Source organism: Amycolatopsis sp. NPDC101161, assembly GCF_044768185.1.
Taxonomy (GTDB): domain Bacteria; phylum Actinomycetota; class Actinomycetes; order Mycobacteriales; family Pseudonocardiaceae; genus Amycolatopsis.
This window is the reverse complement of record NZ_JBIWPI010000001.1, coordinates 2,064,323-2,241,708: the sequence shown is the minus strand read 5'-3', so window position 1 is coordinate 2,241,708 and position 177,386 is coordinate 2,064,323. Positions and strand designations below refer to the sequence as shown.

The 177,386-nt window shown below is 73.0% G+C and carries 180 protein-coding genes and 3 pseudogenes; 81 read left to right on the top strand and 102 right to left on the bottom strand.

Annotation, left to right across the window (positions count from 1 at the left end):
* Positions 1-91: 91 nt before the first annotated feature.
* Both ACIRSS_RS11020 and ACIRSS_RS11015 read right to left on the bottom strand, forming a co-directional pair.
* Positions 92-571: a hemerythrin domain-containing protein gene (locus tag ACIRSS_RS11020; protein WP_400893298.1), complete on the bottom strand. Its 480-nt coding sequence runs from the start codon at positions 569-571 to the stop codon at positions 92-94.
* Positions 572-579: 8 nt separating this feature from the next.
* Positions 580-939, bottom strand: a complete 360-nt coding sequence (locus tag ACIRSS_RS11015) for a hypothetical protein (RefSeq protein WP_400893296.1) — start codon at positions 937-939, stop codon at positions 580-582.
* Between the two features lie 99 nt (positions 940-1,038).
* On the opposite strand from ACIRSS_RS11015, the gene ACIRSS_RS11010 reads away from it, so the two are divergent.
* Entirely contained in the window at positions 1,039-2,127 is a 1,089-nt protein-coding gene (locus ACIRSS_RS11010) for a glutamate--cysteine ligase (protein WP_400893293.1), read from the top strand.
* Here ACIRSS_RS11010 and ACIRSS_RS11005 read toward each other — a convergent pair.
* A complete protein-coding gene (locus ACIRSS_RS11005; protein WP_400893291.1) occupies positions 2,124-2,519 on the bottom strand; it encodes an STAS domain-containing protein in 396 nt (131 codons plus the stop codon). The genes ACIRSS_RS11010 and ACIRSS_RS11005 overlap by 4 nt on opposite strands.
* 112 nt (positions 2,520-2,631) lie before the next feature.
* On the opposite strand from ACIRSS_RS11005, the gene ACIRSS_RS11000 reads away from it, so the two are divergent.
* Together ACIRSS_RS11000 and ACIRSS_RS10995 are read left to right on the top strand one after the other, a co-directional pair.
* Positions 2,632-3,765 carry a glutamate--cysteine ligase gene (locus ACIRSS_RS11000; protein ID WP_400893288.1) on the top strand — a complete coding sequence of 378 codons (1,134 nt, stop codon included), beginning with the start codon at positions 2,632-2,634 and terminating at the stop codon, positions 3,763-3,765.
* 9 nt (positions 3,766-3,774) lie between these two features.
* Complete coding sequence (locus ACIRSS_RS10995; protein WP_400893285.1) at positions 3,775-4,776, top strand: iron-containing redox enzyme family protein; 1,002 nt, start codon at positions 3,775-3,777, stop codon at positions 4,774-4,776.
* Here the strand turns inward: ACIRSS_RS10995 and ACIRSS_RS10990 are convergent.
* Together ACIRSS_RS10990 and ACIRSS_RS10985 are read right to left on the bottom strand one after the other, a co-directional pair.
* Positions 4,758-4,970: a CDGSH iron-sulfur domain-containing protein gene (locus ACIRSS_RS10990; RefSeq protein ID WP_400893282.1), complete on the bottom strand. Its 213-nt coding sequence runs from the start codon at positions 4,968-4,970 to the stop codon at positions 4,758-4,760. The two genes, ACIRSS_RS10995 and ACIRSS_RS10990, sit on opposite strands and share 19 nt — an antisense overlap.
* Positions 4,957-5,667, bottom strand: a complete 711-nt coding sequence (locus ACIRSS_RS10985) for a HemK2/MTQ2 family protein methyltransferase (RefSeq protein ID WP_400893279.1) — start codon at positions 5,665-5,667, stop codon at positions 4,957-4,959. The genes ACIRSS_RS10990 and ACIRSS_RS10985 overlap by 14 nt, the downstream gene beginning before the upstream one ends.
* Positions 5,668-5,832: 165 nt before the next feature.
* Here ACIRSS_RS10985 and ACIRSS_RS10980 point away from each other — a divergent pair, with 165 nt between their 5' ends.
* Complete coding sequence (locus ACIRSS_RS10980; RefSeq protein ID WP_400893276.1) at positions 5,833-5,988, top strand: hypothetical protein; 156 nt, start codon at positions 5,833-5,835, stop codon at positions 5,986-5,988.
* Positions 5,989-6,054: 66 nt separating this feature from the next.
* Here the strand turns inward: ACIRSS_RS10980 and ACIRSS_RS10975 are convergent, their stop codons facing one another.
* Genes ACIRSS_RS10975 through ACIRSS_RS10960 form a run of 4 tightly spaced genes read right to left on the bottom strand, consistent with a single transcriptional unit; the run spans position 6,055 to position 11,063 of the window.
* The gene (locus tag ACIRSS_RS10975) at positions 6,055-7,932 is read right to left on the bottom strand and encodes a CheR family methyltransferase (protein ID WP_400893273.1); all 1,878 of its coding nucleotides are present in this window, start codon (positions 7,930-7,932) and stop codon (positions 6,055-6,057) included.
* Between the two features lie 10 nt (positions 7,933-7,942).
* Positions 7,943-8,707: an ATP-binding protein gene (locus ACIRSS_RS10970; protein WP_400893270.1), complete on the bottom strand. Its 765-nt coding sequence runs from the start codon at positions 8,705-8,707 to the stop codon at positions 7,943-7,945.
* Positions 8,697-9,734 carry a chemotaxis protein CheB gene (locus ACIRSS_RS10965; RefSeq protein ID WP_400893267.1) on the bottom strand — a complete coding sequence of 346 codons (1,038 nt, stop codon included), beginning with the start codon at positions 9,732-9,734 and terminating at the stop codon, positions 8,697-8,699. Before ACIRSS_RS10965 ends, ACIRSS_RS10970 begins: the two co-directional genes overlap by 11 nt.
* A 54-nt stretch (positions 9,735-9,788) precedes the next feature.
* Positions 9,789-11,063: an acetyl-CoA carboxylase biotin carboxylase subunit family protein gene (locus ACIRSS_RS10960; RefSeq protein ID WP_400893264.1), complete on the bottom strand. Its 1,275-nt coding sequence runs from the start codon at positions 11,061-11,063 to the stop codon at positions 9,789-9,791.
* Between the two features lie 83 nt (positions 11,064-11,146).
* Here ACIRSS_RS10960 and ACIRSS_RS10955 point away from each other — a divergent pair, with 83 nt between their 5' ends.
* The gene (locus ACIRSS_RS10955; protein WP_400893261.1) at positions 11,147-12,649 is read left to right on the top strand and encodes an FAD-dependent oxidoreductase; all 1,503 of its coding nucleotides are present in this window, start codon (positions 11,147-11,149) and stop codon (positions 12,647-12,649) included.
* Positions 12,650-12,669: 20 nt separating this feature from the next.
* On the opposite strand, the gene ACIRSS_RS10950 is transcribed toward ACIRSS_RS10955, so the two are convergent.
* The 3 genes from ACIRSS_RS10950 to ACIRSS_RS10940 all read right to left on the bottom strand — a co-directional run bounded on the left by ACIRSS_RS10950 (position 12,670) and on the right by ACIRSS_RS10940 (position 13,498).
* Positions 12,670-12,828 (bottom strand): hypothetical protein, encoded by a 159-nt coding sequence (locus ACIRSS_RS10950; protein WP_400893259.1) that lies wholly within the window; start codon positions 12,826-12,828, stop codon positions 12,670-12,672.
* Between the two features lie 55 nt (positions 12,829-12,883).
* Entirely contained in the window at positions 12,884-13,018 is a 135-nt protein-coding gene (locus ACIRSS_RS10945; RefSeq protein ID WP_400893256.1) for a hypothetical protein, read from the bottom strand.
* Positions 13,019-13,297: 279 nt separating this feature from the next.
* Complete coding sequence (locus ACIRSS_RS10940; RefSeq protein WP_400893445.1) at positions 13,298-13,498, bottom strand: SDR family NAD(P)-dependent oxidoreductase; 201 nt, start codon at positions 13,496-13,498, stop codon at positions 13,298-13,300.
* A 116-nt stretch (positions 13,499-13,614) separates the two neighbouring features.
* Between ACIRSS_RS10940 and ACIRSS_RS10935 the strand changes: the two genes are divergently transcribed.
* Positions 13,615-14,628 carry a DNA topoisomerase IB gene (locus tag ACIRSS_RS10935; protein ID WP_400893254.1) on the top strand — a complete coding sequence of 338 codons (1,014 nt, stop codon included), beginning with the start codon at positions 13,615-13,617 and terminating at the stop codon, positions 14,626-14,628.
* 133 nt (positions 14,629-14,761) lie between these two features.
* Positions 14,762-15,103 (top strand): hypothetical protein, encoded by a 342-nt coding sequence (locus ACIRSS_RS10930; RefSeq protein WP_400893252.1) that lies wholly within the window; start codon positions 14,762-14,764, stop codon positions 15,101-15,103.
* A 2-nt stretch (positions 15,104-15,105) separates the two neighbouring features.
* Here the strand turns inward: ACIRSS_RS10930 and ACIRSS_RS10925 are convergent, their stop codons facing one another.
* Positions 15,106-15,489, bottom strand: a complete 384-nt coding sequence (locus ACIRSS_RS10925; RefSeq protein ID WP_400893250.1) for a VOC family protein — start codon at positions 15,487-15,489, stop codon at positions 15,106-15,108.
* Positions 15,490-15,493: 4 nt separating this feature from the next.
* Complete coding sequence (locus ACIRSS_RS10920) at positions 15,494-16,480, bottom strand: YihY/virulence factor BrkB family protein (protein WP_400893248.1); 987 nt, start codon at positions 16,478-16,480, stop codon at positions 15,494-15,496.
* A gap of 81 nt (positions 16,481-16,561) precedes the next feature.
* On the opposite strand from ACIRSS_RS10920, the gene ACIRSS_RS10915 reads away from it, so the two are divergent.
* Positions 16,562-17,029 carry an SRPBCC family protein gene (locus ACIRSS_RS10915; RefSeq protein ID WP_400893245.1) on the top strand — a complete coding sequence of 156 codons (468 nt, stop codon included), beginning with the start codon at positions 16,562-16,564 and terminating at the stop codon, positions 17,027-17,029.
* Here the strand turns inward: ACIRSS_RS10915 and ACIRSS_RS10910 are convergent, their stop codons facing one another.
* From ACIRSS_RS10910 to ACIRSS_RS10880, 7 genes and pseudogenes are all read right to left on the bottom strand, one after another.
* Positions 17,030-18,445: an FAD-dependent monooxygenase gene (locus tag ACIRSS_RS10910; RefSeq protein WP_400893242.1), complete on the bottom strand. Its 1,416-nt coding sequence runs from the start codon at positions 18,443-18,445 to the stop codon at positions 17,030-17,032. It lies immediately after the preceding gene.
* Positions 18,446-18,721: 276 nt separating this feature from the next.
* Positions 18,722-20,314, bottom strand: a complete 1,593-nt coding sequence (locus ACIRSS_RS10905; RefSeq protein WP_400893241.1) for a phytoene desaturase family protein — start codon at positions 20,312-20,314, stop codon at positions 18,722-18,724.
* A gap of 14 nt (positions 20,315-20,328) precedes the next feature.
* Positions 20,329-21,402 carry an NAD-dependent epimerase/dehydratase family protein gene (locus ACIRSS_RS10900; protein ID WP_400893443.1) on the bottom strand — a complete coding sequence of 358 codons (1,074 nt, stop codon included), beginning with the start codon at positions 21,400-21,402 and terminating at the stop codon, positions 20,329-20,331.
* Between the two features lie 46 nt (positions 21,403-21,448).
* Complete coding sequence (locus ACIRSS_RS10895) at positions 21,449-23,473, bottom strand: CocE/NonD family hydrolase (protein WP_400893238.1); 2,025 nt, start codon at positions 23,471-23,473, stop codon at positions 21,449-21,451.
* Positions 23,474-23,494: 21 nt separating this feature from the next.
* A complete protein-coding gene (locus ACIRSS_RS10890) occupies positions 23,495-24,679 on the bottom strand; it encodes a zinc-dependent alcohol dehydrogenase (RefSeq protein WP_400893442.1) in 1,185 nt (394 codons plus the stop codon).
* Between the two features lie 68 nt (positions 24,680-24,747).
* Complete coding sequence (locus ACIRSS_RS10885; protein ID WP_400893440.1) at positions 24,748-24,954, bottom strand: inorganic phosphate transporter; 207 nt, start codon at positions 24,952-24,954, stop codon at positions 24,748-24,750.
* A gap of 154 nt (positions 24,955-25,108) precedes the next feature.
* Positions 25,109-25,558 (bottom strand): annotated as a pseudogene (locus tag ACIRSS_RS10880) (anion permease); the annotation flags it as partial.
* A 584-nt stretch (positions 25,559-26,142) separates the two neighbouring features.
* Between ACIRSS_RS10880 and ACIRSS_RS10875 the strand changes: the two are divergent.
* Positions 26,143-27,072, top strand: a complete 930-nt coding sequence (locus ACIRSS_RS10875) for a glycosyltransferase (protein WP_400893235.1) — start codon at positions 26,143-26,145, stop codon at positions 27,070-27,072.
* Positions 27,073-27,095: 23 nt separating this feature from the next.
* Positions 27,096-28,304, top strand: coding sequence for a glycosyltransferase (locus tag ACIRSS_RS10870; protein ID WP_400893234.1), 1,209 nt, complete (start codon positions 27,096-27,098; stop codon positions 28,302-28,304).
* 181 nt (positions 28,305-28,485) lie between these two features.
* Here the strand turns inward: ACIRSS_RS10870 and ACIRSS_RS10865 are convergent, their stop codons facing one another.
* From ACIRSS_RS10865 to ACIRSS_RS10855, 3 genes are read right to left on the bottom strand one after another with little or no spacing between them, the layout of a single operon-like run.
* A complete protein-coding gene (locus ACIRSS_RS10865) occupies positions 28,486-29,376 on the bottom strand; it encodes a glycosyltransferase family 2 protein (RefSeq protein ID WP_400893232.1) in 891 nt (296 codons plus the stop codon).
* Positions 29,355-30,221 (bottom strand): glycosyltransferase family 2 protein, encoded by an 867-nt coding sequence (locus tag ACIRSS_RS10860; RefSeq protein ID WP_400893230.1) that lies wholly within the window; start codon positions 30,219-30,221, stop codon positions 29,355-29,357. Before ACIRSS_RS10860 ends, ACIRSS_RS10865 begins: the two co-directional genes overlap by 22 nt.
* On the bottom strand, positions 30,218-31,066 hold the full coding sequence (locus tag ACIRSS_RS10855) for a polysaccharide pyruvyl transferase family protein (RefSeq protein ID WP_400893228.1): 849 nt from the start codon (positions 31,064-31,066) through the stop codon (positions 30,218-30,220). The genes ACIRSS_RS10860 and ACIRSS_RS10855 overlap by 4 nt, the downstream gene beginning before the upstream one ends.
* Before the next feature lie 70 nt (positions 31,067-31,136).
* Here ACIRSS_RS10855 and ACIRSS_RS10850 point away from each other — a divergent pair, with 70 nt between their 5' ends.
* From ACIRSS_RS10850 to ACIRSS_RS10810, 9 genes are all read left to right on the top strand, one after another.
* A complete protein-coding gene (locus ACIRSS_RS10850) occupies positions 31,137-32,102 on the top strand; it encodes a UDP-glucuronic acid decarboxylase family protein (RefSeq protein ID WP_400893226.1) in 966 nt (321 codons plus the stop codon).
* A gap of 115 nt (positions 32,103-32,217) precedes the next feature.
* Positions 32,218-33,891: a carbamoyltransferase gene (locus ACIRSS_RS10845; RefSeq protein ID WP_400893223.1), complete on the top strand. Its 1,674-nt coding sequence runs from the start codon at positions 32,218-32,220 to the stop codon at positions 33,889-33,891.
* Positions 33,891-34,451 (top strand): SIS domain-containing protein, encoded by a 561-nt coding sequence (locus ACIRSS_RS10840; RefSeq protein WP_400893438.1) that lies wholly within the window; start codon positions 33,891-33,893, stop codon positions 34,449-34,451. The genes ACIRSS_RS10845 and ACIRSS_RS10840 overlap by 1 nt, the downstream gene beginning before the upstream one ends.
* Entirely contained in the window at positions 34,448-35,815 is a 1,368-nt protein-coding gene (locus ACIRSS_RS10835) for a PfkB family carbohydrate kinase (protein WP_400893221.1), read from the top strand. Before ACIRSS_RS10840 ends, ACIRSS_RS10835 begins: the two co-directional genes overlap by 4 nt.
* Positions 35,816-35,840: 25 nt before the next feature.
* Positions 35,841-36,527, top strand: coding sequence for an SDR family oxidoreductase (locus ACIRSS_RS10830; RefSeq protein ID WP_400893219.1), 687 nt, complete (start codon positions 35,841-35,843; stop codon positions 36,525-36,527).
* Positions 36,518-37,531, top strand: a complete 1,014-nt coding sequence (locus tag ACIRSS_RS10825; protein WP_400893217.1) for a glycosyltransferase family 9 protein — start codon at positions 36,518-36,520, stop codon at positions 37,529-37,531. The genes ACIRSS_RS10830 and ACIRSS_RS10825 overlap by 10 nt, the downstream gene beginning before the upstream one ends.
* On the top strand, positions 37,524-38,828 hold the full coding sequence (locus ACIRSS_RS10820; protein ID WP_400893214.1) for a UDP-glucose dehydrogenase family protein: 1,305 nt from the start codon (positions 37,524-37,526) through the stop codon (positions 38,826-38,828). Before ACIRSS_RS10825 ends, ACIRSS_RS10820 begins: the two co-directional genes overlap by 8 nt.
* Positions 38,825-39,430 carry a flavodoxin family protein gene (locus ACIRSS_RS10815; RefSeq protein ID WP_400893212.1) on the top strand — a complete coding sequence of 202 codons (606 nt, stop codon included), beginning with the start codon at positions 38,825-38,827 and terminating at the stop codon, positions 39,428-39,430. Before ACIRSS_RS10820 ends, ACIRSS_RS10815 begins: the two co-directional genes overlap by 4 nt.
* A gap of 98 nt (positions 39,431-39,528) precedes the next feature.
* Entirely contained in the window at positions 39,529-39,708 is a 180-nt protein-coding gene (locus ACIRSS_RS10810; protein WP_400893209.1) for a hypothetical protein, read from the top strand.
* A 13-nt stretch (positions 39,709-39,721) separates the two neighbouring features.
* Here the strand turns inward: ACIRSS_RS10810 and ACIRSS_RS10805 are convergent, their stop codons facing one another.
* Positions 39,722-40,903, bottom strand: coding sequence for an aromatic acid exporter family protein (locus ACIRSS_RS10805; RefSeq protein ID WP_400893207.1), 1,182 nt, complete (start codon positions 40,901-40,903; stop codon positions 39,722-39,724).
* The gene (locus ACIRSS_RS10800) at positions 40,900-42,249 is read right to left on the bottom strand and encodes an aldehyde dehydrogenase family protein (RefSeq protein ID WP_400893206.1); all 1,350 of its coding nucleotides are present in this window, start codon (positions 42,247-42,249) and stop codon (positions 40,900-40,902) included. The genes ACIRSS_RS10805 and ACIRSS_RS10800 overlap by 4 nt, the downstream gene beginning before the upstream one ends.
* 89 nt (positions 42,250-42,338) lie before the next feature.
* Here ACIRSS_RS10800 and ACIRSS_RS10795 point away from each other — a divergent pair, with 89 nt between their 5' ends.
* From ACIRSS_RS10795 to ACIRSS_RS10770, 6 genes are all read left to right on the top strand, one after another.
* Positions 42,339-43,817 carry an HAD-IIIA family hydrolase gene (locus ACIRSS_RS10795; protein WP_400893204.1) on the top strand — a complete coding sequence of 493 codons (1,479 nt, stop codon included), beginning with the start codon at positions 42,339-42,341 and terminating at the stop codon, positions 43,815-43,817.
* Positions 43,814-44,854, top strand: coding sequence for a glycosyltransferase family 9 protein (locus ACIRSS_RS10790; RefSeq protein WP_400893202.1), 1,041 nt, complete (start codon positions 43,814-43,816; stop codon positions 44,852-44,854). Before ACIRSS_RS10795 ends, ACIRSS_RS10790 begins: the two co-directional genes overlap by 4 nt.
* A 258-nt stretch (positions 44,855-45,112) precedes the next feature.
* Positions 45,113-45,937: an SDR family oxidoreductase gene (locus tag ACIRSS_RS10785; RefSeq protein WP_400893200.1), complete on the top strand. Its 825-nt coding sequence runs from the start codon at positions 45,113-45,115 to the stop codon at positions 45,935-45,937.
* 152 nt (positions 45,938-46,089) lie between these two features.
* Entirely contained in the window at positions 46,090-46,539 is a 450-nt protein-coding gene (locus tag ACIRSS_RS10780; RefSeq protein WP_400893197.1) for a DUF4383 domain-containing protein, read from the top strand.
* A gap of 11 nt (positions 46,540-46,550) precedes the next feature.
* Positions 46,551-46,991, top strand: coding sequence for a hypothetical protein (locus ACIRSS_RS10775; protein ID WP_400893195.1), 441 nt, complete (start codon positions 46,551-46,553; stop codon positions 46,989-46,991).
* Entirely contained in the window at positions 46,988-47,344 is a 357-nt protein-coding gene (locus ACIRSS_RS10770) for a VOC family protein (protein ID WP_400893193.1), read from the top strand. The genes ACIRSS_RS10775 and ACIRSS_RS10770 overlap by 4 nt, the downstream gene beginning before the upstream one ends.
* Before the next feature lies 1 nt (position 47,345).
* On the opposite strand, the gene ACIRSS_RS10765 is transcribed toward ACIRSS_RS10770, so the two are convergent.
* The 4 genes from ACIRSS_RS10765 to ACIRSS_RS10750 are packed head-to-tail and all read right to left on the bottom strand — an operon-like array spanning position 47,346 to position 50,051.
* A complete protein-coding gene (locus ACIRSS_RS10765) occupies positions 47,346-47,783 on the bottom strand; it encodes a DUF6292 family protein (protein WP_400893190.1) in 438 nt (145 codons plus the stop codon).
* A 56-nt stretch (positions 47,784-47,839) separates the two neighbouring features.
* Complete coding sequence (locus tag ACIRSS_RS10760) at positions 47,840-48,499, bottom strand: phosphoribosyltransferase (RefSeq protein ID WP_400893436.1); 660 nt, start codon at positions 48,497-48,499, stop codon at positions 47,840-47,842.
* Positions 48,492-49,676 (bottom strand): erythromycin esterase family protein, encoded by a 1,185-nt coding sequence (locus tag ACIRSS_RS10755; protein WP_400893187.1) that lies wholly within the window; start codon positions 49,674-49,676, stop codon positions 48,492-48,494. Before ACIRSS_RS10755 ends, ACIRSS_RS10760 begins: the two co-directional genes overlap by 8 nt.
* A gap of 36 nt (positions 49,677-49,712) precedes the next feature.
* On the bottom strand, positions 49,713-50,051 hold the full coding sequence (locus tag ACIRSS_RS10750; RefSeq protein WP_400893185.1) for a hypothetical protein: 339 nt from the start codon (positions 50,049-50,051) through the stop codon (positions 49,713-49,715).
* A gap of 112 nt (positions 50,052-50,163) precedes the next feature.
* On the opposite strand from ACIRSS_RS10750, the gene ACIRSS_RS10745 reads away from it, so the two are divergent.
* Positions 50,164-51,600 carry a glycoside hydrolase family 76 protein gene (locus ACIRSS_RS10745; protein WP_400893183.1) on the top strand — a complete coding sequence of 479 codons (1,437 nt, stop codon included), beginning with the start codon at positions 50,164-50,166 and terminating at the stop codon, positions 51,598-51,600.
* A 61-nt stretch (positions 51,601-51,661) separates the two neighbouring features.
* Here the strand turns inward: ACIRSS_RS10745 and htpG are convergent, their stop codons facing one another.
* Complete coding sequence (gene htpG, locus ACIRSS_RS10740; protein ID WP_400893181.1) at positions 51,662-53,557, bottom strand: molecular chaperone HtpG; 1,896 nt, start codon at positions 53,555-53,557, stop codon at positions 51,662-51,664.
* A gap of 154 nt (positions 53,558-53,711) precedes the next feature.
* On the opposite strand from htpG, the gene ACIRSS_RS10735 reads away from it, so the two are divergent.
* From ACIRSS_RS10735 to ACIRSS_RS10725, 3 genes are all read left to right on the top strand, one after another.
* Positions 53,712-54,638, top strand: coding sequence for an alpha/beta hydrolase family esterase (locus ACIRSS_RS10735; protein WP_400893179.1), 927 nt, complete (start codon positions 53,712-53,714; stop codon positions 54,636-54,638).
* Positions 54,639-54,701: 63 nt separating this feature from the next.
* A complete protein-coding gene (locus ACIRSS_RS10730; protein ID WP_400893177.1) occupies positions 54,702-55,163 on the top strand; it encodes an HNH endonuclease in 462 nt (153 codons plus the stop codon).
* A gap of 173 nt (positions 55,164-55,336) precedes the next feature.
* Positions 55,337-56,692, top strand: coding sequence for a protein kinase (locus tag ACIRSS_RS10725; RefSeq protein WP_400893175.1), 1,356 nt, complete (start codon positions 55,337-55,339; stop codon positions 56,690-56,692).
* On the opposite strand, the gene ACIRSS_RS10720 is transcribed toward ACIRSS_RS10725, so the two are convergent.
* From ACIRSS_RS10720 to ACIRSS_RS10685, 8 genes are all read right to left on the bottom strand, one after another.
* Positions 56,689-58,515 carry a glycoside hydrolase family 5 protein gene (locus tag ACIRSS_RS10720; RefSeq protein ID WP_400893434.1) on the bottom strand — a complete coding sequence of 609 codons (1,827 nt, stop codon included), beginning with the start codon at positions 58,513-58,515 and terminating at the stop codon, positions 56,689-56,691. The two genes, ACIRSS_RS10725 and ACIRSS_RS10720, sit on opposite strands and share 4 nt — an antisense overlap.
* A 106-nt stretch (positions 58,516-58,621) precedes the next feature.
* Entirely contained in the window at positions 58,622-60,448 is a 1,827-nt protein-coding gene (locus tag ACIRSS_RS10715; RefSeq protein WP_400893172.1) for an exo-alpha-sialidase, read from the bottom strand.
* 2 nt (positions 60,449-60,450) lie between these two features.
* Positions 60,451-62,412, bottom strand: a complete 1,962-nt coding sequence (locus ACIRSS_RS10710; protein WP_400893170.1) for a beta-galactosidase — start codon at positions 62,410-62,412, stop codon at positions 60,451-60,453.
* Positions 62,412-63,335: a dihydrodipicolinate synthase family protein gene (locus ACIRSS_RS10705; RefSeq protein ID WP_400893168.1), complete on the bottom strand. Its 924-nt coding sequence runs from the start codon at positions 63,333-63,335 to the stop codon at positions 62,412-62,414. The genes ACIRSS_RS10710 and ACIRSS_RS10705 overlap by 1 nt, the downstream gene beginning before the upstream one ends.
* Positions 63,335-64,273: an oligopeptide/dipeptide ABC transporter ATP-binding protein gene (locus ACIRSS_RS10700; protein ID WP_400893166.1), complete on the bottom strand. Its 939-nt coding sequence runs from the start codon at positions 64,271-64,273 to the stop codon at positions 63,335-63,337. The genes ACIRSS_RS10705 and ACIRSS_RS10700 overlap by 1 nt, the downstream gene beginning before the upstream one ends.
* The gene (locus ACIRSS_RS10695; RefSeq protein ID WP_400893164.1) at positions 64,270-66,174 is read right to left on the bottom strand and encodes a dipeptide/oligopeptide/nickel ABC transporter permease/ATP-binding protein; all 1,905 of its coding nucleotides are present in this window, start codon (positions 66,172-66,174) and stop codon (positions 64,270-64,272) included. Before ACIRSS_RS10695 ends, ACIRSS_RS10700 begins: the two co-directional genes overlap by 4 nt.
* Positions 66,171-67,130 (bottom strand): ABC transporter permease, encoded by a 960-nt coding sequence (locus ACIRSS_RS10690; protein WP_400893161.1) that lies wholly within the window; start codon positions 67,128-67,130, stop codon positions 66,171-66,173. The genes ACIRSS_RS10695 and ACIRSS_RS10690 overlap by 4 nt, the downstream gene beginning before the upstream one ends.
* Before the next feature lie 13 nt (positions 67,131-67,143).
* Positions 67,144-68,742 carry an ABC transporter substrate-binding protein gene (locus tag ACIRSS_RS10685; RefSeq protein WP_400893158.1) on the bottom strand — a complete coding sequence of 533 codons (1,599 nt, stop codon included), beginning with the start codon at positions 68,740-68,742 and terminating at the stop codon, positions 67,144-67,146.
* A gap of 142 nt (positions 68,743-68,884) precedes the next feature.
* Between ACIRSS_RS10685 and ACIRSS_RS10680 the strand changes: the two genes are divergently transcribed.
* The 3 genes from ACIRSS_RS10680 to ACIRSS_RS10670 all read left to right on the top strand — a co-directional run bounded on the left by ACIRSS_RS10680 (position 68,885) and on the right by ACIRSS_RS10670 (position 72,998).
* Positions 68,885-69,625 carry a FadR/GntR family transcriptional regulator gene (locus ACIRSS_RS10680; protein ID WP_400893156.1) on the top strand — a complete coding sequence of 247 codons (741 nt, stop codon included), beginning with the start codon at positions 68,885-68,887 and terminating at the stop codon, positions 69,623-69,625.
* A 98-nt stretch (positions 69,626-69,723) separates the two neighbouring features.
* Entirely contained in the window at positions 69,724-71,841 is a 2,118-nt protein-coding gene (locus ACIRSS_RS10675) for a hypothetical protein (RefSeq protein WP_400893154.1), read from the top strand.
* A gap of 14 nt (positions 71,842-71,855) precedes the next feature.
* Positions 71,856-72,998: a S8 family serine peptidase gene (locus tag ACIRSS_RS10670; RefSeq protein WP_400893152.1), complete on the top strand. Its 1,143-nt coding sequence runs from the start codon at positions 71,856-71,858 to the stop codon at positions 72,996-72,998.
* A 45-nt stretch (positions 72,999-73,043) separates the two neighbouring features.
* Here ACIRSS_RS10670 and ACIRSS_RS10665 read toward each other — a convergent pair whose 3' ends face one another.
* The 5 genes from ACIRSS_RS10665 to ACIRSS_RS10645 form a co-directional block, all read right to left on the bottom strand.
* Positions 73,044-73,688 (bottom strand): LuxR C-terminal-related transcriptional regulator, encoded by a 645-nt coding sequence (locus ACIRSS_RS10665; RefSeq protein ID WP_400893150.1) that lies wholly within the window; start codon positions 73,686-73,688, stop codon positions 73,044-73,046.
* 2 nt (positions 73,689-73,690) lie between these two features.
* On the bottom strand, positions 73,691-74,080 hold the full coding sequence (locus tag ACIRSS_RS10660; protein ID WP_400893148.1) for a hypothetical protein: 390 nt from the start codon (positions 74,078-74,080) through the stop codon (positions 73,691-73,693).
* A 10-nt stretch (positions 74,081-74,090) separates the two neighbouring features.
* Complete coding sequence (locus ACIRSS_RS10655) at positions 74,091-75,299, bottom strand: cytochrome P450 (protein ID WP_400893146.1); 1,209 nt, start codon at positions 75,297-75,299, stop codon at positions 74,091-74,093.
* A 588-nt stretch (positions 75,300-75,887) separates the two neighbouring features.
* A complete protein-coding gene (locus ACIRSS_RS10650; protein ID WP_400893143.1) occupies positions 75,888-77,279 on the bottom strand; it encodes an aspartate aminotransferase family protein in 1,392 nt (463 codons plus the stop codon).
* Positions 77,280-77,396: 117 nt separating this feature from the next.
* The gene (locus ACIRSS_RS10645) at positions 77,397-77,891 is read right to left on the bottom strand and encodes an Lrp/AsnC family transcriptional regulator (protein WP_400893432.1); all 495 of its coding nucleotides are present in this window, start codon (positions 77,889-77,891) and stop codon (positions 77,397-77,399) included.
* Positions 77,892-78,061: 170 nt separating this feature from the next.
* On the opposite strand from ACIRSS_RS10645, the gene ACIRSS_RS10640 reads away from it, so the two are divergent.
* Entirely contained in the window at positions 78,062-79,429 is a 1,368-nt protein-coding gene (locus ACIRSS_RS10640) for an APC family permease (protein WP_400893141.1), read from the top strand.
* Between the two features lies 1 nt (position 79,430).
* Here the strand turns inward: ACIRSS_RS10640 and ACIRSS_RS10635 are convergent, their stop codons facing one another.
* Positions 79,431-79,976 carry a copper resistance protein CopC gene (locus ACIRSS_RS10635; protein ID WP_400893139.1) on the bottom strand — a complete coding sequence of 182 codons (546 nt, stop codon included), beginning with the start codon at positions 79,974-79,976 and terminating at the stop codon, positions 79,431-79,433.
* A 126-nt stretch (positions 79,977-80,102) separates the two neighbouring features.
* Here ACIRSS_RS10635 and ACIRSS_RS10630 point away from each other — a divergent pair, with 126 nt between their 5' ends.
* Genes ACIRSS_RS10630 through ACIRSS_RS10610 form a run of 5 tightly spaced genes read left to right on the top strand, consistent with a single transcriptional unit; the run spans position 80,103 to position 83,249 of the window.
* Complete coding sequence (locus tag ACIRSS_RS10630) at positions 80,103-80,522, top strand: hypothetical protein (protein ID WP_400893136.1); 420 nt, start codon at positions 80,103-80,105, stop codon at positions 80,520-80,522.
* On the top strand, positions 80,515-81,690 hold the full coding sequence (locus ACIRSS_RS10625) for a PPE domain-containing protein (RefSeq protein ID WP_400893134.1): 1,176 nt from the start codon (positions 80,515-80,517) through the stop codon (positions 81,688-81,690). Before ACIRSS_RS10630 ends, ACIRSS_RS10625 begins: the two co-directional genes overlap by 8 nt.
* On the top strand, positions 81,687-81,974 hold the full coding sequence (locus tag ACIRSS_RS10620) for a type VII secretion target (RefSeq protein WP_400893131.1): 288 nt from the start codon (positions 81,687-81,689) through the stop codon (positions 81,972-81,974). Before ACIRSS_RS10625 ends, ACIRSS_RS10620 begins: the two co-directional genes overlap by 4 nt.
* Entirely contained in the window at positions 81,967-82,659 is a 693-nt protein-coding gene (locus ACIRSS_RS10615; RefSeq protein ID WP_400893129.1) for a hypothetical protein, read from the top strand. Before ACIRSS_RS10620 ends, ACIRSS_RS10615 begins: the two co-directional genes overlap by 8 nt.
* A gap of 29 nt (positions 82,660-82,688) precedes the next feature.
* A complete protein-coding gene (locus tag ACIRSS_RS10610; RefSeq protein WP_400893128.1) occupies positions 82,689-83,249 on the top strand; it encodes a hypothetical protein in 561 nt (186 codons plus the stop codon).
* Here ACIRSS_RS10610 and ACIRSS_RS10605 read toward each other — a convergent pair.
* Positions 83,161-83,946 (bottom strand): helix-turn-helix transcriptional regulator, encoded by a 786-nt coding sequence (locus ACIRSS_RS10605; protein WP_400893126.1) that lies wholly within the window; start codon positions 83,944-83,946, stop codon positions 83,161-83,163. The two genes, ACIRSS_RS10610 and ACIRSS_RS10605, sit on opposite strands and share 89 nt — an antisense overlap.
* Before the next feature lie 48 nt (positions 83,947-83,994).
* Here ACIRSS_RS10605 and ACIRSS_RS10600 point away from each other — a divergent pair, with 48 nt between their 5' ends.
* A complete protein-coding gene (locus tag ACIRSS_RS10600; RefSeq protein ID WP_400893123.1) occupies positions 83,995-84,768 on the top strand; it encodes an ESX secretion-associated protein EspG in 774 nt (257 codons plus the stop codon).
* Positions 84,769-84,783: 15 nt separating this feature from the next.
* Here the strand turns inward: ACIRSS_RS10600 and ACIRSS_RS10595 are convergent, their stop codons facing one another.
* From ACIRSS_RS10595 to ACIRSS_RS10580, 4 genes are read right to left on the bottom strand one after another with little or no spacing between them, the layout of a single operon-like run.
* The gene (locus tag ACIRSS_RS10595) at positions 84,784-85,137 is read right to left on the bottom strand and encodes a hypothetical protein (RefSeq protein ID WP_400893121.1); all 354 of its coding nucleotides are present in this window, start codon (positions 85,135-85,137) and stop codon (positions 84,784-84,786) included.
* Positions 85,134-85,397 (bottom strand): YbaB/EbfC family DNA-binding protein, encoded by a 264-nt coding sequence (locus ACIRSS_RS10590; RefSeq protein ID WP_400893119.1) that lies wholly within the window; start codon positions 85,395-85,397, stop codon positions 85,134-85,136. The genes ACIRSS_RS10595 and ACIRSS_RS10590 overlap by 4 nt, the downstream gene beginning before the upstream one ends.
* The gene (locus ACIRSS_RS10585) at positions 85,394-86,401 is read right to left on the bottom strand and encodes a CHAP domain-containing protein (RefSeq protein ID WP_400893117.1); all 1,008 of its coding nucleotides are present in this window, start codon (positions 86,399-86,401) and stop codon (positions 85,394-85,396) included. The genes ACIRSS_RS10590 and ACIRSS_RS10585 overlap by 4 nt, the downstream gene beginning before the upstream one ends.
* Before the next feature lies 1 nt (position 86,402).
* Entirely contained in the window at positions 86,403-87,116 is a 714-nt protein-coding gene (locus ACIRSS_RS10580) for a transglycosylase SLT domain-containing protein (protein ID WP_400893114.1), read from the bottom strand.
* A 139-nt stretch (positions 87,117-87,255) separates the two neighbouring features.
* Here ACIRSS_RS10580 and ACIRSS_RS10575 point away from each other — a divergent pair, with 139 nt between their 5' ends.
* The 7 genes from ACIRSS_RS10575 (at position 87,256) to ACIRSS_RS10545 (ending at position 91,285) form a co-directional block, all read left to right on the top strand.
* A complete protein-coding gene (locus tag ACIRSS_RS10575) occupies positions 87,256-87,750 on the top strand; it encodes a L,D-transpeptidase (protein ID WP_400893111.1) in 495 nt (164 codons plus the stop codon).
* Positions 87,751-87,762: 12 nt separating this feature from the next.
* Positions 87,763-88,527 (top strand): putative protein N(5)-glutamine methyltransferase, encoded by a 765-nt coding sequence (locus ACIRSS_RS10570; protein ID WP_400893108.1) that lies wholly within the window; start codon positions 87,763-87,765, stop codon positions 88,525-88,527.
* Between the two features lie 35 nt (positions 88,528-88,562).
* Positions 88,563-89,039 (top strand): RNA polymerase sigma factor, encoded by a 477-nt coding sequence (locus tag ACIRSS_RS10565; RefSeq protein ID WP_400893105.1) that lies wholly within the window; start codon positions 88,563-88,565, stop codon positions 89,037-89,039.
* The gene (locus tag ACIRSS_RS10560) at positions 89,036-89,629 is read left to right on the top strand and encodes a methylated-DNA--[protein]-cysteine S-methyltransferase (protein ID WP_400893103.1); all 594 of its coding nucleotides are present in this window, start codon (positions 89,036-89,038) and stop codon (positions 89,627-89,629) included. The genes ACIRSS_RS10565 and ACIRSS_RS10560 overlap by 4 nt, the downstream gene beginning before the upstream one ends.
* A gap of 80 nt (positions 89,630-89,709) precedes the next feature.
* Positions 89,710-90,423: a 2OG-Fe(II) oxygenase gene (locus tag ACIRSS_RS10555; protein WP_400893100.1), complete on the top strand. Its 714-nt coding sequence runs from the start codon at positions 89,710-89,712 to the stop codon at positions 90,421-90,423.
* Positions 90,420-90,797, top strand: a complete 378-nt coding sequence (locus tag ACIRSS_RS10550) for a hypothetical protein (protein WP_400893097.1) — start codon at positions 90,420-90,422, stop codon at positions 90,795-90,797. The genes ACIRSS_RS10555 and ACIRSS_RS10550 overlap by 4 nt, the downstream gene beginning before the upstream one ends.
* Positions 90,797-91,285: a methylated-DNA--[protein]-cysteine S-methyltransferase gene (locus tag ACIRSS_RS10545; RefSeq protein ID WP_400893094.1), complete on the top strand. Its 489-nt coding sequence runs from the start codon at positions 90,797-90,799 to the stop codon at positions 91,283-91,285. The genes ACIRSS_RS10550 and ACIRSS_RS10545 overlap by 1 nt, the downstream gene beginning before the upstream one ends.
* A 1-nt stretch (position 91,286) precedes the next feature.
* On the opposite strand, the gene ACIRSS_RS10540 is transcribed toward ACIRSS_RS10545, so the two are convergent.
* The gene (locus ACIRSS_RS10540; RefSeq protein ID WP_400893091.1) at positions 91,287-91,889 is read right to left on the bottom strand and encodes a LysE/ArgO family amino acid transporter; all 603 of its coding nucleotides are present in this window, start codon (positions 91,887-91,889) and stop codon (positions 91,287-91,289) included.
* Positions 91,890-91,955: 66 nt separating this feature from the next.
* Here ACIRSS_RS10540 and ACIRSS_RS10535 point away from each other — a divergent pair, with 66 nt between their 5' ends.
* A complete protein-coding gene (locus tag ACIRSS_RS10535) occupies positions 91,956-92,837 on the top strand; it encodes a LysR family transcriptional regulator ArgP (protein WP_400893089.1) in 882 nt (293 codons plus the stop codon).
* A gap of 10 nt (positions 92,838-92,847) precedes the next feature.
* Here the strand turns inward: ACIRSS_RS10535 and ACIRSS_RS10530 are convergent, their stop codons facing one another.
* Positions 92,848-96,030 (bottom strand): NACHT domain-containing protein, encoded by a 3,183-nt coding sequence (locus ACIRSS_RS10530; RefSeq protein WP_400893087.1) that lies wholly within the window; start codon positions 96,028-96,030, stop codon positions 92,848-92,850.
* A 100-nt stretch (positions 96,031-96,130) separates the two neighbouring features.
* Entirely contained in the window at positions 96,131-96,763 is a 633-nt protein-coding gene (locus ACIRSS_RS10525; protein ID WP_400893084.1) for a TetR/AcrR family transcriptional regulator, read from the bottom strand.
* A 65-nt stretch (positions 96,764-96,828) separates the two neighbouring features.
* Between ACIRSS_RS10525 and ACIRSS_RS10520 the strand changes: the two genes are divergently transcribed.
* Positions 96,829-98,346 carry an FAD-dependent monooxygenase gene (locus ACIRSS_RS10520; RefSeq protein WP_400893081.1) on the top strand — a complete coding sequence of 506 codons (1,518 nt, stop codon included), beginning with the start codon at positions 96,829-96,831 and terminating at the stop codon, positions 98,344-98,346.
* A gap of 42 nt (positions 98,347-98,388) precedes the next feature.
* On the opposite strand, the gene ACIRSS_RS10515 is transcribed toward ACIRSS_RS10520, so the two are convergent.
* Entirely contained in the window at positions 98,389-99,408 is a 1,020-nt protein-coding gene (locus ACIRSS_RS10515; protein WP_400893079.1) for a hypothetical protein, read from the bottom strand.
* Positions 99,409-99,516: 108 nt separating this feature from the next.
* Here ACIRSS_RS10515 and pip point away from each other — a divergent pair, with 108 nt between their 5' ends.
* Positions 99,517-100,443 (top strand): prolyl aminopeptidase, encoded by a 927-nt coding sequence (gene pip / locus ACIRSS_RS10510; protein ID WP_400893077.1) that lies wholly within the window; start codon positions 99,517-99,519, stop codon positions 100,441-100,443.
* On the opposite strand, the gene dmpG is transcribed toward pip, so the two are convergent.
* Complete coding sequence (gene dmpG / locus ACIRSS_RS10505; protein WP_400893074.1) at positions 100,440-101,465, bottom strand: 4-hydroxy-2-oxovalerate aldolase; 1,026 nt, start codon at positions 101,463-101,465, stop codon at positions 100,440-100,442. The two genes, pip and dmpG, sit on opposite strands and share 4 nt — an antisense overlap.
* Positions 101,462-102,361, bottom strand: a complete 900-nt coding sequence (locus ACIRSS_RS10500; protein ID WP_400893072.1) for an acetaldehyde dehydrogenase (acetylating) — start codon at positions 102,359-102,361, stop codon at positions 101,462-101,464. The genes dmpG and ACIRSS_RS10500 overlap by 4 nt, the downstream gene beginning before the upstream one ends.
* Between ACIRSS_RS10500 and ACIRSS_RS10495 the strand changes: the two are divergent.
* A pseudogene (locus tag ACIRSS_RS10495) lies at positions 102,321-102,746 on the top strand (OsmC family protein); the annotation flags it as partial. The gene ACIRSS_RS10500 and the pseudogene ACIRSS_RS10495 sit on opposite strands and share 41 nt — an antisense overlap.
* Here the strand turns inward: ACIRSS_RS10495 and ACIRSS_RS10490 are convergent.
* Positions 102,695-103,924 (bottom strand): MFS transporter, encoded by a 1,230-nt coding sequence (locus ACIRSS_RS10490; protein WP_400893069.1) that lies wholly within the window; start codon positions 103,922-103,924, stop codon positions 102,695-102,697. The pseudogene ACIRSS_RS10495 and the gene ACIRSS_RS10490 sit on opposite strands and share 52 nt — an antisense overlap.
* Before the next feature lie 129 nt (positions 103,925-104,053).
* Here ACIRSS_RS10490 and ACIRSS_RS10485 point away from each other — a divergent pair, with 129 nt between their 5' ends.
* Complete coding sequence (locus ACIRSS_RS10485) at positions 104,054-104,272, top strand: hypothetical protein (protein ID WP_400893066.1); 219 nt, start codon at positions 104,054-104,056, stop codon at positions 104,270-104,272.
* Between the two features lie 205 nt (positions 104,273-104,477).
* Here the strand turns inward: ACIRSS_RS10485 and ACIRSS_RS10480 are convergent, their stop codons facing one another.
* The 3 genes from ACIRSS_RS10480 to ACIRSS_RS10470 all read right to left on the bottom strand — a co-directional run bounded on the left by ACIRSS_RS10480 (position 104,478) and on the right by ACIRSS_RS10470 (position 107,053).
* Positions 104,478-104,741: a hypothetical protein gene (locus ACIRSS_RS10480; protein ID WP_400893064.1), complete on the bottom strand. Its 264-nt coding sequence runs from the start codon at positions 104,739-104,741 to the stop codon at positions 104,478-104,480.
* Positions 104,742-104,835: 94 nt separating this feature from the next.
* Positions 104,836-106,332 (bottom strand): glycoside hydrolase family 28 protein, encoded by a 1,497-nt coding sequence (locus ACIRSS_RS10475; protein ID WP_400893430.1) that lies wholly within the window; start codon positions 106,330-106,332, stop codon positions 104,836-104,838.
* A 136-nt stretch (positions 106,333-106,468) separates the two neighbouring features.
* Positions 106,469-107,053 carry a helix-turn-helix domain-containing protein gene (locus ACIRSS_RS10470; RefSeq protein WP_400893062.1) on the bottom strand — a complete coding sequence of 195 codons (585 nt, stop codon included), beginning with the start codon at positions 107,051-107,053 and terminating at the stop codon, positions 106,469-106,471.
* An 18-nt stretch (positions 107,054-107,071) separates the two neighbouring features.
* Here ACIRSS_RS10470 and ACIRSS_RS10465 point away from each other — a divergent pair, with 18 nt between their 5' ends.
* Together ACIRSS_RS10465 and ACIRSS_RS10460 are read left to right on the top strand one after the other, a co-directional pair.
* Positions 107,072-107,551 carry a GNAT family N-acetyltransferase gene (locus tag ACIRSS_RS10465; protein ID WP_400893060.1) on the top strand — a complete coding sequence of 160 codons (480 nt, stop codon included), beginning with the start codon at positions 107,072-107,074 and terminating at the stop codon, positions 107,549-107,551.
* 20 nt (positions 107,552-107,571) lie between these two features.
* A complete protein-coding gene (locus ACIRSS_RS10460) occupies positions 107,572-108,561 on the top strand; it encodes a sigma-70 family RNA polymerase sigma factor (RefSeq protein WP_400893058.1) in 990 nt (329 codons plus the stop codon).
* Here the strand turns inward: ACIRSS_RS10460 and sigJ are convergent.
* Entirely contained in the window at positions 108,558-109,427 is an 870-nt protein-coding gene (gene sigJ, locus ACIRSS_RS10455; protein ID WP_400893056.1) for an RNA polymerase sigma factor SigJ, read from the bottom strand. The two genes, ACIRSS_RS10460 and sigJ, sit on opposite strands and share 4 nt — an antisense overlap.
* A 119-nt stretch (positions 109,428-109,546) precedes the next feature.
* Between sigJ and ACIRSS_RS10450 the strand changes: the two genes are divergently transcribed.
* A complete protein-coding gene (locus tag ACIRSS_RS10450) occupies positions 109,547-110,158 on the top strand; it encodes an LUD domain-containing protein (RefSeq protein WP_400893053.1) in 612 nt (203 codons plus the stop codon).
* Here ACIRSS_RS10450 and ACIRSS_RS10445 read toward each other — a convergent pair.
* Positions 110,155-110,739, bottom strand: coding sequence for a helix-turn-helix domain-containing protein (locus tag ACIRSS_RS10445; protein WP_400893050.1), 585 nt, complete (start codon positions 110,737-110,739; stop codon positions 110,155-110,157). The genes ACIRSS_RS10450 and ACIRSS_RS10445 overlap by 4 nt on opposite strands.
* 77 nt (positions 110,740-110,816) lie before the next feature.
* On the opposite strand from ACIRSS_RS10445, the gene ACIRSS_RS10440 reads away from it, so the two are divergent.
* From ACIRSS_RS10440 to ACIRSS_RS10430, 3 genes are all read left to right on the top strand, one after another.
* Positions 110,817-111,755 (top strand): NAD(P)/FAD-dependent oxidoreductase, encoded by a 939-nt coding sequence (locus tag ACIRSS_RS10440; RefSeq protein ID WP_400893047.1) that lies wholly within the window; start codon positions 110,817-110,819, stop codon positions 111,753-111,755.
* A 40-nt stretch (positions 111,756-111,795) separates the two neighbouring features.
* Positions 111,796-112,251, top strand: coding sequence for a group II truncated hemoglobin (locus ACIRSS_RS10435; protein ID WP_400893045.1), 456 nt, complete (start codon positions 111,796-111,798; stop codon positions 112,249-112,251).
* A gap of 161 nt (positions 112,252-112,412) precedes the next feature.
* The gene (locus ACIRSS_RS10430) at positions 112,413-113,012 is read left to right on the top strand and encodes a TIGR03086 family metal-binding protein (RefSeq protein ID WP_400893043.1); all 600 of its coding nucleotides are present in this window, start codon (positions 112,413-112,415) and stop codon (positions 113,010-113,012) included.
* Here ACIRSS_RS10430 and ACIRSS_RS10425 read toward each other — a convergent pair.
* Both ACIRSS_RS10425 and ACIRSS_RS10420 read right to left on the bottom strand, forming a co-directional pair.
* On the bottom strand, positions 112,951-113,856 hold the full coding sequence (locus tag ACIRSS_RS10425) for an NAD-dependent protein deacetylase (RefSeq protein ID WP_400893041.1): 906 nt from the start codon (positions 113,854-113,856) through the stop codon (positions 112,951-112,953). The two genes, ACIRSS_RS10430 and ACIRSS_RS10425, sit on opposite strands and share 62 nt — an antisense overlap.
* Positions 113,856-114,758, bottom strand: coding sequence for a GNAT family N-acetyltransferase (locus ACIRSS_RS10420; RefSeq protein ID WP_400893039.1), 903 nt, complete (start codon positions 114,756-114,758; stop codon positions 113,856-113,858). Before ACIRSS_RS10420 ends, ACIRSS_RS10425 begins: the two co-directional genes overlap by 1 nt.
* 89 nt (positions 114,759-114,847) lie before the next feature.
* On the opposite strand from ACIRSS_RS10420, the gene ACIRSS_RS10415 reads away from it, so the two are divergent.
* On the top strand, positions 114,848-116,278 hold the full coding sequence (locus ACIRSS_RS10415; RefSeq protein WP_400893036.1) for a serine/threonine-protein kinase: 1,431 nt from the start codon (positions 114,848-114,850) through the stop codon (positions 116,276-116,278).
* Here ACIRSS_RS10415 and ACIRSS_RS10410 read toward each other — a convergent pair.
* Positions 116,268-117,185, bottom strand: coding sequence for a DUF3800 domain-containing protein (locus ACIRSS_RS10410; protein WP_400893034.1), 918 nt, complete (start codon positions 117,183-117,185; stop codon positions 116,268-116,270). The genes ACIRSS_RS10415 and ACIRSS_RS10410 overlap by 11 nt on opposite strands.
* Positions 117,186-117,225: 40 nt before the next feature.
* Positions 117,226-117,678, bottom strand: a complete 453-nt coding sequence (locus ACIRSS_RS10405) for a DUF3291 domain-containing protein (RefSeq protein WP_400893031.1) — start codon at positions 117,676-117,678, stop codon at positions 117,226-117,228.
* A 101-nt stretch (positions 117,679-117,779) separates the two neighbouring features.
* Here ACIRSS_RS10405 and ACIRSS_RS10400 point away from each other — a divergent pair, with 101 nt between their 5' ends.
* Positions 117,780-119,258, top strand: a complete 1,479-nt coding sequence (locus ACIRSS_RS10400; RefSeq protein WP_400893029.1) for a hypothetical protein — start codon at positions 117,780-117,782, stop codon at positions 119,256-119,258.
* Here ACIRSS_RS10400 and ACIRSS_RS10395 read toward each other — a convergent pair.
* From ACIRSS_RS10395 to ACIRSS_RS10385, 3 genes are read right to left on the bottom strand one after another with little or no spacing between them, the layout of a single operon-like run.
* Positions 119,255-119,686 carry a Rieske (2Fe-2S) protein gene (locus tag ACIRSS_RS10395; RefSeq protein WP_400893027.1) on the bottom strand — a complete coding sequence of 144 codons (432 nt, stop codon included), beginning with the start codon at positions 119,684-119,686 and terminating at the stop codon, positions 119,255-119,257. The genes ACIRSS_RS10400 and ACIRSS_RS10395 overlap by 4 nt on opposite strands.
* Positions 119,687-119,695: 9 nt before the next feature.
* Complete coding sequence (locus tag ACIRSS_RS10390) at positions 119,696-120,241, bottom strand: DUF6529 family protein (RefSeq protein ID WP_400893025.1); 546 nt, start codon at positions 120,239-120,241, stop codon at positions 119,696-119,698.
* The gene (locus ACIRSS_RS10385; RefSeq protein ID WP_400893022.1) at positions 120,241-120,915 is read right to left on the bottom strand and encodes a hypothetical protein; all 675 of its coding nucleotides are present in this window, start codon (positions 120,913-120,915) and stop codon (positions 120,241-120,243) included. Before ACIRSS_RS10385 ends, ACIRSS_RS10390 begins: the two co-directional genes overlap by 1 nt.
* A 136-nt stretch (positions 120,916-121,051) precedes the next feature.
* Here ACIRSS_RS10385 and ACIRSS_RS10380 point away from each other — a divergent pair, with 136 nt between their 5' ends.
* Together ACIRSS_RS10380 and ACIRSS_RS10375 are read left to right on the top strand one after the other, a co-directional pair.
* Positions 121,052-122,074, top strand: coding sequence for an alpha/beta hydrolase (locus ACIRSS_RS10380; protein ID WP_400893020.1), 1,023 nt, complete (start codon positions 121,052-121,054; stop codon positions 122,072-122,074).
* Positions 122,071-122,928: an alpha/beta fold hydrolase gene (locus ACIRSS_RS10375; RefSeq protein ID WP_400893018.1), complete on the top strand. Its 858-nt coding sequence runs from the start codon at positions 122,071-122,073 to the stop codon at positions 122,926-122,928. Before ACIRSS_RS10380 ends, ACIRSS_RS10375 begins: the two co-directional genes overlap by 4 nt.
* Here the strand turns inward: ACIRSS_RS10375 and ACIRSS_RS10370 are convergent.
* From ACIRSS_RS10370 to ligD (ACIRSS_RS10350), 5 genes are all read right to left on the bottom strand, one after another.
* Positions 122,886-123,227: a DoxX family protein gene (locus ACIRSS_RS10370; protein WP_400893016.1), complete on the bottom strand. Its 342-nt coding sequence runs from the start codon at positions 123,225-123,227 to the stop codon at positions 122,886-122,888. The two genes, ACIRSS_RS10375 and ACIRSS_RS10370, sit on opposite strands and share 43 nt — an antisense overlap.
* 162 nt (positions 123,228-123,389) lie before the next feature.
* Positions 123,390-124,382: a non-homologous end-joining DNA ligase gene (gene ligD / locus ACIRSS_RS10365; RefSeq protein ID WP_400893014.1), complete on the bottom strand. Its 993-nt coding sequence runs from the start codon at positions 124,380-124,382 to the stop codon at positions 123,390-123,392.
* A 32-nt stretch (positions 124,383-124,414) separates the two neighbouring features.
* The gene (locus tag ACIRSS_RS10360) at positions 124,415-124,834 is read right to left on the bottom strand and encodes a DUF6292 family protein (RefSeq protein ID WP_400893011.1); all 420 of its coding nucleotides are present in this window, start codon (positions 124,832-124,834) and stop codon (positions 124,415-124,417) included.
* 56 nt (positions 124,835-124,890) lie between these two features.
* Positions 124,891-125,298 (bottom strand): STAS domain-containing protein, encoded by a 408-nt coding sequence (locus ACIRSS_RS10355; RefSeq protein ID WP_400893008.1) that lies wholly within the window; start codon positions 125,296-125,298, stop codon positions 124,891-124,893.
* 247 nt (positions 125,299-125,545) lie between these two features.
* On the bottom strand, positions 125,546-126,466 hold the full coding sequence (gene ligD, locus ACIRSS_RS10350; RefSeq protein ID WP_400893428.1) for a non-homologous end-joining DNA ligase: 921 nt from the start codon (positions 126,464-126,466) through the stop codon (positions 125,546-125,548).
* Between the two features lie 63 nt (positions 126,467-126,529).
* Here ligD (ACIRSS_RS10350) and ACIRSS_RS10345 point away from each other — a divergent pair, with 63 nt between their 5' ends.
* The gene (locus ACIRSS_RS10345) at positions 126,530-126,757 is read left to right on the top strand and encodes a hypothetical protein (protein ID WP_400893005.1); all 228 of its coding nucleotides are present in this window, start codon (positions 126,530-126,532) and stop codon (positions 126,755-126,757) included.
* Here ACIRSS_RS10345 and ACIRSS_RS10340 read toward each other — a convergent pair.
* Positions 126,754-127,485, bottom strand: coding sequence for a hypothetical protein (locus ACIRSS_RS10340; RefSeq protein ID WP_400893002.1), 732 nt, complete (start codon positions 127,483-127,485; stop codon positions 126,754-126,756). The genes ACIRSS_RS10345 and ACIRSS_RS10340 overlap by 4 nt on opposite strands.
* Entirely contained in the window at positions 127,478-130,495 is a 3,018-nt protein-coding gene (locus tag ACIRSS_RS10335) for a DEAD/DEAH box helicase (protein ID WP_400892999.1), read from the bottom strand. Before ACIRSS_RS10335 ends, ACIRSS_RS10340 begins: the two co-directional genes overlap by 8 nt.
* Positions 130,496-130,701: 206 nt before the next feature.
* Between ACIRSS_RS10335 and ACIRSS_RS10330 the strand changes: the two genes are divergently transcribed.
* Positions 130,702-131,493 carry a maleylpyruvate isomerase family mycothiol-dependent enzyme gene (locus tag ACIRSS_RS10330; protein WP_400892996.1) on the top strand — a complete coding sequence of 264 codons (792 nt, stop codon included), beginning with the start codon at positions 130,702-130,704 and terminating at the stop codon, positions 131,491-131,493.
* Between the two features lie 155 nt (positions 131,494-131,648).
* Here the strand turns inward: ACIRSS_RS10330 and ACIRSS_RS10325 are convergent, their stop codons facing one another.
* Positions 131,649-132,230 carry a TetR/AcrR family transcriptional regulator gene (locus ACIRSS_RS10325; protein WP_400892994.1) on the bottom strand — a complete coding sequence of 194 codons (582 nt, stop codon included), beginning with the start codon at positions 132,228-132,230 and terminating at the stop codon, positions 131,649-131,651.
* Positions 132,231-132,316: 86 nt separating this feature from the next.
* On the opposite strand from ACIRSS_RS10325, the gene ACIRSS_RS10320 reads away from it, so the two are divergent.
* Entirely contained in the window at positions 132,317-133,252 is a 936-nt protein-coding gene (locus tag ACIRSS_RS10320) for an NADP-dependent oxidoreductase (RefSeq protein ID WP_400892992.1), read from the top strand.
* 22 nt (positions 133,253-133,274) lie between these two features.
* Here ACIRSS_RS10320 and ACIRSS_RS10315 read toward each other — a convergent pair whose 3' ends face one another.
* Positions 133,275-133,469 (bottom strand): hypothetical protein, encoded by a 195-nt coding sequence (locus ACIRSS_RS10315; protein WP_400892990.1) that lies wholly within the window; start codon positions 133,467-133,469, stop codon positions 133,275-133,277.
* A 253-nt stretch (positions 133,470-133,722) separates the two neighbouring features.
* Between ACIRSS_RS10315 and ACIRSS_RS10310 the strand changes: the two genes are divergently transcribed.
* From ACIRSS_RS10310 to ACIRSS_RS10290, 5 genes are all read left to right on the top strand, one after another.
* Positions 133,723-134,790 carry a fatty acid desaturase family protein gene (locus tag ACIRSS_RS10310; RefSeq protein ID WP_400892988.1) on the top strand — a complete coding sequence of 356 codons (1,068 nt, stop codon included), beginning with the start codon at positions 133,723-133,725 and terminating at the stop codon, positions 134,788-134,790.
* A 110-nt stretch (positions 134,791-134,900) separates the two neighbouring features.
* Positions 134,901-135,623 (top strand): ANTAR domain-containing protein, encoded by a 723-nt coding sequence (locus ACIRSS_RS10305; protein WP_400892986.1) that lies wholly within the window; start codon positions 134,901-134,903, stop codon positions 135,621-135,623.
* Positions 135,624-135,668: 45 nt separating this feature from the next.
* Positions 135,669-136,409 carry a GAF and ANTAR domain-containing protein gene (locus tag ACIRSS_RS10300; RefSeq protein ID WP_400892984.1) on the top strand — a complete coding sequence of 247 codons (741 nt, stop codon included), beginning with the start codon at positions 135,669-135,671 and terminating at the stop codon, positions 136,407-136,409.
* A 288-nt stretch (positions 136,410-136,697) separates the two neighbouring features.
* Positions 136,698-137,111, top strand: a complete 414-nt coding sequence (locus ACIRSS_RS10295) for a cysteine/serine endopeptidase inhibitor (RefSeq protein WP_400892982.1) — start codon at positions 136,698-136,700, stop codon at positions 137,109-137,111.
* Positions 137,108-137,875 carry a thaumatin family protein gene (locus ACIRSS_RS10290; protein WP_400892980.1) on the top strand — a complete coding sequence of 256 codons (768 nt, stop codon included), beginning with the start codon at positions 137,108-137,110 and terminating at the stop codon, positions 137,873-137,875. The genes ACIRSS_RS10295 and ACIRSS_RS10290 overlap by 4 nt, the downstream gene beginning before the upstream one ends.
* On the opposite strand, the gene ACIRSS_RS10285 is transcribed toward ACIRSS_RS10290, so the two are convergent.
* Complete coding sequence (locus tag ACIRSS_RS10285) at positions 137,872-138,612, bottom strand: ANTAR domain-containing protein (RefSeq protein ID WP_400892979.1); 741 nt, start codon at positions 138,610-138,612, stop codon at positions 137,872-137,874. The two genes, ACIRSS_RS10290 and ACIRSS_RS10285, sit on opposite strands and share 4 nt — an antisense overlap.
* 97 nt (positions 138,613-138,709) lie before the next feature.
* Between ACIRSS_RS10285 and ACIRSS_RS10280 the strand changes: the two genes are divergently transcribed.
* Positions 138,710-139,438, top strand: coding sequence for a GAF domain-containing protein (locus ACIRSS_RS10280; protein ID WP_400892977.1), 729 nt, complete (start codon positions 138,710-138,712; stop codon positions 139,436-139,438).
* A 7-nt stretch (positions 139,439-139,445) separates the two neighbouring features.
* Positions 139,446-140,840 carry a SpoIIE family protein phosphatase gene (locus tag ACIRSS_RS10275; protein ID WP_400892975.1) on the top strand — a complete coding sequence of 465 codons (1,395 nt, stop codon included), beginning with the start codon at positions 139,446-139,448 and terminating at the stop codon, positions 140,838-140,840.
* A 90-nt stretch (positions 140,841-140,930) separates the two neighbouring features.
* Here the strand turns inward: ACIRSS_RS10275 and ACIRSS_RS10270 are convergent, their stop codons facing one another.
* Both ACIRSS_RS10270 and ACIRSS_RS10265 read right to left on the bottom strand, forming a co-directional pair.
* Positions 140,931-141,320, bottom strand: a complete 390-nt coding sequence (locus ACIRSS_RS10270) for an STAS domain-containing protein (protein WP_400892973.1) — start codon at positions 141,318-141,320, stop codon at positions 140,931-140,933.
* 70 nt (positions 141,321-141,390) lie between these two features.
* Entirely contained in the window at positions 141,391-142,152 is a 762-nt protein-coding gene (locus ACIRSS_RS10265) for an ANTAR domain-containing protein (RefSeq protein ID WP_400892971.1), read from the bottom strand.
* 231 nt (positions 142,153-142,383) lie between these two features.
* Between ACIRSS_RS10265 and ACIRSS_RS10260 the strand changes: the two genes are divergently transcribed.
* On the top strand, positions 142,384-143,316 hold the full coding sequence (locus ACIRSS_RS10260; protein WP_400892969.1) for a PfkB family carbohydrate kinase: 933 nt from the start codon (positions 142,384-142,386) through the stop codon (positions 143,314-143,316).
* Between the two features lie 3 nt (positions 143,317-143,319).
* Here ACIRSS_RS10260 and ligD (ACIRSS_RS10255) read toward each other — a convergent pair whose 3' ends face one another.
* From ligD (ACIRSS_RS10255) to ACIRSS_RS10235, 5 genes are all read right to left on the bottom strand, one after another.
* On the bottom strand, positions 143,320-144,834 hold the full coding sequence (gene ligD / locus ACIRSS_RS10255) for a non-homologous end-joining DNA ligase (RefSeq protein WP_400892967.1): 1,515 nt from the start codon (positions 144,832-144,834) through the stop codon (positions 143,320-143,322).
* A 34-nt stretch (positions 144,835-144,868) separates the two neighbouring features.
* Positions 144,869-145,423, bottom strand: coding sequence for a hemerythrin domain-containing protein (locus ACIRSS_RS10250; RefSeq protein WP_400892965.1), 555 nt, complete (start codon positions 145,421-145,423; stop codon positions 144,869-144,871).
* Positions 145,424-145,474: 51 nt separating this feature from the next.
* A complete protein-coding gene (locus ACIRSS_RS10245; RefSeq protein ID WP_400892962.1) occupies positions 145,475-145,660 on the bottom strand; it encodes a hypothetical protein in 186 nt (61 codons plus the stop codon).
* Positions 145,660-145,848 carry a hypothetical protein gene (locus tag ACIRSS_RS10240; RefSeq protein ID WP_400892959.1) on the bottom strand — a complete coding sequence of 63 codons (189 nt, stop codon included), beginning with the start codon at positions 145,846-145,848 and terminating at the stop codon, positions 145,660-145,662. Before ACIRSS_RS10240 ends, ACIRSS_RS10245 begins: the two co-directional genes overlap by 1 nt.
* Before the next feature lie 184 nt (positions 145,849-146,032).
* Positions 146,033-147,631 carry an alpha-amylase family glycosyl hydrolase gene (locus ACIRSS_RS10235; RefSeq protein ID WP_400892956.1) on the bottom strand — a complete coding sequence of 533 codons (1,599 nt, stop codon included), beginning with the start codon at positions 147,629-147,631 and terminating at the stop codon, positions 146,033-146,035.
* A gap of 26 nt (positions 147,632-147,657) precedes the next feature.
* Here ACIRSS_RS10235 and ACIRSS_RS10230 point away from each other — a divergent pair, with 26 nt between their 5' ends.
* A complete protein-coding gene (locus ACIRSS_RS10230) occupies positions 147,658-148,458 on the top strand; it encodes a class I SAM-dependent methyltransferase (RefSeq protein ID WP_400892954.1) in 801 nt (266 codons plus the stop codon).
* 14 nt (positions 148,459-148,472) lie between these two features.
* On the opposite strand, the gene ACIRSS_RS10225 is transcribed toward ACIRSS_RS10230, so the two are convergent.
* The 10 genes and pseudogenes from ACIRSS_RS10225 to ACIRSS_RS10180 form a co-directional block, all read right to left on the bottom strand.
* On the bottom strand, positions 148,473-148,865 hold the full coding sequence (locus ACIRSS_RS10225; RefSeq protein WP_400892951.1) for a hypothetical protein: 393 nt from the start codon (positions 148,863-148,865) through the stop codon (positions 148,473-148,475).
* Positions 148,866-148,873: 8 nt separating this feature from the next.
* On the bottom strand, positions 148,874-152,101 hold the full coding sequence (locus ACIRSS_RS10220; protein WP_400892948.1) for a WXG100 family type VII secretion target: 3,228 nt from the start codon (positions 152,099-152,101) through the stop codon (positions 148,874-148,876).
* The gene (locus tag ACIRSS_RS10215) at positions 152,101-152,418 is read right to left on the bottom strand and encodes a hypothetical protein (protein WP_400892945.1); all 318 of its coding nucleotides are present in this window, start codon (positions 152,416-152,418) and stop codon (positions 152,101-152,103) included. Before ACIRSS_RS10215 ends, ACIRSS_RS10220 begins: the two co-directional genes overlap by 1 nt.
* Positions 152,415-152,690, bottom strand: coding sequence for an acyl carrier protein (locus tag ACIRSS_RS10210; RefSeq protein ID WP_400892943.1), 276 nt, complete (start codon positions 152,688-152,690; stop codon positions 152,415-152,417). Before ACIRSS_RS10210 ends, ACIRSS_RS10215 begins: the two co-directional genes overlap by 4 nt.
* Entirely contained in the window at positions 152,671-154,311 is a 1,641-nt protein-coding gene (locus ACIRSS_RS10205; RefSeq protein ID WP_400892940.1) for a fatty acyl-AMP ligase, read from the bottom strand. The genes ACIRSS_RS10210 and ACIRSS_RS10205 overlap by 20 nt, the downstream gene beginning before the upstream one ends.
* A gap of 9 nt (positions 154,312-154,320) precedes the next feature.
* Positions 154,321-154,905 (bottom strand): cysteine hydrolase, encoded by a 585-nt coding sequence (locus tag ACIRSS_RS10200; RefSeq protein WP_400892938.1) that lies wholly within the window; start codon positions 154,903-154,905, stop codon positions 154,321-154,323.
* Positions 154,898-156,289 carry an MFS transporter gene (locus tag ACIRSS_RS10195; protein ID WP_400892936.1) on the bottom strand — a complete coding sequence of 464 codons (1,392 nt, stop codon included), beginning with the start codon at positions 156,287-156,289 and terminating at the stop codon, positions 154,898-154,900. The genes ACIRSS_RS10200 and ACIRSS_RS10195 overlap by 8 nt, the downstream gene beginning before the upstream one ends.
* Positions 156,286-156,723, bottom strand: coding sequence for a MarR family winged helix-turn-helix transcriptional regulator (locus ACIRSS_RS10190; protein ID WP_400892934.1), 438 nt, complete (start codon positions 156,721-156,723; stop codon positions 156,286-156,288). Before ACIRSS_RS10190 ends, ACIRSS_RS10195 begins: the two co-directional genes overlap by 4 nt.
* A 101-nt stretch (positions 156,724-156,824) precedes the next feature.
* Positions 156,825-157,769 (bottom strand): annotated as a pseudogene (locus tag ACIRSS_RS10185) (sigma-70 family RNA polymerase sigma factor); the annotation flags it as partial.
* Positions 157,770-157,801: 32 nt separating this feature from the next.
* Positions 157,802-158,317 (bottom strand): bifunctional nuclease family protein, encoded by a 516-nt coding sequence (locus tag ACIRSS_RS10180; RefSeq protein WP_400892933.1) that lies wholly within the window; start codon positions 158,315-158,317, stop codon positions 157,802-157,804.
* A 162-nt stretch (positions 158,318-158,479) separates the two neighbouring features.
* Here ACIRSS_RS10180 and ACIRSS_RS10175 point away from each other — a divergent pair, with 162 nt between their 5' ends.
* Both ACIRSS_RS10175 and ACIRSS_RS10170 read left to right on the top strand, forming a co-directional pair.
* Positions 158,480-158,950, top strand: coding sequence for an SRPBCC family protein (locus ACIRSS_RS10175; RefSeq protein ID WP_400892931.1), 471 nt, complete (start codon positions 158,480-158,482; stop codon positions 158,948-158,950).
* 63 nt (positions 158,951-159,013) lie between these two features.
* Positions 159,014-160,426 carry an MFS transporter gene (locus tag ACIRSS_RS10170; RefSeq protein WP_400892929.1) on the top strand — a complete coding sequence of 471 codons (1,413 nt, stop codon included), beginning with the start codon at positions 159,014-159,016 and terminating at the stop codon, positions 160,424-160,426.
* On the opposite strand, the gene ACIRSS_RS10165 is transcribed toward ACIRSS_RS10170, so the two are convergent.
* Together ACIRSS_RS10165 and ACIRSS_RS10160 are read right to left on the bottom strand one after the other, a co-directional pair.
* Complete coding sequence (locus ACIRSS_RS10165; RefSeq protein ID WP_400892927.1) at positions 160,423-161,067, bottom strand: hypothetical protein; 645 nt, start codon at positions 161,065-161,067, stop codon at positions 160,423-160,425. The genes ACIRSS_RS10170 and ACIRSS_RS10165 overlap by 4 nt on opposite strands.
* A 147-nt stretch (positions 161,068-161,214) precedes the next feature.
* Positions 161,215-162,618 (bottom strand): PLP-dependent aminotransferase family protein, encoded by a 1,404-nt coding sequence (locus tag ACIRSS_RS10160; protein WP_400892925.1) that lies wholly within the window; start codon positions 162,616-162,618, stop codon positions 161,215-161,217.
* 80 nt (positions 162,619-162,698) lie between these two features.
* Between ACIRSS_RS10160 and ACIRSS_RS10155 the strand changes: the two genes are divergently transcribed.
* On the top strand, positions 162,699-163,919 hold the full coding sequence (locus ACIRSS_RS10155; protein ID WP_400892922.1) for an MFS transporter: 1,221 nt from the start codon (positions 162,699-162,701) through the stop codon (positions 163,917-163,919).
* Between the two features lie 80 nt (positions 163,920-163,999).
* Here the strand turns inward: ACIRSS_RS10155 and ACIRSS_RS10150 are convergent, their stop codons facing one another.
* Complete coding sequence (locus tag ACIRSS_RS10150; RefSeq protein WP_400892920.1) at positions 164,000-165,448, bottom strand: helix-turn-helix domain-containing protein; 1,449 nt, start codon at positions 165,446-165,448, stop codon at positions 164,000-164,002.
* A gap of 164 nt (positions 165,449-165,612) precedes the next feature.
* On the opposite strand from ACIRSS_RS10150, the gene ACIRSS_RS10145 reads away from it, so the two are divergent.
* The 3 genes from ACIRSS_RS10145 to ACIRSS_RS10135 are packed head-to-tail and all read left to right on the top strand — an operon-like array spanning position 165,613 to position 168,324.
* On the top strand, positions 165,613-166,626 hold the full coding sequence (locus tag ACIRSS_RS10145) for an amidohydrolase family protein (RefSeq protein WP_400892917.1): 1,014 nt from the start codon (positions 165,613-165,615) through the stop codon (positions 166,624-166,626).
* 1 nt (position 166,627) lies between these two features.
* Positions 166,628-167,302, top strand: coding sequence for an iron-sulfur cluster assembly protein (locus ACIRSS_RS10140; RefSeq protein WP_400892915.1), 675 nt, complete (start codon positions 166,628-166,630; stop codon positions 167,300-167,302).
* Complete coding sequence (locus ACIRSS_RS10135; protein WP_400892912.1) at positions 167,299-168,324, top strand: NAD(P)-dependent alcohol dehydrogenase; 1,026 nt, start codon at positions 167,299-167,301, stop codon at positions 168,322-168,324. The genes ACIRSS_RS10140 and ACIRSS_RS10135 overlap by 4 nt, the downstream gene beginning before the upstream one ends.
* Positions 168,325-168,328: 4 nt before the next feature.
* Here ACIRSS_RS10135 and ACIRSS_RS10130 read toward each other — a convergent pair whose 3' ends face one another.
* From ACIRSS_RS10130 to ACIRSS_RS10120, 3 genes are all read right to left on the bottom strand, one after another.
* Positions 168,329-169,111 carry a hypothetical protein gene (locus ACIRSS_RS10130; RefSeq protein WP_400893426.1) on the bottom strand — a complete coding sequence of 261 codons (783 nt, stop codon included), beginning with the start codon at positions 169,109-169,111 and terminating at the stop codon, positions 168,329-168,331.
* A 107-nt stretch (positions 169,112-169,218) separates the two neighbouring features.
* Positions 169,219-170,724, bottom strand: coding sequence for a CehA/McbA family metallohydrolase (locus tag ACIRSS_RS10125; RefSeq protein WP_400892911.1), 1,506 nt, complete (start codon positions 170,722-170,724; stop codon positions 169,219-169,221).
* Positions 170,725-170,810: 86 nt separating this feature from the next.
* Entirely contained in the window at positions 170,811-171,128 is a 318-nt protein-coding gene (locus ACIRSS_RS10120) for a hypothetical protein (RefSeq protein ID WP_400892909.1), read from the bottom strand.
* Positions 171,129-171,241: 113 nt separating this feature from the next.
* Between ACIRSS_RS10120 and ACIRSS_RS10115 the strand changes: the two genes are divergently transcribed.
* Positions 171,242-171,481, top strand: coding sequence for a hypothetical protein (locus ACIRSS_RS10115; protein ID WP_400892907.1), 240 nt, complete (start codon positions 171,242-171,244; stop codon positions 171,479-171,481).
* A gap of 297 nt (positions 171,482-171,778) precedes the next feature.
* Positions 171,779-177,247, top strand: a complete 5,469-nt coding sequence (locus ACIRSS_RS10110; protein WP_400892904.1) for a biotin carboxylase N-terminal domain-containing protein — start codon at positions 171,779-171,781, stop codon at positions 177,245-177,247.
* Positions 177,248-177,386 lie beyond the last annotated feature (139 nt).

Sequence of the window (177,386 nt, the reverse complement as noted above, 5' to 3'; positions counted from 1 at the left end):
ATCACCGCCCAGGCCTTGTCCGTCAACTCACCGCGACCAACCACGTCCGCAATCCAACCGGACCGCAGCTAGGTCACTTACAGGACACGCCCTAGGCCTTGGCGCTCTTGAGTTCCAGCGGGTTCTTGGGCGCGTCACCGCGCGCGTCGATCATCCGCTGCCCCAGTTCCTGCAGCCGCTTGCGGCCCATCGCCGAACGGACCTCCGGGAACCACTCGTCTTCTTCCTCTTCGACGTGGTGGCGGACGTTCTCCGTCAGCACCGTCACCTTCGCGTCGAACGTCTCGTCCTTCGGGTCCATGCCGAGCAGCTCGGACAGCATCCAGACGACGACGTGGTGCTCCTCCACGCTTTCCAGGATGTGGTCCTTCGTGTCCGGCACGGCTTCGCGCGCGGCCGGGTAGAAGATCTCCTCCTCGATGTACGCGTGGACGGTCAGCTCCTCGATGATCGAGTCGGCGATCCGGCGCTTTTCGCCGTACGCCTCCTCGCCCGCCTTCTCGAACTCCTTGAACAGCTTCTCCACGGTCTTGTGGTCGTTCTTGAGCAGCACGATCGCGTCGGTCGACATCGGTGTCCTCACGGTGCGGCCAGGCCCCGCAGGGTGACCTGGGCGTTTTCCAGTTCCTTCGTCATCAGCAGGGCCACGGTGCCGGCGTGGGCCAGCGCCCGGCCGACGTCCCCCACCGAGTCCCACGTGGCCGCGACGGCGTCGTCGCCGCCGTGGCCGGCCACCCGGCCGGACAGCAGGCCCTCCTCCAGCCGGCCCTGCAGGGCGGGCAGCAGGTGGGTCAGGTCGTCCGCGAGCAGCCGCAAGGCGCCCAGCACGCGGTACAGCTCGGCGGGTGAGTCGAGCCCGCCGTCGCCGACGCAGCGGGCCAGCCGGCGCACGGTGGCCCCGGCGTCGGCGGCCAGCAGCGACGGTGTGGGAGCGTCCATGAGCGCCCGGTTACCCGCTCCCCGCCGGGGAAAACGCCGTTTGCGCCGGTCGCCGCGCGGGTATCCCACCGGCTCCCCGACCCCCCAGGAGCAACCCCGGTGAACCCAGACGTGCTGACCTTCGGCATCGAAGAGGAGTTCTTCGTCGTCGACCGGCGTGGTCACCTCTCGCAGGCCGGCGACGACGTCGTCGACGCCGCGGAGGCGGCCGAGGACGTCCAAGGCGAGCTGCAACACGAGCTGAACCTGTCGCAGGCCGAAGCCGCCACCGACGTCTGCAGCACCCACGCCGAGGCACTGCGCCAGGTCGGCGGGCTGCGGGACGACCTGGCCGAGGCGGCCCGGGCCCGCGGCTACCGGCTGCTGCCCGCCGGCGCGCCCCCGCTGTCCGAAGCGGAGCCGCCGCGGATCACGCCGAACCCGCGCTACCAGCGGATGGCCGAGCACTTCGGCGCCACCGCCTGGACTTCGCTCACCTGCGGCTGCCACGTGCACGTCGCGATCCCCGACAAGGCGCGGGGGATCGACGTGCTCAACCACGTCCGGCCGTGGCTGCCCGCGCTGCTGACGATCACCGCGAACTCGGCGATCGTCGACGGCTACGACACCGGGTACGCGAGCTGGCGCTACCACCAGTGGAGCCGGTGGCCCTCGGCCGGGCCGCCGCCGCGGTTCGCGTCGCTCGACGAGTACGAGAGCATCGTCGACGGCTGGCTGCGCTCCGGCGCGATCCTGGACCGCGGGATGATCTACTGGGACGTCCGGCTGTCGGAGAAGCAGCCGACGCTGGAGTTCCGCATCTCCGACGTCGCCGCGACGCCGACGGAAGCGGTGCTGCTGGCCGTGCTGGCCCGCGGGCTCGTCGCGACCGCGCTGGCCGACGACGGCCCGGCGCCGGAGCTGTCGAACGAGGTGCTGCGCGGCCGGCTCTGGCGGGCGTCGAAGGAAGGGGTCACCGGCTCCTGCCCGCACCCGCGGACCGGCGAGCTGGAGCCGGTGAAGGCGGTGCTGGACGACTTGATCGCGCTGACCGCCCCGGCTTTGAAGACGGCGGGAGACCTGGACTTCGCGCGCGAGACCACGGCCCGCTTGGCGGCCGAAGGCGGCGGCGCCGACCGGCAGCGGCGTGCCTTCGCGGAAAAGAACTCGGCGGAGGCCGTGGTCGACGTGCTGACCGGAAGCGCCTAGGGCAGAAGGGGTTCGAGCGCGTCGAGCAGCTCGAGCGCGCGGACGGCGGCCCGGGAACGGCCGGGGTCGACGACGAGGTGGACACCGGCCGCTTCGGCGGACCGGTGGGCACGCACGAGGACCCGCAGGCCCGCCGCGCCGAAGAACCGGACCTCGGCCAGGTCGACCCGCAGGACCCCGGGGCAGGCGCGGATGTGCTCGGCCAAGGTCGCTTCGAGCGCGCTCGCGGTGCAGAGGTCGACCTCGCCGCCGACCTGGACGACGATCGCGTCCGGCGACTTCCACCGGAGCTTGCTCCGGAGGTCCCCCTCCGCGGGGGCGCGGGGCGCCGGAACCCGCGGCGTCCGCGGCGGATCGGCTGCCACCACCCGCGGGCGCTCGTAGGTTGTCATGCGTCCGAGATACCCCTCGCGCGCCGACGGCCAAACAAAGGCCGGGCCCAGGCGCATTTACCCCGGCCGAACGGGTAACCACCGCCGAACGCCCGCGCGGAAGGAGCCCGCCATGGCCGACGGCCCGCCCACGATGGGCGTCGAGGAAGAGTTCTTGCTGGTCAACCCGCGCACCGGGCACGCGTCACCGGGCGCGGAGCCGGTGCTGGCGCGGTACCGCCACCACGGCCCGCTGCCGGACGGCGTCCGGGTGCACCGCGAGCTGCGGCTCACCCAGATCGAGGCCGCCAGCGGCGTCTGCACCACCGCCGGGGAACTGCGTGAGCACTTGACGGCGGCGCGGCGGGTGCTGGCCGGCGCGGCCGCGGCCGAGGACTGCGCGCTGCTGGCGACCGGCACGCCCGTCGGGCCCGGACCGGCCACGCCCCCGCCCGCGGCGACCGGCCGCTACGCCGACATCGACGCCGCCTACGGCGCGGTGGTCGCCGACTACGAGGCCTGCGGCTGCCACGTCCACGTCGGGGTCGCCGACCCCGACACCGCGGTCGCGGTCGTCAACCACCTCGGCCGGTGGCTGCCCACCCTGCTCGCCCTCTCCGCCAACGCGCCGTTCGACCACGGGCGCGACACCGGTTACCACAGCTGGCGGATGGTCCTGCAGTCCCGCTTCCCCGGTTCCGGCGTCGCGCCGCACCTGCGGGACCACGCCGAGTACCGGCGGGCGGTCGAGACGCTCGTCGACTGCGGCGCGCTCGTCGACCCGGACCAGACGTTCTGGCTCGCGCGGCCGTCCGGCCGCTTCCCGACGGTCGAGCTCCGCGTCGCCGACACCGCGCTGACCGTCGACCACGCCGTACTGCAGGCCCTGCTCAGCCGGGCGCTGGTGCGGCGGGCTCTCGACGACCTGGCCGCCGGGCGCGAAGCCACGCCGCTGTCCCCGCAGGTGACCGCGGCGGCGGTGTGGGCCGCGGCGCGCCACGGGCTGACCGGCCTGCTCGTCGACCCGCTCGAAGAGACGCGCCGGCCGGCGTGGTCGCTGGTCGAGGCGCTGCTGGACCACGTCCGGACGGCGCTCGATGACAGCGGGGACCTGACGGAGGTCCAGGCGCTCGTGGCGGCGCTGCGCGCCGACGGGACCGGTTCGGTGCAGCAGCGCGCGGTGGCCGGGCGCGGGACGGCGGAGGCGGTGCGGTGGCTCACCGCGCGGACCGTGCCGGCCGGGCATGGAACGCGGCTGACCGGGTAAACCCCGGCCATGACGACCTTCACCGCCGCAGCCACCCTGCCGGCGTCCCGCGGTCCGCTTTCGGCGAGTGTTTTGCAGACGCTGCTGCGCGAACAGCCTCGCGCGGACCTGAGTTTCGACGGCCTCGCGGACGCCGACCCGCTCGGCGACGACCTCCAGCTCGCCCTGCACCTGTGCTACGAGCTGCACTACCAGGGCCTGCCGGGCGTCTCGCCCGACTGGGAGTGGGACCCGGAGCTGCTGCGGCTGCGCGGCGCGCTCGAGGCGCGGTTCCTGGCCGCACTGCGGGAAAACGTGCGGGGCGGCGACGACGTCACCGCCGAACTCGACGCGTTGCTCGTCGAACCGCTTGACGCCGAAGGGGTGTCGCACTTCCTGCGCGACCACGGCGACTGGAACCACGTGCGCGAGTACTTCACGCACCGCTCGATCTACCACCACAAGGAAGCCGACCCGCACGCGTGGGTGATCCCGCGGCTGCGCGGCCGGGCCAAGGCGGCGGTGGTGGCGGTGGAGTTCGACGAGTTCGGCGGCGGCCGCGCGGAGCTGGCGCACGCCCGCCTCTACACGGACCTGCTGCGCGCGGCGGGCCTGCCGGACGGCTACCTCGAGCTGATCGACCAGGTGCCGGGCACGATGCTCGCGGTGGTCAACATGATGTCGATGTTCGGCCTGCACCGGTCGCTGCGGGGCGCGCTGTGCGGTCACTTCGCGGCGGCGGAGATCACGACGGCGCCGTCGGCGACGCGGCTGGACCAGGGGTTGCGCCGGCTGAGCGCACCCGAGGCGTGCCGGTTCTTCTTCACCGAGCACATCGAGGCCGACGCCGTGCACGAACAGGTGATGCGCCACGACGTGCTCGGCGACCTGCTCGAGCAGGAGCCCGAGCTGGCCGCCGACGTCGTGCTGGGGATCCAGGCGACGGAGTTCCTGGAAGGCCGGTTCGCCGCGGGGCTGCTGGAGAGCTGGCGGGCCGGGCGGTCGTCGCTGCGTCAGCCGTCGGCGGGCTGAGCCCGGACGCGTTTGCGGTGGCTGGTGTCGCAGAAGGGGAACCGCTTGCTCCGGCGGCACGCGCACACCGCGACGACGAACCGGTCGGACGTGACGACTTCGCCCTCCGGGGTGCGCAGTTCGACCGGTCCTTCGACGAGGACCGGTCCACCCGGGACGACGGTGACGCGGCGGGGGCGGTCAGCGGACGGCACGCAGCACCACCAGCTCCTCCATCCGCTGCCCCGGCTCGATCAGGCCGGCGGCCTCCAGGAACTCCATCCGTCCGGAAAGGACCGGCCCGAACGGGATGCGCGCGGTGCGGACCACGTCGGCGCGCAGTCCGCGCGCGGTCAGCACCTGCAGCGACTTGTCCACATCCGACAGTCGGGATTGGACGATCAGCATCGTGCCGCCGGGCCGCAGGAGCGTGTCCGCCCGGTCGCAGAGCGGGTCGAGGACGGCCCGGCCGTCCGGGCCCGCGTCCCAGCCGCGGGTGGCGCGGACCGTCGCGGCCGGGGACGGCACGTACGGCGGGTTGGCGACGACGACGTCGAACGGCCCCTCCCCCAGCGCGGTCGCGAGGTCGCCGCGGCGGGGCCGGATCCGCAGGCCCCGGGTGAGCGCGTTGAGGCGGACCGACACCAGGGCACGACGGGAAAGGTCCAGCGCCAGCACGGTTTCCGCGCCGCGACGGGCGAGCGTGAGCGCCTGGGCGCCGGTGCCCGTGCAGAGGTCGAGGGCCCGCGCGCCGGGCGGGATCGCCAGCTCGGCGATCGCCGCGGCGAGCAGGGCGGTGTCCTCTTGGGGGCGGTAGACGCCCGGGAGCCGCAGCAGCCGCGGGGCGGGCCGGAGGACGACGGGCCGGGCGGCCAAGGGGCCCGGGCGGACGGGTTCCGCCGACGTGGTCATCTCGGTCTCCTTCACTCGCCGCGGCCCGGCGCACTCGCCGGCGGACAACCGCGTCGGCCCCGGCTACCCGGCGAAGATCGCCGCAAACCGATCGGCCGCGGAGTGGTTGACGGAGGTGTCACGGGGTAACCGCGTCCGGAAAAGACTTCCGGAGGAGGATCCGAGATGACGAGTCAGGACCGCACGCAGCACCCGGCGAACCCCGCCGAGGGCGACGACCCGCACGGCGACACCCCCGAGGCCCAGCGCGAAACGCTGCGCGGCGAGCAGGGCACGTCGAGCGGCGATCAGCACGACGACAGCGACCCGCAGTCCGGCTGACCCGGACCGCAGGGAGGTGCCGCGCACGACGCTCGGCCCGGCCTCGGTGGTCGTCCCACCCGCGGGTCAGGACGTCGGCGCGGCCTCTTCGGGCACCGGCCCGGTTTCCTCCATCATGAGCAGCGCGCCCACGCTCTGCCCGTCACGGCCCCGCAGGGTGCTGCACACCAGCCGCACCACGACGGCGCGCCCCCGGCGGTTGACGGCGTCCAGGGCCAGCTCGGCCGGGGAACCGGTGTCGGCGAGCGCGTCCCGGACCACCGGGCGCAGCTCGGCGATCGGCAGGCCGATGTCCAGGTTGAGCAGGTGGATCCCCTGCGCCTCTTCACGGCGGACCCCCCAGAGGTTCTCCGCGGCGCGGTTCCAGGCCTTGATCCGCATCTCGGTGTCGATCACCACGATCCCGGCCTGGACGGCGGTCAGCACCGACTCCAGGAAGTCGTTCAGCTCGTCGAGCTCGAGGCCGCGGTCCCGCAGCGCGTCGTTGATCGTCTGCAGCTCGTCGTTGGTGGAGTGCAGCTCCTCGTTCATCGTTTCGAGCTCTTCGTTGGTGGACTGGAGCTCTTCGTTGGTCGTCTCCAGCTCCTCCACGGTGGACTGGAGCTCCTCGTTGGTGGTCTCCAGTTCCTCGTTGGCCGACTGCAGCTCTTCGTAGGCCGACTTGAGCCTGCCGTTCGTGTACTCGAGCTCGGTGAGCAGCAACCGCGCCCAGCTCACGTCGTGGAACACCACCGACACGCCGAGCAGGCTCTTCTCCTTGCCCAGCAGCGGGTTCACGTGCACCTCGTACCACACGGCGTCGCCGCTGCGGCGCCACTCGACGTCCTTGATCCGCAGCGATCGGCGTTCCAGGCGCGCCTGCTCGACGTAGGGCCGGAGCGTGACCGGGCGGTAGGAGACGTCGAGGTCCCAGAGCTTCCGGCCGACGTCCCGTTCGGACAGTCCGAACGCGCTTTCGGCCTGCTGGTTGACCAACGCGACGACCTCGTCGCCGGTCACCACGATCTGGGCGACGGGACTGGTCGAGAACGCGTGCTCGCGCAGCTGGTCGAGAGTGGACACGTCGGCCGAACGGCGCGGCGGGTGGTTGTGCCCGCCGAAGTACCGGTAGCCGACCCCGGCGGTGGCGCTCTTGCGGAAGATCCGCTGCTTGAGGTCGAGCGGCTCGAACAGGCGGGTGTGGCTCAGCAGCATCTCGGCCTTGCCCAGGAACATCATGCCCCGGGGCGCCAGCGCGAAGTGGAACCGCTCGAGGATCTTCGTCTGGGTGTCGGCGTTGAAGTACATCAGGGTGTTGCGGCACACGAGCAGGTCGATGCGGGAGATGGGGGCGTCCTGCACGAGGTCGTTGCGCCCGAAGATCACCGAGCGACGCAGGTCCTTGCGAAAGGTGTAGCGGCCACCCTGCTGCTCGAAGTACTCCGCGAGCTGGGCCTCGGACACGCCGCCGAGCTCGTCCGGGCTGTAGGACGCGTGCCGGGCCTGGGCGAGGGCTTCCTCGTCGACGTCGGTGGCGTAGATCTTGACCCGCTGGCGGAAGGCTTCGGTCCCGAGCGTCTCGGCGAACGCGATGGCGATGCTGTAGGCCTCCTGGCCGGCCGCGCACCCCGAGCTCCACACGCGGATCGGCTCCTCGGGGTTGCGTTCGGCCAGCAGGGCCGGGATCGCGTGCTCGCGCAGGTACTCCCAGGCTTCGGGGTCGCGGAAGAACCCGGTGACGTTGATCAGGATGGTGTTGAACAGGGCGGCGAACTCGTCGGCGTTCACCTGGAGCTGGTCGACGTAGTCCGCGTAGCTCTCGGCACCGACCTGGCTCATGCGCCGCTGGACCCGCCGCATCAGGCTGGTCCGCTTGTAGCCGGTGAAGTCGAAGCCGCGGGACTCCTTGAGGTAGGCGAGCACGGACTCGAACTCGTCGTCGGTTTCCGCCCGGGGATCCGTCACCGAGGACACGCTACTCGCCGGCCGCGCGTGGGCGGCGACGCCGGGCCAGCACCGCCCAGACGACCTTGCCGCCCCGCCAGGACCGGCTGCACCCCCAGACCCGGGCGATCTGCGCGACCATCTGCAGGCCCAGCCCCGGATCGGAGCTGTGGACGCGCTCGTGCCGCACCGCCGGGTGCGGGTCGTCGTCGCCGACGGCGACGGTGAACACGTCCCTGCGCAGCTCGAGCCGGAGCCGAGGCGCCGAAAGGGTGTGCCGGATCGTGTTCTCCACCAGCTCCGTCGCGATGAGCAGGGCGTCCTCGCTGTGTTCGGGTACGCCCCACTCGGCGCAGACGCGGGTGACGAACTGCCGCGCCAGTGCCGAGGCGTGGACCGACGGCATCAGCAGCTGCACCGCCCGGCGCCGCGGCGGGTGGTCCCGTTCGAGCTCAGCCGTCGCGACGTCCGGGTGGACCGCCACGAAGCGGTCTATCGTCCGGACCTTCAGCACCGCGAGGTGCTCCGGCCGGGAGGAGACCAGCGCGAACGGGACACCGGGCCAGTCGCTGATCCGCATGGCGATCGTCGCGAAGACGACGGCCAGCCGGTCTTCGTCGATGGAGAGCTGGCCGATGTCGGCGATCACGCTGTCCGGGGCGTCCGTGGCGATCTTGAGCAGGCCGTCGCGCAGGTCGGGATAGCTCGCGTGACCGAGCCGGCCGGTCACGGTCACCACCGTGGCCCCGGCCCGCGTCTCCGGGACCAGGCGCACCACGGCGTCCTCACCGGTCATCGTCGGCACCGGTCCCGGGATCCTGTGCGAGCAGGAACCGCCGCAGCGTCTCCGCGGCGGCGACGCACTCGCGCACGGTGTTCTCGTACCGCCGGCCCAGCAGGCCGATCCGGTCGCCGGCGTTGTCCTGCATCCGCCGGGCGAGCGCCGTTTTCTCGTCGAGGGACCGCAACGCCGTCCACAGCGCCCGTTCGAACTCGAGGTCGTGGGCTCCGAGCAAGGCCTCGGCCGACCAGCCGTGGCCGATGCGGCACCGGTAGTGCCCGTCCCGGCCGCCGACCTCCACGAGCGAGCCGCCGCAGTCCGGGCAGCTGTGGCCGGAAGGCGGGGTCACGTCGTCCGGAACGACGGCGTCGAGCCGGACGCCGTCCCGCGCGATCCGGTCTTCCAGGAGCAGCGCGGGGGAAGGCTGCGCCACCGCGGCCGCCGGCGCCGGGGTGCGGACCAGCTTGTCCAGCACCTTGCCGAGCACCTCGACCGGGTACACGTGCTCGGTCGGGGTGCGGGCGAGCGCGCTCTCGGGCATTCCGGGGTAGAGCGCCTCGGCCGGGTCCTGCACCAGCGCGGCGCCGCCCCGGTCGACGATCGCGCGGAGCCCGAGCGCGCCGTCGTCGAGGGCGCCCGAGAGCACCACCCCGACCGCCGCCGGGCCCGCCGCGATGGCCACGGACCGGAAGGTGGCGTTGACCGCCGGGCGGTGCCCGCTTTCGGTGGGGCCGTGGCTGAGGAACAGCACGCCGTCGTCGAGGAGCAGGTGACGGTCCGGTGGGGCGACGTGGACCACGCCCGCGGACAGCCGGCGGCCGTGCGTCGCGGCGACCGCGGGGAGCTCGCCGGCCCGGCCGAGGATCTGGGGCAGCGCGCTCGTTCCGCCCGGGGCCAGGTGCATGACCACGAGGATCGCCGCCGGGAAGTTCACCGGCAGCACCCGGACCAGCTGACGGAGCGCCTCCACGCCGCCCGCGGACGCGCCGATCACCACCACGTCCCGCTGGACGGGCACGGCGACCACCTCCTCACCGGTCACGGTAGACCCGTCACCGTCCCGGGAGACCTCCGGGCGCTCGCCGAAACCTGCTCGTCACCCTTCGTCGAACTCGAACCGCAGGGCGTCCACGCACGCCTGGTACTTCTGGGTCATCTCGTGCTCGGTGTGCGCCGCCACGAACAGCTGGGCCAGTTCGAAGCTGTAGCTGTCCTGCTCCGGCAGCTCCGAGAGCCGCTGCCCGGCCTTCGGCACGATCGCGATCTGCGTGCCTTCGATCCGGTCCTCGATCGCGGCGACCTCTTCCCGCGTCGGCACGCGCGTGACGACGGCGTCTTCGAAGCGGCGCAGGTACCACTTCGCCGCGATCTGGTACTTCCCCCTGCTGGGCCGGCGGCCGGGGTCCTGGCCGAGGCCGAGGCGCACCATGATCTCGTGGTTGGCGACGCCGTCGACGAACTCGAACAGCTCGGCGTGCGACTGCGAGTGCCGCGGGTTGATCTCCAGCAGGGCGACCTGGCCCGATTCGGGGTCGCAGAAGAACTCGATGCTGAAGGTGCCGTTGTCGTAGCCGATCTGCCGCATCACCCGCTCGGCCACCTCGCGCATCCGCCGCACGGGTTCCTCCCCCAGCTGCGACGGGTACTGGTGGCGCAGGAACGACGAGCTGTCCGGGTAGTTGATCGAGTCGAGGGCGCCGTAGACGACGACCTCGCCGTGGTACACGTAGCCCTCCACGGCCGCCTGGGCGCCGTGCAGCGCTTCTTCGGCCAGGCAAGCGGATCCGCCGACCCGGGCGATCTCCGGCGGCAGCCGCACCTGGTCGAGCACGTACCCGAACGGCTCGCCCACGCGTCCCACCCCGGCCCGGATTTCGGCGACCGCGTCGGCGAATTCGGCTTCGTCCCCGGCCTTGAACGCGAGCTCCGACGAGAACGACTTGACCGGCTTGAGCCACATCGGGAAGTTCACGCCGCGAGGCGGGGCGGGGTGCTCGTCGTCGAGGTCGACGACGCCGAAGTTCGGCAGCTCGTCGATCACCTCGCGCTGCTCCAGCCGGCTCCAGTACTTGTGCTCGCACTTGAGCACCGCTTCCAGCGACAGGCTGGGCAGGCCGTAGCGGGCGCACAGGATCGGGACGAGCGTCGCCGCCGGGAAGTCCCAGTAGGTGACGATCGCGGCGATGTCGCCGTCGAAGGCGTCCAGCTGGTGCTGCGCCGTCTTCAGCAGCGCCTCGAAGTCGATCTCGCCGTGCTGCAGTTCTTCCGGCGTAAGCAGACCGTGGAACTCGTACGTCCCGGCCCAGGGCAGTCTCTGCAGGACGCGCTGGTTCTCCTCGTCCAGCCCGACCACGAAGATGTTGTTGCTCATGACCGTGGCCTACCCGGGGCCCGGGGGCCGAAACGGTCCGGACGGCCGAGTTTCGGCGCACCGGGAGCGGGCACCCCGCGCGCATGACCGCACTGCCCGAACCGCTTTCCCTCTGGGTCGAGACCGCGCCCGCGCCGGACCGGACGGGGGTTCCGGTCCCGGAGTCGGCCGACGTCGCGGTGCTGGGCGCGGGCATCGCCGGGCTCACCACGGCCCTGCTGCTCGCCCGCGGCGGCCGCTCGGTCGTCGTGCTCGAAGCGGACCGGGTCGCCGCCGGGGTGTCCGGCCACACCACCGCGAAGGTCAGCGCCCAGCACGGGGCCAAGTACGCGGAGCTGACGTCCCGCCACGGCGAAGAAGCGGCGCGGACCTACGCCCGGACGCAGAGCGCCGCCCTGGAGTGGATCGCCGCCACCGCGGCCGAGCTGGGGATCGACTGCGGCTTCACCCGCGCGGACAGCTACGTGTACACGACGCTTGAAAAGACCGTCGACTCGCTGAAGCGGGAGGCGGACGCCGCCGCCGCGGCGGGCCTGCCCGCGTCGTTCACCACGGACGTCAGCCTCGACGTGCCCGCGCTCGGCGCCGTCCGGACCACCGGGCAGGCGCACTTCCACCCGCGCCGGTGGCTGCTCGGGCTGGCCGCCGAGGTCGAGCGCGCCGGCGGCACCGTCGTCGAGAACGCCCGCGCGACCGCGGTGAACGGGCAGACCGTCCGGACCTCGCGCGGCGACGTCGTGGCCGGCGAGGTCGTCGTCGCGACCCACTACCCCGTCCTCGACCGCGGCTTGTACTTCGCCCGGCTGGAACCGGTCCGCGACCTGGTCGTCGCCGGTCCGGCGGCCGGGAACGCGCCGCCGTCGGGGATGTTCCTCGACGCCGACACGCACCACTCCGTGCGCGGGTATACCGAGCGAGGCACGCCGATGGTGATCGCCGGCGGCGAGCACTACCGCGTCGGGGCGCACGTCCACGTCGAGCGCCGGTACCGGCGGCTCGCGGACTGGGCGGATGCGCACGCGGGCCTGCACCGGGTGACCCACCGCTGGTCCGCGCACGACATGTCCACTGTGGACCTGCTGCCGTACGTCGGGCGGTACCTGCCGGGGACGAAGAACCTGTGGGTGGCCACCGGGTTCGGCCAGTGGGGCATGACCGGTGGCACCGCCGCGGGGCACGTCCTCGCCGCGCGGATCCTCGGCGAGCCGCACCCGGCCGCGGACCTGTTCGACCCCAACCGCTTCGACGCCCGTTCGGTGCTCGGGGTGGCCGAGGACAACCTGACCGTCGCGAAGTACCTGATCGGCGACCACGTGGCGGCGCTGTGGCGGTCGGAGAAGCTCGATGACCTCGCGCCCGGGGACGCCGAGGTCGTCCGCGTCGGCGGCGAGCTCGTCGCCGCGCACCGCGACGAAGCCGGGCAGCTGCACACCGTCGGCGCGCACTGCACCCACCTGGGCTGCCTGGTGTCGTTCAACGACGCCGAGAAGACCTGGGACTGCCCCTGCCACGGCTCGCGCTTCGGCGTGGACGGCGAAGTCGTGCAGGGCCCGGCGGTGCGCCCGCTGCGCCGCGGCCCCGCGTGACCTTCCCGTGAGAGCGCCGGCTAGCCGGAGGCGACCTTCTTGCCGGCGTCGTAGAGCAGGTGCAGGGCGTCGGCGATACCGATCGCGGTCAGGACCGTGGCCGCCAGCCGGGTCGGGCGGGGCGCGATGACCAAGCCCGAGCCCGGGTGCCGACCCACACGTTCAGGCAGCACGGGCACGTCAGCAGCTCGCCCACCGCGTGCCCGACGTGGCCCTTCGCCGGGACGGACTCGTTCAGTTCGTCGGGGCTTTGTCCTTCGCGGCGCCGGGCACGATCTTGTCCTCGCCGCCTATACGAGCGTCGTAACCGGCTTCGGCGATCTCGGCCGGCGAATCCTTGTCTCCGGCGGCGATCTTGGTGTCCTCCATGTCCGCGCGTTCGAGAACTCGGTGCCGACCGGGCCGGGCAGCATTGCCGTCAGGGTGACGCCCTTGTCCTTCACTTCGGCCCGCAGGCCCTCGGAGAAGGACGTCAGAACGCCTTTCGACGAGGTGGACAGCACCCGCGCGCGGCCGTGCCCGACCATGCCGGGCACGACCCGCTTGGTGAGGTGCACGGCCGAGCGCGCGTTGAGGTCGACGACGGTCAGCTGGTCCTTGAGGAGGGTGTCGCCGGCGAACTCGCCGTTGATGCCGACACGTCGGCGTTTACGGCCGGCGCCTCCACCGGTCGGCCGTCGAGCTGCCGGACGAGCTCCTCGACCCGGGCCCCCCGCAGGCGCGGACCTGGTCGGCTGCCGCGACCGGCTCGGCGTCCTCGGCCGCGGGCACGACGTCGAAGTCGTGCCGGGCCAACTGCTTCGCCAGTTCGAGCCCGATCCCGCTGGACGCGCCGGTGACTGCGGCCAGTGGCTCGGTCGCAGTGGTCGTGCGACCGCTCCCTTCCGGTTGACTACCTGCGGCGTACTCCGCCCGCCATCGGGCAATCGTGGTTTCCCGGTACGCGGGGCGGGTATTTCGCGGCGATGGGACGCACCCGACTCCGCCGCAGTGACCTGAGCGGCCCCGGCATCCGGCGGATCCGCCGCGGCCGGGGCTTCTCCTACGCCACGCCCGACGGCTCGCCGGTCACCGACCCGGAGCTGCTCGACCGGATCAAGGGCCTGGTCATCCCGCCCGCCTGGCGGAACGTGTGGATCTGCCCGTACCCGAACGGGCACGTCCAGGCCGTCGGCACGGACGACGCCGGGCGGCGCCAGTACCTGTACCACGAGCAGTGGCGGCGGGACCGCGACGAAGAGAAGCACGATCGCGTGCTGGCGATGGCGCGACGGCTGCCGTCGTGGCGCGCGTCCGTCGAGGAGGACCTGACCGGGTCCGGCCTCACCCGGAAGAGGGTGCTCGCGGCGGCGTTGCGGATGCTCGACCGGGGGATCTTCCGGACCGGCGGCGAGGAGTACGCGGAGGAGAACGGCACCCACGGCGTCGCGACGCTGCTGCGTTCGCACGCGTCGGTCCGCGGGGACGAGTGCCGGTTCTGCTACGTCGCGAAGGGCGGTATCGACCGCGAAGTGGCGATCCGGGACGCCGCGCTGGCGTCGGTGGTGAAGTCGCTGCTGCGCAGCAAGTCCGGCAGCGACCGGCTGCTCGTCTACCGCGAGGGCCGCACCTGGCACGAGGTGCACGCGGCCGACGTCAACGAGCGGTTCAAGGAGCTGGCCGGCGACGACTGCACGGCGAAGGACCTGCGGACGTGGAACGCGACGGTGCTCGCGGCGGCCGCGTTCGCGACGGCGGAGGCGCCGGCGTCGAAGGCCGCGGCCAAGCGGGCGGAGTCCGGGGTGATGAAGGAGGTCTCGAAGGCGCTCGGCAACACCCCGGCGGTGTGCCGGTCGTCCTATGTGGACCCCCGGCTGGTCGAGGCGTACCGCGACGAGCGCACGATCTCGGCGGCCCTGAAGCGGGCAGCCCGGCTCGACGGCGACGACGCGCGAGCGGTGCTCGAGAAGGCCTGCGCACGATTGCTCAGCCACGCGTGATTGAAGATCACCCGGGCGGGGAACCCCGCCGGTGGCTTCCCCCCGGCGAGTGACAGGAGACACGGTGAGTGAGCGTCGATCCACCCGTCCGTGTACTGGCCCGCGGACCCGGTCGTCCGGGAACCTGGGACCGGTGAACCCCGACGCTTCCCCCGTGCGCTGGCGCGCGTCGATCGGCCTGACGGTCGGCGGCGACGGCCCGGTGTCGAGCATCGTCGAGTCCGAGCACGGCAGTGAGGGATCGGCCCGCGAGTGGGTCGAGCGGAAGCTGCCGCGGACCAGGTTCCCGGCGTGGATCCCGGCGGCCCGGCGGGCCGACGGGGTCGAGTTGTTCGGGCAGGTGGCCCGGGGCCGGGTGGTCACCGGGCGGCTGGTTCCCACCTGGGAGTCCGAGGGGACCGCCGTGTGGCACGCCGATCCGGCCGGGGACCAGGTCCGGTGGCGTCGCTGTGCCGTGGAGCCCGCGGAAAGCTGAGGCTAGCGGGCCTCCCCCACATCCTTGCGCAGCAAGCAGAACTCGTTGCCCTCCGGGTCCTGCAGCACCTCCCAGGACTCGCTCCCGTCCTGCCCGACGTCCGCCCGGCGGGCTCCCAACGCCAGCAACCTCGCCAGCTCCGTCTCGTGGTCCGTCCCCGCCGGGCTCACGTCCAGGTGCAACGGCAGCTTGCCCCGCTTCGGGCTCTCCGTCCGCGCCAGGATCAGCGTCGGCGGGCCCGCGCCGAACCGGCCGCCCGGCGGACCCAGCTCGAGGCCGTCGGGCTCGTGACCGATCACCTCGTAACCGAGCACGGCGCACCAGAACTCGGCCAGCCGGTCCGGGTCGTGGCAGTCCAGCACCAGTTCCGTGATCCGGCAGGCCATCCGCTCAGCTCCGTTCGGTTTCCTTCGCCACGATCGCGGCTTCGTCCGCGTCCATCGCCTTCGTGTCGCGCGGCGGCAGGAACGGCTCCGCCTGGTCGTCCTCGCGGCCCGCCTCGATCGCGCGCCCGCGAGCCAGCTCGGCGTCCAGTTCCGCCCCCAGCAACACCGCGATGTTCGAGATCCACAACCATACAAGGAACACGATCACCCCGGCCAGCGAACCGTAGGTCTTGTTGTACGACCCGAAGTTCGCGACGTACAACGCGAACCCCGCCGACGCCGCCACCCACAGCACGACGGCCAGCAGCCCACCCGGCGTCAGCCACTTGAACCCCGGCAGCCGCACGTTCGGCCCCACCCAGTACAGCAGCGCGAACGCCAGGCTGACGAGCAGGGCGATCACCGGCCACTTCGCGATCTCCCACACCAGCACGCCCGTCGAGCCGAGCCCGATCAGATCGCCGATCCGGCGGGCCACCGAACCCGTCGCCACCACGCCCAGCGCGCACGCCGCCAGCAGCACCACGATCCCGACCGTCAGCGCGATCCGCAGCGGGATCGTCTTCCAGACCGGCCGTCCCTCGGGCATGCCGTAGATCGCGTTCGACGCGCGCATGAACGCCCCGACGTAGCCGGACGCCGACCACAGCGCGCCCAGCAGGCCGATGATCGCCACCGGCCCGGCCAGGCTGCGCGAGCCCGCCAGCTCCTTGATCGCGCCGACGAGGATGTCCTTGCCCTGCCCCGGAACCACCTGGGTGATGGTGTCGATCACGGTCTGGATCGCGTTCGGGCCGAGCAGGCCGAGGATCGCCGTGAGCACGATGATGCCCGGGAACAGCGACAGCACGCCGTAGTAGGTGAGCGCCGCGGCCCAGTCGGTCAGGTTGTCGCGGTTGAACTGCTTGAAGGTGCGCTTGAGCACCCCGCCCCACGTCCGCTTGTCCAGCTCGCCCGGGCCTTCGGGCGTTTTCCCTCGATCGGCTGCCATCGCCACCTCCTGCTCAGGCGCTGGGCATACCCCGTCCGGGACGGGGTACTCCTCGTTCGTCCCGACCAGCAGGAGGAAGCCGTGACCGAGGTCAGCCGCGTGATCGACGTACCGCCCGACGCCGTGTTCGACGTCCTCGCCGACGGCTGGCTCTACGCCGGCTGGGTGGTCGGGAGCTCGCACATCCGCGACGTCGACCAGGACTGGCCCGCCGTGGGTTCGCGGATCCACCACAGCGTCGGCCCGTGGCCGGTCCACATCCAGGACGAGACCGTCGTGACGGCGGTCGAGCCGGGCGTTTCGCTGTCGCTGGAGGCCCGCGGCTGGCCGCTGGGCGCGGCGGCCGTCGGGCTGACGCTGGTCCCGCACGGCGAGGGCAGGACGCTGGTGCGGATGACCGAGCACATCGTCCGCGGCCCGGGGAAGGTGCTGCCGGCGGCCCTGCAGGCGCTGCTGGTGAAGCCGCGGAACACCGAGTCCCTGGCGCGGCTGGCGGATCTCGCGACCGGCAAGTACGCCCGCGCGAAGAGCGGCCACCCGCGCCCGTGATCAGCCGGCGGGCTCGCCGAACCAGCGGGTCAGGTTGCCGTCCAGCTCCTGCTGGTGCTCGCCGACCCAGGCGACGTACCCGTCGGGGCGGAGCAGGAGCGCGGGGACGTCCACGGCCGCCGTGGGGTCCGCGATGACGTCGACCCGGTCCGCCCAGCCCCCGGCGGTCAGCCGCTCGGTGCGGTCGAGCACGAGGCCGCGGCCCCGGCGCAACCGGTCGTAGAGGCGGCCCTGCTTCAGCTCGACGTCCCGCAGGCGGCGGCCGACCGGGTCCGGCTCCGCGCCGAAGTCGTAGCGGAGGCCGGTCGCGGTGATCTTCTCGATCAGGTACCGGTTCACCTCGGGGAAGTCCATCAACTCGGTGAGCAGCGCGCGCACGGCCCGCGGCCCCGGTCCGGCAGCCTGCAGTTCGACCTGGGCGCGGGTGTTGGCCAGCACGTCCTCGGCGACCGGGTGGCGTTCGGCGTGGTAGGTGTCGAGCAGGGTTTCCGGCGCCCAGCCGCGGAGGTGTCCGGCCAGTTTCCAGCCCAGGTTGACCGCGTCCTGGACGCCCAGGTTCAGGCCCTGCCCGCCGGCCGGTGGGTGGATGTGCGCCGCGTCCCCGGCCAGCAGCACCCGGCCGACCCGGTACTGCTCGACCAGCCGGGTGGCGTCGCCGAAGCGGGACATCCAGCGTGGGGAATGGACGCCGAAGTCGGTCCCGGCGACCGCGTTCAGGGCGTGCCGAAAGTCCTCGATGACAGGCGTTTCCGCACCGGCTTCCGACTCGGGCACCACGACGCGGTAGATACCTTCGCCGAAGGGACGGAAGTCGAACGACTTGGTCGTCTCGCGGACTTCGGCGACCTTGGCCGAGATTTCCGCCGGCGGGGCGCCCACTTCCATTTCGCCCATCAGCGTGAAGGTTCGCGCGGGTTCGCCGGGGAAGCCGACGCCGAGCAGCTTGCGGACGGTGCTGCGCGCGCCGTCGCAGCCGACGAGGTACCGCGACCGCAGCCGCTCGCCGTCGGCGAGTTCGACGGTCACTCCGTCGTTGTCCTGCTCCAGACCGGCCACCTGAGTGCCGCGCCGGATCTCCGCGCCCGATTCGGCCGCGTGGTCGCCGAGCAGCCGATCGACGACCGGTTGCGGGATGCCCAGCAGGTAGGCGGAGTCGAGCGCGTCGGGCGCGGGCTTGGGGATGGCGGCGAAGACCCCGCCGACCGGGCGCCGGCGGCCGTGCTCGAGGAGGCGGTCGAGGAGTCCGCGCATCGCCATGAGTTCGAGGCTGCGGACGTGCAGGCTCACGACGCGGACGAACGACGACGCCGGTTCGGGTTCCTTCTCCAGCACGAGGACCCGCACATCGTGCAGCCGCAGTTCGGCGGCCAGCATCGCGCCGGTGGGCCCACACCCGGCGATGATCACATCGAACACGAACCACCCGTTTCCGCAGGTCCCAGCATCGGCGGCCGAGTATGCGGTAGCCGGAGTGCGGCCGCAAGCGAAATACGGCGCACGGGGCGGCGGCCGGGCTCAGGGGGCTCGCGGGTGGGGCTCCGCTCGACCATCGACCGCGCGGCTGGCCCGCCCGACCACCGCCGAGCACCCCTCGCCCAACCGCAAATCGCGCAGCACGCCACCCGACCACCACCACACAGCCCTCAGCGGCAAATCGCGCGGCAGCCCGACCGGAACACCACCGGCACCCGCTCAACCGTAGATCGCGCGGTGCGCCGCCCGGATCACCGCCGCGTACCCCCCACCGAAAACGCCCGCCCGGGCCAGCGCCGCCTTGGCCGCGTTCGCGCCCGGGCCTCCGTGCACCGCGCCGCCCGGGTGGGCCGATGCTCCCGCCAAGAACAACCGGTCCACCGGGGTGTCCGCGCGGCCCGTGCCCGGGACCGGGCGGAAGAACAGCTGCTGGTGGATCGCCGTCGTGCCCGCGTTGATCGCGCCGCCGACCAGGCCCGGGTTGTGGTCCGCCAGCTCGGCCGGCCCCTGCAGGTAGCGGGCCTTGATCAGGCCGGTGAAGCCCGGCGCGTTCGCCTCGACCGTCTCCTCGATGCGCTTGGCCCGCCGCTCCAGCGCCGCGCGGTTCTCCATCGTGCCGCGCGGCACGTGCGTGTACGCCCACGCCGCCTCCGTGCCCGCCGGCGAGCGCGTCGGGTCGGTCGTGGTCATCTGGCCCAGCAGCAGGAACGGGCGGCGCGGGGTCCGGCCGCGGGCGAGCTCGCCGCCGAACGCCGACAGCCCGTCCAGGTCCGTCCCGAGGTGGACCGTGCCGGCGCCGCGCGCGGCCTCGGCCGTCCACGGGATCGGGCCGGACAACGCCCAGTCCACCTTCACCGTCGCGCTGTCCCATTCGAACTTGCCGAGGTCTTCGAGCAGCCGCGACGGCAGCCACTCCTCCCCCACGAGCTTGCGGTACAGCACCGGGGCGGGCACATCGGCGAGGACGGCCTTGTTCGCCCGCACCGCGACACCGGAACCGTCGCGGACGCCGAGCGCGCGGCCGTCGCCGACGAGCACCTCGCGCACCGGACGTCCACAGTGGACCTTCCCGCCGCGGGACTCCAGCCGGCGCACCAAGGCCGCGATCAGCTCCCCCGCCCCGCCTTCGGGCACCGGGAACCCCGCGTCCTGGCCGATCATCGCCAGCAACCAGCCGAAGACCGCGCTGCCCGCGTTGTCCACGGACAGGTCGCTGTGCGCGGAGTTGCCCGCCACGAGCAGCTTCGCGCCCTCGCCGGTGAACAGTTCGTCGCCGAACCGGCGGGCCGGCAGCGTCAGCATCCGCGCCAGGCGCAGCGCGTCCCCGGTTCCGGTGCGCCGCAGCAGCTTCAGCGCCGGGCGGACCGGCGGGAACGGCGTGAACAACGCGTTCAACAGCGGCTCGCGGATCTCCCGCCACTGCTCGAACAGCCGGCGCCACGCGTCGCCGTCGCCCGGGGCGAACTCGTCGGCCGACGCCGCCGTGCGGTCGATGTCCCGCGACAGCACCGCGCACCGGTCGTCCGGCAGCACGTGCGCGAGGACGTCGGGGGCGTGCCGCCAGCGCAGGCCGTGCTCCTCCAGCTTCAGGCCCCGGATCACCGGCGACACCGCCGAGAGCGGGTAGAACGCGCTGAACAGGTCGTTGCGGAAGCCCGGCTCGGTGACCTCGGCGGTGCGGACCGCGCCGCCCACGTGCTCGGTCGCCTCCAGCACGAGCACCGACCAGCCCGCGTCGGCCAGCAGGTTCGCCGCCACCAGTCCGTTGTGGCCGGCGCCGATGACCACGGCGTCGGCGGCTTCGGTGCTCACTGGCGGCCTCCCGTTCAGGCTTGCGACTGGTGGCTCGGCCCCACCCGCGTGAGCGAGCGCAGCCTCGAGACGACCCCGCCGCGGCGCGGCGGGGCCAGGGGCGGGCTCGCCGCCCCCTCGCCCGACCGGAGCCCGGCGACCAGCTCGGCGACCGCGGACGCGGCGTCGTACCGAGGTTGCCAGCCCAGCGCGGTCTCCGCCAGCGTCGTGTCGGCGAGCGCCGCGCGATCGGCGAGCTCCAGCCAGCCCGGGTGCACCGGCAGCACGCCGCCCGCCCACGCCGCCAGGACCGCCACCTGCGCGAGCGGCTTCGGGACCGGGAGCCGCCGGCCGCCGAGGATCCCGGCCAGCGCGTCGGAGTCGAGCACCTCGGGTGCGGCGAGGTTGACCGCGCCGGCGAAGCGGCGGTCGAGGATCAGCCGGATCGCGTCGGCGACGTCGGCGGTGTGCACCGCCTGGGCGCGCAGCCCGGTCCACAGCGGAACCGGCAGCCCCCGGCCGCCGACGATCCGGGCGGGCACCACCGGGTCGAGCAGCCAGCGCGCGAACTCCCCGGCCGCGCGCCGGTGGACGATCGCGCACGGCCGGAGCCGGGCCACCGACACCTCGGGGTGCCGCTCCCCGAACCGGTCGAGCAGTGTTTCCAACGCGGCCTTGCTCCGGCTGTAGGCGCTGTGCGCGATCCCGGTGCAGGCGTGGGTTTCGGGCACCTTCTCCCAGCGCGGCGCCGGGCCGTAGGCGGCGACTGACGACGCGACGACCAGGTGCGGCACCCCGGCCGCCGCGGCCGCGGCGAGGACGTTCCGGGTGCCGTGGTCGTTCGTGCGCCACATCGGCGGGTCGCCGCGCACCGGGGAGATGGCCCACGCGAGGTGGACGACGGCGTCGGCGCCTTCGAAGAGCCGGGTCAGCTCCGGTTCGGCGCCCGGGGCGCCGATGTCGGTGGCGCGCCAGCCCACCCGGCGGTAGGGCAGGGCCGTCGTGTCGGGCAGCCGGCGCGCCAGGCCGACGACGTCGTGGGCAGGGTCGAGGGCGGCCAGCAGCGCCGTTCCGACGTTGCCGGTGGCCCCGGTGATCACGATCCGCACCCGCAGTGCGTACCCCGTCACGCGCCGATGAAACCAGACGGTGGAACTAGACCAGGTCGCGCGGGATCCGCCGGTGCCAGTTCCGGGAGACGATCCGGCGGGCGCCGTCGTACCCGTCGAGCTGCGCGTCGATCACGAACTCGGTGTCCGTGCAGGACACCCGGGTGCGCGTCTCGCTGCGCGCGAGCCACTCGCCGCGGGAGAAGGTCACGGTCCACTCGGTTTCGGCGACCGGCGAGCAGAAGTCGTCGGCCTCCCAGCTGTAGCGCTCGCGGACGTCGCGGCTGACCTCGAGGTCGAGGTCGTCGAAGCGCACGGTGCCCGCGTTCTTCACGATGTCGAGCGCGGAGTGGTAGTCGACGAGGTCGCGCGAGACGGTCCAGCGCTGCTCCCCCGGCGTCAGCGCGGTGACGGGCATCGGCGGCGCGCCTTCGGGTTCGCCGAACGGCCGGGCGGGCAGCTCGTCCGGCTCGGCGACCGGCCGCACCGGCAGCTCCAGCGCGCTGTGTCCGGTGTGGACACTCAGCAGCACCGGCTTCGGCGGCGGCCACGCCAGCGGCCAGTACGAAGTGGACAGTGACAGCCGGATCCGGTGCCCGGCCGGGAAAGCCTGCGCGACGGCGTTCAGCTCGATCTCGACGGCGCACCGCTGTCCCGGCTCCATCGGCGCCGGCTCGTCGTGGCCGTTCCGGTGGGTCAGGTTGAGCAGGCCGTAGGTGACGCGGGTGGCGCGCCCGTCCGGGGCGACGTCGGACAGCCGGGCCGCGACCATCGCGACCGGCCGGTCGGCCGAGACCTCCAGCCGCACCACCGGGGAGCCGAGGATTTCGCAGCGTTCGGTGAGCACGTCGGTGTCGAAGACCAGCGAGCCGCCGTCCTCCTCGCGCTGGTCGTAGGGCAGGTCCGGCGGGGCGCTGTAGGACGCCCACTTGCCGGAGAACTGCCCGACCGACAGCGGCGAAGACACCGTCAAGGCCTCGTCTTCGACGCTCTCCCCCGGTCGCGCGAGCCGGTGCCGTGCCAGCGGCAGCTGCTGCGGCTTGACGTGCGGCGACGGCCAGGTCGCCTCCCCGACCCACCGGCCGGGCCGGTCTTCGTAGGACGTCGAGGGCGGCACGCTCTCCTGCATCCACGTCCGCAGCATCGGCCCGTCCATGGCCTCGTTCTCGGCGCCGCGCAGCCAGTGGTCCCACCACGTCACGACTTCCTGGAGGTAGCCGATCGCGGGACCCGGCTCGCCGAGGTGGGGGTACTTGTGCGACCACGGCCCGATCAGCCCGCGCCGCGGGACGTCGAGGTGGGCGAGCAGCCGGATGACGGCGTTGGAGTAGCCGTCGGCCCACCCGCTGGAGGCCAGCACCGGGACCTGGACGTCGCTGTAGTTCTCCGACACCGAGGCGTGCCGCCAGTAGTCGTCACGCCGCTGGTGGCCGAGCCAGTTCTCGATCCAGAGGCTGCAGTTCTCCAGCCGTTCCAGCCACATCTCGCGCCACCGGTCGCCGACGACCGCCGGGTCCGGCGGCAGCGTGGCGTAGGCGAACATCGTGCCGGACTCGGCGACGTTGTCCGACAGCAGGCAGCCGCCCATGTAGTGCATGTCATCGGCGAAGCGGTCGTCGGTGAACGAGGAGATGACGATCGCGCGCAGGCTCGGCGGTTTCCGCGCCGCGACCTGCAGGGCCGCGAACGCGCCCCAGGAGATCCCCATCATCCCGGTGTCGCCGGTGCACCACGGCTGCGCGGCGATCCACTCGAGGACGTCCTCGGCGTCGAGCTGCTCGCGTTCGAGGTACTCGTCGGCCAGGACGCCCTCGGACTCGCCGGTGCCGCGGATGTCCACGCGCACGCACGCGTAGCCGTGGCCGGCGAGGTAGGGGTGGTGGATCGAGTCGCGTGGGGCGGTCAGGTCGCGCTTGCGGTACGGGATGTACTCGAGGATCGCCGGGACCGGCTCGGCGTCCGAGGAGACCGGCCGCCAGATGCGGGCGGACAGCGCGGTCCCGTCGGACGCCGGGATCCGGACGTGGTCGGAGACGGTGATTTCGTGCGGCAGCGAGGTGACGGCTCGCAAGAGTCGGTTCCCTCCCGGGGTCTAGGGCTGGAGCAGGATCTTCTGGGCGCCGTCCAGCTTCTTCTGGAAGATCTCGTACGCGCGCGGCGCCTCGGCCAGGGGCAGCTTGTGGGTGGCGAAACCCTCGACGCCGAGCGGGTCACCGTCGGCGGTGAGCACCGGCATGATGTCGTCAACCCAGTGCCGGACGTTGGCCTGGCCCATCCGCAGCTGCACCTGCTTGTCGAACAGCTCCATCATCGGCATCGGGTCGACCATGCCGCCGTAGACGCCGGACAGCGAGATCGTCCCGCCGCGGCGGACGGCGTCGATGGCCGCGTACAGCACGCTCAGGCGGTCGATGCCGGCCTTCTCGGTGACCCTGGCCCCGATGGCCTGCGGGAGCAGGTTGACCAGGTTGTGCGCGAGCTTGCCGACCGGCGCGCCGTGCGCCTCCATGCCGACGGCGTCGATGACGGAGTCCGCGCCCCGGCCGTTCGTGAGCTGCCGGATGGCGTCGGCGATGTTCTTGTGGTCGCGGGTGTCGAGGGCGGTGGCGCCGTGCTCGCGGGCCCGGGCGAGCCGCTCGGGCACGAGGTCGACGCCGATAACCTGGCCGGCCCCGCGGTGCCGCGCGATCCGGCAGCTCATCTGCCCGATCGGCCCGAGCCCGAAGACGACGACCGTGCCGTCCTCCGGGACGTTCGCGTACTCGACGGCCTGCCACGCGGTCGGGACGACGTCGGAGAGGTAGACGAACCGCTCGTCCGGCGGGCCGTCCGGCACCTTGATCGGGCCGTACTGCGCCTGCGGGACGCGCAGGTACTCGGCCTGGCCGCCGGGGACCTGGCCGTAGAGCTTGGTGTAGCCGAGCAGCGCGGCGCCCTTGCCCTGCTCCTTGACCTGGGTGGTCTCGCACTGCGACTGCAGGCCGCGTTCGCACATCCAGCAGTGGCCGCAGGAGATGTTGAAGGGGATGACGACGCGGTCGCCGGGCTTGATGCCGGTGACGGCGTCCCCCACCTCTTCGACGATCCCCATCGGCTCGTGGCCGAGGATGTCGCCTTCGGTCATGAACGCGCCGAGCACTTCGTAGAGGTGCAGGTCGGAGCCGCAGATCCCGGTCGAGGTGACGCGGATGACGGCGTCGGTGGACTCCTCGATCTTGGGGTCCGGTACGTCCTCGACGCGGACGTCGCGCTTGCCGTGCCAGGTCACTGCCTTCATGGCTCTCCCTTTCCGGGTACGGGGTCCTCGGGGCCCGGTTTCCCGAAGAAGGAAGAGGCAAACGCGGCTCAGGTCAGCGCGTCCGCCACCAGGTACACCGCCGACAGCCGGCGCGTGGCACCCACGCCCATGATCGCCGCCGTGATCACGTGCGTCGTCGAGATCGGGGCCTTCACCGCGAACGCCGTCACATACAGCACCGACGACGCCACCGACTCCGCCACGAACCCGTGCGGCGGGTCCAGCGGGAACACCCGGCGGCCCAGCGTGCGCATGATCCGGAGACCACCCGAATAGGTGCCCAGCGACAAGGCCGCCGCTCACAGCAGGGTCGCCCACAAGGGCACGTCGAACGTCTGCTGCTCCCCCGCGCGCCAGGACGATCACGCCCATGCCCTTCTGCGCGTCCTGCAGCCCGTGGCCGAGGGCGAGCGCCGACGCCGAGAGGATCTGGAACCGGCGGAACACCCGGCCGCTGCGGTGCGGGTTGGCGCGGCGCAGCAGCCACAGTGCGGCCACCATCGCCGCGTAGCCCAGCCCGAGCCCGAGCAGCGGGGACGCCACCATCGGGATCAGCACCTTCTCGCCGATCCCCGCCCAGTGGACCGTGCTCGCGGCCGCCAGCGCCGCGCCCACCATCCCGCCGATCAGCGAGTGCGAGGACGACGACGGCAGCCCGAAGTACCAGGTCACGAGGTTCCAGGTGATCGCGCCGGCGAGCGCGGCGAACACCACCGTGAGCGCGTCCGGGCCGGCCGGGACGTCGATGATGCCCTTCGCCACCGTCGCGGCGATGCCCGTCGACAGCAGCGCGCCCGCCAGGTTCATCACCGCCGCCAGCAGCAGCGCCGCGCGCAGGGTCAGCGCGCGCGTCGACACCGCGCTCGCGATGGCGTTCGCGGCGTCGTGGAACCCGTTGGTGTAGTCGAAGAAGAGCGTCAGGACGATCACGACGACCAGCGCGGCCGTGCCCGTCACTCACGACTCCTTGACGGCGATGGTCTGCACCACGTCGGCGACGTGCTCGAAGGCGCCGGTAGACGCGGTCGGCCTCGTTCTCCAGCTCGTTGATCTCGATCCAGTACGGCTCGAGCTCGCCGACCTTCGCGAGCCCCGGCATCGAGTTCGCGGTCAGCTCGGCGCAGCGGGACAGCACTCGGACCAGCACGTCGGTGCCCGGCGGGAACGCCTCGATGCGGTACAGCACGGCCAGGTCCGCCGCGGTGTCCATGAAGTCGAGGACGTCAAGGACTCCCGCTCCACGGGCTCGGCGGCGACGAGGTCGCGCAGGAGCGCGGCGGCGGTCACCAAGTTCCCCGCCGCGTCGGTGAGCAGGTCGAAGAACCGGGTACCTCGCGGGGTGAACCGCATGAAAGCCGTCCCTTCGCCGACGCGGCCGCCGCGAGCCGGGTACCCCCGCAAGGAGCACGTTTAACAGGCGTTCTCCGGGAAACCAGGGAGCCATGACCGAACCCGGATCCCGGCGCCTGCGAGTACTGCTCTGGCACGTGCACGGCTCGTGGACCGACGCTTTCGTCCGCGGCCGCCACCAGTACCTGCTGCCGGTGTCCCGGGAAGGCGCGCCCTGGGGGCTCGGGAAGGCGGGCCGCGACTGGCCGTCCGCGACCGAGGTGCCGCTCGACCGCCTGGCCGAGGCCGAGCCGGACGTCGTGGTCGTGCAGCGCCCGGAGGAGCTGGACCTCGTCGCGCGGTTGGACGTGCCGGCCGTCTACGTGGAACACAACGCGCCCCGGCCGTACGCCGCTTCGAGCGAGCACCCCCTCGCCGGGCGGGCCGACATCACCGTCGCGCACGTGACCCACTTCAACGAGGCGATGTGGGACTGCGGCCGCGCGCCCACGACCGTCGTCCCGCACGGCATTCCCGACCCCGGCGCGCGCTACACCGGCGAGCTCGCCGCGGGCGTGTCGATGATCAACGAGCCGGTACGCCGCCGCCGCGTCACCGGCGCCGACCTCCTCGAAACGCTCGCCGAGGCCGCCCCCGTGGACCTCTTCGGCATCGGGACGGAAGAAGTCGGCGGCCGGGGCGACGTCCCCGCGCCCACGCTGCACGACGAGATCGCCCGCCGTCGCGTCTACCTCCACACCGCCCGCTGGACGTCGCTGGGACTGTCCCTTTTGGAGGCGATGCACCTGGCGATGCCGGTCGTCGTCTTCGCCGCCACCGAGGCGATCGAGGCCGTGCCGCCCGACGCGGGCGTGCTCTCCACCGACGTCTCGGTTCTGGCCAAAGGCTTCCGCGAGCTCGTGCACGAACCCGACTTCGCCGCGCTCGCCGGCAAGAACGCCCGCGAACACGCCCTGAAAAAACACGGGCTGGACGCCTTCCTCGCCACTTGGGACCACCTCCTCGCCGAGGCGGTCCGCTGAACCCCGAAGGGAACGCCACACCGATGAAGATCGCGATGGTGTCCGAACACGCCAACCCCTTGGCCGCGCTGGGCGAAGCCGACGCCGGCGGGCAGAACGTGCACGTCGCCGAGCTGTCGGCGGCCCTCACGCGCGCCGGCCACGACGTCACCGTCTACACGCGCCGGGAAAGCCTCGACGAGCCGCTCGAAGTCCGCGCGCCGCAGGGCTACGGCGTCGTGCACGTGCCCGCCGGGCCGCCCCGGAAGGAGTCGAAGGACCGTCTCCTGCCGTACATGGGCGAGTTCGGGAGCTTCCTGCGCGACCGGTGGGCCACCGACCGGCCGGACGTGGCGCACGCGCACTTCTGGATGTCCGGCCTCGCGACGGCCCTGGCGGCGAGCGCGAGCGGCACACCCGTCACGCAGACGTTCCACGCGCTCGGCGTCGTGAAGAAGCGGTACCAAGGGGACCAGGACACCAGCCCGGCCGACCGGATCCGGCTCGAGCGGATCATCGCGCGGCAAGCCGGGCGAGTCATCGCCACCTGCTCGGACGAGGTGTTCGAGCTGTCGCGCCTCGGCGTGCCGCGATCGCGGATCTCGATCGTGCCCTGCGGCGTCGACCTCGGCCGGTTCTCCCCCGACGGGCCCACCGCCCGCCGCCGGGAACGCCACCGCCTGGTGGCCGTCGGCCGGCTGGTGCCGCGCAAGGGGTTCGACATCGCGATCACCGCGCTCGCCCAGCTGCCGGACACCGAACTGGTGATCGCGGGCGGCCCCGAACGCGGCCGGCTGTCCCAGGACCCGGAGGCGACGCGCCTGCGGGAGCTGGCCGACCGGCTCGGCGTCGGCGACCGCGTCCGGTGGCCCGGTCAGGTCTCCCGGGAGGACATGCCGGCCCTGCTGCGCTCGGCCGACGCCGTCGTGTGCACGCCGTGGTACGAGCCGTTCGGGATCGTGCCCCTGGAGGCGATGGCCTGCGGCGTCCCGGTGGTCGCGGCGGCGGTGGGTGGGCTGACCGACACCGTCGTCGACGGGGTGACCGGGCTGCTGGTCCGGCCGCACCAGCCGAAGGAGCTCGCTTCGCGGGTTCGCCGGCTGCTGGACGACCCGGCGTTGTGCCACGCGTACGGCACCGCGGGCCACGACCGCGCCGTGGCCCGCTATTCGTGGGACCGCGTCGCGGCCGACACGCTGCGGGCGTACCACAAGCTGGTCCCGGGAACCGCGGTCACCGCCGAAGCCCGCTGACCTGGGCCGCGACTTGGGCGAAGCTTCGGGTCCACGCGACGCCGGCGGATGTTCTCGAACCGGACCCCGCCGGGGTCCTGAGCCGGCTCCACCGAACTCCTCCATTTTTCGCCCGCATATAGCGGAGTCGCGACTGCGGCCGGTCTCGCCAATACCAGGGACGTAGCGGGCCTCAACGTCGTCAGCCCACGTAACGGCGGGCCTTCGAGTTCCGCTGGGGTTCTTCCAGCAGGCACAGGCCGTGTTCGACGTGCGGCGGGACCACCTTGCGGTCCGCGAGGACCCGGGGCAGGCCGCGCAGCACGTCGACGAGCGCGGCCGCCGTCGCCCGGTCGCGGGGGGCCGTGCGCAGCACCTCGCGGCCGCGGCGGAAGACCGCCGGCCAGGGGCGGCGCAGCAGGAGCGTCCACAGGGTGTTGCGGATGCCGAGGCGGCGGCGGTGGCGCGGGTCGCGCAGCTTCGACGGCGCGTGGTGGATCACGACGTCCTCGGCCCAGCACATCCACCAGCCGCGCGCCGCGAGGTCCAGCGCGAACAGCTCTTCCTCGCCGCCCAGCCACATCCGCGTCGAAAAGCCGCCGACTTCGCGGAACGCGCTCACGCGGACCGCGGTCAGCCCGGCCATGATGCCCAGCAGTGCCGGTCCCGGCAGCCACGACGGACCCGGCACCGGGGATTCGCGCAGCTCCGGCGTGATCGGGTCCTCGGCCAGGCCCGGCTCGACCAGGCAGCGGCCGGTCACCGAGCCCAACCCTGGGTACGCGTCGAGCAGATCGGCCGCCCGGGTCAGCGCGCCCGGCTGCCAGGTCGTGTCGTCGTCGCAGAACGCGACGTACGGCGTCGTGACCTCCTCGACGGCGACGTTGCGCGCCACCGCGCCGAGGTTGTCCTCCAACGGGAACAGCCGGACACCGGGGAACTCGCGGGCGACCATGGCGGCCGTCCCGTCGGCGGACCCGTTGTCCGCGACGAAGACCGGCGGCTCGTCCGGCAAGGACGTCATGTGCGCCAAGGTCTCCCGCAGCTGCTCACGGCGGTTGCAGGTGATGATCACGACCGAGATGCGCGCCATGCGGCGGTCCTTTCCAGAGTCCGGGCCTGGTGTTCGACGTGCGCGGGCAGGACGCGGCGGGAGCCGAGGGCCCGGGGCAGCCGGGCCACCGCGCCGAGCACGGCACTCGGCGCGGCGACGAGCGTCCGGGCCACCTCCCGGCGGCAGACGCGCGGCGGGCGGCGCAGCACGGCGATGAGCAGCCGGTTGCGCAGTTCGGCCCGACGGCGCCACGACGACGGCGGCCGCGACCGCGACGGGTGGTGGTGGGCGCGCAGGTGTCCGACATAGCAGACGTCCCAGCCGCGCGCGGCCAGGTCGTAGGCGAGCAGCTGCTCCTCCGCGCCGAAGTGCAGGAGCGCGCTGAAGCCGCCCACTTGCAGGTACGCCGTCCGGCGGACGATCGCGGAGCAGGCGAGGAACCCGAGCACCAGCGGCCCGGGCGCGCCGTCGGGGCGGCCCAGCGGGCTGCGTTCCATCTCGGGCGTCACGGGGTCGTCCCGGCATTCCGGGCCGACGAGGGTGCGCGCGGCGAGGAGGCCGGTCCGCGGGTGCTCGTCGAAGATCCGTTCGGCTTCGGGCAGCGCGCCGGGCGCCCACCACGAGTCGTCGTCGCTGAAGGCCACGTACGGCGTCTCGGCGACGAGCACCCCGAGCGTGCGGGCGGCGGCACCGAGGTTGTGCGGCAGCCGGATCAGCCGGACGCCGGGGAAGCGCGCGGCGACGTCGGGAGTGTCGTCCCCGGAAGCGTTGTCCAGCACGATGACCGGCGGTCGCGGGTCCAAAGAGGACAGCTGGGACAGTGTGTTGGCCAGCTCGCCGGCGCGGTTGCAGGTGGCGATGACGACGGTCGTGCGCGCGCTCACCGCGAAGCCGTCAGTTCGGCCAGGAACCCGGCCAGCGACGGCACCGGCGGCGGCGTGACCGCGAGGGACAAACACGACTTCAGGCGGGCGTCGAGCAACGCCGTGTCCCCGGCGTCTTCGGCCGCGACGACCGGCCAGCCGAGCGCCTTCGCCTGCGCGGTCACCTTTCCCCCGCCGGCCACCGGATCGACGGCGACCACCGGGACTCCCGCCTTCAACCCGAGTACCAGCCCGTGCAGCCGCGTGGTGACCACGGCGTCCATTGTGGACAGCAACGAGACGAACTGGTCCGGGGTGGCGCACCGCTGCCAGTCCTCGTGCGCCAGCCGCGTATCGAGGGGAACCCGCGCGCAGTCGAGGCCCGCGACCCACGCGGTCAGCGCGTCGTGGACTTCGTCGTGCCGGCCCGCGCCGCCGTACTCGGGCTGGTGCGGTGCGAGGACCACGCCGAGCACCGGCGTCTTCGAGACCGGCGCGGCCAGGGAGAGGTCCGGGGTGACGCCGTCGTCGCGCGGGAAGATCCGGTGGAACCCCGTCGCCGCCGGGTCTTCCGGGTCGGGCACGGACACGCCGAGTGCGATCCGGCGGCAGGGCGCGTACCGGTCGTGCAGTGAACGCACCTGCGGCCCGTGCACCGGGCCGCAGGCGAACACCACGTGGGTGTAGTCCTCAGGTGGGGAGTCGGGCAGGTGCCGGGTGCCGGGGCGGAAGCCGGGGCTCCACACGACGTCGTGGTCGATCCCCGCTTGCGCGAGCGCGGTTCCCACCGCGCGCAAGCTGAGGACATCCCCCGCGGTCGCTTCGCCGTGCAGGAAACTGGCCCATCCGGTGAGCAGAACTCGCATGCGTGCCGGGTACCCGGGTGCCGCGGGCTAAACGGGTTTGCCGCCGGAGCCGCCGGGTAGCCGGACCGGCATGACGAATCCGGGAGTGACCAGGCGGTTCGAACGTGCGGTGGTGACCGGGGGTGCCGGTTTCGTCGGCGCGCACCTGTGCGAGCTGCTGCTCGAAGACGGCATCGAAGTGATCGCCGTGGACAACCTCGCGACGTCCTCGGCGGACACCCTCGACGTGCTGCGCCGCCACGACCGGTTCCGGTTCGTGCGCCACGACGTCACGCGGCCGATCCCGCTGGACTGCCGGGCGGACGTCGTCTTCCACCTGGCTTCGGCCGCGTCTCCCCGCGACTACCTCGCCCTGCCGCTGGAGACGCTGCGCGCCGGCTCGTACGGCACCGAGCACGCGCTCGACCTCGCCCGCCGCGACAGCGCCCGGTTCGTCCTCGCCTCGACCAGCGAGGTCTACGGCGATCCGCTGGAGCACCCGCAGCGCGAGGAGTATTGGGGCAACGTCAACCCGATCGGCCCTCGCAGCGTCTACGACGAGGCCAAGCGCTTCGCCGAAGCCCTGACGTCGGCCTACCGCCGGGAACACGGCGTCGACACGGGGATCGCGCGGATCTTCAACACCTACGGTCCCGGCATGCGCGCCCACGACGGCCGGATGATCCCCGCGTTCCTCGACCAGGCCCTCAAGGGCGAGCCGATCACGGTCACCGGAACCGGCGAGCAGACGCGGTCCATCTGCTACGTCGAGGACACCGTCCGCGGCCTCCTCGCCCTGGCGCGGTCGGACCACCCGGGACCGGTCAACATCGGCAACCCGCACGAGCTGACCGTCCGCCGGGTCGCCGAGCGGATCAAGGAGATCACCGGCTCGGACTCCCCCATCGAGGAGATCGACGCCGTCGTCGACGACCCGAAGCGGCGGTGCCCCGACATCTCGCTCGCGCGGGACGTCCTGGGGTGGGAACCGAAGATCGACGCCGACGACGGCCTGCGGCGCACCGCGGCGTGGTTCCGCCGGGCGCCGCTGCGCTGAGTAGCGACGCCCAGGGCTTTCGGGCCCGATCGTTTATGGGTGACTTCGCCGGGTAGCGCTATACGCGAGAGCGGACCGGCCAAGAAGTCCGCACCGGAATGCCAGAGGCAGGTCGATGCGCATCCTCGGGATCAACGCCGTCTTCCACGACCCGGCCGCCGCGCTGGTGGTGGACGGCGAGATCGTCGCCGCGGCCGAAGAAGAACGGTTCAGCCGCCGCAAGCACGGCAAGCAGGCCGTCCCGTTCTCCACGTGGGAACAGCCCGCGCAAGCCGCGGCCTGGTGCCTGGAGCGGGCCGGGCTGTCCGCGAAGGACCTCGACGCCGTCGGATATTCCTACGATCCCGCATTGGTCGAGCCCGGCCTGGCCGGCCACGACCCGAGTGGCGAGGAGCTGCGGACCGAGTTCGCGAAGCGCGCGCCCCTGTTCCTGAAGTCCGCGTTGCCCGGACTCGACCCGGGCATCGTCAAGTTCGTCCGCCACCACGTCGCGCACGCCGCGTCGGCCGCGCTGGCCGCGCCGTTCGGCGACTGCGCCGTGCTGGTGGCCGACGGCCGCGGCGAGAGCACGTCCTACCTGGCCGGTGAGTACCGCGACGGCCGGTTCAAGGAACTGGCCGCGCAAAAGCTCCCGCACTCGCTCGGCCTGCTCTACGAAGACCTCACCGAGCACCTCGGTTTCGCCCGCTCCAGCGACGAGTACAAGGTCATGGCGCTGGCCTCCTACGGCAAACCCGAGTACGTCGACGAACTCTGCGAGCACGTCCACGTCACCGGCGACGGCGGCTTCCACGCCGCGGGCGTCGACCTGGCGGCGCTGGCCCCGCGCCGGGCCGCGGGCGAGGAGCTCACCCGGCGGCACGCCGACCTGGCCTCGAGCGTCCAAAAGGTCCTCGAAGACATCCTGCTGGAGCTGACGGACTGGCTGCACGAGCGCACCGGTCACCGCGATCTCGCCTTGGCGGGCGGGATCGCGCTGAACTGCGTCGCCAACAGCCGGCTGCACGCCGAGGGCCCGTTCGACCGGGTCTGGGTGCAGCCCGCGGCGGGTGACGCGGGCACGGCGCTGGGCGCGGCGCTGCAGCTGGCGGCCGACGCCGGGGAACGCGGCGCGCCGATGGGCGACGCGGGCTTGGGTCGCGAATGGACCGACGAGCAGCTCGAAGACATCCTGATCAAGGCGAAGCTGCCTTACGAGCGGCCTGACGACGTCGCCGAGGCCGTCGCCGAAGCGCTCGCGGACGACGCCGTCGTGGCCTGGTTCCAGGGCCGCGCCGAGTTCGGGCCGCGGGCGCTGGGCCACCGCTCGCTGCTGGCCCACCCGGGCCGCAAGGCGAACCTCGAACGCCTCAACGACGTCAAGGGCCGCGAGCAGTTCCGCCCGGTGGCGCCGATGGTGCGGGCCGAGCGGGCGGCCGGGATCTTCACCCGCGGCCCGCTGCCGAGCCCGTACATGCTGTTCGTGCACGACGTCGCCGAGGACTGGCGGGAGAAGATCCCCGCCGTCACGCACGTCGACGGCACCGCGCGCGTCCAGACCGTCGAAGACCGCGAAAACCCCGTGCTGGCCCGGATGCTCGCCGGGTTCGAGCGGCGCACCGGCCTGCCGGTCGTGATCAACACCAGCCTCAACACCGCGGGCCGGCCGATGGTCGACTCGCCCCGCGACGCGCTCGAGTGCTTCGGCTCGGCGCCGATCGACCTGCTGGCGCTGGGGCCGTTCGTGCTCCGGCGTCCCCGTCCGACACGAGCCGGCGCGGCGTCGCCGGAGGAAAAGGAGGTGCCGTGATGGAAGACCATCTCGCCGCTCTGGCCGAGGCCGCCCGGCGGGCCCGCGAATCCGCGCCGAAGATCACCGGCTGGGGCCGGCACCTCGCCGGGGTCTTCGAGGCCGGCGGGCGGCTGCTCGCCTGCGGCAACGGCGGCAGCGCCGCCGAGGCCCAGCACCTGACGGGAGAGCTGGTCGGGCGGTTCCGCCACGAGCGGCGGCCGCTGTCGGCGATCGCGCTGCACGCGGACACCTCGGCGACCACGGCCATCGTCAACGACTACGGCGACCACGAGGTCTTCGCCCGCCAGGTGCGCGCGCACGGACGGGCGGGTGACGTGCTGGTCTGCCTGTCCACCAGCGGCACCAGCCCGAACGTCGTCGCCGCGGCGAAGGCCGCCCACGAGCTGGGCGTCACGACCTGGGCGCTGACCGGGCCCGCGCCGAACCCCCTCGCCGCGTTGTGCGACGACGCCGTGACGGTCGAGGCGCCGACCGTCGCCACCGTCCAGGAGATGCACCTGGTCCTGGTGCACGGCTTGTGCGCGGCGCTCGACGACGCGCTCGGGGTGACCGCGTGAAGCCGCTGGTCGTCCTCGGCGACACGCTGCTCGACGTCGACGCCGAAGGCACCGCCGAGCGGCTGTGCCCGGAGGCACCGGTGCCCGTGGTCGACCTGACCGCGCGGCGCCGCCGCCCGGGTGGTGCCGGGCTCGCCGCCTTGCTCGCCGCGCGGTCCGCGGCCGAAGTCGTGCTGGTGACGCCGCTGGGCGACGACGAAGGCGGGCACGCGCTAGCCGGCCTGCTCGAACCCGACGTCACCGTGCTGCCGCTGCCGCTGCGCGGCACGACGGTGTGCAAGACCCGCGTCCGCGCGGGCGGGCAGTCGTTGCTGCGCCTGGATTCCGGCGACGGCACCGCCACCGCCGGCCCGCTGCCCGCCGCGGTGCGCGAGGCCCTCGAAGACGCCGGCGCGATCCTCGTCGCCGACTACGGGCGCGGCCTGACGCGCAACCCGCACGTCCGCCGGCTGCTGCGGGACCGGGCCGAGCGGATCCCGGTGGTCTGGGACCCGCATCCGCGCGGCGCCCAGCCGGTGCCCGGGATCGCGCTGGTCACGCCGAACCTCGCCGAGGCCCGCGCGGTGCTCGCCGGCCACGAGGAGCCGGCCGAGCTGGCCAAGCTGCTGCGCGGGCACTGGCACGCCGACGCGGTCGCGGTGACCGTCGGCTCGCGCGGCGCCGTGCTGTCCGACGGCCTCGGCGAAACGGCCGTGCCGGTCCCCGCCGCGGCGCGGGCTCCGGGGCACGCGGCACCCGACACGTGCGGTGCGGGCGACCGGTTCGCCGCGGCCGCCACCGCGGCCCTGCTCGCCGGGGCCGACGCGGGGGAAGCCGTCACGACCGCGGTCGAGGCGGCCGCCCGGTTCGTCGCCGACGGCGGGGCCACCGCGCTGTCCACGAACGACGGCCCGGTGGCGGACCCGCAGCCGGCCACCGACGCCTTCGGCCTCGCCGAACGCGTCCGGGACCGCGGTGGCCGCCTCATCGCCACCGGTGGCTGCTTCGACCTGCTGCACCCTGGGCACGTGAGCCTGCTGCGGCAGGCCCGCGCGCTCGGCGACGCCCTCGTCGTGTGCCTCAACTCCGACTCCTCGGTGCGGGCCCTCAAGGGACCCGGCCGCCCGCTCGTGCGGGACCGCGACCGGGCGCGGCTGCTGACCGCGTTGTCCTTTGTGGACGCCGTGGTCGTGTTCGACGAAGACTCCCCCGCCGCCGTGCTGGACCGGCTGCGCCCGCACGTGTGGGTCAAGGGCGGCGACTACGCGGCCGCCGACCTGCCCGAACGCGAGGTCGTCGAGCGCCACGGCGGCGAGGTCGTGCTCGTCCCGACCGTGCCCGGCTATTCGACGTCGCGGCTGGTCGCCGCGGCGGCCAGTGCCTGAATCCCCCGATCTCCGAAGGAATGCGATGCGACCCCTCGGCAACGTCCTGATCACCGGTGGCGCTTCCGGCCTCGGTGCCGCCACCGTCGACGCCGTCCGCAAGGCGGGCGGCACCCCGTACGTCCTCGACCGCGTCCGCCCCGACGACCCGGCCGAATACGTCGAAGCCGACCTGACGGACACCGCCGCGACCGAGGCCGCGGTGCGCGAGCTCGCCGACCGCGCGGGTGGCCTGGACGGCGTGTTCACCGCCGCCGGTACCGACGCCTGCGGCCCGCTCGGCGAAGTGTCCACGGAGGACTGGGAGCGGGTGGTGAAGGTGAACCTGCTCGGCACCGCCGCCGTCGTCCGCGCCGCGCTCCCCCACCTCGAACGCTCGCACGGCACCGTCGTCACCGTGGCGTCCACACTGGGCATCAAAGCCGTGAGCGACGCGACCGCTTACTGCGCCTCGAAGTTCGGCGTCGTCGGCTTCACCCGCGCGCTGGCCGCCGAGCTGGCCGGGCGCGTCGGCGTCACGCTGCTGATCCCCGGCGGGATGTGGACGCACTTCTTCGACGGCCGCACCGACCAGTACAAGCCGCCGCCGGACGCGAAGCTCAACCAGCCCGAGAACGTGGCGGACACGGTCGTCTTCGCGCTGCGGCAGCCGCCCGGCTCCGAGGTCCGCGAACTCGTCGTGTGCGCTTCGGAGGAGGGGTCGTGGCCGTGAGCTCCGCGGTCCTCGTGCTGCGGGCGCTCGGGCTCGGCGACCTGCTGACCGGCGTCCCCGCGCTGCGGGCCCTGCGGGCCGCGTACCCGGACGACCGCCTGGTGCTGGCTGCCCCCGAGGGGCTGCGCGACCTCGTCGAGCTGATCGACGCGGTCGACGAGCTGCTGCCGACGGCGGGCCTGGGCGACCTCGCGTGGCCCGGGCCGCCGCCGAGGCTGGCCGTCAACCTGCACGGCAGCGGCCCGGAGAGTCTCCACGACCTGCTGGCCACCGACCCGGCCGAGCTGCTGACCCACCACCACCCGGACTTCTCCGACGTGCCCGGCCTCGAGTGGCGCGCCGACGTCCACGAAGTCGACCGCTGGTGCCGGCTCGTCGAGTACGCCCACCTGGAAGCGGACCGCACGGCGCTGCGGCTGCCGGTGCCGCCGGGCCCGAGCCGCGCGCCGGACGCGGTCGTGGTGCACCCGGGCGCGGCCTTCCCCGCGCGCCGCTGGCCGCCGGAACGGTTCGCCGGCGTGGTGCGGGCGCTCGCCGCGGCCGGGCACCGCGTGGTCCTCACCGGCAGCGCCGCCGAACGCGAACTGGCGTCGTCGATCGCCGACCGCGCCGGGCTCGGCGATGACGCCGTGCTCGCCGGGCGGACGGACCTGGCGGAGCTGGCCGCGCTGGTGGCCGGGGCCGCGCTCGTCGTCTGCGGCGACACCGGTGTCGGGCACCTCGCGACCGCGTTCGGCACGCCGTCGGTGCTGCTGTTCGGCCCGACGCCGCCGCGGCTGTGGGGACCGCCGCCGTCGGCGCGGCAGCACTGTGACAGCCGGGCCTCCGCCCCGGGCCGGGGGCTCCGCCACCCGGAACCCCCGCCACTACACATCGTGCTCTGGGCGGGCAACGTCGGCGACCCGCACGGCTCGGAACCCGACGGCGGCCTGCTCCTCCTCGGCGAGGAACGCGTGCTGGCCGCGACCCGCGCGGCGCTGGAAGCGCGGGTGGCGCATGGCTGAGCACATCGGGATCGTCGGCGCAGGCTACGTCGGCCTGACCAGTGCCGCCTGCTTCGCGCGGCTCGGGCACCGGGTGACCTGCGTGGACGCCGATCAGTCCAAAGTGGACGCCTTGCGCCGGGGCGAGGTGGCCATCGCCGAGCCCGGCCTGCCCGAGCTGGTCGCCCAGGGCCTCGGCGACGGGACGCTCACCTTCACCGGCGCCCAGGCCGAGCTGTACGGCGCCGGCCTCGTCTTCCTGTGCCTGCCGACCCCGCCCGCCGCGGACGGCCGGCCCGACCTCGGCGTGCTCGAACACGTCCAGCCGCAGCTCGGGCGCCTGCTGCGGCCCGGCTGCGTGGTGGTCACGAAGTCGACGGTCCCGGTCGGCACCGCGGCCCGGCTGCCCGGGCTGCTGGGCCGGGACGACCTGCCGGTCGTGGCCAACCCGGAGTTCCTGCGCGAAGGGCACGCCGTCGAGGACTTCCTGCACCCGGACCGGGTCGTGGTCGGAACCGACCCGCCGGGGTCGGCGGCGGCTTCGCGCGTGGCCCGGCTGTACGAGCCGACCGGCGCCCCGGTCGTCGCCACCGACTCGGCCAGCGCGGAACTCGCGAAGTACGCGAGCAACGCGTTCCTCGCGGTGAAGCTGTCCTACGTGAACGTCCTCGCCGAGCTGTGCGAGCGGTTCGGCGCCGACGTCCGCGAGGTCGCCCGCACCATGGGCCTGGACGCGCGGATCGGCCCGGAGTTCCTCGCCCCCGGGCCCGGCTGGGGCGGCTCGTGCCTGCCGAAGGACACCTCGGCGCTGCTGCACGCGGCCGAGTCCGCCGGCGTCGAATTCGGCATCCTGCGCGACGCGGTCCGCGTCAACGCCCGGCAGCGCGCGCGGGTCGTGCGAGCCGTGCGCCAAGCCGTCACCGGCTCGCCGGCGGGCTCCCTGGCCGGCGCGCGGATCGGCTTGCTGGGCTTGGCGTTCAAGGCCGGCACCGGCGACCTGCGCGACTCCCCCGCGCTGGCGGTGGCGGCCGACCTCGCCCGCGCTGGCGCGGAGCTGGCCGCCCACGACCCGGCCGTGAGCGCCGTGCCCGGCCTGGACGCCGTCCAGGTCGTCGACGACCCGTACCTGGTGGCCAAGGACGCCGCCGCGCTGGTCGTGCTCACCGAGTGGCCGGAGTTCCGGGACCTCGACTGGGCCCGGCTGGCCGCGTCGGCCGCATCGGCGATCGTCGTCGACACCCGCAACCTGCTCGATCCCGACGCTCTTCCGGGCTTCACCCACGTCGGCGTCGGCACCCCCTCCAGGAGGCAGTCATGACCCTGCGCGTCCTCGCGCTGACCTGCACGCTCAAGCCGTCGCCGGCGAAGTCGAGCAGCGACCTCATCGCGCGTCAGCTGCTCGACCTCTTCGCCGAACGGGGCGCAACCGGCGAGGTGGTCCGCGTGGTCGACCACGACGTCCGCCCCGGCGTCGAGGCCGACATGGGCGCGGGCGACGAGTGGCCGGAGATCCGGCGCAAGATCGCGGCCGCGGACATCCTGCTGATCGCCACCCCCACGTGGGTGGGTCACATGTCGAGCGTCGCCCAGCGGGTCCTCGAACGGCTGGACGCGGAACTGTCCGAAACGGACGACGAGGGGCGGCCGGCGATGTTCGGCAAGGTCGCGGTGGCCGCCGTGGTGGGCAACGAGGACGGCGCGCACAAGATCATCGCGGACCTGTTCCAGGCGCTGAACGACACCGGCTTCACGGTGCCCGCCCAGGGTGCGACGTACTGGAACGGCGAGGCCATGCAGGGCGGCGACTACCAGGACCTCGACGAGACGCCGAAGGCCGTGGCCTCGACGAACGCGACGCTGGTCCGCAACGCCGTCCACTTGGCGACCGTGCTCGGCGCGCAGCCGTACCCGGCGTCGTGACTACTCCTTTCGAGTGAGGTGCTTGCTCCGGACGAGTGTGGCGCACGCCACGGGGGTAGCCGGGCAGGACCTTCGATCCCGTCAGGGGGGCTCCACCGATGCCGAACCGAGTCATGATCAGCCGCGACAGCAAGCCGATCCCCTGCGAGGAGTGCGGCCTGCCCACGTTGCACGTCGCCCGGCTGGTCGCCGGCGACGGGTCGCTGCTGGGCCAGACGATGGTCTGCACGGCCTGCCGCCGCCACCGCGCGGAAACCGAGGTGCTCGCGGTCCCGTGACCGCGGGCCGCGCTCAGCGGTTCTCCAGCTTCTCCACGAGCAAGCGCGCGGGGAGGATCATCGTGCCCAGGCCCAGCCGGGCCGGGACACCGTCCTCCTCCGCCGTCACCAAGCGCTCCTCCAGCTTCTCCAGCAGCGCGCGGCACTCCTCCAGGTCGACCGGCTCGCCCACGACGGCCACCGCCTGCACGGCGCCCGCCAGCAGGTGCACCAGGTCGGCCAGGGTGTCCCGCGCGTCCGGCCAGGGGTATTCGAACGGGTGCCGGTCGCGCGCCCGGGTCGTGGTGCGCACCGCGGAGACGAGCTGGGCCACCGCGGGCCACAGCGCCGTGAGTGTCCGAAGCGGACGCTCGTGGCCCGCGCCGGACGTCGGGCGGCCGCGGCGCAGGTTCAGCATCCGGCCCTCGCGCGTCAGGCCGACCGCCTCCTCCGCCGCCAGCACCTGGCTCCGGGTGTCCTCGGACCGCGTCAGCAGGTCGTCGAGGTCGCCCGGGTCGTCGGCGCGCACCACGTCCGACAGCGACTCGAGCAGGCCCGCCAGCGCCGTCGCGAGCCGATCGGTCGCCGTGGCCAGGCGTTCGCCGTACAGCGGCGGGAAGATCAGCGTGTTGACCGCGACGCCGATGGCCGCGCCCAGCGCCGTCTCCAGCAGGCGGTCGCCCAGCAGCGCCGGGTCGCGGGCCGTGCCGTAGGAGACCAGCAGCATGCCGGTGACGCCGACCCAGACCCCCGCGTCCCCGAACCGCCGCCAGTTCCCGGCGAGCAGCCCCACGAACACGACGACGGCCAGCGCGACCGCCTGGGACGGGATCAGCTGCCCGGCCACCGCCGCGAGGAGCACGCCGGTGGCCACCGAGCCGACCTGCTGGAGCCACCCGCGCAGCGACCGGTAGACGGTCGCTTCCACCAGGAAGATGGCCGCGTACGGCGCGAGGAACGGCTGCGGCAGCTTCAGGACGAGCGTCGCGAGCAGCCACGCCGCGGTCGCGGCCAGCGTGGCTTTGGCCGTCTGGACGAGGATCCGGCGTTCGCGCCCGGGCACCCGCAGCGCGCGGGCGAACCAGCCCCACGGTGTCCGGTCGTGCCGTCCGGCGTCCGTGCCGCCCGGGCCGAAGGCGGCGGCCAGGCCCCGCCGGACCTCGTCCCCCGCCTTCAGCCGGACCGGGCGGCGGTCTCGGTCGTTCCGGTCGGTCATCCGGGCGGCGCCACGTGCACCAGCTTCGTCTGGGTCAGCTCGTCGAGCAGCTCCGGCCCGTAGCCGTACCCGTTGCCGCTGCGGCCGCGGGGATGGGCCGCACCGCCGGGCGCGCCGCCGAAGACGTTGTTGACCTTCACCGTCCCGGCCGGCAGCTCCCGCCACGCGCGCTGGGCGTTCGCCATCGACGCCGTGAGCACGGTCGCCGCGAGCCCGTAGTCACCTTGCGCCGCCTGTGCGAGTCCCTCGTCGAAGCTCGGCACGACCTGGACCGGGGCCACCGGGCCGAACGTCTCCTCGGTCATCACCCGCAGGTCCGCGGCGCACCCGGTGAGCACGGTCGCCGGGTAGTGGGCGCCGGGCCCGTCCGGCACCGCGCCCCCGGTCAGCACCCGGGCGCCGCGCTCGACCGCGTCCGCGACGTGCGAGTGCACGTGATCGCGGTGGCGCCGGTCGACCAGCGGAGCGAGGGTCCGCGCTTCGGCTTCCTTCACCAGCGCGGCGAGGAAAGCGTCGGCGACGGCTTCGTGGACGTAGATCCGTTCGACGGCGACGCAGATCTGGCCGGAGTTGGCGAACGCGCCCAGCGCCGCCTGGCCCGCCGCCCACGCCGGGTCGACGTCCGCGTCGACGACGAGGGGGTCGTTGCCGCCGTTCTCGAGCAGCGTCTTCGCGCCGGTCGCGGCCGCGCTCGCGGCGATCGACCGGCCGGTCGCCGTGCTGCCGACGTGCGCGAGGACGTCGACGTCGGCGCGCATCGCGAGGACCGCGCCGACCCCGCCGTCGCCCTGCACGGTCTGCACCACGCCGCCGGGGAACACCCCGGCCAGGATCTGCCCCAGCAGCTGCCCGGTGTGCGGCGCGCGCTCGCTCGGCTTGTGCACGACGGTGTTCCCGGTGACCAGGGCCGCGCCGAGGAGGCCGCAGGCGACCGCGACCGGGTCGTTCCACGGCGTCAGCGCGACGACCACGCCACGCGGCTCGGGCACCATCAGGTCGGTCGCGCCCGGGTCGCCGAGCAGGCTGCGCCCGCGGTGGACCGGGCCGAGCTCCGCGTACTGGTCCAGCGTTCCGGCGCCGGCGAGCACCCCTTCGCGGGCTTCGTCGCGCGGCCGGCCCGTTTCCGCCTCGTTCGCGGCGGCCAGTTCGTCCGCCTGGGCCCGCAGCCGATCGGCCGCGGTGTGCAGCAGCGCGCCGCGTTCGGCGGCCGGCGTCCGCGCCCACGCGGCCCGCGTCTCGTTCGCCAGCGCCAGGGCTGCGTCGATCTCGTCTTCGCCCACGGTCGGCACGCTGCCCACCACGCTGCCGTCGGCCGGGTTCCGGATTTCGAGTGTCCCCGCGATCATCCGCACCTCCTTCTCGTCCCGGCCCGGTTACCCGCGCGCCCGCGATCGACACGCCGTTTGACCGGGCACCACGCGGGTAGCCCCGTCCGGTGACTGCTTCGCTCGACTACACCGTGGTGATCCCCACGACGGGCCGGGAGACGCTTCGGCCGCTGCTGGACACCCTGCTCGGCGGCGAAGGCCCGCGGCCGGCGGAGATCCTCGTCGTCGACGACCGCCCGGGTGGGTCCGAACTGGACATCCCGGGCGGCGTGCGCGTCCTGCGTTCGGGTGGGCGCGGCCCGGCCGCCGCGCGGAACCTCGGCTGGCGCACGGCGAAGAGCGAGTGGATCGCCTTCGTCGACGACGACGTCGTGCTCGTGCCCGACTGGCCCCGGCAGCTGGCCGAAGACCTGCTGTGGCTGCCCCCGGAAGTCGCCGCGTCGCAGGGCCGGATCACCGTCCCGCTGCCCGCGGACCGCCGTCCGGCCGACGACGAGCGCGGCACGGCGGGCCTCGAGACCGCCCGCTGGATCACCGCCGACATGGCCTACCGGCGCGCCGCGCTCGTCGAGGTGGGCGGGTTCGACGAGCGGTTCCCGCGCGCGTTCCGCGAAGACTCCGACCTCGCGCTGCGCGTCGCCGACGCCGGGCACCGGATCGACCAGGGCGAGCGGCGCACGACGCACCCGGCCCGCCGCGCCGGGTTCTTCTACAGCCTCAAAGCCCAGCGGGGCAACGCGGACAACGCGTTGATGCGCGCCAAGCACGGCGTCCTCTGGCGGCAGCGCACCGGCGCGGGCCAGGGCCGGCTCGGGCTGCACGCACTGTCCACAGTGGCCGGTCTCGCCGCGGTGGTACTGCCGGTGCTGCGGCAGCGCGGAAAGGCCGTCCTCGCCGCCGGGATCTGGGCCGGGCTGACGGCGGAGTTCGCTGCCCGCCGGATCGTGCCGGGCCCGCGGACCCCGGGCGAGGTGGCCCGGATGGCCGTCACGAGCGCCCTCATCCCACCGGCCGCGTGCTACCACCGCGTCCGCGGGGAGATCGCGGCGCGGCGCCCGAAGCCACCGGTCGCGGTGCTGTTCGACCGGGACGACACGCTGATCGTCGACGTCCCGTACCTCAACGACCCGGCCGGGGTCCGCCCGGTGCCGGGCGCCGCCGACCTGGTGCGCGGACTGCGTGACCGCGGCATCCCGGTCGGCATCGTGAGCAACCAGTCGGGAGTCGCGAAAGGACTGATCGCGCCGGGCCAGCTCGCCGCCGTCAACGCCCGCGTGGACGAGCTGCTGGGCCCGTTCGGCACGTGGCAGGTCTGCGTCCACGACGACGGCGACGGCTGCGACTGCCGCAAACCGCGGCCGGGCATGGTGTTGCGCGCGGCGGACGAGCTGGGCGTCGACCCCGCGTCCTGCGTGGTCATCGGCGACACCGGCGCCGACGTCGACGCGGCCCTGGCCGCCGGGGCGCGCGCGGTGCTCGTGCCGACGGGCCGCACGCTCGAACGCGAGATCGCCCGCGCACGCCGGCACGCCGCCGTCGCGCGGGACCTGTCCGAAGCGCTGCGCGTCGCCGGGGTCGCCGGATGAGCCGGGTGCTCGTCGCCCGCCAGGACAACCTCGGCGACGTCCTGCTCGCCGGGCCGTGCCTCCGCGCGGTCGCCGCGCAGGCGTCCCACGTGACGCTGCTGACCGGACCGCACGGGCGCGCCGCGGGCGAGCTGCTGCCGGGCGTCGACGAAGTGCTCACGTGGACGGCACCGTGGATCGACCCCGCGCCGCCGCCGGTCACCGCGGAGGACACCGGCGAGTTCGTCGCGCTGATCCGGGCGAAGGCGTTCGACCGGGCGCTGATCCTGACGTCGTTCCACCAGTCGCCTCTGCCCTTGGCACTGCTGCTGCGGCAGGCCGGCGTCCCGTGGATCGGCGCGATCTCCGAGGACTACCCGGGCAGCCTGCTCGACCTGCGCCACCGCGTCGAGGGCGACCCTCCGGAGCCGGTCCGGATGCTGTCGCTGGCCGAGGCGGCCGGGTACGCGCTGCCGCCGGACGACCACGGCGCCTTGGCCTTGCGACGCCCGCTGCCGCCCATCACCCGCCTGACCGGCGGCGGCCCGTACGTCGTCGTGCACCCGGCGGCGTCCGTCCCGGCCCGACAGCCCTCGGCGGCCTGGAGCCACCGGGTGGTGCGGGCGCTGGCCGCGGAGGGGCACCGGGTGCTGGTGACGGGCGCCCCGGGCGAGGCGCACCTGACGGCGGGCGTGGCGGGGACAGCGGCGGTCAACCTCGGCGGCCGGACATCCCTGGCCGAGCTGGCGGCGGTGCTGTCGGGGGCACAGGTGGTGGTGGCCCCCAACACGGGCCCGGCCCACCTCGCCGCGGCGGCGGGAACGCCGGTGGTATCGCTGTTCGCCCCGGTGGTCCCGGCGGCACGCTGGGCACCGTACGGCGTCCCGGTGGTACTGCTGGGCGACCAGGGCGCCGGGTGCCGGGACAGCCGGGCCCGCGTGTGCCCGGTACCGGGCCACCCGTGCCTGGAGCAGATCGACCCGGCGGAGGTCTGCCGAGCGGTGGCCGAGCTGGGCGCGGTAACCCCACCCCGCGCGGCGATCAGTTCGCTGCTGTAGACGTACTTTTCGCGTGCGGCTGTGACGGCCCGGGCGAGCGGCATCCCGCCCGGGCCGTGCCCGGATCAGCCGCCGATCTCCTTACTCACCCCGCTCGGCCCGTCGATCGGATTCGGCTTGCTCAAGGGAGTCTCCTTCAGCTCGGGAACGGCGCGGTTACCCGGCCGAAGCCAGGACACACACTCGATTCGGCGCCGGCTGTTCCTGGTTTAGGCCCGGAAGGACGTGGTAGCCGAACGGGAACGAAAGGACCGCCCCATGTCCCTCCCCGCGCCACTGCCCGCCGACGCCACCCCGCCGCGGTGCGCCGTCGTCACCGGTGCGGATTCCGGCATCGGCCGCGCCATCGCGGTCGCGCTCGCCGATGGGGGCCTGGATGTGGGCATCACCTACCACTCCGACGTCCAAGGCGCCGAGGAAACCGCCGCCGAGGTCCGATCGCACGGCGGGACCGCGCACGTCCGGCAGCTCGACCTCACCCGTCTGCCCGAAGCCGCCGACGTCGTCGACGCGTTCGCCGCCGATCTCGGCGGCATCGATGTCCTGGTCAACTGCTCCGGTACCGGTAGCAGCCAGCGCGTGCTCGACCTCGGCTACGAGAAGTGGCGCGAAGTCCTCGACGTCGACCTCGACGGGGTCTTCCTCCTGTCGCAGCGCGCGGCTCGGCACATGATCGACGCCGGCCGCGGGGGCCGGATCATCACCATCACCAGCGTGCACGAGCACGTCCCGCGCGTCGGTGCCGCACCGTACTGTGCCGCCAAAGCCGGGGCGGGTGCGCTCACGCAGGTGCTCGCCTTGGAGCTGGCCGAGCACGCGATCACCGTGAACTCCGTGGCACCGGGCGAAATCTCGACGCCGATGACCGGGCAGGGCGACGCGGACCCGCGCGAGCAGCGGCGGCCCGGCATCCCGTTGGGGCGCACCGGCCACGCCGCCGAGGTGGCCGCCGCCGTCGCGTTCCTCGCCTCACCCGCGGCCGGCTACATCACCGGCACGTCGCTGGTCGTCGACGGCGGCCTGCTCCTGATGGGTGCCCAGCACGGCACCGCCCACGACGGGAACGACTGGCGTTCCCCCTGAGACCAGGGGCCCGCGCCGCGGTTGCAGGGACCGGCGCGGGTCCCGGCCGTGGGCCGGGCGGCGGACCATCGGGCCGCCGTCCGGCCCCTTCCACCCGCCGGTTTCCCGTCCGGTTCGCCGGGTATCCGGCCGTCAGGAAAAGGAGGCTTTCCATGACGTCCGCCGAGACCCGCGCCCGGACCGGCGCGACCTGGCTCCGCCCGGTCGTCGCCGTCCTTGGGCTGCTCTACCTCGCGTTGGGGATCGCCGGGTGGCTGACGCCGGAGACGGCGACGGTCGGCCACGTGACCACCGGCCGGGTGGTGGGGCTGTTCAGCGCCAGCGTGCTCCTCAACCTCGTCCACACCGCGGTCGGGGTGCTCGGGCTGCTCGCCGCGACGCGGAAAGCGGGGGCGGTCATCTACTGCTGGGTGCTGTTCGCGGGCTTCGCCGGCATGACCGCGTACGGCGTGCTCGCCACCGCGTTCAGCACGCCGGAGGACCCGATCAACGTCAACTGGGCCGACAACGTGCTGCACGGGCTCACCGCGATCGCCGGGCTGGTCCTCGGGATCGCCGGGGCCCGCGCGGTTTCGGCGCGTCAGCGGCGGGTGGCCGCGTGAAGGAGGGTGCCGTGCACCAGGTGACCACAGGCGACTCGGCGGCGGCGGACGAGCCCACCGTCGTCGTGCACCACCGGCTGCACGCCGACTTCTGCGTCCGGTTCCCCCGCCTGCGCCGCGCGCTGGGCGCCGGCAGCGGGCTGGAGCTGGACGCCGACGGCCTGCGCGTGCGGTTCGGGCCGTGGCTCGTGACGACCCCGCTGGGCAACATCGCCGGCGCCGAGGTCAGCGGGCCGTTCAGCCCGGTTCGCGCTCTCGGTGTCCGGCTGTCGCTCGCCGACCGCGGCCTGACGTTCGGCACGACCACCGAAGGCGGTGTGTGCCTGCGGTTCCGGGAGCCGGTCCGCGGTATCGACCCGTGGGGCCTGATCCGCCACCCCGGGCTGACGGTCACGGTCTGCGAACCGGACCTGGTCGCCGAGGCGATCAACCGGGTGGTGGCGCAGGCGTGACGAAGATCCTGGCCGTGGCGGTCGACTGCCACCGGCCCGAGCTGCTGGTGGAGTTCTGGAAAGCGGCGCTGGGGCACGGGAAGTCCCGGACCTGGACCGACTCCCACGGAGTGACCTACCGGCAGCTCGACTTCGACGAGGGGCCCGCGTTGCTGTTCCAGCCGGTGCCCGAAGGGAAGTCGGTGAAGAACCGGCTGCACCTCGACCTGGCGCCGGCGGAAGGCGATCAACGCGCCGAGGTCGAGCGGCTGGTCATGCTGGGTGCGAAGGTCCTCGACGACCCGCCCGACGACCCGTGGATCGTGCTCGCGGACCCCGAGGGCAACGAGTTCTGCGTCTTGCCGGCGCGCTGATTCAGGCTTGGCCCTCGGGCAGGCAGACGTTCTCGTCACTCGCGTAGGAGGCGAGGCGCTCGTCGAAGCCGTCCGGGGCCCCGGGTCTCCGGAAGTCCGGGGGTTCGGGCTGGCCCGGGTAGTCGTCGCCGTAGAGGCCGGCGACGAACGCGACCACCGCTTCCGGTGCCGGCAGCACGTCCACGCCGAGGTACGCCAAGACGACCACGTCCTCACCGGTGGCCGACTCGACGGCGGCCGCCCAGCCGTCCCGCTCGTCCCACAGCAGCGCCGTCTCGTGGTCCGGGAACCGCGCGAGCCGCCGCTCGAGCGCCAGGTACGCCGTCGCGGGGGCGTCCACCTCGCAGAACCAAGCGGGCGCGTCCAGCTCGGCCGCCACGGCCAGCAGGTACTGCCTCAGCCCGCGCGCCGCCGCGCCGAGCCCGTCCCGTTCGATCATCCGCGCCTGCCCATCCGTCGGTGCCCCCGCCCGGTGGTACCCCGCCGCCGATCCGGTCAACCAGGCCGTTCCCCCAGGTGGAGCAGCACATCGAGAACGTCTTCGTCACTCGTCTGGTGGAAATCCGCGTACCACTGACCCACGGCGCGAAAGTCCGGCGGTTCGGTCACGCAGACGACGTCGTCGGCTTCGCGCAGCAACCCCGCCGCCGCGCCCGGGGCGCCGACCGGGGCCGCGAACACGACCGTCCGCGGGTTCCTCGCGCGCACGTCCCGCAGGGCCGCCGTCGCGGTGACGCCGGTGGCGAGCCCGTCGTCGACGAGGATGACGTCGCGGTCGTCGAGCGCGGCCGGCGGACGGCCGTGCCGGTAGCGCTCGAGCCGGCGGCGTGCCTCCGCGCGTTCCCGGTGCTCCGCCCGCGCCATGCGGGCCGCGGTGAGCTTCAGCCGGCGCAGGGACGCTTCGTCGTAGATCGCCGGGCCGTCCGGGGTGACCGCGCCGACGCCGAATTCGGGCCGCCCGGGCGCGCCGATCTTGCGCGCCACCGCGACGTCCAGTTCGGCGCCCAGCCGGCGCGCCACGACCGCGGCCACCGGCACACCGCCCCGGGCGAGGCCGAGCACGAGCGGGGACACCCAGCGCCGGCGCAGCAGTTCAGCGGCGAGGCGCCGGCCGCCGTCGGTGCGGTCGGCGAAGACGAGCCGCTCGTCATCCACCACGCGGGTAAGTCTGCGCCGGGACGAACGGGGGCTCCTCCTCCGGCTCCCAGTGGTGCAGCGGGGTGATCGCGGTGGTCTCGTCGCAGTGGACGAACGCGTCGTAGCGGGCGGCCGGGACGTACCCGCCGCCGCGGTGGACGACGCCGATCGCGCGGTGCTCGCGCGGTTCGTGCGCCCAGACGTCGTCGTCGCGGAAGACGAAGAAGCTGTTCTCGTCGGGCACGGCGTCGTGCAGCAGTCCCTCCCAGCTGTCCGGGTGCGCCGGCTCGACCGTCATCCGGCGCACCGACCCGCCCCAGTGGCCGGCGGCGATCACCGAGCCGTGGTGGGTGCCGAACCCGACCGTGGCGACGCCGTCGGCCGCGTGCCGTTCCCGCGCCAGCCGGCCGAGGGTGCCGCCGACCTGCGTGTTGTGCGCCCACACCACGGCCTTCGACCGCGGGCCGTACGCCCGCAGCAGCCGGTCGAGGGTGTCGTTCAGATGGGTGGCACGGGCGTCGCGGGCCCGCGCCCCGCCGTGGAGGAGCTCGCGGTAGTAGCCCTCGGCGCCCGGCACGCCGACGCGGGCCGACGTCAGCCGGCGCACGACCTCTTCGCGGCTGTTGTCCGGCACCAGCCCAGCGGAGCCGCGGGGGTCGTCACCGTCGGGCTCGAAGCAGCGGAACGCGCGGATCGTCGCGTCGAGCCGGTCGGGCGCGTGTTCGCGGACGAACTCGAGGACGCCGCGCAGGAACTCCCCCAGGCTGTGGACGTCGAGACCGTGGAAGCCGCACGGGACGCCGTCGCCGGTGGCGTTGAACGCGCGCTGCCAGCGGGCGAACTCGGCGACCTCTTCGTTGGCCCACCGCCAGGTCGGCCAGTGGCGGAAGCCCCACAGCGCCTGACCGGGGTCGTTCGGCGCGCCGGGCGCCCCGGCGACGCAGTAGTGCACCCGGTGGCACTCCGCCCAATCGCCGTCGACGGCGACGAACGAGAAGTCCCGTTCGGCCAGCAGCCGTTTCGTCAGCTCGGCGCGCCACCGCTGGAACTCGGCGGTGCCGTGCGTCGCCTCGCCGAGCAGCACGATCCGGGCGCGCGCGAGGCGCCGGACCAGCGGGTCGAGGTCCTGCGGGCTACGCAGGGGCGTCGCCGCTTCGCGGATCGCCTTCACGTCGGTGAGCAGGGTTCCTGACATGCTTGGACGTTCCCGTTCCGGCCGGCCACGAAACCCTCAGGGCCGCCAGCCGTCCTGCCAGTCCGGGTGGGCCTCGTACACCGAGGCGATCAGCTTCACGGACGCGTCGTCGTGGACGTCCCGGATCTCGCGGCGCAGGAACTCGGCCTTCTCGGCGAACGGCACCGGGTGCCGGTCCTCCATCGCTTCGACCGGCCCGCCGGCGAGGATGAGGCCGTCGCCGTCGTCGGCGTACATGATCCGCAGCCTGCCCCGCCGCTCGGCCTCGTCGAGCAGCGGCAGTTCGCCCTCGCGGACGCGCTCTTCGTCCTCCGCGAGCCGGGCGAGCACGAACTCGTCCAGCTTCGCGGCCGGGGTGTCGTCGAGGTTCGTCATGACCGGGGGTTACCGCGGGAATTCCTGTCCGAAACCTGTCCCGGTAAGGACTGGACCAATATTATTAGCTCCCGAGAATGGAGTCATCGCCCTTCGGCGCGGAAGGTGACAGATGAGCCTCCTGATCCCCCTGCTGACCGTGGTCCTCGCGGCTACGCCCACCCCGGCCCCTTCGCCGGCCGCGAGCCCGCTCGCGGCGATCTGCGACAAGTACTGCGACGCCCGGGATCCCGCCCTCTCCCCCGGCGACCGCGAAGGCGCTTCGGCGACCATCAGCGGCCGCCGGCTCTCCCTGCACCTCGACGACGGCGACGACATGGGCTGGGCGGCGATCACCGGCGGTGCGGCCGGCGACCACGTCTGGCTGGACCGCTCGTTCGACGCCGGGCGCACGTGGGCGTCGGGCAGCAAGCTGGGCGACACGGCGACGCCGTCGGGCGGCACCGGCTGGCGGACGCTGATGTACAACGTCGACGACTGGAACGCCAAGGGCGTCGGCCTGCTGCGGGCGTGCGGGCAGCCCGCCGGTTCGGGCTCGATCGCCTGCACCGGCTGGGCGCGCACGACGTGGAACGCGTGGGACCACCGCACCGCGGCCGCGACGGCGCTGATGGAGCGCTACAACCTCGGCACCGGCCTGTTCGACACGACCGGCTGGTGGAACTCGGCGAACGCGCTGACCGCGATCATCGACAACGTCCGGATCAGCGGCATGAGCAGCTACCGGTACGCCGTCGACACGACGTACACGAAGAACCTCGCCGCCCAGGGCGGCCAGTTCCGCAACGACTACCTCGACGACACCGGCTGGTGGGGCCTGGCGTGGGTGGACGCGTACGACCTGACGGGCGACAGCAAGTACCTGAACACGGCCCGGGCGGACGCGGACCACATGTACGCGTACTGGGACGGCGTCTGCGGCGGCGGGGTCTGGTGGAGCACGAGCCGCACGTACAAGAACGCCATCCCGAACTCGCTGTACATCCAGCTGAACGCGGCGCTGCACAACCGCATCCCGGGTGACACGGCCTACCTGGCGCGGGCCCGGGCGGGCTGGACCTGGTTCGCCGGCAGCGGGATGATCAACGGCTCGAACCTGGTCAACGACGGGCTGACGACGTCGTGCGCGAACAACGGCCAGGCCGTGTGGTCGTACAACCAGGGCGTCCCGCTGGCGGCGCTGACCGAGCTGTCCCGCGCGACGGGCGACTCAAGCTTGCTGACGAAGGCGCGGGCGATGGCGAACGCGTCGACGACCAACGGGTCGCTGAACCCGGGCGGCATCCTGCGCGACCCGGGCGAGTCGGCCGGAGGCGGCGGTGCGGACGGGCCGACCTTCAAGGGCGTGTACGCGCGGGACCTGGCGGTGCTGAACGCGGCGTTGTCGGACCACCCGTACACGGGGTACTTGCAGCGCCAGGCGAACTCGGCCTACGCCAACGACCGCAACAGTGCCGAGGCGTACGGGTTGCTGTGGGCGGGACCGTTCGACCAGGCCGACGCGGCCCGGCAGCAGAGCGCGCTGGACTTGATGAACGCGGCACCCTGACCCGAGCCGGTCGTGCGGGGGAAACGGGGCCGGCACCCGGTTTCCCCCTCACGACCACGAGTCAGAGCGACTTCTCCAGGCGGCCCGCCAGCAGCTTGATGAACCGCGACGGGTCGGCCAGCTCGCCGCCCTCGGCCAGCAACGCCATGCCGTAGAGCAGCTCGGCCGTCTCGGCCAGCCCCTCGTCCTCCGGCCGCGCCGCGTGGGCCTCCCGCAGCCCCGTCACCAGCCCGTGCTCCGGGTTCAGCTCCAGGATCCGCTTGATCGGCGGCAGTTCCTGCCCCATCGCGCGGTACATCTTCTCGAGCGTCGGGCTCAGATCGTGGGTGTCCCCGACGATGCACGCCGGCGACGTCGTCAGCCGTGACGACAGCCGGACCTCCTTGACGTCCTCGCCCAGCGCCGTGCCCATCCACGTCAGCAGGCTTTCGAAGTCCTTCTTCTGCTGCTCACGCGCGACTTCGGTGGCCTTCTTGTCCTCGTCGGACTCCAGGTCGACCTGGCCCTTGGCGATCGACTGGAACTGCTTGCCGTCGAAGCCCGGGACCGCGTCGACCCACATTTCGTCGATCGGGTCGGTCAGGACCAGCACCTCGTAGCCCTTGGCCCGGAACGCCTCCATGTGCGGCGAGTTCTCGATCGCGGAACGCGACTCGCCGGTCATGAAGTAGATGTGCTCCTGGCCCTCCTTCATCCGCGAGACGTAGTCGCGCAGCGAAGTCGGCTTCTCCGCGTCGTGCGTCGAGGCGAACGACGAGATCTCGAGGATGGCTTCGCGGTTCTCGAAGTCGTCGAGCAGGCCCTCCTTGACCGCCCGGCCGAACTCGCGCCAGAACGTCGCGTACTTCTCGGCGTCGGCGGTCATCATCGTCTTGACCGTCGAGAGGACCTTCTTCACCAGGCGACGGCGGATCAGCTGGATCTGCCGGTCCTGCTGCAGGATCTCCCGCGACACGTTGAGCGAGAGGTCCTGCGCGTCGACGACGCCCTTGACGAACCGCAGGTACTCCGGCACCAGCGACTCGCAGTCGTCCATGATGAAGACGCGCTTCACGTACAGCTGCACGCCGCGCTTGCGCTCGCGCAGGAACAGGTCCATCGGCGCGTGCGAGGGCAGGAACAGCAGCGCCTGGTACTCGAACGTCCCCTCGGCCTGCAGCCGGATCGTCTCCAGGGGGTCCTGCCAGTCGTGGCTGACGTGCTTGTAGAACTCGTGGTACTCGTCTTCGGTGACCTCGCTCGACGAGCGCGCCCAGAGCGCCTTCATCGAGTTGACGGTCTCGAGCTCCGCGTCGTCGCCCTCGCCCTTCATCCGGATGGGCCAGGTGATGAAGTCGGAGTACTTCTTCACGATCTCCCGGATCTTCGCCGGGGACGTGTAGTCGTAGAGGTGGTCCTCGGCGTCCTCGGGCTTGAGGTGCAGGGTCACCGCGGTGCCCTGCGGCGCGTCCTCGACCGGCTCGATCGTGTACGTGCCTTCGCCGGTCGACTCCCAGCGCACGCCCTCGCCGGTGCCGGCCTTGCGCGTCACGAGCGTGACCTTGTCCGCGACCATGAAGCTGGCGTAGAACCCGACGCCGAACTGGCCGATGAGGTCCTGCGACGCGGCGGCGTCCTTGGCCTCCTTCAGCTTGGTCAGGAAGTCGGCGGTGCCGGACTTGGCGATCGTGCCGATGAGGGCGACCACCTCGTCGCGCGTCATGCCGATGCCGTTGTCACGCACCGTCAGCGTCCGCTCGGCCGGGTCCGCCTCGAGCGTGATGTGCAGGTCGGAGGTGTCCGCGCCGAGGTCCTTGTCGCGGTACGACTCCAGCCGCAGCTTGTCGAGCGCATCGGAGGCGTTGGACACGAGCTCCCGCAGGAAGGTGTCCTTGTTCGAGTAGATCGAATGGATCATCAGCTGCAGCAGCTGACGCGCTTCCGACTGGAACTCCAGCGTCTCGATCGGGGTGGTCACTTCCGGTCCTTTCCGGGTGCATCGGCCGTTGGTTGGGTCGATCCTACCGACGGGGTCCGACAGTCCCGGCCGCGCACTTTATGAACGCAATGCAGACGGGCCCGGCGGCCGGGGTGATGCTGGCCACGCCCCGCTGCCGATCAAGGAGGATCGAGTGCCCGGACGCCTTCCCCGGTGGGCCGCCGCGTTCGCCGCGACCGCTGCCCTGACCACCGCCTTCGCCGCTCCCGCCGCCGCGGCGGGCGTCGCCGACCACCCCGTCCGCACCACCGGCTGCGGGCGCGCGGCCCCGGTCCCGGCCGGGGTGACGACCACGGCGCACGTCGTCTCGGGCGGCCTCGACCGCGAGTACACGGTCCACCTGCCGGCGCACTACAACCCGCGCCGCGCGTACCCGCTGGTGCTGTCGTTCCACGGGCACAAGCGCACATCGCAGTACCAGGAGGAGCTGTCGGGCTTCTCGGCGCTCGACGCGATCTCGGTGTACCCGCAGGGCCTGGTCGGCACCGACGGCGAAACGGCCTGGACCGGCGCGCCCTACTCGGCGGCCGCGGACGACGTCCTCTTCACCAGCGACCTGCTGGACTCGCTGCAGCGCGCGCTCTGCGTCGACAACGCCCGGATCTTCGCTGCCGGGAAGTCCAACGGCGGCGGGTTCGTCGGCGTGCTGGCGTGCCGGCTGGCCGGCCGGATCGCGGCGTTCGCCCCGGTGTCGGGCGCGTTCTACCCGCAGGGCGGCGCGTGCGACCCGAGCCGCCGGGTGCCGATCCTCGACTTCCACGGCACGGCCGACACGACGATCCCCTACACCGGCAACCCGGCCAAGGGCCTGCCGGCGATCCCGGACTGGCTGGCGGCGTGGTCCACAAGGGACGGTTGCTTCGCCGGGCCGGTTTCGTGGTCGCCGGTCGACGGCGTGGTCGTGCAGAAGTGGCTGGGCTGCGCGCTCGAGCACTACCGCGTCGAAGGTGCGGGGCACGTGTGGCCGAGCACGAAGCCGAACAACGACTCGGCGACACCCACGGTCATCGACGCCACCCCGGTCATCTGGCGCTTCTTCCGCGCGCATCCGCTGCGCTGAAACACGATTGACGCGGCTCTTTCCCCTCGGCGACGATTTCCGCCGAGAGGAAAGAGGTGCGTTGTGAAGGTGCTCGTCTTGAACGCCGGTTACGAGCCGCTGCAAACGGTTTCGGTGCCGCACGCGATTCGCATGCTGGTGCGGCACGTCGCCGAGATCCACGAGGCCGAAGACGGTCTCGCGTACGGGCTGTTCCCGCGCCCGAAGATCGTGCGGTTGCTGCGGTACGTCGTGATGAAGTGGCGATATACGCAGCCGCCCCGCTGGTCCCGCCGCGGGGTGCTGACGCGCGACGGCCACCGTTGCGCGTACTGCGGCGGCCGCGCGACGACGATCGACCACGTGACGCCGCTGAGCCGCGGCGGCGCGCGGACGTCGTGGCTGAACACGGTGGCGGCGTGCGGCGGGACGTCCCGCAGCTGCAACGCCCGCAAGGCGGACAAGCTGCCGGCCGAGGCGGGCATGAAACTGCGGTTCACCCCGTACGTCCCGACGTGGAACCAGCTGCACGCGCCGAGCGCCTGACGGCGCGGCCTGCCTCCGGGCGGGCCGCGCCCGTCGGCGAGTGCGGCGCGCGGCGGGTTCGGTCGGACACCAGGGTGTGACCCGCGCCCGTCGGCGGGGCCGGCGCCCGGTCGTTAAGCTCGAACCGATCGTCCCCCGGATCCGTGTGTTCCGGGGAAGGCCGGGAGGTCGTCGTGACCGACGAAGGACAGCTGATCGCCGGGCGGTACCGCCTTGCCGAACGGGTCGGCCAAGGCGCGATGGGTGTCGTCTGGCGGGCGCGCGATGAGCGGCTCGACCGCGTCGTCGCCGTCAAGCAGCTGGGCTACGAGCCCGCCATCGGGCAGGCCGCCGGTGAGCAGGCCGCCCAGCGCGCCCTGCGCGAGGCGCGGCTGACCGCGCGCCTGCGGCACCCGCACGCCGTCACCGTGCACGACGTCGTCGAGGACGGCGGCGAGCCCTACCTCGTCATGGAGTACCTGCCCTCGCGCAGCCTCGCCGCGGTCCTGCTCGACCGCGAACGCCTGCCCGCCGACGAGGTCGCGCGCATCGGCGTCCAGGTCTCCTCCGCGCTGGCCGCCGCGCACGCCGAAGGCATCGTGCACCGGGACGTCACGCCCGCCAACGTCCTGCTCGCCGACGGCGGCGTCGCCAAGATCGCCGACTTCGGCATCTCCCGGGCCACCGGCGAGGGCACCGTGACCGGCGGCGGCTTCATCGCGGGCACCCCCGCCTACCTGTCCCCCGAAGTCGCCGGCGGCGGCGAAGCCGGCTTCCCGGCCGACGTCTTCTCCCTCGGCGCGACGCTTTACCGCGCCCTCGAAGGCCGGCCGCCGTTCGGCAACGACGACAACCCGATCGTCCTCCTGCTCCGCGTCGCCCGCGAAGAGCCCATCCCGCCGCAGCACGGCAGCCCGCTCGCCGAGGTCCTCGGCCGGCTCCTGCAGCGCGACCCCGCGCAGCGCCCGTCGATGGCCGAGGTCCAGGAACTGTTCGAGGCCGTCACCGACGGCCGTCCGCTGCCGCCGCCGCGCCCGCGGCCCCGCACCGAAACCCGGCTGCTGCGCGTCCGCCGCCCCCGTCGCCGGGTCGTGCTGGCGAGCGCCGGCGGAGCCGTGCTGCTGGCCCTCGGGGTCGTGATCGGGACGGCGCTCGTCCCGGACGCCACCCCGGTCGCCGCCCCGGCGACCTCCGCGACGACCCCACCGCCGGCGACCACCAGCAGCAGCCCTCCGCCGGACCTGGGCTGCGCCGCCGACTACCAGGTGACGAACTCGTGGCCGGGCGGCTACCAGGTCGAGGTGACGGTCCGCAACGACCGCACCGACGACCTCTCCGGCTGGCGCGTCCGCTGGTCCCTGCCGGGCGGCCACCGCATCACCAATTTGTGGAACGGCACCTTCACCGTCGACGGCGACACCGTCACGGTCGACAACGCGGCCTGGAACGCGAAGCTCGACGCGGGCGGCGCGACGACGTTCGGCTTCACCGCCGTCACCGGCGACGGCGACACGAAGAGCCGCCCGGAACTGACCTGCCGGACCGTCTAGGACCGGCAGAGCAGCGCGTCCGGCGTCCGGCCCGAGCCGATGCGGCCGGTGTAGGCGACGCCGGCGACGTACTCCCCCGGCGCGCACTGGCCCTTGTAGTTGCCCGTCGCGAAGTCGCCGCCGGGGTCGCCGGCCGGCCGGTTGTCGCCGCGGTCGAACCACACCGTGCGGCCGGTGCGGCCCAGTGGCGTCGCGGACCGGCCGCACAGCACGGCCGAGAACGCCGCGCCCTGGACGCTGTACCCGACGACCGCGTGGTCGGGCGGGCACTGCGTCTTCGTGTAGCCGGACGCCCAGTCGGTGTCGACGTAGGTCTCGTCCCGGACGACCACGTACCCGCTCGGGGCGGCGAGCGTCCCGGTGCACAGGCCGCGGTTGCCGGTGTGGGCCAGGCCGGCGAGCCGCTGGCCGTCGGGGCAGACGCCCTTGCGGGCGCCGGAGTTCCAGTCCGGGAGTGCGCGGACCTGGCGCGACTCCTGGAAGTCGGCGTAGTCGAGGTTCAGCATCGACCAGTGCTCCGCCTCCGCGATCGGCCCGGTCCGGGACGGCGCGGAAATCAGCCGCTGCCACGCCGGGCCGCGCCAGTCCGTGCCGTCGAGGACGTCGATGCGCCGGCCCGCGGAGTCGTATTCGAGCAGCGCCCAGCCGTCGCCGGAGCCGTTGGTCTGGAAGCCCACCGCGGGCCAGTAGGCGAAGTCCGTGTCCGTCTCGGCGAGGTAGTTCACGAAGTTTTCGAAGAACGCGCGCGACGCCGGGTCGGTGGTGTTGCGGCCTTCGCCGAACTCGCTGATCCACAGCGGCGCGGTGTAGTGCTTGCCGGTGTCGGCCGAGACGAAGAACGCCTGCCGGTACAGGGTGTCCCGCAGTTCCTGGGGCGAGAGGTCGCGGTAGCGCGGGTCGTGCGTCTCGCCGACGCCGGTCGCGCCGGAGTGGTTGGGCCCGGTGTAGCCGTAGAAGTGCGCCGAATAGACGAGCTTGCCGGAGTCCACGAGCGTGTGCGACAGCGTCCGGGCGGGTTCCAGCGTGGGCCGGCCGTGCGGGAAGCCGTCGATCGGCAGCCCGGTCCAGTTGATGCCTTCGACGAAGATGAGCAGGTCCCGGTTCGCCTCGGTGAGGATGCGGTCGGCGACCTGCTGGCTCGCGCGCTGCCAGTCGGTGCCGTTGCCCCAGCCCCAGTTCGGGTCGTCAAGGGTGTTGCGGCGGACCTCGTTGTACAGGTCGGCACCGACGACGCGCTTGTTCGCGGCGTAGCGGCGCGCCATGAACAGCCAGTCGTCCTGCCACTGCTGCTCGGTCTGGGCGGTGTTCCAGCGTTCGTTGCCGTCGAGCCCGCAGCACCAGCGCGAGGTCGTGGTGTGGTTGTTGAGGATGACGGCGAACCCGCGCGCGGTCAGCCGGTCGACGACGCGGTCGTAGACCTGTAGCGGGGTCAGGCCGTGCAGGTCCGGGTTGGCGGGCAGGTCCGGGACCGGCCGGGTGTCGTGGAGCATCGCGTTGGAGAACTGCAGCCGCACGCTGTTGAGGCCCAGCCGCGCGAGCCCGTCGATCACGGTGTCGATCGACGCGCGGTCCAGCCCGAGCGGCGTCTGGTAGGCGATCTCGCCGGCGTGGTGGTTCGCCGGGTCGTCGACATCGCCGGAGCCGGTCCACGTGCCGCTCGCGCCGTGCCAGTTGGCGGCCTTCAGCTTGAACCGGTCGCCGTGGGCGTCGACGATGTACCGGCCCCGGGTGCTGAGCGGCCCGGTCCAGGACGGCGGATCCGCCGCGGCCACGGGTACCGCCAAGCCGGCGGTGACGAGCAGGACGGTGAGCAGCGCACCCATGATCCTCACGCGAGGAGTCAACCAACTCGCGGGCCGCCGGATAAGGGCCATAAGGAGGTCGTGAGTGAGAAACAGGGTTCTAACCCTGTTTCTCACTCACGACACCTCAGCCGTGGATGCGGTCGAACGGCAGGCGCAGCACCTGGCCCGCGGTCACCGGCGCGTTCCGCAGGCGGATCGCGTCGAGTTCCGACGTCGTCAAGGCCCGGCGGTAGAAGCGGACCTCGTCGAAGCTGCCGTTCCAGCGGAACTGGTTGTCCAGCCGCTGCCCCAGCTGCAGCTGGAACGACACCGTCCGGCTCACCGACCCCGCCGCCGCGGCCCCGGACGCCACCTGGACGCCGTCGACCCACAGCAGCAACTGTCCGCCGGTCCGCTCCAGCGCCACGTGGTGCCACGCCTGGTCGTCGTACGCCTGCGCCGACGTGATCGACGCGCTCCCCGCCGCCGTGGTCATCATCGCGATCAGCCGGTGGTTGGCCGGTTCGCCGCGCAGCCACAGCTGGGGCGCCGTCGTGCCCATCCCGCCGAGCCAGAACAGCACCTGGTTGCCCTTCGTGGCGCCGTAGCGGAACCAGCCGGTCCACGTCAGGTCGCCGTCGCCCGGGGGCTGGGCCGGGTCGTACGGCACGCGGACGTAGTCGTCGACGCCGTCCAGCGTCACCGCGCCGCCGAACCGCCCGGGCGTCACCGGGGCTCCGCCGAGCACCCGCGCGTCGGCGTGGCCGGAAACGTCCGGTGTGGACGGTCCCGCGGAGTTCCGCCACCCCAGATAGGACTCGTCGAAGCGCGCGAAGCGGATCTCGTCCCGCGCGTCGACCGCGCCACCTTCGTACATCAGCCCGATGGTCGAACCGTGGATCTGCACCAGATCCGAGTACCCCGACCAATCCGTCGTGATCCGCGTGCCTTGCTCGGCGTTCTCCCACGTCCGGCCGTTGTCGTAGGACGAGCGGATCATCATCCAGCGCCGCCGGTCGGTGTCCGACGGCGAGGAGAACAGCAGGCGGTTGCCGACGCGCAGCACCGACCCCTGCACCATCGGCGTCACCAGGTCGGGGATGGTGGTGAAGGACCTGGTGAACGTCTCGCCGCCGTCGCGGCTGATCGCGTAGTCGCGGTTGCCGATGTCGGTGCCGCCCTGCTCGCGGCCGCCGGCGTAGATCGAGCCGTCGGCCAGCTCGGCCACGGTGACTTCGGACGGCTTCTGCGTGTACGTCCCGCCGACCGGGTGCGGGTAGCTGTTCACCGCGCCGACGTGCCAGCTGCGCCCGCCGTCGTCGCTGTAGACGAGTCCGGCGTGGTTCTCGATCGAATGCGTCCCGTCACTCGTCTCCGCGTTGACGCCGAACACCAGCCGGCCCGCGTGGCGACCGTGCGTCAGCTGGATTCCGTGCACCGGGCCGGACGCGTACCACGAGTCCCAGTTCGGCAGTTTCGCCTGCGCACTGATGTCGACGGGCGCCGACCAGGTCAGGCCGTCGTCGTCGCTGTACTGCGAGTGCGGCGTGCGCGGGCAGGGGACGTCGCACGCCTTGTCGTCGGTACGCCCCTTGTTGTACGTCGTGATCAGCACGATCCGGCCGGTGCGGCTGTCCACGATGGGCACCGGGTTGCCGTGCGTGTCCCCGCCGCCGCGGTTGACGACCTGCAGCGGCGACCACGTCTTCCCGCCGTCGGTGGAGCGCTTGAGCACGAGGTCGATGTCGCCGGTGTCGCCGCAGTTGTCGATGCGGCCTTCGGCGAACGCCAGGAGCGTGCCGTGGGTGGACTCGACGACCGCCGGGATCCGGAAGCAGCTGTACCCGGGATCCTGCGCGGCTTTGAACAGGACCTGCTGGTCGAACATCGGCGCGGCCTGCGCCGGGCTCACCGCGAGCAGCGTGCTCGCGGCCAGGGCCACCAAAGCGGCCCATCTCCCCAGTGTTCTCATACTCATCCCTTCAGGACGGCGACACCTCGCGGGGCGAGCCGGACCTCGCGCACCGGCCGCGACGGGTCGGTCAGCAGGTCCGGCGCGGCGTGCGGCAGGTCGACGGTGACCGGCTCGGTGCCGTGGTTGAGCAGGATCACGTAAGCGCTTTCCCCGCCGTGCCGGACGACGGCCTGGACACCCGGCGGCGCGGCCAGCACCGGCGTCACCCCGGCTTCGGCCGTGATGCGGCCGAACAGCGGCGCCAGGTCGGGCCGGGTGCCGAGGTACCAGGCGACGCCGTCCCCGAAGGCGTGCCGCGTGATCGCCGGACGCCCGGCCAGCTCTCCGGAAGCGAACGACGCGACGACCTCGGCGCCCTCGGGTTCGATCCACTCGGCCCAGATCGTCCCGGAACCCGTTGTGCCGTCGGCGAAACCGAGATCGACCGGCCCGTCCAGGGGCCAGAACTCGTCGACCCGCAGGCCGAGGATGTCCCGCAGCGGCGCGGGATGGCCGCCCAGGTACGCGCGGTCGCAGCCGTCGACGATCCCCGAGAAGTACGACACCACGAGGTGCCCGCCACCCGCGACGTACGCGCGCAGGTTGTCAGCGGCCGACTGCTCCAGCAGGTACAGGTTCGGGACGACGACCAGCTGGTACGACGTGAGATCCCGCGAAGGGTGGACGACGTCGCAGGTGACGTTGGCGTCGAACAACGGCGCGTAGTGCGCGAGGTGCGTTTCGAGGTACTCCAGCCGAGCCGGGTGCGAGTCGAGTTCGAGACCCCACCAGCTCGGCCAGTCGTGCAGCAGCGCGACGTCGGCGCGCACGCGCGTCCCGGCCAGCTCCGGCACCCGGGCCAGCTCCTGCCCCAAAGCGGCGGCCTCGCGGAACGTCCGGGTGGCGCGGCCGCCGTGCGGGACCATCGCCGAGTGGAACTTTTCGGCGCCGCCACTGGTCTGGCGCCACTGGAAGAACAGGACGGCGTCGGCGCCCTGCGCGATGGCCTGCCAGCTGCCGAGCCGCATCGCCCCGGACGGCTTGGGACTGTTGCGCGGCCGCCAGTTCACCGCGCTGGGCGCCTGTTCGAGCAGCATCCACGGCTGGTCCTTCGTGGACCGGACGAGGTCGTAGGCGAACGCGGCTTCGACGTGGGCGCGCGGGTCGGCGGGGTCGGGGTAGGAGTCGAGACTGACGACGTCCTCGTGCGGCGTCCACGTGTGCCAGTCGAGGGATTTCTGGACCAGGCCGACGAAGTTGGTCGTGATCGGGACGTCCGGCGTGACGCGGCGCAGCACCCGCTGTTCGGTCAGGAAGCAGCCGAGCGCGGCGTCGGAGGAGAACCGGTGGAAGTCGAGCTGCTGCGCGGGGTTCGGGAAGGTCGGGGCGACGCGGGGTGGCAGGATCTCGGCCCAGTCGTCGTAGCGCTGGGCCCAGAAGGTGGTCGTCCACGCCGCGTTGAGCGCCTCGATCGTGCCGTACCGCTGCTCCAGCCAGACGCGGAAGTCCGACGCGGACTCGTCGCAGTAGCAGGCCCGGACGTGGCAGCCGAACTCGTTGCCGACGTGCCACATCGCCAGCGCGGGATGCCCCGCGTACCGCGTCGCCAGCTCCGTGACCAGCCGGGCGGCGTGCGCGAGGTAGACCGGGCTCGACGGGCAGAACTGCTGCCGCGCCCCCGGCGAGAGCCGGACGCCGTCGGCACGCACCGGCAGGACCTCGGGGTGCGCGTGGGTCAGCCACGGCGGCGGCGACGCGGTCATCGTCGCCAGGCAGACGCCGATGCCCGCGCCGGCGAGGCCGTCCATGACCTCGTCGAACCAGCCGAAGTCCCACTCCCCCGGCCGCGGTTCGACGCCGGCCCACGAGTAGATCCCCGCCGTCACCATCGTGACGCCCGCTTCGGCCATCAGCTTCAGGTCGTCCCGGCGGACCTCTTCGGGCCAGTGCTCGGGGTTGTAGTCGGCGCCGTAGCGGAGCATCAGAGCAGACCCGCTTCGGCGAGCTTCTCCTTGATCCGCAGCAGTTCCTCGTCGTCGAGCGGGAGCTGCGGCGGCGCCATGACAGCGTTGTCGATGAACCCGCGCATCTTCATCGCGGCCTTGAAGGCGCCGAGCCCGGCCGAGCCGCGGCCCATCCGGCTCGGCGGCGCGACGGCCGTGATCGAGAACAGCTTCAGCAGGCGTTCCTGCTCGCGGCGGGCCGCGGCGAGGTTGCCGGACTTGAAGTGGTCGTGGATGAGCACGTACCCGACGGGGTCGACGTTGCCGAGGCCCGGGACCGCGCCGTCGGCACCCATCGCCAGGGCCGCGTCCACGACGAGTTCGGAGCCGGTGAACACCGCGAAGGAGTCGAGGCCGCGGTCGCGTTTGCCGAGCAGCACGGCGCGGAACGACGCCTCGTCGCCGCTGGAGTCCTTGAGCCCGGCGAGGACGCCGTCGGCGGCCAGGTCGAGGACCATCGGCCCGTCGAGCTTCGTGTGCACCGCGACCGGGATGTCGTAGGCGACGATCGGCAGCGCCGTCCGTTCGCGCAGCAGCCGGAAGTGCCGGTCGACCTCGGCGACGTGCGTGCGCGTGTAGTACGGCGCGGTGACCACGACGGCGTCGGCCCCGGCGGCCTCGGCCACCTTGATGTGCTCGGCGACCCGCAACGTCGTCATGTCGATACAGCCGACGAGCACCGGGACGCGGCCGGCGACCTGGTCGACCGTCGTTTCGACGACGACGCGCCGCTGGGCGTCGGGCAGGAAGGCGACCTCGCTGGAGGAGCCGAGGACGAAGACGCCGTGCACGCCGGCGTCGAGCTGGAACTCGACGTGGCGCCGCAGCGAGGCGGTGTCCACGCCGAAGTCGTCGGTCAACGGCGTGCACAGCGGCGGGACGATTCCGGCGAACTTCGGCATCAGGCGCTCACTCCGGTGGGGATCTCGGGATGGATGCAGCGGTAGGTGTGGCCGCCCGCGGCCGCGGCGAGCGGCGGCAGCTCCGCCGCGCACTCGTCGGTGGCCTTGGGGCAGCGGGTGCGGAACGGGCAGCCGCTCGGCGGGTTCGTCGCCGACGGCACCGGCCCGGTCAGCACGATCGGCTCGACCGGGTGGAGCAGGCTGGGCGTCGCGGAGAACAACGCCCGCGTGTAGGGGTGGCGAGCCTCGGCCCCGACCGGCGCCTCCTCGACGATCCGGCCCAGGTACATCGTGACGATCCGGTCGCTCATCTTCGACACGGTCTGGATGTCGTGGGAGACGAAGACCATCGCCAGTTCCAGCTGTTCGCGCAGGTCCAGCAGCAGGTTGAGGATCTGGGCGCGGACCGAGACGTCGAGGGCGGACGTCGGCTCGTCGGCGACCAGCAGCGCCGGCCGCAGGGCCAGCGCCCGGGCGATCGCGACGCGCTGGCGCTGCCCGCCCGACAGCTGGCCGGGCACGGCGTCGGCGACACTCGTCGGCAGCCCGACCAGTGACATCAGCTCCCGGACGCGGTCGTCGCGCTCGGCCGGCGTCCCGACGCGGTGCACGTCGAGGGGGTCGCGGATGATCTTGGCGACGGCGAGCCGGCGGTTCAGCGCGGTCGACGGGTCCTGGAAGACCATGCCGACCTCGCGCCCGGAGACGAGCGGCTCCCCGCGGAAGCGCACGGCTCCCGCGGTCGGCCGCTGCAGCCCGACGATCACCTTGGCCAGGGTCGACTTGCCGCAGCCGGACTCGCCGACGACGCCGATCGTCTCGCCCGGGTTCACCACGAGGTGCGCGTCGGTCAGGGCATACACGTGCTGGTGGCCGAACAGGCCGCGGCCGCGGATCTTGTGGACGACGTGGACGCCGTCGACCTCCAGGAGGTTCACGCAGTCGCCTCCTTCTCGCGCGCGATGTCGACCGCCGGGAAGTGGCAGGCGACGAGGTGGTCGACCGGCTCCCCGAACCGGACCGGGGTTTCGTCGTGGCACTTGGCGCGCGCGGCCGGGCAGCGGTCGGCGAACCGGCAGCCGGCCGGGAACTCGGCCGGGGCCGGCACGACGCCCTTGATCTGGGTCAGCCGGGCCTCGTTCTCCTCCAGCGACAGGACCGCGCTGAGCAGGCCGCGCGTGTAGTGGTGCCGCGGCGAGCCGACGACCTCGGCGGTGGCGCCCAGCTCGGCCACCTGGCCGCCGTACATGACGACGACGCGGTCGGCGATCTCGGAAACCAGCGCCAGGTCGTGCGAGACGAGGATGAGCGCGAACCCGAGCTCCTCCTGCAGCCGCAGCAGCAGCGCCATGATCTGCGCCTGCACGGTGACGTCGAGGGCGGTGGTCGGCTCGTCGGCGACGATCAGCTTCGGGTCCCGCGAGAGCGCCATCGCGATCAGCACCCGCTGGCGCTGCCCGCCGGACAGCTCGTGCGGGTACGCCCGCAGGGTGCGGTCCGGGTCGAGGTTGACCAGCTCCAGGAGTTCGACCGGAGTGCGGGTGCCGCCGCGGCGGGTGAACTGCTTGAGCTGGGCGCGGATGGTCATCGCCGGGTTGAGCGAGCTCAGCGCGTCCTGGTAGATCATCGCGATGTCGTGCCCGAGGTGCCTCCGTCGTTCACCGGGGCGCAAAGCGAGCAGGTCGCGCTGGGCGAAGCGGATCTGCCCGGACACCCGGGCGGTCGGGGGCTGCAGGCCGAGGATCGACAGCGCGGTCAGCGTCTTGCCGCAGCCGGACTCGCCGATCAGGCCGAGGACCTCCCCGGCGCGGACGCTGAAGGACACGCCGTCGACGACGTCGACGCCTTCGTGGCGGCCCGGGAAGGAGATCGCCAGCCGGTCGACCTCCAGGACCGTGTCCCGGTGGTCGAGTGACCGGGCCGTGCGGGCCAGCCGCTCCCCCGCCTCCCGCAGCCCGGCGATCGGCAGCACGGGCGCGGTGTCGGCGTCGTCGCGAGCCTCGACGGCCTTCGCGACTTCGGCCGCCTTGACCGCGCGGGCCGACGGCGCCGCCCAGGCGTCCGAGATCCGCTCGGACAGGATGTTCAACGCCAGCACCGTGACCAGGATCAGCAGGCCGGGGAACAGCGTCGCCCACCAGCCGCCGGTCAGGACCAGGTCCTTGCCGTCGGCCAGCACCGAGCCCCACGACGGGTCCGGCGGCTGGATGCCGGCGCCGATGAACGACAGCGACGCCTCGAAGACGATCGCGTCGGCCACCGTGACCGTGCAGTAGACGAGCACCGGCGCGGCGCAGTTGATGGCGACGTGCCGGGTCAGCACGAAGAACCGCTTCGCGCCGATGACGCGTTCGGCGGCGACGTAGTCCTCGCCGTACTGGGCCAGGACGTTCGCCCGGATCACCCGCGCCACCGGGGGCGTGTTGAGGAACCCGATGGCCAGGATCAGCACCAGGATGCCGTGGCCGAACACCGCGACCAGCACCGCGGCCAAGGCGATGCCCGGGAACGCCATGATGACGTCCAGGACGCGCATGATCACCGCGTCCACCCGGCGGTGCGAGGTCGCGGCGAACGCCCCGATCACCGCCCCCGACACGAGCGCGAGCGCCACCGCCCCCAGGCCGATGGCGAGCGACCAGCGCGTGCCGGCGACGAGCCGGGAGAAGATGTCCCGGCCCGAGGTGTCCGTGCCGAACCAGTGCGACCCGCTGGGGCCGCCGGTGTCGGTGCTCAGCGCGTCCGGGTTGTGCGTCGCGACCAGCGTGCCGAGCACGGCGACCAGGAGCAGCACGCCGAGGATCGCGAGCGCGGGCCAAGCCGCGCGCAGCCGCTTCACGCGTGGCTCCGCAGGCGCGGGTTCGCGATCAGGTACAGCACGTCGACGATCAAGTTGACCAGGACGAACCCGATCGCGATCGTGATCACGAAGCCCTGCACCTTGGCCGTGTCGCCGTCGGTGACGGCCTGGATCATGTTCTGCCCCATCCCCGGCAGCGCGAACATCGTCTCGATGACGACCGCGCCGCCCAGCAGGTAGCCGACCCGCAGGCCGAGCACGGTCAGCGGCGTGACCAGCGCGTTGCGCAGCACGTTGCGCCCGACCACGACCACCGGCGGCAGGCCGCCGCCGCGCGCGGTGCGGACGTAGTCCTTGTCCAGCTCCTCGACCATCGAGGTCCGGATCACCCGGGTCAGCTGCGCGGCCACCGGCAGCGCCAGGGACACCGCGGGCAGCGTCAGCGAGTTCAGCCAGCCGCCGAAGGAGTCGGCCGGGCTGACGTACCCGCTGGTCGGGAACAGGCCCTGGCCGACCGCGAGCCACTGGACCAGCAGCAGCGCCACCCAGAACGCCGGCGCGGCCACCCCGGCCAGGGTGACCACGCGGATCAGCTTGTCCGGCCAGCGGTCGCGGAACAGCGCCGACGTCACGCCGAGCACCAGCGCTGTCACCAACGCGATGACCAGGCCGAGCAGGGTCAGCTGGACGGTCAGCGGCAGTGCGGTGGCGATCGTGTCGCCGACCGGCTGCTTGGTGATCACGCTGGTGCCGAAGTCGCCCTGGACCAGGTGCCAGACGAAGTGGACGTACTGCAGCGGCAGCGGGTCCAGCAGCCCGTTCTCGAGCCGGAACCGCTGGAGCTGCTCGGCGGTGGCGTTCGCGCCGTCGAACGCGGCGAGCGCCGGGTCGGTCGGGGCGAACCGCATCACGATGAACACGAACAGGATCACGCCGAGCAGCAGCGGGATCAGGGCGAGGATGCGGCTGAGCAGCATCCGCACGACGACGGCCACGGGTGTTCTCCTCCTAGACCGGCTTGGCCTGGTTCAGGTAGATGCCGGGGTAGCCCTGGGCGTGCACGCCGGTGATCGCCTTCGGGTCCCAGGCCGTGCCGAGCTGGGTGAACACGACCGGGTAGATCACGGCCTGCTCGGAGATCCGGTCCAGCAGCTGCTTGTTCAGCGCGGTCCGCTTGGTTTCGTCCGGCTCGGCCGCGGCCTGGTCCTGCAGGGCGAGCAGCGCCTGGGCGTCGGCGCCGGTGAAGCGGGCGTACTTGCTCGTGAGGATGGACTTGGCGTCGTAGTAGTACCGGATCATCAGGTCGGGGTCGTTGCCGAACTGCAGCGGGTTGTTCGTCGTCGCGACGACCTGGAAGTCGGCGCCCGCGTCCAGCTTCGAGAACAGCGCCTTGGTGTCCTGGCTGTCCAAAGTGGTCTGGACGCCGATCGCGTCCCAGCCCTCCTTGATCACCTTGACGCAGTCGGCGACCAGCGAGGTGTTCGTCGTCGACAGCGTGATCTTGAGGTTGCTCACGCCGGCCTGCTGCAGCAGCTGCTTGGCCTTCTCGGGGTTGTAGACGAAGTCCTGGGACGCCGGCTGCGACGACGGGAGCTTCGGGTTGATGAACGAGGTCCCCGGCGAGCCCGCGCCCTTGAGGCCGATGTCGATCATCTTCTGCTTGTCGATGGCGTAGTGCAGCGCCTGGCGCACCAGGTTCTTGTCGAACGGCGCGTGCGCGGTGTTGAAGAGCAGGAAGAGGTTGTTGCCGCCGTCGGCGAACTCGACCGTGCGGCCGGCCTTGCGCAGCTGGTCGGCGTTGGCGGCCGGGATGTTCTCGGCGATCTGCGCATCCGGCGTGGCACCGGAGATAGCGGCGACGCGCGGCGCGGCGTCCACAATGGACTTCCAGAGCATCTTGTCGTAGGCCGCCGGACGCGGGCCGTTGTAGTCGGCGAACTTCTCGAAGCTGGTGTGCGACAGCGGCGCCTGCTCGACGACCTTGTACGGGCCGGAGCCGACGACCTTGCCGCCCTTGGCGTCGTCCCACTTGCCGTCGTAGACGTGCTTCGGCACGATCTTGCAGCACTGGATCCGCCGCAGCGCGTACGGGAAGGGGAACTTGAGGACGAACTCGACCGACCGCTCGCCGGTCTTGCGCACCTCCTGCAGCCAGTGCGAGAAGAAGCTGTGGATCAGCACGTTCTCCTTCTCGTCGAGCGCGCGGGCGTAGGTGAAGACGACGTCGTCTGCGGTCACGGGCTGACCGTCGTGCCACTTCGCGCCGTCTCTCAGCTCGAACTTCAGGCTGGTGCCACTGGTGTCGGCGGGCAGCGCTTTCGCGAGGCCGGGGAAGGGGGCGCGGGTGATCGGGTCACCCTCCACGAGGGACTCGTAGCAGTGCAGGATCGCGGCCATCGAGAACGCGGACGCCGTCTGCAGCGGGTCCCACGTCTGGTTGTTGCCGTAGCCGATGACGGCGGTCAGCGAGCCCGCCGAGCTGCCGGTCTTGTTGGTGGACGCCGGCCCGCCGCACGCGGCGAGCACGGTCGGGAACGCCAAAGCCGCCCCGGCGAAAGTGGTGTAGCGCAGCAACTGGCGGCGGCTGAGCGACGGGCTCTGGGACATCGCTGTCTCCTGCGGGCCTCGAACGGTAGGACATGGGACGTCCTATGACCGGCGTGAGCCTAGGATGGCTTCGCGTGCCGGTCAACCCTTCTGGACGTATGACGTAGGATGTCCTCTCACGACGCACCCGGGGAGGACAGCAGTGGCCCGTCCGCAGCGCAGCGAAGAGATCACCAAGCGCATCATCGACCTGATCGTCGAGCGGGAGCTCCCGCCGGGGGCGCCCATGCCCACCGAGCTCAGCCTGATGGAGGACATCGGCGTCAGCCGCAACTCCATCCGCGAGGCGATCAAGGCCCTCCAGGCGCTCGGCATCGTCGAGATCCGCCACGGCTACGGCACGTTCGTCGGCTCCGCCGGCTCGGAGTCGCTGCAGACCTGGCTGCTCTTCCGCACCCGCGCCCGCGGCGCGACCGACGTCGGGCGCCTGCGCGACCTCCTGGAGGTGCGCGAGATGCTCGAGACCGAGCTGACCCGCCGGGTCGCCACCGACCACCGGCCCGGCCTGGTCGAGGAGCTGCAGGCCTGCGTCGCACGGATGAAGCGCAAAGGCCCGGACGCGGCGGAGGCGGACCGCGAGTTCCACGACCTCATCTGCGCCGAAGCCGGCTTCGACCTCGCCCGCGAGCTCACCGGCCTCTTCTGGGACGTCTACCGGATCGCCGAAAGCGAGCTGGGCGGGCCCGCATCGTCCCCGACGGCCACGGCGAAGCGGCACCAGGCCATCGTCGACGCGCTCCTGCTGCGCGACGCGGACGCCGCGGCCGAAGCCGTGCACCGGCACTTCGACGAGGTCCGCAAGCGCGCGAAAGCCGGGCCGTACGGCGGTTTCGGCGTCGCGCGGCCGGTTCCCGCCGCACACTCGGAGACTGTGCGTCGTTGAGCCGTTCGAGGTAATTCGGGGAAGATCGAGAACCGGTCTCAACGCCCCGGGCGGCTGGCCCGTCGGTAGTGGTGATCAACCACCACCCGGAGGTGCCAGTGCGAAGAACTTTGTCCGTCCTGGGGGTCGTGCTCGCCGGGCTCGGGGGAATCACTCCCCCGCAGGCCGGCGCCGCGGTGCCCGCGACGTCCGCCACCTTGATCACCGGCGAGCGCGTCAGCGTCCGGACCACCGCCGACGGCCGGTCCCTGTTCGACGTCCGGCCGGCCGCGGGGAAGGGCATGGCGCGGGCGCTGGTGCACCTGCGGCTCGGCGCTCGCGACTACGAGCTCCCCGGCACCGCGCTCCCCTACCTCGGGCGCGGGCTGGACCTGAACCTGTTCGACGTCGGCGCGCTGCTGGCCGGCGCGCCGCTGCCCGCCGACCCGGCGACGTTCGGGCCCGCGCTGGCGAAGCAGTTCAAAGAGGACACCGCGCGCGGGCACTTCGGCGGGCAGGGGCTCTTCGCCGGCGGCGCCCGGTTCGCGCTCCCCGGGGCGCGCCCGGCCGTCCAGCCGCGGTCGGTGATGCGCACGGTGTCGGTCGACGCCACCGACATCGCCGGCCACCCGGCCGACACCGGTGTCGCGTTCCTCTACAACACCGACGACGGGAACCTGCTCGACCCGAACGAGAGCGTCAACTACTTCGCGAGCGGCACGGCGAAGTTCAGCGCCCCGGACGGGAACTACAGCGCGCTCGGCCTGTTCTGGACGGCCGACGCCGACGGCAACCCGACGGAGGTGCGGTTCAGCGCGCAGCCGGAGTTCGCGGTCAAGGCGGACAAGACCGTCCGCGTCGACGCTTCCCGCGCTTCGAGCAAGCTGACGTGGGTGACGCCGCGGCCGGCGCTGCTCGACGACACCGGGTTCCTGTTCCGCCGGGCGGCCAAGACGGGGCCGGCGCTGCTGGTCGACTTCGACGCCGGGCCCGGTGTGCCGATCGCGGTGTCGCCGACGGCCGTCCCGGTGAAGACGGGCGCGCTGCAGACCTACCCGTACAGCAGGCTGGTGTCCCCGCCGGGGCCGGGCACGCCGTACGAATACGTGCTGCAGAAGGCGAGCACCGGCACGATTCCGCGGCAGCGGTACGTGATCACGGCGAAGGACGTCGCCGCAGTCGACTCGACGTACTTCAGCGAGTACTCGTCGCTGGGGTTGCGCCAGCGCAGCGGGATGTTCTCGTTCGAGGACGTCGGCGGCCGGGTGTCGCACCCGATCCAGCTGCCGCGCAAGCAGGTCGAGTACGTCTCGGCGGCGCCGGACCTGCGGTGGTTCGGCGGGTTCTCGAAGTACGTCCTGCCCGGGCCGTTCCCCGGCTGGGCCGGCGGCCAGTACGAGCCGTTCCACGCCTACCGGGGCGGTTCCGCGGTCACCGAGGAGTGGAACAAGTTCCCGCTGCACCCGGCGGGCGAGGTCGCGCTGCTGCCGCCGGACGACGGCAGCGGCCCGGTCGCGCCGGCCGCGACGAGGGCCGGGGACCTGCTGCGGCTGTCGATCACGCCGTTCAGCGACAACCAGCCGGGGCACACCGGGTTCGGCTTCTACGGCGAAGCCCGGGACACCGTCACCGGGCACTACGCGCTGACGCAGGATGGCGCCACGATCGCCGAGGGCAGCCCGGCCGGGGTCACCGAACTCACGCTGGAGCAGCCGGTCGCGTCCAGCCCGTCGACCCTGGGGCTGACGGTCGACGCCGGGCGCACCGGGCCGATGTACCGCCAGAGCACCGCGACCCACACCGAGTGGACGTGGAAGTCGCAGCACGTCGAGGGCGCGGAGCTCCCGGCGGCGCTGGTCTGCGTGCGCCAACGGGGTGGAGTCGACCGGTCGTGCGCGGTCGAGCCGATGCTGACCCTCGGGTACGCCGTCGGCGGGCTGCGTCCGGACGGCTCCACGGTGTCCGGGCCGCAGAGCCTCGACCTCACGGTCGGGCACCTGCAGCAGAGCGCGGCCTCGCCCGTCACCGGCGCGTCGGTCCAGTACTCGACCGACGGCACGACCTGGTTCGACGCGCCGGTCACCGCCCGCGGCGGCGGCGTCTTCCACGCGGACTTCACCGCGGTCACCGACGCCTTCCGCGGCGCGGACGTCTCGCTGCGCGTGACGGCGGCCGACGCGGCCGGAGCCACCGTGACCGAGTCGATCACCGCCGCCTACCACGTCTACCCGGTCTGAGGGGAGTGTCCACAGTGAACAGAAGAGGGATCGGCCTGCTGGCCGCGGCGGTGGCGGTGGCCGGGTTCGCTCCGCCCGCGACGGCCGCGACGGCACCTCGCGCGGCGTGTCCCGACGCGGGACCGGGCCTGCTGCGCTGCCTCACGACGTACTCGCCGGGCGCGGCGCGCGCCTTGGCCGACGGCCCGGCCGGCTGGGGTGCCGACGACCTGGCGTCGGCGTACGGGCTCCCGGCCACACCGGGCCCGGAAACGGTCGTCGGCGTCTCGATCGCTTACGACGCCCCGAACCTGGAGGCCGACCTGGCGGCGTACCGGGCGCAGTACGGCCTCCCGCCGTGCACGACGGCCAACGGCTGCTTCCGCAAGGTGAACCAGCAGGGTCTTTCCGCCCCGCTGCCCGACGCGTCCTTCGGCTGGGCACTGGAGTCCACTTTGGACGTCTCGATGGTGTCGGCGGCGTGCCCGTCGTGCCGGCTGCTGGTCGTCGAAGGGAACACGCCGGGGTTCGCGGACCTGGCGGCGACGGAGGACACGGCGGTTCGCCTGGGCGCTTCGGTGGTGTCGAACAGCTACGGCGCCCGTGAAGGCGGCGCGCCGCTGGCGTTCGCGAGCCACTACCGGCACCCGGGCGTCGCGGTGGTGGCGTCGTCGGGCGACGCGGGCTTCACGGCGGCGAGCTACCCGGCGGTCCTGGCGACGACGATCGCGGTCGGCGGGACGTCGCTGGCCCGCGACCCGTCGTCGGCGCGCGGCTGGACGGAATCGGCGTGGCAGTACGGCGGGAGCGGCTGCTCGGCGTACATCGCGAAGCCGTCGTGGCAGCGGGACACCCACTGCGGCAAGCGCACGGTGGCGGACCTCGCCGCGGCGGCGGAGGACATCGCGATCCACTACACGGACGCGGGCGGCTGGCTCCCGGTGAACGGCACGAGCGCGTCGGCGCCGTTCGTCGCGGGGCTGATCGCCCGGTCGGGGCACGCATCGGCGCCGTCGGACGTGTACGCGAAGGCGTCGTCGTTCACGGACGTCACGGCGGGGAACAACGACCCGTCGGGTGCCGGCAAGAAGTGCGGCGGGGACTACCTGTGCGTCGCGGGCCCGGGCTACGACGCCCCGACGGGAGTGGGGGTGCCGAACGGCCTGACGGGCTTCTGACCGGCGGTCGTGAGTGGGAAACAGGGTTCTAACCCTGTTTCCCACTCACGACCCCGGGCGGCACAGTCCCCGTTCGTACGCCAGCAATCCCGCCTCGGTCCGGTGCGCGCACCCCAGCTTCCGCACCACCTGACCGACCAGCCCCCGCACTTCCGGCTCCCCCACGCCGAGCCGCGTCGCGATCTCCGCGTTCGACAGCGCCGAGCCGATGCCGATCAGCACCTCCCGCTCCCGCGCGGAGAGCCGGTCGACGCCCGCGAGCCGCTCGTCGCGCGGGCCCGACAACCGGATCGCCGCCGAGACCAGCCGGCGGGAGGCGTCCGGGGAGAGCACCACGTGACCGTCCGCGGCCAGGCGGACCACCTTGATCAGCTCGTTGCGCCGGGCCGAACGCAGCACGTACCCCGATGCCCCGTCACGCAGGGCGCGCAGGATGCCCGCGTCGGAGTCGAACGTCACCAGCGCCAGCACCGCCGGGCGGCGGAACACCGGCCCCAGCGGCCCGAGCCGCAGGTCCAGCAGCACCACGTCCGGCAGCCGGCGGCGCAACGTCGTGCGGGCGGCGGACGCGTCCGGGACCGAGCCGATCAGCTCGATGCCGTCCGCGTCGCCGAGCAGGGCGCCCAGCCGGGTGCGCACCGCCGGGTCGCGGTCGGCCACCAGGACCCGGACCGGCGGCGGGGGCAGCACCGTCAGTCCTTGGGCCGCAGGCGGATCAGCGGCAGGTCGGTGCGCGACGCGCCCACCAGGTCACGCCCGCCCGGGCCGCGCAGGCGCAGCTCGCGGAACCGCACCGAAGACAGCTGCGCCGCTTCGATCGGGTACACGTCGCCGTAGCGCTTGATCTTGTCGACCAGTTCCTTGCCGAGCAGCTCGACCAGCCCGGCGTGCCGCGTCGAGCCGCCGCCGAGGGGCACGTCGAGCTGCTTGCGGACTTCGGGGAACCGCTGGTCCAGCTCGACCGCCAGCTGGTGGATGGTCACGTAGGCCGGCCCGAACTCCGGCGCGTCCGGTCCCGGCGGGATCTCCTTCAGCACCTTGACGAGCTTGTCGTCCATCCCGAGCTTGTCCCACAGCGTCACCGCCGCAGGTCTACCAGAGGACCGGCACGCGGTCCACTCCCCCGGTGACCCGGTTGGCGCGGATCTCCAGCTCGTCCACCGGCACCGCGAGCCGCAGCCCGGGGAACCGGCGGAACAGCGAGCCGAACACCACGCGCAGCTCCGTGCGGGCCAGGCTCGCGCCGATGCAGAACCAGCCGCCGTAAGCGAAGGAGACGTGCGAATTCGGCTTGCGCCCCGGATCGAACTCCCCGGCGTGCGGGAACACGGCCGGGTCCCGGTTCGCGGCCGCCAGGGCCAGGACGACGGCGTCGCCGCGGGCGACCGTCACGCCGCCGAGCTCGACGTCGTCGTGCGCGTACCGCAGGACGCCGAGCCCGCCCGGCGCGGACAGCCGCAGGATCTCCTCGACCACGCCGTGCACCTGCCCGTCGGGGTCGGCGACGAGGGCGTCGCGCCGCGCGAGGTCGCTGAGCAGGAGGAGGACGCCGAGGTCGATCCGGTTGGAAGTGGTCTCGTGGCCGGCGAACAGCAGACCGGCGGCGAGGCGGGCGAGGTCGTCGTCGGTGAAGGCGGGATCGTCGGCCTGGGCCCGGACCATGTCCGAGACGACGTCCTGGCCGGGCTCGCGCCGCTTGGCCGCCGCGAGCCGGCCCATGTAGCCGGCGAACTCGTCGAGGGCGGCGTCGGCGCCGGAGCCGATGTCCATCCGCCCCATCCGCTCGGACAGCACGCGGAAGGTGTCGCGGTCTTCGTAGGGGACGCCGAGCAGCTCGCAGATGACGAGGACGGGCAGCGGGAAGGAGAGGTGTTCATGCAGGTCGACGGGCTCGTCCCCGCGCCGGGCGGCTTCCATCGCGGCGAAGCAGCCGTCGGCGAGCTCCTGCACGTGGCCGGCGAGCCGCCGGATCCGGTTGGCGGAGAAGGCGGGCACGAGCATCCGCCGCATCCGGGCGTGCTCGACGTGCTCGGTTTCGTGGTCGCCTTGCGGCCGGCTGAGAATGGCGGCGTCCGACAGCGCCGACGCTCGTTCGGGCGCGGGGTGCGAGCGGCCGAAGCGCGGGTCGGTGAAGACCGCGCGCACCTCGTCGAACCCGGTGACGAGCCAGGCCGGATCCCCGGTGGGCGTGGTCACGGGCACAACCGGCCCCTGCCGGCGCAGCACCTCGAAGAGCGGAGCGATTTCCAGGACGTTCGGCCGCTCGAAAGGCAGGCGCGGGCTGTCCGTGGTCGCGGTCATCGGGTCTCCTCCCCAGGCGCGGCCGGAGAAGGCGAAAGCGGGCGGCCGGTCACCGGCCGCACCCCCCGGTCCCCCTGCGGTCCACGGTACTCAGAAACCCGGGCAAGAGCGGGGAACGCGCGATTCCCCGCCCTTTCGGGCCAACGCCGCGGAACTGTCGGTGTCCTCCGCTAGCGTGGATACCGGGGGCCGGAGGCACGCCCTGCGTTGATCTCGCAGCGGCATGGCTGAGCGAAGGTCGACCGCGCCAAGGCAACCAGCCCGGGCTCAGCCGAGAACAACGCCCGTGGGCGAACCGAGCCGAGCCCGGCCCGCCGACAACGTCACGGCCCGCCTTCCCCGAGCCGCCCAGCTGAAGACCGCCGCCCACCGCACTCGCGACCGGAGGCGAAGCCCGGCGCTGATGTCGCACCGGCTCGAGCCGAAACCCGGCACCGGCGAAGGCGCCCGCGCCAAGGCAATCAACCTGGCACAGCCGAGAACAACGCCCGTGGGCGAACCGAGCCGAGCCTGACCCGCCGACGACGTCACGACTCGCCCTTCCCCGAGCCCGCCCAGCCGAAGACCGCTGCCCACCGCACTCCCGACCTACAGCATTTTCCAAGCCCGAGTAAGCGTGTCCCGCAGAATCTGCTCCATCTCGTCGAACTCAGCCTGGCCGCAGATCAACGGCGGCGACAGCTGCACCACCGGCTCGGCGCGGTCGTCGGCCCGGCAGTACAGCCCCGCCTCGAACAGCGCCTCCGACAGGAACCCGCGCAGCACCCGCTCCGACTCCGCGGCGCTGAACGTCTCCTTGGTCGCCTTGTCCTTCACCAGTTCGATGCCGTAGAAGAACCCGGCCCCGCGGACGTCCCCGACGATCGGCAGGTCGGTCAGCTTGTCCAAAGTGGACCGGAACGCATCCTCCGAAGACAGCACGTGCTCGTACAACCCCTCACGCGCCATCAAGTCCAGGTTCGCCAACGCCACCGCGCACGACACCGGGTGCCCGCCGTACGTCGAGCCGTGCATGAACGTGGTCGAACCGCGGGTGAACGGCTCCATCAACCGCTCCGAAGCCAGCACCGCCCCCAACGGCGCGTACCCGGACGTCAGGCCCTTCGCCGTCGTGATGATGTCCGGCTGGTACCCGTAGCGCTTCGCGGCGAAGTCGTACCCCACCCGGCCGAACGCGCAGATCACCTCGTCGGACACCAGCAGGACGTCGTGCTTGTCGCAGATCTCGCGCACCCGCTCGAAGTACCCCGGTGGCGGCACGAAACAGCCACCGGTGTTCTGCACCGGCTCGAGGAACACCGCTGCGACCGTGTCCGCGCCCTCGAACTCGATGGCCTGCTCGATCTGGTCGGCGGCCCAGCGCCCGTAGGCGGCGTAGTCGTCGGCGTGCTCGGGCGCGCGGTAAAAGTTTGTGTTCGGGACGCGCAGGGTGCTCGGCACCAGCGGCTCGAAGTCGGCCTTCGCGCCCGGGATGCCGGTGATCGACAGCGCGCCCTGCGACGTCCCGTGGTAGGCCAGCGCGCGGCTGATGACCTTGTGCTTCGTCGGTTTCCCGACCAGCTTGAAGTACTGCTTGGCCAGCTTCCACGCCGTTTCGACGGACTCGCCGCCGCTCACGGTGAAGAACACCCGGTTCAGGTCGCCCGGGGCAGCGGACGCCAGCCGGGACGCCAGTTCGATCGCCGTCGGGTGCGCGTGGCCCCACAGCGGGAAGTACGCGAGCTGCTTCGTCTGCCGCGCGGCGGCTTCGGCGAGCTCCTCGCGGCCGTGGCCGACCTGGACCGCGAACAGGCCGGCGAGCCCGTCCAGGTAGCGCTTCCCGCGGGCGTCCCAGATGTACGGGCCTTCGCCGCGCACGATCACCGGGACGTCGGTCTCGTCGTAGGCGGAGTGGCGGGTGAAGTGCATCCACAGGTTGCTGCGGGCCGCCCGGGCGAGGCCGGCGGCGTCGACGGAGGCGAGGTCGGCGGTAGTGGTCATGTCTCGGTTATCGCACGCCCAGAGCCGCCGAAGCAAGCGATTCAGTCGTCCAGCCGAACTTGGCCGACTAATTCAAGGTCATTTATCGCAGCCCACCTTCGGATTTAGTCGTCACCCTCAGCGAGAGCCCCACTGGTAGGTCTGTTTCCGCAGCTTGAGGTACACCATCGCCTCCGCGTGCCGGACGCCCGGCAGCGCGCGGATCCGCGTCGAGATCAGCTGCAGCAGCGCCTCGTCGTCCGCGCAGACGGCCTCGCACAGCAGGTCGTAGCGCCCGGCGCAGAGGATCACGTACGCGATTTCGTCCATTTCGGCCAGTGCGTCGCCGACCGGTTCGAGGGGTCCGTCGACGGTGATCGCGATCATCGCCTGCCGGAACAGCCCGACCTGCAAGGGATCCGAGACGGCGACGATCTGGATGACGCCGGAGTCGGACAGCCGCTGCACCCGCTGCCGCACGGCGGCCTCGGACAGGCCGACCGCCTTGCCGATCGTCGCGTACGCGCGCCGTCCGTCCTCCTGGAGCTGCGCGATGATCTGCCGCGAGATGTCGTCGAGCACGGGCGGCGCGGGCCGGCTCGGGGTGTCCTGGCTGCTCACGCCCCGGATCATCCCCGACGCGGGCGACACAGGGCAATCCCGGCACGCCGTCACAACCCGTGACTAAATCCGAAGGCCCGCGCGTAGGCAGACGACGATTTCAGTCGAGTTTGTGGCGTTGACAACACCGAATCGGTGCTGTTCCATCCGTCGCACCTTGACCCAGGCCGGAGGGAACGCCCATGCCCCGCACTCCCGCCCCGCCCGACGTCGCCGCACCCGCCGAAGCGAAGAAGACCCTCACGCGCTCGATCGGCGTCGGCGGCGGCACCCTGCTCACGCTCAGCTGCGTGACGCCGGCGTCGTCGCTGTTCGTCCTCGTACCCCCGCTGTTCGCCGACCTCGGCACCGGCACGGCGCTCGCCATCGCCCTCGCGGTGCTGCTCTGCATCGGGATCGCCTTCTGCTACTCGGAACTCGGCACGTTGGTGCCGAGCGCGGGCGGCGAATACGCGATGGTGACGACGGTGGCGAACCGCTTCGCCGGCTGGCTGACGTTCATGCTGTCGTTCATCGTCATCCTCGTCGTCCCGCCGATCATCGCGATCGGCGTCGCCGACTACGTCGCCGCCGTGGCCGACATCGACCCGTCGGTCGCCGGCGCGCTCGTGATGCTCGCGTCGACCGTGATGGGCCTGCTGAACCTGCGCTCCAACGCCTGGATCACCGGGATCTTCCTCATCATCGAGATCGTCGCGATCTTCGCCGTGTCGCTGCTCGGGTTCACCCACGCGACGCAGAGCCCGGCCGTGCTGCTGAAGCCGACCCTCGGGACGAACCCGATCGGGCTGATCGCCGTCGTCACCGGGCTCGCCGTCGCGTTGTTCGTCGTGCAGGGCTTCAGCACCGCCGTCTACCTCGCCGAGGAGATGCGGGAGCCGCGCAAGACCGTCGCCCGCACCGTGTTCTGGACGCTCGGGATCAGCGCGCTGGTCATCCTCGTCCCGGTCGTCGCGGTGACGCTCGCCGTGCCGGACGCCGCCGCGCTCGCCGGCGTGGACCTCACCGCGCTGGTCACGGGCTGGAGCAATTCCGCTGTGGGCACTGCGATCAGCCTGTGCATCGCCGCGGCGATCGTCAACGCGGTGATCGTCATGGTCATCCAGAACTCGCGCGTCCTCTACGCCTCCGCGCGCGACCAGGCGTGGCCGACGCCGGTGAACCGCGCGATGAGCGTGGTGAGCGACCGGTTCGGCGCGCCGTGGGTGGCGACGCTCGTGGTCGGGCTGTCCGAAGCCGTCCTGTGCTTCGTGCCGGTGGACACGCTCAGCGGCGTCACCGGGGTCGCCGTCGTCGCGCTCTACCTGAGCGTCGCGGCCGCTACGCTGCGCGGCCGCCGGGCCGCGCACCGGAAGCCGCACGTCTGGCGGATGCCGGCCTGGCCGGTCGTGCCCCTGCTCGCCGTCGGCGCGCTCGCCTACGTCCTGGTCGAGCAGAGCGCGCTCGACCTCGGGATCACCGCCGGCGTGCTGCTGGTGTCGGCGCTGTACTGGTGGGGCTACCTGCGCCGCCGTCCCGAGCGGTGGGTCGTGACGGTCCCGCAGGAGTAGCTCAGTCCTTCCGGCGGCCCAGCAGCTGCCGCAGCCCGACGACGATGACGGCGAGCAGGCCGGCGATCGCGACCACGGCCCAGATCCAGCCGGGGATGCCGGTGTCCACCGCGGCCGGGGTGGCGGGCGCCTGGGCCTGCGCGGCCGGTGTGGGCACCGTCGTCGCCGCCGGGGCGGCGGCCGCCGCGAGGGTGAAGTGCACGGTGCCGGTGAGGTTGTCGCCGTCCTTCGCGATCACTTTCCAGGTCAGCGTGTAGGCCTGGGCCGGTCCGGACGGCGTCACCGGCGCGGTCACGACCGCCCCGGCCACGGTGGGCGTGCCGACCGTCCAGGCGGTGCCGTCGCGGCCGGTGACCTTGACGGCCTCCGGCGGCAGCGTAACGGGCTCCTCGAAGGTCAGCTTGACCTCGGACGGCGCGGCCGTCAGCGAAGCGCCTTCGGCGGGTGAGCTCGACGCCAGGTCGGTGTGGGCGGCGGCCGGGCCGGCCAGCACGACGAGTCCGATGAGGGCGGCGAGAACGGCTCCGAACGCACGACGCGGGATCATCCGGACATCCTGCCCTATCCGCCCGTGCAGTCTTCGTGTCCACCCGTGCACCCGGGTGGGTCGCTCTTCTCAACGCGGCGGGCATTGGCCAGGATAGGACGCCTGGGTGGCGAGGGAGGAACCTCCATGGCGACTGTGCGCGACGAAGCCGACGCGCGGCGGCAGCTGCAGGCGGAACGGCGGCGAGAGAAGGACGAGCTGGTCGTCGCGGGGCCGGTGACCGGCGGCATCGAGCTCCACTACGGCGGGGTCGACGACGCCAAGAGCGCCATCGACGCACACCACGACGAGCTGTCCCGGCACCTCGAAACGGCTCGCGGCCTCGACACCGAGCTCGCCAACGGCAAAGGGCCGGTCGCCCACTGGATGCGCCGCTCCTTCGCGGTGCGCGGCGGCGCCGAGGCCGGCGGGGTCCAGGCGGCGCTGCAGTCGTACCTGAACGAGCTGGCGACGCTGCGGCAGACGCTCGACACCGTCGTCGCGATGCACCAGGGCAACGACGAAGAGGCCGCCGCGACCCTGCCGCCGGGGGACGTCGATGCCTGAGTTCTATTCGACCCACCACGCCCCGACCGCGCGGCAGCGGGCCAAGGCCCGGCGCGTCCGCCGGCAGAAGACCGTCAACGACCGCGAAGCCACGTTCGGCAAGATCAACTGGGACGCCTACGAGCACCGCGAGCTCTGGGACATGACGCAGTCGGCCATCCCGGCGGAGCTCGAGCAGCACGCGGCCTGGTGGAAGCAGGTGGCCGAAGGCGTCGACGCCGCGACCAAAGACGTGTCGGCGCTGGTCGGGAAGCTGCAGGAGTCGTGGAAGGGGCCGTCGGCGGACCAGGCCGCGGCGTCGGTGGACCGGCTGACCGGCTGGGCGGCGACGGTGGGTGAGAACGCCCAGCGCGTCGGCTCCGGGCTCGCCGAGTACACGTCGGTGGTCGGCGAAGCCAAGCACCGGATGCCCGAACCCGTGCACTACTGGGCCGAGCGGTGGTTCAAGCAGGGTTACGCGGTGAAGCGGCTCGACGGCCCCGAGGGCACGTACATGCTCGACCAGCTGCTCGACGACAAGCTGCCGACGAAGCAGGAAGCCGACGCCGCCAAGGCCGAGGCGGTCCGCGTGATGGAGCAGTACGAGAGCGCGAGCCACGACGTCCGCCACCGCCTGCCGCCGGAGTTCGACACGGCCCCGCCGGTGACCGCGAGTCCTGGCGCCGCACCGGTGCCGCGGCCGCCGGGGCCCCCACCTGTGCCTCCGCCTGCTCCTCCGAACGACCCGGCTCCCCCGCCGCACGCCGGACCCCACGACGAATCGGGCGCCGGACCGGGCGACTCGACGTCGACGGCGTCCGCGCTGCCGCCGACGTTCGCCGGCATCGGCGTCCCGGGCGCGCTCGACGGGGTGATCGGCGCCGCCGCCCCGGGCTCACCGACGAACGGCTACGGCCCCGGTTTCGCAGGCATACCGGTGGCCGGGACGCCGGGTTCCGGCGCGCTCGGCGAAGGCGGACGAGCCGGCACGGGACGTTTCGGCGGCGGGACAACGGGTTTCGGACCGGGAGGCACGGGCGGCCGCGGCACGGCGGGCGGGTACGGCATGTACCCGCCGGGCCAGGGAACGCGGCGCGAAGAGGACACCGAGCACCGCGACAAGTACGCGAAGGGCTACGACCTGCTCGACGACCTCCCGCCGGCATACCCCCCGGTGTTCGGCGAATGACCGGCTTCCACGCGGACCCGGCGGCCCTCGAGGCGCTGGCGTCCCGGCTGGAGGACACCGCGGAGGAGTACCGCTCGGCCGCGCATTCGCTGGCGACACCGGACGACCTCGGCCCGGGGCCTATTTCGGCCGCACTCGCCGCGCTGACCGGCGAGTGGTCCAGCCGGGTAAAAGCGGTGGAGAAGGATTTCTCCACCGCGGCGGCGAGTGTCCGGACAGCCGCGAAGGCTTACCAGGCAACGGATGCCGCGGCGGCTGAAGAGCTGGACAGAGCCGATGGCTGAGTTCCGCGGCCTCGGCTTCGACCCGGTCCCCGGCAGCGCCGACGCCGTCGCCGAAACCGCCCGCCGCTACGCCACCACCTCCACCCGGCTCGAGGACATCCGCTCCCCCGGCGCAATCCCCGAGTGGGCAGGCCGCTCCGCGCAGGCACTGGCCGCCCGCGCCGAGCGCGCCGCCACCGACCTGGCCGCCACCCGCGAAGCCCTCCGCGCCGCCGCCGGCGTTCTCGAAGACTGGGCCGGCACCCTCGTCGCGAACCGCCGCCGCGCCGAGGACCTCGACCGCCGGGCCACCGCGGCGCGCCAAGCCCTGACGACCGCGCACGACGACGTCGAACGAGCCGAAACCGAAGCCCAGTTCTCCCCCGCCACCGAACCGAACCTCACCGCCGCCCGGGCCCGGCTGACGGCCCGCCAAGACGACCTCGACCGCGTCCTCGCCGAAGCCCGCGACCTGGAACGCGCCCACCGCACCGAAACAACTCGCGTTGCCGAGCGGCTGCGCGCCCTCGGCGACGGCGCCCCCTTGCCGCAACCACCCGGCTTCGCCGAAGTCACCACCCACCTGGAGACCTTCTCGGCCGTCGGACGCGAACTGGGCGGCACCGTCGCGCGCACCCCCAAGGCACCGGTCACGCCGCCGCCGGGGGCCGTCGGCGCGTTCGCCGCGGCGCTGGGTGGCCGGTGAAACTGCCCGCCGTTCCGGGGATCACCCCGGTGACCCTGGACTCCGTCGAGCGCACGACGGCCGAGCTGCACGCGCTCATGGCCCGCCTGCGCGGCCCCGACGCCGCCCGCAACCTCGGCCTGGAAGCCGCCGCCGTGCAGTGCGCGGAGATCGCCCACGAGCGGCGGGCCGGGCTGCTGGCCCTCGTCGAACACCGCGACGCCGACCCCGCGCTGCTCATCGCCGGCGTCGTCCCGGTCGACAACCCCGGCGAGGCCGCCGATCTCGGGTACTTCATCGCCGACCACGCGCCCGGCATCCGCGAGGTGAGCACCGCGCAGACCGGCCGGGGCTACCCGGTCGTGATCGTCGAGCGGATCGGGCTGTCCGGCGCGCAGCTGCAGGCCGTCGTGCTCGACCCGGACCGGCCGCGCGCGGCCGTGTTCACCCTCCACTCCCCCGGCGGCCGCGGCTGGCTCGAGGTCGCCGGGCTGGCCGGGACGCTCGTCGCCGGCGTCGACCTCACCCCCGCAGCGCCCGCTCCCGGAACTCGCGCGGGGTCCGGCCGGTCGCCTGGCGGAACGTCCGCGAGAAGTGCGGGGCGCTGGTGAACCCGCAGTCGCGCGCGACCTCCGCGATCCCGCGCCCGGCCTTCGCCGGGTCGGCCAGCACCGCCTTCGCGCGCTCGATCCGCAGGCCCTTCAGCCGTTCGGAGACGCCCTGGCCGTCGTCGAACAGCTGGTACAGCCGGCGACGCGAGATGTACAGCGCTTCGGCGATCTTGTCCGCGCTGAGCGACTGCTCGCCGAGGTGCGCGCGCATGTACTCCAGGGCTTCGCGCCGCCGGGCCGCGAGCGCGTCGACGCGGTCGAGTTCGACGCGCAGCGCGCTGCGCAACACCAGTTCGGCCAGGCCGAGCAGGTGGTGGGCGAGTCCGTGCGGGTCGAGCCGCGGACCGGCCGCCACCACGTGCGCGACCGCGCCGGCGAACAGCGAACGCAGCGGCGCGTCGACCTCGACCGGCCGGAACATCAGCGGCCGCAGCTCGGCGAAGGAGATCGACAGCTTCGCCGCCGCGACGGTCAGCATGACGACGCCGGAGGGCTGCAGGTGCAGCGTCGCGTCGGCGAACGTCAGCTTCGCGCCGGCCTCGGCGACCGCCCGCGGGACGGGACAGCGCAGCAGCAGCTGGACGTCCTCGGGGTCGCCGCGGCCGCCCAGGATCGCGGCGCGCGCGGCCGCCGCGCCGGACGCGCGGACGACGAGGTACCCGCTCGCGGGGACGTCCATCGACTGCGGCTCGGCCATCGGCACCATCGTGCCCGACGGCGGCCGTTCGGCACGGGAAGGGGGACCATGGCGCGGCGCACCGCGACGGCGGCGGGAGTGATCCTGTCGCATCTGGAATTCGATCTCCTCTGGGAGGACCTGGGGCCGGGCGGGCCGCCGCCGTACCCGTTCGACGTGCCGTCGCACGGCGCGACGCACGCCGAGCGCGACGACCTGGGCGTCCAGGTGTTCGCCGGCCTCGCCGACGCGGGTCTCACCGACGGCGAGGACGTCGACCCGGAGCTGGCGGACCTGGTCGTGCTGCTGGGTTCGCCGTCGCTGAGCGTCGACGCGCTGGTGCTGGGCGAAGCGCCCTGGCGCCTGCTCGCGGCGGCCCGGGACGGCGCCGGAGTGCTGGCGGTGCTCGACGACCGCGACCTGGTGCTGGAGCCGGTGCGCCCGGCCGGCCTGGTCGCCGCGGTGGCCCGGATGCTCGGCGACGCCGAACCGGGCCCGGGTGACCAGCTGCGGCTCCCCCGCGCCGCGTACTCGGCGGCGATGGACGCCTACGCGCGCAGCGGGTACGACGCCTTCGAGCGGGCGTTGAGCACGGCCGGGATCACCGGCCGCGCGGTCCGTCCACTGGCGACGCTGGTGACGGCGGAGCGGTACGCGGCCGGCCAGCTGGCGGCGACGGGCCCGGCGGGCCGGAGCCCGGTACTGGCGTGGTTCGACACGGCGGCGGGCCGGTACGCGGTGACCCCGGAGAGCGTGGGCGGCGAGCCGTGGGTGACGGTGACCCCCGCCGACAGCGCCTGGCTCGCGGACCGACTGGGGCGTCTGGTCGACGAGGTCCACTGAGCGGTCGGCCGGTCGTCACGTCGCCCAGGTCACCGGGAGCAGCGAGTCGTCCTCGGGCTCCGGTGGGCGGCGCGGTCGCGCGGGCTCGTCCGGCAGCAAGCCGCCCAGCAGTTCGCGTCCCTGCCGCAAGGACTCCGCTCCCGCCTCCGACGCCAGCCGCCGGATCAGCCCGGCCAGCTCCCCCGGCGGCTTGTTCAGCGCCCACCGGTCGAAGCGCAGGTCCACCAGCGCCCCGTGCAGATCGACGACCACCGACACGCCGTCATCCGCCGCCGAGGCGCGGATCGCCGCCAGCCGAGCGCCGTACCCGGGCTCCGGGGCCGCGAAAGCGTCGTCGGCCAGCTCCAAAGCGGTGCGCGAGTCGTTCACTGCGCCCGCCAGCTGTCCGGCGTGGTCTCTTCCGCCGCTTCTCCGGGCTCGGGCAGGCCGAGAGCGGCCACCCCGTCCTGGTTGTGCCACAGGGAAGCCGTGGCCCGCGCCGACGCGGCCGCCGTCAACAGGAGGATCCGCCGCGCCAGCTCGTCCGGCTCCAGCCGCAGCGCCGCGGCCTCCAGGGTCAGCTCCTGCAGCGCCCCGCCGGGCGCGACCTCGACGGCGACCGTCCGGTCGGCGGCTTTTCCGGTGATCACGGGTGCACCCCTCCGTAGAACGTCGACGCCGAAAGCGTGTGCGTGTTCCGGCGGACGGCGTCCCCGGAGTTGCCCTCGATCATCGTGACCTGGTTCCCTTCGACCTTCTCGACGATGCCGATGTGCGTGCTCGTCGACGTGTTCTGCGGGCCGGTGCCGAAGATCAGCACGTCCCCCGGCTTCGCTTCGTGCAGCGCGTTCTTGCCGTACGCATGGCCGTTGCGCTCACCCCAGTGGTAGACGTCGCCGCTGAAGGGCAGGACCGGGATCCGCACGCCGGCCTTGCGCCACATCGCCGTCGCGAACGAAGAGCACCACGCCGCGGTCGGCCCGTACGGGTTCCGGTTGCTGCCGGGCGGGTTCTCCCGGACGCCGAGCTGCGTGCGGGCGGCGTGGACGATGTCCTTGCCCCGCCCCGAAACCTTGCTCGGGTGCGTCGTGTGCACCGTCTTGTCCACGACCTCGTCGTGGGTCAGGTCCTGCCGCAGCTCGTGCAGCTTCTTCGCCGCCGCCTTGAGTTCCGCGTCGACGTGCCGCAGCGTCGAGGCCGACTGCCGCGTGTACCGCGGCGCGAGGTCGGCGGCGTGCCCGACGGCCCGCATCAGCGCGGCCTGCGTCCCGGCCGCGACCCCCGCGTCGAGGACCTGCTTGGCCTGCGTGGTGTACTCGTCGACGAGCCGCTGCACGGCCGTGTGCGCGCTGTCCACTGTGGACGCCACGTGGGCGACGACCTTCTCCGCCGCCGCGCCGGCCGCGCCGGTGACCCGCAGTTCCTTCGTCAGTTTCGCGCTGTTGTGCCGGAAGCCGTCGGCGCCGCGACCGTGCCAGTGCTCCAGGACGGTGGTGCTTTCCCCGTGGTAGGCGTCGTGCTGGGCGTCCAGCGCCCCGGCCACCTGGTGCAGCGCGTATTCGGCGCGGACGGCGTCCTCGGCCTTCCCGGCGAGCTTGTTGCGGTGCGCGACGAGGTCCCCGGCGAAGGAGTGCGCGAGCGCGGTGGTGTCCATGTCAGCCCTTCCCGTTCAGCGCGGCGGCGGTGGCCGTCTCGTGGTCGCGGTAGGACTTCGCGGCCTTCCCTGCCGCCGACGCGAGCCCGTCGGCGTGCGCGCCGACACCCTTGACCTGCCGTTGCAGCGCCAGCCCGAACCCGGCGAGGGCGTCGGCGAAGCCGGTTTCCTCGCCGATCTTCCCGAAGCTGTCACGGGCGATCTCGCGGACGTCGCGCAGCTGCCCGGTCGCGGTGCCCAGCGTGTCGGCGACGTGCCGGGTGCGGCTCACGTAGGAGTGCAGCACCGTGTCGTCCACGCGGAGCGGGCTGCCGCTCGCGCTGCTGCCGCTCTTCCCGTGGTGTTCCGTGACGTCCCGGGCGGCCTTGCGCGCGGCCGCCAAGTGGTGCTGGTACGCCCCGTTCGTGTACGTCGACCAGGGCGTGAAGTCGTGGCCGCCGCCCGAGATGCTGTGGGCGACGCGGGCGTTGGTGTCCGGGTCGAACAGCCGGTCGTCGGACTTCAGGTGGTACTGCCGGCGCCGCTCCGGGCCGAGCGCGCCCAGCATGTTGATCTGCCAGAGGCCGTAGGAGTCGTCCGGCGGGGTGGCGTTATGCGCGGTCGTCCGCCCGCCGGACTCGGCCAGCGCGACCGCGACCGCCGTGGTCAGGCCCGGGCCGCGGAACCCGGCCGCGTAGGCGTGCCGGGCGATCTGCTCGGCGCTCAGCTTCGTCATGGTTCGACCTTGTCCGTCCGGGTACCCGCTCCGGTAGCCGCGGTGCACGCAGGGACAACCCGGGTGCACGCGCGGCTCAACCTCCGGGGCCGCTCGCCCGTACTGACCACCGGGAGGTCCTTCGGTGAGGGGAAGACGGATGCGCGGTACCCGGGTGGTCACCCTGCTGGGGTTGACGCTGGTCACGGCGTCGTGCGCGGCCCCGCGCGCGACGACGCCGAGCCCGATCGCGGAACCCGCGCCGCTGGTCGCTTCGATCCCGCCGACCACGACCACCCCGCCGCCGGCCCCACCCTGCGCCGTCACGACCGGCGCGTGCGTGAGCCTGGCGCAGCACCTGGCCTGGCTCCTGCGGGACGGCCGGGTCGTGCACGGTCCGGTTCCGGCCGGGTTCGGGCCGCCGGACCAGACGACGCCGGCCGGGTCGTTCCACGTCGTCTGGAAGGACCGGGAGCACACGAGCAGCGAGTACGGCACCGACATGCCCAACTCGGTGTTCTTCGCGGCCGGCGGCATCGCCTTCCACGCCGGGCCGCTCGACGCGCCCTCGCACGGCTGCGTCCACCTCACCGACGCCGATTCGGCCGCGTTCTTCGACGGCCTGAACGTCGGGGACGCGGTGCGGGTCCAGTAGGCTCGTTCCCCGTTGGACACTTCAGTTGTCGTTTCCCGCCTGCGCGCGGCGGGCTGTGTGTTCGCCGAGGACGAGGCGGACCTGCTCGTCGCGGCCGCGTCGACCCCCGCCGAGCTCGGCTCGCTGGTCGAGCGCCGGGTCGCCGGGCTGCCGCTGGAGCACCTGCTGGGCTGGGCGGAGTTCCGCGGCCTGCGGATCACCGTGCGGCCCGGGGTGTTCGTGCCGCGCCACCGCACCGAGTACCTGGTCGACGTCGCCGTCTCGCTGGCGCCGCCGGACCCGGTGGTACTGGACCTGTGCTGCGGCTCCGGCGCGCTGGGTGCCGCGTTCACCGCTTCGGTGACACCCCGTGAGCTGCACGCGGCCGACGTCGAACCCGCGGCCGTCGCGTGTGCGCGGGTGAACCTCCCCGGCGCCTCGGTGTACGAAGGCGATCTCTACGACGCGCTGCCGTCGTCCCTGCGCGGCCGGGTCGACGTGCTGCTCGCCAACGTGCCGTACGTCCCGTCGGAGGCCGTGGCGACCATGCCGCCGGAGGCGCGCCTGCACGAACCGCGCGTCGCGCTCGACGGTGGTCTCGACGGCCTGGACCTCGCCCGCCGCGTCGCGGACGGGGCCCCGCGCTGGCTCGCGCCGGGTGGGACGCTGCTGGTGGAGACGAGTTCGCGCCAGGCGCCGGTGCTGAGCGGGATCTTCGCCGCGGCCGGGCTCGCGCCGAGTGTGCACGAGTCGGAGGAGCTGGGCGCCACCGTGGTCACGGGTACCACGAAGGTGTGACCTCACATTCCCGCGGACCCGGACGTCTACAGGGTGTGATCGTGAAACCGTTCGAGCAGATCGTGGCCGAGCACGGGCCGATGGTCCTGCGCGTGTGCCGGGCCGTCCTCGGCCAGGCGGACGCCGAAGACGCCTGGTCGGAGACCTTCCTGGCGGCCCTCAAGGCGTACCCCGAGCTGCCCGCCGACGCGAACGTCCAGGCGTGGCTCGTCACGATCGCGCACCGCAAGGCCATCGACGTCACCCGCGCGCAGGCCCGCCGCCCGCTGCCCGTGGGCGAGGTCCCGGACCACCCCGGCCGCGCCGACGCCTGGAACGGCGACCTGTGGGACGCGCTCGCGAAGCTGCCGGACAAGCAGCGCACCGCCGTCGCCTACCACTACCTGGCCGGGCTGCCCTACCGCGAGATCGCGGAGATCACCGGAGGCACCGCCGACGCCGCACGCCGCGCGGCCGCCGACGGCGTCAAGGCCTTGCGGGCCGTCTACCCGCTGGAAGGAGCGCACTCATGATCGACGTAACCTGGCCGTTCTCGGGGGACATCCAGGTAGTGCCGCACTACATGCACGAGCGGCTCAACGCGGAAGCGGAGCGCGAGGGCCTGCTGGACGTCGCGTACCGCACGTTCGACAGCCCGGTCGGATCCCTGCTGCTGGCCGCGACGAAGGAGGGTTTGGTCAAAGTGGCGTTCGACCGCCAGGACCACGACGCGGTCTTGGAGGCCCTGGCGGCGGCGATCAGCCCCCGGGTCCTCCTGGCACCGGCCCGCCTCGACGCGGCGGCCCGCCAGCTCGACGAGTACTTCACGGGCAACCGCCGAAGCTTCGACCTGCCCCTCGACTTCCGCCTGGCGCGCGGGTTCCGCTTGTCGGTGCTGGAGCACCTGCCGGAGATCGACTACGGCCACACGGAGAGCTACGCCGAGGTGGCGGCGGCGGCCGGAAGCCCGAAGGCGGTCCGCGCGGTCGGGACGGCGTGCGCCCTCAACCCGCTGCCGGTGGTCGTGCCGTGCCATCGGGTGGTGCGGTCGGATGGGTCGTACGGGCAGTACGCGGGGGGCGAGGAAGCCAAGCGGACACTGCTCACCCTGGAGGCGGCTTGAGGGCGCGGAGCAGGTGACGGGGGCGGGAATTTCCCGCCCATCCGATCTCACGTTTCACCCGGCCGGCGCGTCTACCGGGTATGAGCACTTTCGAGAACCGCGTCGCCGCCGCCGATTGGGAGGCGGTGGCCGCCGAAGTCGATGACTACGGCTGCGCCCTGCTTCCCCCGCTGCTCACGCGGGCCGAGTGCGCGAAGCTCGTCGCGCTCTGGGATCAGCCGGAACACTTCCGCGCCACCGTGAACCTGCGGCGGCACCGCTTCGGCGACCACGGCGACTACCACTACTTCGCCGCCCCCTTCCCGGAGCCCGTGCACCGGCTCCGGGAAGCGCTCTACCCCCGCCTGCTGCCCATCGCACAAGACTGGTACACCCGGCTCGGCCGCGAGCCGGACTGGCCGTCCACTTTGGACGAATGGCTGAAAGTCTGCCATGCCGCCGGGCAACAGCGGCCCACGCCGATCCTCTTGCGCTACGAAACCGGCGGCTGGAACGCCTTGCACCGCGACCTCTACGGCGACAAGGTGTTCCCGCTGCAAGTCGTGATCAACCTCAACGAACCGGGCGTCGACCACACCGGCGGCGAGTTCCTGCTCGTCGAGCAGCGGCCGCGAGCCCAGTCCCGCGGCACCGCGACGCTCATCCCGCAGGGCCACGGCCTGGTCTTCACCACCCGCGACCGCCCAGTCCGGTCGGCCCGCGGCTGGTCCGCGGCGCCGGTGCGCCACGGCGTCTCGGCTGTGCGGTCCGGCCGGCGGCACACGCTGGGCCTGGTCTTCCACGACGCGGCATGACCGACGCGGAACTGGAGGCCCTCGTGCGGCTGATCGGCCCGGCCCGGCACGTCGTGATCGGCACGGCGGCGGACCCGGCCTCGCGTGCCGACGGCGAACGGATCGCCCGAGCCTGGGGCGGTCTGGTGCTGGCGACGGTGACGTGGCCGGAAACGGCGGCGTCGTGGCTGCGCCAGGCCCGGCGGTTCGCCGCGCCGGACCCGGACGTCTGGGTGGTCAGCGCCACCCCGGCCGGCTGGGCGGGCATGACCCGGCGGCTGCTGCGATCGACGTCATGGGGTCCGCATCGGACGGTCGTGACCGCGAAACTGGCCGAAACCCGGCTGCCCGGCCTGCGCGGCGCGCGGGCGGACGGCACCACTTGGGAGGACTGATGAAGCACGCGATCATCGACTCGCCGATCGGCGAGCTCACCCTGGTCGGCGACGGCGACGTCGTCACCGGCCTCTACTTCCCGCACCACTGGACCCGCCCGGACCGGACGACGTTCGGCCCGCGCGACGACACGGCGTTCCCCGCCGCGGCAGCGCAGCTGAAGGAGTACTTCGCCGGCCAGCGCACGGAGTTCGACGTACCCACGCGAGCCGACGGCCCGGCCTTCGACCGCGCGGTCTGGGCCGAGATCGCGAAGATCCCGTACGGCGCGACGGCGACGTACGGGGACCTCGCGCGGTCCGTCGGGGCGTTGCCGCACGAAGTCGGCGCGGCGGTCGGGCGGAACCCGCTGAGCATCCTCGTGGCGTGCCACCGGGTCGTCGGGAAGAACGGGAAGCTCACCGGGTACGCGGGCGGCGTGAAGCGCAAGGAGTTCCTGCTGGAGCTGGAACGTCCGCCGGCCGACGAGCGAGGTCAGCTCTGGTGAGTCACACGTGGCTCAGGAGCATCGTCGCGCCGAGGCCGGTCATCGTGACGGCGATGAGGACGTCGAGGACGCGCCAGGCCGCGGGCCGGGCGAAGAGCCCGGCGAGGCGACGGGCGCCGAAGCCGAGGGCGCTGAACCAGACGGCGCTGGCGATCCCGGCGCCGAGGCCGAACAGCCAGCGCCCGTCGCCGTGGGCGACCGCCACCGAGCCGAGCAGCAGCACCGTGTCGAGGTAGACGTGCGGGTTGAGCCAGGTGAACGCGACACAGGCGAGCACGGCTTTGCGCAGCGGCGTCCGTTCCCCGCCGACGGCCATGACCGACGGCCGGAACGCCCGCCGCGCGGCGAGGGCGCCGTAGCCGAGCAGGAAGAGCCCGCCGCCGACGGCGATCACGCCGATCGCCGTCGGCCACTGCTGCAGCACGGCCCCGATCCCGCTCACGCCGAGGCCGATCAGCACGAGGTCCGACACGGCGCAGATGACGACGAGCGGGGCGACGGCGCCACCGCGCAGGCCCTGTTGCAGCAGGAAGGCGTTCTGCGAGCCGATGGCGACGATCAGGGAGAGGCCGGTTCCGAACCCGGCGAGGAGCAGAGGCAGCACCCCGCCACGGTATGACCGTCCCGCTGGATTACTCCAGCTAAAGATTCTTACCTAACATTAGCGTTCGTGATGTCCGATCTCCCGCTCGACCAGGTCAGAACGCTGCTGGCCGTAGTGGACGAGCAAAGTTTCGACGCCGCGGCGGCGGTCCTGCACGTGACGCCGTCCGCGGTCAGCCAGCGGGTGAAGGCCCTGGAGCAGCGCACGGGCCGCGTGCTCCTGCTCCGGACGAAGCCGGTGACGCTCACCGAGTCCGGCCAGGTGCTGATCCGTTTCGCGCGCTCGTTGGCCCAGCTGGAGCAGGACGCGCTGGCCGAGCTGGGCCTCGGCTCGTCGACCCGGACGCTGTCGATCGCGGTGAACGCGGACTCGCTGGCCACCTGGTTCCTCCCGAGCCTGGCCCACGTCCCGGAGTCCCTGGGAATCTGCTTCGACCTGCAACGCGAGGACCAGGACCACACGGCGGCGCTGCTGCGCGAAGGCTTGGTGATGGCCGCGGTGACGGCGTCGCCGCAACCGGTCCAGGGCTGCACGTCGGTCCGCCTGGGCCGCATGCGCTACCGGGCGATGGCGTCCCCGGAGTTCATCGCCCGCCGGCTGACGGCACCCCTCACGACGTCCCTCCCCCAGGCACCGGTGGTCATGTTCGACCGCAAGGACGACCTGCAGGACCGCTTCCTGCGAGGCTTGACCCGCCGTCGAACGTTCACGCCGATCCGCCACTACATCCCGGCATCGGAATCCTTCGCCGACGCGGTGGCGGCCGGCCTGGGCTGGGGCATGGTCCCGGAAATCCAGGCGGCATCCCGCGCGAACGCCCTGGTGGACCTGGCCCCGGACCGGCCGTTGGACGTACCGCTGCACTGGCAGCAGTGGAAGCTGGACTCCCCCGCCCTCGCGGCCGTGGCACACGCAGTCGCCGAAGGGGCGAAACAAGCGCTCCGCTGACCGAGGCAGGTCAGTCGAAGGACGAGTTGACCTCGACCCGCGAACCCTCGCCGAGCAGGTGTCCGCCGCTGACCGGCGTGCTGCCCTCCACCTGCACCAGCAGGTTCGTGACACCGGCGAGCCCGGCGAGGTTCACCGGCCCGCCCTGCGAGATCCGCAGTTCACGCAAGACCGGCATGCGGGTGATCGGGATGAGGTCCCGCGCGGTCCTCGCCGAGCTCACGGTCAGCCGGCGCAAGCGGGGCAGCTGGGCCAACGGCATCAGGTCGGTGACCGGCGTCCCGGTCAGGTCGAGCTCGTGCAGGTTGTGAAGCGCAGTCAGCGGTGTGACGTCGACCGGAGCGCAGAGCCGGAGATCGAGGGAGCCGAGCGAAGCCGCCCACTGCCTCGGCATACCCGTCAGGGAACTCAGATGGGCGCACCCCACCAGCTCGATCTTGTGCGGACTCACCAGGAACGCCAGCGGAGTCAGTTCCTTGAGGTCCTCGATGAACGCCAGGGCCAGGCTTTCGAGCGTCGAGGCGTGCACGCCCAAGCCGGCGAGGTCTGCCACCCCGCACCCGCCCAGCAGGGCCAACTCGCGAAGTGAACTCATCTCGTGCAACGCGCTGAGGTTGCGGATCCGCTTCACCAGGAGCAGGAGCGATTCGAGCCGGTCCAACGCCACCAGCGGGGCGATGTCGACCGTCTTGGCACCGTCCAGCGCGAGCGTGCGCAGGGCCGGGGTCGACAACGTCGAGAGATCGACCAGCCCGGACGCGGACAGCGTCAGTTTCTCCACCTGGGCGGGCACGAACGCCAGGGAACCGAGCTGCGGCACCGAGCACACCAGCTCCTTGACGTGCTTCAGGTGCCGGAGGCTCGGCGCCATCGCCGGGTCGTGCACCTCCAGCGCGGAGATCTGCAGGTCGGCGAGCACCTGCCGCGCGTAGGACTCGGCGTCGAACCTCGGCCACGCCGTGACGAGCTCGTGCTGGACGCTCTTGCGCCGGTCGCCGGCGAACCGCGAGATCACCGGAAGCGCTTCGTCCACCCCGATCTCGGCCGCCGCCCGGACCGTGGCCGCGGCTTCCTGGGCGGTGCGAACCTCCGCGGCCGCGAGCAGGTCCAGCACGAACAACCCCGCCGAGGCGAAGGCCCGCGCCGCGCTCAGCGACTTCGGCGGCAGGAGCTCCGCCGCCCGGCGGGTGATCTCGCCGTGCAGCCGCGGTTCCAGCTCCGGCGAGGTCTCCAGGCACGCCACCGCGAGCAGGTGCAGCGTGTACCGGTGCTGCCCTTCCCGGTCGCCGCGGTCCACCAGTCCGGACAGCAGCTCCTCCCGCTGGGCGCGCGAGGCGTGGCCGGCCGCCATCACGACCACCTCGTGCCACTGGTCCAGGTGCCCGTGGGCGACCAGGGTGCCGACGTCGTCGGTGTCCACGATGGCCGCCCGCGCCGCCAGGTGCTCCTGGAACGTGCGGTGCACGAAGTCGACGCGTCCGTCGACGGGCTCGCGCAGCAGGCCGGTCCGCTCCAGGAGGTGCCGGTACACCGCGCCGGCGTCGGCGCCGACCTCCGGCATGCCGCGCAGGCGCCGGCCGAGCTGCTCGATCGCCCGGCTCACCGCCGCGTCGGAGAAGTCGTTGCGCAGGAACCAATAGGCGAGATCCGACAGCAGCAGCGTCTTCCGCGTGCGGTTGAGGCCCGGCAGCGTCGAGAGCCGCCGCTCGGCGTCACGCCGTTCCAGCAGCATCTGCAACGCGACGTCGTAGAGTTCCATGCGGTTGTCGGGAAGATCGCCGCGCCGGTCCCGGTGGAGCGCGCAGAGCAGCGCGCACAGCAAGGGGTACCCGGCCAGCTTCCGCAGGTGGTACCGGCCGGTGAGCTGCCGGAGCAGCCCGCGCTCGTAGCGGTCCAGCTCCCGCCGGGCGGTCTCGTCCGGGCACTGCGCGCGGACGGCCTGGTGCCAGCGGTCGACGAAGACCCGCACGTCGCTGGGGACCATCGGCTGCAGGTCGGCGACGGTGAACTCCTCGCCGCGCAACCACTCCGGCGGAGCCGCACTGGGCCGGGACGTGACGACGCAGCGCATCTCCGGGAACGCGGTGACCAGCTGGCGCAGCCACGACCGCGCCTCGCCTCGGCGCTCGGCGGCGAGCTCGTCCACCCCGTCGACGAGCACGACGGCCCGGCCGGCCCGCAACAGCTCCTGCACCCAGCCCTTGGGCATCTCACTGGCGATGTGCCGGCCCACCTCGTCGAGGAACCGTTCCGGCGGCGGCAGCTCGCGTTCGGCGTACCGGCGAAGAGGGATGAAGAACGGGATCAGGTCGTTCCACCCGGACAGCGGCGCGGCGAAGTCCGACCGCGCGCCGCGGACCGCGATCCACTGCAGCAGGGTGGTCTTGCCGAGCCCGGCTTCGCCCCGGATGAACAGCCGCCGCGTCCGCGAGAGCAGCTCCTCGATCCGGCGACTCGGCGCGAAGGCCTCTTCGCCCGCCGAGTCGGACACCGCGGTGAGACTCAGGTACGCGACGGACAGCGGGTACCGCCGGCTCCCCTCGGACAAGGTGGCGCCGAACATCTGCACGTGGTCCAGCGTGCGCGCGACCAGCTGGCGGTAGTCGTAGCCGAAGTCCGTCGCCCGCCGTCGTTGCGGCAGCCGGCCCAGCACGTCCCGGATACCCGCGACGATCTCGGTCTCCCGGCGGAGGATCTCGGTGAGCGCGTCCGGCGTGAAGACCGGGAGGCCGCGCGCGATCTCGATGACGTACCCGCAGCACTCGCGCAGCAGCAGGCCGTAGAGCGTGGTCGCGCCACTGGACAGGTCGCGGGTCGCGTCGGGAACCTGCGAACGGAAGTGCCGGTCGAGCCGGCGGGCGTCCAGGTCGGCGGCGAACAGGTCGTCGTTGTCCAGTCCGGCCCGCTCGAACGTGGAGCGCACGGCTTCGATCGCCGCCAGCCGCTCGTTCTCCCGCAGATCGCGGTATTCGAACTCCATCATCGGGGTGAGCCGCTCGGCGACCGCGTCGGTGAAGTGCTCGATCATCCGGTAGAGCTTGCGCTGGGTGAGGTGGGTGTTGAGCCGGCCGGCCAGCTGCTCGACCACGTTGTCGCCGATCGCGGCCGCGACCGTCTTGTCGCCGAGCCAGAGCTTGGTGGCGCTGCGAACCGCGGCCGCACCCAGCCCGACGAGTGCCGCCTCGATGCTCACCTGGTCTCCCCCGGATCCGGTTGCGGGCACCGATCATCCAGCAGCCACGCCGGGGGTCTTCAAGCCGTGGCCCGCAACACCGCCCGATCGGCCCAGCGAGTTACCGCGATGAGTCCGGGAAGTCACCCACTCCGCGTTCCACCAGGTCGAAGGCCTGGTCGATCACCGCGACCTGCTCCCGCCGCACGAGATCCGCGTCCTCCCCCGCCACGATCCGCCCCATGGCGTGCGAGAACACCGTCGTGATCGCCGATGTCAACAGCCCCGCCACCATGCGGGAGCGGAACACCTCCCCCGTCTCCGCGACGAACACCTCCGCGAACGCCGAAGCGATCTCCCGCTCCTGCTCGTACCACCGGGCCATCAGCGCCGGACTCGACGTCAGCACCCACCAGAACCCCGGGCCGCCGGTGATGGCTCCCGACAGCGGGTGCCCCGAAGCCAGCAGCGCGTGCTGGTGCGCGCGCAACGCGGCCACCGGCGATACCCCCGCCGGGCGGGAACGGACCACCTCGGTCAGCTCCGCCAAGCGGTCCGCGTGGCGGTCGAGGAACAGGTCCTCCTTGCGGGGGAAGTAGTTGAACACCGTCATCTTCGACACGCCCGCCGCCTCGGCGATCTCGGCCACCGTCACCTCCTCGAAGCCGCGCTCGATGAACAGGCCCGTGGCCACGTTCGAGATCAGCGCGCGGGTGGCCCGCTTCTTGCGCTCGCGCAGTCCGTGATCCGCCATGAGCCGAGAGTATAGACCGGGCACAAAGTTTGACTCGGTAAAAGTTTCGGGGCATCATCGGAGCCATGAACACGGATGTGGTGATCTCCGGGGGCGGACCGGTCGGGTTGATGCTCGCCTGCGAACTCCGGCTGAGGAACGTGAATGTGCTGGTCGTCGAGCGGCTCAGCGAGCCCGACCTGACGATCAAGGCCGGGGCGGTCAACCTGACGACCGCCGAGGCCTTCTACCGCCGGGGCCTGCTGCCCGCGGTGGACGAAATCGTGCGGCAGAACGCCAAGCAGATCGAGGCGTTCATGAAGTCACGCGGCGGTGGTGGGCCGAAGGCCACGATCCCGGTGGGGCACTTCGCCGGGATCATGGTCGCCTCCAGCGGGGTCCACTTCGACGATCCCGCCTTCCGCGAGGTCGGGCCCGCCTCCCGGGTCGTCGTGATCCAGCAGCAGGCCGTCGAAGCGGTCCTCGCCGCGCGCGCTCTCGAACTCGGGGCCGAGATCCGGCGCGGGGTCGAGGTGACCGGGTTCGACGCCGGCGACGACGGCGTGACCGTGCGGCTCGGTGACGGAAGCGAAATCGGCGCCGGCTGGCTCGTCGGCGCCGACGGCGGCCGCAGCTTCGTGCGCAAGCAGGCCGGGTTCGAGTTCCCCGGGACCGAGCCCGCCATCACCGGACGGCAGGCGCTCGCCGAGCTCACCGGCGCCGAGGCGCTCCCCGCGGGCTGGCAGCACGGCAACGGCGGCCTCTACGTCCACGGGCCGATGCCCGGCCGGATGCTGACCGTCGAGTTCGACGGGCCGCCCGAGGACCGGCACACCCCGATCACCGCCGAGGAGCTCGAAGAAAGCTTCCGGCGCGTCTCCGGCGCCGACATCCGGGTGACCAAGGTGCACAGCGCGACGCGGTTCACCGACAACGCGCGGCAGGCGACCACCTACCGCCAGGGCCGTGTGCTGCTGGCCGGCGACGCCGCGCACGTCCACTCCCCCTTCGGCGGGCAGGGCCTCAACCTCGGCATCGGCGACGCCGTCAACCTCGGCTGGAAGCTCGCCGCGACCATCCACGGCACCGCGCCGGACGGCCTGCTCGACACCTACACGACCGAACGGCACCCGATCGGCGAGTGGGTCCTCGAGTGGACCCGGGCGCAGGTCGCGCTGATGCGCAGCGACGTCCGGACGAAGGCGCTGCGCCAGATCGTCACCGACCTGCTGCTCACCGACGACGGCGCGACCTACCTGGCCAAGAAGCTGTCCGGCGTCCTGCACCGGTACCCGATCGACGGCGAGCACGACCTCACCGGCCGCGGCGCGCCCGACTTCGCGTTCGCCGACGGCACCCGGCTCGGCGAGCACCTGCAGGACGGCAAGGCGCTCCTGCTCGACCTCGCCGAGAACGCCGAGCTGCGCGAAACCGCGCGCGGCTGGACCGAACACGTGACGACGTTGACGGCGAAGTGCGTCGGCGAGCCGTCCCTCACCGGGGTCCTGGTCCGGCCGGACGGCTACATCGCCTGGGCCTGCGAGGACGGCGCGACGACCGGCCTGGCCGACTCGCTGCACCGCTGGTTCGGCGAGCCCGCCTGACGCCGAGGGGCGCGCCGGGAAACCGGCGCGCCCCAATGGTTTTCAGTAGGCGACCGCGAAGGCGTGGCTCATCGCGTCGTAGTGCTTCACCGTCGAGCCGGACGCGTCGGGCAGGCCGCCCGACGCCATCTGGACCGCGCCCGTCGAGCCGCTCACCCAGTCCGTCTTCACGTAGAAGTTGAACTTCGGCACGCAGCCGTTGCCCGTCGCCGCCGTGAAGCGGGTGTTCAGGGGGACGACGTAGTGGTGGACGTCCCGGCGGACCAGCGCCGTCACGCTCGACGAGGCATCCGACTTGCACAGCGTGCCGTCGGCCTTCCACTGGTTGACGAACAGCGTCACCCGGGCGGTCATGCTGTTCACCGGGCAGCCGCCCGTCGGCTCGGGGTAGCACGCCATCAGTTCCATGTCGCCGAACACGCTGAGCCCGGTCACCGGCGCCATTTCGAAGATGTCCGTGGCCGGCTCGCGGACGGTCGGGGCCGCGGAGCTGAGGCCGATGACGCGGCCGGGAGGCGTGTCCCCGTCGTCCGCCTGCGGCGGCGTGCCGGCGGTCGTGTTCGCGACGCTGGTGTCCGCGAACTTCAGCTCGCCGCTCGCCAGGTTCACGGTCGAGTTGCCCAGCCCGAGGTTGGCGCTGCGCAGGTACGTCGTGCACGTGACGGTGCCCGCCGCGCCCGGGTGGACCAGGAACCGCGTCGTGACGTTGATGTCCCGCAGCGAAGCCGGGGTGCCGGTGGCGCTCGCGATGATGACGTTCTGCCCGAGCACCTCGTTCTTCGTCCAGCCGCTCGTGCTCGAACAGCGGACCTCGTTGTCGATCAGCGTCGTGTTCGACGCGTTGTTCGCGCGCAGCGTCGAGTAGACGTAGGCGGTCTGGTTCGCCGTCATCGACAGCTGCACCGAGCCCAGCGCGGCGACGTACTGCGTCTCGTGCGGCGAGGTCACCGTGCGCGGGGTGAACGTCACCGCCGTCGCCGCCTGCGCCGCCGGAGCGGCGCCCAGCAGCCCGGCGAACCCGGCCGCGCACGCGACCGCCGCGGCGAAGATCCTGCGTTTCATCGAAGTCCCCTCAGCAGAAGTGGAATGATCATCGGGACCGATTCTGGCGGTCGGAAGCGAACCGCGAACCGGTCAAGACCGGACGTCGACCGAAAGAGGACACCCGCGATGGCCGAGCTGTACCCGTTGACCGAGCCCTACGACCACGGGCTCCTCGACGTCGGCGACGGCCACCGCGTCCACTGGGAGACCTACGGGAACCCGGCCGGCAAGCCCGCGGTCTTCCTGCACGGCGGGCCGGGCCAGGGCAGCGCGCCGGGCATGGCGCGCGCGTTCGACCCCGCCCGCTACCGGGTCGTCCTGCTCGACCAGCGCGGCTGCGGCCGGAGCACGCCGCACGCGACGGCGTCGGTGCACGCCAACACGACCGACCACCTGGTGGCCGATCTGGAGAAGCTGCGCGAGCACCTCGGCATCGAGCGCTGGCTGGTGACCGGCGGCTCGTGGGGCACGACGCTCGCGCTCGTGTACGCCGAGCGGTTCCCGGAGCGGGTTTCGGAGATCGTGGTGAGCGCGATCAGCACCACGCGCCGGTCGGAGATCGACTGGCTCTACCGCGGGGTGCGCCGGTTCTTCCCCGAGGAGTGGGCGCGGTTCAGCTTGGGCGCCGAGGACGACGTCGCCGCGTACGCGCGGCTGATGGCCGACCCCGACCCGGTCGTCCGGCAGCGCGCGGCGGCCGCGTGGTGCCGGTGGGAAGAGGTGGTCCTGTCCCTCGAACCCGGCGCGCCCCCGGTGAGCGACGCGCCGCTCTCCGAGGCCGCCCACGCGTTCGTCCGCCTCACGACGCACTACTACGCGAACGCGGGGTGGCTCGAGGAAGGCGCGGTGATCCGGGATGCCGGCCGGCTCGCCGGCATCCCGGGTGTGCTGATCCACGGCCGGCTCGACCTCAGCTGCCCGGTGACCACGGCGGTCGAGCTCGCCGAGGCGTGGCCGGGCGCGCAGCTGCTCGTCGACGACCACTCGGGGCACCGCGGGAGCGACGTCAAACGCGGCTGGAAGCTCGCCGCGCTCGACCGGTTCGCGGCTTAGCCCTCGGCGGCCAGCGTCACCGCCACGTCGATGATCATGTCCTCCTGGCCGCCGACGAGCGCGAGCTCGCCGCAGCGGCGCAGGATCGCCTGCGCCGGCACGCCGTACCGCTCCGCCGCGCGCTCGGCGTGCAGCAGGAAGCTCGAATACACCCCCGCCCAGCCCTGAACGATCGCGTTGCGGTCCATCTTCGGCCAGCGGTCCAGGTACGGGCGGACGACTTCCTCGGCCGCGTCGAGCAGCCCGCCGACGTCGAGGCCCGTGTCGATGTCGAGCCGGTCGAACACCGCCGCGAGCACCTCGGTCGGCGAGTTCCCGGCCCCCGCGCCGAGCGCGCACAGCGACCCGTCGATGTAGCGCACCCCGGCCTCGTACGCCAGGACGGAGTTCGCGACGCCGAGCGAGAGGTTTTGGTGGCCGTGGTAGCCGACCCACGCCGTGTCGCCGACTTCCGCGACCAGCGCCTCGAACCGCGCGCGGGCTTCGTGCATCAGCAGCGCGCCCGCCGAGTCCGTCACGTACGCCGCCTGGCAGCCCGCGTCGACCATGATCCGCGCCTGCTTCGCGAGATCCTCCGGCGGCGTCCGGTGCGCCATCATCAGGAAGCCGGCGGTCTCCATGCCGAGCTCGCGCGCCAATCCGAAGTGCTGCGGCGAGACGTCGGCCTCCGTGCAGTGCGTCGCCACCCGCACCATTTCCGCGCCCGCGTCGAACGCGCGCTGGAGGTCTTCGGCCGTGCCGATCCCCGGCACGAGCAGCACGGCGATCTTCGCCTGCTTCGCCTCTTCGCGGGCCGCCGAGATCAGTTTCAGCTCGTCGACGGCGGAGAAGCCGTAGGTGAACGACGAGCCGCCGAGGCCGTCGCCGTGGGTCACCTCGATCACTTCGACGCCGGCGCGGTCCAGCGCGCGCACGGTGTCGCGCACCTGCTGTTCGGTGAAGCGGTGCGCCATCGCGTGGCTGCCGTCGCGCAGCGTCGTGTCGACGATCCGCACGTCGTGCTCGAGTTCCGGCCTTGTCACGCGGGCACCTCCTGCTTGGCACGGGCCATCAGCTCGCCCACCCGGGCGGCCGCGGCGGTCATGATGTCGAGGTTCCCGGCGTACTCCGGCAGGTAGTCGCCGTTGCCGCGGACCTCGAGGAAGATCCCGACCCGCGCGTTGCCGTCCCACTCCTCGCGCGCGTCGTCGAACTGCGGGTCCGCGCGCAGCGTGTAGCCGGGCACGTACTTCCGGACCTCTTCGGCCATTTCGTGGATGGACGCGGTGATCGCGTCGCGGTCGGCGTCGAGCCCGATCGCGCAGAACACGGTGTCGCGCATGATCATCGGCGGCTCGACGGGGTTGAGGATGATGATCGCCTTGCCGCGCCCGGCGCCGCCGACTTCGGCGACCGCGCTGGACGTCGTGCGTGTGAACTCGTCGATGTTCGCGCGGGTGCCGGGTCCTGCGCCGCGCGAAGCCACCGACGCGACGATCTCCGCGTACGGCACCGGCGTCACGCGGGAAACCGCGTGCACCATGGGAATCGTGGCCTGGCCGCCGCAGGTGATCATCGAGACGTTGGGCGCGTCGAGGTGCGCGCCGAGGTTCACCGGCGGGCACACCATCGGGCCGAGGTGCGCCGGGGTGAGGTCGATCGCCTGGATGCCGGCTTCTTCGTAGCGCGGGGCGTTGGCGGCGTGCGCCTTCGCCGATGTCGCCTCGAACACCAGCTCCGGCAGGGGATCCTGGCGCAGCAGCCAGTCGACGCCCTCCGCGGAGGCCTCGATCCCCTGGGCGCGGGCGCGTTCGAGCCCGTCGGACTCGACCACGCCGACCACGTAACCGACTTCGATCACTTCACTGCGTCGCAGCTTCGCCAGCAAATCGGTGCCGATGTTGCCGGGGCCGACGATCGCCGCTTTCACGGGAGCCATGCCGTCGACCGTCGCACCGGGCGGGGCGAGCGGAACAGCCTTGTGTTCCGGCCAACGGAACGTCGACACTGTTCCCATGGCATTCGAGGTCGTGGCCGGCGCCGGCACCCTGCGCGGCGGAACGGGCGTGCGTTTCCCCCACCGCTGGACGTCCGAGGGGGTCGGCGTGGAGACGGAGTTCACGGGCGGCCACCTGCTGAGCCTCGCGGCGGCGGGGTGCGTCCTCAACGACGTGTACCGCGAGGCGGACAGGCTGGGGATCGAGCTGGCCGGCGTCCGGGTGACGGCTTCGGGCGGCTTCGACCCGACGACCTGGGCGTCGACCGGCATCACCTACTCGGTCGAGCTGGATTCGACGGCGTCGGCGGAGGACCTGGCCCGGCTGCTGGAAGTCGTCGACGAGGTCGCCGAGATCCCGCGGGCGCTGCGGGCCGGGGCTCCCGTGCGCCGCGCTCCCTGAACCACCGCCGCCCCCGCGAGGGCCACCACACCCCCGGCAGTCATGACAGCCGGCAGGGAGACGGCGTCGACCACGAAGCCGCCGGCCAGCGCGCCGGCGGAGATCGTCGCCTGGAAGGACGCGGTGAACAGGACGGTCGCCGCCTCCGGGGCGTCCGGCGCCGCCCGCGCGAACCAGGCTTGGGAGCAGACCGGCACGGCGCCGTAGGCGACACCCCACACCACGAGAAGCGCGAGCGCGCCGATCGGGCCGGCGTGCGGCAGGAGCACGGTCGCGAGCGCGATCAGGATCGCCGCGGTGGTGAAGTTCAGCCGGTTCATTCCCGCCAGGAAGGTGCCCGCGATCCCGGCGGCGCCGTAGACGAGGAGGTAGCCGCTGAGCACCTCCGGGCGGACGACGTCCCGCAGCAGCGGCGTGATGTAGGTGTAGGTGCCGAAGTGGGCCAGCACGACGAGGAAGGTCACCGCGAGTCCACTTCGGACTCCGCGCCGGGTCAGCAGTCCTTTCAGGACGGTCGCGCGGGTCGCTCCGGTCGCGGGCAGGGGCGGTGTCACGAGCCGGAGGGCGGCGGCGGTCGCGAGGGCGAGCAGGCCGAGCACCAGGAAGGCCGTCCGCCACCCGGCGAGCTGCCCGACGAGGGTGCCCAGCGGGACGCCGAGCACCGAGCCGAGCGGCACCGCGGAGAAGATCACGGAGGTCGCCCGGCCGGCGGCGGCCGTCCCGACGAGCCGGGGCGCCAGACCCGAACCGATCGACCAGAAGCCGCCGATGACGAGCCCGACGAGGAAGCGGGCGACGAGCAGGACCGCGAAGGTGGGCGCGGCCGCGGCGAGGAACCCGGCGACCGCGAGCAGCAGCATCAGCGCGGCCAGCATGGTGCGCCGGTCGAGCCGCCCGGTGCCGACGGTGACGACCGGCGCGGCGACGGCGGCGACGAAGCCGGGGACGGTCATGGTCCAGCCGGCCGTCCCGGCCGCGAGGCCGAAGTCGCCGGCGATCGGGTTCAGCAGGCCGATCGGCAGGATCTCGGTCGTGACGATGGCGAAGATCCCGACGGTCACGGCCACGACGGCGGCCCACCGGCTGCGCGGAGAGGTGATCATGAGACCGAGTAGACCGGCGTCGGTGCGCGGATGCTGGCAGGAACGCGACAACTCCGTGTAGGCGGCTCACCGGTTTGATCGACACGCGATCGGGGCAGCTTCGGGAAGTCAACCGAACGAGGAGGCGCGATGGCCGGGCAGACCCGTTGGCACGTGATCCCGAGGACCGCCCCGCTGTGCTGGCTCAGCCTGGCGGCGGGCGTGCTGCTGTTGGTGTCGAGCATCATCACGTTGACGACGACCGCGGCCCGGGTGCCGGTGCTGGAGGTGATCGTCGCGGTCGTGGCGGTGGCGCTGATCGCGTTGGCGGGCATCGGTTTGGCGCGCCCGGACCTGCGGGGCCGCTGAGGTCAGGGACGGACGCACCGGCTTCCAGGTCGGCACCTTGCGCACCGGCGGCTTATCGACGGTTCCGGCAGCGGCCGCGAAGATCGCCAACGTCGGCTCGATGGTGAGGGTCGGATCGGATGCGCTCGGTGCTTGCGGCCCCCTCGACGAAGGGCCGCCGAAGGGTTACCGCCGTCCGGTCGTTGTCGCCGGATCGCCGCCATGGTCAGCGCGGCCGGCGGCGGGTGGTCGTGTGGCGAGGAGTCGTCGGCTTCTTCGTCGTCGTCGACGTGTGGGCTCGCGTCTGCGTACCGGCTGGAGTCGTGGTGGTCACCGGCGCCGTGGTGGTCGCCGGGCTCCCGGTCGTTGCCGGGGTGTCCGTCGTGGACGGTGTCGGCGGGATCAGGCGCCCGCTTCCCGATCCGCCTCCCGCGCACGCCGCGAGCAGCACCGCCGCGCTCACCGCCAGTCCGCACCACCACACCTTCACCCGCCGGACGTTAGCAAGCCGGTGGACCGGAATGCGGCGAAACGGCAAAACCCGGCCGGGTCCCGCGGCGGCGCCGGGGCCCGGCCGGACGGCTCTACAACTCCTCGTGGTCCGCGTGCTCGACCTTCGCCTCCGGGACCGGGCGCCCGTCGCTCACCCGGAAGTCGTCCACGGCGTCCAGGATGAACGTCGGCGTTCCCGCCACCTTGTCCGCTCGGCAGTGGTGCACGTCCAGGTCCGCGACGTCGCGCGCCACGAACGCCGGGCGCGTGTCCGGCGCCGCGAATCGGACGTCCACATTGTCCAAACTGACCCCTCGCGCGTGGCGGATGAAGAACCCGTACGCCGGGAGCGTGCCGAACATCGACGGCTCCGGGTACGCCGTCTCCAGCTCCGGGGGGTTTTGGACCGCGTCGCCCGGGGTGAGGCCGCCCGCCAGGTGGTGGCGGATATTGCTCAGCTTGACGTCCTCGATCGGGTGGCCCGGGATGCCCGCGAGGCACGACGGGTACCGCGGGTCCGCGTCGACCGTCGTGACGTCGCTGATGCTCACCCGGCGCAGGAAGCCGACCGGGATGCCCGCCGGCCCGCGCATCCGCGCGCCCAGCCTCAGGAACAGCGGCATCTGGACGTTGCGCATCGTCAGGTTGCTGACCGTCACGTCCTCCAGCCAGCCGCCGTCCACCGTCTCCAGCGCCAGGCCGCGGCAGTGCTCGAACACCACGTTCGAGATCGCGATGTTGCGGAACCCGCCGTTCGCCTCCGTGCCGAACTTGACGCGGCCGGTCCGCCCGTACGACGACGCCGTCTTGAACGTGCCGTCGACCAGCGTCCCGAGGTCGTAGCCGCTGACGAAGCAGTTGTCGATCGTGACGTTTTCCGTGTCCCGCACCCGGTTCAGCGCGTACGAGCTCTTCAGCACGATCGCGTCGTCGTTGGGCGAGTTCACCGTCGTGTTGGCGATCCGGACGTTCTTGCAGCAGTCGATGTTGATGCCGTCGCGGTTGGTGTCGATCACCAGGCCGTCGATGCGGAAGTTGTCGACGCCGGTCGGGAGGATGCCGAAGTGGCCGCCGTTGACGATCGTGATGTCGCGGATCGCCACGTTGCGGCACAGCTTGAGCGCGATCGCCTTGTTGCCGTTGAGCGGCGCGGACTCCGCGCTGCCGCCCGCGACGAGGCCCTTGCCGTCGATCTTGCCCGGCCCCTCGATGGTGACGTTCTCCAGGTTCTCGCCCCAGATCAGGCTGTTGTGCCAGTGGCTGTGCCCGAAGTCCTGGTACGGGTTGCCCGCGCCCGGCTCGGCGGGGTCGTACCCCTTGCCGCCGGCCGGGACGGCCGCGAGGATCGTCGAATTCGCCGCCAGGTACAGCGCCACGTTGCTCTTGAGGTGGATCGAATAGCTCGCGTACGTGCCGGCCGGGAAGTACACCGTCCCGCCGCGGACCGCGGCCGCGTCGATCGCGCGGTTGATCGCGGCGGTGTCGATGGTGCGGCCGTCGCCCTTGGCGCCGAACTTCGTGACGTCGAAGACGCGGCCGTCCGCGGCCAGCTCCTGCGCCCCGGCGGGCGGAGATCCGATGAATGGCAGCGCGGCGCCCGCTGCCGCTCCCCAGGTGACGGCCCGACGACGGCTCAACGGTCTGCTCACGAATGCTCCCTTTCCTAGTCACGACGGAAACACCACGCGGTGTTCCGACGGCGGATCGGGAATGCGCGAAATCAGGCTAGGAGGAAGTGATCGGATGAGTCAAGCGTGAGCGCATCACCAGCGCCGCGACGTGGTACGAGCAGGGCTCGTCGCCGCGGTTGGCGTACGAATGCGGCTCATCGGCCGGGAAGTAGACTGAGTCCCCCGCCGCCAGGACGTACTCGGCCGCGCCGACACCCAGCCACAGCGCCCCGGACTCGACCGCCACGAACTCGTGCGAACCCGCCGCGTACGCCGGGAAAGTCCCCGCGTCGCACCCGGCCGGCAACGTGGTCCGGATCCACTCGAAGTTCACCCCGGGGACGACCGGGGTCAGGACCGTGCGGTGCCAGCCACCCGGCTCCGCGACGTGGTCCTGCTCCGCCGCGCGGCGGACGATCACCCGATCCGACTCCAGATCGGCCAGCAGCCGCGACAGCGACAGCCCCAGGCCGTCGGCGATGCGAGACAGCACCACCACCGTCGGCGTTTTCTCGCCGCGCTCGATCGCCGACAGCATGCTCACGCTCACGGCCGCCCGCGCGGCCAGCGCGCTCAGCGCCAGGCCGCGGTCGGCCCGCAGGTCGTGCAGGCGGCGGCCGAGGACACCCGGATCGATCATTCCTCTATAATACCTGTCATGTCCACTATAGAGGACGCCGTCGAGGCTGACGCCGAGGGCATCGCGGCGGTCTTCGCGCCCTACGTCACCGATTCCGTCTTCACGTTCGAGACCACGCCGCCCACCCTGGACCAATGGCGGGTGAAGATCAGCGACCTGCCGTTCCTCGTTCTGCGCGGGACGAAGGTCGACGGATTCGCGTACGCGGCGCCGTGGCGGCCGAAGCCCGCCTACCGGCACACGGTGGAGACGACGATCTACCTGGCACCCGAGGCCGCCGGGCACGGACACGGCCGGCGGCTGCTGGACGAGCTGCTCGAGCGGTGCGCGAAAGCCGGTGCCCGGCAGGCGATCGCGGTCGTCGTCGACTCCGGCAACCCCGCGTCGCGGAACCTGCACCGCGCCGCCGGCTTCACCGACGCCGGCGTGCTGCGGCGCGTCGGGTTCAAGCACGGCCGCTGGCTCGACACCCTGCTGATGCAGCGCGAGCTCGGCTGACCATCGGGCAGGATGCGCGCATGGACACCGAAGCCGACCTCCTCGAAGCGGCGCGGCGCGCGGATCGCGGCGCGTTCGACCGGCTCGTGCGGCCCTACCAGAGCGAGCTGCGCGCGCACTGCTACCGGATGCTCGGCGCCCTGCACGACGCCGAAGACGCGCTGCAGGAGGCGTTGCTCGGCGCCTGGCGCGGGCTGGCCGGGTTCGAGGGGCGCAGCTCGGTGCGCGCGTGGCTCTACCGGATCGCCACGAACGCCTGCCTGCGCTTGATCAAGCAGCGCCCGAAACGCTTGCTGCCGCGCGACTTCCACCCCGCGGCGAACCCCGGTGACGCGCTCGCCGAGCCGGTCGACGGCGAGGCGTTCGTCGAGCCGTACCCCGAGGACGACTGGGACCCCCAACGCCGTTTCGAACTCCGCGAAAGCGTCGAGCTGGCGTTCATCGCCGCGCTGCAGCACCTGCCCGGCACGCAACGGGCCGTGCTGATCCTGCGCGAGGTGCTCGCGTTCTCGGCCGCGGAAGTCGCCGAAGCGCTCGGCACGTCGGTCACTTCGGTGAACAGCGCGCTGCAGCGGGCGCGCAAGACCCTCGACGAGCACGCGCCGGCGCAGAGCCAGCAGGCGACGCTGCGCGCCCTCGGCGAGGAGGCGGAACGCGCGCTGGTGGCGGACTTCGTCGCGGCGTGGGAACGCGCGGACGTCCCGGCGCTGCTGAAACTGCTAGCCGAGGACGCCCGCTTCACGATGCCCCCGCTGCCCGCGTGGTTCGACGGCCGCGACGACGTCGCCCGGTTCCTCGCCGGCAACGTCTTCGCGACGCCGTGGCGGCTGGTCCCGGTCCGGGCCGCGGGCCAGCTCGCGTTCGCGTGCTACCAGCGCCACCCGGACGGCGTCTTCCGCATCGGCTGCGTGAACGTGCTGACCCTGCGCGGCGACCGCGTCACCGAGATCATCGGCTTCCTCGACCCGAAGATGTACGCCGGCTTCGGCCTGCCGGAAGAACTCCCCTAAGCCGTCCAGCGACGGAGTTTCTCCGGGTTCCGGACGACCCAGATGTGCCGGATCCGGTCGTCGGCGACGTCGAACGCGAACACCGTCAAGGTGACGCCGTCTTCCCGGGCCACCAGCCCGGGCCGTCCGTTGACCTTGCGCTCCAGGAGCGTCATGGCCGGTGGCCGCCGGCGGGCCAGCTCGACCCAGGCGGTCGCGATCCGCTCGGCGCCTTCGAGGGGGTGCAGGAAGGTGGTGGCGAGGCCGCCGCCGTCGGCGGTCGCGGTGGCGCCCGGATCGAGCAGGCCGATCAGGGCACCGATGTCCTGGGCCTCCCACGCCCGTTTGAAGTCCCGGACGATCCCGGCCTGCCGGGCCACCGGCGTCGCCGCGCCGCGGGACTCGCGCACCCGGCGGCGGGCCGAAGACGCGAGCTGACGGCACGCCGCCGGCGTCCGCCCGACGATCTCGGCGACCTCCGCGAACGAGTGGCAGAAGACGTCGTGCAGGACGAACGCGACGCGCTCGGCCGGCGTCATCGACTCGAGCACGACCAGGAACGCCATGCTGACCGACTCGTCGAGGGTGACCCGGTCGGCCGGGTCACCGCCCTGGTCCGCGGGCACGGGCTCGGGAATCCACTCGCCCACGTAGGTCTCGCGCCGGGCCCGCGCCGAGCCGAGGACGGTCAGGCAGATGCGGCCGGTCACCGTCGTCAGCCAGGCACCCGGGGACACGATCGCGTCCCGCTGGGCCGGGGACAGCGCGCACCAGCGGGTGTAGGCCTCCTGGACGGCGTCCTCGGCTTCGGCCAGGCTGCCCAGCAGGCGGTAGGCGAGGTCGATCAGCGGGCGCCGCTCGCCCAGCACCGCGTCCAACGTGGTCATCGCGCTCCCTTCGCCGTCACCAGTACGACCGGACAGCGCCCCGGAATGTGAGGCCTGACGTTCCGGGCGGCTGCGTGGTCGAACCGGGGAAAGCGATCCGACCACGTTCTGGAGCCAGCATGACCCCCTTCGCCGAGCCGGCCCCCGCCGGCAGCCTGGAACGCGCGGCCGCCGCGCTGACCGCCCACGGGTTCGCCGTGGAGATCCTCGACGACGCCGCCGCCGCGCGCATCCGCGTCAAGGAGCTGGTCCCGGCCGGGGCCACCGTGTTCACCGGCGCCAGCGAGACCCTCCGCCGGTCCGCCATCGACGACGACCTCAACGCGACCGGTGGCTACCAGGCCGTCAAGCCGCGGGTGCTGGCCCTCGACCGCGAAACCGGCGCCGACGAGATCCGGCGGCTGCTCGCGTGCCCGGACGTCGTCGTGGGCAGCGTTGCGGCCGTCACCGAAACCGGTTCGCTCGTGGCCGCCTCGGGCAGCGGCAGCCAGCTGCCCGCCTACGCCGGCGGTGCCGCCCGGGCGATCTGGGTCGTCGGCGCGCAGAAGGTCGTGCCCGACCTGGAAACCGCGCTGCGCCGCGTCGAGGAGCACTGCCTGCCCCTGGAAAGCGCCCGCACGCGGGAGGCCCACGGCTGGCCCAGCGCCGTCAACCGCCTGCTGGTCCTCAACGCGGAACCGCGGCCGGGCCGCGCCACCGTGTTGTTGCTGCGGGAAGCGATCGGGTTCTAACGGGACTTGGCCCGCAGGTGCAGCCGCTCCCCCTGTTTCCCGAACAGGCTGAGGATCTCCGCGGGCCGGCCGACCGCGCCGAACCAGTGCGGCAGCCTCGTGTCGAACTCCGCCGCCTCGCCCGGGCCCAGCGTCATGTCGCGGTCGGCCAGGATCAGGCGGAGCCGGCCCGACAGGACGTACAGCCACTCGTACCCCTCGTGGACCTGCGGGTCGGGCTCGCCGGTCTCCGGTTCCAGGATCATCTTGAACGCCTGGGGCGCGCCGGGCTGGCGGGTCAGCGGCAGGACCGTCATCGACGCGCCGTTGCTGCGCGGGAGGCGGCGGGCGGTCAGCCGGACGCGGGGGTCGCCGACCTCCGGGGCGCCCACCAGCTCGTCCAGGGGCACCTGGTGGGCCTGCGCGATCGGCAGGAGCAGCTCGAGGCTCGGCTTGCGCTGCCCGGACTCCAACCGGGACAGCGTGCTCTTCGAGATGCCCGTCGCGGCCGAGAGGTCGGCCAGCGTGACCCGCCGCTGCGTGCGGACCCGCTTGAGGCGGGGGCCGACCTCGGAGAGGGCCTGGGTGATCGCGTCCGTCATCCCCCCAGGAAACGCCCTCGTTGCGGAAACGGCAACATTTGTTGTCGGAATCGCGATGCCCGGCCCATGGTGGCGACATGACCGAAAACAGCTATGACGTCCTGGTGGTGGGTGGCGGCGCGGCGGGGCTGAGCGCCGCCCTGATGCTGGGCCGGGCGCGGCGGCGCGTCGCGGTCGTCGACGGCGGCTCGCCGCGCAACGCGCCCGCTCGGCACATGCACGGGTTCCTGTCCCGCGACGGCCTGCCGCCGTCCGAACTGCTCAAGATCGGCCGCGAAGAGCTCGCCGGCTACGGCGTCGAGGTCCTCGACGACCAGGTGACCCGCCTCGAAGCGGGCTTCACGGCCGAGCTGGCGAGCGGCCGGGAGCTGACCGCCCGGCGCGTCCTGGTCGCCACCGGCGTCCACGACGAGCTGCCCGGGATCCCCGGCCTGCGCGAAAGCTGGGGCACGGACGCCGTCACCTGCCCGTACTGCCACGGCTACGAGGTCCGCGACCAGCCGCTCGGCGTCCTCGGTACCGAGGAGCTGAGCGTCGAGCACGCGCTGCTGGTGCGCCAGTGGTCGCCGGACGTCGTGTACTTCCCGCACACCGCGCCACTGTCCGAAGAGGACCGTACGCGGCTCGACGCGCGGGGCATCCGGGTCGTCGACGGGACCGTCACGGCCGTGCGGCGCGAAGACGGGCACCTCACCGGGGTCGAGCTCGGCACGCGGTTCGTGCCACGGGTGGCGCTGTTCATCCGCACGCGGACGGTCCCGCACGACGAACTGCTCCACGGCCTCGGCTACGAAGAAGGTTCCACCGACGCGATGGGCAAGACGAACGTGCCGGGCGTGTGGGCGGCCGGGAACGTCGCCGACGCGCGGGCGACGGTGATCATCGCGGCGGCCCAGGGCGCGGCCGCGGCGGGCGCGCTGAACCACGACCTCGTGGCCGAAGACGTCCAGCGGGCGGTGGAGAAGTTCGGCGGCTTCACCCCGGCCGCCGAGCGCGCGGCCGCCGCGGCGCGCTGAGGTCCTGGCGTCCGGCGGCCCGGCGTGCCAGGCTCGACGCGTGCGTCCGACGCTGTACGACTTCGCCGGCGGCGACCCCGCGTTCCTCGCGCTGGCCGCCGCCCACCACGAGCGCTGCCTGGCCGACCCCGAGCTGAACCACCCGTTCTCGCACCCCGGGCAGAATCCCCGGCACGTCGAACGGCTGGCGTGGTACTGGGCCGAGGTCATGGGCGGCCCGCCGCGGTTCTCGGCCGAGTGCAGCGACCACTCGGCGGTGCTGCGGATGCACGCGGGCAACGGCGACATGAGCGACCTCGGCCGCCGGTTCGTCGACTGCTTCGTCCGGGCCGCGGACGACGCCGGCCTGCCCGCCGACCCCGAGTTCCGCGCCGTGCTGCGGTCCTACATGGAGTGGGCGGTCGCGGAGGTGCTCACCTACCGCGGCCCGGCCGGGGAAGTGCCTGGTGGACTGGCGGTGCCGCGCTGGTCGTGGACGGGGTTGCGGCAGGCGTAACGCCAGGGGCGGTGGCGACGTCTTGCAGGCAACGACCGGCTGTGGAGGTCCGTCGCAGAGCCGGCCCCGGGCGCGTTTCCCCCAACCCGTCCCGGGCCGGCTCGTCCACGGTGTCCGAAACCCGCCTGCGCGGCGCCCGGCACCGGGCCAGACTGGCGGGCATGCTCCTCGATCGCTTTCTCGTCGCCAGCAAGGGTTTCGAACGGCACGTCCGCGCGATCCCGCCCGACGGCTGGGCCGCGCCGACGCCGTGCACCGAATGGGACGTCCGCGCCCTGGTGAACCACATGACCCGGGGCAACCTCAACTACATCGGGCTTCTCCGCGGCGCCACCCGCGAGGACTTCCTGGCCGCCCGCGACGCCGACGCCCTCGGCGACGACCCCGTGACCGCGTTCACCGAGTCGGTGCGGGCCTGCGCCCAGGCCTTCGCCGACGAGAGCGCGCTGGACCGGGTCGTCGACTACCCGCTGGGCAAGCTCACCGGGCGGCGCGCACTGGCCGTCCGCACCGCCGACAGCACCGTGCACACCTGGGACCTCGCCCGCGCGCTCGGCGCCGACGAGACGCTCAACCCCGGTCTCGTCGCGTGGATCGACGAGAGCTACGACGACATCTTCGCGGGGCTGGCACTGAACTCCCGGGTCTTCGCCGACCCGCCGGCCGGCGCGCCCGCCGCGTCCCGGCAGGACCGGCTGCTCACGCGCTTCGGTCGCGATCCCCGCCGACCGCGCACCCCAGCCGAGCCGCCAGCTCGGTGAGCGCCCGGCCCAGCGGCAGGTCGACGCGCACCGACGCGTACCGGTCGCCGCGGGTCTCGCCGTGGTTGACGATCACCACCGGCTTGCCCGCGGCCGCCGCGTGGCGGACGAACCGCAGGCCCGACATCACCGTCAGGGACGAGCCGAGCACCAGCAGCGCGGCGGCCTCGTCGACCAGGCGGTAGCACTGCTCCACCCGCGGCCGGGGGACGTTCTCGCCGAAGAACACGACGTCCGGTTTGAGCACGCCCTCGCACGAGACGCACGGCACCGGCGTGAACCGGCGGACCACGTCCTCGGGCAGCTCGACGTCGCCGTCCGGGTTGATCCGCGTGGCCGCGCCCCCGAAGTCCGGGTTCGCCGCGCGCAGCCGCCGGTCCAGCTCGGCGCGCGGGCTGGTGCCGCGGCAGTCCAGGCAGATCACCCGGTCGAGGCTGCCGTGCAGCTCGACGGCGTCCGCGGTGCCGGCCGCCTGGTGCAGGCCGTCGACGTTCTGCGTGATGACGCCGCCGAAGTACCCACCCTCGCGCAGGGCGGCGACCGCGCGGTGGCCGTCGTTCGGGTCGGCGCGCGCGATGGTGCGCCAGCCGAGGTGGCTGCGCGCCCAGTACCGCTGGCGCCCTTCGGCGCTGGTGACGAACTCGTCGTACGTCATCGGCGTGTGCCGGCGCAGGCTGCCGGACTCGCCGCGGTAGTCGGGGATCCCGGACTCCGTCGACAGCCCGGCTCCGCTGAGCACGGCGACGCGCCCGCGTGCGACGACGTCGGCGAGCTCGTCGAGGCTCGAGGTCCGGGGCAGCGGCGCGTCCGGGGACGTCCAGGTCAGGGTGGGGCGGGTCCGCACTAGGCCAGGGTACGTGGGCCCGGGAGGTGCTTCTCGAACCAGTGATCGGCGTAGTGCTCGTCGTTGAACGACGGGACCTCGCGGTAGCCCGCCGCCTTGTAGAGGCCGATCGCCTCGTCGAGCGCGCGGTTCGTCTCCAGCCGCAGGGTGCGGACGCCGAGGCCGGCCGCGTACGCCTCCAGCTCGGCCAGCAGCCGCCGGCCCAGGCCGAGCCCGCGGGCCGACGGCGCCACCCACATCCGCTTGACCTCGGCGAGCGCGCCGTCGCGGACCTTCAGCGCGCCGCAGCCGACCGGCTCGCCGTGCAGCGTGGCCACCAATAGGACCCCGGCCGGCGGGGTCATCTCGGCGTCGGCCGCGGAGATGCTGCGCGCCGGGTCGAAGCCGTCATCGAACCGGCGGGCCAGCTCGGCGAAGTAGGCGTCCAGGCAGTGCCGGGCGTTCGGGTGCGCGGGCGGGCACGGTGCGACGGTGACCGCCGAGGCCGTCAGGAGGCGCTCGACCTCGGCCATCGCGGCGACGAGCCGGGTGCGCTGGCCGGCGGACAGCGGGGCGAGCAGCGCGGCCGCGGCGTCGTCGGAGAGCCGGTCGAGCGCGGCGCGTTCGGCGCGCCCGGCCTCGGTGAGCCGCGCGGTGCGGACGCGGCCGTCGGCGGGGCTCGGCCCGACGCGCACCAGGCCGTCGCGCTCCAGTCCGCGCAGCAGCCGGCTGAGGTAGCCGGAGTCGAGGTCGAGCCGTTCCCGCAGCTCGCGGACGTCGCACCCGGCGGTGCCGATCTCCCACAGCACGCGCGCCTCGCCCAGCGGGCGGGCGCGGGCGAGGAAGGCGTCGTCGAGCGCGCCGATGCGCTGGGTGACCGTCCGGTTGAACCGGCGGACGCCCGTGACCAGGCCGGAGTCCATTACCTGACCGTAGTCAGCTAATCGGCTGTAACGCAACGCCGCGCGCGGCAGACTTCCCGGTGTCGGGGTGCCTTGCGGGAAGGAAGCGCGTGAGCTGGCAGTTCGGCCCCTACCGCGTCGAGTCGCTGATCGCCCGGGGCGGCATGGGCGAGGTCCTGCGCGCCTACGACTCCCGCCACGACCGCGTCGTGGCCCTGAAGCTGCTGGCCCCGGAGTTCGCGGCCGACCGCGCCTTCCAAGAGCGGTTCCGGCGCGAGGCGCACGCGGTGGCGCGGCTGCGCGAGCCGCACGTGATCCCGATCCACGCCTACGGCGAGATCGACGGACGCCTCTACCTCGACATGCGGCTCGTCGACGGCGACGACCTCGGCACCCGGCTGGCCGCGGGCGGCCCGCTGGGCCCGGCCGAGGCGGTCGACGTCGTCGGGCAGGTCGCCCAGGCCCTGGCGGCCGCGCACGCCGAAGGCCTGGTGCACCGGGACGTCAAGCCGTCGAACGTGCTGGTCGGCGCGACCGGGTTCGCCTACCTCGTCGACTTCGGCATCGCCCGCGCGGCCGGGCCCGCCACCGGGATCACCGCCACCGGCGGCGCCGTCGGCACCCTCGACTACATGGCGCCCGAGCGCTTCACCGACGGGCCGGCCGACCACCGCGTCGACGTCTACTCGCTCGCGTGCGTGCTGCACCAGTGCCTGACCGGCAGCAAGCCGTTCGCGGCGACGACGGCCGCGTCGCTGATCGGCGCGCACCTGCACCAGCCGCCGCCGCTGCCGAGCACGCTGCGGCCCGGGCTGCCCGCCGCGTTCGACGGCGTGATCGCGCGGGGCATGGCGAAGGACCCCGCGGTGCGCTTCGGCAGCGTGACGGAGCTGGCGGCCGCCGCCCGGGCCGCGCTCGGCGGCACCAGCCCGGTCCCCGTCGCCGCTCCCCCGACCCGCCAGGCCACCCGGATGACGCCGGACCCGGCGCCCCGGCGGCCGTCGAAGGCGCCGTGGCTGGTCGCCGCGGTGGCGCTGCTCGCGCTCGTGGCCGTCGTCGGCTGGTTCACCGTCTTCAAACCGTCGTCGCAGGCCGCTTCCGGCTCGACCCCGCCCTCGGCCCCGCCCTCGACGACGTCACCCGCGGCGGCGCCGGTGACCGCGCCGCCGGTCACGACCACGCAGGTCAGCGTCCGGACGTCCACCAGTGTCGTGGGCGGCGCCGACCTCGGCCTGGCGACGGCGATGAGCACGCCGGCGTGCGACGGCTCGTTCGTCGTGATCCTCGGGTCCGCCATCACCCCGGGCCGCTACCCCGCCGACGTCCAGCGCTTCCTCGACGCCCACCCGGGCGCGGGGTACCTGCACGCGCCGAGCACCGGGTGCGGCTCGCTGCGGCAGCGGGTGGAGGGTGCCGACGTGTATGCCGTCTACAGTGGACCGTTCGGCACGAAGGACGCGGCGTGCGCCCACCGCAGCGGCGGCGCGTACGTCAAGCGGCTCGACAACACCTCGTCGCCGACGCAGGTCGTCAACTGCTGAGCGCGTTCCACACGGACTCGGTGTCCACAAAGGACTCCAGGAGCGTGGTGAGCCGCGGGTCGCCGCGGCCGTTGAGCGCGTCCGAGGCGATCCGGCGCGCGACCCCGGCGAGGAAGTCGGCGACCTGCACGCGGGCGTCGGAGCGCGAGTCGACGAACCGGACGCCGGCCAGCCGGTGCCCGAGCGTCGCCTTGAGCTGCAGCACGCGCTCGCCGGTCAGGGCCAGCTGCTCGTCGTGGACCAGGGCGACCGGCGTACCGCCGGTGCTGAAGTGCCGGACGGTGTGGATCACCGCGGGCACCAGCGGATCGAGCACCGGGACCAGCCCGGGGTCGGTCGCCAGGCGGACGCGGTAGCCGTCGACGCGGCCGGCGCCTTCCGCGAGGAGGCCGACGATTTCGCCGGCCTCGCCGGGGACCGCGGCGAGTTCGCGGGCGAGGGCGAAGAACTCGGCGGGCGACGTCGTCACGCCGCGCCGCGGACGCAGCCGCAGCACGCTGGTGAACGCGGCCAGGAAGTACGCCCAGCGCTCGGCGCCGAACGCGGCCGGGCCGGCGCGGTGGAGGGTGCGCGCCATCGTGTCGGTGCCGTGCTCGGCCAGCAGCGTGACGGCGGCCCGCACGGCGAAGAACGTCTTGTCGGTCAGGTGCACGTGCCCGCGGCCGGTGAGCGGGCCGCCGGGGTGGAGCAGCCACTCCAGCACCGCGCGGTGCTTGGCGCGCAGCAGGTGGTTGGCCTTGTACTCCTCGGCGGGCGAGCCGATCCGGGCGCGGATCTCGCTCACGCAGGCGCGGGCGTCCTCCGCGGTCAGCCGGACGCCGGCGTGGGCGAAGACGTCCGTCTCGCCGCCGACGAGGTTCTCGCCCTCGGAGCCCGACTCGTCGCAGGCGATCTCGACCGGGCTCACCGGTCCGATGGTGCCAGACGGCCCGCCGGGCGGCGACCGATTACCGGCAGCGGCGTCCGTCCACGGTGAACCGGTGCACCGGCGTGAACGCCTGCGGCGAGGGTCCGTGGTCCCGCAGGAATCCCAGCCGCGCGAGCGCCTGGCCGACGGTGGGCCGCCGGCCATCGGTCACCCACCACAAGGCGGTCGCGGGCGGCGACGCCGGCGTGAACCAGTCGCGGCGGCGCAGGAGGAACCGGCCGTGCGCGCTGCGGTAGACGAACTCGTGCAGGCCCCGGTAGTCGCGCCACACCGAAACGTTGACGACCACTTCGACGCCGGCGGAGGTGGCGAGGACCGCGTGCCCCGATTCGGCGCCGAGCCGCCAGACGAACCCCGGCGCGGCTTCGGCGAGCCGCGCGACGGCGTCGAAGGCGTTCGCGAAGCCGGCCATCACCGGGTCGTCGAGCGGGGCCCGCGGCACCGCGACGTTCACTTGGGCGAGCTCGGCCACCACCCCAGCCTAGGTCCGGCGCGGTCACGGTTGGGCCACGGCGGCTAACGACCACGAGGGGTCCGGTGACTTGCCGGAGGTAGGTGTTCCGGGAGGCGCCGATGGCCACGAACGACCGGCCGGCCCGGCTCGCACTGACCGCGGCGGTGCTCGTGCTGCTGCTCGGTGCGGCCGGAGTGCTGGTGCAGCAACGGTTTTCCGCGACGGCGAGTCCGGGTGGGACGGTCGCCGGGATCGAGGTCGACGCGCCCGCCGGGACCCGCGTCTCGGTGCGGCCCGCACCCGAACCGGCCGTCGCGGCGCCGGCGACGCGCCGGGTCGGCGGCGGCGCGGACCTGGCTTTCGACGGCGCCGGGCCGGTCCGGGTGCGGATCCCGGTGCCGGCGCCCCCGCCCGCCGGGTTCGGACCTGTCGTCATCGACCGGCGCACGCTCGTCCCCGCGGTCTACGACGCCGCGAGCCGGAGCATCGTCGCGGACCTCGTCCGGCCGGGCGCGTTCTGGGGCGGGCTGCTGGACTTCGCCGCGCTCGGCCGCGAGGCCGTGCCGGATTTCGCGCCGCGGCCGGGCTGCGCGGGCCGCTCGGCCGGCTCCGACGGCGTCGTCGTCGCCCTCGGCTCGGCGCCGCCGCTGTCCCCCTGCGTGACCGCCGGCGGTGGCCGCGCGAGTGTCACCTTGACGTCGAACGCCCGCGTGCCCTACCGGCTCACCCCGCCGCCGGGCTGGCCCGAACCGACCGCCCGGACCGTCACCGCGGGCCAGCCGTCCGGGCGTCCGCGGCAGCGTGACCTGCTCTGGCCGGGCGCCGCCGTGACCTACGACGTCCCGTTCGGCCGGCTTCCTGGCACCGTCCGCGGCCAGGCCGAGCCCGGCCCCGCGATCGGCACCGCGCTCGCCGCGGCCGCGCACCGCCTCGCCGTGCTGTTCGGCATGACCGACGCAGCCGGGCCCGCGCCCGAAGTGCTGGCCTGCGCCGCGGACGCCGGCGCGGAGCACGTCACCGCGGACCGGCCGGAGGCCGCCGTCTGGGCCGCGCTCGGGTCGTGCCACCCCGCCGGCGGCGACGTGGTGCGCCGGTTCCTCGAGCCCGGGGTCGGGCCGGTAACGGCCGGTCTCGCCGCGGCTCAGCCCGACTTCACGGTCCCGGTCACCACGAGCCGCGCGCAGCGGTTCACGCAGACCGTCGAGTACCGGCCGCGGGCCACGACGGCCCGCGCGACCGGCGCGTGCGCGTCGGTGTCCGCGGTGTCCGGTCGTCATGACGCCTACCGCTGCACGAGCGGCGGCACGACGTACGACCCGTGCTTCGCCGTCCCGGGGCCGCGGGTCGTCTGCCCGGTCTCGGCGGTGAAGGCGGTGGCACTGACCTACAGCGGCGCCTTGCCCACGCCGCCGGACCCCGGCGGGACGGCGGACCCGTTCCTGCTGGCGCTGGCGAACGGCGCGCAGTGCGCCGCCGTCCCCGACGATTCGGGGACCCGGTTCGCTTGCGCGGACGGGACCGTCCTGTCCGGCGGCCTGGACACGTCGGGTCCACTGTGGACGATAGCCGGGCTGACCGTGGCGAAGGCCTACACCTAGGCCAGCGTGATCTTGCCGTTCGCGACGGTGACTTGCTTCTTGTCGAGCGGCTTCGCTGCCGGGCCGTGCGCGACCGAGCCGTCGGCGATCTTGAACTTGCTGCCGTGGCACGGACAGTTGATGGTGCCGTCCGCGACGGTGTCGACCGTGCAGCCCTGGTGGGTGCAGATCGCCGAGAAGGCGGCGAACGTGCCCGCCGCCGGCTGGGTCACCACCACCTGCTTGTCCGCGAACACCTTGCCGCCGCCGACCGGGACGTCGCCGGTCGCGCCCAGCTCGGTGCCGCCCGGTGCCGCGGGCTGCTGCGCGGCCGAGGACGGCGTCCCCGAGCCGCCGCCGTAGGTGCTGCAGCCCGCCGCCAGGCCCGCCCCGGCCACCGCGATCGCGGTCCGGCGGGTCACCGCCCGGTCCGTTTCGTCGTTGCCCACGATCGCCCCTTAGAAGGTCAAGCCCGATTGGGTGAAGAACCACAGCGACGCGCTCAGCCAGAGCCCGACGAGCGCGGTGAACACGAGCCCGCCGAGGACCGGGAGCAACCAGCCGGGCGCGCCGTCCTTGCGCAGCAGCAGCATCTTCGCGACGAACGCGCCGTAGAAGAAGCAGCCCAGCAGGGAGTGCAGGAGGACGCGCGTGTCGAACGACTGGAACCCGAGCGCGTAGAGGCAGTGCAGCGCCACCGGGATCGAGACGAGGAACGCCAGCCGGCCCGACCAGCGGTGCACCGGCGACACCCACGCCGGGACGTTCCGGCCCAGCTTCCCGTACATCGCCAGCGCCGACAGCAGCTGCACGACGGCCAGCACGACGACCACCGTGGCCAGCCACGCCTTCACCGACTGCGGGCTGGAGAAGCCGGCGACGTTGACCGCGACGCCGGTCGGGGTGTGCAGGTTGCCGTAGACGCCGAGCGCCACCGAGACGACGGCGCCGACGGCCAGCGGCACGAGGAGCGCGGCCGCCGCGCGGTTGCCCGCCGTGGTCATCAGAAGTCACCGGACCCGGTCAGGCCGCTGAGCGGCTCGGCGATGACGGCGGCCCCGTCGACGGTCGCGGTGCCGGCCGCCGCGTCGAGCGCGGGGGCGGCCACCGAGTCCGCGTCCGTCGTGAGGATGCCGACCTGGCTGCCGTCGGGCTGCACGATCCAGCCGACCTTCGCCTGCTTGCCCTTCACCTTGGGCGTCGCGCGGTAGAGCCCCGCGGGTTTCTTGGCCGGGGGCGCGGTGAACTGCCACGTCTTTCCGGACGCCGTCACCGTGCCGGTCACCGCCGCCGCGTCGAAGCTGCCCGTCAGGCTCGAGTTCTTCGCGCCTTTGAGGTCGAGCTTCCCGCCGACCGTGACGCCCTGCAGCCAGGCTTCGACCTTCTTGCCGTCGCAGAGGTAGGCGATCGCGTGGCCGTCGCGCACCGAAACCGCGACGGACGCGCCGCCGCCGGTGACGCGCCCGGCGTAGTCCGCCCTCGCGGGTGCTTGTGCCTGGGGCGCCTCGGTTTTCGGCGCTTCCGACGTCGTGGACGGCGCCACCGAGCTGCCGGCGGCCGCGTTGGCGGCCCCGGCGACCGGCGCGACGCCGGTCCCGGTGGCCAGGTTGACGATCCCGATCCCGCCGGCGAGCACGACACCGGCGAGCAATGTGAACAACGGCCCCGGATGTTTCATGGCACTATCCCCGCATTCCCCTATCCCACCACCGTGCCCACAACACGGATGTCGACGCGAAACGGCTCAACGCTACGCGCGGAAAAGAGGTATCGCTTAGCCCCCGCAACCGGTTGGGCCGTGGTTGACTGGCGGCATGCTGCCCTGGGACGGCGACCTCGCCGGCCGGCTCGACCGGCACACCGTCACTTCCGACTTGCTGCGCGGCAACCCGCTCGGCGACCCGCACGAGCGGCCGCTGTGGGTGTACGTCCCGCCGGGCTACGACGACGGCGCCGAGCGGTACCCCGCCGTGTACGTCATCCAGGGCTACACCGGGCACCTGTCGATGTGGGCCAACCGGACGCCGTTCCGGCAGCCGTTCGTCGAGACGGCGGACGCGGTGTTCGCGAACGGCGCGCCGGGCTGCGTCGTGGTGTACGTCGACGCGTGGACGGCGTACGGCGGCTCGCAGTTCGTCGACTCGCCGGGCACCGGCCGGTACCACTCGTACCTCTGCGACGAGATCGTCCCGTGGGTCGACGAGCACTACCGGACGATCCCGGACCGCGAGTCCCGCGCGATCGCGGGCAAGTCGTCGGGCGGGTTCGGCGCGATGATCACGCCGATGCTGCGCCCGGACCTGTTCGGCGCGCTGGCGACGCACGCGGGCGACTCGCTGTACGAGCTGTGCTACGTCCCGGACTTCGGCAAGGCCGTCCGCGCGTTGCGGGGCTACGACGGCGACATCCAGGCCTGGTGGGCGGACTTCCGGTCCCGTCCGGCGTTCACCGACCCCGACGACCCGACGCTGCTGCAGCTGCTCGGGGTCTCGGCGTGCTTCTCGGCCCGCCCGGACGGCACCCCGGAGCTGCCGTTCGAACCGGCGACGGGCGTGCTCCGCCCGGAGGTGTGGCAGCGCTGGCTGGACTGGGACCCGGTCCGCATGGTGCCCGCGCGGGCACCGGCGGTGAGTTCGTGGCGAGCGGTGTGGATCGACGCGGGCACGAGCGACGAGTACTTCCTCGACGTGGGCGCGGAGGCGTTCCGGGCGGAGATCGTCAAGGCGGGGCTGGCGGAGGAGCGGATCCACTTCGAGCTGTTCGAGGCCGGCCACGCGGCGATCGACTACCGGTATCCGTTGTCCTTGGCGTGGCTGGCCGGAAAGCTGGCCCGGTGAACGTCACCGAAACCGACCTCGCGCTGCCCGGCGGGCGCACCCTGCACGTCTACGACACCGGCGGCCCCGCCCGCCTCACCGTCCTCTGGCACCACGGCACGCCCAACCTCGGCGCGCCGCCCGGACCGCTCCTGCCGCTCTCCGAGACGCTCGGCGTCCGGTGGATCGCCTACGACCGGCCCGGCTACGGCTCGTCCACGCCCGTGCCCGACCGGACCGTCGGGGACGCCGCCGGGTGCGCGGCCGCCGTCGCCGATGCGCTCGGGGTCGGCCGCTTCGCCGTCATGGGCCACTCCGGGGGCTGCGCGCCCGCCCTCGCCACCGCCGCCCTGCTCCCCGACCGCGTCCGGGCCGTCGCGATCCTCGCCGCCGTCGCGCCCTTCGAGGCCGATGGCTGGTTCGACGGCATGGCCGCCGCCAGTGCGGAATCCCTGGGTGCCGCCGCCGAAGGGCGGGCCGCCAAGGAAAAGTACGAAGCCGCCGCCGAATTCGATCCCGAGGTCTTCACCGAAGCCGACTTCGCCGCCCTCAACGGGTCGTGGTCCTGGCTCAACGACGTCGTCCGGCCCGCGCTCGGGGCCGTCGGCCTGATCGACGACGACCTCTCCGCCGTCCGGCCCTGGGGCTGCGACCTCGCCGCCATCACCGCGCCGGTCCTGCTGGTGCACGGCGAGGACGACCGGATGATCCCCGCCACGCACAGCAAGTGGCTCGCCGAGCGGATCCCCGGCGCCGAGCTCCGGCTCTCGCCCGGCGACGGGCACATCTCCGTCCTGAGCCACGCCGCCGACGCGCTCACCTGGCTCGCCGGTCAGGACAGCAGCGCCAGCGACGCGACCACGGGGGCCAGGTAGAGCACCGGGAACGCCAGGTGCCCGTACGACCGCGCGCGGGCCACGGTGATCACGGCGCCGAGGAAGTACAGCACCAGCCCGACCGCGGCGGCGACCCCGATCGGCGTCCAGAACAGGCCGGCGACCAGGCCGGCGGCGCCGGCGGCCTTCGCCGCGCCGAGCCAGTTCCACCACTCCTGCGGCACGCCGTAGGAGGTGATCGGCTCGACGACCCACTTCGCGCGGGTGAAGACCGACACGGCCGAGAAGCCGACGAAGGCGGCGGCGAACAGGGTGACGATCACGTAGGCGGTGGACATCGGAACTCCTTCGAGGGGCGCGGACGCCGGGGCTCGGTGTCCGTCACCGCCTCGACTCCGCCCGCCGCGCCGATGTGACCGGCCGTGACGGCGATCACAAGCCGAGTCGCAGTACCGCGTCGCGGTTGCCGTCGGTGATCTCGACCAGGCGTACCGGCGTGGTCATGCCGCTCCCGTCGGCCGGGGCACGCGCACCTCGCCGGGTGTCCGGTCCGGGCGCAGGCCGCGCCACGACGTGTGGCGCAGCCGCAGGTCCGGGGTGACGCGGCGGTAGACGACCTCGCCGACCAGCTCCGGCTCGACCCAGTGCGCGCCCCGGGCGCGGTCGCGCGGCACGTCGGTGCCGAACGGGCACCGCGTGCGGGCCAGCGGCGCCAGGACGTCGCGGAGGCGGTCGAGCGCGTCGTCGGTGAAGCCGGTGCCGACGTCGCCGATGTAGACCAGCGTGCCGTCGTCGTCGTACCCGCCCAGCAGCAGCGCGCCCAGCGTGCCCGCGCGACGGCCGGCGCCGGTCCGCCAGCCGCCGACGACCACCTCGCGCGTCTGGGTCAGCGCGCGCTTGGTCCACAACGGCGAACGGGTGCCGGGCAGGTAGGGCGCGTCGAGCCGCTTCGCGACGACGCCCTCGATGCCGTGCTGGGCCGCTGTCGCCAGCAACTGGTCCGGCGAGAGGTCGGCGCGGGTGTACCAGGGCGGCACGACGAGCCGGCCGTCGGCGGGCCGGACCAGCTCGGCCAGCAGTTCGCGGCGCTGCTCGTACGGCCGCTCCAGCAGCGACTCGGTCCCGATCCGCAGCAGGTCGAAAGCGAAGTAGACGACCGGGACCTCGGCGCGCAGCTTCGCCGTCGGCTCGTGCATGGCGCGGCGCTGCATCAGCTCGAACTCCGGGCGGCCGGCCGCGTTCAGCGCGACGACCTCGCCGTCGAGCACCGCCGCGTGGCCGCCGAGCGCGGGCGCGAAGACGTCCTGCAGCTCGGGGTAGCGGTGGGTGTGGTCGCTGCCGCTGCGGCTGGTGATCCGCGCTTCGCCGGTGCCCGCGACCCGGGCGCAGCCGCGAAAGCCGTCCCACTTCCACTCGTAGCCGTGCCGGCCGTCGTCCGGGAGGGGCCCGCTGACGGCCAGCATCGGCGCCACCGCGTCCGGCACCGTCCCCATCGCTCCAGTGTGGAGGATCGCCCCGCCCCGCGTCACCCGGCCGGCAGCAGCGGCAGCAGCTCCTGGTGGCTGCCCGCGCGGCGCAGCACGGGTGAGCCCGGCCCGTCCGGTGCCAGGTCCCCGGCGCGCAGCGCGGCGAGGAACCGCACGATCACCCGCGGCGGCGGCAGGATGTCGGCCCCGCCGAGGTAGGCGAGCACGATCATCTCCTCCCCGCACGCCGCCTCGACCGCGACGGCCCAGCCGTGCACCTCGTCCCACAGCAGCGCCACGTCGCGGTCGGGGTAGCGGCGCAGCCGCCAGTCCACCGCGACGTACGCCGACACCGGGACGTCGACGTCCACGGTGCAGGACTCGAGGCCGAAGCCGAGCGCGCCCGCCACCTCGCCGAGGTACGCACGCAGCCCGCGCTGGAACCAGAACTCGAGATCGGTGTCGATCAGGACGGACACCCGTTTCCTTTCTTCCCGGATCCCCCCGGGCACCCTGCCCGGCGGGGCGAAGCGGATCAGCCGGCCGCCGCCAGCGCGTCGGCCCGATCCCGGTAGCAGGAGAAGCCGGCGGCGCCGGTCCCCCGCGGCAGCTGCCGCCGCAGCGCCGGCGTGCGCACCACCCACGCGACCGGCACGGCCGTTTCGTCCGCGCGGTGCTGCACCCGCAGCAGCGCCCGGAGGCCGGCGCCGGAGCAGAACGTCACGCCGCCGAGGTCGACGACGAGCGCGCCGCCGCGGTCGAGCGCCATTTCCGCGCATTCGACAAAAGTGGAGACGGTCGCCAAATCGATGTCGCCCACCACCACGAGAAGCGTGCTCCGATCGCCGGGGAACGTCGTGGTGACCGAGAACGGCTCGCACAACGCTCCCGGTGACGAACGGCCGAAGGCTCGCGAAAGCCGCGGCGGTTTCTGGATCTTCATGACCGGCTCCGGCGGCTCAAGATGAACGTTTACGGGTAGACCGTACCCACCTCGTCCACCTTGGCGCACAACAAGATCTTCCCGGCCGCCGGGCTGTGCAGCGACACGGCCGTCTGCACGTGCATCTGTCCACAAGGGACGATCGAAATCGCCTGGTCGGACGCGCGGTTCCGCAATTGCGCCGAATCGGCCGGGCGGCACCTCCGGAACCGGAGTGTCCACATCGGAGAAAAACGATTCCCGAAATTCAGCCGAATGCGGGAATCGTGGCGCGCGTCCGCTCCAGATCCGCGAACAGGTCGCCGAGGTCGTCGACGCGGTCGAGCACCTCGCCGGCGGTGAAGCGCAGGTGCGAGACGTGCCGGCAGGCGCGCACCTCGTCCCACGTGACCGGCGTCGAGACGGTCGGCTCGTCGCGCCCCCGCAGCGAGTACGGCGCGACCGTCGTCTTGAACGGGTTGTTCTGGCTCCAGTCGATGAAGACCTTGCCCGGCCGCAATGTCTTGGTCATCCGCGCCACGACGAGGTCCGGCGTCTCGGCGGCGAGCCGGTCCGCGAGCGCCTTCGCGTACTGCGACGTCTCGCCGGGGTCCGTCGTCACGACCCCGGCGTAGAGCTGCATCCCCTTGGAGCCACTCGTCTTCGCGACGGGGGTGAGCCCGTCGGCGGTGAGCACGTCGTGCAGCCGTTCGGCGACGCGGCAGCAGTCGACGACGGTCGCGCCGGGCCCGGGGTCGAGGTCGAACACGAGCCGGTCGGGCGTGCTCCGCTCGTCGGCGGCGTCGACCGTCCACTGGTGGACGTGCAGTTCGAGCGCGGCGAGGTTGGCCGCCCAGACCAGCTCGGGCAGGTCGTTGATCAGCGGGTAGGCGACGACCTCGGAGTCCTTCCCGCGGCCGCCGACGGCGAGGCGGGCGGTGCGGACCCAGTCGGGCGCGTGACGCGAGACGTCCTTCTCGAAGAACGAGCCGCCGGCGACGCCGTCGGGGAACCGCACGAAGGTCATGGCCCGGTCGCGGATGTGCGGCAGCAGCACCGGCGCGACGCGCGTGTAGTAGTCGAGCACTTCACCCTTGGTGAAGCCGTGGCGCGGGTAGAGGACCTTCTCGAGGTTCGAGAGCGTCAGCTGCCGCTCGCCCACCCGCACCGTGATCCGGCTCCCCGCCACGCCGCCGACGATATCACCCATGGTTATGATGCACTCGTATCATCAAAACAGGAGGGGGACATCGTGAAGTTCGACGTGCTGCAGATCGTGGGGGCTGTTCTGACGGTCCTGGGGGCCCAGGGCGCGATCCGGCTGCTGGTGGACCACGGCAACACCGGCCTGCTGAGCTGGCTGGGCGCGGGCTTCGCCGGGACGCTGACCGGCTACCTGGTGGTCACGGCGGCGGGGATCGTGCTGGCCGGCTGGGCGCACGACCGGGCCAAGGCGCTGGGACGGCGGAAGCAGGGCTAAGCGCCGGGCTCGCCGGTGAGGGCCCGGTACACCGGCCGGAGCAGCTCGGCGACGTCTTCGCCGCCCGCCGTGAGCGCGAACGGCGGGGCCTGGTCCACCAGCGCGTCGGACGATGTCCGCGGCCCGTGCAGCGGCGCCGCACCGCCCAGGCCCGGGGCCTCGCCGCTGTCGAAGAAGGTGTCCATGACGTCGGTCAAGGCCGGCGACCGGTCGTCGGGATCGCGCGGCTCGGCGGAGATGAGCCGGTTCTTCAGCTCCTCGAGCAGCGCCTCGCGGTCCCGGCCGCGCAACGCGAGGATGGTGAACGGATCCTCGGCGACCCGCGCCACGAGCGCGGAGAACACCGCGTTCAGGTGACCGCACGGCACCTCGGCGGCCGGGCACGTGCAGTCCAGCGACACCTCCCGCGCCGACGACGGGAACAACGGCAGCCGGACCGCTTTGAAGATCTCTTCGACGTCGCGGGGCACCTCGCCGCGGAGCAGCAGGACCGTCGCCGACGCCTTGGCGGCGAGGGCGTGGGTGATCGCCGCCCAGTCGGTTTTCCCGAACGCCGTAAGCCCGATCCGCACCTGCTGGGGACGGTCGTCCTGCACCTCGGCGTCGACGCGTCCCGGGCCGACTGCCAAGGACACGACACGCCCCTGGCCGGGTGCAGGCAGGAGGATGCCCATCGCCGTCAACGCCCGGAGGAAGCGGGTCGACCACCACGGGAGCGGCTCAGTCATCGACCGCCTCCTCCCCCAGGGTCAGCACCCCGCGCAGCGCGTCCGTGGACAGTTCGGTGAGCCAGCTTTCGCCTTCGCCGACGACCATCCCCGCGAGCGCGCGCTTCCTGGTGATCAGGGTTTCGATGCGTTCCTCGATGGTGCCCGGGCAGACGAACTTCCGGACCTGGACGTTCCGCCGTTGCCCGATCCGGAACGCCCGGTCGGTGGCCTGGTTCTCCACGGCCGGGTTCCACCAGCGGTCCAGGTGCAGGACCTGGCCGGCGGCGGTCAGCGTGAGCCCGGATCCGCCGGCTTTGAGCGAAAGCAACAGGATCCGCGGCCCGTCGCCGGCCTGGAAGCGGTCCACGATGGCGTCCCGCGCCCCCTTTGCCAGGCCACCGTGCAAAAACGCGACCTCGGTGCCGAGCCGGTCCGACAGGTGCGGCACGAGCATGTGGCCGAACTCGGTGTACTGCGTGAAGCACAGCACCCGGTCGCCCGACGCCAGGATTTCCGCCAGGATCTCTTCGAGCCGGCTGACCTTGCCGGAGCGCTGCCCGATCGGGGAGCCGTCGTGCAGCAGGTGCGCGGGGTGGTTGCAGACCTGCTTGAGCTTCGTGATCGCGGCGAGGATGTTGCCGCGGCGCTTGATGCCTTGGCTGTTCTCGATCTTCTTCATCATCTCGTCGACGATCGCGCTGTACAACGTGCCCTGCTCGCGGGTGAGCCGGTATTCCTGCCGGATTTCGAGCTTTTCCGGCAGTTCCGGGACGATCGCGGGGTCGGTCTTCACCCGGCGCAGCAGGTACGGCTGGGTGAGCCGGCGCAGCTCGGCGGCCGCGGCGGTGTCGCCACTGCGCTCGATCGGGGCCGCGAACCGTTGGCGGAACTCGAACCTGGTGCCGAGCAGCCCGGGGTTGAGCAGGTCCAGCACCGACCACAGGTCCGCCAGCCGGTTCTCCACCGGGGTGCCGGTCAGCGCGAGCCGGTGCCCGGCTCCGAACCGCCGCACCGCCTTGGCCGTCGCGGTGTCGGCGTTCTTGATGGCGTGCGCTTCGTCGAGCACCAGGCGTCGCCACGCGAACGTCTCGAGCTCGTCGGCGTCGCGGGCGGCGGTGGCGTAGGTCGTGACGACGAGGTCGGCCGCGGCGACCCGCTCGGCGAGCGCGTCCCCGTGCGCGCGGGCGCTGCCGTGGTGGGCGTGGACCCGCAGGCCCGGGGCGAAGGTCGCCGCCTCCCGCTGCCACATGCCGACCAGCGACATCGGGCAGAGCACCAACGTCGGGCCGCGATCGCCGTCCGCCCGCTCGAGGGCCTCGAGCGCCAGCGTCTGGACGGTCTTGCCGAGGCCCATGTCGTCGGCCAGGCACGCGCCGAGCCCGAGCGCCGCCATGAACGCCAGCCACGCGACGCCCCGCTGCTGGTACGGGCGCAGCGTGGCGCGGAACGACGGCGGCAGCTCGACCGGCCGCAGCGTCCGGTGGACCCGCTCGGCCAGGACGTCCCCGACCCAGCCGTCGGCGCTGACGTCGGTGACCGGGAGCGGCGTCTCCCGCGTGAGGTGGACGAGTTCCAGCAGCTCGGCCGCGGTCGGGCGCTGAGCCTGCCGGTGCGGGTCGCGGCGGAGGAACTCGAGACCGGCGCGCAGCCCGTCGGCGTCGACGCTGACCCACCTGCCCCGCAGCCGGACCAGCGGTGTCTTCGCCGCGACGAGCTTGGCGAGCTCTTCTTCGCCGATCTCGTCGTCGCCCACCGCGATCGCCCAGCGGAACCCGCCCAGCTCGTCGCGGCCCACCCGGCTGCGGGCGACGACCTGTTCGGAGGGGGCGCTGCGGACGGACAGGCGCAGCCCGAGCCGGCGCCGGCCGTCCCAGGTGGCCGGGAGCTGCGCTTCGAACCCGGCCTCGATCAGCCGGGTCGCGCCCGAGGTGAGGAAGTGTTCGGCTTCCTCGACGGACAGGTCGTATTCGGACGGCTGGGTCCGGCGCAGCGCCGGCGCGAGCATCGGTTCCACCAGCGCGGCCCGGCCCAGTTCGGCGGTGAGCAGCCCCCTCGGGTCCCGGACCAGGCCGTTCGCCTCGCCCGACCAGATCTGCCCGGCCGACAGCAGCAGGCTCGGATCGGCCGTCGCGCGCAGGAGGAACTGCAGCTGCCACTTGGTGCCGTCGCCGGTCTGGTCGTCGGGATCGTCCGCGTCCGCCGGACGCAGGGTGCGGACTTCGGCGAGCCGGAAGCACGCCCGGCCGTCGACGACGTCGGTGTCGGCGACCTCGTCCCACTTCGCGACGGCGTCGGCCAGGACGCGCAGCTCGTCCAGCGGCAGCTCGACGCGGGGAAGGCCGCCCTGCAGGGCGGCCAGCCACACCCCCGCCGCGCCCCGGCCTCCGCTCAGGTCGACGGGCGGGTCCGCGCGGGCCAGCCGGTCGCGGACCGCCGCGTCGACCAGGGCGTGCAGGGCGTCGGTGACGAGCGCGCGCGGCGAGGCCCCGGTGAGCGGCGCGATCTGCTCGGCCCGCCCGACCGGCGGCATGGCCGCGACGAGTGCGTCGAAGGCGGCGAAGTCCACGCCTTGGAGCACCGGCCGCCACCGGGCCTCCGCGGCGTCGCCCCGGCGGACCAGCGTCGGCAGCACCCGCCCGCGCCGCACCAGATCCGCGGCCAGGTGGGCCACCGCCCGCAGGTAGGTGACCGAGGAGCCGTAGGTGGCCGAGTCGTCGAGGTCGTCCAGCTCGGTCGCGTCCACGATCAACGCCGGCACCGACCACGGCCGCAACGAGGGCGCACGCCGGTTGGCGCCCGCCGTCGACTCGGAGGACGCGAGTGGCCGGTTCGCTCGCGACGGCAGCAACAAGGTCGCCGACGTGGGCTTACCGGGATGCAGAGCGGTCAGCTGCGCACTGGAGACCGCGAACGGATGCGGAAGCGCGAGGTGCGCCGAACGGCTCGACGTGCCGGCCGGGCGTCGGTCGCGCTCCGCCCAGAGCAGCAGACCCCGGCCCGGCGACCACAGGGCGTGCACCGAGGGCAAGGTCTGGGGCTCCTTCGTCCGGTCAGGGTTCCCCGCAGATCGTCGCACGATGGCGCGGTTCGGCCACGGCGGGTCGATCCCGTTGGGTACGGTCTTGGCCGGATGCGGGTTCCGGCTGAACGGGCTGTCGATCCCGGCCGGCTTCGTTCGACGCGTAGCCGAAGGGGCCCGCAGGGGGCACGACCACCGGACACCGAGGACGTTCCATGACCGAACTGACCACCGACCACGCCCGGCAGGCGATCGTCGATCACACGCGACGGTTGGCGGAAGCAGCAGCCGAAGCCGGACCCGGCGCCGCCGTGCCGGCCACCCCGGGGTGGACCGTCACCGACCTGGTCCGGCACGTGGGCCAGACCCAGCACTGGGTCGCGGAGATCATCGAGCGCCGCATCACCGACCCCGCGCAGCTGCCGACGGAGCTGGCCGTACTCCCCTCCGATGCCCGCGAGTGGCCGGCGTGGCTGGCCGAGTCCGCGCAGCGGGTCGCGAGCGCGTGCTCCGATTCCGCGCTCGACGCGCCGGTGTTCAACGCCGCGGGCGACGAGCGGTCCGGGACGCGGTTCTGGATGTCCAGCATGCTCAACGAGGCGGTCGTCCACGGCTCCGACGCGGCCGGCGCCGCGGGCCGCCCGGCCGACATCGACGCCGGCGTCGCGGCCGCGCTCATCGGCAACCACCTCACGATGCTGACCTCCCCCACGTGGGAGGCGCGGCGGCCCGAGTCCGCCCACGCCCTCCGGGGCACCGGGCAGACCCTGCTGTGGCAGGCGACCGACACCGCGGACGCCTGGTTCGTCGAGCGGCGCCCGGACGGGGCGACGTGGCAGCCGGGAACCGGGCCGGCCGACGTGACGGTGACCGGCCCGGCGCGATCGCTGCTGCTGGTCTTGACCCGCCGGCTCCCCTTGGCCGACCGCGAAGCCGGCATCAGCGTCGACGGCGACACCGGCCTCGCCCAGCACTGGCTGGACAACACCGCGCACGCCGCCGGCTGACCGGCTCAAGCGGGGCGGGCAAGCCGGCCGAGCGCCGCTCAAGCTGGCCAGGCGCCAATCAGGCCGGCCGCGCCGTTCAAGCCGGCCGGGCGCCGCTCAAGCTGGCCGCGCGCCGCTCAAGCCAGCCAGGCGCCCCTCAAGCCGACCGGCGCCACTCAAGCCGACCGGGCGGCGGGGCGAAGGCCGTCCATCAGGAGGTCCAGCAGCCGGCCGGCCTTGGCTTCCTGCCCGGGCCGGGGCGCCACGGTGAAGATGCCGATGAGGGACGCGGCGATGTCTTCGGCGCTGACGTCGGAACGCAGGTCGCCCGCCGCGTGGCCGGCGTCGAGGATCGTGGTTATGGCCGCCAGCAGCTCGCCGCGGGTATCGGCGTGGGCGATCTCGCCCGACTCGATCATCGCGAGCAGCGTGTCGAGCATGCCGTTCTTGGTCGCGATCCAGTCGCCGAACAAGTCCATCCAGCGCCGCATCGCCGCGGCCGGGGCCAGGTGGCCGAGCAGCTCGCGGGCGCCGGTCGTCAGCCGCCCGACCTGGTCGCGGTAGACCGCGTCGACCAGCGACTCCCGGGTCGGGAAGTGCCGGTAGAGCGTCGCGATGCCGACCCCGGCCTCACGGGCGATCGCCCGCATCGACGGCTCGCCGTCCGCCGCCACGAACACGCGGGTCGCCACCGCCAGCAGCTGGTCGCGGTTGCGGGCCGCGTCCGCCCGCGGCGCCCGCGTCTCCGGCTCAGTCAAAACGGATCACGCTCCGGTTGTGTTAGGGTCGATCAGGTAAACGGAGCATAGTCCGTTTCGATGCGTTCCGGAGGAGACAGGCGTTCATGCAGGAAGACAAGAGCAGGGCGGTCCGGCTCGACTCGTTCGGCGGCCCCGAGGTCCTGGACGTCCAGGAGGTTCCGGCGCCCCAAGCCGGCCCGGGCCAGGTCCGGGTGCGGGTCACCGCGGCCGGCCTGAACCCGATGGACTGGATCATGACCACCGACGCGGACACGGCCGCCCGGTTCGGCTTGAGCCTGCCGGCGGGGTTCGGGACCGACTTCGCGGGAGTCGTCGACCAGGTCGGTGCCGGGGTGACCGGCTTCGCCCCCGGCGACCGGGTGTTCGGGGCCGCCCTGTCCCGCGCGGTCGCCGACTTCGTGGTGGTCGACGCGAGCGGGGAGACCGCGGCGAACGAGGTCCACCACACCCCTGACGGCGTCGACGACCGCACCGCCGCCACCCTCGCGATCGCCGGCCGCACGGCGTCCGCCGCCCTCGCCGTGGTCGCCCCCGGCCCGGACGACACCGTGCTGATCGGCGGCGCGGCGGGCGGGGTCGGGGTGTTCGCCGTCCAGCTGGCCCGGATCGCGGGAGCACGCGTGATCGGGACGGGATCGGCGAGCTCGGCCGGTTTCCTGCGCGATCTCGGCGCCGAACCGGTCGGCTACGGCGACGGCCTGGCCGAGCGGGTCCGAGCCCTCGCACCCGGCGGCGTCACCGCCGCCATGGACTTGTTCGGCACGCAGACGGTGGACGCGGCCAGGGAACTCGGCGTCCCGGACGACCGCATCTGCACGATCGCCGCGCAGGTCGACGGAGTGCCGGGCGCCAACGGCGCGAACGCGCCTTCCGGTTCCCTGGCGGAGATCGCCCGCCTGGTCGCGGCCGGCCGGCTCCGGGTGCCCATCGCGGCGAGCTTCCCGATCGAGCAGATCCGCCGCGCGGCCGAGCTCCAGTCCGGCCGGCACGTCCACGGCAAGGTCGTCATCGACCTCTAGCGCAACGCCGTCACGACGACGCTCAGGTTGTCGCCGACGGGGGTGGCTCGGCGACGCCGTCGGCGGCTGCGAGCCCGAGAGCGGCGAGCAGCAACGCGCAGTCGTCGGCGTCCTTCGCCGCCGAAGCCACCAGCCGGGCGCCGTGGTAGCGCTGGTCGCGGGTGAGCTCGACGGGATCCGAGCCGGGCTCCTCGGGTCGTGCCGGGGCGCGCCTCATCGGTGCCCCCGGGAAGTCGCAGTGGCCATCGGTCCTCCCCCGGTGCCGGACTCCGCAGTGTATGCCCGAACGGGGCGGCGCGGGTTTTTCACGCCGGGACCACCCGCCTGGACGACTACTTCGGCTGCCGGCGGACCTACGCTGGGCAATTCCCGCCCCGGCCCCGGCGAGGGCCGTGGTACCCGGCAACGCCGCCGGGCGAACGTCTGCCGTGGAGCGCGAACCACCGCGCCGAACCGAGGAGATGCGCCCGATGACCGAGCCGGCACTGCGAGAGATCGACCGAATCGGCGAAGAACTGGACGCCGTCCGCCGGCGCGTGGTCGCCGACCTCGGCGTGGCCGACGCCGAGTACATCCGGAAAGTCGTTGCGGCCCAACGATTATGCGAGGTTTCGGGCCGGGTGCTGCTGTTCGCCGGCTGGTTCCCGCCCGCCTGGCTCGGCGGGGTCGCCGCGCTCGCGGTGTCGAAGATCCTCGACAACATGGAGATCGGCCACAACGTCATGCACGGCCAGTACGACTGGATGAAGGACCCCGCGCTGAATTCGCGGACCTTCGAATGGGACATGGTGTGCCCGGGCGACCAATGGCGCCGCTCGCACAACTTCATGCACCACACCTACACCAACATCCTCGACAAGGACCGCGACGTCGGCTACGGCATCCTGCGGATCAGCGAGGACCAGCGGTGGCACCCGTACTACCTCGGCAACCCGCTGTACGCCGCGGCGCAGGCGGTGTTCTTCGAGTACGGCATCATGCTGCACGACCTGGAGGTGGACCGGATCGTGCAGGGCCGGCGGACCTGGGCCGACGTCCGGCCGCTGGTGGCCCCGATGCTGCGCAAGACCGCCCGGCAGGCGGCGAAGGACTACGTCGTCTTCCCGGTGCTCACCGGCCCGCTGGCGCCGCTGACGCTGACCGCGAACGCCGGCGCCAACCTGATCCGCAACCTCTGGGCGTTCGCGGTCATCTTCTGCGGTCACTTCCCCGACGGCACCGAAGTGTTCACCGAGCGGGAAAGCGAAGACGAAAGCCGCGGGAAGTGGTACCTGCGGCAGATGCTCGGTTCGGCGAACATCACCGGAAGCCCGTTGTTCCACCTGCTGTCGGGAAATCTCAGCCACCAGATCGAGCACCACCTGTTCCCGGATCTGCCTTCGCGCCGCTACCCGCAGATCGCCGCGGAAGTGCGCGAAATCTGCGAACGGCACCACCTGCCGTACAACACGGGGAGCCTGTCCCACCAGCTCGGCTCGGTTTTCCGGAAGATCTTCCGGCTGGCTTTGCCCCGGGCACGCGGTGACCTCGCGCGGTAGGGTGCGGGAAACGCACCCGCGGTGGCGGAGCTGATCCGGACCTCGTCTTTTCCGAGTCGGTGTGGTGTGCAGACACCGGCTCGGAGGAGAACGAATGCGGCCGATCGCCCGTGGCTGAAATCGACGTACTGCGGGCCGGCGTGCTGGCCGCGCTCGCCGGCGGGCGACCCGGCAGCGGCGTCGACGTGGTCGGCCGGGTGTGCCGTGCGTGCGTGCGGCTGCTCCCGGTGGACGGCGCCGCGGTGTCGGTGATGGCCGACGCCGGCCACCGGGAGGCCGTCTACTGCAGTGACGCCGTGAGCGCGGCGCTGGCCGAACTGCAGTTCGCCCTCGGGGAAGGGCCGTGTTTCGAGGCGTACACCCACGGCGGCCCGGTACTGGTCCCGGATCTCGGCGCCGGGCTGCCCACCGCCTGGCCGGTGTTCGCCGCGCAGGCCGCCGAGTACCCGGTGGCCGCGTTGTTCACCTTCCCGCTGCAGATCGGGGTCGTGCGGGTGGCGACCCTGGACACCTACCGGGCGACCCCGGGTTCCCTGGCCGGCGCCGAGCTCGCGACCGCCCTGCAGGTCGCGGACCTCGCCGCGCTGGCCCTGTCCGGGCTGCTCGGCGGGGACCGCTGGCTCGACGGGGACGGGCGGTGGATGGAGGGGGCCGGGATGCGGCACCGGGAGGTGCACCAGGCCACCGGGATGCTCATCGCGCACCTCGACCTGCCGGCCGCGGAGGCGCTGGCCCGGATGCGCGCCTACGCGTTCGGGCACGGCCGCCCGCTGCGGGACGTCGCCGCCGACATCGTCGCCGGCCGGCTCGAAGTGGACCGGGAGGCCTGGTGAGGACCACCATGAAGCCATCGGACGAGCGACCGGGAGATGGTGGGCATGGCCGACCGTGAACGACAGGTGACCCGGACGTTCGTCGCGTTGGCCGACACCCTCGTCGACGACTTCGACGTCGCCGACCTCCTGCACACACTGGTGCGGCGCTGCGTGGACCTGCTCGACGTCGCCGCGGCCGGCCTGACGCTGGTCGACGAGCGCGGGAGCCTGCAGGTGCTCGCCTCCTCCACCGAGCAGGCCCGTCTGCTGGAGCTCTTCCAGCTCGGCATCGACGAGGGTCCGTGCGTCGAGTGCTTCGAGGCCCGGACCCCGGTCCTGGTCGCCGACGTCGCCGCGCAGGCCGCGCGGTGGCCGCGGTTCGCGGCGGAGGCCGCCCGCCAGGGGTTCGCGTCGGTGCACGCGCTGCCGATGCGGTTGCGCAAGCAGATCGTCGGCGCGCTGAACCTGTTCGGCACCAAGCCCGGCGAGCTCGGAGCCGACGACGTCGACCTGGCGCAGGGCCTGGCCGACACGGCGACGATCGGCATTCTCCAGGAGCGGGCGATCCGGCGCGGGGAGACGTTGTCCGAGCAGCTGCAGACGGCTTTGAACAGCCGGGTGACGATCGAGCAGGCGAAGGGTGTCCTCGCCGTGACCGGCCGCCTCAGCATGGACGACGCTTTCACCGCGTTGCGCGGCTACGCCCGCGGCCACAACCTGCTGCTCGGCGAGGTCGCCCGCGGGCTCGCGGAGCGGAGGCTCGATCCCGCGCTCGTGCTGGCCCGGCAGGACGGCCGGACGTGACCGGGGTCATCGCCGGGTGGTGAGGTACGGCCTCGGGTCGAAGCTCTCCTCGGATCGGGTTGCGACAAGCCAGGGTGACATGAGTCGTCGTTGATCGTTTCCGCGGCGCGACGCCGATTCTCCGACGATTCCGTTAATCGCCGCAACCTACCGCAAACGATTCCATCACGGAATGGCTAAAGCGAACTTTGTCAACGTTGACAAAGAATGTCGTCCGGACATTTCCGTGTCATAGCGCGGCATTGCGCGAGTCAGTAGCATCTGCCGCGCCGACGGAAAGGAAACGGAATGCGCACAACCATCAAGTCGCTCGCCGTGCTGGCCGCCGCTGCCGCGCTTCCCCTGACGATGACCGGGACGGCGTGGGCCGATATTCCCTTCGACCAGCCGGTCAACGGGCGCGCCACCTACTACGACGACGCCGGCTTCGGTGCCTGCGGCACGCAGATCGACGCCGCGAACCAGATGCTCGTCGCCGCGCCCGCCGCGTACTGGACCACCGCCAACCCGAACAACGATCCGCTGTGCCAAGGTGTTTCCATCCGGGTCTCCTACAACGGCCGGACCATCACCGTGCCCGTGGTCGACAAGTGCCCGAGCTGCGACAGCGCGCACATCGACCTCAGCGCACCGGCCTTCGCCCAGCTGGCCGACCCCGGCCTGGGCAACATCCCGGTGACCTGGACGTTCGTGCGCTCATGACGTCCACTGCCGGTGCCAAGATGTCCAAGCGGTTCTTCGCCGTCGTCGCCGTCCTCGTGACGGCGATGAGCGTGAGCTCACCAGCGACTCCGGCCGCCGCGGCGGCCGACCACACCGTCACGTTCGTGAACCACTCCGGCCAGACCCTCTGGGTGGGCAGCACGGTCAACGCCGACCAGTCGGTCAATTTCGCGAACCTGCCGACCCTGGCGGACGGGCAATCGGCGACCGTCACGATCCCCGAAACGTCGGCACCCGGCCACTGGCGGGGCAAGTTCTTCGGCCGCCAAGGCTGCACCGGCACGTCCGGCGGGGACTTCCACTGCCTGGTGGGCGACTGCGGCGCCTACGCCGACCACTGCGCGACCGGCGAACAGCCGGCCAGCCTGGCCGAGTTCAACTTCGACACCGCCGACGGCCTCGCCCCGTGGTACGACGTCAGCTACGTCAACGCGTTCTCCGTCCCGATCACGATCGAGCCCGTCAACCCGGCGGTGCCGCCCGGTTCGACGTCGTGCGGCACGGCCGGCTGCCCGGACGACCTGCTGCCCTACTGCCCGGCCGAAGACCGCCAGTACTCCCCCGGCGGCACGCTGATCAACTGCGTCAACCCGAACCGCGACGCGCCCACGAGCTACAGCGACGCGATCAAGTCGCACTGCCCGAAGGCGTACGCGTGGTCCAAACAGGACACCGAACCGGGCAACCAGACGATGTACCAGTGCGCCTCCTGCACCGGCTTCACCATCACCTTCCACCGTTAAACGACACCGCTGGAAACGACCCGCTCGACGAACCGCTCGGCGATTTCGCGCAGTTTCACGTTCTCCCGCTGCGACTGCTCGACGAGGAGCGCGAAAGCGTCCTCCGCGTCGATCTGGCGGATCGCCATCAGCATGCCCTTGGCCTGGTCGATGACCGCGCGGGAGGTCAGGGCGGTCCGCAGGTGATCGGCCGTCTCGCGGGCGCGCACGTACCGGTGGTAGACGCGGAAGATCGCTTCCACCGCGGTCGTGTACAGCTCGAGCAGCTGGGCTTCGATCTCCTCGAAGCCGTCGTCCTGCCGCCCGTAGCAGTTCACCGCGCCCGTGTACTCGTCGTCCGCCACCAGCGGTGCCGCGAGGAAGCTGCCGAAGCCGGCGTCCGCGGCCCCGCTCGCGAACGCCGGCCAGCGCTCCACCGCGTCGGCGATCGAGGTGCGGACGATCTTCCCGCTGCGGACGGCCTCCAGGCACGGGCCGTCGCCAAGGCGGTACTGGTCCGCGTCCAGCTCGCTCACGACGGCGGAGGTCGCGCACGCCGTGTGCGGCTCGTCCGCGCGCACCAGCGTGACCGACGCTTCGGCGACGCCCGGCACGGCGTGGCGCACCTGCAGGCACACGTGCCGCAGCAGGATCCGGAAGTCGTCCTCCTGCCGCAGGACCGCGGTGAGGGCCTCGAGAGACCCGGTGACGTCGTCGAGCAGCGGCGAAACGGTCGCGGTGGGCTCCGGCAGTTCCATGTCCTCTCCTCCCGCTGGTGCCGAACCGCCCGGGTACCCACTTCACGCCCGGCCATGTGCAGGTTTGACCGCGGCCTCCCTTTGGTATTCAGCGGCCATGGCGACGGAGAAGGCGGGCGAGCTGCCGCTGGACGGCGAGCTGGCGGCGGTCGCCGCGCGGATGTCGGGGCTGCTGCTGTCGCGGGAGACCGTCGATTCGGTGCTGGAGCTGGTCGTCACGCTCGCGGGGAAGACGATCTCCACCGCGGCCGGCGCCGGGGTGACGCTCATCGACGACGGCGGCCCCGCGACCACCAGTGCGTCGAGCCCGCTCGTGCGCGACGCCGACACCCTGCAGTACCGGCTCGGTGAAGGCCCCTGCCTGACCGCGCTCGCGGAGGGCGCGCCGATGCGGATCGACGACGTGACCACCGAACGACGCTGGCCGCGGTGGTGCGCCGCGATCACCGGCACGGGGCTGCGCTCGGTGCTCACGACCCCGCTCCTCACCGAGGACGGCTGCCAGGGCGCCATCAAGATCTACTCGACGAGCGCGGGCGCGTTCGGCCACGCCGAAGAGCTGACGCTGGCGTCGTTCGCCGCCCGCGCCGCGCCGCTGCTCGCCAACGCCCGCGCCTACGAGCGGGCGAGCCGGTTCAGCGAGCGGTTCAAGGACACCCTCCGCGACCGCGACCTGATCACCATGGCGAAGGGGTACCTCATGGGCCGCGACGGCCTCGACGAGGACACCGCGTTCGACCGCCTGCTGTCACTGGCCCGCGCGGACGGCCTCAGCCCGCCCGAGGCCGCCACCGCGCTGCTCCCGCCCGCGCCGCGGGGACGGTGAGCCGCCGATGCGCTTCCTGCCCGAGGAGGAACAGCAACGCCTCCTCGCCGCCTGCTTCGCCCGCAGTGCCCTGACCCAGGAACAGCTGTGGATGCGCTACTTCGCGCTCGGCGGCAGCCAGAGCCTGCTGGAGCTGGACGCCTACGTCAACGGCTTGACCACGCTCCCCCGCGTCGACCGCGACATGCTCGCCCACGCCGTCAACGAGCGGCTCGACGAGCTGGCCGGGCCGCCGCGCGCGCCCTACAGCCATTCGGTCCGCGACGGCAAGCCGCTGCACGGGCCCTTGAAGGCGCTCGTCGACCTCCTCGAAGGCGCCCACCGCGCACCGCCCGAGCGGCTGCCCGCGGTCGTCGCCGCGGCGGGCCGCGCGCTCGACCTGCGGATCGGCGTCTACCTCGCCGACTACGACCAGCGGACGCTCGTGCGCGCGGACACGGCCGCGGAACTCGACATCGAAACCACCGTCGCCGGCGACGTCTTCCGCCGCGCGGGGACCGCGGTGACCTGGGACGCGCCCGGCCCCACGTTGTGGACGGTGCTGCTCGACGGCGTCGAGCGGCTCGGCGTGCTGGAGATCGTCCCCACCGACGGCGCCGACCCCGACGACCCCGCCCTGCGGGAGCAGTGCCGGTGGCTGAGCACGCTGCTCGGGCACCTGGTGACCGTCACGACCCAGTACGGCGACGGTCTCGACGCACGGCGCCGGCGGCGGCACCGCGGGTCCCCCGCCGAGCTGCTGTGGCAGAGCCTGCCGCCGCTCACCGGCGCGACCGAGAGCGTGGTCGTCGGCGCGAGCGTCCAGCCGGCGTACGACCTGTGCGGGGTGGTGTTCGACTACGCGCTCTCGGAACGGCGGGCCCGGCTGGCGATGTTCGACGCGGGCCCGCGCACGGGCGAGGCGAGCTACGGGGTGGTGAACGCGCTGGCGGCCTACCGCGCGGCCCGGCGCGACGGGGCTTCGCTGGCGGAGCAGTACGCGGCGGTCGGCCGGGAGCTCGCGGACTCCGGCGCGGTCGTCACGGGGGTGCTCGCGGAGCTGGACCTGGTGACCGGCGAGCTGCGCTGGCTCGACGCCGGGCACCCGCCCCCGCTGATCGTCCGCGGTGACGCCGTGCTGCCGGAAACGGAGGCCGCGGCGACCGGGTTCGGCCGCCCACCGCGGGCCACGGAGGTGCGGCTCCGGCCCGGGGACGTGGTCGCGCTGTATTCGCACGGCCTGGCGGGGGCGCCGGATCGCGCGGGGAAGTCGTTCGGACGGGAGCGGACGGCCGGGTTCCTGACCGGCGGCTCGCTGCCACCGGAGGCCGCGCGCTTGCTAACCCAGGCGGTCGTCACGCACGCCGGCGGCGAGCTGCTCTCCGACGCGGGGGTCGTGGTGGCCCGCTGGCTCCCGCGCTGAGCGAGCCGCTCAGCCGACGGCGTGGCCGAACCGCGCTCGCGCCGCCGCCCGGGCCGGAAACGAGCGCCCGGCGCGCGCTGAGCGAGCCGCTCAGCCGACCGCGTGGCCCACCGCCAGCAGTTCGCGCAGCGCGTCCGACAGCGAGGCGAACATCGGGACCACCTCCGCCAGCCCCGTGATGCGGAACAGCCGGGCCAGCGTGCGGCTGTTGGCCACCACCCCGAACCGGCCGCCCTCGGTGCCCGCCAGCTGGGCGGCCGCCGCCAGGGCCCGGGCGCCCGCCAGGCCGAGGAACGCCACCTGCGTGAGGTCGACCACCGTCGTCCCCGGTGGGGACGCCGCCAGCTCGCGCTCCAGGATCGGCAGGGTCAGGGCGTCGATCTCGCCGGCGAACGTCAGCACCAGCAGACCGGGGCGGTACTCCGTCCGGCGCACCGTGAGCGGCGCGGACCGGGTCGGAACCGGGGACGTGGGGGACACGGGTTCGGCAGGCCTTCCGGGGTGATCAAGGACGGGGTCTTGATACCCAAACCGCCGGAACGGAAACGCCCTATTCCGCGGTGAACGCCGACCAGAGCCGCTCGGCCGCGTGCCGGGCCGGTTCGCCGGGCCGGATCTCCGGGACGCCGTCGAGCCGGGGCGCGTGCGCGCCGCCGACGTGCTCGACCAGCGCGACGGCCAGCTCGCGGACCTTCACGTTGAACTCCTGGCTGGCCCGGCGCAGCGTCTGCCAGGCCTCGTCCGGGGAGCACCGCCGGACCGCCATGACCACGCCCTTCGCCTGCTCGATCGCGGCGCGCGAGGCCAGCAGGTCCAGCGTCTGGTCCGGGTCGCCCGCGATGGCGGTCTCCGCGACCACCAGGGTCATCTCGGTGAGCTTTTCGTACCGCCGCAGGACGCTCAGCACGCCGGCGCCGGGCGGCCGGTCGAACACCGCCGACAGCACGAACGCGCCGGTGTCCTCCCAAAGTCCGGGCAGGGCGGCCGCGCCGCGGACCTCGGCGAACTCCGGACAACCGGCGGCCCGGCCGAGCCCCGGCCAACGGTCGTCGGCGAAGAGGTCGTCGGTGGTCACCGGCTCCCCCGTGGCGGCCGCGACGGCGACCGGCCCGCCGTGCGCCAGCGAGACGGGCAGCAGAGCGGCGGCGACACCCGCGACCGCCAGCACGCGCGGCGGCCGGCCGCCCCGGCCGACCGTGAGCCCGGCGCCCAGGCACCCCGGCAGCTCGCCGGTGATCCGCTCGAGCAGCGCGCCCAGCAGCTCGGTCAGCGGTCTCCACCGGTCGGCCGCGTTCACCAACGTCTCGGTCACCCGAACCCCGCTCTCACCCGTGTCCTCGTCGACCTTGATTACCCGAATACGCGGTGATCCACATCCGGACCGCGGACGAACCGGTACCGCCGTCCGGGCGAACGGCGGATCAGCTGGTGACGGCGAGCAGCCGCCCGGACGACCCGAACGTGCGGTTTATCCGCCGCCCGCGCCGGGGTAGCCGATCTTCGCCAACCGAGGAGGCCTCATGACCGACCGGCGGTACCGGTGATGTTCAGCGAAGTCGTGGTCGCCGGGCAGATCGCCCGCGACCTGGTGGTCGAAGTCCAGGACGCCCCCGGCGCCGACACGTCGGCGCCGGTCGGGCACCGCAAGGAGATGCTCGGCGGCAAAGGCGCCAACCAGGCCGTGGCGCTGAGCCAGCTCGGCGTGACCGTGTCGCTGGTCGGCGTCGTCGGCCGCGACCGCAGCGGCGACGCCCTGTGCGCGCAGGCCCGCGCCGACCGGATCGGCACGTCGCACGTGGTCCGCCGTCCGGACACCGAGACGGCCCTGCTCATCGACGTCGTCGACGCGCAGGGGCGGCGCCGCTACCTCGAGCACGTCCCGGACGGGACGCTGCTGACGGAGACCGACGTCATCGCCGCGTCCGCGCCGATCTCGGCCGCGGGCTCGCTGATCGTCCAGCTGCGGCAGCCGGCCCCGGCGGCGCTGCTGGCGGCGCGGCTCGCGCACACCGCGGGCACGCGCGTCGTGCTGGACGGCGCACCGCAGGACCTGACCGACGAGCTGCTCGCCCTGGCCGACGTCGTGCGCGCCGACGGCCGCGAAGCCGAGCTGCTCACCGGGCAGCCGGTGGACGACGTCGCGAGCGCGGCCCGCGCGGCGGCGGACCTGCGGGACCGCGGGCCGTCGCTGGTCGTGCTGGAGGTGGCCGGGCAGGGGAACCTGTTCGCGGGCCCGGCGGAGTCGTGGTTCGTGCCGCAAGTGGAGACCGAGGTCGTCGACCCGGCCGGCGCGGGCGACGCGCTGGTCGCGACGCTGACGGCGGCGCTCACCCGCCGCCGCCCGCTGGAGACGGCGGCGTGCCTGGCGGTGGCGGCGGCCGCGGCGACGACCGAACACGCGGGCGGGCGGCCGCACCTGTCCCACGCCGACCTCGACCGGCTGCGGCCGCGCGGTCTGGAGACCGTGCACGCCTGAGGGCTACAGGCCCGGCAGCTTCTGCTCGACGCCGAGCAGCGCCGCGAAGGGGTCGCTGTGCCCGGCCAGCCGCTTCGGGACGTCCCGGACCGTCCAGCGGTCCGGGGTGAGCCCGTCGTCGTCCAGCTCGGCCCACTCCAGCGGCACCGACACCGGCGCGCCCGGCCGCGGGCGCACGCTGTACGGCGCGACCAGCGTCTTGTTCAGCACGTTCTGCGTGTAGTCGAGCCGGGCGCGGCCCCGGCGCTTGTCCTTCGACCACGCCCAGCTCACCAGGTCCGGCAGCACCCGGCCGATCGTCTTCGACACGGTTTCCGCCCACGCGCGCGTCTGCTCGAACGTGCAGTGCGGCGCGATCGGCACCCACACCTGGATCCCGCGCTGCCCGGTCACCTTCGGCCGCCCGGTCAGGCCGAGGTGCTCCAGCGTCGTGCGGTGCAGCCGCGCCAGCTCCAGGACCTCGGCGAACGACGTCTCCGGGCCCGGGTCGATGTCGAACAGCACCCACGTCGGGTGGTCGACGTCATCGGCTCGCGACGTCCAGGCGTGCAGCTCCAGGGCGCCGTAGTTCGCGAGCCACGCCAGCGTCGCGACGCTGTCCGCCACGACGTACCGCTGGCTCTCCCCCGCCTCGGCGCGCTCGTTGCGCCACGTCGTCAGCCACTCGGGCGCGTGCTTCGGGACTTCCTTCTGCCAGAAGCCGGTTTCGGTGACGCCCTGCGGGAAGCGGTGCGTGTTGAGCGGCCGCCCCGCCAGGTACGGCAGCATGGCCGGCCCGGCGGTGACGTAGTAGCGGATCAGGTCCCGCTTGGTCACCGGCTCGCCGTCGCCGGCGGCCGGGAAGAGGATCTTGTCCAGGTTGGTCAGGGACAGCTCGCGGCCCGCGACCGACCACTTGCCCTTGGCACCGAGGTCGTCGAGGGCCGCCAGTTCGTCGTCGGTGGCGGCGGTGAACCCGACGGTCTCCTCGGCCTGCGCCGCGGGCCGGTCGCCGTGCCACAACGCGGCGTCCCAGCCCGCTTCGGCGTGCTCGTCCTCCTTGTGCAGGAGGAACCACTGGTCCTTCTCGCCGCGGTTCGTGCGGACCAGCACGAACCGGCCGGCCAGCTTCTCGCCGTCGAGGTCGAAGTGCAGCGTGCCGTCCTCGATCGCCTTCGCCGGGTCTTCGTCGACCGGCTGCCACACACCGCGGTCCCAGACGATCACGTCCCCGCCGCCGTATTCGCCGCGCGGGATCACGCCTTCGAATTCGGCGTACTCGATCGGGTGATCTTCGACGTGCACGGCCAGCCGGCGGGCCTTCGGGTCCAGCGTCGGGCCCTTCGGCACCGCCCAGCTGACCAGGACGCCGTCGAGCTCCAGGCGGAAGTCGTAGTGCAGGCGGCGGGCGCGGTGCCGCTGCACCACGAACCGGTGCCCGGCCGGCCCGCCCGCGGCCCCACCGGCCGGCTCGGCGGTCCGGCCGAAGTCACGCATCTCCTGGTAGCGCCGCAGTTTGCGGGCCGAGCCGGCTGCCATGCCGACGGGGTACCCACTCAGCCCGGTTCGAACGTCACCGCCCCAGCGCGCCGCGGATGAGGTCGCGCGCCCGGTCCATGATCGCCGCGGGCGGGCCCAGCAGCAGGTTCGCCGTCGCGCTCTCGACGCCGGGGTGCGGCCGGGTCGGTCCGACGGCTTCGGCCAGCTTGGCGGTCGCGGCCATGGCGCGCAGCCGCTCCGGCGGCCGGTGGGCACGCAGCAGCGGGAACTCCTCGCGCTCTTCGTGCTCGGCGTGCGCGAGGACGTCGTCGCGCAGCTGGAGGAGCAGCGTGTCGAACCCCTCGGCCTCGGGTCCCATCTTCTGCAGGGTGGTCAGCAGTTCCTTGGCGCGGTGCTCCTCGCCGAGCCGCGCGTCGACGACCGGTCCGGCGGCGGGCTCGAGGTCCCGGATCTCCGGGTGCACCACCAGTTCTTCCGCCGTCTCGTGCACGGCCAGCAGCCGCACGAGACCGGCGAACACCTCCCGGCGCCGGTCGCCCTCGGCGGTTTCCAGCGTGGTGAACAGGTCCCGGATTTCGCGGTGCTGCCGCTGCAGCAGGTCGATGACGTCTTCGTCGTGGTCGGGCACGGAAAGCCTCCTCGTCGATGGGTGGGAGGGGCTTTCCCCGTGCCGCGCGGGTTACTCGTGCCGGGTGCCCACCGTGAGCCACAGCACGCCGGCGGCGGTCAGCGCGATCCCCGCGAGCGTCCACCACGACCACCACGTGAAGAACGCGACGACCAGCCCGACGGCGAGCAGCACGCCCCCGCCGACGGAAGCGGTGTCGTCGCCGCCCGCGCGCGAAAACCCGCCGGCGACGGCCATCAGCCCATCCTCCCGTCGACGGCGGCGACGACGAGTGCCGCGCAGCGCGGCACCGTCAGGCCCCGCTCCCGGGCCATCGCCTTGAGGGCCGTCTGCGCGGCCGGACGGGACATGCCTTGCGCCGCAAGGACTTCCAGGGCCAAGCCGACGACGTCGGCGGCGGGCGGGGTGGCGGTTCGGACGGGCACGGGACGACCTCCGGCTCGGACGGCGGCAACGAACGCGACCGGATACCCCGCCGATCGCGGTTTCACACGGCCGATTCGACCCGCCCGGGTGAGGTCCGATCACCGAGCCGATCGTGACCACCCGGCCACATCCACGGCCGGATGGCTTTCGTGGCGACGGTTACGTGCCGCCGGAGGGGCGGGCCTACTTCTGGCCGGGTCGGGAGTCTCCGGCGAGCCACACCGCGGCGTCCGGCGGCAGCTCGCCGTCCTCGAGCGGCACGCTCGACAGCAGTACCCGGCCGGCGGGCAGCCCGACCGGCTCCGCCGACAGGTTCACCACGCACCCGAACCCCGGTTCCCGCGCGAAGGACAGCACGCCGGGAGCCGACGGCAGCCACGTCAGCGTCCCGTCCCCCAGCGCCGGGTTCGCCCGCCGCTCGGCCAGAGCCGCGCGGTAGAGGCCGAGCATGGACCCCGGGTCGGCCGCCTGCGCTTCGGCTGTCGCGGTGCGCCAGTGGGCCGGCTGCGGCAGCCACGTCCGCACCCCGTCGGGCGCGAAGCCGAACGGCGGCTCGGTGCCCGCCCACGGCAGCGGGACCCGGCAGCCGTCCCGGCCGCGACGCGTGTGCCCGGAGCGTTCCCACGTCGGGTCGGCGAGCACCTCGTCCGGGAGGTCTTCGACCTCCTCGAGGCCCAGCTCCTCGCCTTGGTACAGGTACGCGCCGCCGGGCAGGGCGAGCATCAGCAGCAGCGCCGCCCGGGCCCGCCGCCGGCCGCGCGCGAGGTCGCCGCCGGGCGCGAACCGCGTCACGTGCCGGACGACGTCGTGGTTGGACAGCACCCACGTCGCGGGCGCACCGACCGCGTGCAGCGCTTCCAGGGTCCGGTCGATCACCTCGCGCAGCGCAACCGCGTCCCAGGCGCAGCGCAGGTAGTCGAAGTTGAACGCGGTGTGCAGCTCGTCCGGGCGCACGTACCGGGCGAGGCGGTCCGGCCGGTCGACCCACGCCTCGGCGACGAACACGCGGTCCGGGCCGAACTCGCCGGCGATCTTCCGCCAGGCGCGGTAGATGTCGTGGACGCCGTCGAGGTCCCAGTGCGGGTGCGCGGCGCGGTCCGGCGGCCGCGCGATCTCCTCGTCGTCGGCGCCGAGGTCGGGGAAGGCCGGGTCCTTCAGCAGGCCGTGGGCGACGTCGATGCGGACGCCGTCGACGCCGCGGGCGAACCAGAACCGCAGCAGGTCCTCGAACTCGGCGCGGACCTCCGGGTTGTCCCAGTTGAGGTCGGGTTGCTCCGGGGCGAACAGGTGCAGGTACCACTCGCCGTCGGCCGCCCGGGTCCAGGCCGGGCCGCCGAAGACGCTGCGCCAGTCGGTGGGCGGCAGCTCGCCGTCGGCGCCGCGGCCGGGCCGGAAGTGGTAGCGGGCGCGTTCGGGCCCGCCGGCTTCGGCGGCGAGGGCCGCCCGGAACCAGGGGTGGCGGTCGGAGGTGTGGTTCGGGACGACGTCGATGAGCAGCCGCAGGCCGGCCCGGTGCGCTTCGGTGATCAGCGCCAGGACGTCGGAGTCGGTGCCGAAGAGCGGGTCGGGGGTCCGGTGGTCCTCGACGTCGTAGCCGCCGTCGACCATCGGCGAGCGGTACCACGGGGTGGTCCACACGGCGTCGACGCCGAGGTCGGCGAGGAAACCGAGGCGCGAGCGCAGGCCCGCGAGATCCCCGGTGCCGTCCCCGTCCGCGTCGGCGAAGCTGCGTACGTAGACCTCGTAGACGACGGCGTCGCGCCACCAGTTCGCGGAGTCCATGACACCCGAGTATCTACGCTGGGGGCGTGACCGACGCGTGGGAGTGGGATCCGTCCCTCTATTCGGGCAGTGCCGGGTACTACGCGCGGGGCCGTGCCGCGTATCCCCCGGAGCTCGCCGAGGCGTTCGTGGCGGAGGTGGGACTGGACGGGACCGGGCGCCTGCTCGACGTCGGCTGCGGGCCGGGGTCGCTGACGCTGCTGCTGGCCGGGTCGTTCGAGGAGGCGGTCGGGCTCGACGCCGACGAGGACATGCTCGCCGAAGCGCGGCGGCTCGCCCGGGACGCGAACTGCCGGTGGGTGCACCGGCGGGCGGAGGAGCTGCCGGCCGGGCTGGGGCGGTTCCGGCTGGTGACGTTCGCCCAGTCGTTCCACTGGTTCGACCGGGCGAAGGTCGCCGCGGCGGTGCGCGGGATGCTGGCGCCGGGCGGAGCCTGCGCCCACGTGCACGCGACGACGCACGAGGGTGTCGAGGGATCGGTGCCACGGCGGGAGATCGCCGAGCTGGTGCAGGCGTACCTCGGCTCGGTGCGTCGGGCCGGTCAAGGCACGTTGCCGGCGGGAACGCCGCGCGGCGAGACGGAGATCTACCGCGGCGCGGGGTTCCGCGGTCCGCGCCGGTTCACGGTGCCGGGGCGGGTGGTGACGCGGACGGTCGATGAGGTGGTGGCCGGGGTGTTTTCGCTGTCCAGCGCCGCGCCGCACCTGTTCGGTGCTCGCCGCGCGGAGTTCGAGGCCGGGCTGCGCGCGCTGCTGGAGCGGGCGAGCCCGGCCGGGGTGTTCACCGAGCGGCTCGGGGAGATCGCGGTCGACGTCTGGGAGCCGTGACCGCCCTCATCGGCTCACCAGGGGTTGTTGGTGAACTCGTCGTCCTCGGTTTCCGCCGCCCGCGACCGGCGCGCGCGGCGCGGGGCCTCGTCCCGGGCCGACGGCGGCGGGGCGGCCGACGGCGCGAACGGCGATGTCCCGCCGGGTTCGCCGCCGAACGCGTCCGTGTCGAACGCCGAGGGCGGTTCCGCGCCCTGGCGGTCCGTGCTCCAGCCCGACTTCGTCTTGCGCTGCGCCACTTCGCGCACGTGCTGGACGTACCGCTCGGCCGCCTGGACCTGCTTGGTCATGTACTCCTGCGACCGGGCCTTGATCTCCTCGCCCCGCTGCTCGCGCAGCGCGCGCCGCTCGGACTGTTCGCGCACCAGGCCGGCCAGCTCGGCCTTCATCGCGGCGATGTCGGTCATGGGTCCTCCTACCAGGTCCGGCGAGCGGACGGCGGGTCTTCGTCGTCGTTCAGGGAGCCGATGATCCGGCGGCCCGGCTCGCCGAGGTTGTCGAACACCGCGCCTTCGATCCGGTACGCGGGCGACCGCCGCTCGGTGTCGCCCCCGCCACCGCCGTGGGCACCGCCCATCGCCCCCATGCCCGGCATCCCGGACATCGACTGGCCGCCGGGCCCCGCCGACGCCCCGGCCGGGGCGAACGCGGCCGCGGGCTGCGGCTGCCCGATCCCGGCACCCGCGCCGGTGTGCGCGCCCCCGGACATCGGCGTCTCGCCGAGCCCGGCACCCGCGCCGCCGTGGTCGAGCCCGGCCGACGACAGCCCGGCGCCGCCGTGCGACCCGCCGCCGATCCCGGCCCCGACGCCGCCGCCGTGGTGCGCGCCGGAACCGCCGCCATCGTGTCCGCCCGCGCCGCTGTCGTGGTGCCCGCCCGCGCCGCCGCCATCGTGGCCGCCTGCGCCGCTGTCGTGGTGCGCGCCCGCGCCGCCACCGTCGTGGTGCGCGGAACCGGGGTCGTCGAGCGTGCCGCGGTGGGTGGGCAGGTCGTCGTCGAGCTTCTTGCCGGGGGTGTCGCCGAGGACGTCCGAGGGCTTGTCGTCCTCGCCGAGGGTGTAGGTCGTCGGGGTGCCGCTGCCGTCGTCGACGGTCACGACGGTCGGGCCGGCCGCGCCGTCCGGCCGCTCGGCGGTGATCTTGAGGCCGCCGTCCTCGATGTGGATCTTGCCGTCGGGGCCGGGGCAGTACGTGTCGTCCGTCCCTTGTGGACTGTGCCCGGCGGCGTCCTTGGACCAGTCGAGCTTGAAGTCCTTGACGGCGTCGGTCCCCTCGCCGACCTTGATGTCCATCTTCCCGTCGTGGTCGGGTTCGGTCATCTCGAAGGTCTTGTCGCCCTGCTTGACCTTCAGGGTGTCGGGGGTGTCGTCGCCGCCCTTGCCGTCGGCGTCGTTGCCGTGTTCGCCGAGCAGGCCGTCGGGCTTGCCGTCACCGTTCTTGTCGACGCCCAGCGGGTTGTCGGGCTTGCCGTCGCCGTTGTTGTCGGCGCCGGGTTCGTGGCCGGAGCCCGTGTCGCCGAGGCCGGCTCCGGTGCCCGGGTCCGTCTTGATCCCTTCGCCGCTGAACTCCTTCAGCGCGTCGGCCGCCTTCTGCTTCGCCTCTTCCGCGGCGTGCTCGGCCGCGGCCTTGCCGTCGTCGCCGGAGCCCGCACCGGACCCACCGCCCGAGCCGGAACCCGAGCCGCCCGAGCCCGAGCCGCCGCCCAAGCCTTCGCCGCCGCCGAGACCGCTGCCCCCGGCGCCGGAACCGGCGCCGGCACCGGACTCGGTCTGGATCCCCGGGCCGCTGAACTCCTTCAGCGCGTCGGCGGCCTTCTTCTTGGCCTCTTCGGCGGCCGCGGCCGCGGCGTCCTGACCACCGGACGACGGCGGCGGCACCGACGACGGCGAAGTGTGATCCGAGCCGGAACCGGAGCCGGAGCCCGAATCAGCGCCGGAGCCGGACCCCGAGCCGCCGCCCAGCCCTTCGCCGCCGCCGAGGCCGGAGCCCCCGCTCCCGCCGCCGTCGAACGAACCCAACGCTTCCGAGGCCTGCTTCTTGGCCGCTTCCGCGGCCTCCGCGGCCTGCTTCTTGGCCGCCTCCGCGGCGGCCTCCTGGTCGCCGCCCGACGAACCGGAGCCACCCCCGGACGCACCGGCACCCGACGTCGTGTCCGTGTCCGGGATCGGCGGCACGGAACCGCCACCCCCGGCGCCCGAGCCACCGGAACCCGACCCGGAGCCGGAACCTGAACCCGAGTCGGAACCACCGCCGGGAATGCCGGAACCCGAGCCGGACCCCGAGCCACCGCCCGGGATGCCTGAAGCGCCGGTCCCGGATCCACCGGTCCCCGAGCCACCGCCCGGAACGCCGGACCCCGAACCGCTGCCGCCCCCGGAACCGCCACCCGTCCCGGAACCGCCACCCGCACCACCGGCTCCGGCACCACCGGTACCGGACCCGCCGGTACCGGACCCACCGGGCATCGACACGCCCTCGAACTCGTTCTTCACCGCGCCCATGACCTTGTCGAGCGCGTCGTAGGCCTGGTCGACGAGGTCCTTCGTGTCCTTGCAGGTCTTCTCGAAGCCCTTGTACAGCCGGTCCCACATGTCGGGGTTGAACTGGTTCTGGATCCACTGCTTGGCCAGGTCCTGGCCGTGCTTCTTGATCTCGTCGCCGTCGCAGCAGCCCTGGTCGTTGAGGGTCTTGACCAGGTTGGTGCCGAAGTTGAGGTCCATCCAGCCCGCGATCTGGGCCAGGTCCTGTTCGTTGCCGTGCTCGCCGCTGGCGACCGCGACGACCTTCTGCGCCATCGTGTAGTCGGCCTTGCCGACCAGGTCGGTGTACATGCCGATGACGGCGTCGGCCTTGCCCTTGCACAGCTGGAACACCGTCGTCGCGGTGGTCAGCGTCGCTTCGCTGACGTTGCCGAGGGTCTGGGCGAGCTTGGCCGCCTTCGGCTGGATCTTGTCGTTGTAGGTGTCGGACGCCGCGTTCGCGCCGGCCCCGCTCCACGTCTGGTAGAGCGTGCTCAGCTGTGAGCCGGTGTCCTGGACCGTCCGGTCCACCGTCTCGGAGCCGGTCTTGAAGTGCGCGGCGTCCTGGACGAAGTTCTCGAAGCTGATCCCGCGCTGCTCGTCGAACGGCGCGCGGATGTCCTTGTCGAGGTCGAGCGCGCGGGTGTTGCCGCGGCAGTCGTCCGGGAGCTTCGCCAGCAGCGACCCGAAGGTCTCGAACAGCTTCAGCGCGGGCGCGGCGGCGTCGAAGATCTCGTCGGACGTCTTCGTGCCGGTGGTACCGCCGCCGTCGGCGGCCGCGGGCGGCTGGGTGCCGTCGAGCTTGGACTTGCCGTCGTCGACGGCCTTCTTCTCCTGGTCTTCGTTGTAGGAGTTCTGGTCACCGCTCGACTTGGCCTTGTCGTAGGCCTCGTCGACCGACTGCCCGGCGAAGAGCGGGTTGGCGTTGTACGCGTTCGCGTACTTCTCGGCTTCCTGCCGCTTCTGCTTGATGTCGTCCGGTTCCTGGTCGGCCAGGAACGGCGGGGGCGGCGGGTTCTCCCGCAGCCAGCTGCTGATCAGCGCGCTCTTCTGCCCGGCGGGGACGCTGGGGTCGTCCAGCAGCGCCTTGACGTCGGACCACTTCTTCTTGTTGTCGTCGGCCATCAGAGCGAGCCCCCGGCGTTCGTGATCGTGCCGGCCTGGTTGTCCTCGTTGGCGCTGTAGCTCGACCCGGCGGTGCCGAGGTTGGTGCCGAACGAGCCGAGCGTGCTGCTGTAGCCGGAGACGGCGGCCCACAGCGCCTGCGCGCCCGCGGTGTACTTCGCCGCGTGGGCGTTGTGCGCCTTGCCGAACCCCTCCGCGGTCACCTGCGGGGTCTGGAGGTCCGGGTTGTCGTCCAGCAGGTGCTCCGCCAGGTCCCCGATGGTCTTGGACGCCGTCGACAACGCTTCCGTCGTCGCGGTGTACCCCCCGCCGCTCATTTCCGAGCCTCTCCTGTAGGTCCGCCACTTCCCAGGGCTTCCGCGAGCACGGCGGCCACCGAACCCACGTCGGTGAACCGATCGAGCTGGTCCAGGTCGATCGTCACGCCGTAGTAGACCTCCAGCGCCGCGAGGAGCTTGATCCGGCCCTTCGAGTCGATGCCCAGCTCCTCCAGCGGCGCGTCGGGCTCGACGAGGGCCGGGTCGAGCCGGAAGGTCTCGCTGACGACCTTCGTGACCTCGGCGCGGTGATCACCCACGGCCGCCACCATAACGTGCCTTCGCGGCCGACCGGGCGACCTTGCCACTCGATGTGCGCGGAAGTCCGCCGGAAGGGACCAGATGTACCGCACGGAGCGTGAGATCGTGCTCGCGCGACACCGCGCGCAGCACCGCTCGGGTGACCTCTTTGAGGTCGGCGTCGGCGTCGCGGGCCCACTCGGCCACCACGACCGCGCCTTCGCCGTGCTCGTCGGCGACGCCGAACGCGGCGACGCGGTCGCGGCGGACCGCCGGGTGGGCCTCGCCCGCCGCCGCCTCGATGTCCTGCGGGTGGAAGTTGCGGCCGTCGACGACGATGAGGTCCTTGAGCCGGCCGGTGACGTAGAGGTCGCCGCGGTGCACGACGCCGAGGTCGCCGGTGCGCAGCCAGCCGCCGGTGCCGTCCAGCGTGGCGTCGAACGCGGCGGCGTCGCCGCGGCCCCAGTAGCCGGTGGCCACGTTGGGGCCGCGCAGCCAGATCTCGCCGACGAGCCCCTCGGGCTGCTCGTGTCCTTCGTGGACGATCCGGACGTCCTGCCCGACCGGCCGGCCGACCGACACCAGCTCCTGGCCGTCGACGGTTTCGACGGCCCGGCCCTGGGCGAGCGTCTCGCGGTCGAACACCGCGCCGCGCGGCCCTTCCGGTCCCGCGCTCGCGACGTACACGGTGGCTTCGGCGAGCCCGTACGACGGCCGGTAGGCCTCGCGCCGGAAGCCGTGCGGGCCGAAGACCTCGAGGAAGCGTTCGACCGTGCGCGGGCGGACGGGTTCGGCGCCGTTGAGCGCGACCCGCACGTCCGACAGGTCGAGGCCGTCTTCGGCGCCGGCCTCGGCCGCGAGGTCGTAGGCGAAGTTCGGCGCCGCGGTGAACACGGCGGGGTAGTCCGCCAGCTGCCGCAGCCAGCGCCGGGGCCGGTGCACGAACTCGGCCGGGGCCATGAACACCGCCCGGCCGCCGGCGAAGACCGGCAGGCACAGCAGCTGGATCAGGCCCATGTCGTGGAAGAACGGGATCCAGCCCGCGCACGTCGTGCCCTCGTCGACGGCGTAGGCCCGGCTCCCCTGCCAGCAGGCCGCGACGATCGCCCGGTGCGGGATCACCGCACCGGCCGGTTCCCGCGTCGAGCCGGAGGTGTACTGCAGGTACGCGGGGCTGTCCGGCGCGACCGGCACCGGGTCGGCGCCCGGCCCGGTCAGCTCGTCGACGACCAGCAGGCCGCCCGGCTCGCCGAACTCGCCGACCCGCGCGGCCGCGGCCGACGACGTCAGCCACACCCGGGCGCCGGAGTCGGCGAGCACCCCGCCGAGCCGCTCGGCCTGCGCGCGGTTGCCCGGCGGCATCAGCGGGACGGCGATCAAGCCCGCGGCGAGCGCGCCGAAGAACGCCAGCGGGTAGGCCAGTTCCTGCCCGGCGAGGACGGCGACCCGCTCCCCCGGCTTCGCGACCCGGCGCAGCTCGCCCGCGACGACGCGGACCCGCGCGGCGAACTCGGCCCACGTCACCGTGTGCTCGGCGTCGTGGGAGTGGTCCTGGTGGGTGAACAGCGGACGCTCGTCGTCCGCGCGGGCGAACAGCCGCTCCACGATCGAGACGCGCAGCACCGCCTCGGGCACGGTCGCGGGACGGGGCACGCAGCGAACCTACTGGACGCCCCACAGGTCGCCGAGCCCGGCCACGTCGACGACCGTGGCGGTGCGCGGGAACACCGTGCCGGTCAGGAAGTCGTGCGTCGCCTGGTCGCGGTCGCCGCAGGCGTCGCGCAGGACGACGATCCGGTAGTCGCGGTCCATCGCTTCGCGGACGGTGCTCAGCACGACGCCGCTGGTGCTGAGCCCGGCGAGGACCAGGGTGGTGATCCCGCGCTTCTCCAGCTGCGGCCCGAGGTCCGTGGTGGAGAACGCGCCGACGCGGATCTTGCGCACCTGGATGTCGTCGTCGTGCGGAGTGAGCTTCGAATGGATCTGCGTGCTCGGAGCGTCCGCGTGCATCGCCGCGCGGAGGTCGGCGGAAGCGGCGATCGGGGCGAACATGCTCGTCTCGGGGATCGCGTCGAACTCGGTGTCCTCGAGGGCGACGCGCACCCAGCCGACGTGCCCGCCGCGGCCGCGGACGTCCTCGACGACGCCGGCGACGCGGTCGAGCAGCGGGCCGGTGTCGGGCAGCTGCCCGACGATCCCCTCCTGGTAGTCCATCACGAGCAGGGCGGTGCGGTTCGGGTCAAGCACGGGTTTCGTCCTTTCCGGGTGGGGTGGTGGTCTTCGACAGGGCTCGGTCGAAGACGGTGACGGCGAGGAAGACCACGCCGATGCCGAGCAGGAGCAGCGCGAGGTCGTGCAGGCCGCCGGTTTCGGCGGCGGGTCCGTAGAAAGCGCCTTGCAGCGCGGAGGACACGATCGCGCCCAGGTAGCCGAAGGTGCGCAGCAGCCCGGCGGACGCGCCGATGTCGGCGGGATTCGCCTGGCGGTACACAGAGTTCTGAAGCGCGAGGCTGTTGAGCCCCTGCGGGATCCCGGCCACGAGAGCGACCACGACGAGCAGCCAGACGGCGGCCGAGGAGTCCAGCGTCAGCAGCAGCGCGCAGCCGGCGAGCTGCCCGAGCGCGGCGACGACGAGCTTGCCGCGCACCTGTTCGCGGCGTCCGCTGACGAGCGCCACGAGGATCCCGGTCGCGAACAGCGGCAGCGTGGCGAGCCCGGCCTCGGCCGCCGACAGGCCGCGCCCGTGCTCGAGCCATTGCGTGTAGGCGTAGAGGAAGCTGTACGCGATGACGTAGGCGAGCAGCGCCCGGCCGTAGGTCCGCAGCAGCGGGCCGTTGCGCCCGAGCAGCCGCAGGTCGATGAACGGGCGGGCGCAGGTCAGCTCGCGCACCGCGAAGCCCGCCGCGCCCGCGGCGGCGATGGCCGCCAGGTACCAGTCCCCCGCGCCCGGGTGCATCAGGAACAGCAGCAACGCGACGAGCGAGCCCGCGAACAGCGCCATGCCCGGCAGGTCGAGGTCGAACGAGCCCTTGGCCGCCGGCTTGGGCGTCTTGGGGAACCGGCGGGCGCCGAGGGCGAACGCGGCCAGCGCGATGGGGACGTTGAGCGCGAAGGGCGCGCGCCAGCCGCCGACGCCGATCAGCAGGCCGCCCAGCGCGGGCCCGATCACCGAGATCGTCTGGGTGGAGATGGCCAGCACGGTGAGCACGGACGCGGGGCTGTCGCGGCCGGTGCGGTCGCTCTCGTCGCGGATGAGCCGCATCGCCGCCGGGTAGCCGGCGCACGTGCCGAAGCCGAGGAGGACCCGGGCGGCGATCAGCCACCCCAGGTTCGGGGCGAGGGTGCCGAGCACCCCGGCCAGGCCGACCAGCGCGGTCGCCGGGAGGAACACCGGACGCGGCCCGTAGGCGTCGATGAGCCGCCCGGCCACCGGCTGCCCGACGGCGGTGGCGAGGTACAGCGCGGAGATCAGCCACGCGGTCGCCGACGCCGGCGCGCCGAACGCGACGCCGATCGGCACCAGCGCGACCGCGATGATGGTCGAGTTGACCGGGTTCAGCACCGCGCCCGAAACGAGCGGGGCCAGCAGCTTCCGGTCGAACCCGTCCCGCGTCCCCGCGCGCGTGGTCACGGCTCGACCACGCGGCCGAGCAGGGCGAGCGCCTCGGTGACCACGGCGAGCTCGTCGTCGCTGAGCCGCTCGGCGAGGGTCCGGGCCAGCCACTCGTGCCGCGAGGCGCGGGCACCCTGGCCGTAGGCGCGCCCCTCGGGGGTGAAGTAGATCAGCTGGCGGCGGCCGTCCTCGGGGTCGTCCTCGCGGCGGACCAGGCCGAGCTTCTCCAGCGCGGCCACCGTCGCGGCCATCGACTGCGGGCGCACCCGTTCCGCGCCGGCCAGCACGCTCGCCGTCGCCGGCTCCAGCTTCGCGAGCCGGGCGAGCGCCGAGGCCTGCGCGGAGGTCAGGCCGCCGACCGCCGTCGCGTCCATCATCTGCCGCCGCAGCCGGCCGACGAGCACGCGCAGGGTCTGCGCGGCCGCGGCGGCTTCGGCCTTCTTCGAAGTCATATCGACAGGATAGACTGAACAGGTAACCCTGTCGAATTTTCGCCGACACCGGAGCCGGATCCGAGTGCGCGACGACCCGACGAGCGGTGTCTACAGTGGACTCAGGGCAGCACGGCCGGGAGGTCGAACAGCGCCAGCACGGCGGGGTCGGCGAACACCACGTTGTGCGCCACCCGCCCGCCGGACACCGTGAACACCTGCAGGGTGTGCAGCCGGTACGCCCCGGCGTCGTCGCGGCAGTAGGCCACGAGCGCGGGCTGCCCGTTCGCGGCCGCGCGCGTCATGCGCCAGTCGCGGCCGCGCATCGCGAACAACCGCTCCAGGAACCGGCCGTAGCCCTCCGGGCCGAGGTACCACAGTGGCACCGGCGGCATCTCCATCACGACGTCCCCGGTCAGCAGCTCGACCAGGCCCGCGACGTCGGCGGACTCGAACGCGCGGACGTAGCGGTCCAGGACCGCCTCCACCGCCGAGTCGTCCGGCTCCGGAACCGCGTCGGCGGTCAGGCCGCCGAGGCCCGCGCGGGCGCGCTGCAGGGCGCTGTTGACCGCGGCCGCCGTCGTCTCCAGGAAGCCGGCCACCTCCGCCGCGCTGAACTCCAGGACGTCGCGCAGGATCAGGACCGCGCGCTGCTTGGCCGGCAGCGTCTGCATCGCCGCGAGCAGCGCCAGCCGCAGCGTGCCGCGCCGGGCCAGGCGTAGGCCCGGGTCGTCGAGGCGCGCGTCCGGGAACGGGTGCAGCCACGGGATCTCGAACGACGGCGTCAGCGGCGCGGCCGGGTCGTCGCTCGGGCGGCCGAGACCCGACGGCAGCGGCCGCCGGGCCCGGCTTTCGAGGGCCGTCAGGCAGGCGTTGGTCGCGATCCGGTAGAGCCAGGTGCGCACGGACGCGCGGGCCGGGTCGTAGCCGTCCCACGCCTTCCAGGCGCGGACCAGCGTCTCCTGCACCAGGTCTTCGGCCTCGTGCACCGAGCCCAGCATGCGGTAGCAGTGCACCAGCAGCTCGCGCCGGTGCGGTTCGGTGCTCGTCGCGAAGTCCGGCATCGCTCTCCCGTCGGTTCGGTACGGGAGACGATTCTCTACAGGTCGCCGAAGTCCTCGGGCCGCAGCCCGTCGAGTTCGGCGCGGAAGCGGGCGACCTCGGCCTCGGTGTCCAGCAGGTCGGCGGCCGGGCCTTCGGCCTCCTGCTCGACCTCCAGCTGCACGGACGCGACGTCGAGCACCTCTTCGGCGACGCTGATCGGGGCGCCCTGGCGCAGGCCGAGCGCGACGGCGTCGCTGGGGCGGGCCGACACGCGGGTGCCGTCGACGAGCACGAGATCGGCGTAGAAGATCCCGTCCCGCACCTCGGTCAGCTCCACGGCGGCGACCCCCTGGCCGAACGCCGCCAGCACGTCGCCGAGCAGCTCGATGGTGCCCGGGCGCGGCTGCGCGATCTGCTCGCGCGCCCGCACGAGGGCCTCGGCCTCGCCGTACCCGATCATGATCGCCAGCCAGCGGCGGGCCCCGTCCGGCTCCCGCAGCAGCATCAGCGGTGCCTCCCCGGGCACCGGGACGGCCATTCCCACCACCTCGATCGGGATCACGCTGACCACCGCACCCTCCGTGTAGGGACACTCCTCCGCGCGCGAGATACCCAGAACCCGCGGTCGGCAACCCGGTTCCGCGCGGGAGTTTTTCCACCCCCGACTCTCCTCCGCTGCGGACTCCACGGGAACCCCTTGCCGGGTGCGCGGCGGCGCTGTCACCGTCGAGGCGTGGAACCGACGATTTCGCGCGCCATCGACGTCCCGGCCGACGCGGGCACGGTGTGGTCGTGGGTGACCGACCTGCCCCGCATGGGCGAGCTGAGCCCGGAGAACATCGGCGGCCGCTGGCTGGACGAGCCCGGTCTCGGCGCGCGCTTCCGCGGCCGCAACCGCAACGGCGACCTGCGGTGGTGGACGCGGGTTCGCGTAGTGGCGTTCGAGGAGAACCGCCGGTTCGCGTTCGACGTGCGGACGCCGATCGGCTCGCGGGTGTCGAGGTGGGAGTACGTGCTGACCCCGGCGGCGGCGGGCTGCCGGGTGACGGAGAACTGGTACCGGATCGGCAGCTGGGTGGTCCGGAAGTTCATGGGGCCGCGGGTGACCGGGCGGGCCGACCGGCCGGGGTACAACGTGCGGTCGATCGAGCACACGCTGGCGGCGATCAAGGCGAGGGCGGAGGAGCGGGCCGCCGCCGCGTGACGTCAGTCTCTTGTTGAGACCGACCTGGTCCGGGTAGGTTGCGTTTTCAAACCTAGGAGGACCATGACCGCCACCGCGCCGAAGCCCGGACTCGTGCTGCTGGTCGTCTCGACGGCGGCGTTCCTCGCCAGCCTCGACACGTTCATCGTCACGATCGCGTTCCCCGGCATCCGGGCCGCCTTCCCCGGCGACGGCCTCGCCACGCTCTCCTGGGTCCTCAACGGCTACACCGTCCTGTTCGCGGCCTGCCTCGCGCCCGCCGGGCGGCTGGCCGACCGGTACGGCCGGAAGCGGCTGTTCCTGCTCGGCGTCGCCGTCTTCACGCTCGCCTCGGCCGCCTGCGCCGCCGCGCCGTCGATTCCGCTCCTCATCGCCTTCCGGGCCGTGCAGGCCGTGGGCGCCGCGCTCGTCATGCCGACGTCGCTGGCCCTGCTGCTGACCGCGTTCCCGGCCCACCGGCGGCCGATGGCGGTCGGGGTGTGGGCGTCCGTCGGCGCCGCGGCCGCCGCGCTCGGGCCGCCCGTCGGCGGCCTGCTCGTCGAGGCGTCGTGGCGCTGGGTGTTCCTGGTGAACCTGCCGATCTGCGCGCTGACGCTGCTCGCCGGCCCGCGCGTGCTGCGCGAGTCGCGCGACACGACCACCGGCGTCCCGGACCTGCTCGGCGCGGCGGGCCTGCTCGCCGGCGTCGGCGCGCTCGCCTACGCGCTGGTCGAAGCGCCCGACCACGGCTGGGCCGCGGGGCAAGTCCTGCTCGCCTTCGCGATCGCCGTCGTCGCCCTGGCCTGGGTGCCGCTGCGCTCGGCGCGGCACGCCGTGCCGGTGCTGGACCTGCCCGCACTGCGCGTCCCGACGCTGTGGCTGGCGTGCGTGACGACCGGCGTGTTCGCGGCCGGGTTCGCCGCGATGCTGTTCGGCAACGTCCTGTTCCTGACGTCGGTCTGGCACGACTCGATCCTGGTCGCCGGGCTGTCGCTGGCCCCCGGACCGCTGATGGTGGTGCCGGTGTCGATCCTCGGCGGCCGGTTCGTGCACCGCTTCGGCCCGGGCCCGGTGGTCGCCCTCGGCGGCGTCTCGTTCGGCGCGGGCGCGCTGATCTGGCTGCTGCGCATGGGATCGACGCCCGACTACGCCGCCTCGATGCTGCCCGGCCAGCTGCTCACCGGCATCGGGGTCGGGCTGATCCTGCCGAGCCTGTCGGGCGTGGTCGGCACGGTCCTGCCCCCGCCCCGCTGGGGCGCGGGCTCGTCGATGGTCAACACGACGCGCCAGATCGGCACGGTCCTGGGGACCGCGGTGCTGGTGGCGATCTTCGCGGGAACACCGGACTTGACGGACTTCCGCCACGGCTGGCTGCTGGTCCTGGCCACGGCGGTGGCTACATCGGCGGGCGGGCTGCTCATCGCCGCGCGCCGCCGGGTCGACCACTACGTCGAGCCCCAGGCAATGGCCGCCGAAGGCGCGAAGCAGCAGGTTTAGTCCCGTACGATGACCATGTCGTCCACGGTCGGCACCTCGTTCGGCCGGTAATTCAAGTAAAGCAGAGCGAAATCGGAAGGCTGGTATGCGTCACGCATGATGACGTCTCCGGTCGTCCGGATGTAGACCGGGCTGTCGACACTGATCCACGCGTACGCATTCTGCAGATAGCCACCGGAGGCGTCGGTCAACGTCGAGTCGTAGGGGGCCGGCCGAGCCGACCTGCTACCGGGCTCCACCAGAAGGTTGAACACGCAGAAGTCCGGCAACTGGGGAACATCCTGACACGTCGAAAGGTCGTACGAAGCACCATAGACGTCCAGTGCACCATTCAACACTGCCCTGCGGTAGGCCAACCGGAAATGCGCGTTGAAGTCCGTGAAAAGCTTCGCACCTCGGTCGGTGGGGCTGACGAGTGAAACGCGGAAGGTGGGGTGGGGCGCCGCATATCCCGGAGCGATGTTGTCGACCTGGCGAACGATGTCGGCAGGCGCTACCTCATAGGTGTACCCCTCGAAGGTGATTCGCTCGGCCGCCGGACCGGCGCTCGACGAAGGCGCGGCAATCGAAGACGACCCCGCCTCTGCAGAAGTATCGATCTTTGTCGAGTTGACGCCGCAGCTCATCGTCCCCAAGCTCACGACCAGCGCAGTACACGCGATTCTCACACGAACGCCATTTGCTCTCATCATCGCTCCTTCGCAGCACGAAGTCGCGCCTGCGCCGCATCCTGTTACGGCACTCCGGTCCTCACATCGAATCGGTTAGCGAACCCGACATGAGTAGCTTTAGGTCGAGCCCCAGGCGGCATCCAACGCCGCGAGGCCGGCGTCGATCCTCTCCACCGGGATCGAGCCGTAGCCCAGGACCAGGCCCGGCGACGGCGACCCGCCGCACAGGTCGGACAGCGTCTGCACCGCCACCCCCGCCCCTGACGCCCGCGCGGCGATCGGCTCGAGGTCGGTGTCGGCCAGCGCGCACACGTGCAGCCCCGCCGCCGACGGCACCACCCGCAGCCGGCCCGCGAACCGGCGGTCCACAGTGGACACCAGGCACTCGTGGCGCTCCGCGTACACCTTCGTCGCGCGGCGGATGTGGCGGGCGAACAGCCCCTCGTCGACGAACCGGGCCAGCGCCGCCTGGGCCGGCACGTCGCCGTGCCAGTCCGACAGCTGGCGCGCGGTGCGCAAGGCCTCGTGCAACGACGCGGGAGCCACCAGGAAACCCAAGCGCAGCATGGGAAGCAGCGTCTTCGAGAACGACCCGACGTACGCCACCCGCCCGCCGCGGTCCAGGCTCTGCAGCGGCTCCAGGGGCCGGTCGGAAAACCGGAACTCGCTGTCGTAGTCGTCCTCGACGACGACCGCGTCCGCCCGCGCGGCCCACGCCAGCAGCGCCGTGCGGCGGGCCAGCGACATCGGTGTGCCGAGCGGGAACTGGTGCGACGGCGTGACGTACACCAGCTTCGTCCGCGACGGCAGCGCCTCGACGTCGAGGCCTTCGCCGTCCACCGGCACCCCGACGACTTCCGCGCCGTGCGAGGCGAACAACAGCCGCGCCTGCCGGTAGCCGGGTTCTTCGACGGCGACGCGGTCGCCCGGCGACAGCAGCACCCGGCACAGCAGGTCGAGGGCCTGCTGCGCGCCTTGGGTGACGAGCACGTCGTCCGCGTCGGCGCGCACCGAACGCGAGACACCGACGTGCCGGGCGATCGCCGCGCGCAGCCCCGCGTGGCCGCCCGGGTCGACGTAGTGCGCGGAGCCGGTCCGCAGTTCCCGCCCGAGCAGCCGCCGCCACGTCTCGAGGGGGAACAACGCGGCGTCGGGAACGCCGACGCGGAAGTCGAACTCCGGCGTCCGCGCCACCGGGGCGGCCGGCGACGGCAGCGAGCGCCAGATCGCCTTCGGCTGCGGACCCCGCGGCGAGGGTGCTTTACGCGGCTTCGGCGCGGGCAGCGAACCGCTGACGTACGTCCCGGCGCCGACGCGGCCGGTGAGGAAGCCGTCGGCGGTCAGCCGGTCGTAGGCGACCGCGACGGTGTTGCGCGAGACGGCCAGCCGCCGCGCCAGCTCCCGCGTCGGCGGCAGCCGCTCCCCCGCCCGCAGCCGGCCGTCCAGCACGGCGTCGCGCAGCTGCCGGTAGATCCGGACGGACAGGTCGCCGCGCCCGGCCAGGCTGACGTGGAAGTCCATCCGGCGAGCCTACATTGGCCCAATCCGATTCGAGGGAATTGGATCTGGGATCGGGCCAAGTCCCGATCTACGGTAGGTCCATGACGCTCACCCAGGATCGCCCCGCCCGGTTGCTCGCCGCCGCCCAGCTGGCCGGCTCGCTCGGCGACGGCGCCTTCCTGACCTGCTCGGTCCTGTTCTTCACGCGGGTCGCCGGGCTGACGCCGGCGCAGGTCGGGCTCGGCCTCACGCTCGGCTGGGCGGTGGGCTCGGTCGCGGGCGTGCCGCTCGGCCACCTCGCCGACCGCCACGGCGCCCGCGGCTGCGCGATCCTGCTGGCGCTGGCGACGAGCGCGTCGATCCTCGTGTTCCCGTTCGTGCGCACGCCCCTGCTGTTCGCGCTCACCGCGTGCCTCTACGGCAGCTGCCAGACCGGCTTGGCCGCCGTCCGGCAGGCGCTGCTGGCCGCGCTGGCCGACCCGGAACGCCGGACGCGCATCCGGGCCCAGCTGCAGTCGGCGGGCAACGCCGGGCTCGCCGTCGGCGCCGGACTGGGCGGCCTCGCCCTCTCGGCCGACACGGCGTCGGCGTACCTCACGGTCTTCGCGCTCGACGCCGCGGCCTTCGTCGTGACGGCGGGGCTCATGCTCGCGCTCCCGCCCGTGGCGGCGTCGGTCCCGCGCACCGGCGAGCCGAAGCTGGCCGTGCTGCGCGACCGGCCGTACGCGCTGGTCACGCTGCTGAACGCGGTCCTGCTGCTGCGGATGCCGCTGCTGAGCGTCGCGATCCCGCTGTGGATCGTCGAGCGGACCGCCGCGCCGGGCTGGACGGTTTCCGCGCTGTTCGTGCTCAACACGGTCGTGGTGGTGCTGCTGCAGGTCCGCGTGGCGGGCCGGCTGGCGAGCATCGGCGCGGCGGCGCGGATGGTCCGCCGGTCCGGCGTGCTGCTCCTGGCGTCGTGCGTGGCCTTCGCGCTGGCGGCGGCCGGGACGTCGCCGTGGACGGCGTTCGCGGTGCTGGTCGTGGGCGCGCTGGTGCAGGTGTTCGGCGAGATGCTGCAGTCGGCGGGCACGTGGGAGATCGGCTTCGCGCTCGCGCCGGCGGACCGGCAGGGGCAGTACCAGGGGTTCTTCGGCACGGGAGTGTCGGTGGCGCGCGCGGTCGGGCCGGTGCTGCTGAGCACGGTGGTGATCGGGTGGGGCCTCCCGGGGTGGCTGCTGCTGGGCGCGGTGTTCCTGGCCGCGGGCGCCGCGATGGGCCCGGCGGTCCGCTGGGCCCAGTCGACCCGGACCCCGGCTCCGGCCACCGCCGCCGCGCGCTGACCGCGCCGCCCACGGCTCCGGCTGGAGACCCACGCCGTCCGCCCGCGCCACCGGCCGCCGCGCGCCTGCCCGGGCCCGGCCTAGGACTTCAGCTGCCGCGCGTTGAGCCCGTACTGCGCCATCTTGCGGTACAGCGTCGCCCGGCCCATGCCGAGTTTCGCGGCCGCCTGCACGACCGTCGCCCCGGGCTCGGACAGGCACCGCACGATCTCGTCGCGCTCCATCGCCTGCAGCCGGCTCAACCGGTGTCCCACCCCGCTGAACACCTCCGCCGGCAGATGCGCCGTATCCACCACATCCGACCGCGAAGCCGCTTCGCGCACAACCCGACGAAGCTGCTTCGCGTTCTCCGGCCAGTCGTAAGCCGTCAAGGCCCGCGAAGCCGCCGACGTGAACGTGACGTCCCGCCCGCGGTCGCGGCGGGCGAAGTGGTGGGCCAGCGGGAGGACGTCGTCCGGCCGGAACCGCAGCGCCGGCACCTCGACCACCAGGTCGACCAGCGGCCGCAGCGGCGCGGGCAGCGAACCCGCGTCCCCGGCGGTGAGCACGAACGGCGACGGCCCGGCGCCGCGGACTTCGGCGAACCGCCGCGCCAGCTCCTCCGCCGCCCACGCCGGCAGGGCTTCGACGCCGGAGACGATCACGCACGTGCCGTCCTTGGCCAGCTCGGGCGTCCACAGCGTCAGCCAGGTGTCGACGTCGTCGGGAGCGGGCGGGCGCGCGTTCAGGACGCGCTCGCGCGGGCGCAGCTCCCGCCGCGCCAGCGACGCCAGCGCCGTCTTCCCCACCCCCGGCTCGCCGACGACCGCGACGACACGGCCGGCGCCGAACGCCGTCCGCGCTTCGGCGACCGCGGTGGTCCAAGCGGCTGACAGCCGCGGCCGGTCGCCGGGGTCGACGCGGTCGGCGTAGACGCGGAAGACCTCGCCGCGCGGGGTCGGCCGGGCGATCCGCCCGGACGCGCGAGCCAGCATCAGCGCCGCGGTGTTCCCGGCGGCGGCCTGCGCGAGCGCCAGCAGCAGCTCCGACGACTGCTCCGACCAGGTCGTCAGGTTGACGCTGCCGGCCAGCGACCCGGTGAGCGGGTCGAGCACCGGTACCGCCGCGCAGGTGTAGCCGCGCAGGTCGGTGCAGTAGTGCTCGCTCGCCCGGACCAGCGACGGCGCCCGGTCGGCGAGCGCCAGGCCCAGCCCGTTGGTGCCCGCGTTGCTCTCGGCGAAGTAGAACCCGGGCGCCAGGTGCACCTTGTCGAGCGAGCGGTTGATCGACGCGTCCGTGCACAGCCGGCTCAGCACCAGGCCTTCACTGTCGGTGATCATCAGGCTGATCGGCTCGTTGGCCAGCGTCGCCTGCAGGCCGCGCAGTACCTCGGTGCCGCACTCGTACAGCAGCGACCCGGTGTCGACCGCGCCGGAGAACACCGGCAGGACCTCGTCTTCGGGGACGCCGTAGCGCTCGCTGCGCTGCCAGGACGCCCGCAGCCGGGCCGCGTCGAACGACCGCGTGACGTACACCTGCGGGTTCTCCACCCGGACCTCCCGGAACGCGCCGCTGCGTCGGACTCCGTCCAGCCTACGTCCGCCGCCCGGGTGACGGCGGCCCCGAGCTGTCTCATATCGAGACACCGGACGGCTCCCTGACCAGCCCCGACGTCCCTAGCGTCGCCTGCACCGTGCCGACAGTGGAGGACCGCATGTACAGCAAGGACGGCGAGACGTACTTCATCGTGGACGCGCACGTGGCGCTCTGGGACGCGCGCCCGGAGAACCAGCGCAACATCCACGGCAAGCAGTTCATCGACTGCTTCTACGACTACCACCGCAACCTCAGCCCCGAGTCCGAGGTGTGGCCGTACGAGGACTACCTCTACCAGGGCGGCGAGCGGCTGATGCGCGACCTGTTCGAGAACGGGTACGTCGACCACGCGATCTTCCAGCCCGCCTACCTCGGCGCGTTCTACAACAACGGCTTCGGGCAGACCGAGGAAGCCTTCGCGCTGACGCAGAAGCACGAGGGCAAGCTGACCTACAACCACTTCTTCGACCCGCGCTTCGAGCAGGCCGGGATCGACCGGCTGCGACGCGACGCCGAACGGTTCAAGCTCAAGGGCGTCAAGCTCTACACGGCCGAGTGGCAGGGCGATTCACGCGGCTACAAGCTCAACGACAAGTGGACGTACAAGTACTTCGAGGCCTGCCAAGAGCTCGGGATCAAGAACATCCACGTCCACAAAGGACCGACGATCCGGCCGCTCGACCGCGACGCCTTCGACGTCGCCGACGTCGACCACGCGGCGACCGACTTCACCGACCTCAACTTCGTCGTCGAGCACTGCGGGCTGCCGCGGCTGGAGGACTTCTGCTGGATCGCGACGCAGGAGCCGAACGTCCACGCGGGACTCGCGGTCGCCATCCCGTTCATCCACACCCGGCCGCGGTACTTCGCGCAGATCATCGGCGAGCTTCTGTACTGGCTGGACGAGGACCGCATCCAGTTCTCCAGCGACTACGCGCTCTGGACGCCCCGCTGGCTGATCGAGCGGTTCGTCGACTTCCAGATCCCCGAGGACATGCCGGAGTACGCACCGCTGACGGTCGACCAGAAGAAGAAGATCCTCGGCCTCAACGCGGCGGCGATGTACGACATCCCGGTGCCGGCGGAACTCCGGCTGGCTCCGATCGAGCCGCAGGCGGTTTCGGTTGCCTGACATGGACGCCTACACCGCGCTGGACGCGGTTCTCGACCCGGAACTGGACGAGCCCATCACCGACCTCGGCTTCGTCAAGTCGCTCACCGTGGACGGCGGTCGGGTGACCGTCCACTTGCGACTTCCGACGTCGTTCTGCGCGCCGAACTTCGCTTACCTCATGGCGTCGGACGCCAAAGACGTGCTGACCGCGCTGCCGTGGACGACTGAGGTCGTGGTGGAGCTGGACGACCACCACGACTCGGACCTCATCAACGCCGGTCTCGCCGCCGACGCCGGCTACCGGGGCACGTTCGGCCACGAAGCCGACCAGGACCTCGAGGAGCTGCGGGCGACGTTCCGCCGCAAGGCCCACCAGGCGGCGATGGAACGTGCGCTCACCGTGCTGCTGCGGGCCGACGAGCACGTCGACCTGCACGGCGTCACCCTCGCGGACCTGCCGGACGCCGCCTCCTCCCAGGCGTTGCTCCGGCGCCGCGCGGCTCTCGGGCTGCCGGACGACCCGGCGGCGCCCGTGCTGGTCGACCACGACGGAACGCCGTTCCCCCGCGAGGAAATCCCGCTGCGGCTGCGGTTCGCCCGGTCGGTCCGGATCTCCATCGAGGGCAACTCGCACTTCTGCCGCGGCTTGCTCCGCACCCGTTACCCCGAGTCCACTGTGGAGGTTTCAGCATGAAAGCGGTCCAGGTCGTCGGGTACGGCTCGCCGTTGAAGATGACCGACGTGCCCGAGCCGGAGGTCACCGGCCCGTACGACGTCATCGTGCGGATCGGCGGCGCCGGCGTCTGCCGCACCGACCTCCACATCCTGGAAGGGCAGTGGAAGGAGAAGTCGGGCGTCACGCTGCCTTACACGATCGGGCACGAGAACGCGGGCTGGGTGCACGCGGTCGGCAGCGCGGTCACGAACGTCGCCGAGGGCGACAAGGTGATCGTGCACCCGCTCATCACGTGCGGGCTGTGCCGGGCGTGCCGCTTCGGCGACGACGTCCACTGCGAGCAGTCGCAGTTCCCCGGCATCGACACCGCGGGCGGGTACGCGGACTACCTCAAGACGTCGGCGCGCAGCGTCGTCAAGCTCGACGACTCCCTGGAGCCGGCGGACGTCGCGGCGCTGGCCGACGCCGGGCTGACGGCGTACCACGCGGCGGCGAAGGCGGCGCGGCGGCTGCGTCCGGGCGACAAGTGCGTCGTGATCGGCGCGGGCGGGCTCGGGCACATCGGGATCCAGGTGCTCAAGGCGATCTCGGCGGCGGAGCTGATCGTCGTCGACCGCAACCCGGACGCGGTGAAACTGGCGGTGTCGATCGGCGCCGACCACGGCGTGGTCGCGGGCGGCTCGCACGTCACGGAGGTGCTCGACCTGACCGGCGGCCACGGCGCCGAGGCGGTGATCGACTTCGTCGGCGAAGGCGGGGCGACCCGCGACGGGATCGCGATGCTGCGCCGGGCCGGTGACTACCACGTCGTCGGCTACGGCGAGAACATCGACGTCCCGACGATCGACATCATCTCGACGGAGATCAACCTGATCGGCAACCTGGTGGGGTCGTACAACGACCTGGGCGAGCTGATGGTGCTGGCGGCGCGGGGCCGGGTCAAGCTGCACACGGCGCGCTACCGGCTGGAGGAGTTCCAGTCGGCGCTCGACGACCTCGACGCCGGCCGCATCCGCGGCCGCGCGATCCTGGTGCCGTAGGCGGTCATTGGCTGGGCCGGGCCGCCGGGGCCTGGTGCAGCGCGAGGTCCTGACCGGCGGCGGAGTCCTGGCCCCAGGCCCCGGACTCCGCCGTCCACGTCTGTCCCGCGAAGCTCACCTTGTCCACCCCGAGCGCCTCCGCGCGGCCGACCAGCCAGGACGCGTACGCCCACCCCTGCGCGGCCGGGTGCGCGCCGCTCAACCGGGCCGTGCCCAGCTCCGCCGTCGCGACCGCCGCCAAGTCGCCGGGGGCCGCCAGCGTCAGGTTGCGGCACGTCAACGCCCCCGGGAACTGGCCGGCGAACGCCGCCGCCATCGCGCGTGCCTGCGGCTCCCACTGCGCGTACGCGTCCGGGACGCCCGAGCGCTGGATCTCCTGGGCCGCCTCGGTGATCGGCAGCGTCTCCCAGCCCGGCAGCTTCTCGAGCTTCTCGTAGAACGCCGTCGCCGCGTACACGGGGTCGCGCAGCTGCGCGACCGTGCCCCAGCCCTGGCTGGGCCGCTGCTGGAACAGCCCGACCGAGTCGCGGTCACCGCCCTCGAGGTTGCGCAGCTTCGACTCCTGCAACGCCGTGGCCAGCGCGACCGTGGCCGCGTGCGGCGGGAGGCCGAGCTTCGTCCCGACGCCCGCGATCGTCGCGGCGCTGTCCATCTGCTCGGGCGTGAACGTGTAGGACTGCTGGCCGGGCAGCGCCACGGTGCAGCCCGGCGTCCGCACCGGGCTGCGCGTCAGCACCGCCACCACGACGATCCCCGCGGTCAGCACGACGACCGCCCCCAGGAAGATCGCCACCTTCAGCCCACACCCGCGCACCCTGCCCCGCTCTCACCCGTTCGCACCAGTCTGCCAAAGGCAGGACGCGGCGCACCGGGCGGAGGTTCCGTGACGCTTGTTCAGCCGTCGGCGCCGAGGAAGATCGGATTGGACATCGCGACCATCGCGTTCGGCTGGGTCGTGTTCGGACCCCCGGACGGGCGGCGCACCTCGACGCGCACCCACCGCGAGTAGCGCGGGTAGGTCGTCCACGTGACCGTCGCCGCACCGCCGTCGCCGATCGTCTCGGTGTGCTCCGGGCCGAGCTGGTCGAGGAACGTCACCGTCGTGCCCGGGACGCCGCCGACCACCGCGCGCACCGTCACCGGCGTGCCCGTACCCGCGGGCAGCCGCTCGCCGATCCCTGCCGTGCGGCCGCCGCCGGACGCCGTGAAGTCCAGCTGGACCGCCGACGACTCGGCCAGCCACGACCGGCCCGCCTTCAGCCCCTCGAGGAGTTCCTTGCGGCGCAGGCGATCGGCGAGGACCACGGTGTGCGGCAGCGCGACGCGCTGGTCGGGGTTGTGCGCGTCGGAGTCGCCGATCGCCGGGATGAACCGGCCGCCGCGCAGGAGCCCGTCCCAATGGATGACGCTGGCCTCGTCGTCCTGGGTCCACGGGCCGTTCCAGACCTCGACCAGGTCGGCGATCTCGTACGCGAACTCGTAGGTGCAGCCGAAGCAGTTGGCGAACGGGTGCGCGGCCGTGACCAGGCCGCCCGCGCGGTGCACCTGGTCGGTGAAGCGGCGGAAGTCCCGCGGGTCGGCCGCGCGGTAGCGCCAGTCGATCCAGGTCCCCGCGGGCAGGCCGATCGCGGGCCAGTGCCCGGACCGCGTCGTCACCTCTTCGCCGTTGAGGATCAGCAGGTCGTCGGTGGCGTAGTTGCCCCAGACGAGCTGCGAGCTGGACGTGTTGTGGTCGGTGGAGACGATGAAGTCGAGACCCGCGGCGCGCGCGTCGGCGACCAGCTGGTCCGGGGTGCGGCGGCCGTCGGAGTAGACGGTGTGCAGGTGGCTGTCGCCGCGGTACCAGGCGCGGCCGCGCTCGCGGGCGGGCGCGGACTCAGGGGCCGGCTTCGGCACGAACGGCGCCGCGTCGGGCCCGAAGGTGAGCGTGATGTCCACTTTGTAGTTCAGCCCCTGCGGCGCGACCGTGTACGGGCCGAGGATGACGTGCCAGCGGCCCGGCTCGATCGGCCCGGCGAGGTAGCCCGGCGTGGCTTCGGACGCGCTGATCGAGAACCGGTCGCGGAAGCCGCCGGACCAGCCGCGGAAGCCGCGGGCGTTGCCCAGTTCGTGGCCTTCCGGGCCGAACATCCCGATGTCGCAGGCGTTCCCGCGCGTTCCGGCGGGCACCGGCGGCTTGTCGTAGGAGTAGACGACGTCGATCTGCCGCACCCCGCGCGGGACGTCGACGGGCAGGTAGTACCAGTCCGGGACGTCCGGCTTCAGCGTGCCGGTGACGGTCCGGGTCTGGCTGCCGGTACCGCCCGGCTGGTCCGCGAACGCGACGCCCGGGAGCAGCCCCGCCGCCGTCGCCACCCCGCCCGCCAGCAGCGCGCGCCGGCTGAAGTTCCCAGAGCTCATGCGTACCTCCGCATCGAAAGACGCCCCGACGCTAGGTGAGCGACGCGAACGGCGGCGCGAACCGGCGGTGAACTTCCGCCGTCGGGTCAGCGCCGCGAGAGGATCTTGGCGAGCGCGACGACGGTGACGGCGGCGGCCAGCCCGAGCCGCGTGCGGTCGACGGCCGGCACCCAGGTCACCGCGTCCCCGCGGACGACGAAGGCCCCGGCGGGCCGGGCGAACACCCCGAACCCGGCACCTTCGCGCACGGGCAGCGCGTCGCTGTCGTCCGCGCCCCCACCGCCGCCGCCGAACACCGCGGCGGCGGGGATCACCACGACCCCGTCCCGCTCGACCGGATCGCCGTAGACCAGCTTGGCGGTGAAGAGGTCCCGCGCGGTCGCGGCCAGTTGCCCCAGTTTCATTTGGCCATCATGGCCGATTTCTCCCCCCGTTCGGGTGTAACCGGGAGGTATCCGGGGCATTAACCACCGACACCTGTGCTTCAGGGGGAGTGCGCTACCGAGGGGAGACCGCGATGACCTTCGACTTCGTCAGCCGGTGGCTGGGCCGGCATCGCGACCGGCCCGGCGTCAGCGTGGACCTCTCCTGCGGCGGCCGGGTGACCCTGCGGGAGATCGACGGGCAGCCGGTGCTGGCCATCACCACCGCCCCGGGCCCGGACGGCCGGTGCAGCGTCGCGGCGGTCCCGCTGTCGGAAGCCGAACGGCGGGAGCTGGGCCAGGTCCTCGACCCGGACGTCCTGCTGGCTTCCTGACCCCTGCCGCCGGGCCCGCGAACAGGGGCCCGTACTTCCGCGTCACCGGATGTTTCCCCACCCGTCGCCGCCGTAAGCTGCGCAGCGTGCTTTGTGGCAGTCCTCGCGAGAAAAGCGGCCCCCGCGGTGTGGCGCGGGTCGCTTTTTGTGGGGTGTCCACAACGCAGCCGCCTCGGCATGCGCCATGGCGGACATTGGTCTACCCGGCGGTAATCCAGCAGGGTGTAGACAGGTGCAGGCGACGCCCCAGGACAGGTGCGTCGCCTTCTGTGCGTGGGTACTTGGGAGGCTCAGCCGGTGTTCAATCGTGTCGCCATCGTCAACCGCGGAGAGGCCGCGATGCGGCTCATCCACGCCGTCCGGGATCTGTCGGCGGAAACCGGCACGAAGATCGAGACGGTCGCCCTCTACACCGACGCCGATCGCACCGCCACCTTCGTCCGTGAGGCCGATCTGGCCTACGACCTGGGGCCCGCTTCGGCCCGCCCCTACCTCGACCTGGCCAAGCTCGAGCAGGCCCTCGTCGAGACGAAGGCCGACGCCGCGTGGGTCGGCTGGGGCTTCGTCGCCGAAGACCCGGCCTTCGCGGAGCTGTGCGAGAAGGTCGGCGTCACCTTCGTCGGGCCGAGCGCCGATGCGATGCGCAAGCTCGGCGACAAGATCGGCGCGAAGCTGATCGCAGAAGAGGTCGGCGTGCCCGTCGCGCCGTGGAGCCGCGGCGAGGTCGCGACCCTCGAGGACGCGCTCAAGGCCGGCGAGCAGATCGGCTACCCGCTGATGCTCAAGGCCACCGCGGGCGGCGGCGGGCGCGGCATCCGCATGGTCGCCTCCGGCGAGGACCTCGCCGACGCCTACGAGCGCACCAGCCAGGAAGCCCTGCGCGCCTTCGGTTCCGGCGTCGTGTTCCTCGAGCGCCTGGTCACCGGCGCCCGGCACGTCGAGGTCCAGGTGATCTCCGACGGCGAGACGGCGTGGGCGCTCGGCGTGCGCGACTGCTCGGTGCAGCGGCGCAACCAGAAGATCATCGAGGAGTCGGCCTCCCCCGTCCTCGCGCCCGAGCAGACCGCCGAGCTCAAGGCGTCGGCCGAGCGGCTCGCGGTCGCCGTCGGCTACCGCGGCGCGTGCACCGTCGAGTTCCTCTACCACCCCGGCGAGAAGCTGTTCGCCTTCCTCGAGGTCAACACCCGCCTGCAGGTCGAGCACCCGATCACCGAGATCACCACCGGCACCGACCTGGTCCGGCTGCAGCTGCACGTCGCCGGCGGCGGCAAGCTCGCCGGCGAGCAGCCGGCCGAGCTCGGCCACGCCGTCGAAGCGCGCCTGAACGCCGAAGACCCCGACCGCGACTTCGCGCCCTCCCCCGGCCGCATCGCGCGGCTGGCGCTGCCCGCCGGCCCGGGCATCCGCGTCGACACCGGCGTCAGCGAAGGCGACACCATCCCGGCCGACTTCGACTCGATGATCGCCAAGATCATCGCCTACGGCCGCGACCGCGACGAGGCGCTCGGCCGCCTGCGCCGCGCGATGGCCGAGACCACCGTCATCATCGAGGGCGGCGCGACCAACAAGAGCTTCGTGCTCGAGCTGCTCGACCAGCCCGAGGTCATCGACGCCAGCGCCGACACCGGCTGGATCGACCGCGTCCGCGCCGAAGGCCGCCTGGTCACCCACCGGCACTCCGCCGTCGCGCTCGCCGCGGCCGCCATCGAGGCCTACGAGGACGAGGAAGAGGTCTCCGTCCAGCGCCTGCTGGCCACCGCGCACGGCGGGCGCCCGCAGGTCCAGCACGAGACCGGCCGGCCGCTCGACCTCAAGCTCCGCGGCGTCGGCTACCGCGTCAGCGTCGCGCGCATCGGGCAGAAGCGCTTCCGCGTCGGCGTTTCGGCCGGGACGTCGGAGGTGCACCACGCCGACGTCGAGATCGACCGCTTCGACGCCCACAGCGGCCGGATCCGGGTCAACGGCCAGGGCTTCCGCCTCGTCGCGGCCACGCACGGCCCGATCCACCTCGTCGAGGTCGACGGCGTCACCCACCGCGTCAGCCGCGACGAAGGCGGCGTCGTGCGCTCCCCCGCGCCCGCGCTGGTCGTCGCGACGCCGCTGTCCGTCGGCGACGAGGTCGAGGCGAACGCGCCGATCCTCGTGCTGGAGAGCATGAAGATGGAGACGGTGCTGCGCGCGCCGTTCCGCGCCCGCGTCCGCGAGTGCCCGGTGTCGGTCGGCAGCCAGGTCGAGACCGGCGCGCCGCTGATGCGGCTGGAGCCCCTGGCCGACGGCGCCGAGGACGAGGTCGCCGAGGAGACCGAGACCGTCGAGATCGACCTGCCGGCCGAGCCGGCGGGCGTCTCCGCCGAAGCCCGCGTCGAGCGCGGCCTGCAGGACCTGCGCAGCCTACTGCTCGGGTTCGACGTCGACCCGGGCGAGCGCAAGCGCGTCCTGGCGGCGTACGTCGCGGCGCGGACCGAGCTGGGCGGCCGTCCGGTCGAAGGCGAGCTGGAGCTGCTCACCGTCTTCGCCGACCTGTCCGAGCTGAGCCGCAACACCCCGGGCGGCGAGGACACCGTCCCGAACGGCGCGGTGCACAGCCCGCGCGAGTTCTTCCACAGCTACCTGCAGAGCCTCGACGTCGAACGCGCCGGCGTCACCGAAGGCTTCCAGGCCAAGCTGACCAAGGTCCTCGGCCACTACGGCGTCACCGACCTGGAGCGCACGCCGGCGCTGGAGGCCGCGGTCTTCCGGATCTTCCTGGCGCAGCAACGGACTTCGGCCGACGTCGCCGTCGTCTCCGAGCTGCTGCGGCAGTGGCTGACCGGGCCGCCGCCGGCGGAGGCGCTGAGCGACCGCGCCGGCCGGACGCTGGAGCACGTCGTCGAGGCCACGCAGGTCCGCTTCCCCGCGGTGTCCGACCTGGCCCGCGGCGTGGTCTTCCGCTGGTTCGCCCAGCCGCTGCTGCGCCGCAACCGCGCCGAGGTCTACGCCGCCGTCCGCACCGAGCTGAGCTACCTCGACCAGCACCCGGACGCGCCGGACCGCGCCGAGCGGATCCAGGCCATGATCACCGGCTCGCAGCCCCTGGTCCGGCTGATCGGGCAGCGGATCGGCCGCCCGGGCCGCGACCACGCGCCGCTGCTGGAGGTCCTGACCCGCCGCTACTACGGCAACCGCCGGCTGTCCGGCGTCGCGGTGCGGGACGCGGGCGGCTGCCGCTGGCTGACCGCCGAGCTGAACACCCCGGACGGCGCGCTGCCGCTGGTCACCACGGCCGTCGACTTCACCGCCCTGCCCGACGCGCTGCGCGCGCTCGGCGAGGTGGCCACCGACGGCGTCGTCGCCGACCTGTACCTGCGCTGGGAGGACCAGCCGGACGTCGACGCGACCGCCGAGCGGCTCGGCGCGCTGCTGGCCGAGCACGGGGTGCCGGCGAGCGTGCGCCGGATCGTGGTCACCGTGGCCGGCACCGGTGGCGCGGTGATGCACCACCACTTCACGTTCCGCCGCGACGGCGACGGGTTCGCCGAGGACCGGCTGATCCGCGGCCTGCACCCGCAGATCGCGCAGCGCCTGCAGCTGCAACGGCTGCACGAGTTCGACCTCACCCGGCTGCCGTCGGCGGACGAGGAGATCTACCTCTTCAAGGCCGTGGCGAAGAGCAACCCGGCCGACGAGCGGCTGATCGCGATGGGCCAGGTCCGCGACCTGACGCCGCTGCGCGAGGCCGACGGCCGGCTGGTCGCGCTGCCCGCGCTCGAGGACGCCGTCACCGCGTGCCTCGACGCGATCCGCAACATCCAGGCGCAGCGGCCGCAGAACAAGCGGTTCGACACCAACCGGATCATGATGTACGTCTGGCCGCAGACGGACCTGACCACCGACGAGCTGAACACCCTCGTCCAGCGCATCCTGCCGACCTCGGTGGGCGCCGGGCTGGAGGAGGTCCAGTTCCTGGCCCGCCGGCGCACCGACGCGGGCAAGCTGACCGAGCTGGCCGTCCGGATCACCTTCGACCCGAGCCAGGGCGCGCGGCTGCACGTCGGGCCGCCGTCGACCGAGCCGGTCAAGCCGCTCGACGACTACCGCCTGAAGGTGCTGCGCGCGGCGCGGCGCGGCAACGTCTACCCGTACGAGCTGACCGAGCTGCTCGCCGGCGCCGAAGGTACCTTCACCGAGCACGACCTGGACTCCGCGGGCGTCCTGGTCCCGGTGGACCGGCCGAAGGGCAACAACAGCGCGGCGATCGTCGCCGGCGTCGTCACGACGCCGACCACGCGGCACCCCGAGGGCGTCACGCGGGTCGTGCTGCTCGGCGACCCGACGAAGTCGCTGGGCGCGCTGTCGGAGCCGGAGTGCTCGCGCGTCATCGCGGCGCTCGACCTGGCCGAGCGGATGCAGGTGCCGCTGGAGTGGTTCGCGCTGTCGTCGGGCGCGCGGATCTCGATGTCCTCGGGCACCGAGAACATGGACTGGGTCGCCGCGGCGCTCAAGCGGATCGTCACGTTCACCCAGGACGGCGGCGAGATCAACATCGTGGTCAACGGCATCAACGTCGGCGCGCAGCCGTACTGGAACGCCGAAGCCACGATGCTCATGCACACCAAGGGCGTCCTTGTGATGACGCCGGACTCGGCGATGGTGCTGACCGGCAAGCAGGCGCTGGACTTCTCGGGTGGCGTGTCGGCCGAGGACAACTTCGGCATCGGCGGCTACGACCGCGTGATGGGCCCGAACGGCCAGGCGCAGTACTGGGCGCCGACCCTGCCGGCCGCGCGCGAAGTGCTGATGGCGCACTACGACCACACGTACGTGGTGCCGGGTGAGGCCGGGCCGCGCAAGGTGGGCACGAACGACCCGGTCGACCGGGACGTCTCGGCGTTCCCGCACGCGATCGTCGGCAGCGACTTCACGACGGTCGGCGAGATCTTCTCGGCCGAGCACAACCCGGACCGCAAGAAGCCGTTCGACATCCGCACGGTGATGCGCGCGCTGTCCGACCAGGACCACCCGGTGCTGGAGCGCTGGGCGGGCATGGCCGACGCGGAGACGTCCGCGGTGCAGGACGTGCACATCGGCGGGCGCCCGGTCTGCCTGGTCGGCATCGAGTCGCGGTCGGTCCCCCGCCGCGGTTTCCCGCCCACCGACGGCCCGGACACCTACACCGCGGGCACGCTGTTCCCGCGGTCGTCGAAGAAGACGGCGCGGGCGATCAACGCGGCGTCGGGCAACCGGCCGCTGGTGGTGCTGGCGAACCTGTCGGGCTTCGACGGCTCGCCGGAGTCGCTGCGCAAGCTGCAGCTGGAGTACGGCGCGGAGATCGGCCGGGCGATCGTCAACTTCGAGGGCCCGATCGTGTTCACCGTGATCTCGCGCTACCACGGCGGCGCGTTCGTGGTGTTCTCCAAGGCGCTCAACCCGAACATGACGGTGCTGGCCCTCGAGGGCTCGTTCGCGTCGGTGCTGGGCGGCGCCCCGGCGGCGGCGGTGGTGTTCGCGGGCGAGGTGGCCAAGCGCACGGCGAACGACCCGCGGGTGACCGAGCTGCAGGCCCGGGTCGCCGCGGCCGACGCGCCTTCCCGGGCGGCGTTGAGCACGCAGCTGGCCGAGGTCCAGTCGTCGGTCCGCGCGGAGAAGGTCAGCGAGATCGCGGCGGAGTTCGACAAGGTCCACAGCATCCAGCGAGCGGTGGAGGTCGGCTCGGTGGACGCGATCATCTCGGCGGCCGAGCTGCGGCCGCGGATCATCGAGGCGATCGAGCACGGGCTGAAGAAGTAGGGAGTCGCGGGGGGGGGGGCCCCGGGGGGCGGGCCCCCCCCCCCCCCCCGCGGCCCCCGCGGCGGGCGAAAACACCCACCCCCCCACAACCCCCAAAAGATGACGGTTTTGAGGTTTTTTGGACCCGACAGCAAGAACG

Excerpts from the sequence above, each read along its gene's own strand:
- ACIRSS_RS10955 (WP_400893261.1), top strand. The coding sequence starts at position 11,147 with ATGACCGCACTGCCCGAACCGCTTTCCCTCTGGGTCGAGACCGCGCCC.
- ACIRSS_RS10685 (WP_400893158.1), bottom strand. The coding sequence starts at position 68,742 with ATGTCCCAGAGCCCGTCGCTCAGCCGCCGCCAGTTGCTGCGCTACACC.
- ACIRSS_RS10545 (WP_400893094.1), top strand. The coding sequence starts at position 90,797 with ATGAAGCACGCGATCATCGACTCGCCGATCGGCGAGCTCACCCTGGTC.
- ACIRSS_RS10875 (WP_400893235.1), top strand. The coding sequence starts at position 26,143 with ATGACCGAACCCGGATCCCGGCGCCTGCGAGTACTGCTCTGGCACGTG.
- ACIRSS_RS10190 (WP_400892934.1), bottom strand. The coding sequence starts at position 156,723 with ATGACTTCGAAGAAGGCCGAAGCCGCCGCGGCCGCGCAGACCCTGCGC.
- ACIRSS_RS10720 (WP_400893434.1), bottom strand. The coding sequence starts at position 58,515 with ATGGGTGCGCTGCTCACCGTCCTGCTCGTCACCGCCGGCTTGGCGGTA.
- ACIRSS_RS10810 (WP_400893209.1), top strand. The coding sequence starts at position 39,529 with ATGCCGAACCGAGTCATGATCAGCCGCGACAGCAAGCCGATCCCCTGC.
- ACIRSS_RS10115 (WP_400892907.1), top strand. The coding sequence starts at position 171,242 with ATGACCTTCGACTTCGTCAGCCGGTGGCTGGGCCGGCATCGCGACCGG.
- ACIRSS_RS10855 (WP_400893228.1), bottom strand. The coding sequence starts at position 31,066 with ATGCGAGTTCTGCTCACCGGATGGGCCAGTTTCCTGCACGGCGAAGCG.
- ACIRSS_RS10445 (WP_400893050.1), bottom strand. The coding sequence starts at position 110,739 with ATGACGGACGCGATCACCCAGGCCCTCTCCGAGGTCGGCCCCCGCCTC.
- ACIRSS_RS10140 (WP_400892915.1), top strand. The coding sequence starts at position 166,628 with ATGGACGCCTACACCGCGCTGGACGCGGTTCTCGACCCGGAACTGGAC.
- ACIRSS_RS10555 (WP_400893100.1), top strand. The coding sequence starts at position 89,710 with ATGAGCACTTTCGAGAACCGCGTCGCCGCCGCCGATTGGGAGGCGGTG.
- ACIRSS_RS10925 (WP_400893250.1), bottom strand. The coding sequence starts at position 15,489 with ATGGCCTGCCGGATCACGGAACTGGTGCTGGACTGCCACGACCCGGAC.
- ACIRSS_RS10750 (WP_400893185.1), bottom strand. The coding sequence starts at position 50,051 with ATGACGAACCTCGACGACACCCCGGCCGCGAAGCTGGACGAGTTCGTG.
- ACIRSS_RS10490 (WP_400893069.1), bottom strand. The coding sequence starts at position 103,924 with ATGATCACCTCTCCGCGCAGCCGGTGGGCCGCCGTCGTGGCCGTGACC.
- ACIRSS_RS10485 (WP_400893066.1), top strand. The coding sequence starts at position 104,054 with ATGGCCGGGCAGACCCGTTGGCACGTGATCCCGAGGACCGCCCCGCTG.
- ACIRSS_RS10635 (WP_400893139.1), bottom strand. The coding sequence starts at position 79,976 with ATGATCCCGCGTCGTGCGTTCGGAGCCGTTCTCGCCGCCCTCATCGGA.
- ACIRSS_RS10340 (WP_400893002.1), bottom strand. The coding sequence starts at position 127,485 with ATGACTGAGCCGCTCCCGTGGTGGTCGACCCGCTTCCTCCGGGCGTTG.
- ACIRSS_RS10985 (WP_400893279.1), bottom strand. The coding sequence starts at position 5,667 with ATGACCACGTCGGCGGAACCCGTCCGCCCGGGCCCCTTGGCCGCCCGG.
- ACIRSS_RS10615 (WP_400893129.1), top strand. The coding sequence starts at position 81,967 with ATGGCTGAGTTCCGCGGCCTCGGCTTCGACCCGGTCCCCGGCAGCGCC.
- ACIRSS_RS10160 (WP_400892925.1), bottom strand. The coding sequence starts at position 162,618 with ATGGACTTCCACGTCAGCCTGGCCGGGCGCGGCGACCTGTCCGTCCGG.
- ACIRSS_RS10440 (WP_400893047.1), top strand. The coding sequence starts at position 110,817 with ATGACCGAAAACAGCTATGACGTCCTGGTGGTGGGTGGCGGCGCGGCG.
- ACIRSS_RS10710 (WP_400893170.1), bottom strand. The coding sequence starts at position 62,412 with ATGCTCCGCTACGGCGCCGACTACAACCCCGAGCACTGGCCCGAAGAG.
- ACIRSS_RS10585 (WP_400893117.1), bottom strand. The coding sequence starts at position 86,401 with ATGGACACCACCGCGCTCGCGCACTCCTTCGCCGGGGACCTCGTCGCG.
- ligD (WP_400893014.1), bottom strand. The coding sequence starts at position 124,382 with ATGGGGACGGTGCCGGACGCGGTGGCGCCGATGCTGGCCGTCAGCGGG.
- ACIRSS_RS10430 (WP_400893043.1), top strand. The coding sequence starts at position 112,413 with ATGCTCCTCGATCGCTTTCTCGTCGCCAGCAAGGGTTTCGAACGGCAC.
- ACIRSS_RS10655 (WP_400893146.1), bottom strand. The coding sequence starts at position 75,299 with ATGACCGCGACCACGGACAGCCCGCGCCTGCCTTTCGAGCGGCCGAAC.
- sigJ (WP_400893056.1), bottom strand. The coding sequence starts at position 109,427 with ATGACCACGTTGGACGCGGTGCTGGGCGAGCGGCGCCCGCTGATCGAC.
- ACIRSS_RS10450 (WP_400893053.1), top strand. The coding sequence starts at position 109,547 with ATGACCCCCTTCGCCGAGCCGGCCCCCGCCGGCAGCCTGGAACGCGCG.
- ACIRSS_RS10790 (WP_400893202.1), top strand. The coding sequence starts at position 43,814 with ATGAGCCGGGTGCTCGTCGCCCGCCAGGACAACCTCGGCGACGTCCTG.
- ACIRSS_RS10625 (WP_400893134.1), top strand. The coding sequence starts at position 80,515 with ATGCCTGAGTTCTATTCGACCCACCACGCCCCGACCGCGCGGCAGCGG.
- ACIRSS_RS10285 (WP_400892979.1), bottom strand. The coding sequence starts at position 138,612 with ATGGAACTGCCGGAGCCCACCGCGACCGTTTCGCCGCTGCTCGACGAC.
- ACIRSS_RS10575 (WP_400893111.1), top strand. The coding sequence starts at position 87,256 with ATGCGCGGTACCCGGGTGGTCACCCTGCTGGGGTTGACGCTGGTCACG.
- ACIRSS_RS10640 (WP_400893141.1), top strand. The coding sequence starts at position 78,062 with ATGCCCCGCACTCCCGCCCCGCCCGACGTCGCCGCACCCGCCGAAGCG.
- ACIRSS_RS10145 (WP_400892917.1), top strand. The coding sequence starts at position 165,613 with ATGTACAGCAAGGACGGCGAGACGTACTTCATCGTGGACGCGCACGTG.
- ACIRSS_RS10890 (WP_400893442.1), bottom strand. The coding sequence starts at position 24,679 with ATGAAGGCAGTGACCTGGCACGGCAAGCGCGACGTCCGCGTCGAGGAC.
- ACIRSS_RS11000 (WP_400893288.1), top strand. The coding sequence starts at position 2,632 with ATGGCCGACGGCCCGCCCACGATGGGCGTCGAGGAAGAGTTCTTGCTG.
- ACIRSS_RS10470 (WP_400893062.1), bottom strand. The coding sequence starts at position 107,053 with ATGATCGATCCGGGTGTCCTCGGCCGCCGCCTGCACGACCTGCGGGCC.
- ACIRSS_RS10865 (WP_400893232.1), bottom strand. The coding sequence starts at position 29,376 with ATGGCGCGCATCTCGGTCGTGATCATCACCTGCAACCGCCGTGAGCAG.
- ACIRSS_RS11005 (WP_400893291.1), bottom strand. The coding sequence starts at position 2,519 with ATGACAACCTACGAGCGCCCGCGGGTGGTGGCAGCCGATCCGCCGCGG.
- ACIRSS_RS10705 (WP_400893168.1), bottom strand. The coding sequence starts at position 63,335 with ATGCCGAAGTTCGCCGGAATCGTCCCGCCGCTGTGCACGCCGTTGACC.
- ligD (WP_400892967.1), bottom strand. The coding sequence starts at position 144,834 with ATGGCAGCCGGCTCGGCCCGCAAACTGCGGCGCTACCAGGAGATGCGT.
- ACIRSS_RS10380 (WP_400893020.1), top strand. The coding sequence starts at position 121,052 with ATGCTGCCCTGGGACGGCGACCTCGCCGGCCGGCTCGACCGGCACACC.
- ACIRSS_RS10845 (WP_400893223.1), top strand. The coding sequence starts at position 32,218 with ATGCGCATCCTCGGGATCAACGCCGTCTTCCACGACCCGGCCGCCGCG.
- ACIRSS_RS10315 (WP_400892990.1), bottom strand. The coding sequence starts at position 133,469 with ATGAGGCGCGCCCCGGCACGACCCGAGGAGCCCGGCTCGGATCCCGTC.
- ACIRSS_RS10215 (WP_400892945.1), bottom strand. The coding sequence starts at position 152,418 with ATGAGCGGCGGGGGGTACACCGCGACGACGGAAGCGTTGTCGACGGCG.
- ACIRSS_RS10630 (WP_400893136.1), top strand. The coding sequence starts at position 80,103 with ATGGCGACTGTGCGCGACGAAGCCGACGCGCGGCGGCAGCTGCAGGCG.
- ACIRSS_RS10815 (WP_400893212.1), top strand. The coding sequence starts at position 38,825 with ATGACCCTGCGCGTCCTCGCGCTGACCTGCACGCTCAAGCCGTCGCCG.
- ACIRSS_RS10225 (WP_400892951.1), bottom strand. The coding sequence starts at position 148,865 with ATGACCGACATCGCCGCGATGAAGGCCGAGCTGGCCGGCCTGGTGCGC.
- ACIRSS_RS10745 (WP_400893183.1), top strand. The coding sequence starts at position 50,164 with ATGAGCCTCCTGATCCCCCTGCTGACCGTGGTCCTCGCGGCTACGCCC.
- ACIRSS_RS10620 (WP_400893131.1), top strand. The coding sequence starts at position 81,687 with ATGACCGGCTTCCACGCGGACCCGGCGGCCCTCGAGGCGCTGGCGTCC.
- ACIRSS_RS10235 (WP_400892956.1), bottom strand. The coding sequence starts at position 147,631 with ATGGACTCCGCGAACTGGTGGCGCGACGCCGTCGTCTACGAGGTCTAC.
- ACIRSS_RS10300 (WP_400892984.1), top strand. The coding sequence starts at position 135,669 with ATGGCCGACCGTGAACGACAGGTGACCCGGACGTTCGTCGCGTTGGCC.
- ACIRSS_RS10385 (WP_400893022.1), bottom strand. The coding sequence starts at position 120,915 with ATGAAACATCCGGGGCCGTTGTTCACATTGCTCGCCGGTGTCGTGCTC.
- ACIRSS_RS10560 (WP_400893103.1), top strand. The coding sequence starts at position 89,036 with ATGATCGACGTAACCTGGCCGTTCTCGGGGGACATCCAGGTAGTGCCG.
- ACIRSS_RS10245 (WP_400892962.1), bottom strand. The coding sequence starts at position 145,660 with ATGGCCGTCGCCGGCGGGTTTTCGCGCGCGGGCGGCGACGACACCGCT.
- ACIRSS_RS10600 (WP_400893123.1), top strand. The coding sequence starts at position 83,995 with ATGGCGCGGCGCACCGCGACGGCGGCGGGAGTGATCCTGTCGCATCTG.
- ACIRSS_RS10870 (WP_400893234.1), top strand. The coding sequence starts at position 27,096 with ATGAAGATCGCGATGGTGTCCGAACACGCCAACCCCTTGGCCGCGCTG.
- ACIRSS_RS10135 (WP_400892912.1), top strand. The coding sequence starts at position 167,299 with ATGAAAGCGGTCCAGGTCGTCGGGTACGGCTCGCCGTTGAAGATGACC.
- ACIRSS_RS11015 (WP_400893296.1), bottom strand. The coding sequence starts at position 939 with ATGGACGCTCCCACACCGTCGCTGCTGGCCGCCGACGCCGGGGCCACC.
- ACIRSS_RS10355 (WP_400893008.1), bottom strand. The coding sequence starts at position 125,298 with ATGAAGATCCAGAAACCGCCGCGGCTTTCGCGAGCCTTCGGCCGTTCG.
- ACIRSS_RS10980 (WP_400893276.1), top strand. The coding sequence starts at position 5,833 with ATGACGAGTCAGGACCGCACGCAGCACCCGGCGAACCCCGCCGAGGGC.
- ACIRSS_RS10550 (WP_400893097.1), top strand. The coding sequence starts at position 90,420 with ATGACCGACGCGGAACTGGAGGCCCTCGTGCGGCTGATCGGCCCGGCC.
- ACIRSS_RS10945 (WP_400893256.1), bottom strand. The coding sequence starts at position 13,018 with ATGGAGGACACCAAGATCGCCGCCGGAGACAAGGATTCGCCGGCCGAG.
- ACIRSS_RS10420 (WP_400893039.1), bottom strand. The coding sequence starts at position 114,758 with ATGGACTCCGGCCTGGTCACGGGCGTCCGCCGGTTCAACCGGACGGTC.
- ACIRSS_RS10515 (WP_400893079.1), bottom strand. The coding sequence starts at position 99,408 with ATGAAACGCAGGATCTTCGCCGCGGCGGTCGCGTGCGCGGCCGGGTTC.
- ACIRSS_RS10460 (WP_400893058.1), top strand. The coding sequence starts at position 107,572 with ATGGACACCGAAGCCGACCTCCTCGAAGCGGCGCGGCGCGCGGATCGC.
- ACIRSS_RS10970 (WP_400893270.1), bottom strand. The coding sequence starts at position 8,707 with ATGACCGGTGAGGACGCCGTGGTGCGCCTGGTCCCGGAGACGCGGGCC.
- ACIRSS_RS10645 (WP_400893432.1), bottom strand. The coding sequence starts at position 77,891 with ATGATCCGGGGCGTGAGCAGCCAGGACACCCCGAGCCGGCCCGCGCCG.
- ACIRSS_RS10850 (WP_400893226.1), top strand. The coding sequence starts at position 31,137 with ATGACGAATCCGGGAGTGACCAGGCGGTTCGAACGTGCGGTGGTGACC.
- ACIRSS_RS10500 (WP_400893072.1), bottom strand. The coding sequence starts at position 102,361 with ATGGCTCCCGTGAAAGCGGCGATCGTCGGCCCCGGCAACATCGGCACC.
- ACIRSS_RS10840 (WP_400893438.1), top strand. The coding sequence starts at position 33,891 with ATGGAAGACCATCTCGCCGCTCTGGCCGAGGCCGCCCGGCGGGCCCGC.
- ACIRSS_RS10400 (WP_400893029.1), top strand. The coding sequence starts at position 117,780 with ATGGCCACGAACGACCGGCCGGCCCGGCTCGCACTGACCGCGGCGGTG.
- ACIRSS_RS10715 (WP_400893172.1), bottom strand. The coding sequence starts at position 60,448 with ATGAGAACACTGGGGAGATGGGCCGCTTTGGTGGCCCTGGCCGCGAGC.
- ACIRSS_RS10780 (WP_400893197.1), top strand. The coding sequence starts at position 46,090 with ATGACGTCCGCCGAGACCCGCGCCCGGACCGGCGCGACCTGGCTCCGC.
- ACIRSS_RS10935 (WP_400893254.1), top strand. The coding sequence starts at position 13,615 with ATGGGACGCACCCGACTCCGCCGCAGTGACCTGAGCGGCCCCGGCATC.
- ACIRSS_RS10390 (WP_400893025.1), bottom strand. The coding sequence starts at position 120,241 with ATGACCACGGCGGGCAACCGCGCGGCGGCCGCGCTCCTCGTGCCGCTG.
- ACIRSS_RS10330 (WP_400892996.1), top strand. The coding sequence starts at position 130,702 with ATGACCGAACTGACCACCGACCACGCCCGGCAGGCGATCGTCGATCAC.
- ACIRSS_RS10320 (WP_400892992.1), top strand. The coding sequence starts at position 132,317 with ATGCAGGAAGACAAGAGCAGGGCGGTCCGGCTCGACTCGTTCGGCGGC.
- ACIRSS_RS10370 (WP_400893016.1), bottom strand. The coding sequence starts at position 123,227 with ATGTCCACCGCCTACGTGATCGTCACCCTGTTCGCCGCCGCCTTCGTC.
- ACIRSS_RS10465 (WP_400893060.1), top strand. The coding sequence starts at position 107,072 with ATGTCCACTATAGAGGACGCCGTCGAGGCTGACGCCGAGGGCATCGCG.
- ACIRSS_RS10885 (WP_400893440.1), bottom strand. The coding sequence starts at position 24,954 with ATGCGCACGCTGGGCCGCCGGGTGTTCCCGCTGGACCCGCCGCACGGG.
- ACIRSS_RS10125 (WP_400892911.1), bottom strand. The coding sequence starts at position 170,724 with ATGAGCTCTGGGAACTTCAGCCGGCGCGCGCTGCTGGCGGGCGGGGTG.
- ACIRSS_RS10605 (WP_400893126.1), bottom strand. The coding sequence starts at position 83,946 with ATGGCCGAGCCGCAGTCGATGGACGTCCCCGCGAGCGGGTACCTCGTC.
- ACIRSS_RS11020 (WP_400893298.1), bottom strand. The coding sequence starts at position 571 with ATGTCGACCGACGCGATCGTGCTGCTCAAGAACGACCACAAGACCGTG.
- ACIRSS_RS10120 (WP_400892909.1), bottom strand. The coding sequence starts at position 171,128 with ATGAAACTGGGGCAACTGGCCGCGACCGCGCGGGACCTCTTCACCGCC.
- ACIRSS_RS10820 (WP_400893214.1), top strand. The coding sequence starts at position 37,524 with ATGGCTGAGCACATCGGGATCGTCGGCGCAGGCTACGTCGGCCTGACC.
- ACIRSS_RS10800 (WP_400893206.1), bottom strand. The coding sequence starts at position 42,249 with ATGATCGCGGGGACACTCGAAATCCGGAACCCGGCCGACGGCAGCGTG.
- ACIRSS_RS10260 (WP_400892969.1), top strand. The coding sequence starts at position 142,384 with ATGTTCAGCGAAGTCGTGGTCGCCGGGCAGATCGCCCGCGACCTGGTG.
- ACIRSS_RS10765 (WP_400893190.1), bottom strand. The coding sequence starts at position 47,783 with ATGATCGAACGGGACGGGCTCGGCGCGGCGGCGCGCGGGCTGAGGCAG.
- ACIRSS_RS10805 (WP_400893207.1), bottom strand. The coding sequence starts at position 40,903 with ATGACCGACCGGAACGACCGAGACCGCCGCCCGGTCCGGCTGAAGGCG.
- ACIRSS_RS10920 (WP_400893248.1), bottom strand. The coding sequence starts at position 16,480 with ATGGCAGCCGATCGAGGGAAAACGCCCGAAGGCCCGGGCGAGCTGGAC.
- ACIRSS_RS10995 (WP_400893285.1), top strand. The coding sequence starts at position 3,775 with ATGACGACCTTCACCGCCGCAGCCACCCTGCCGGCGTCCCGCGGTCCG.
- ACIRSS_RS10155 (WP_400892922.1), top strand. The coding sequence starts at position 162,699 with ATGACGCTCACCCAGGATCGCCCCGCCCGGTTGCTCGCCGCCGCCCAG.
- ACIRSS_RS10580 (WP_400893114.1), bottom strand. The coding sequence starts at position 87,116 with ATGACGAAGCTGAGCGCCGAGCAGATCGCCCGGCACGCCTACGCGGCC.
- ACIRSS_RS10755 (WP_400893187.1), bottom strand. The coding sequence starts at position 49,676 with ATGTCAGGAACCCTGCTCACCGACGTGAAGGCGATCCGCGAAGCGGCG.
- ACIRSS_RS10220 (WP_400892948.1), bottom strand. The coding sequence starts at position 152,101 with ATGGCCGACGACAACAAGAAGAAGTGGTCCGACGTCAAGGCGCTGCTG.
- ACIRSS_RS10785 (WP_400893200.1), top strand. The coding sequence starts at position 45,113 with ATGTCCCTCCCCGCGCCACTGCCCGCCGACGCCACCCCGCCGCGGTGC.
- ACIRSS_RS10280 (WP_400892977.1), top strand. The coding sequence starts at position 138,710 with ATGGCGACGGAGAAGGCGGGCGAGCTGCCGCTGGACGGCGAGCTGGCG.
- ACIRSS_RS10830 (WP_400893219.1), top strand. The coding sequence starts at position 35,841 with ATGCGACCCCTCGGCAACGTCCTGATCACCGGTGGCGCTTCCGGCCTC.
- ACIRSS_RS10525 (WP_400893084.1), bottom strand. The coding sequence starts at position 96,763 with ATGGCGGATCACGGACTGCGCGAGCGCAAGAAGCGGGCCACCCGCGCG.
- ACIRSS_RS10960 (WP_400893264.1), bottom strand. The coding sequence starts at position 11,063 with ATGAGCAACAACATCTTCGTGGTCGGGCTGGACGAGGAGAACCAGCGC.
- ACIRSS_RS10275 (WP_400892975.1), top strand. The coding sequence starts at position 139,446 with ATGCGCTTCCTGCCCGAGGAGGAACAGCAACGCCTCCTCGCCGCCTGC.
- ACIRSS_RS10650 (WP_400893143.1), bottom strand. The coding sequence starts at position 77,279 with ATGACCACTACCGCCGACCTCGCCTCCGTCGACGCCGCCGGCCTCGCC.
- ACIRSS_RS10295 (WP_400892982.1), top strand. The coding sequence starts at position 136,698 with ATGCGCACAACCATCAAGTCGCTCGCCGTGCTGGCCGCCGCTGCCGCG.
- ACIRSS_RS10210 (WP_400892943.1), bottom strand. The coding sequence starts at position 152,690 with ATGGTGGCGGCCGTGGGTGATCACCGCGCCGAGGTCACGAAGGTCGTC.
- ACIRSS_RS10310 (WP_400892988.1), top strand. The coding sequence starts at position 133,723 with ATGACCGAGCCGGCACTGCGAGAGATCGACCGAATCGGCGAAGAACTG.
- ACIRSS_RS10170 (WP_400892929.1), top strand. The coding sequence starts at position 159,014 with ATGACCGCCACCGCGCCGAAGCCCGGACTCGTGCTGCTGGTCGTCTCG.
- ACIRSS_RS10290 (WP_400892980.1), top strand. The coding sequence starts at position 137,108 with ATGACGTCCACTGCCGGTGCCAAGATGTCCAAGCGGTTCTTCGCCGTC.
- ACIRSS_RS10520 (WP_400893081.1), top strand. The coding sequence starts at position 96,829 with ATGAACACGGATGTGGTGATCTCCGGGGGCGGACCGGTCGGGTTGATG.
- pip (WP_400893077.1), top strand. The coding sequence starts at position 99,517 with ATGGCCGAGCTGTACCCGTTGACCGAGCCCTACGACCACGGGCTCCTC.